Origin of the sequence: Microbacterium rhizophilum (assembly GCF_039605615.1) — a bacterium.
In the GTDB taxonomy this organism is placed as follows: Bacteria; Actinomycetota; Actinomycetes; order Actinomycetales; family Microbacteriaceae; genus Microbacterium; species Microbacterium rhizophilus.
Genome location: NZ_JBCNUN010000008.1, coordinates 1 through 191462, shown reverse-complemented (window position 1 = coordinate 191462; position 191462 = coordinate 1). Strand labels below are relative to the sequence as shown.

The 191462-nt window shown below is 70.5% G+C and carries 194 protein-coding genes, 1 tRNA gene and 3 pseudogenes; 114 read left to right on the top strand and 84 right to left on the bottom strand.

Features of this window, described 5'->3' with window-relative positions:
* Window positions 1-189: 189 nt before the first annotated feature.
* Window positions 190-1203, top strand: coding sequence for an aldo/keto reductase family protein (locus AAD528_RS13710; protein ID WP_345752639.1), 1014 nt, complete (start codon window positions 190-192; stop codon window positions 1201-1203).
* Between the two features lie 64 nt (window positions 1204-1267).
* Window positions 1268-2182: a cytochrome b/b6 domain-containing protein gene (locus tag AAD528_RS13705; protein WP_345752638.1), complete on the top strand. Its 915-nt coding sequence runs from the start codon at window positions 1268-1270 to the stop codon at window positions 2180-2182.
* 62 nt (window positions 2183-2244) lie between these two features.
* Here the strand turns inward: AAD528_RS13705 and AAD528_RS13700 are convergent, their stop codons facing one another.
* The 3 genes from AAD528_RS13700 to AAD528_RS13690 form a co-directional block, all read right to left on the bottom strand.
* The gene (locus AAD528_RS13700; protein ID WP_345752637.1) at window positions 2245-3225 is read right to left on the bottom strand and encodes a matrixin family metalloprotease; all 981 of its coding nucleotides are present in this window, start codon (window positions 3223-3225) and stop codon (window positions 2245-2247) included.
* Between the two features lie 133 nt (window positions 3226-3358).
* Window positions 3359-3802 carry a hypothetical protein gene (locus AAD528_RS13695; RefSeq protein WP_345752636.1) on the bottom strand — a complete coding sequence of 148 codons (444 nt, stop codon included), beginning with the start codon at window positions 3800-3802 and terminating at the stop codon, window positions 3359-3361.
* Window positions 3803-3809: 7 nt separating this feature from the next.
* Complete coding sequence (locus AAD528_RS13690) at window positions 3810-4766, bottom strand: matrixin family metalloprotease (protein ID WP_345752635.1); 957 nt, start codon at window positions 4764-4766, stop codon at window positions 3810-3812.
* Between the two features lie 152 nt (window positions 4767-4918).
* On the opposite strand from AAD528_RS13690, the gene AAD528_RS13685 reads away from it, so the two are divergent.
* Window positions 4919-5701: an enoyl-CoA hydratase-related protein gene (locus tag AAD528_RS13685; RefSeq protein ID WP_345752634.1), complete on the top strand. Its 783-nt coding sequence runs from the start codon at window positions 4919-4921 to the stop codon at window positions 5699-5701.
* Window positions 5702-5738: 37 nt separating this feature from the next.
* Here AAD528_RS13685 and cofE read toward each other — a convergent pair whose 3' ends face one another.
* Together cofE and AAD528_RS13675 are read right to left on the bottom strand one after the other, a co-directional pair.
* Window positions 5739-6509: a coenzyme F420-0:L-glutamate ligase gene (gene cofE / locus AAD528_RS13680; RefSeq protein ID WP_345752633.1), complete on the bottom strand. Its 771-nt coding sequence runs from the start codon at window positions 6507-6509 to the stop codon at window positions 5739-5741.
* Between the two features lie 10 nt (window positions 6510-6519).
* Complete coding sequence (locus AAD528_RS13675) at window positions 6520-7032, bottom strand: GNAT family N-acetyltransferase (RefSeq protein ID WP_345752632.1); 513 nt, start codon at window positions 7030-7032, stop codon at window positions 6520-6522.
* Between the two features lie 110 nt (window positions 7033-7142).
* Here AAD528_RS13675 and AAD528_RS13670 point away from each other — a divergent pair, with 110 nt between their 5' ends.
* Window positions 7143-7703: a thioesterase family protein gene (locus AAD528_RS13670; protein WP_345752631.1), complete on the top strand. Its 561-nt coding sequence runs from the start codon at window positions 7143-7145 to the stop codon at window positions 7701-7703.
* A 13-nt stretch (window positions 7704-7716) separates the two neighbouring features.
* On the opposite strand, the pseudogene AAD528_RS15530 reads toward AAD528_RS13670, so the two are convergent.
* Window positions 7717-7911 (bottom strand): annotated as a pseudogene (locus AAD528_RS15530) (hypothetical protein); the annotation flags it as partial.
* A 37-nt stretch (window positions 7912-7948) separates the two neighbouring features.
* Between AAD528_RS15530 and AAD528_RS13665 the strand changes: the two are divergent.
* From AAD528_RS13665 to rocD, 3 genes are all read left to right on the top strand, one after another.
* Window positions 7949-11752, top strand: coding sequence for a proline dehydrogenase family protein (locus AAD528_RS13665; RefSeq protein WP_345752630.1), 3804 nt, complete (start codon window positions 7949-7951; stop codon window positions 11750-11752).
* 418 nt (window positions 11753-12170) lie between these two features.
* Complete coding sequence (ddaH, locus tag AAD528_RS13660; protein ID WP_345752629.1) at window positions 12171-13025, top strand: dimethylargininase; 855 nt, start codon at window positions 12171-12173, stop codon at window positions 13023-13025.
* Complete coding sequence (gene rocD, locus AAD528_RS13655; protein ID WP_345752628.1) at window positions 13022-14215, top strand: ornithine--oxo-acid transaminase; 1194 nt, start codon at window positions 13022-13024, stop codon at window positions 14213-14215. The genes ddaH and rocD overlap by 4 nt, the downstream gene beginning before the upstream one ends.
* A 72-nt stretch (window positions 14216-14287) precedes the next feature.
* Here rocD and AAD528_RS13650 read toward each other — a convergent pair whose 3' ends face one another.
* Window positions 14288-15169: an alpha/beta fold hydrolase gene (locus AAD528_RS13650; RefSeq protein ID WP_345752627.1), complete on the bottom strand. Its 882-nt coding sequence runs from the start codon at window positions 15167-15169 to the stop codon at window positions 14288-14290.
* Window positions 15170-15252: 83 nt separating this feature from the next.
* Between AAD528_RS13650 and AAD528_RS13645 the strand changes: the two genes are divergently transcribed.
* The gene (locus AAD528_RS13645) at window positions 15253-15675 is read left to right on the top strand and encodes a MarR family winged helix-turn-helix transcriptional regulator (RefSeq protein WP_345752626.1); all 423 of its coding nucleotides are present in this window, start codon (window positions 15253-15255) and stop codon (window positions 15673-15675) included.
* Between the two features lie 5 nt (window positions 15676-15680).
* Complete coding sequence (locus AAD528_RS13640) at window positions 15681-17051, top strand: MFS transporter (RefSeq protein ID WP_345752625.1); 1371 nt, start codon at window positions 15681-15683, stop codon at window positions 17049-17051.
* A gap of 105 nt (window positions 17052-17156) precedes the next feature.
* Here AAD528_RS13640 and AAD528_RS13635 read toward each other — a convergent pair whose 3' ends face one another.
* The 5 genes from AAD528_RS13635 to AAD528_RS13615 form a co-directional block, all read right to left on the bottom strand.
* A complete protein-coding gene (locus AAD528_RS13635) occupies window positions 17157-18002 on the bottom strand; it encodes a transglutaminase family protein (protein WP_345752624.1) in 846 nt (281 codons plus the stop codon).
* Window positions 18003-18027: 25 nt separating this feature from the next.
* Window positions 18028-18960, bottom strand: coding sequence for an alpha-E domain-containing protein (locus AAD528_RS13630; protein ID WP_345752623.1), 933 nt, complete (start codon window positions 18958-18960; stop codon window positions 18028-18030).
* Window positions 18954-20627, bottom strand: a complete 1674-nt coding sequence (locus AAD528_RS13625; protein WP_345752622.1) for a circularly permuted type 2 ATP-grasp protein — start codon at window positions 20625-20627, stop codon at window positions 18954-18956. Before AAD528_RS13625 ends, AAD528_RS13630 begins: the two co-directional genes overlap by 7 nt.
* A gap of 109 nt (window positions 20628-20736) precedes the next feature.
* Window positions 20737-21384 (bottom strand): ThuA domain-containing protein, encoded by a 648-nt coding sequence (locus tag AAD528_RS13620; protein ID WP_345752621.1) that lies wholly within the window; start codon window positions 21382-21384, stop codon window positions 20737-20739.
* Entirely contained in the window at window positions 21384-21899 is a 516-nt protein-coding gene (locus tag AAD528_RS13615; RefSeq protein ID WP_345752620.1) for a GyrI-like domain-containing protein, read from the bottom strand. The genes AAD528_RS13620 and AAD528_RS13615 overlap by 1 nt, the downstream gene beginning before the upstream one ends.
* 128 nt (window positions 21900-22027) lie before the next feature.
* On the opposite strand from AAD528_RS13615, the gene lplAB reads away from it, so the two are divergent.
* The 3 genes from lplAB (at window position 22028) to AAD528_RS13600 (ending at window position 25578) form a co-directional block, all read left to right on the top strand.
* Window positions 22028-23077 (top strand): lipoate-protein ligase LplAB, encoded by a 1050-nt coding sequence (gene lplAB / locus AAD528_RS13610; RefSeq protein WP_345752619.1) that lies wholly within the window; start codon window positions 22028-22030, stop codon window positions 23075-23077.
* A gap of 89 nt (window positions 23078-23166) precedes the next feature.
* Window positions 23167-24153: an LLM class F420-dependent oxidoreductase gene (locus AAD528_RS13605; protein WP_345752618.1), complete on the top strand. Its 987-nt coding sequence runs from the start codon at window positions 23167-23169 to the stop codon at window positions 24151-24153.
* Between the two features lie 66 nt (window positions 24154-24219).
* Complete coding sequence (locus AAD528_RS13600; protein ID WP_345752617.1) at window positions 24220-25578, top strand: MFS transporter; 1359 nt, start codon at window positions 24220-24222, stop codon at window positions 25576-25578.
* Between the two features lie 110 nt (window positions 25579-25688).
* On the opposite strand, the gene AAD528_RS13595 is transcribed toward AAD528_RS13600, so the two are convergent.
* Together AAD528_RS13595 and AAD528_RS13590 are read right to left on the bottom strand one after the other, a co-directional pair.
* Window positions 25689-26765 (bottom strand): DUF916 domain-containing protein, encoded by a 1077-nt coding sequence (locus tag AAD528_RS13595; protein WP_345752616.1) that lies wholly within the window; start codon window positions 26763-26765, stop codon window positions 25689-25691.
* A gap of 117 nt (window positions 26766-26882) precedes the next feature.
* Window positions 26883-29285: a pectate lyase-like domain-containing protein gene (locus tag AAD528_RS13590; RefSeq protein ID WP_345752646.1), complete on the bottom strand. Its 2403-nt coding sequence runs from the start codon at window positions 29283-29285 to the stop codon at window positions 26883-26885.
* Window positions 29286-29523: 238 nt separating this feature from the next.
* Here AAD528_RS13590 and AAD528_RS13585 point away from each other — a divergent pair, with 238 nt between their 5' ends.
* On the top strand, window positions 29524-30363 hold the full coding sequence (locus AAD528_RS13585) for an SGNH/GDSL hydrolase family protein (protein WP_345752615.1): 840 nt from the start codon (window positions 29524-29526) through the stop codon (window positions 30361-30363).
* A gap of 14 nt (window positions 30364-30377) precedes the next feature.
* Here AAD528_RS13585 and AAD528_RS13580 read toward each other — a convergent pair whose 3' ends face one another.
* Window positions 30378-31397: an SDR family NAD(P)-dependent oxidoreductase gene (locus AAD528_RS13580; RefSeq protein ID WP_345752614.1), complete on the bottom strand. Its 1020-nt coding sequence runs from the start codon at window positions 31395-31397 to the stop codon at window positions 30378-30380.
* Window positions 31398-31461: 64 nt separating this feature from the next.
* On the opposite strand from AAD528_RS13580, the gene AAD528_RS13575 reads away from it, so the two are divergent.
* The 4 genes from AAD528_RS13575 to AAD528_RS13560 all read left to right on the top strand — a co-directional run bounded on the left by AAD528_RS13575 (window position 31462) and on the right by AAD528_RS13560 (window position 36402).
* Window positions 31462-32046, top strand: coding sequence for a TetR family transcriptional regulator (locus tag AAD528_RS13575; protein WP_345752613.1), 585 nt, complete (start codon window positions 31462-31464; stop codon window positions 32044-32046).
* A 230-nt stretch (window positions 32047-32276) separates the two neighbouring features.
* Window positions 32277-33416 (top strand): AI-2E family transporter, encoded by a 1140-nt coding sequence (locus AAD528_RS13570; RefSeq protein ID WP_345752612.1) that lies wholly within the window; start codon window positions 32277-32279, stop codon window positions 33414-33416.
* A gap of 254 nt (window positions 33417-33670) precedes the next feature.
* Entirely contained in the window at window positions 33671-34645 is a 975-nt protein-coding gene (locus AAD528_RS13565; RefSeq protein ID WP_345752611.1) for a TIGR03885 family FMN-dependent LLM class oxidoreductase, read from the top strand.
* Window positions 34642-36402, top strand: a complete 1761-nt coding sequence (locus AAD528_RS13560; protein WP_345752610.1) for an alpha-amylase family protein — start codon at window positions 34642-34644, stop codon at window positions 36400-36402. Before AAD528_RS13565 ends, AAD528_RS13560 begins: the two co-directional genes overlap by 4 nt.
* 48 nt (window positions 36403-36450) lie before the next feature.
* Here the strand turns inward: AAD528_RS13560 and AAD528_RS13555 are convergent, their stop codons facing one another.
* The 3 genes from AAD528_RS13555 to pgm all read right to left on the bottom strand — a co-directional run bounded on the left by AAD528_RS13555 (window position 36451) and on the right by pgm (window position 42749).
* Window positions 36451-38577 (bottom strand): PhoX family protein, encoded by a 2127-nt coding sequence (locus tag AAD528_RS13555; RefSeq protein WP_375339625.1) that lies wholly within the window; start codon window positions 38575-38577, stop codon window positions 36451-36453.
* 98 nt (window positions 38578-38675) lie between these two features.
* A complete protein-coding gene (locus AAD528_RS13550) occupies window positions 38676-40979 on the bottom strand; it encodes a hypothetical protein (protein WP_345752609.1) in 2304 nt (767 codons plus the stop codon).
* A 126-nt stretch (window positions 40980-41105) separates the two neighbouring features.
* Window positions 41106-42749 (bottom strand): phosphoglucomutase (alpha-D-glucose-1,6-bisphosphate-dependent), encoded by a 1644-nt coding sequence (pgm, locus tag AAD528_RS13545; RefSeq protein WP_345752608.1) that lies wholly within the window; start codon window positions 42747-42749, stop codon window positions 41106-41108.
* 94 nt (window positions 42750-42843) lie between these two features.
* Between pgm and pheA the strand changes: the two genes are divergently transcribed.
* Window positions 42844-43797: a prephenate dehydratase gene (pheA, locus tag AAD528_RS13540; protein ID WP_345752607.1), complete on the top strand. Its 954-nt coding sequence runs from the start codon at window positions 42844-42846 to the stop codon at window positions 43795-43797.
* A 107-nt stretch (window positions 43798-43904) separates the two neighbouring features.
* Complete coding sequence (locus tag AAD528_RS13535) at window positions 43905-44321, top strand: DUF6069 family protein (protein WP_345752606.1); 417 nt, start codon at window positions 43905-43907, stop codon at window positions 44319-44321.
* A 149-nt stretch (window positions 44322-44470) separates the two neighbouring features.
* On the opposite strand, the gene AAD528_RS13530 is transcribed toward AAD528_RS13535, so the two are convergent.
* Together AAD528_RS13530 and AAD528_RS13525 are read right to left on the bottom strand one after the other, a co-directional pair.
* The gene (locus tag AAD528_RS13530; RefSeq protein ID WP_345752605.1) at window positions 44471-45529 is read right to left on the bottom strand and encodes an LLM class flavin-dependent oxidoreductase; all 1059 of its coding nucleotides are present in this window, start codon (window positions 45527-45529) and stop codon (window positions 44471-44473) included.
* 40 nt (window positions 45530-45569) lie between these two features.
* Window positions 45570-46310: an aspartate/glutamate racemase family protein gene (locus tag AAD528_RS13525; RefSeq protein ID WP_345752604.1), complete on the bottom strand. Its 741-nt coding sequence runs from the start codon at window positions 46308-46310 to the stop codon at window positions 45570-45572.
* Window positions 46311-46586: 276 nt separating this feature from the next.
* Here AAD528_RS13525 and AAD528_RS13520 point away from each other — a divergent pair, with 276 nt between their 5' ends.
* The 4 genes from AAD528_RS13520 (at window position 46587) to AAD528_RS13505 (ending at window position 53180) form a co-directional block, all read left to right on the top strand.
* Complete coding sequence (locus AAD528_RS13520; RefSeq protein ID WP_345752603.1) at window positions 46587-48701, top strand: hydantoinase/oxoprolinase family protein; 2115 nt, start codon at window positions 46587-46589, stop codon at window positions 48699-48701.
* Window positions 48702-48736: 35 nt separating this feature from the next.
* On the top strand, window positions 48737-50494 hold the full coding sequence (locus AAD528_RS13515; protein WP_345752602.1) for a hydantoinase B/oxoprolinase family protein: 1758 nt from the start codon (window positions 48737-48739) through the stop codon (window positions 50492-50494).
* Window positions 50495-50580: 86 nt separating this feature from the next.
* Window positions 50581-52038: a purine-cytosine permease family protein gene (locus AAD528_RS13510; RefSeq protein WP_345752601.1), complete on the top strand. Its 1458-nt coding sequence runs from the start codon at window positions 50581-50583 to the stop codon at window positions 52036-52038.
* A gap of 134 nt (window positions 52039-52172) precedes the next feature.
* The gene (locus AAD528_RS13505) at window positions 52173-53180 is read left to right on the top strand and encodes an AraC family transcriptional regulator (protein WP_345752600.1); all 1008 of its coding nucleotides are present in this window, start codon (window positions 52173-52175) and stop codon (window positions 53178-53180) included.
* A gap of 85 nt (window positions 53181-53265) precedes the next feature.
* Here AAD528_RS13505 and AAD528_RS13500 read toward each other — a convergent pair whose 3' ends face one another.
* Genes AAD528_RS13500 through AAD528_RS13490 form a run of 3 tightly spaced genes read right to left on the bottom strand, consistent with a single transcriptional unit; the run spans window position 53266 to window position 55420 of the window.
* On the bottom strand, window positions 53266-53820 hold the full coding sequence (locus AAD528_RS13500; protein ID WP_345752599.1) for a YceI family protein: 555 nt from the start codon (window positions 53818-53820) through the stop codon (window positions 53266-53268).
* 14 nt (window positions 53821-53834) lie between these two features.
* Window positions 53835-54251: a Rid family hydrolase gene (locus tag AAD528_RS13495; RefSeq protein WP_345752598.1), complete on the bottom strand. Its 417-nt coding sequence runs from the start codon at window positions 54249-54251 to the stop codon at window positions 53835-53837.
* A gap of 38 nt (window positions 54252-54289) precedes the next feature.
* Window positions 54290-55420, bottom strand: a complete 1131-nt coding sequence (locus AAD528_RS13490) for an LLM class flavin-dependent oxidoreductase (protein WP_345752597.1) — start codon at window positions 55418-55420, stop codon at window positions 54290-54292.
* 183 nt (window positions 55421-55603) lie between these two features.
* Here AAD528_RS13490 and AAD528_RS13485 point away from each other — a divergent pair, with 183 nt between their 5' ends.
* The 7 genes from AAD528_RS13485 to AAD528_RS13455 all read left to right on the top strand — a co-directional run bounded on the left by AAD528_RS13485 (window position 55604) and on the right by AAD528_RS13455 (window position 63853).
* The gene (locus tag AAD528_RS13485) at window positions 55604-57052 is read left to right on the top strand and encodes an MFS transporter (protein WP_345752596.1); all 1449 of its coding nucleotides are present in this window, start codon (window positions 55604-55606) and stop codon (window positions 57050-57052) included.
* 37 nt (window positions 57053-57089) lie between these two features.
* Window positions 57090-58844, top strand: coding sequence for a cation:proton antiporter (locus tag AAD528_RS13480; RefSeq protein WP_345752595.1), 1755 nt, complete (start codon window positions 57090-57092; stop codon window positions 58842-58844).
* Window positions 58845-58993: 149 nt separating this feature from the next.
* A complete protein-coding gene (locus AAD528_RS13475; protein ID WP_345752594.1) occupies window positions 58994-61519 on the top strand; it encodes an ATP-dependent Clp protease ATP-binding subunit in 2526 nt (841 codons plus the stop codon).
* A 91-nt stretch (window positions 61520-61610) separates the two neighbouring features.
* Entirely contained in the window at window positions 61611-62129 is a 519-nt protein-coding gene (locus AAD528_RS13470) for an amino-acid N-acetyltransferase (protein WP_345752593.1), read from the top strand.
* A gap of 53 nt (window positions 62130-62182) precedes the next feature.
* A complete protein-coding gene (locus AAD528_RS13465; RefSeq protein WP_345752592.1) occupies window positions 62183-62842 on the top strand; it encodes a hypothetical protein in 660 nt (219 codons plus the stop codon).
* Window positions 62843-62905: 63 nt separating this feature from the next.
* Window positions 62906-63205 (top strand): DUF7882 family protein, encoded by a 300-nt coding sequence (locus AAD528_RS13460; protein ID WP_345752591.1) that lies wholly within the window; start codon window positions 62906-62908, stop codon window positions 63203-63205.
* 234 nt (window positions 63206-63439) lie between these two features.
* The gene (locus AAD528_RS13455; RefSeq protein WP_345752590.1) at window positions 63440-63853 is read left to right on the top strand and encodes a dehydrogenase; all 414 of its coding nucleotides are present in this window, start codon (window positions 63440-63442) and stop codon (window positions 63851-63853) included.
* 48 nt (window positions 63854-63901) lie between these two features.
* Here AAD528_RS13455 and radA read toward each other — a convergent pair whose 3' ends face one another.
* Window positions 63902-65260 (bottom strand): DNA repair protein RadA, encoded by a 1359-nt coding sequence (gene radA, locus AAD528_RS13450; protein WP_345752589.1) that lies wholly within the window; start codon window positions 65258-65260, stop codon window positions 63902-63904.
* 66 nt (window positions 65261-65326) lie between these two features.
* Window positions 65327-66283: an L-lactate dehydrogenase gene (locus tag AAD528_RS13445; protein ID WP_345752588.1), complete on the bottom strand. Its 957-nt coding sequence runs from the start codon at window positions 66281-66283 to the stop codon at window positions 65327-65329.
* Between the two features lie 83 nt (window positions 66284-66366).
* Between AAD528_RS13445 and AAD528_RS13440 the strand changes: the two genes are divergently transcribed.
* Window positions 66367-66457 (top strand) — tRNA-Ser (locus AAD528_RS13440).
* A gap of 239 nt (window positions 66458-66696) precedes the next feature.
* Here AAD528_RS13440 and AAD528_RS13435 read toward each other — a convergent pair.
* On the bottom strand, window positions 66697-67827 hold the full coding sequence (locus AAD528_RS13435; protein ID WP_345752587.1) for a site-specific integrase: 1131 nt from the start codon (window positions 67825-67827) through the stop codon (window positions 66697-66699).
* Entirely contained in the window at window positions 67820-68422 is a 603-nt protein-coding gene (locus tag AAD528_RS13430; RefSeq protein WP_345752586.1) for a hypothetical protein, read from the bottom strand. Before AAD528_RS13430 ends, AAD528_RS13435 begins: the two co-directional genes overlap by 8 nt.
* A gap of 113 nt (window positions 68423-68535) precedes the next feature.
* On the opposite strand from AAD528_RS13430, the gene AAD528_RS13425 reads away from it, so the two are divergent.
* The 4 genes from AAD528_RS13425 to AAD528_RS13410 are packed head-to-tail and all read left to right on the top strand — an operon-like array spanning window position 68536 to window position 70209.
* Window positions 68536-68784, top strand: a complete 249-nt coding sequence (locus AAD528_RS13425) for a helix-turn-helix transcriptional regulator (RefSeq protein WP_345752585.1) — start codon at window positions 68536-68538, stop codon at window positions 68782-68784.
* Window positions 68781-69035 carry a glutaredoxin family protein gene (locus AAD528_RS13420; protein WP_345752584.1) on the top strand — a complete coding sequence of 85 codons (255 nt, stop codon included), beginning with the start codon at window positions 68781-68783 and terminating at the stop codon, window positions 69033-69035. Before AAD528_RS13425 ends, AAD528_RS13420 begins: the two co-directional genes overlap by 4 nt.
* Window positions 69032-69943: a coiled-coil domain-containing protein gene (locus tag AAD528_RS13415; RefSeq protein ID WP_345752583.1), complete on the top strand. Its 912-nt coding sequence runs from the start codon at window positions 69032-69034 to the stop codon at window positions 69941-69943. Before AAD528_RS13420 ends, AAD528_RS13415 begins: the two co-directional genes overlap by 4 nt.
* Complete coding sequence (locus AAD528_RS13410; protein ID WP_345752582.1) at window positions 69940-70209, top strand: hypothetical protein; 270 nt, start codon at window positions 69940-69942, stop codon at window positions 70207-70209. The genes AAD528_RS13415 and AAD528_RS13410 overlap by 4 nt, the downstream gene beginning before the upstream one ends.
* 192 nt (window positions 70210-70401) lie before the next feature.
* Here the strand turns inward: AAD528_RS13410 and AAD528_RS13405 are convergent, their stop codons facing one another.
* The 3 genes from AAD528_RS13405 to AAD528_RS13395 are packed head-to-tail and all read right to left on the bottom strand — an operon-like array spanning window position 70402 to window position 71980.
* Complete coding sequence (locus AAD528_RS13405; RefSeq protein ID WP_345752581.1) at window positions 70402-70725, bottom strand: hypothetical protein; 324 nt, start codon at window positions 70723-70725, stop codon at window positions 70402-70404.
* On the bottom strand, window positions 70722-71726 hold the full coding sequence (locus AAD528_RS13400; protein ID WP_345752580.1) for a zeta toxin family protein: 1005 nt from the start codon (window positions 71724-71726) through the stop codon (window positions 70722-70724). Before AAD528_RS13400 ends, AAD528_RS13405 begins: the two co-directional genes overlap by 4 nt.
* Entirely contained in the window at window positions 71723-71980 is a 258-nt protein-coding gene (locus tag AAD528_RS13395; RefSeq protein WP_345752579.1) for a hypothetical protein, read from the bottom strand. The genes AAD528_RS13400 and AAD528_RS13395 overlap by 4 nt, the downstream gene beginning before the upstream one ends.
* Window positions 71981-72423: 443 nt before the next feature.
* On the opposite strand from AAD528_RS13395, the gene AAD528_RS13390 reads away from it, so the two are divergent.
* A complete protein-coding gene (locus tag AAD528_RS13390; protein WP_345752578.1) occupies window positions 72424-75357 on the top strand; it encodes an AAA family ATPase in 2934 nt (977 codons plus the stop codon).
* Between the two features lie 559 nt (window positions 75358-75916).
* On the opposite strand, the gene AAD528_RS13385 is transcribed toward AAD528_RS13390, so the two are convergent.
* The gene (locus tag AAD528_RS13385) at window positions 75917-76438 is read right to left on the bottom strand and encodes a DUF305 domain-containing protein (RefSeq protein WP_345752577.1); all 522 of its coding nucleotides are present in this window, start codon (window positions 76436-76438) and stop codon (window positions 75917-75919) included.
* A pseudogene (locus AAD528_RS13380) lies at window positions 76435-76837 on the bottom strand (four-helix bundle copper-binding protein). Before AAD528_RS13380 ends, AAD528_RS13385 begins: the two are co-directional and overlap by 4 nt.
* A 114-nt stretch (window positions 76838-76951) precedes the next feature.
* Here AAD528_RS13380 and AAD528_RS13375 point away from each other — a divergent pair.
* The 6 genes from AAD528_RS13375 (at window position 76952) to AAD528_RS13350 (ending at window position 82010) form a co-directional block, all read left to right on the top strand.
* Window positions 76952-77233, top strand: coding sequence for a metal-sensitive transcriptional regulator (locus AAD528_RS13375; protein ID WP_345752576.1), 282 nt, complete (start codon window positions 76952-76954; stop codon window positions 77231-77233).
* 25 nt (window positions 77234-77258) lie between these two features.
* Entirely contained in the window at window positions 77259-77585 is a 327-nt protein-coding gene (locus tag AAD528_RS13370) for a heavy-metal-associated domain-containing protein (RefSeq protein ID WP_345752575.1), read from the top strand.
* A 158-nt stretch (window positions 77586-77743) separates the two neighbouring features.
* Window positions 77744-79846, top strand: a complete 2103-nt coding sequence (locus AAD528_RS13365) for a heavy metal translocating P-type ATPase (protein WP_345752644.1) — start codon at window positions 77744-77746, stop codon at window positions 79844-79846.
* Between the two features lie 43 nt (window positions 79847-79889).
* Window positions 79890-80357, top strand: coding sequence for a DUF6153 family protein (locus AAD528_RS13360; protein ID WP_345752574.1), 468 nt, complete (start codon window positions 79890-79892; stop codon window positions 80355-80357).
* A gap of 68 nt (window positions 80358-80425) precedes the next feature.
* Window positions 80426-81034: a DUF305 domain-containing protein gene (locus AAD528_RS13355; protein ID WP_345752573.1), complete on the top strand. Its 609-nt coding sequence runs from the start codon at window positions 80426-80428 to the stop codon at window positions 81032-81034.
* Window positions 81035-81110: 76 nt separating this feature from the next.
* Entirely contained in the window at window positions 81111-82010 is a 900-nt protein-coding gene (locus AAD528_RS13350) for a F510_1955 family glycosylhydrolase (protein ID WP_345752572.1), read from the top strand.
* Between the two features lie 205 nt (window positions 82011-82215).
* Here AAD528_RS13350 and AAD528_RS13345 read toward each other — a convergent pair whose 3' ends face one another.
* The 11 genes from AAD528_RS13345 to AAD528_RS13295 form a co-directional block, all read right to left on the bottom strand.
* Window positions 82216-82662, bottom strand: coding sequence for a single-stranded DNA-binding protein (locus tag AAD528_RS13345; RefSeq protein WP_345752571.1), 447 nt, complete (start codon window positions 82660-82662; stop codon window positions 82216-82218).
* Entirely contained in the window at window positions 82659-83168 is a 510-nt protein-coding gene (locus tag AAD528_RS13340) for a hypothetical protein (RefSeq protein ID WP_345752570.1), read from the bottom strand. The genes AAD528_RS13345 and AAD528_RS13340 overlap by 4 nt, the downstream gene beginning before the upstream one ends.
* The gene (locus AAD528_RS13335; protein WP_345752569.1) at window positions 83165-83389 is read right to left on the bottom strand and encodes a hypothetical protein; all 225 of its coding nucleotides are present in this window, start codon (window positions 83387-83389) and stop codon (window positions 83165-83167) included. Before AAD528_RS13335 ends, AAD528_RS13340 begins: the two co-directional genes overlap by 4 nt.
* Before the next feature lie 164 nt (window positions 83390-83553).
* Complete coding sequence (locus tag AAD528_RS13330) at window positions 83554-85404, bottom strand: type IV secretory system conjugative DNA transfer family protein (RefSeq protein WP_345752568.1); 1851 nt, start codon at window positions 85402-85404, stop codon at window positions 83554-83556.
* Between the two features lie 11 nt (window positions 85405-85415).
* Window positions 85416-86702, bottom strand: a complete 1287-nt coding sequence (locus AAD528_RS13325) for a MinD/ParA family ATP-binding protein (RefSeq protein ID WP_345752567.1) — start codon at window positions 86700-86702, stop codon at window positions 85416-85418.
* Window positions 86692-88302 carry a putative type IV secretion/conjugal transfer ATPase gene (locus tag AAD528_RS13320; RefSeq protein WP_345752566.1) on the bottom strand — a complete coding sequence of 537 codons (1611 nt, stop codon included), beginning with the start codon at window positions 88300-88302 and terminating at the stop codon, window positions 86692-86694. Before AAD528_RS13320 ends, AAD528_RS13325 begins: the two co-directional genes overlap by 11 nt.
* Window positions 88302-89792, bottom strand: coding sequence for an SCO6880 family protein (locus AAD528_RS13315; RefSeq protein WP_345752565.1), 1491 nt, complete (start codon window positions 89790-89792; stop codon window positions 88302-88304). Before AAD528_RS13315 ends, AAD528_RS13320 begins: the two co-directional genes overlap by 1 nt.
* The gene (locus tag AAD528_RS13310) at window positions 89792-91228 is read right to left on the bottom strand and encodes a hypothetical protein (protein WP_345752564.1); all 1437 of its coding nucleotides are present in this window, start codon (window positions 91226-91228) and stop codon (window positions 89792-89794) included. The genes AAD528_RS13315 and AAD528_RS13310 overlap by 1 nt, the downstream gene beginning before the upstream one ends.
* A gap of 17 nt (window positions 91229-91245) precedes the next feature.
* Window positions 91246-91545 carry a hypothetical protein gene (locus AAD528_RS13305; protein WP_345752563.1) on the bottom strand — a complete coding sequence of 100 codons (300 nt, stop codon included), beginning with the start codon at window positions 91543-91545 and terminating at the stop codon, window positions 91246-91248.
* A gap of 19 nt (window positions 91546-91564) precedes the next feature.
* On the bottom strand, window positions 91565-92176 hold the full coding sequence (locus tag AAD528_RS13300; RefSeq protein ID WP_345752562.1) for a M23 family metallopeptidase: 612 nt from the start codon (window positions 92174-92176) through the stop codon (window positions 91565-91567).
* Window position 92177: 1 nt separating this feature from the next.
* Window positions 92178-92915, bottom strand: a complete 738-nt coding sequence (locus AAD528_RS13295) for a hypothetical protein (protein WP_345752561.1) — start codon at window positions 92913-92915, stop codon at window positions 92178-92180.
* 137 nt (window positions 92916-93052) lie between these two features.
* Here AAD528_RS13295 and AAD528_RS13290 point away from each other — a divergent pair, with 137 nt between their 5' ends.
* The 11 genes from AAD528_RS13290 to AAD528_RS13245 all read left to right on the top strand — a co-directional run bounded on the left by AAD528_RS13290 (window position 93053) and on the right by AAD528_RS13245 (window position 101761).
* Window positions 93053-93370, top strand: a complete 318-nt coding sequence (locus AAD528_RS13290; protein WP_345752560.1) for a helix-turn-helix domain-containing protein — start codon at window positions 93053-93055, stop codon at window positions 93368-93370.
* 220 nt (window positions 93371-93590) lie between these two features.
* Entirely contained in the window at window positions 93591-94055 is a 465-nt protein-coding gene (locus tag AAD528_RS13285; protein WP_230668132.1) for a hypothetical protein, read from the top strand.
* Window positions 94056-94117: 62 nt separating this feature from the next.
* The gene (locus AAD528_RS13280; protein ID WP_345752559.1) at window positions 94118-94582 is read left to right on the top strand and encodes a hypothetical protein; all 465 of its coding nucleotides are present in this window, start codon (window positions 94118-94120) and stop codon (window positions 94580-94582) included.
* Window positions 94579-95592, top strand: coding sequence for a hypothetical protein (locus AAD528_RS13275; protein ID WP_345752558.1), 1014 nt, complete (start codon window positions 94579-94581; stop codon window positions 95590-95592). The genes AAD528_RS13280 and AAD528_RS13275 overlap by 4 nt, the downstream gene beginning before the upstream one ends.
* Window positions 95571-96170, top strand: coding sequence for a DUF8805 domain-containing protein (locus tag AAD528_RS15545; protein WP_510995857.1), 600 nt, complete (start codon window positions 95571-95573; stop codon window positions 96168-96170). Before AAD528_RS13275 ends, AAD528_RS15545 begins: the two co-directional genes overlap by 22 nt.
* Window positions 96100-96744: an alpha/beta hydrolase family protein gene (locus AAD528_RS13270; protein WP_510995856.1), complete on the top strand. Its 645-nt coding sequence runs from the start codon at window positions 96100-96102 to the stop codon at window positions 96742-96744. Before AAD528_RS15545 ends, AAD528_RS13270 begins: the two co-directional genes overlap by 71 nt.
* Before the next feature lie 846 nt (window positions 96745-97590).
* A complete protein-coding gene (locus AAD528_RS13265; RefSeq protein WP_345752556.1) occupies window positions 97591-98622 on the top strand; it encodes an NAD(P)-binding domain-containing protein in 1032 nt (343 codons plus the stop codon).
* Between the two features lie 30 nt (window positions 98623-98652).
* Window positions 98653-99558, top strand: a complete 906-nt coding sequence (locus AAD528_RS13260; protein ID WP_342335580.1) for a cation diffusion facilitator family transporter — start codon at window positions 98653-98655, stop codon at window positions 99556-99558.
* A gap of 383 nt (window positions 99559-99941) precedes the next feature.
* Complete coding sequence (locus tag AAD528_RS13255; RefSeq protein WP_345752555.1) at window positions 99942-100472, top strand: signal peptidase II; 531 nt, start codon at window positions 99942-99944, stop codon at window positions 100470-100472.
* Between the two features lie 3 nt (window positions 100473-100475).
* Window positions 100476-100811 carry a DUF6804 family protein gene (locus tag AAD528_RS13250; RefSeq protein ID WP_342335577.1) on the top strand — a complete coding sequence of 112 codons (336 nt, stop codon included), beginning with the start codon at window positions 100476-100478 and terminating at the stop codon, window positions 100809-100811.
* Between the two features lie 5 nt (window positions 100812-100816).
* Window positions 100817-101761: a cytochrome c oxidase assembly protein gene (locus AAD528_RS13245; protein ID WP_345752554.1), complete on the top strand. Its 945-nt coding sequence runs from the start codon at window positions 100817-100819 to the stop codon at window positions 101759-101761.
* Window positions 101762-101983: 222 nt separating this feature from the next.
* On the opposite strand, the gene AAD528_RS13240 is transcribed toward AAD528_RS13245, so the two are convergent.
* From AAD528_RS13240 to cmtR, 4 genes are read right to left on the bottom strand one after another with little or no spacing between them, the layout of a single operon-like run.
* Window positions 101984-102289 carry a thioredoxin family protein gene (locus AAD528_RS13240; RefSeq protein WP_342335574.1) on the bottom strand — a complete coding sequence of 102 codons (306 nt, stop codon included), beginning with the start codon at window positions 102287-102289 and terminating at the stop codon, window positions 101984-101986.
* A complete protein-coding gene (gene lspA, locus AAD528_RS13235) occupies window positions 102286-102867 on the bottom strand; it encodes a signal peptidase II (protein ID WP_345752553.1) in 582 nt (193 codons plus the stop codon). Before lspA ends, AAD528_RS13240 begins: the two co-directional genes overlap by 4 nt.
* Window positions 102868-102869: 2 nt before the next feature.
* On the bottom strand, window positions 102870-104780 hold the full coding sequence (locus AAD528_RS13230) for a heavy metal translocating P-type ATPase (RefSeq protein ID WP_345752552.1): 1911 nt from the start codon (window positions 104778-104780) through the stop codon (window positions 102870-102872).
* Window positions 104777-105136 carry a Cd(II)/Pb(II)-sensing metalloregulatory transcriptional regulator CmtR gene (cmtR, locus tag AAD528_RS13225; RefSeq protein WP_345752643.1) on the bottom strand — a complete coding sequence of 120 codons (360 nt, stop codon included), beginning with the start codon at window positions 105134-105136 and terminating at the stop codon, window positions 104777-104779. The genes AAD528_RS13230 and cmtR overlap by 4 nt, the downstream gene beginning before the upstream one ends.
* 223 nt (window positions 105137-105359) lie before the next feature.
* Here cmtR and AAD528_RS13220 point away from each other — a divergent pair, with 223 nt between their 5' ends.
* The 10 genes from AAD528_RS13220 to AAD528_RS13175 all read left to right on the top strand — a co-directional run bounded on the left by AAD528_RS13220 (window position 105360) and on the right by AAD528_RS13175 (window position 115190).
* The gene (locus AAD528_RS13220) at window positions 105360-106070 is read left to right on the top strand and encodes a hypothetical protein (RefSeq protein ID WP_345752551.1); all 711 of its coding nucleotides are present in this window, start codon (window positions 105360-105362) and stop codon (window positions 106068-106070) included.
* Window positions 106071-106213: 143 nt separating this feature from the next.
* On the top strand, window positions 106214-106828 hold the full coding sequence (locus AAD528_RS13215; protein ID WP_345752550.1) for a TlpA family protein disulfide reductase: 615 nt from the start codon (window positions 106214-106216) through the stop codon (window positions 106826-106828).
* A gap of 1 nt (window position 106829) precedes the next feature.
* A complete protein-coding gene (locus AAD528_RS13210; RefSeq protein WP_342335568.1) occupies window positions 106830-107570 on the top strand; it encodes a cytochrome c biogenesis CcdA family protein in 741 nt (246 codons plus the stop codon).
* Complete coding sequence (gene resB, locus AAD528_RS13205) at window positions 107551-109281, top strand: cytochrome c biogenesis protein ResB (protein ID WP_345752549.1); 1731 nt, start codon at window positions 107551-107553, stop codon at window positions 109279-109281. Before AAD528_RS13210 ends, resB begins: the two co-directional genes overlap by 20 nt.
* Window positions 109278-109958, top strand: coding sequence for a DsbA family protein (locus AAD528_RS13200; protein ID WP_342335566.1), 681 nt, complete (start codon window positions 109278-109280; stop codon window positions 109956-109958). The genes resB and AAD528_RS13200 overlap by 4 nt, the downstream gene beginning before the upstream one ends.
* Window positions 109930-111522 (top strand): apolipoprotein N-acyltransferase, encoded by a 1593-nt coding sequence (gene lnt / locus AAD528_RS13195; protein WP_345752548.1) that lies wholly within the window; start codon window positions 109930-109932, stop codon window positions 111520-111522. Before AAD528_RS13200 ends, lnt begins: the two co-directional genes overlap by 29 nt.
* Entirely contained in the window at window positions 111519-112004 is a 486-nt protein-coding gene (locus AAD528_RS13190; protein ID WP_342335564.1) for a DUF3515 family protein, read from the top strand. The genes lnt and AAD528_RS13190 overlap by 4 nt, the downstream gene beginning before the upstream one ends.
* Entirely contained in the window at window positions 112001-113833 is a 1833-nt protein-coding gene (locus AAD528_RS13185; RefSeq protein ID WP_345752547.1) for a bifunctional copper resistance protein CopD/cytochrome c oxidase assembly protein, read from the top strand. Before AAD528_RS13190 ends, AAD528_RS13185 begins: the two co-directional genes overlap by 4 nt.
* 20 nt (window positions 113834-113853) lie before the next feature.
* Window positions 113854-114456 carry a hypothetical protein gene (locus AAD528_RS13180; RefSeq protein WP_345752546.1) on the top strand — a complete coding sequence of 201 codons (603 nt, stop codon included), beginning with the start codon at window positions 113854-113856 and terminating at the stop codon, window positions 114454-114456.
* Between the two features lie 110 nt (window positions 114457-114566).
* On the top strand, window positions 114567-115190 hold the full coding sequence (locus tag AAD528_RS13175; RefSeq protein WP_345752545.1) for a copper resistance CopC family protein: 624 nt from the start codon (window positions 114567-114569) through the stop codon (window positions 115188-115190).
* Window positions 115191-115476: 286 nt separating this feature from the next.
* Here the strand turns inward: AAD528_RS13175 and AAD528_RS13170 are convergent, their stop codons facing one another.
* On the bottom strand, window positions 115477-115821 hold the full coding sequence (locus AAD528_RS13170) for an ArsR/SmtB family transcription factor (RefSeq protein ID WP_345752544.1): 345 nt from the start codon (window positions 115819-115821) through the stop codon (window positions 115477-115479).
* A gap of 33 nt (window positions 115822-115854) precedes the next feature.
* Between AAD528_RS13170 and AAD528_RS15525 the strand changes: the two genes are divergently transcribed.
* The 4 genes from AAD528_RS15525 to AAD528_RS13160 all read left to right on the top strand — a co-directional run bounded on the left by AAD528_RS15525 (window position 115855) and on the right by AAD528_RS13160 (window position 118012).
* Window positions 115855-116007, top strand: coding sequence for an FAD-dependent oxidoreductase (locus tag AAD528_RS15525; RefSeq protein ID WP_375339623.1), 153 nt, complete (start codon window positions 115855-115857; stop codon window positions 116005-116007).
* Window positions 116008-116019: 12 nt separating this feature from the next.
* Window positions 116020-116913, top strand: a complete 894-nt coding sequence (locus AAD528_RS13165; protein ID WP_345752642.1) for a flavin-containing monooxygenase — start codon at window positions 116020-116022, stop codon at window positions 116911-116913.
* A 235-nt stretch (window positions 116914-117148) separates the two neighbouring features.
* Entirely contained in the window at window positions 117149-117427 is a 279-nt protein-coding gene (locus AAD528_RS15520; protein ID WP_375339622.1) for a flavin reductase, read from the top strand.
* Between the two features lie 138 nt (window positions 117428-117565).
* The gene (locus AAD528_RS13160; RefSeq protein ID WP_345752543.1) at window positions 117566-118012 is read left to right on the top strand and encodes a hypothetical protein; all 447 of its coding nucleotides are present in this window, start codon (window positions 117566-117568) and stop codon (window positions 118010-118012) included.
* Here the strand turns inward: AAD528_RS13160 and AAD528_RS13155 are convergent.
* Window positions 117953-118408 (bottom strand): hypothetical protein, encoded by a 456-nt coding sequence (locus AAD528_RS13155; protein WP_345752542.1) that lies wholly within the window; start codon window positions 118406-118408, stop codon window positions 117953-117955. The genes AAD528_RS13160 and AAD528_RS13155 overlap by 60 nt on opposite strands.
* Before the next feature lie 22 nt (window positions 118409-118430).
* On the opposite strand from AAD528_RS13155, the gene AAD528_RS13150 reads away from it, so the two are divergent.
* On the top strand, window positions 118431-119474 hold the full coding sequence (locus AAD528_RS13150) for a serine/threonine-protein kinase (RefSeq protein ID WP_345752541.1): 1044 nt from the start codon (window positions 118431-118433) through the stop codon (window positions 119472-119474).
* 81 nt (window positions 119475-119555) lie between these two features.
* On the opposite strand, the gene AAD528_RS13145 is transcribed toward AAD528_RS13150, so the two are convergent.
* Complete coding sequence (locus tag AAD528_RS13145) at window positions 119556-120482, bottom strand: toll/interleukin-1 receptor domain-containing protein (protein ID WP_345752540.1); 927 nt, start codon at window positions 120480-120482, stop codon at window positions 119556-119558.
* 54 nt (window positions 120483-120536) lie between these two features.
* On the opposite strand from AAD528_RS13145, the gene AAD528_RS13140 reads away from it, so the two are divergent.
* From AAD528_RS13140 to AAD528_RS13120, 5 genes are all read left to right on the top strand, one after another.
* Entirely contained in the window at window positions 120537-121136 is a 600-nt protein-coding gene (locus AAD528_RS13140) for a hypothetical protein (RefSeq protein ID WP_345752539.1), read from the top strand.
* 353 nt (window positions 121137-121489) lie between these two features.
* Entirely contained in the window at window positions 121490-121714 is a 225-nt protein-coding gene (locus AAD528_RS13135; protein ID WP_345752538.1) for a hypothetical protein, read from the top strand.
* 796 nt (window positions 121715-122510) lie between these two features.
* Entirely contained in the window at window positions 122511-122732 is a 222-nt protein-coding gene (gene relB / locus AAD528_RS13130) for a type II toxin-antitoxin system RelB family antitoxin (protein ID WP_345752537.1), read from the top strand.
* Window positions 122729-122998, top strand: coding sequence for a type II toxin-antitoxin system RelE family toxin (locus tag AAD528_RS13125; protein ID WP_345752536.1), 270 nt, complete (start codon window positions 122729-122731; stop codon window positions 122996-122998). The genes relB and AAD528_RS13125 overlap by 4 nt, the downstream gene beginning before the upstream one ends.
* Window positions 122999-123070: 72 nt before the next feature.
* Entirely contained in the window at window positions 123071-123328 is a 258-nt protein-coding gene (locus AAD528_RS13120; protein WP_345752535.1) for an SbtR family transcriptional regulator, read from the top strand.
* Window positions 123329-123658: 330 nt separating this feature from the next.
* Here AAD528_RS13120 and AAD528_RS13115 read toward each other — a convergent pair whose 3' ends face one another.
* The 8 genes from AAD528_RS13115 to AAD528_RS13080 all read right to left on the bottom strand — a co-directional run bounded on the left by AAD528_RS13115 (window position 123659) and on the right by AAD528_RS13080 (window position 131741).
* Window positions 123659-123829, bottom strand: coding sequence for a hypothetical protein (locus AAD528_RS13115; RefSeq protein WP_345752534.1), 171 nt, complete (start codon window positions 123827-123829; stop codon window positions 123659-123661).
* Between the two features lie 150 nt (window positions 123830-123979).
* The gene (locus tag AAD528_RS13110) at window positions 123980-124978 is read right to left on the bottom strand and encodes a WxL protein peptidoglycan domain-containing protein (protein ID WP_345752533.1); all 999 of its coding nucleotides are present in this window, start codon (window positions 124976-124978) and stop codon (window positions 123980-123982) included.
* 59 nt (window positions 124979-125037) lie between these two features.
* Complete coding sequence (locus tag AAD528_RS13105; protein WP_345752532.1) at window positions 125038-126162, bottom strand: HtaA domain-containing protein; 1125 nt, start codon at window positions 126160-126162, stop codon at window positions 125038-125040.
* Between the two features lie 76 nt (window positions 126163-126238).
* Window positions 126239-127516, bottom strand: coding sequence for a hypothetical protein (locus tag AAD528_RS13100; RefSeq protein WP_345752531.1), 1278 nt, complete (start codon window positions 127514-127516; stop codon window positions 126239-126241).
* A complete protein-coding gene (locus AAD528_RS13095) occupies window positions 127513-128658 on the bottom strand; it encodes a hypothetical protein (protein ID WP_345752530.1) in 1146 nt (381 codons plus the stop codon). Before AAD528_RS13095 ends, AAD528_RS13100 begins: the two co-directional genes overlap by 4 nt.
* A 1-nt stretch (window position 128659) precedes the next feature.
* A complete protein-coding gene (locus AAD528_RS13090) occupies window positions 128660-129508 on the bottom strand; it encodes a heme ABC transporter ATP-binding protein (RefSeq protein ID WP_345752529.1) in 849 nt (282 codons plus the stop codon).
* Window positions 129505-130560, bottom strand: a complete 1056-nt coding sequence (locus tag AAD528_RS13085; RefSeq protein ID WP_345752641.1) for a FecCD family ABC transporter permease — start codon at window positions 130558-130560, stop codon at window positions 129505-129507. The genes AAD528_RS13090 and AAD528_RS13085 overlap by 4 nt, the downstream gene beginning before the upstream one ends.
* Window positions 130561-130646: 86 nt before the next feature.
* Window positions 130647-131741 (bottom strand): heme/hemin ABC transporter substrate-binding protein, encoded by a 1095-nt coding sequence (locus AAD528_RS13080; RefSeq protein WP_345752528.1) that lies wholly within the window; start codon window positions 131739-131741, stop codon window positions 130647-130649.
* 103 nt (window positions 131742-131844) lie between these two features.
* On the opposite strand from AAD528_RS13080, the gene AAD528_RS13075 reads away from it, so the two are divergent.
* Both AAD528_RS13075 and AAD528_RS13070 read left to right on the top strand, forming a co-directional pair.
* The gene (locus AAD528_RS13075; protein WP_345752527.1) at window positions 131845-132150 is read left to right on the top strand and encodes a DUF2470 domain-containing protein; all 306 of its coding nucleotides are present in this window, start codon (window positions 131845-131847) and stop codon (window positions 132148-132150) included.
* Between the two features lie 41 nt (window positions 132151-132191).
* A complete protein-coding gene (locus tag AAD528_RS13070) occupies window positions 132192-132842 on the top strand; it encodes a biliverdin-producing heme oxygenase (RefSeq protein ID WP_345752526.1) in 651 nt (216 codons plus the stop codon).
* Window positions 132843-132882: 40 nt separating this feature from the next.
* On the opposite strand, the gene AAD528_RS13065 is transcribed toward AAD528_RS13070, so the two are convergent.
* The gene (locus AAD528_RS13065) at window positions 132883-133782 is read right to left on the bottom strand and encodes an NAD(P)-binding domain-containing protein (protein WP_345752525.1); all 900 of its coding nucleotides are present in this window, start codon (window positions 133780-133782) and stop codon (window positions 132883-132885) included.
* 85 nt (window positions 133783-133867) lie between these two features.
* Entirely contained in the window at window positions 133868-134449 is a 582-nt protein-coding gene (locus AAD528_RS13060) for a TetR/AcrR family transcriptional regulator (protein ID WP_345752524.1), read from the bottom strand.
* A 160-nt stretch (window positions 134450-134609) separates the two neighbouring features.
* On the opposite strand from AAD528_RS13060, the gene AAD528_RS13055 reads away from it, so the two are divergent.
* The 3 genes from AAD528_RS13055 to msrA all read left to right on the top strand — a co-directional run bounded on the left by AAD528_RS13055 (window position 134610) and on the right by msrA (window position 136818).
* On the top strand, window positions 134610-134984 hold the full coding sequence (locus AAD528_RS13055) for a DoxX family protein (protein ID WP_345752523.1): 375 nt from the start codon (window positions 134610-134612) through the stop codon (window positions 134982-134984).
* A 17-nt stretch (window positions 134985-135001) separates the two neighbouring features.
* The gene (locus tag AAD528_RS13050) at window positions 135002-136018 is read left to right on the top strand and encodes a CE1758 family FMN-dependent luciferase-like monooxygenase (RefSeq protein WP_345752522.1); all 1017 of its coding nucleotides are present in this window, start codon (window positions 135002-135004) and stop codon (window positions 136016-136018) included.
* Between the two features lie 239 nt (window positions 136019-136257).
* Window positions 136258-136818 carry a peptide-methionine (S)-S-oxide reductase MsrA gene (msrA, locus tag AAD528_RS13045; RefSeq protein ID WP_345752521.1) on the top strand — a complete coding sequence of 187 codons (561 nt, stop codon included), beginning with the start codon at window positions 136258-136260 and terminating at the stop codon, window positions 136816-136818.
* A 97-nt stretch (window positions 136819-136915) separates the two neighbouring features.
* On the opposite strand, the gene AAD528_RS13040 is transcribed toward msrA, so the two are convergent.
* Entirely contained in the window at window positions 136916-137785 is an 870-nt protein-coding gene (locus AAD528_RS13040; protein ID WP_345752520.1) for an SDR family NAD(P)-dependent oxidoreductase, read from the bottom strand.
* Window positions 137786-137970: 185 nt separating this feature from the next.
* On the opposite strand from AAD528_RS13040, the gene AAD528_RS13035 reads away from it, so the two are divergent.
* From AAD528_RS13035 to AAD528_RS13010, 6 genes are all read left to right on the top strand, one after another.
* Window positions 137971-138837 carry a helix-turn-helix domain-containing protein gene (locus AAD528_RS13035; RefSeq protein WP_345752519.1) on the top strand — a complete coding sequence of 289 codons (867 nt, stop codon included), beginning with the start codon at window positions 137971-137973 and terminating at the stop codon, window positions 138835-138837.
* Window positions 138834-139100, top strand: coding sequence for a hypothetical protein (locus AAD528_RS13030; RefSeq protein ID WP_345752518.1), 267 nt, complete (start codon window positions 138834-138836; stop codon window positions 139098-139100). The genes AAD528_RS13035 and AAD528_RS13030 overlap by 4 nt, the downstream gene beginning before the upstream one ends.
* 69 nt (window positions 139101-139169) lie before the next feature.
* Window positions 139170-140561, top strand: coding sequence for a dihydrolipoyl dehydrogenase family protein (locus AAD528_RS13025; RefSeq protein WP_345752517.1), 1392 nt, complete (start codon window positions 139170-139172; stop codon window positions 140559-140561).
* Window positions 140562-140678: 117 nt separating this feature from the next.
* Window positions 140679-141170 carry a hypothetical protein gene (locus AAD528_RS13020; protein ID WP_345752516.1) on the top strand — a complete coding sequence of 164 codons (492 nt, stop codon included), beginning with the start codon at window positions 140679-140681 and terminating at the stop codon, window positions 141168-141170.
* A 61-nt stretch (window positions 141171-141231) separates the two neighbouring features.
* Window positions 141232-141879: a TetR/AcrR family transcriptional regulator gene (locus AAD528_RS13015; RefSeq protein WP_345752515.1), complete on the top strand. Its 648-nt coding sequence runs from the start codon at window positions 141232-141234 to the stop codon at window positions 141877-141879.
* A 9-nt stretch (window positions 141880-141888) separates the two neighbouring features.
* Window positions 141889-142509 (top strand): hypothetical protein, encoded by a 621-nt coding sequence (locus tag AAD528_RS13010; protein ID WP_345752514.1) that lies wholly within the window; start codon window positions 141889-141891, stop codon window positions 142507-142509.
* Window positions 142510-142668: 159 nt separating this feature from the next.
* Here AAD528_RS13010 and AAD528_RS13005 read toward each other — a convergent pair whose 3' ends face one another.
* From AAD528_RS13005 to AAD528_RS12990, 4 genes are all read right to left on the bottom strand, one after another.
* Window positions 142669-143616: an NADP-dependent oxidoreductase gene (locus AAD528_RS13005; protein ID WP_345752513.1), complete on the bottom strand. Its 948-nt coding sequence runs from the start codon at window positions 143614-143616 to the stop codon at window positions 142669-142671.
* Window positions 143617-143704: 88 nt separating this feature from the next.
* Window positions 143705-144622: a carbohydrate ABC transporter permease gene (locus tag AAD528_RS13000; RefSeq protein WP_345752512.1), complete on the bottom strand. Its 918-nt coding sequence runs from the start codon at window positions 144620-144622 to the stop codon at window positions 143705-143707.
* 1 nt (window position 144623) lies between these two features.
* Window positions 144624-145565 (bottom strand): carbohydrate ABC transporter permease, encoded by a 942-nt coding sequence (locus tag AAD528_RS12995; RefSeq protein ID WP_345752511.1) that lies wholly within the window; start codon window positions 145563-145565, stop codon window positions 144624-144626.
* Between the two features lie 28 nt (window positions 145566-145593).
* On the bottom strand, window positions 145594-146916 hold the full coding sequence (locus AAD528_RS12990; protein WP_345752510.1) for an extracellular solute-binding protein: 1323 nt from the start codon (window positions 146914-146916) through the stop codon (window positions 145594-145596).
* A 108-nt stretch (window positions 146917-147024) separates the two neighbouring features.
* Between AAD528_RS12990 and AAD528_RS12985 the strand changes: the two genes are divergently transcribed.
* The 4 genes from AAD528_RS12985 to AAD528_RS12970 all read left to right on the top strand — a co-directional run bounded on the left by AAD528_RS12985 (window position 147025) and on the right by AAD528_RS12970 (window position 152083).
* Window positions 147025-148086, top strand: a complete 1062-nt coding sequence (locus AAD528_RS12985; protein ID WP_345752509.1) for a LacI family DNA-binding transcriptional regulator — start codon at window positions 147025-147027, stop codon at window positions 148084-148086.
* Window positions 148087-148252: 166 nt separating this feature from the next.
* A complete protein-coding gene (locus AAD528_RS12980) occupies window positions 148253-150010 on the top strand; it encodes a glycoside hydrolase family 2 protein (protein WP_345752640.1) in 1758 nt (585 codons plus the stop codon).
* A 38-nt stretch (window positions 150011-150048) separates the two neighbouring features.
* Complete coding sequence (locus AAD528_RS12975) at window positions 150049-150984, top strand: aldose 1-epimerase family protein (protein ID WP_345752508.1); 936 nt, start codon at window positions 150049-150051, stop codon at window positions 150982-150984.
* A gap of 73 nt (window positions 150985-151057) precedes the next feature.
* Entirely contained in the window at window positions 151058-152083 is a 1026-nt protein-coding gene (locus AAD528_RS12970) for an NAD(P)H-dependent flavin oxidoreductase (protein WP_345752507.1), read from the top strand.
* Window positions 152084-152085: 2 nt separating this feature from the next.
* On the opposite strand, the gene AAD528_RS12965 is transcribed toward AAD528_RS12970, so the two are convergent.
* Window positions 152086-153225 (bottom strand): AI-2E family transporter, encoded by a 1140-nt coding sequence (locus AAD528_RS12965; RefSeq protein ID WP_345752506.1) that lies wholly within the window; start codon window positions 153223-153225, stop codon window positions 152086-152088.
* 77 nt (window positions 153226-153302) lie between these two features.
* Here AAD528_RS12965 and AAD528_RS12960 point away from each other — a divergent pair, with 77 nt between their 5' ends.
* A complete protein-coding gene (locus tag AAD528_RS12960) occupies window positions 153303-154829 on the top strand; it encodes an ATP-dependent DNA ligase (RefSeq protein WP_345752505.1) in 1527 nt (508 codons plus the stop codon).
* Window positions 154830-154948: 119 nt separating this feature from the next.
* Window positions 154949-155323 carry a DUF4870 domain-containing protein gene (locus tag AAD528_RS12955; protein WP_345752504.1) on the top strand — a complete coding sequence of 125 codons (375 nt, stop codon included), beginning with the start codon at window positions 154949-154951 and terminating at the stop codon, window positions 155321-155323.
* 18 nt (window positions 155324-155341) lie between these two features.
* Here the strand turns inward: AAD528_RS12955 and AAD528_RS12950 are convergent, their stop codons facing one another.
* Entirely contained in the window at window positions 155342-156013 is a 672-nt protein-coding gene (locus AAD528_RS12950; RefSeq protein ID WP_345752503.1) for a hypothetical protein, read from the bottom strand.
* A 237-nt stretch (window positions 156014-156250) separates the two neighbouring features.
* On the opposite strand from AAD528_RS12950, the gene AAD528_RS12945 reads away from it, so the two are divergent.
* Complete coding sequence (locus AAD528_RS12945; protein WP_345752502.1) at window positions 156251-157429, top strand: hypothetical protein; 1179 nt, start codon at window positions 156251-156253, stop codon at window positions 157427-157429.
* A gap of 36 nt (window positions 157430-157465) precedes the next feature.
* A complete protein-coding gene (locus tag AAD528_RS12940) occupies window positions 157466-158005 on the top strand; it encodes a YaeQ family protein (RefSeq protein WP_345752501.1) in 540 nt (179 codons plus the stop codon).
* A 13-nt stretch (window positions 158006-158018) separates the two neighbouring features.
* On the opposite strand, the gene AAD528_RS12935 is transcribed toward AAD528_RS12940, so the two are convergent.
* Complete coding sequence (locus AAD528_RS12935; protein ID WP_345752500.1) at window positions 158019-159638, bottom strand: L-lactate permease; 1620 nt, start codon at window positions 159636-159638, stop codon at window positions 158019-158021.
* A 209-nt stretch (window positions 159639-159847) separates the two neighbouring features.
* Here AAD528_RS12935 and AAD528_RS12930 point away from each other — a divergent pair, with 209 nt between their 5' ends.
* On the top strand, window positions 159848-160081 hold the full coding sequence (locus AAD528_RS12930; RefSeq protein WP_345752499.1) for a hypothetical protein: 234 nt from the start codon (window positions 159848-159850) through the stop codon (window positions 160079-160081).
* Between the two features lies 1 nt (window position 160082).
* On the opposite strand, the gene AAD528_RS12925 is transcribed toward AAD528_RS12930, so the two are convergent.
* Window positions 160083-160793, bottom strand: a complete 711-nt coding sequence (locus tag AAD528_RS12925; RefSeq protein WP_345752498.1) for a response regulator — start codon at window positions 160791-160793, stop codon at window positions 160083-160085.
* Window positions 160794-160905: 112 nt separating this feature from the next.
* On the opposite strand from AAD528_RS12925, the gene AAD528_RS12920 reads away from it, so the two are divergent.
* Window positions 160906-162912, top strand: a complete 2007-nt coding sequence (locus AAD528_RS12920) for a sensor histidine kinase (RefSeq protein ID WP_345752497.1) — start codon at window positions 160906-160908, stop codon at window positions 162910-162912.
* Between the two features lie 11 nt (window positions 162913-162923).
* Here the strand turns inward: AAD528_RS12920 and AAD528_RS12915 are convergent, their stop codons facing one another.
* Window positions 162924-163784 (bottom strand): IclR family transcriptional regulator, encoded by an 861-nt coding sequence (locus AAD528_RS12915; RefSeq protein ID WP_345752496.1) that lies wholly within the window; start codon window positions 163782-163784, stop codon window positions 162924-162926.
* Between the two features lie 88 nt (window positions 163785-163872).
* Here AAD528_RS12915 and AAD528_RS12910 point away from each other — a divergent pair, with 88 nt between their 5' ends.
* Entirely contained in the window at window positions 163873-165243 is a 1371-nt protein-coding gene (locus tag AAD528_RS12910) for an aminomethyl transferase family protein (protein WP_345752495.1), read from the top strand.
* 100 nt (window positions 165244-165343) lie between these two features.
* Here the strand turns inward: AAD528_RS12910 and AAD528_RS12905 are convergent, their stop codons facing one another.
* Entirely contained in the window at window positions 165344-165511 is a 168-nt protein-coding gene (locus tag AAD528_RS12905; RefSeq protein ID WP_345752494.1) for a hypothetical protein, read from the bottom strand.
* Between AAD528_RS12905 and AAD528_RS12900 the strand changes: the two are divergent.
* From AAD528_RS12900 to AAD528_RS12885, 3 genes and pseudogenes are all read left to right on the top strand, one after another.
* Window positions 165453-166953, top strand: a pseudogene (locus AAD528_RS12900) (SLC13 family permease). The gene AAD528_RS12905 and the pseudogene AAD528_RS12900 sit on opposite strands and share 59 nt — an antisense overlap.
* Before the next feature lie 102 nt (window positions 166954-167055).
* Window positions 167056-168423: an acyltransferase family protein gene (locus tag AAD528_RS12890; RefSeq protein ID WP_345752492.1), complete on the top strand. Its 1368-nt coding sequence runs from the start codon at window positions 167056-167058 to the stop codon at window positions 168421-168423.
* A 96-nt stretch (window positions 168424-168519) separates the two neighbouring features.
* Window positions 168520-168717, top strand: a complete 198-nt coding sequence (locus AAD528_RS12885) for a hypothetical protein (protein ID WP_345752491.1) — start codon at window positions 168520-168522, stop codon at window positions 168715-168717.
* 61 nt (window positions 168718-168778) lie between these two features.
* Here the strand turns inward: AAD528_RS12885 and AAD528_RS12880 are convergent, their stop codons facing one another.
* From AAD528_RS12880 to AAD528_RS12850, 7 genes are all read right to left on the bottom strand, one after another.
* On the bottom strand, window positions 168779-169063 hold the full coding sequence (locus AAD528_RS12880; protein ID WP_345752490.1) for a hypothetical protein: 285 nt from the start codon (window positions 169061-169063) through the stop codon (window positions 168779-168781).
* Window positions 169064-169348: 285 nt separating this feature from the next.
* Complete coding sequence (locus AAD528_RS12875; RefSeq protein WP_375339626.1) at window positions 169349-170989, bottom strand: thiamine pyrophosphate-dependent enzyme; 1641 nt, start codon at window positions 170987-170989, stop codon at window positions 169349-169351.
* 220 nt (window positions 170990-171209) lie between these two features.
* Window positions 171210-172385, bottom strand: coding sequence for an MFS transporter (locus AAD528_RS12870; protein WP_345752488.1), 1176 nt, complete (start codon window positions 172383-172385; stop codon window positions 171210-171212).
* A gap of 193 nt (window positions 172386-172578) precedes the next feature.
* Entirely contained in the window at window positions 172579-172989 is a 411-nt protein-coding gene (locus tag AAD528_RS12865) for an arsenate reductase ArsC (protein ID WP_345752487.1), read from the bottom strand.
* 98 nt (window positions 172990-173087) lie between these two features.
* Window positions 173088-173957, bottom strand: coding sequence for a metalloregulator ArsR/SmtB family transcription factor (locus AAD528_RS12860; RefSeq protein ID WP_345752486.1), 870 nt, complete (start codon window positions 173955-173957; stop codon window positions 173088-173090).
* Window positions 173958-173967: 10 nt separating this feature from the next.
* Window positions 173968-174525: a GNAT family N-acetyltransferase gene (locus AAD528_RS12855; RefSeq protein WP_345752485.1), complete on the bottom strand. Its 558-nt coding sequence runs from the start codon at window positions 174523-174525 to the stop codon at window positions 173968-173970.
* Window positions 174506-175816, bottom strand: coding sequence for an NAD(P)-binding domain-containing protein (locus AAD528_RS12850; protein WP_345752484.1), 1311 nt, complete (start codon window positions 175814-175816; stop codon window positions 174506-174508). Before AAD528_RS12850 ends, AAD528_RS12855 begins: the two co-directional genes overlap by 20 nt.
* A 92-nt stretch (window positions 175817-175908) precedes the next feature.
* Here AAD528_RS12850 and AAD528_RS12845 point away from each other — a divergent pair, with 92 nt between their 5' ends.
* Window positions 175909-176250, top strand: coding sequence for an ArsR/SmtB family transcription factor (locus tag AAD528_RS12845; protein ID WP_345752483.1), 342 nt, complete (start codon window positions 175909-175911; stop codon window positions 176248-176250).
* 58 nt (window positions 176251-176308) lie between these two features.
* A complete protein-coding gene (locus tag AAD528_RS12840; RefSeq protein WP_345752482.1) occupies window positions 176309-176512 on the top strand; it encodes a hypothetical protein in 204 nt (67 codons plus the stop codon).
* 15 nt (window positions 176513-176527) lie between these two features.
* On the opposite strand, the gene AAD528_RS12835 is transcribed toward AAD528_RS12840, so the two are convergent.
* From AAD528_RS12835 to AAD528_RS12825, 3 genes are read right to left on the bottom strand one after another with little or no spacing between them, the layout of a single operon-like run.
* Entirely contained in the window at window positions 176528-177451 is a 924-nt protein-coding gene (locus AAD528_RS12835; protein WP_345752481.1) for a carbohydrate ABC transporter permease, read from the bottom strand.
* Window positions 177448-178404: a carbohydrate ABC transporter permease gene (locus AAD528_RS12830; RefSeq protein ID WP_345752480.1), complete on the bottom strand. Its 957-nt coding sequence runs from the start codon at window positions 178402-178404 to the stop codon at window positions 177448-177450. Before AAD528_RS12830 ends, AAD528_RS12835 begins: the two co-directional genes overlap by 4 nt.
* Window positions 178401-179795 (bottom strand): ABC transporter substrate-binding protein, encoded by a 1395-nt coding sequence (locus tag AAD528_RS12825; protein WP_345752479.1) that lies wholly within the window; start codon window positions 179793-179795, stop codon window positions 178401-178403. The genes AAD528_RS12830 and AAD528_RS12825 overlap by 4 nt, the downstream gene beginning before the upstream one ends.
* A gap of 225 nt (window positions 179796-180020) precedes the next feature.
* Here AAD528_RS12825 and AAD528_RS12820 point away from each other — a divergent pair, with 225 nt between their 5' ends.
* Entirely contained in the window at window positions 180021-180506 is a 486-nt protein-coding gene (locus tag AAD528_RS12820; RefSeq protein ID WP_345752478.1) for a YciE/YciF ferroxidase family protein, read from the top strand.
* A gap of 54 nt (window positions 180507-180560) precedes the next feature.
* Here AAD528_RS12820 and AAD528_RS12815 read toward each other — a convergent pair whose 3' ends face one another.
* Window positions 180561-181238, bottom strand: coding sequence for a DUF6766 family protein (locus tag AAD528_RS12815; protein WP_345752477.1), 678 nt, complete (start codon window positions 181236-181238; stop codon window positions 180561-180563).
* Between the two features lies 1 nt (window position 181239).
* Entirely contained in the window at window positions 181240-181377 is a 138-nt protein-coding gene (locus tag AAD528_RS12810) for a hypothetical protein (RefSeq protein ID WP_345752476.1), read from the bottom strand.
* A gap of 181 nt (window positions 181378-181558) precedes the next feature.
* Here AAD528_RS12810 and AAD528_RS12805 point away from each other — a divergent pair, with 181 nt between their 5' ends.
* Window positions 181559-182038 (top strand): SRPBCC family protein, encoded by a 480-nt coding sequence (locus tag AAD528_RS12805; protein WP_345752475.1) that lies wholly within the window; start codon window positions 181559-181561, stop codon window positions 182036-182038.
* A 139-nt stretch (window positions 182039-182177) separates the two neighbouring features.
* A complete protein-coding gene (locus AAD528_RS12800) occupies window positions 182178-182498 on the top strand; it encodes a DUF7882 family protein (RefSeq protein ID WP_345752474.1) in 321 nt (106 codons plus the stop codon).
* 70 nt (window positions 182499-182568) lie between these two features.
* On the opposite strand, the gene AAD528_RS12795 is transcribed toward AAD528_RS12800, so the two are convergent.
* Window positions 182569-182925 carry a DUF7882 family protein gene (locus AAD528_RS12795; RefSeq protein ID WP_345752473.1) on the bottom strand — a complete coding sequence of 119 codons (357 nt, stop codon included), beginning with the start codon at window positions 182923-182925 and terminating at the stop codon, window positions 182569-182571.
* Between the two features lie 150 nt (window positions 182926-183075).
* Here AAD528_RS12795 and AAD528_RS12790 point away from each other — a divergent pair, with 150 nt between their 5' ends.
* The 11 genes from AAD528_RS12790 to AAD528_RS12740 all read left to right on the top strand — a co-directional run bounded on the left by AAD528_RS12790 (window position 183076) and on the right by AAD528_RS12740 (window position 191292).
* Window positions 183076-183786, top strand: a complete 711-nt coding sequence (locus AAD528_RS12790) for a GTP pyrophosphokinase (protein ID WP_345752472.1) — start codon at window positions 183076-183078, stop codon at window positions 183784-183786.
* A gap of 64 nt (window positions 183787-183850) precedes the next feature.
* Window positions 183851-184957: a 5-methyltetrahydropteroyltriglutamate--homocysteine S-methyltransferase gene (locus AAD528_RS12785; protein ID WP_345752471.1), complete on the top strand. Its 1107-nt coding sequence runs from the start codon at window positions 183851-183853 to the stop codon at window positions 184955-184957.
* Window positions 184958-185041: 84 nt separating this feature from the next.
* Window positions 185042-185524, top strand: a complete 483-nt coding sequence (locus AAD528_RS12780) for a YlcI/YnfO family protein (protein ID WP_345752470.1) — start codon at window positions 185042-185044, stop codon at window positions 185522-185524.
* Entirely contained in the window at window positions 185521-186354 is an 834-nt protein-coding gene (locus AAD528_RS12775) for a DUF4097 family beta strand repeat-containing protein (protein WP_345752469.1), read from the top strand. Before AAD528_RS12780 ends, AAD528_RS12775 begins: the two co-directional genes overlap by 4 nt.
* A 108-nt stretch (window positions 186355-186462) precedes the next feature.
* The gene (locus AAD528_RS12770) at window positions 186463-187323 is read left to right on the top strand and encodes an ABC transporter ATP-binding protein (protein ID WP_345752468.1); all 861 of its coding nucleotides are present in this window, start codon (window positions 186463-186465) and stop codon (window positions 187321-187323) included.
* Complete coding sequence (locus tag AAD528_RS12765; protein ID WP_345752467.1) at window positions 187320-188084, top strand: ABC transporter permease; 765 nt, start codon at window positions 187320-187322, stop codon at window positions 188082-188084. Before AAD528_RS12770 ends, AAD528_RS12765 begins: the two co-directional genes overlap by 4 nt.
* Window positions 188085-188156: 72 nt before the next feature.
* On the top strand, window positions 188157-188393 hold the full coding sequence (locus AAD528_RS12760) for a helix-turn-helix domain-containing protein (RefSeq protein WP_345752466.1): 237 nt from the start codon (window positions 188157-188159) through the stop codon (window positions 188391-188393).
* Window positions 188386-188892, top strand: a complete 507-nt coding sequence (locus tag AAD528_RS12755; protein WP_345752465.1) for a Clp protease N-terminal domain-containing protein — start codon at window positions 188386-188388, stop codon at window positions 188890-188892. Before AAD528_RS12760 ends, AAD528_RS12755 begins: the two co-directional genes overlap by 8 nt.
* A 114-nt stretch (window positions 188893-189006) precedes the next feature.
* Entirely contained in the window at window positions 189007-189978 is a 972-nt protein-coding gene (locus AAD528_RS12750) for an ATP-binding cassette domain-containing protein (RefSeq protein WP_345752464.1), read from the top strand.
* Complete coding sequence (locus AAD528_RS12745; RefSeq protein ID WP_345752463.1) at window positions 189975-190796, top strand: ABC transporter permease; 822 nt, start codon at window positions 189975-189977, stop codon at window positions 190794-190796. The genes AAD528_RS12750 and AAD528_RS12745 overlap by 4 nt, the downstream gene beginning before the upstream one ends.
* Before the next feature lie 13 nt (window positions 190797-190809).
* On the top strand, window positions 190810-191292 hold the full coding sequence (locus AAD528_RS12740) for a glutaminase (RefSeq protein ID WP_345752462.1): 483 nt from the start codon (window positions 190810-190812) through the stop codon (window positions 191290-191292).
* The last annotated feature ends 170 nt before the right edge of the window (window positions 191293-191462 follow it).

Genomic DNA, 191462 nt, shown 5'->3' with positions numbered 1-191462 from the left:
TGTCACCGATGTCCTGATGCAGGAACCGTCACCGATGTCCTGATGCAGTTCCGTCACCGATGTCCTGAGACATCACACGGCCCGATCCGGCATGTCGTCGCTGAGAGGACGTGTTCTCGGGATGGGAGCGGGGACATCCGGGCGCAGACATCCGCCCTCGATGCCTCTGTCCATAGGTAGCGTGAGGACATGGTCAACTATCGCTACCTCGGCAACAGCGGATTCAAGGTCTCGGAGATCACCTACGGCAACTGGGTGACCCACGCCTCGCAGGTCGAGAACGACGCCGCGATCGCCACCGTGCACGCGGCGCTCGACGCCGGCATCACCACGTTCGACACCGCAGACACCTACGCCAACACCGCCGCGGAGGAGGTGCTCGCGGAGGCGCTGAAGGGCCAGCGCCGCGAGGGCCTCGAGATCTTCACGAAGGTCTACTTCCCGATCGGCCCGAAGGGCCCGAACGACCACGGCCTCTCCCGCAAGCACATCTTCGACGGGATCCACGGATCGCTGCGCCGCCTGAACCTCGACTACGTCGACCTGTACCAGGCGCACCGCTACGACTACGAGACCCCGCTCGAGGAGACGATGCAGGCGTTCGCCGACATCGTGCGCCAGGGCAAGGCGCTCTACATCGGCGTGTCCGAGTGGACCGCCGAGCAGCTGCGCGAGGGCCACGCCCTCGCCAGGCAGCTGGGCTTCCAGCTCGTCTCGAACCAGCCGCAGTACTCGATGCTGCACCGCGTGATCGAGGGCAAGGTCGTCCCGGCGTCAGAGGAGCTCGGGATCTCGCAGATCGTCTGGTCGCCGATGGCGCAGGGCGTGCTGAGCGGCAAGTACCTGCCGGGACAGCCCGTTCCCGAGGGCAGCCGCGCCACCGACGAGAAGAGCGGCGCCACGTTCATCCAGCGCTTCATGAACGATGACGTGCTGACCGCCGTGCAGAAGCTGAAGCCGATCGCGGACCAGGCCGGTCTCACGATGCCGCAGCTGGCGATCGCGTGGGTGCTGCAGAACCCGAACGTGGCGGCCGCGCTCGTCGGCGCCTCGCGCCCCGAGCAGCTCGCCGACACGGTCAAGGCGTCGGGCGTGAAGCTCGAGCAGGACGTGCTCACCGCGATCGACGAGGCGCTCACGGGCGTCGTGAACGACGACGCGCAGGACACGTACGAGGTCTCGCCCAAGTCGCGTCTGGTCTAACAGCGGCTCGCCCGGGAGGCGCGCCCACGGGCGTCCTCCCGGCGAGTCTTGGCATGATCTACTCGTGACCCCTGCCCGCATCCCGACGCCGCTGCGCGTCGTCTACGGGCTGTTCGGGGCCGCGGCGCTCGCCATCCTGGCGTTCACCGCCGTGTTCTTCACGCGCTGGATCGCGTCGCTCGCGCCCGTCGAGGCGTTCCTCGCGGCCTATCCCGGCGCCGCCCCGATGCCGGCGGGCCAGGGGATCGGCATCCCCGCCTGGCTGTCGTGGACGCACTTCCTGAACGCGTTCTTCCTGCTGCTGATCATCCGCTCCGGCATCCGGATCCGCGGCGAGAAGACGCCCAGCGGACTGTGGACCTCGCGCCGGGTGAAGAAGCGCCGGATGAGCCTGACGATCTGGTTCCACATCGCCGTCGACGCGCTCTGGATGCTCAACGGCCTCGTGTTCGTCGTGCTGCTGCTCGCGACGGGGCACTGGGTGCGGATCGTGCCGACCGGCTGGGACGTGTTCCCGAACGCCCTGTCCGCGCTCATCCAGTACGTCTCGCTCGACTGGCCGACCCACAGCGGCTGGACCGGCTACAACGGCCTGCAGCAGCTGTCCTACTTCGCGATCGTGTTCCTCGCCGCGCCGCTGGCGATCCTGACCGGCGCGCGGCTGAGCGCGTTCTGGCCGCGCGGCGACTCGCGGCTGAACCGGGCGTTCCCGGTCGACCTGGCGAAGGCGATCCACTTCCCGACCATGCTGTTCTTCGCCGGCTTCGTGATCGCGCACGTGGGACTGGTACTCGCGACGGGCGCGCTGCGCAACCTCAACGCGATGTACGCGGGGCAGGACGCGGTCAACTGGACCGGGTTCTGGATCTTCGTGGTCTCGCTGATCGCGATGGCCGGCGGATGGATCGCGGCGCGCGATCGCGTCATCGCGCCGATCGCGCGACGCTTCGGCGACGTGCGGATGCGCCCGCGCCGCTGACGTCCCCCGGACGCGCAGAGGCCGCCGTCCCCGGTCGGGTGACGGCGGCCTCTGCGCGCGGATCAGGACGCCGGGTAGAGCGCGAGCATCCCCTGCAGGTCGCCGAGGCCGAGGTAGCGAGCCGACGAGTTGCACGGATACAGGGTCGGGCTCATCGTGAGGTCGTCGGCACCGCGCTCAGCCGCGTGACTCAGACCGAACGCGTGACCGAACTCGTGGGTCAGCGCGGACCGCAGATCGAACTTGTCGCCCGTGCAGCTTCCGACGGAGGTCACCCAGCTGCGGGTGCTGGTGTCCATCCGGATGTCCGCCGCGTTGATCTTGTCGGTGACGGTCTGGATCGTGAACCAGACGCAGGTGAGCCCGACCAGGGAGCTGCTGAGGGCGCCGAAGTCGACCACGCTGACGCCGTCGGAAGCCGTGCAGGTGTTGGTCGAGCTGATGTTCGAGTCGCCCGTCTTGTTCCAGGTGGTCGCGCCGGCTGACGAGAGCGACACGGTCTTCCCGCATTGATTGGCACCCGTGGTGATGGTGCGCAGCGCGTCGCCGATCACGAGCTCCCAGTCGGCCTCCTTGATGTTGCTCGGGCGCCGCTCGGTGCTGTTGACCGCGAAGGTCGGCTTCGCCGTCCATCTCGTGCCGGCCAGGACATGGGACGTGTCGGAGCAGCGCGTGATGGTTGCGGCGGTCGCGGCGGCGGCGGTGGCGGTGGCGGCCGAGGCGGCATGATCCTCGGTCTCCACGTCGACGGTGCCCTCCTCATCCGTGGTCACCGTGAGCGCGGTCTCGGTGCCGTCCTCGTCGAGGGCGATAGCCGTGACGCCGTAGCCGGGGTCCGGGATCACGGCGCCCACGCCGTCCTCGCTCACGGTCGTGATGGTGTCGCACGACAAGGCATCGAGGCCGTCTGCGGCCTCGGCCGCGACGGAGTGCTGGCCCGCGACCGCGGTCGGGCAGGACGGGGCGGTGTCCGCCGCGGCGGCGGCAGGAACCGCTGCGGCGGTCAGGGCGGCGATCGCCGCGAGCGCGAGGATCCTTCTCATGGATGGGGCCTGTCTTGTCGGGGGGGGGGGCAGGATTCAGTGCTACGCCAAGCTAGCGGAGGCGTGCGCGCCGACGTGGACGCGCCTCCTGGCCTGGTCCCGCTGAACGGGAGCACAAGGGTCCGGGTCTCGGTCAGTCGACGGTGAAGTCGACGGTCTCCGAGCTGACATGCAGACCATCGCCTGCCCACAGCTGGACCGTTCCGCCTGCCGCGTCCTCGGGGACGGTGAAGGAGCCGCTGAGCGTGCCGTCCTCCGCGATCTCGGCCTGGCCGAGGCTGGTCGTGCTCCCGTCCTCGATCCAATGCACGTCGACCACCGACACGGGATCGACCTCCGAGGGCCGATCCGGGGTGTCGCCGCAGATGATGTATCCGGCTCCGCCGACCTCGATCACGGTGCCCGGTGCGCCGCGATCCGGCGTCACCGTGAGGGTCGCGGCCGCGCACACCGGCGACGAGGAGACTCCCTCGCGCGGCTTCTGCGCCGGCGCGGACGCGCCGCAGGCGGTCGCGCCGAGGGCGATCACGGCGAGGACTGCGACCGCGAGAGCGGAATGCGTGGTGCTGCGCGTCATGATCACATCATCCCGGGTACAGGGCGTAGAGGCTGCGGAGGTCACCGCTGCCGAGCGCCCTCGCGGACGTGTTGCACGCCGTGACCTGGGGGCTCATCGTGAGGTCGTCGCCACCACGCTCGGCGGCGTGCGCGAGACCGACCGCGTGGCCGAGCTCGTGCGTGAGCACGGAGCGCAGGTCGTACTTCGCCCCCGAGCATCCTGTCGCCGTCGTCACCCAACTCCGGCTGCTGCTGTCCATCCGGACGTCCGAGCTGACGATCTGGTCGTGACCGGAGCGCGCTCTGAAGGCCACGCAGGTCAGGCCCACGGTGGCACCGCTGAGGCCGCCGAAGTCGATGACGCTGTAGGAGTCCGGCTTGGTGCACGTGTTGCTCGCGGACATGTTCGCGTCGCCGAGGGTGTTCATCGTCACCCTGCCCGGAACCGCGAGTGCCCTCGTGAGGCCGCAGCTGTCCTGGCCCGTCTTGATCACCGCCCACGACTGCTGCACCGTCCGCTCCCAGATGGCTTCGGTGAAGCGTCGGTGCTCCGTGCTGTTCACCCGGAACTGCGGGCTGGTGTACCACTTCACGCCCTGCACGCGCGTGGCGTTGTCGGTGCAGCGCGTGATGGCGGCGGCGGCCTGGGCGCTCGTCGTGGCGGCGTGGTCCTCGGTCGTGACGGACACGACGCCCTCGGCGTCCGTCGACACGGTCAGCGTCGTCTCGGTGCCGTCGGAGGCGACGGCGATGCCCCGCATGCCGTTCCCCGGGGCGGGGATGGCGACCGCGACATCCTCGGCGACGACCGTCTTGGGCGCCCCGCAGGACGTGAGGTCCAGCCCGTCGGCGATGTCCGCGTCGAGTTCGGTCAGCTTCGCGACCGTGGACGGACAGGTCTGCGCGGCCTGGGCCGCGGGAGTGGGGGCCAGGAAGGTCCCGGCGGCCACCGCGAGGGCGCCGAGCAGGGCGGGGATCCTCATCCGTGTCTCCGATCATCGAGTGCGGACCACTCCACTGTGCGCGCCCTCTCCCCGCCGCGCGACGGGCTGTCCTGCCCATCCGCGAGCGCCATCCCGGTGATCGGGGCGCGCGCGTGGGGCATGCTGGAGGCGACCCGATGCGAGGAGGCAGGATGACCGACACGTCCTACGAGACGATCCGGACCGAGACGCGGGGCCGGGTGGGCTGGATCACGCTCGACCGCCCGGATGCCCTGAACGCCCTCAACGGCCAGGTGATGCGCGACGTCGCCGCCGCCGCGACCGCGTTCGACGCGGACGAGGGGATCGGCGCGATCGTCGTGACCGGATCCGAGCGGGCCTTCGCCGCCGGCGCCGACATCAAGGAGATGGAGGGTCTTCAGGGCCGGGACGTCGCCGTGAGCGGGCGCTTCGAGGGGTGGCGGCGCTTCGCCGACGTCCGCACCCCCGTGATCGCGGCGGTCTCGGGTTACGCGCTCGGCGGCGGCTGCGAGCTCGCGATGATGTGCGATGTGATCCTCGCGGCCGACTCCGCGAAGTTCGGCCAGCCCGAGATCACGCTCGGCGTGATCCCCGGAATGGGCGGCACGCAGCGCCTCATCCGCGCCGTCGGGTACTACAAGGCGGCCGAGCTCGTGCTCTCGGGCCGGAGGATCGACGCCGCCGAGGCCGAGCGCATCGGCCTGGTCTCCCGCGTCGTGCCGGCCGCCGACCTGCTCGAGGAGGCGGGCTCGCTCGCCGAGGCGATCGCTTCCAAGCCGCTGCCCGCGCTCTACGCCGCCAAGGCCGCGCTGGATGCCGCCCTCGAGGGGCCCCTCGCCGAGGGCCTGCGCCTCGAGAAGCACCTGTTCGCGTCGCTGTTCGACACGGACGACCAGAAGGAGGGCATGGCGGCGTTCCGCGAGAAGCGCGCTCCGGAGTTCCGTCACCGCTGAGCGGGTCGGGCGGATCGGATCCGCGTGCCGCGGGCGGTCAGAGGCCCGACTGCCGCCGTGCGGCCGCGTAGCCCTCGGCATAGGCCTCGTCGTACCCCAGGCGGAACATGTCGCGCTCGCCCGTGCGGGGGATCGTGCGGGCGCCCGGGAGGTCGAGGTCTCCCACGAGGTCGCCGCGACCGCGCACGACCGCGACCGGCATTCCCGCGGCCTTGCCCTTGACGAGGTCGGCCGCCGCGCACAGCTCGTCGGCGACGCACGGCAGCGTCACCTGCAGCGGGCGCCCCTGTGCGTCGACCGAGCCGCGCAGGTCCTCGAACACGCGCACGCCGCCGGCGCCGATCGCGTGGTCGATCTGCCCGTCCCGCCAGGCGCGCCCGAGCGTGTCGGAAACCAGCACGCCGACCGTCGCGCCGGATCGCGCCCGCAGCCCTTCGGCCAGCGCGCGCGCCGACGCGTCCGGATCCACCGGCAGCAGCAGCACGGTGCCCTCGGGCGTGTTCGACGCGTCCACGCCCGCGGCGGCGGACACGATGCCGAGGCGGTTCTCGACGATGCGGGTCACGTGCCCCGACTCGGACGCACGGGTCGCCACCACGCGCACGGTCTCCGCGGTGATGGCGTCCTCGCGGTCGTCCGCGGTCACGAACCGGCCCTCGGCCTTCGAGACGATCTTGCTCGTCACGACCAGGATGTCGCCGTCGGCGAGCGGGGCATCCGATCCGTCGATCGCGGATCCGATCACGTCCACGAGGTCCGTGCCCGCGGTGATCTCGCCGATCCCGGCGAGCGGCCAGATCGTCAGCACCGGCGGGCGATCAGGGGCGGACGTAGCGCACCTCGGCGAGCGTCTCGCCGAGGAAGGGCTCCTCGCGGCGGGCGCCGTCGAGGTGGAAGCCGCGCTTCTCGTAGAACGTGCGGGCGCCGGGGTACTCCTCGGCCAGCCACAGGTACAGCGGCTCGCCGTCCTCGACGACCGCGTCGAACAGCGCGCGGCCGAGACCCTTGCGGTGCCACGAGTCCAGCAGGTAGACGAAGTAGAACTCGCGGGGGGCGGGGGCGTCCGCGTCGCGCGCGGGGCCGCTCGCGGCGAACCCGACGATCTCGCCGTTCACGAGCGCGGCCGCGTGCCGGATCTCGTCGCTCTGCGAGGTGTAGTGGGTCCACAGCTCCGCCAGGCGGCGGGGGGAGACGTTCTCGAGCGTCGCGTTCGAGATGAGGCCGTCGTAGGTCTCGTGCCAGACCTGGGCGTGGACCCGCCCCATGGCCTCGGCATCGACGTCCCGGATCGGCCGGATCAACACATCCTGTGCTCGCTGATCGGCTGCCATGGCCAGACTCTACGCACGGACATCCGCTCCCGAGAAATCGGCGCGTCACCTTGTCGGACGCGGACAAGGATGCCGTCTCTTCTCCGAGGGATGTGCCAGCATCGCCCCTCGTGAACGTGATCTGGCGAACCCTCATCGTGATGTTCCAGGCGCGCCGCCGCCGCCGGCGCGAGGGGCGGCTGGCCCCCACCGCCGTGGGGCGCATCCGGCTCACCACGCTGCCGACCGACATCGACCTGCTGCGGCATATGAACAACGGCCGGTACCTGTCGCTGTTCGACCTGGGCCGGTGGGACCTGATGGTGCGCACGGACCTCATGCCGATCATGAACGCCCGCGGCTGGTACCCCGTCGTCGGCAGCGAGACCATCACGTTCCGGCGCTCCCTGAACCTCTGGCAGCGGTTCGAGCTGCAGTCGCGCTGGGTCGGCCACGACGACCGGGCGCTGTACCTCGAGCACCGCGCGGTCGTGCGCGGCGAGGTCTACGCGAGCGCGATCATCCGCGGTCGCATCCTGCGCCGCGCGGGCGGCACGGTGCCGATGGCGGAGGTGCTCGAGGCGCTGGGGCTCGAGGACGCGCTGCCCGAGATGCCGGCCTGGACGCACGAGTGGGCGAGCAACGTCGCCCTCCCGTCGACGCGCCGCCCCGCGCCGAGCGACTGGGACTGATCCCGCGGGCGAAGCCGCGCACGCGGGGCTCGTACACGACGTACACGACGCGGCACGGGACGTCACGCGGCCAGGGCCCCGATGCGCAGCATCGCGACGTCGCCGGGCGCGAGGTCTCGGTCCTGTGAGCGAGGCCGCCGCGTCGCGGAACGCCGCGTCGCCGTGGCCGGTGCGGGCGGGCGCGCCGTGCCGAGGCATGTCGTCCCACGCCGCCGGATCCGCGATCCGGTATCTAGGCTGATCGCATGGCCGACGATCTCGACCCCGCCCCCGCCGCACACGACGCCCTCACCGGGGCGGCGGTGACCCTCGCCGAGCGCTGGGTGCGCGAGGCCGCCCCCGGTCCGAAGGGCCGGAAGTCCGGCAGAGCGGAGGCCGATCCGGCCGCCGCGCGACTGGCCGGCGTGCTGCAGGATCCGAACGGGCTGCCGTTCACGCTCGGCTTCGTCGACGGCGTGATGCGCCCCGAGAGCGCCACCGCCGCGGCGGGCAACCTCAGCCGGGTGGCGCCGCTCGTGCCGGAGTTCCTGCCGTGGTACCTGCGAGGGGCCGTGCGCGCGGGGGGCGTCGTGGCGCCCGTGCTGCCGGTGCCGACCGTGCCGATCGCCCGGCGTGTGCTGCGCGACATGGTCGGGCACCTGATCGTCGACGCCCGGCCGCAGAAGCTCGGCCCCGCGCTCGCGAAGCTGCGCGAGGGCGGCGCGCGGCTGAACCTGAACCTGCTCGGCGAGGCCGTGCTGGGCGAGCAGGAGGCGAAGCGGCGCCTCGCCGGCATCCAGGAGCTCGTCAAGCGCCCGGACGTCGACTACGTCTCGGTCAAGGTGTCGGCGATCGCGAGCCACCTCTCGATGTGGGCGTTCGACGAGACCGTCGACCACGTCGTCGCGCGGCTGCGCCCGCTGTACCTGTCGGCGGCGCTGCACGGCACGTTCCTGAACCTCGACATGGAGGAGTACCGCGACCTGCACCTCACGATCGCGGTGTTCCAGCGGCTGCTCGCCGAGCCCGAGTTGAAGTCGTACCGCGCGGGGATCGTGCTGCAGGCGTACCTGCCCGACGCGCTGCCGGCACTCGAGGGACTCACGGCGTGGGCGACCGAGCGCGTGGACGCCGGCGGCGCGCCGATCAAGGTGCGCCTGGTGAAGGGCGCGAACCTCGCGATGGAGCGGGTCGACGCGGCGATGCACGGCTGGCCGCTCGCGACCCACGGCTCGAAGCTCGACTCCGACGCGTCCTACCTGCGGTGCCTCGACCACGCGCTGCGCCCCGAGCGCACGCGCGCGGTCACCCTCGGTGTGGCGGGCCACAACCTGTTCGACATCGCGTACGCGTGGCTGCTGGCCGGGGAGCGCGGCGTCCGCGACGCTCTGGAGTTCGAGATGCTCCTCGGCATGGCGCAGGGCCAGGTCGCGGCGGTGGCGCGCGAGGTCGGGCACGTGCTGCTGTACGTCCCGGTCGTGCGCCCCGACGAGTTCGACGTCGCGATCAGCTACCTCGTGCGCCGCCTCGAGGAGAACGCCTCGAGTGAGAACTTCCTCTCCGCCGCGTTCGGGATGGCGGAGGATCCCGCCCTGTTCGCCCGCGAGCGCGACCGCTTCGTCGCGTCCGTGGCGCGCGCCGCCGATCCGTCCCTCCCCGTCGGGCCGAATCGCGAGCAGGATCGCGCGGACGCGCCGACGCCCGAGGAGATCGCGGGGGAGGCGCACGACCAGGACATGACGCAGCAGGTCCTCGACATCGCGCGCGGATCGAGCAGCCCCGCGCTCGCGTCGGCGGACGACACGGTCGCCGTGGACCCCGCGGACGAGTTCCGCGCGGTCGCGGACGGCGACTTCGTGGAGACCGCCGTGTTCGCCCAGCGCGAGGCCGGGCGCGCAGTCGGCGCGCCGGGCTTCCGGAACGCGCCCGACACGGATCCTGCCCTCCCCGAGAACCGCGACTGGGCACGCGAGATCCTCGCGCGCATCCCGCGCTCCACGGCCGGCGACGCCACCGTCGTCGCGGCGCGGATCGCGGATGGCGCCGCGCTCGAATCCGTGATCGCGCGCGTCCGCGCCGCGGGGGAGGAGTGGGGCCGCCGGCCCGCCGCGGAACGCGGCGCGGTGCTGCAGCGCGCCGCGCGCGCGCTCGAGGCCCGCCGCGGCGAGCTGATCGAGGTCGCCGCGTCCGAGACCGGCAAGGTGTTCGCCGAGGCGGACGTCGAGGTCAGCGAGGCCGTCGACTTCGCGAACTACTACGCCGCCACGGCGCGCGAGCTCGACCGCGTCGCGGGCGCGGTGTTCGAGCCGTCGCGCGTGATCGTCGTGACCCCGCCGTGGAACTTCCCCGTGGCGATCCCGGCGGGCGGTGTGCTGGCGGCGCTCGCCGCCGGATCCGGCGTGGTGTTCAAGCCCGCCCCGCAGGCGCGCCGCTGCGCGGCCGTGGTCGCCGAGGCGCTGTGGGACGCCGGCGTCCCGCGCGACGTGCTCGCGCTCGCGGACGTCGCGGAGGGGGACCTCGGCCGGCAGCTGATCGCGCACGAGGCCGTCGACCGGGTCATCCTGACCGGCGCGTGGGAGACCGCGAAGCTGTTCCGCGGCTGGCGTCCTGACCTGCCGCTGCTCGCCGAGACCAGCGGCAAGAACGCCATGATCATCACCCCATCGGCCGACCTGGATCTCGCCGCGGCCGATCTCGTGAAGAGCGCCTTCGGGCACGCCGGGCAGAAGTGCTCGGCGGCGTCGCTGGCGATCCTGGTCGGGCCGGTCGGACGGTCCCGGCGCTTCGCCCGGCAGCTCGTGGACGCGACGCGCTCGCTGCGCGTCGGCCCGCCGTCCGATCCGCTGTCCGAGATGGGACCGGTCATCGAGGTGCCGCAGGGCAAGCTCGACTGGGCGCTCACGACGCTGGACGAGGGCGAGCACTGGCTCGTGCAGCCCAAGCCGCTGCGGGACATGGGCTGGGAGTACGAGGACGGCCGGTTCTGGACCCCGGGCATCCGCACGGGCGTCAAGCCGGGCTCGCGCTTCCACCGCGAGGAGTTCTTCGGCCCGGTGCTGGGCATCATGCACGCGCCGACCCTGACCCGCGCGATCGACCTGCAGAACGCCGTGGACTACGGCCTCACGGCGGGCCTGTACACGCAGGATCCGGATGATCTCGCGCAGTGGCTCGACACGGTCGAGGCGGGCAATCTCTACGTCAACCGCGGCATCACCGGCGCGATCGTGCAGCGACAGCCGTTCGGCGGCTGGAAGCGTTCGTCGGTGGGCGCCGGCGCCAAGGCCGGCGGCCCGAACCACCTGATCGGCCTGGGCTCGTGGCGGCCGACCACGGGCGGACCGTCCGGCAGGTCGCTGCACCTGCGCGGACTCGACACCCGCATCGTCGCGCTGATCGAGGCCGCGCAGCCGTCGCTGTCGTACGAGGAGTACGACTGGCTGCGCCGCGCCGCCCTGTCGGACGCGATCGCGTGGGACCGCGAGTTCGGCAAGGTCAAGGACGTGTCGCAGCTCGGCGTCGAGCGCAACCTGTTCCGCTACCGGCCGGTGCCGGTCGCGGTGCGCGCCACCGCCGACGCCACGTGGCAGGCCGTGCTGCGGGTGGTGGTCGCGGGGCTGCGCGCCGGCGGCGGGTTCACGCTCTCGGCTCCGGTAGGCCTGCCGCCCGCCGTGCGCCGCGTGCTCGGCCAGCTCGACGTGCCGGTGCACGTCGAGACCGACGAGCAGTGGATCCAGCGGATGCACGGCGGCGCGCCGGTCGCCGAGCCGCAGCAGGCGCCGGACGATCCGGATCCGTCCCGGGCGACCGCGACCATCCCGGTCGGACAGCTCATCGCCGACGGCTCCCGCGCGCCGCGCGCGCGGCTCGTGGGCTCGCCCGCGACGGTGTCCGCGCTGCACGCCGCGCTCGCCGTGGGCGTCGACGGCGACCCGGACCTCGCGATCTACGCCGGCGAGGTGACGACCGCGGGCCGCATAGAGCTGCTGCCGTTCCTGCACGAGCAGGCTGTCTCGATCACGGCCCACCGCTTCGGCAACCCCGACCGCACCTTCGCCGACGTCATCTGACTGCGGTCAAGCCGATCGAGGAGCGCCATGGAGCCGATTCTCTCGATCTCCGGCGACGCGATCGTCGTGCTCTCCGGGCTCGCGCTCCTGATCGCCCTCGCCGGCGGTGCGCTGCTGTGGAGGCTCCGCGCTCGGCGACGGTCGGGGCACGCGACTCCGATCATCCCCGTCGCCCGCATCGGCGCCGCCGGGTCTCAGGAGATGACGCGTTCTCAGGATCATCCGGGCCCGGCCCATCCTGAGAAGGTGGCATCCCCTGAGAACCCGCCGCGGGCGGCGCGCTGCCGCGACCGCGGAGCGCTCCGGCGCTGCTCAGATCCCGCGTGACACAATGGACGTGGCGTGCCCGTGCCGCTGGCGTCCCATCGCTCCGCCGGGCCCCTGGACAGCGTCCGCCGCCCCTTCGCTGAGGAGCATGATGTCCGACAACGCACGGATCCAGCACAAGCGTCGCTACCTGATGTGCCGTCCCGAGCACTTCACGGTGAGCTACTCCATCAACCCCTGGATGGAGCCGGCCAACCCGACCGACACCGCGCTCGCCGTGGCCCAGTGGCAGAAGCTGTACGACACGTACCTCGAGCTCGGACACGAGGTCGAGCTGATCGACCCGCTCGAGGGCTACCCCGACATGGTCTACACCGCCAACGGCGGCTTCGTGATCGACGGCGTCGCCTACGGCCCGGAGTTCCGCTACGTCGAGCGCCAGGGCGAGGCGCCCGCGTTCATCGACTGGTTCCGCGCCAACGGGTTCGACACGCGCGTGCCCGAGGAGGTCAACGAGGGCGAGGGCGACTTCCTGCTCGCCGGCGACGTCATCCTGGCGGGCACGGGCTTCCGCTCGACGGGCGACAGCCACGCCGAGGTCTCGCGCATCTTCGGCCGCGAGGTCGTGAGCCTGATGCTCGTGGACCCGCGGTTCTACCACCTCGACACGGCCATCGCGATCCTGGATCCGGTGGTGCAGGATGGCGCGGAGCCCGGCATCGCGTACCTGCCGCACGCGTTCGACGACGCGAGCCGGGCCGAGCTCGAGCGCCGCTTCCCGAACGCGATCCTGGTCTCGGATGAGGACGGCGCGGTGTTCGGCCTGAACTCCGCGAGCGACGGACGCAACGTGATCATCTCGCCCCGTGCGAAGGGGTTCGAGGCGCAGCTGCGCGAGCGCGGCTACAACCCGATCCTGGTCGACCTGTCCGAGCTGCTGCTCGGCGGCGGCGGCATCAAGTGCTGCACGCTCGAGCTCCGAGGCGCCCCGGAGGCGACCCGATGACCGCCGCGCACGAGGCGCACGTCGCCCACAACTACCACCCGCTGCCCGTCACGATCGCGACGGGCGACGGCGCGTGGGTCACCGACTCCGAGGGCAAGCGCTACCTCGACCTGCTGTCGGGGTACTCGGCGCTGAACTTCGGCCACCTGAACGCCGAGCTCGTCCAGGCGGCGCAGGATCAGCTGGGCCGCCTCACGCTGACGAGCCGCGCGTTCTTCAACGACCAGCTGGGGCCGTTCGCCGACGCGCTGGCCGAACTGTGCGGCAAGGACCTCGTGCTGCCGATGAACACGGGCGCCGAGGCCGTCGAGACCGGCATCAAGGTCGCGCGCGCGTGGGGCTACCGCGTCAAGGGCATCCCCGCCGGCCAGGCCGAGATCGTCGTCGCGAAGGGCAACTTCCACGGCCGCACCACCACCATCGTCGGCTTCAGCGACGACCCGCAGGCCAGCACCGACTTCGGGCCGTACGCCCCCGGCTTCGTCGCCGTGCCGTACGGCGACGCCGACGCGATCGAGGCCGCCATCACGGCGAACACCGCCGCGATCCTGGTCGAGCCGATCCAGGGCGAGGGCGGCGTCGTGATCCCGCCCGACGGATACCTGCGCCGGATCCGCGAGCTCACGACCGCGAACAACGTGCTGTTCATCGCGGACGAGATCCAGTCGGGTCTCGGCCGCGTGGGCGAGACGTTCGCGTGCGACCGCGAGGGCGTCGTGCCGGACGTGTATCTGCTCGGCAAGGCGCTGGGCGGCGGGATCCTGCCGGTCTCGGCCGTCGTCGCGGACGAGGACGTGCTGGGCGTGATCCGGCCCGGCGAGCACGGCTCGACGTTCGGCGGCAACCCGCTCGCCTCGGCCGTGGGCCTGAAGGTGGTCGAGCTGCTGAAGAGCGGCCGGTTCCAGGAGCGCTCGCGCGAGCTCGGCGCCCACCTGCGGGCGGGTCTCGAGAAGCTCGACGGCATCACCGCGATCCGCTCGGCGGGCCTGTGGGCGGGCGTCGACATCGACCCCGCACGCGGCACGGGCCGCGACGTCGCTCAGCGTCTCCTCGCGCGCGGCGTGCTCGCCAAGGACACGCACGGCCAGACCCTCCGCATCGCGCCGCCGCTGGTCATCCGCGCCACGGAGCTCGACTGGGCCCTGGAGCAGCTGCAGGTGAGCCTGAGGGAGTCGGACTCTCCGGCCTGAGAACACGTGCGGTCAGCGGGGACGTGCCGCATCCGCTCGGATCCGGCACGTCGCCGCTGAGAGGACGTGTTCTCAGCGCGAGCGGGCCGGGAACCGGGCGTCGAGCCAGGCCAGCAGGTCCGCGCGGACCTCTGCCTGGGCGACCTCGTTGAAGATCTCGTGGCGCGCGTCGGGGTAGACGAGCGTCGTGATGTCGTCCAGGCCGCCGCGTTCGCGGTAGGCGTCTGCGAGACGGTGCACCGAGAGCGGACCGCCGACCGGATCGTCCCGCCCGACCATGAGCAGGATCGGGATGTCGTGGCCGGCCGCGGCTCGCAGGCCGCGCCGCGGCCGGCCGAACATGATGCGCACCGCGTCGCGCACGCCGAACAGCTTCAGCAGCGGCGTCGTGGTGGTGAGCGGGTCGGCGAGGAACGCCCGTCCGACGGCGAGGTCGGAGGAGAGCCACTCGACGCCGAGCGCGCCCGGGCCCTTCCAGCGCGCGTTGAGCGGCGCGGGATTCAGCGAGCCCGGCCAGCGCAGCGCCGACCCGCTCTGCATCACGGCGTCGTACGCCTCCGGATCACGGTCGAGCAGCATCTGGGCGAGGAACGACCCCCACGAGTGCCCCAGCAGGATCAGCGGGACGCCCGGGTTCTCGTCCCGCGCGATCCGCGTCATCCGCCGGCACGCCTCGAGGGTCGCCGGGTGTCCGCCCGCGCCGAGGCGCCCGAGCCGCGCGGAGTCGTCGCCGTGCTGGCGCATGCCGGTGCGGCCGTGCCCGCGGTGGTCGTCCGCGTAGACCGTGAACCCCGCCCCGACGAGCGCCTCGACCAGCGCGACGTAGCGGCCCGCGTGCTCGCCGACGCCGTGCAGCAGCTGGATCACGCCCCGCGGGTGCTCGGCGGGATGGACGTCGTAGACGATCGCCACCCCGTGGTCGTCGATGAAGTGCTGATCGAAGCGCGACGGCATGCGCCGATCCTGCCAGACCGCGCCTCCCGCCGAGGAGAACTGGTCTAATCCTTAGCATAACTAATGAGTTATGCTAAGTAACGATGACCGACCTCTCCTCCGATGCCTCCGAGATCCGCGCGGCCGCCATGCGCCTGTCGCGACGGCTGCGCCAGCAGCGCGCGGTGACCACGATGTCCGACGCCCAGTTCGCCGCGCTCGCCGTGCTGAACTACCGCGGCCCGCACACGCTCACGGCGCTCGCCGAGCGCGAGGGGGTGACTGCGCCGTCCATGAACCGCACGGTCAACTGCCTCGAGGAGGACGGCTACGTCACCCGTGAGCCGGACGCGGTCGACCGCCGAAAGGTGAACATCGCCATCACCGAGGGCGGGATCGCCGTGGTCGAGGAGACCGTGCAGCGCCGGGACGAGTGGCTCGCCCGCGTGCTGGCCGAGCTTCCGGCCGCCGATCGCGCCACGCTGCGCGCGGCCGCCGACATCATCCTGGAGGTCATCGAGCGATGAACGCCATGTTCCGATCCTTCGCCTCGTTCAACTTCCGCGTCTGGTTCATCGGCGCGCTCGTGTCGAACATCGGATCGTGGATGCAGTCCACGGCCCAGAGCTGGGTGGTCCTCACTCAGCTCACCGACAACGACGCCGGCGCGATGGGCGTGACGATGGCCCTGCAGTTCGGCCCGCCGCTGCTGTTCGTCGGCGTGTCCGGCTGGGTGACCGACCGGTTCGATCGCCGGCGGATCCTGATGATCACGCAGTGCCTGCTGCTGCTGCTCTCGCTGACGATCGGCATCCTGCTGCTGCTCGACGTGATGACGCTGCCGCTGATGTACTGCCTCGCCTTCGTCATGGGAATGGTCGTCGCCTTCGACAACCCGGCCCGGCAGGCGTTCGTGTCCGATCTGGTGCGGCGCGAGAACGCGTCGAACGCCGTCGCGCTCAACGCCGCGTCGTTCAACGGCGCGCGCATGATCGGCCCCGCCGTCGCGGGCCTGCTGATCGTCGCGGTGGGCACGGGCTGGGTGTTCCTGATCAACGTCCTCACGTTCGCGGGCATGCTGGTCGCGCTGTTCGCGATCCGGTCCGGCGAGCTGATCCCGCGCAAGAAGGCCGACGCCTCGGCGCGTCTCGCAGACGGCTTCCGCTACGTCGCGCGGCGCCCCGATCTGATCGTGATCTTCGCGATGGTGTTCCTGCTCGGGGCGCTGGGCATGAACTTCCCGATCTTCGCCTCGACCATGGCGATCGAGTTCGGGCAGGAGGCCGATGGCTTCGGCCTGCTCAGCTCGATCCTGGCGGTCGGCTCCCTGGTGGGCGCGCTTCTCGCCGCCCGTCGCGCCCGTGCGCGCCTGCGAGTGGCGATCATCGCGACCGGAGCCTTCGGCATCGTCTCGATCGTGTCGGCGCTCATGCCGGTCTACTGGCTCTACGCGGTCTGCCTGGTGCTCGTCGGGTTCACGATCGTGACCACCCTGACCACCGCCAACGGCTACGTGCAGACGACCACCGACGCCGGCCTGCGCGGCCGCGTGCTCGCGCTGTACGTCGCGATCCTGATGGGCGGAACCCCGCTCGGCGCCCCGCTGGTCGGCTGGGTCGCGGCGGAGTTCGGACCGCGGACCGCGATCATGCTCGGGGCGGTCGGCGGGCTCGCGGCGTGCGCGATCGGACTCACGTGGGTGATCGCCTCCGGGCGCCTGCACCGCCGTCACGGCGAGGGCTTCGCCCTGACCCTCGACGAAACCCGGCCCATCGCGGTCATCACGCGCCCGCAGCCGACGGTCGTGCCCGAGGAGTTCAGCGACAAGGGCGCCGAGACCTCCGCCATCCGCCTCGTGGACGACGACGACGACTTCGACGAGCCGCGCGCCCGCCGCGCCTGAGTCGGCTTGTGAGAACACGTCCTCTCAGCGGGGACACGCCGAATCAGCGCGGATCGGGCATGGCGTCGCTGAGAGGACGTGTTCTGGGTGAGCCGGGCCTGAGTCTCACGCCTCCCGCGTGATCGTCACCGTGACGTAGAGCTCGCTCTTGAACGGGCCGGCGTACACGCCGCGCAGCGGCGGCACGTCGTTGTAGTCGCGGCCGCGGCCGACCAGCACGTGCCGGTCGCCGATCTCGATCCCGTTGGTCGGGTCGCAGGCCTGCCAGTCGCTCGCCCACCACTCGATCCACGCGTGCGACTCGCCGCGCACGGGCTCGCCGACCTCGGCGCTCGGCCGCGGGTGCAGGTAGCCCGAGACGTAGCGCGCCGGGATCCCGACCGACCGCAGCGCCCCGAGCGCGATGTGCGCGATGTCCTGGCACACGCCCTTGCGCGCCTCCCACGCCTCGGCGGCGGTGGAGTGCACGCCGGTCACGCCGGGCATGTACTCCACGGCGTCGCCGATCGCCGTCGCGATCGCGTGCGCCGCCTCGCTCGGGTTCTCGTGCGCGTCGGCGATCGCGCGCGCGATCTCGGCGACCTCCGGATGCGGTCGCGTCCGGTTCGTCTGCACCATCATCTCGACCGTGTCGATCGACCGGGTGGCGTCGCGGGCGAGCCGCTCCCACGTGATGTCCGCGTGCTCGATCGGGCGCGGCCGCACCTCGACCAGGCTGCGCGACACGATCCGCAGCTCGTCGTGCGTCGACTGCACGTCGAACGACGTCACGCGCGTGCCGAAGTAGTCGACGTACGAGTTCACGGCGGCCGGCGGATGGATGTCGAGCGACGACGACAGCACGAACTGGCTCTCGGTCGTGCCCGGCAGCATGCGCGCCTCGTTGTACGACGCGGCCACCCGGCCGGCGTAGTCGAACCCCGTCTCGTGCTCGATCCGCAGGCGTTTCACGTCCGGTCCTCCTCGCGCGACGACGTCACGACACCTCTCCGATCCACGTCGGCTCGGCCTGCGTCGGGAAGAACCGCTGCCGGATCGCGTCCGACGCCTCCCGCGTGACCTGCTGCACCTGGTCCATGTGCTCGGGCAGCTCCCCCAGGATCTCGCCGATCGGGCGATACTCCAGGTCGTTCCTGATGCGCCCCAGCGCCCGCAGCACCGCGTTCGAATGGCCGACACGGTCCGCGACCGGATCGATCGCGCTCATGCACAGCTCGGCCTGCGAGATCGAGAAGATGACGGATCGGGGGAACAGCCGGTCGAGCAGCAGGAACTCGGCCGCGTTCTTCGCGCTCGGCATGCCGCGGTACGTGCGCAGGTACGGCTCGTACGCGCCGCAGGAGCGCAGGATGGTCGTCCACGACGGCCCGGACGCCTGCGTCAGCGAGCGCGTCGCGAGCAGCCGCGCGGTCATGTCGGCGCGCTCGATGCTGCGGCCGAGCGTGAAGAACTGCCACGACTCGTCGCGGCTCGTGGACGAGTCGGCGATGCCCACCGCGAGGGCCGCGCGCTCGCGCACCCACTGGAAGAACTCGTGCGCCTTCTCGGTCTGCAGGCGCCGCGGCATCCGGGCGCGCGTGGTGTTGAGGCACTCCCACAGCTCGGTCGAGACGATCTCGCGCGCGCGGCGGGCGTTCTCCCGCGCCGCCGTGAGCGAGTACGCGATGCTCGCGGCCGTCGTCCGGTTCACCGCGAGATTCTCGAGCACGTGCTCGCGCCGCACCGTCGCGACGTCCTCGGGCGGGACGGCGCCCATCACGGCGAGCAGCGACCGGCACGCGGTCTCCTCGTCGATCCACGGGTCCTCGAGCAGCAGCTGCAGGTGCACGTCCAGGATGCGCGCGGTGCCGTCGCTGCGCTCGATGTAGCGCCCGATCCAGAACAGGGACTCGGCGATCCGGCTCAGCACGATCCCGCCTCCTGCCGTCCCTGCTGCTGCTGCTCGCTCTGCGCGCCCGCGCCGGACGGATCCTGCGGGGAGTGCGCGGGCTCGTCCCGCGCCTCGTAGATGATCGGGATGGCGGACGTGACCGTCGCGGCCTGGTCGGCGACCAGGCCCGCGAGCCCGGTGCCCTGGCCGTACTCGACGTGGTTCGGGGCCATGCCGCCGACCACCCAGGTGTCCTTCGACCCGCCGCCCTGGCTGGAGTTCACGACCAGCTGCCCCTCCGGCAGCGCGACGCGCGTGAGCCCGCCGGGCAGCACCCACACGTCGGATCCGTCGTTCACCGCGAACGGGCGCAGGTCCGCGTGCCGCGGGCGCATCCCGTCCTCCACCATGGTCGGGATGGTCGAGAGCATCACGACGGGCTGCGCGATCCAGCCGCGCGGATCGGCGATCAGCCGCTTGCGCAGCGTGTCGAGCTCCGCGGGCGAGGCGTCCGGACCGACGACGAGGCCCTTGCCGCCGGATCCGTCCACCGGCTTCACCACCAGCTCGTCCAGGCGGTCGAGCACCTCCTCGAGCGCCTCCGGGTCCTCCAGACGCCACGTGTCGACGTTCTTCAGGATCGGCTCCTCGTTCAGGTAGTACCGGATGAGATCCGGCACGTACGTGTAGAGCAGCTTGTCGTCGGCGACGCCGTTGCCGACCGCGTTGCAGATCGCGACATTGCCGAGCCGCGCGGCGAGCAGCAGGCCGGGGGCGCCCAGCATCGAGTCGGCGCGGAAGGTCAGCGGATCCAGGAACTCGTCGTCGACGCGGCGGTAGATCACGTCGACCCGGCGCAGGCCGCGCGTCGTGCGCATGTACACCTTGCCGCCCGTGCAGCTGAGGTCGCGGCCCTCGACGAGCTCGACGCCCATCAGGCGCGCGAGCAGCGTGTGCTCGAAGTACGCGGAGTTGTACACGCCCGGCGTCAGCACCACGACGTTGGGGTCCTCGATGCCCGGGGGAGCGGCCGCCTTCAGCGCCGCGAGCAGCTTGTTCGGGTAGTCGCCGACCGGCCGCACCTGCATCGACACGAACAGCTCCGGCAGCGTCTGGGCCATGACCCGGCGGTTGGAGATCACGTACGAGACGCCGGACGGCACGCGCACGTTGTCCTCGAGCACGCGCATCTCGCCGTGCTCGTCCCGGATCAGGTCCACTCCGGCGACCTGGATGCGCGCGCCGTTCGCGGGGTGGATGCCGGCGGCCTGGCGGTAGTAGTACTGCGACGACGCGATCAGCGCCGCGGGCAGCACGCCGTCGCGCACGCAGTAGCGGCGCCCGTAGACGTCCTCGAGGAACGCCTCGAGCGCCTTCACGCGCTGCTTCACGCCGGACTCGACGCGCGCCCACTCGTCGTACGCGATCACCCGCGGCACGGGGTCGATCGGGAAGGGCCGCTCCTCGCCCGCGAAGTCGAACGTGACGCCCTGGGCCAGGTAGCTGGAGGCGAGCGACTCGGTGCGGCCGCGCAGCTCGTCCTGCGTCATCCGGGCGAGCGCCTGGTACAGCTCGCGGTACGCGTCGCGCGCCGCGGTGTCGCCGCTCGTGGCCGGATGGCCGAACATCTCGTCGAACGCGGGCAGCCCCTGCGCCGTCTTGCGCGGCGCGAGCGTGGCGCCGTAGCCGTCGAACAGGTCACCCATCCCGCGAGCGTATCCGGGGCCGTGTTGCACGGGTGTTTCCGACGTGTCGCGGTGTTTCGGCCGGCCGGCCGGTCGGCGGTGCGGGGTCGGCGGGAGGGCGAGGGCCGGATCAGCGCGCGGCGGCCCAGGCCGCGAGGCGGGCGATCAGCGCGCGGTGCGCGGGGGAGTCGTAGGAGCGGGCGTCGTGGCCGAGCAGGTCGACCGCGACGCGGGATCGTCCGCGCTCCCGGACCCACACGACGGGATGCGCGACCCCGGCGTGCTCGTGCGTCGCGACGACCTCGCGATCGCCGACCGCCTGGAGGAACGCGTAGCGCTCGTCGAAGGCGGCGAGCGGCTCCGCGCCGGCGAGCGGATGGTCCGCCCACGCGAACGCCGCCTCGCCGATCGGCGGGTGCATCGAGACGCCGGGCAGCCACACCCCGCCGGTCGCGGGCGCCCAGGCCGCGTGGTCGCGCAGCGACGAGAGCGAGGCGTGCATCGCCAGCACGCCGATCCCGCGCTCGAGCGCCGCCTCGAGGCCGGCGACGGATGCCGCCGGGGCGCCGACGGCGGGCGGATCGTCGCGCCACGGGTCGCCCGCGTTCACGACCAGCAGGTCGACGCCGTCGAGGCGCCGCAGCGCGTCGTCGACGGGCGCGACGGCCACCTCGAGGCCCGCTTCCTCGAGCACCGCGCGCAGGAGATCCGACGTCTCGGCGAACGGATGCCACGGGTCGGCGTAGCGCCCCTCGCCGGTCGCGACGACGGCGCGCATCACGGGCGCGGCGAGTCGGCCGCAATGCGGAAGGCGAGCTCCGTCCGCCACTTCGTCATGTCGGGCTCGTCATCCGGATCGGTCAGGTAGAGCTCCAGTCGCGCGCCCCAGTGCTCGCCGTCGTCGCCGGGCGCGCTGTCCCACACGATGCCGCGGGCGGCGCCCCAGTCGAGCAGCGCCCCCGTCGCGGCGACGAGCTCGTCCGGGTGCCCCGTGTGCGTGACGGTCGCGTAGGTGCCCGCCGGGAGCGTGCCCGACAGCACCCGCGGATCCTGGCCCGCGTCGACGGGCTCCGCCGTGGCGACGCCCGCCTCGATCACGAGCTCGCGATCCATGTCGATCACGTCGTACTTCCAGAACGGCGGCCCGGCGGGCGCGATGCCGCGCTCGGCGAGCCAGGCGAACACCTCGCCGTTCAGGGGTGGTACGGCCTCGCCGAGCCGGTCCATCGTCACGGACGTGCGGATGGCGACGTACGGCTGCGCCGTCCGCTCGATCAGGGTCGGTTCGTCCATGCCCCGATCCTGCCGCCTTCCGACCGCGACCGGTAGGACGGCCGGCCGAGCGCGGTTCTTCTCGGTCACCGGTTCCATCTCGGCATCGATCGGGCGGCGACGTCCGGGCCGCGACCTAGGCTGAATCCATGCACGGCGAATACAAGGTGCCCGGGGGAAAGCTCGTGGTCGTCGACCTCGAGGTCGTGGACGGCAGGATCGCCGGCTTCCATCTCGCCGGCGACTTCTTCCTCGAGCCCGACGACGCACTGATCGACATCAACGCGGCGGTGAACGGGCTGCCCGAGACCGCGGACGTGCCGACGATCGCCGCGGCCGTGCGCGGCGCGCTGCCTCCGGGCGCGCAGCTGCTGGGCTTCACGCCCGACGCGGTCGGCACCGCGGTGCGCCGCGCGCTCGTGACCGCCTCGGCGTGGACCGACTTCGAGTGGGAGATCGTCGACGACCCCGCGGTCTCGCCGCACGTGAACCTCGCGCTCGACGAGGTGCTCACGGGCCGCGTCGGCGATGGGCGCCGCAAGCCCACCCTGCGGATCTGGGAGTGGGATCAGTCGGCCGTCGTGATCGGATCCTTCCAGTCGTATCGCAACGAGGTGGATCCGGATGGCGCGGCCCGGCACGGCTTCGACGTCGTGCGGCGGATCTCGGGCGGCGGCGCCATGCTGATGGGCGCCGGGCAGATCATCACGTACTCGCTGTACGTGCCGGCCTCGCTCGTGGCGGGCCTCACGTTCGCCGACTCGTACGCGTACCTGGACGACTGGGTGCTGCAGGCGCTGCGCGGGCTCGGCATCGAGGCGACCTACCAGCCGCTCAACGACATCGCGAGCCCGACCGGCAAGATCGGCGGCGCCGCGCAGAAGCGCCTCGCCAACGGCGGCGTGCTGCACCACGCCACGCTCAGCTACGACATCGACGGCGAGGTCATGACGCAAGTGCTGCGGATCGGCCGCGAGAAGCTCAGCGACAAGGGCACGGCGTCGGCAGCCAAGCGCGTGGATCCCATCCGCCGTCAGACCGGCATGAGCCGCCGCGAGATCATCGACCGGCTGATCGCGTCGTTCCAGACCTTCACGGGCGCGACCATGGGCACGATCCGGCCCGACGAGTACGCCGAGGCCGAGGCCCTGGTCGAGTCCAAGTTCGCCACCGACGCCTGGCTGCACCGGGTTCCTTAGCCGCGCTGCCGCCGGCTTCCGTGAGCTTCCGAGCCCGATCTTCGCCGGAGACTTCTCTCGGGGACGCGCGCATCCCTAAGGTCTGAGGTATGCGATTCGGAATCTTCATCCCGCAGGGCTGGCGCTTCGACCTCGTCGACATCGACCCTGCGCAGCACTGGAGCACCATGCAGTCGCTCGCCATCGCCGCCGACGCGGGGCCGTGGGAGTCGCTGTGGGTCTACGACCACTTCCACACCACGCCGGTGCCGAGCGAGGAGGCCACGCACGAGGCCTGGACGCTGATGTCGGCCTTCGCCGCGTCGACCAGCCGCATCCGGCTCGGCCAGATGTGCACGTGCATGGGCTACCGCAACCCCGCCTACCTCGCGAAGGTCGCCGCGACCGTCGACCACGTCTCTGCGGGGCGCGTCGAGATGGGCATCGGCGGCGGCTGGTACGAGCACGAGTGGCGCGCGTACGGCTACGGCTTCCCGGACATTCCCGACCGCCTGAAGATGCTCGGCGAGGGCGTCGAGATCATGAAGCAGGCGTGGGAGACCGGATCGGCCACGCTCGACGGGCGGTACTACCAGGTCGACGGCGCGATCGTCCGCCCGCTCCCCGTGCAGGACGGCGGCATCCCGTTCTGGATCGCCGGCGGCGGCGAGAAGGTCACGCTGCGGATCGCGGCGAAGTACGCCTCGTACACGAACTTCAACGGCGGCGTGGAGAACTTCACCGCGAAGAGCGACATCCTCCGCGGGCACACGGACAAGCTCGGCCGCGACTTCTCCGAGATCACCCGATCGGCGAACTTCAACACCGTGATCGGCGAGAACGAGGCCGAGGTCAAGGAGCGGCTCAAGGCCATCGAGGCGCGCGTGAAGCCGTACGTCGGCGATGGCATCGAGCGCTACATGCACAACTACTCGGCCGGAGAGAGCCTGGTCGGCACGGTCGAGCAGGTGACGGAGCAGCTCGCCGGAATGCGGGACGCGGGCCTCGGGTACGCCATCCACTACTTCCCGGAGTCGGCGTACGACCCCAGCGGCATCGAGCTGTTCGAGCAGAAGGTGATCCCGGCTCTGCAGTGACCCGCGGCCGGAGCTGAGCGCGGGGCGGGCTTCCGGATGTCGGAGGCCCGCCCTACGCTCGTGCCCATGAGCGAGGTCGCTGCCGAACCTCAGGACGTGCACCCGCCGCCGGACGGCATGCGCACGTTCCTGCACGTCCTGGTGAACACGGCCCTGGCGAACATCACCACGAGCTTCCTGTGGTTCGGTCTGACGTTCTGGATCTACGCCGAGACGCGCAACGTGATCGCGACCGGCGTCATCGGCGGCGCCTACATGCTGTTCATCGCCGTGTTCAGCATGTTCTTCGGCACCCTGGTCGACCGCTTCCGCAAGAAGGCCGTCATGCTGTGGGCGACCGTGATCGCCTTCGGCGTGTTCTGCCTCGACGCGGCGTTCTTCTTCGTCATCGGCGAGCAGCGGATGATCGAGCTGCGCCTGCCGTGGTTCTGGATCTTCGCGGTCGTGATGCTCGCGGGAGCGGTGGTCGAGCAGCTGCGCAGCATCGCGCTGTCCACGACCGTGACGCTGCTCGTCCCCGAGGAGCGGCACGCCAACGCCAACGGCATGGTGGGCACCGTGCAGGGCGTCTCGATGCTGGTCACGAGCGTCCTGAGCGGGCTGTCGGTCGGCTTCCTCGGCATGGGCTGGACCCTGATCATCGGGCTCGTCGCGATGCTGCTCGCCATGCTGCACCTGGCGGCGCTGGCCATCCCCGAGCGCGAGATCGTGCACCTCGAGGGGCAGACCAAGTGGGTGGACATCCGTGGCGGCTGGCTGGCCGTGCGCGCGGCGTCGGGCCTGTTCGCGCTCGTGCTGTTCTCGACCCTCAACAACTTCGTCGGCGGCGTCTACATGGCGCTCATGGACCCGTACGGCATCGACCTGTTCGAGGTGCAGGGCTGGGGCATCTGGTTCGCGGTCGCGTCGACCGGCTTCATCGCGGGCGGCGCTGTGGTCGCTGCGACCGGCCTCGGCCGGCGGCCGATGCGCACCATGCTGCTGATCGCCGCCTTCATCGGGCTCGTCGGCGCCGTGTTCACCCTGCGCGAGTGGGGATGGCTGTTCATCGTGGGCTGCTGGGTCTACATGGCGGCGATCCCGGCCGTCGAGGCGGCCGAGCAGACCGTGATCCAGCGCGTCGTGCCGTACGAGAAGCAGGGCCGCGTGTTCGGCTTCGCGATGACGTTCGAGGCCGCGGCGGCCCCCATCACGTCGCTGCTGATCGCGCCGATCGCGCAGGCGTGGGTCATCCCGTACATGCGCGGCGAGGGCGAGCAGCGATGGGCCTGGCTGCTCGGCGAGGGCCAGAACCGCGGCATCGCGCTGATCTTCCTCATCGCCGGTGTGATCTGCGCGCTCATCGCGCTGCTGGCGTTCCTCACGCCGCAGTACCGGCGGCTCTCGGCCCAGTACGAGCACTCCGCCCCCGCCGCCGCGGAGTGAGGCCGGCGCCCGCGGGCCCGGGCAGAATCGGGGCGCGACCGATCCGCGACGCCTGCGACGTGCCTCCCCCGAAGCCGCCGGAGTGGATCCGCGGGCGCTCGATCCCCCACCTATTCATTGCCACTCCCGACAGAATCGCCGGGCGTATGGTCGCGGACCATGGCGGATTCCGGACCGCGGTCGCGCAGCGCCTGCGCGACCGCATCGCGCACGCGGGCGTCCTCGCGCGCCTGGCGCGCGGCGCGACGACGGCGCCGGGTGGCGACCCACAGCGCGACGGCGCCCGCGAGCACGAGGAGGACGGCGAGGAAGGACCACGGCACGGCGGCCGTCGACGCCCGCGCCTCCACGCGCTGCGGGACGGGCGCATCCGCGGTCGGCACGGCATCGAGCGCCGCGACCGCGTTCAGCACGAAGGCCGGCACGACGCCGCCGACCTCGACCTCGACCGGCCACGTCTCGCCCGGGAGGAGCTCGGGCACGGGGGTGAGCCCCGGCGCGCCGATCGCGAACAGGCCGAAAGGGCCGGCCAGGGTCACGCCCTGCGACGCCGACAGTCGCACGTTGCCCGAGTTCCGCACCGTGTACGTCACGGTCGCCTGGCCCGCGCCGAAGGGGGCGGGCGTGCCGGCGTAGTCGACCCGCAGGTCGTCGACCGCGAGCGCGGGCGCGATGGCGCCGGTGACCCGCAGGTGGATCCGGATGCCCAGGCGGCGGTCGACGGTGACGCCGTCCTCGAGAGGAGGCCTGGTGAGCGCCGTGAGGATGCCGCCGGCGTGGTCACCCGGCGTCGCGTTCGCCGCGACCGTGATCGTGAAGGGCACCTCGACGGCCTCGCCGGGAGCCACCGTCACGCGGTCGGTGGCGGGAACCAGCCACGCGCCGATCTCGCGCGGGGTGACGGCGCGCGGCGCGACGTCGAGCTGGCCGCTCGACGAGGTGAAGCCGTCGGCGCCGTAGATGTCGAGTTCGAGCGGCGCGGTGTCGTGATTGGCGATGATGATCGCGTCGGCGATCGTGTCGCCCGGTGCCGCCTCGTACGCGTAGTTCTCGCGGCCGTCGCCGTGCTCGCCCGTGGCCGTCCGCACACCCCACGTGACCTCCGGGGTGGCGTCCGTCGCGGCGTGCGCGGGTGCGCCCGCGAGTGCCGTCGTCAGTGCGAGCGCGAGCAGTGCGGTCGTGAGCACGGCGGGTCGAGGCGATCTCGCCGGATGGATTCTGCGGGACATCGTCTGCCTTCGTCGAAGGGCCGGGCGGGCGGTGTCGCCCGCCCGGCCGAGGGGGAGCCGCGGGCTCCTGGAGGGTCAGCTCAGCGCGGTCAGCGTGAGCGTCGCCCGATAGGTGCCGTCCGTGGCGTCGATCGGGATCCTCAGGTCGAGCTCGGCACCGATCTTGGCGGAGCCCCGCTCGTGACCCGACGGGGCGTGGCCGAGCGTCGACGACGCCGACAGGCCGTCGCCGCCGAGGAAGCCCGACTGCACGGCGTCGCCGGCGACCGCCCCGCCGCCGGGTTCCGCGAGCGACGGCGTCCATCCGAGGTACTTCCCGGAGAACGTCGACACCGGCGAGTCGAAGTCGCTCACCTGCGCCGACACGGACCACGCGGCACCGCTCCTGCGCGTATCGGTGACGCGCACCGGGTGGATGCTTCCGGTCGCGGCGAAGTGGTCGCCGTTCTCGACCGCCGTGCCGAGATCGACGATGTCGTTCGTGCCGTCGATGCTCCAGACGAACTCGCCCGGATCGCCGGTGGGCACCGTCACCTGCAGGTTCTGCGCGTTGGGATCGGTCTCGGTCTCGTAGACCGCGAGGAACCTCGCCGTACCCGCCGGAGCGACCGCCGCCTCGCCGGTGTCGTTGACGATGTGGTTGATGCCGCCGGTTCCGTTCAGCATGACCGACACCGCGGACTCGATCCGCACGCCCGGCCGCTGCGGCACCTGGATGCCGCTGTCGACGTAGATGTTCTGGCCGTTGTTGTACTGGTTGTCGAAGAACGAGTACACCCCGAGGCCCTGCGCGAGGTGGTGGCGCACGCCGTCGCCGACCCGGTACGACGCCCACCCGAGGCGGCTGCCGTCCCGGTAGGCGTCCTGCGTGGGCGGGTCGTACGGGATCTCGCTCTGGTAGAAGATCGTGCGACCTCGCTCGCCGTTCCAGACCACCTGGTTCTTCTGGTAGTGCTCCACGAAGAGCCCCAGGGCCGTGACGTTGTCGCCGTTGACGACCAGGCCGTGATCTCCCACGTTCGAGGTCCAGCCCACACCCTCGCCATGGTCGGCGCGCCAGGCCCAGATGTGGTCGAGCAGCGCGTCGGGGCTGTTCACCTCGATGCTCGTCGTCGCCTTGCCCGCCCACGGGCCGCCGACACGGATGAACACGTCGGTGAGCGTGGTCGGGTCGGACGGGTCGGAGGCCGTCGCCCCCTGCGGACCGACCTGCACCAGGACGGGCGAGAGCGTCTCGCCGGCGTCGACCGTCACGCCGGCGATCTTCACACCGGCGACGTCGCCGACCTCGATCGCCGCGTTCCCGGCGGTCGGGACGAGCGACGCGTATCCGAGACCCAGCACCACCGTGTCCGCCGCGTCGATCTCGAGCGGGGCGTCGAGGTAGTACACGCCGGGGGTCAGGAGCAGGTTCTTGCCGTCGGCGAGCGCGGCGTTCAGCTGCGCGGCCGTCGCGTCCTCCTTGGCGATGTAGAAGTCATCGAGCGGGATGGACTCTCCGGCGTCGGCGTCCGTCGACCAGTCGTGTCCGGTCGTGTTCTGCTTCGCCCGGGGGACGAAGACCTTGTAGTCGGCGCCGTCGAGATAGAGGAACGGCGACTCGCGGACGATCGGCGTCTCGTCGATCGTCGTCTTGTTGCCGTTGCCGCCGCCGGCCAGGGGGCCGAAGTCGGTCGCCGGTGCGCCGTCCACGCCCGAGAACACCATGTTCCAGACGCCGCCGTTCCAGCTGCCCACCGACGAGTTCCGGGTGAACCACTGCTGCTGGGAACCGCTCAGGATCTCGCCGTCCACATTCGAGTTGGCGAGGTAGCCGCCCGAGGCGTACTCCCCGACCCGCCCCATGAGGGTCAGGTCGCCCTCGATGTCGATGCGTCGCAGCGGGGCGGCCTGAGACACGGCGAACCGCATCTGATGCGGGTCGGCGACGCCGCTCGGGAACGGCCGGTCCGCGTCCGCGCCGATCGGGCGCTGAATGGGGTTGAACGTGAGGTTCGACATCGAGCGCCAGAACCGCGTCAGCGAGCCGGGCTGCTGGCAGTCCCAGGGGTTCGGCTCGCACGCGCGGACGGGCTCGACGTGGATCGCGCCGTTGATCCGGACGTCCTCGGGCGAGGCGCCCAGACCCGCGACGGCCTGGTAGTAGCCGAGCTCCGAGTTGACGATGTCCGTCGCCGTGAGCGGGTCGTCCTCGCCCGCCGCCGAGCCGTAAGTGCCGGGTTTGAAGAAGAACTGATGCCGGTTGAGGCTGAACTCGTCCTCCTGGGACGCGGCCTGAAGGGCCTCGCTGATCTCGTCCGCGGTCCAGGTCTCATCGAAGATCGTCACGTTCGGGCCGAACAGCGAATCCGCGGCCACCGCGGGCGGCGCGGCGACGACCGCTCCTCCGACGGCGATGGCGGCCGCGGTCGCGGCCGCCATGAGGCGGCGCCGAGAGCGCGTGGGGGTGGGCGGGTGGTGGGTCCAGGTGCGATGCATCACGTCGTTCTCCTTTGAACTGGGCTCGTCGGCGGGCGCCGACATCGCTCACCGCGCGATCGGGGGCTCGCGCGGGGAGCGCCGCGTCTCTGCGGTTGGCGTCAACCTAGCGAATGTCTTACTGACTTGTCAGTAGTTTTCGAGAACTCGGCACGTGACCTCTCCGACCGCGCCGTATCGCACAGCCTTCACCCGCGCGCCAGTGATCGTTCACCCGCGTTCGGTGCAATACCGTCCCGTGGGGCGCATACGGGGGGCGATCATCGGCGCCACGGCAGTCGGCGGGGCCGGCGCCGTGCTCGCGGGCGGGCGCGCGCTGCTGCACCGGCAGGCCGCCATCGCACGGCGGCGGATCGGCAATCCGCTCGGCGAGGTGGCGCACGACGCCGACCGCGTGTGGCGCAAGCGCCTCGAGGGGCGTCCCGTAGAGCTCCTCGTGCTCGGCGACTCGATCGCGGCGGGCCTCGGCGCCGAGCGACGCAAGGAGACGCTGGGCGCCCGGATCGCCAAGGGCGTGGCCGCGCGCCTCAATCGACCGGTGCGCCTGCGCACGGCGGCGGTCGTGGGCTCGGAGTCCTCGGCGCTGGAGCGCCAGCTCGACGGACTCGCGCCGGGCTACCGCGCGGACCTCGCCGTGATCGTCGTCGGCGGCAACGACATCACCCACCGGGTGCCCGTCTCCGTCTCGGTCGCGCACCTGACCGACGCGATCCGGCGGCTCCGGGCGGACGGGACCGCGGTCGTCGTGGGCACGTGCCCCGACCTCGGGGCCCTGCGTCCCGTGCCGCAGCCGCTGCGCACGCTCGGCTCGCGGATGTCGCGCCGGCTCGCGAACGCGCAGGCCGCGGCCGCCGGCGCCGCGGGCGCCCGGGCCGTGTCGCTGCGCCGCGCGGTCGGGCCCGTGTTCATCTCCGACCCGCACGGCATGTTCAGCCTCGACCGCTTCCACCCCAGCGCGCTGGGGTATCGCCGCACGGCGGATGCGCTCATCCCGGCCGTCATCGAGGAGCTCGAGGAGGATCGCACCGACTCGCCTGCGGCTCGCTCAGCGACCGGCGCCGCGGCGGCCGGTCGCTGAGCGAGCTCGCGAGCTCAGGCCGCGGACCAGCCGCCGTCCGAGGCGAGGATCGCGCCGTTGACGTTGGTCGAGTCGTCGCTCAGCAGCCACGTGATCGATGCGGCGAGCTGCTCTGCCTGGGCGACGCCGGGCAGGATCGCCATGGCGCGCTGCACGCGCTCGGCGCCGAGCGGGGATCCGAACGACGCCTGGATGTTCGTGGCGACGCCGCCGGGGCAGACCGCGTTGATCCGGATTCCCGAGCCCGTGTACATGAATGCGCTCGACTTCGTCAGACCGACCACCGCGTGCTTGGACGCCGTGTAGGCCGCGCCCGCGGCCGAGCCGCGCAGGCCCGCCTCGCTCGCGACGTTGACGATCTGGCCCGCGGCGGCCCTCTGCATCGCGGGGATGACGGCGCGCATCAGCTTCATCGTGCCCGTGACGTTCACGGTGAACACGCGGTTCCAGACGGCGTCGGTGACCTCGCCGACCGGCGTCATGTCGTCCATGATGCCGGCGACGTTCGCGAGGCCGTCGATGCGGTCTCCGGCGGCGGCGACGATCTCGGCGACGCCGGCGTCATCGGTGATGTCCGCGGTGAGCGTGACGACCTCGGCGCCGGAGTGGGCGGCGTGGAACTCGTCGAGGCGCTCCTGGCTGATGTCGACGGCGATCACGCGGCCGCCCTCGCGCGCGACGCGGGATGCGGTGGCGCGCCCGATGCCGGATCCGGCCCCCGTGACGATCACGGTCTTCCCCGCGAAGCGGCCGTCGGTGGTCTTCTCCGCGAACGCCGCAGGCGTGGGCGCGGGCACGCCCTCCTCGCCGACGGCCTCCGCCGTCTCCCCGCCCACGGCGGCGATCAGCGCGTCGGCCATCTCGTCCGTGAACGAGCCCTGGCTCATCGAGACGAGCTGGCCGAGCGTCAGGCCCTTCGCCGGCTCGAGGGAGTCGACGCTCGCGCCGCCCTGGCCGAGGAGGTCCGTGAGCGCGGCGCGACCGGCCGGATCGGCCAGCCATTCGCCGACGGTGCTGTGCTTGCTGAGTGCCATGAGGTTCCTTTCACCTGACACGCGTATCTACCGGACAACTCTGTCCGGTAGATACGCTACCCCCGTGACTCCCTCTCGTCCACGGGCCCCGGCGGATCGATCGCCGGCGCCGAACCGCGGCCCCGCCGCGGCGGCCGAGAACCGCCGGGCGCTCATCGCCGCGGCACGCGAGATCTACGCCGAGCAGGGGCCGGATGCGCCCTTCAGCGCGGTCGCCAGGCGCGCGGGCGTCGGACAGGGCTCGCTCTACCGGCACTTCCCCGACCGCGTCGCGCTGGCCGTGGCGGTGTTCGAGGAGAACGTCGGCGCGCTGGAGGACGCTCTGCGCGACGACGGCACGATCCTCGGCCTGCTCGACCGCGTGATCGACCAGGCGTCCGCATCCACCGCGTTCGTCCGCCTGCTGACCGGGCAGCAGCGCGACGCGCGCGCCGCGGCGCTGGGGACGCGCTTCGACGCGCTCGTGCGGACGCTGATCGCGCGGGACCGCGCCGCCGGCCGCATCGGAGCGCACGTCGAGCCGGCGGACGTCGAGATCGCCGTCAGCATGCTGGCGCACGAGCTCGCGTCGGCGTCCGAGGCCGACCGGGTGGACGTCGCCCGCCGCGCCCGCGCCCTGTTCGAGCGCGCCTTCGCGGGTCCTGTCTAGACCTCGAGCGAGGGGTGGCCTCGACCCCTGTGCGAGCGAAGCGAGCGTTGAGCGAAGCGAACTCGCGGGCGCGAAGCGCATGCCGCGATGGAGAGCAGCGACAGCGCCTCGCTCGCCGAGTGGCGGCGCGGAGCGTCGCCCGAGCGCGTGCGAGACGTTTCTGAAGAGAACTGGACGATGTCTGCACCGACCGACAGGATGGACGCAGCCCGCCGCCGAAAGGGGACGAGATGTTCTTCACACGCCGCCGTCGCGAGCCCATCCGGATCGAGACGCCGCCGCCGCCCGTCGTGCGCAAGCTGTGGGGCGACAGTCTCGGGAGCCTCGCGACGAGGGCGATCCAGATCATCGCGATCGTGCTGCTGGCGAGCGGGATCATCTGGGGGCTGCATTCGATCACGCTGGTGGTGATCCCGGTGCTGATCGCGATGATCCTCGCGTGCGCGTTCGAGCCGCTGATGCGGTCGCTGCGCGCGCGGGGGATGGGCTCGCTTCCGGCGACGCTCATCGTGCTGCTCGCGATCCTGATCGTCCTCGGAGCCATCGGATGGCTCATCACGTCAGCTGTGCGCAGCCAGTGGGAGGAGCTCTACCTGCAGGCGCGTCAGGGTGTCGACCACGTGCTGGAGTGGGCGCGCACGCTGCCGTTCGACATCGACGACCAGCAGATCCAGGAGTGGATCGATCAGGCGACGGCGTTCCTCACCAGCGCGCAGTTCGGCAGCGGCGCGCTCGCCGGGGTCGGCGTGGTCGCGGACTTCGTCACGGGGCTCGTGCTGATGGTCGTCGTGCTGTTCTTCTTCCTGAAGGACGGACCCGAGATCTGGGAGTTCCTGCGCCGCCCGTTCACGGGCGAGTGGCACGACCGGGCGCGCCGCGCGGGCCGCACCACGGTCAACACGATGGGCGCCTACGTGCGCGGCACGGCGCTGGTCGCCGCGGTCGACGCGGTCGGCATCGGCATCGGACTCGCGATCCTGCAGGTGCCGCTGTGGCCGGCGCTGGCGGTGCTCGTGTTCGTGCTCGCGTTCATCCCGATCGTCGGCGCCGTGCTCGCCGGCATCCTGGCCGCGCTCGTCGCGCTGGTCGCGAACGGCCTCGTCGCGGCGCTGATCGTGGTCGGCATCGTGGTGCTGGTCAACCAGCTCGAGGGCAACTTCCTGCAGCCGGTGCTGATGGGGCGCGCGCTCAAGCTGCACAGCCTGGTCATCCTGATCGCCCTGACCGTCGGCACGCTCGTCGGTGGGATCGTCGGAGCCGTCCTCTCGGTGCCGCTCACGGCCGTCGCCTGGGGCATCGTCAAGGTCTGGGACGGCCCGGATCTCCCGGCCCGCTGGGCCCGCCGCAAGGACGTCGTGAGCGTTTCATAGCTCGCTTCGCTCGCGCCGCGCGCTATCGATCGCTCGCCCGACGCTCCGCGCCGGGACTCGCGCTCGATGGACGTCGCTTCGCTCCGTCCGGCGCGCTGGTCGGCCGCATCCGCGGCACGGTCGCTTCGCTCCCACATGGGGCACCAGCCGGGGCCGCTGCGCTCGCACGGGGGGGTGGACCCGTGGCTGACCCGGGGCGGCCATCCCGCGCAACCCCCTTTTCTCGGGGGCACCTGATCCGGTCGCATGGGGGCATGACAGCGTACGGCTATCACTGCTCGCACGAGCAGATCCCTCCGTCCCGGCTGCTGCGGCACGCGGTGAGCGCCCAGGAGGCCGGCTTCGACGCGGCGATGTGCTCCGACCACCTCGCGCCCTGGCTGCCCGAGCAGGGTCACAGCGGCTACGCGTTCTCGTGGCTCGGCGCCGCGCTGCAGGCGACCTCGCTGCCGTTCGGGATGGTGACCGCGCCGGGGCAGCGCACGCACCCGGTGACGACCGCGCAGGCGCTCGCGACCCTCGCGGAGATGAACCCGGGCCGGTTCTGGGCGGCGCTCGGATCGGGCGAGGCGCTGAACGAGCACGTCACGGGCGACGCGTGGCCCGACAAGGAGACGCGGGAGCGGCGGCTGCGCGAGTGCGTCGACGTCATCCGCGCGCTGCTGGCCGGTGAGGAGGTCACGCACCACGGCCTCGTGCGCGTCGACCGCGCGCGCATCTGGTCGCTGCCGGCCGAGCCGCCGGCGCTCGTGGCCGCGGCCGTCTCGGCGGAGTCCGCCGCCGAGCACGCGGCCTGGGCCGACGGGCTCATCACGGTGGGGTGCGATCCGCGCGCGGCGCAGGCGGTGCTGCAGGCGTACCGCGACGCGGGCGGGCGCGGCCCCGCGCGGCTGCAGGTGCACCTGGCGCTCGCGTCGACCGACGACGAGGCCCTCGCGATGGCCCGCCGCGACTGGCGCAACGGCGCCGTGCCCGCGCCCGACTGCTGGGACATCGCGCTGCCCGACGACTTCGCGCGCCGCGCGGACGCCGCCACCGACGAGCAGCTGCGGGCCGGGATCATCGTCTCGGCGGATCCGTCCGTGCACCGCGACCGGATCGCGGAGCTCGCGGACGTCGGGTTCGACGCCGTCATGCTCCATCAGGTCGGCGCGGCGCCCGCGGACCAGGAGGCGTTCATCGACACGTTCGGCGAACGCGTCCTGCCCGAGCTGAGGAGCGCGTCGTGACCCGGTACCGGATCTCGCAGCAGCAGATGCTGGCGGGCGCTCGGCGCGCGCCGATCCCGATCGACGCGGCCGACCTGTGGTGGCGCCACGCGGTGTTCTACTGCCTCGACATCGAGACGTTCCAGGACTCCGACGGCGACGGGGTCGGCGACATCCCGGGTCTCATCTCCCGGCTGCCCTACCTCGCCGACCTCGGCGTCACGTGCCTGTGGCTCATGCCGTTCTTCCCGACCGCGCAGCGCGACGACGGCTACGACATCACCGACTTCTTCTCGGTCGACCCGCGCCTCGGGACGCTCGGCGACATGGTCGAGCTGATCCGCGTGGCGCGCGGACTCGGCATCCGGATCATCATCGACTTCGTCATGAACCACACGTCGGACCGGCACCCGTGGTTCCAGCAGGCCCGGCGCTCGCAGGACGACCCGAAGCGCGACTGGTACGTGTGGCGCGACGAGCCGCCGGAGAAGCCGGATCCGCCCGTGTTCCCGGGCGACGAGGACACCACCTGGACGCGGGACGAGAAGACCGGGCAGTACTACCTGCACCACTTCCTGAGCAACCAGCCCGACCTGAACGTGGCCCTGCCCGAGGTGCGCCGCGAGATCGACAAGAACCTCGGTCTGTGGCTCGAGATCGGCATCTCGGGCTTCCGCATCGACGCCGTGCCGTTCATGTTCAACAGCGGGACCGGCGACGCGGGAGCACGCGGGTCCAACGCGGGCGGAACCGGGGCCGACGGATCGGAGACGCACCAGTACAACGGAGTGGACCACCTCGCGCGCGTGCGCGGCTTCCTCTCCCGGCGCAGCGCCGAGGCGTTCCTGCTCGGCGAGGTGAACATGCCGTACGAGCAGGGCAAGTCGTGGTTCGGCCAGGCGCGCGACGGCCTGCAGCTGCAGTTCGACTTCGCCGGGATGCAGCGCCTGTACCTCGCGCTCGCGCGGGGCGATGCCCGGCCGCTGGGCGACATGCTCGGCGCGCGCCCCGAGGTCGACTCGTCGCAGCAGTGGGCGAACTTCGTGCGCAACCACGACGAGCTGACGCTCGACCAGCTCGAGCCGAAGGAGCTCGAGGAGGTGTTCGAGGCGTTCGCCCCGGACGAGGGCATGCGCCTCTACGGCCGCGGCATCCGCCGGCGCATGCCGCCGATGCTCGGCGACGAGCGCGCGACGCGCATGGTGTACGCGCTGATGTTCGCGCTGCCGGGGGCGCCGATCCTGTTCTACGGCGAGGAGATCGGGATGGGCGAGAACCTGGACGTCCAGGGCCGGCTCGCAGTGCGCACGCCGATGCAGTGGTCGGCCGACGGCGGGTTCTCGACCGCGCGCCCGTCGCGCTGGGTGCGGAAGCCGCCGAAGGGCCCGTACGGACCCGAGAACGTGAACGTCGACGACCAGCTGCGGGACTCCGGATCGCTGCTGGCCCACCTCCGCCAGGTGATCGGCCTGTATCGGTCGACGCCCGAGCAGGCGTGGGCGCAGCTCGAGGTGCTGACGGGCGGGCCGCGCGAGGTCCTCGCGCACGTCTGCCGCGGCGAGGACTGGGCGATGCTCGCGCTCCACAGCTTCGCGGCGGAGGGCACATCCATCCGGGTCACGGTGGACGCGGGCGACGGGACCGCCGATGCCGTGCTGACCGATCGGGTCACGGGCGAGGCGATCGATGCGAGCGCGCCGGTCGCCCTGGACCTCGAACCCTACGGCTGGCGCTGGTTCCTGCTGCACCCCGCGGCCGCGAAGATCCGCATCCGCTGATCGGAGGAGCGCCCCTCGGGCGGGGGCCCGAGGGGGCTGCGGTCGCGTCTACCGAGCGCGCGTCACCTGGATCACCGACGGGCGGGGTCCGCCCCACTTGCCGCCGCGCAGCGCGCCCGGCTCGATGTAGTCGGGGAAATAGGACCGCTGCGCGTCCCACGTGCCGTTCTCCCCGGGGTGCTGCACGGCGACGAAGACGCTGCCGTCCTCGTCGTGCACGACGAGGCCGCATGTCTCGCCCTCGCGGGGCACCGCGAGGAACTGCTGCACGTGGCCGCGATCCGGCCCCTCGAGCGGCACGCGGAACAGGCCGTCGTCGAAGCCGATCGTGCCCGGCTGCCCGTCGGTCGAGATCCACAGGTTCCCGTCCGAGTCGAACGTGAGGTTGTCGGGGCACGAGATGGGCGACACCTGGCTGACCGGGAAGCCCGCGAAGTACGTGCTGGGGCTCGTGGCGGGGTCGCCGCACAGCAGCAGGATGCTCCAGCCGAACCGCGTCGACGTGGCGTCGTTGCGCGCCTCGGTGATCTCGATCACGTGGCCGTCGCGGTTGTCGTTGCGCGGGTTCGTCTCCGTCGCGCTCTCCTTGCCGCCCACCTTGCCGCGGTCGGTGTTGTTGGTGCACGCGACGTACACCCGGCCCGTCTTCGGGCTCGGCTCGACGTCCTCGCAGCGGTCCATCTTCGTGGCGCCCACGGCGTCCGCGGCGAGGCGCGTGTTCACCAGCACCTCGTCGATCGTGAAGCCGGGCACCATGCTGCGGCCGTCGATCGCCAGCGGCACCCACTCGCCCGTCCCGTCGAACCTGCCGTCCGAGGGCAGGGCGCCGGTGCCGGTGATCTCCGAGGCGGGGGAGTCGCCCGTGAACTTCGCGACGTACAGCGATCCGCGCGTCAGCAGCGTCTTATTGTGGGCGCGGGCGCCGCGGCCGCCGCCGCGCTGGTAGCGGTCGTGCGACACGAACTTGTACAGGTAGTCGAAGCGCTCGTCGTCGCCCATGTACGCCACGGCGTGACCGGATCGGCCGATCGTCACGTTCGCGCCCTCGTGCTTCAGGCGCCCGAGCGCCGTGTGCTTGACTGGCGGCTCGTGCGGGTTCTCGGGGTCGATCTCGACGATCCACCCGAAGCGGTTCGGCTCGTTCCGGTAGCCGGGCTGACGCGCATCGAAGCGCGGGTCGACGGCCTCCCAGCCGTAGCTCGACGCGGCGGAGCTCAGGCCGTAGCGCTTCTGCTCGGGGCTGACGCCCTCGGCCCGGAAGTAGCCGTTGAAGTTCTCCTCGCCCGACAGCACGGTGCCCCACGGCGTGGTGCCCCCGGCGCAGTTGCCGAACGTGCCGACCGGGAACCGGCCGCGCGGGTCGGCCACGGTCGTGAGCAGGGCGGATCCGGCCGCCGGACCCGTGAAGACCATCGGGGTGTCGGCCGTGATGCGGCGGTTGCGGCGGCCGCCGACCACGTACGTCCAGGGCTCGCCCTTGCGGCGGCGCTCCAGCTCCACCACTGCCATGCCGTGCGCGGCCTTCGACACCCGCAGCTGCTCGAGGCGCTCCGCCTCGTCCGCCGCCGGCGGGAACATGATGCCGGGGTTCGTGTACTCCTGGTTGGCCACGAGCAGCGCCTCGCGGCCGTTCCGCTCGACGATGATGTCGAGATAGTCGTTGTTGTAGCCGAACTGCCGCGCCTGCTTCTTCGCGGTCTGCTTCGTCGGGTCGAACGCGTCGCGGCGGTCGAACAGCGGATCGCCCCAGCGGATGATGGGCGTCCAGCGGAAGCCGCGCGGCACCGTCACCGCGTCGACGTCGGCGGGGACCGGCGCGATCGGCTGGAAGTCGAACGCGCGACCGCCCCCGCGGCCCGTGGCCTGCGCGATCGCGGCGGATGCCGGATCGCCGCCCCCGACGGCGGCCGAGAGCACGAGCGCGCTCGCCCCCGCGGCACCGCCGGCGAGCACGGCCCGGCGGCTCAGCGCGGCAGCGGCGACGTCACGGAAGTACGCGTTGTCCGACGGGTTGGGTGCCGGGTGGAAGCACGCGTTGTCGCACTTGTAGAGGCACGTGACGGGGCTTCGCTTGCCGTGCGTGCGACCCGTCATCAGCAGGTTGAGCAGCGGGCGGCGGCGCGTCTCGTCTTCGGGACGGATCGCCGCGTCGGGTCCGGGGGAGGTGATCGTCATGCCGTCCACGGTCCTCGCCTCGGTCGAGCGCCGGGCGACGTGAAGGTGAACGGAAGGTGACGCATCGGTGTGGCGGCGTGGGGAGTTGTGCCCACTCGTCAGTCCCTCTTCGCCCGCAGTCGTTCCATGTCGAGTCCGTAGTACAGACGTGCGGCGCCGTCCAGCGTGACGGTCGCGGTGGAATCCTCGGCTCGGATCGTCCGCCGTCGTCCGATCGCGTCGATCTCGACCACGTTCTCGCGGGCCGCGGGCAGGCGGACCTTCTCCTTGGTGTCCCACGTGTCGACCCAGGGCTCGGGCGCAGCGAAGAAGCTGCCGTCGCGCGTGGGGCTCGCGTTCAGGGTGTGGCCATCCGCACGATTCCACAGCATCACCAGCGGACCGCGCGGCGTATGGAAGTGCATGCCACGCCGGTCGGGCGCATCCGCGAACGAGAGCCATCGCGCGAAGCGTGCGCCGTCCAGCTGCTCGGCGATGTTGGCGAACGCCAGCAGGGACGGCTTCGGGCTGCGGTCCCGCAGCAGGAGGCCATGGTGGAATTCGCGGTTGCCCGGACTCGCGCCGTGAGGATGGGTCTTGACGTTGTCGTGCAGCTGGAACCACAGCATCGCCGTGACGTCCTCGGCGAGCGCCAGGGCGGCGGTCAGCACGACGTTCTCGGCGGCGTGGCGGTAGGTGTCGTCGCGCCACGCGTTCGGCCGGGTCGGGGCGTACACCTCGGTCAGCCACAGCTCGCCGTCGGCGTTGCCGTGGTCGCGCATCATCCGGCGCGCTGCGCGCACCGAGCCGAGGAAGTTCCAGTACGTACCCGATTTCGGCACGTAGTCGGGGGTGACGTTGCCGCGGCCCGGATGCAGGTTGAACGCCTTCGTGTACTTCGTGAGCCCGGCGTCGTACATCGCGCGCGCGTAGACGTCGTCCATCCCCGCGAGCGCGACGGGGAGCAGCCCCATGTCGCTGTCTCGCCGCCGCAGCTCGCGGCTGAACGCCCGCAGCCACTTCTTCACGTAGGTCGCGGCGCCGTCGCCGCTGAGGAGCCCTTCGCCCTTCATGTTCCACTCGTTCGCGCACTCGTAGTGCGTCGCGTTGAGCTTCTCCGCGGTATCGAATTCGAGGCGCGCGTGCCGAGCGAGCCCCGCGGAGTCCCCTTCGTACGCTCCCGGATCCGCCGGCGACACCACGCGGTGCTGCGTGAAGCCGTAGGTGCTCAGCTGGCTCGCGTCGAAGTGGGCGGGCCGGACATGTCGCACCCCGATCCGCTTGATGAGCTTCCGCTCCTCCTCCGTTCCGAGCAGGTAGGCGGCTGCGAGCCCGAACATCGACTTCTCCGCCGTGTCGGTGAACTCGTGCGGAGGCAGCACCGCGACATTCGTGCGGGAGTAGGCGGTGTCGCCGGACGCGGATGCCGTCAGCTCGACGAACGCGATGCCTCGACCCGGCAGGGTGACCGGCAGCTCGTCCTCGACCACGCTGGACGCGTCGGCATCCACACGCCGGGTGCGCTCGGCGAGGACCGCCCCATCGAAGTCGCGGGCGGTCCAGGTGAGTGTCAGACGCCGCGCGACGCCTCCGTTCCAGACGGCGCCGCGGACGACGAGCGGCTCATCGGCGCTCTCCCACAGATTGAACGGCCGGTCCGTCGAGAGCTCGACCGCGAGCGGCCGCTCGGCGGCCTGCGCCTCGAGCATCGTGGGCCGCGCCTCCGCGCCCACGATGACCCGAGCATGCGCGCGGAACGAGCCCTCGGATGCCGCCTGGCCCGGCACGTGCAGCCGGCGCCCGTCGCGCCACTGCGTGTATCCGGTGTCCGTGATGATCGCGAGCGTCGTGTCGTCGATCCGCTGGCGGTACACCAGCCGTGCGTCGGACTGGTAGGGAATTCCGCCTCGCGGGTCGCGCGTCCACCCCGCGATGCCGTCCGCGGTCTCCCGAGCCCAGCCCGAGCCGACGGGCTCGCGGCGGAGCATGCCGCTGCGCGCCGACGCGGAGCCCGGCGCGACGATGTCGAAGACGATGTCGAGCACGCGACCGTCCGGCGCGAAGGTGCCGCGGATCGAGGTCCCGTCGGGGGCGCCCGGCACGTCGTAGTCGACGATCAGCGCGCGCACCCCGTCGCGTGAGAGCCCGATCGAGGCGGTGCCCGCCCAGACCTCGATGGTCCCCAATCGGTAGCCGGGGAAGCGCTGCACCGGGCGCCCCTCGGCATCCGAGAGCAGGATCGACACGCCCTTGCCCTCGGTGGTGATCGAGTAGCCGTCGCCTCGCAGCACGGGTGGGGGCTCGGCGCGCGCGATGTCCACAGTCCGCTCCTGGGGCTCGCGCAGGAACGGGCCGCTGAGAAGGAGCGAAGCCCCGAGGGCGCCGAAGTACCCGGTGCCCATCAGCAGGTGCCGACGCGTCACCGCCCGATGGGCGGCTCTTGCCTCGCGCAGTTCCGAAGCTCGTTCGAGCGCCGCCTCAGCGTGCTCATCCTCGCGCGCGGCGTCGTCCGATCCCTCGTCCCGCATGCGCTCGATCGGCGCCCCGGGTCAGCCGCCCAGCGCGGCGGCGACCACGGCGCGGGCCTCGTCCTGCACCTGGCGCAGGTGCTCGTCCCCGCGCAGCGACTCGGCGTACAGCTTGTAGACGTCCTCGGTGCCCGACGGGCGCGCGGCGAACCAGGCGCTCGCGGTCTGCACCTTCAGGCCCCCGATCGCGGCGCCGTTGCCCGGCGCGTGCGACAGCTTCGCGGTGATCTCCTCGCCCGCGAGCGTCGTGGCGGTCACGGCGTCGGGACCGAGCCTGCCGAGGGCGGCCTTCTGCTCGGGTGTGGCCGGGGCGTCGACGCGCTGATAGGACGAGGCGCCGTACTCGGCCTCGAGCTCGGCGTAGCGCTGCGACGGCGTCTTGCCGGTGACGGCCAGGATCTCCGCGGCCAGCAGGCAGAGCAGGATCCCGTCCTTGTCGGTCGTCCACACCGTGCCGTCCGTGCGCAGGAACGATGCGCCGGCCGACTCCTCGCCGCCGAACGCGACGGAGCCGTCGATCAGACCGGGGACGAACCACTTGAAGCCCACGGGCACCTCGAGCAGCCTCCGGCCGAGCGCGGCGGTGACCTTGTCGATCATCATCGACGACACGAGCGTCTTGCCGACCGCCGCGTCGGCGGACCATCCGGGCCGGTGCGCGAACAGGTAGTCGACCGCGACCGCGAGGTAGTGGTTCGGGTTCATCAGCCCGGCGTCGGGCGTGACGATGCCGTGCCTGTCGGCGTCCGCGTCGTTGCCGGTCAGGATGTCGAACTCGGCCCGCTTCGCGACGAGCGATGCCATCGCGGACGGCGACGACGGATCCATCCGGATCTTCTCGTCCCAGTCGAGCGTCATGAACTTCCACGTCGGGTCGACGTCGGGGTTCACGACCGTGAGGTCGAGCCCGTAGTGCTCGGCGATCAGCGCCCAGTACTCGACGGAGGCGCCGCCGAGCGGGTCGGCGCCGATCCGGACGCCCGCGCTGCGGATCGCGTCGATGTCGATGATCGAGGCCAGGTCGCGCACGTACGCGTCGCGGAAGTCGTAGGTCGCGATGGCGCCCGCGTCGAGGTCGGCGTAGCGCACGCGCTGCACGCCCTCGAGGCTTCCCTCGATCAGCTCGTTGGCGCGCGCCGCGATCCACGAGGTCGCGTCGGTGTCGGCCGGGCCGCCGTGCGGCGGGTTGTACTTGAAGCCGCCGTCGGCCGGCGGGTTGTGGCTCGGGGTCACGACGATGCCGTCGGCGCGGGCCGGCTCGTCGGCGGCGAGACCGCGGTTGTGAGCGAGGATCGCGTGGCTGAGCGCCGGCGTCGGCACCCACGAATCGCGCGCGTCGATGCGCACGTCGACCGCGTTGGCGACGAGCACCTCGATCGCGCTGCGCTCGGCGGGCAGCGACAGCGCGTGCGTGTCGCGGCCGAGGAACAGCGGACCCCGGATGCCCTGCGCCGTCCGGTAGTCGACGATCGCCTGCGTCGTGGCGAGGATGTGCTGCTCGTTGAAGCTCGTGTTCAGGCTCGAGCCGCGGTGTCCGCTCGTGCCGAACGCGACGCGCTGCGTCGGCTGCGTGGGGTCCGGGATCCGGTCGTAGTAGGCGTTGATGAGCTCGTCGACGTCGACAAGATCGGATGCTTCGGCAGGGAGTCCGGCGCGGCTCGTCATGCCCGACAGTCTCCCACGTCACCACGGTGAGGACGTAGGACGGCCCCGGAGCCTTGACGCGGGGCGTCTCGGGGCCGGGTCTAGGCTGAAGCCCATGCCGTCGGATGCCGCTCCTCGTCGCACGTACAGCTACCTGGGCCCCGCCGGCACCTTCACGGAGGCCGCGCTCGGGCAGGTGCCCGAGGCGCGCGGCCAGATCTGGCGCCCGGTGCACAACGTCGGCGAGGCGCTCGCCGATGTCGCCGATGGGCGCAGCGACGCCGCGATGATCGCGATCGAGAACTCGATCGACGGCGGCGTCTCGACCGCGCAGGACGCGCTCGCGCGGATCCCGAACCTCCGGATCGTCGGCGAGTATCTCGTGCCGGTCGAGTTCGTGCTCGTCGGCGCCCCCGCCACGAGGCTCGAGGACGTGCAGCTCGTCAGCGCGCACCCCGTCGCGTACGCCCAGTGCCTCGGCTGGCTGACCGCGCACCTGCCCACCCACCAGCACGTGCCGGCGGCGAGCAACGTCGCCAGCGCCGTGGGCATCCTCGACGGATCCAGCCCGGCCGACGCGGCCATCGCGCCTCCCGGAATCACGGCGCACCACGACGTGGAGGTGCTCGCCGAGGGCATCGGCGACACGTCCGACGCGGTCACGCGCTTCGTGCTCGTGACCGGACCGGCCACCCCGCCCGCGCCGACGGGTGCCGACAAGACCAGCGTGATCGTCGAGCTGCCCGAGGATCGCGCGGGCACGCTGCTCGAGATGCTCGAGCAGTTCTCGACGCGCGGCATCAACCTGAGCCTCATCCAGTCGCGTCCGATCGGCGACGCCCTCGGCCGGTACCGCTTCGTGATCGACGCGGACGGGCACATCCTGGACGAGCGCATGGCCGACGCCCTGATGGGCCTGCGGCGCTTCAGCCCGAACGTGGTGTTCCTCGGCTCCTACCCGCGCGCGGACCGCGCGGTCGTGCACTACCCCGAGCGCTACAGCGACGAGATCTTCGTCGAGGCGCGCGACTGGCTGCGCGGCCTCGTCGCCGGCGCCCCCGACGCCTGAGGGCACTCCGGGCGAAGTAGCCGGATTACTCCCGACGGCGGACAGGACCGGGCGCGGCGCGGCCTACGGTCGCGATGACCGCATCCGCTTCGACCTCGGGAGACCCCATGACCACCACCGCGCGGGCCGCATCGCCCGCCACCTCCGCCCTGCTCGTGCTCGCCGGCGCCGTCGCGTCCGCGATCCTCACGACCGTCATCGCGCTCGCCGCGACGGCGGCCGGTGCACCGTCGTCCTACGGCCCGCTGCAGCCCGTCGCCTATCTCACGTTCGCCGTCGCGGGCACCCTCGCCGGGATCGGCGGCTGGGTGCTGATCGCGCGTCGCGCGCGCCGTCCCGCGCGGCTGCTGCGCGTGCTCGTCCCGGTCCTCGTCCTGGTGTCGCTGGTCCCCGACGTGATCCTGCTGATCACGTCGTTCATCCCCGGCACCACGCCGGTCGCGGTCGTCGGCCTGATGCTCATGCACCCGGTCGTGGCCGCCGTCGCGGTGCTCGTCGGCCGCCGGATCGCCCCCGCGGCGTAGCGCCCGGCCGCGCCCGCCCGGCCGCGCCCGCGCGGCACCCTCACTCCTCGCCGCGCGGCACCCTCACCCCTCGCCGAGAACACGTGCTGTCAGCGAGAACATGCCATCTCCGTGCGGATTCGGCGTGTTCTCGTGCACAACACGTGTTGTCAGCGAGAGAGGTGGGAGGCGAGCAGCTCGAGGGTCTGCGCGCGACCGGGGGAGCCGTCGAGGGGCTCGCCCTCGTAGGAGCCGGCGGCGGGGGAGACCATCACCTCGTCGACGTCGTGGCGCGCGGCGAAGTCCCGCAGCTGCGCGGCGACGTCCGCTCCGGTGCCGACGAACCAGCGGACGCGGTTCTGGTCGATCATGCTCTGCTCGAGCGGATCGGATCCCGACGCGAGCGCCTCGTCGACCGTCTCCAGCGGCCGCATCGGCTTGTTGGTGCGCAGCCGGGCGAACTGGCGCAGCTGCGGCAGCGCCCGGGCCTCTGCCTCGTCCTGCGTGGGCGAGGCGACGACGTTCGCGGTGATGAAGGTGCGCGGCGCGGGGTTCTCCTCGGTCGGCTGGAACTGCGAGCGGTACAGCTCCATGGCGCGCTCGAGCCCCTCGCCCGCGAAGTGGTTCGCGAACACGTACGGCAGGCCGTAGGCCGCCGCCAGCGCCGCGGAGTAATCGCTGGATCCGAGCAGCCACACCTCGGGCGTCCCGGTCGCGGCGGGCGTCGCATGCACCCCGTACTCGCCGCCGCTCGTGAAGCGCACGGTCGCGCCGTCGGCGCTCACGAGCTTCAGGATGTCGGTGACGTGCTGCGGGAACTGGTCGACCTCGCTGGTCGCGCCGCTGCGGCGCAGCAGCTGCGTGATCACCGGATCGCTGCCCGGCGCGCGCCCGATGCCGAGATCCACGCGCCCCGGCGCGACGGCCTCGAGGGCCGCGAACTGCTCGGCCACGATGAGCGGCGCGTGGTTCGGCAGCATGACGCCGCCGGACCCAACGCGGATGCGCGACGTGCGCGCCGCGGCGGCGGCGATCAGCACGGGCGGCGCGGTCGATGCCACGGCGGGCATGTTGTGGTGCTCGGCGAACCAGTACCGCCGGTATCCGAGCTCGTCGGCCCGCTGCGCGAGCGCCATGGAGGCGGCCACCGCCTGGACGCTGGACTGACCGGTGCGCACCGGCACCAGGTCGAGCACGGACAGGGCGGGGATCATCGCGGTGCTGCTCATCGTGTGAGCCAACCGCGGTCATCCGCCGGTCATTCCCGGATCATCCGATCGGCGCGAACAGGTCGTCCTGCGGATCCTCGGGAGCCGCGTACGCGCGGCGGCTGTGGGTCAGCCCGCACTGCACGAGCAGCTCGGTGAGCTTGATCGCGACGACGCCGGGGTTGATGACGGGTACCTCGAGCACCGACGACAGGTACGCGTGCGACTGGTGCATCGTGGTCGATCCCAGGATGATCACGTCGGCGCCGTCCCCGTCGATCGCCGCGCGGCACTCGCGCTCGAGCAGCGGGAAGACCGACTCCTCCTTGCCCGCCAGCAGCTCGGCCGCGTCCGGCCGCGTGCCGATGTCGCGCACCGAGGCCATCCGCCCCGTGATGCCCTGCTGGGCCGCGGCCTTCGTATACAGCCCGTGCCAGCGCGGCCACATGGTCACGACGGAGAACCGGCTGCCGAGCATGCACGCGAGAAGCATCGAGCCGATCGCGGGGGCCATCACGGGGATGTCCAGCCGCGACCGCAGGGCGGGCAGCGCGGAGTCGCTCATCGAGTTGACGCACACCGCGTCGTAGCCGTCATCCTGCGCGCGAGCGCCGGCGTCGAGCACGAACGCGTCGGCGAGGGTCTGCTCGTACGGGCTGTCGATCACCCGGGCGCCGGCGCGCGCCGCGACGAAGTCGTTGACGAAGTCGGGATGCATCACGCCGGGCGGGATCTGCCCGGCGAACGCGTCGAGAGCCTCCGCCGGCACCGGCACGGGGACGATGTTCAGGATCCGCTTCACGGCGCTTCTCCTCGTGGATGACGGGTGGATGTCAGGTGGATGCAGGCCATCGTGTCGGCCGGAGAGCGCGGTGCGGTAGCCGGAACGCGCGGATCACGGCCAGGTCTGCGCGAAGTGGATCGATGGCGCGCTGTGCGGCTCCCCAACCGGCCGGGCGGCTCATAGCTTTTCACCCAACTCCCCGACGGCGCGGAGTGGAACCGAGCACCATCCGAGCGAATGAAAGCGCCCGGATCGGCGGGCACCACAGCCGCTCCGGGGGAAGGAGTCCCCACCGTGAATTACCGACTGGGCATCGACGTAGGCGGCACGTTCACCGATCTGTTCCTCGTGGACGAGAACGGGGCCGGCGAGATCTTCAAGACCCCGAGCACTCCCCATGCGCCCGCGAAGGGCTTCTTCAACGGCATCACCGAGATCGCGAACGCCAAGGGCCTGAGCGTCGAGGACTTCCTCGGCCGGGTCACGCACATCATGCACGGCACGACGATCACCACGAACGCGACGCTGACCGGCAACGGCGCCCGCACCGCGCTGATCACGACCGCGGGCTTCCGGGACGTGCAGCTGATGCGCCGCGGCGTGAAGAGCGGCAACCAGTACGACTACACGAAGCCCGCCCCCGCGCCGCTGATCCCGCGCCAGGACATCTTCGAGGTCACCGAGCGGATCGATCGCAGCGGCGCCGTCCTCACGCCCCTCGACGAGGCGGGCGTGCGCGAGGCCGCCCGCGCGATCGGCGCCGCCGAGCCCGCGTTCGAGGCCGTCGCGATCAACCTGATGTGGTCGTTCCTCAACGACGCCCACGAGGCGCGCGTCGCCGAGATCGTCGAGGAGGAGCTGCCGGACGTCTACATCTCGCGCTCGTCCGAGGTCGTGCCGCAGATCCGCGTGTACGAGCGGGGCTCGACCGTCGCCCTCAACGCGTACGTCGGCCCGATTCTGAGCCGGTACCTCACCGATCTCACCGCGCGGCTCGAGCAGATCGGCTACAGCGGCCGGCTGTTCATCGTGCAGTCGAACGGCGGCGTGATGCCGCCGCAGCTGATGATGCGCTACGCCGTCAACACGCTGCTGTCCGGCCCCGCCGGCGGGCCCGAGGCGGGTCTGCAGCACGCCCGCCTGCACGGCCTCGACCAGCTCATCACGGTCGACATGGGCGGCACGAGCTTCGACGTCGCGATGATCGAGGGCGGCAAGGCGATCACGACCAACGAGGCGGAGATCGACGGCTACCGCGTGGCGCTGCCCGTGCTCGACATCCACACGATCGGCGCCGGCGGCGGCTCCATCGCCAAGGTGCGCGGCGGCCTGCTCGAGGTGGGGCCGCAGAGCGCCGGTAGCGAGCCGGGTCCGGCCTGCTACGGCCGCGGCGGCGAGAACCCGACGACGACGGATGCGGATCTCCTGCTGGGCTATCTGGATCCGATCGGCTTCGCGGGCGGCAGGTTCCCGCTCGACCTCGGCGCCGCGACGACCGCGATGCGCGAGCGCGTCGCCGATCCGCTCGGCCTCACCGTGCCGCAGGCCGCGCAGGGCGTCTACGACATCGTGAACGCCTCGATGGCCGATGCCGTGCGCGCCATCACGGTGCAGCGCGGGCACGACCCGCGCGAGTTCGCGATCGTCGCGGCCGGCGGCGCCGGCCCGCTGCACGCCGGCCCCATCGCCCGCGAGCTCGAGGCCCCTCTCGTGCTCATCCCGCGCGAGTCGAGCGTGTTCTGCGCCTCCGGCATGGCGGTCAGCGACATCCGCCACGACTACGTGCGGTCGTTCCCGCGTCCGCTCACCGCCGACACCGTCGGCGAGGCGAACGACGTCGTCCGCGGGCTCCTCGACGCGGCCTCCGAGACGCTGCTCTCGGAGGACGTGGCGGCCGACCGCCACCGCTTCACCGTCAGCGTGGATGTGCGCTACCCCGGCCAGTTCAACGAGGTCGAGACCACCTCGCCCACGACCGAGCTCACCGTCGACGGCCTCGCGAACGCGTTCCACGACCGCCACGAGCTGCTGTTCGGCTACGCAGTGCGCGGCAGCGGCGTCGAGATCATGAACATCCGCGTCCACGCGTCCGGCGTCGGCACCAAGCCCACCCCGGCCGAGCACCCGTATGCCGGAGCCGAGCCGAGCGCCGAGGCGTTCGTCGGCACCCGCCAGGCCTGGTTCGACGGCGCCGAGCACACCACGCCGATCTATGCCGGGCTGAAGCTCACGCACGGCAACCAGGTGCATGGGCCCGCCATCGTCGAGCAGCCGACCACGACCATCGTCGTGCCCGTCGGATACGTGCTCGGATGCGACGCCCGCGACAACTACGTCATGCACCGCGCAGACATCACTCTCGACGAGGCCATCGCCCTCGTCGGCAGCCACCAGCTCGAGCTCGTCTGAGCCGCTCCCACCCCGAACCGCGAAGGAACACCGCCATGACTCTCCTCGCCGATGCCCCCACCACCGCTCCCGACTCGATCCGCGTCTCGGTCGTGCGCAACCGCCTCGACCACATCACGCGCGAGATGGGCCAGACCATGCTGCGCACCGCGCGGTCGCCGATCTTCTCGGAGGCCCGCGATTTCGTCACCGTCATCTTCGACGCCGCCGGTCGCAAGATCGCCCAGACCTCGTACATCCCGATCCTCGTGGACGCGACGCCGACCGCGATGGCCGAGTTCATCAAGGTCTTCGGCGACGACCTGCACGAGGGCGACATCTACGTGCTGAACGACCCCTACCAGGGCAACAACCACGGCCCCGACCTCACGTTCGCCAAGCCCGTGTTCGTCGACGGCGCGCACCGCTACTGGACGGTGTCGAAGGCGCACATGATCGACATCGGCGGCCGCGGCGTGGTCGGCTACAACCCGCTGGCCGAGACGGTGCGCGACGAGGGCATGCACTTCGGCCCGACCCGCGTCTACGCCGGCGGCGTGCTGAACGAGGAGTGGCTGAAGCTCTTCCTCACCAACCTCACGCTGCCCGAGGTCGTCGAAGCCGACCTGCAGGCCTGCTTCGGCGCGGTCAATGTCGGCGAGCGCCTGCTGGTCGCCCTCGACCGCAAGCAGGGCGGGGACGTGATGGATCAGATCATCGTCGACATGCTCGCCTCCAGCGAGGCGAACATCCGCGACGCGATCCGCGCCATCCCGGACGGCGTGTACGAGGGCGAGTCGATCGCCGACAACGACGGCCTGACCCGCGAGCCCGTGCGCTTCCACGTGAAGGTGACGATCGCCGGCGACGAGATCGAGTTCGACCTGTCCGGCTCGGATGACCAGGTCCCCGGCTACATCAACAGCCCGCTGTGCAACACCGCCTCGGCGATCTCGCTCGCGATGTACACGTGCCTCGACCCCGACACCCCGCACAGCGACTCGGGCGTCTCGGCGCCGATCACCGTGATAGCGCGCGAGGGCTCGGTCGCCAACCCGCTGCCCCCGGCGCCGGTCGTGCTGTGCACGACGTCGGGCGTCGAGGCGATCGTCGAGGCGACGACGCGGGCGCTCGCCCAGGCGCTGGGTGACCGCGTGCCCGCCGGGTGGAGCCGCATGTTCATCCCGAACACCGCCGGGTTCAACCCGTTCACGGGTCGGATGTTCGGCGAGATGCACACGATCGTGCGCGGCGGGTCGGGCGCCACACCGACCGCCGACGGATACGACACGCTCGGATCGGTCGTGTCGCTCGGCGGCATGCGCGCCACGTGCCCCGAGATGTTCGAGCTGTCGACGCCGTTCCTGCTGCACGCGTACGAGTACACGCCCGACAGCGGCGGCGCGGGCGAGCACCGCGGCGGTCTCGGCATCAGCGCCGACTTCGAGGTGCTGGCCGACGACCTGCGCGCCGTCGCCTGGGGTGCGGGCGAGCTGCCCGAGACCGCGGCGCAGGGCCGCGCGGGCGGCTGGGCCGCGGCGCCGAACCGCCACGTCATCCGCACCCCGGAGGGCGAGGACAAGCCGTTCCACCCGAACGCGTTCCTCGACATCCGCAAGGGCGACCACTTCGTCATCAGCGCGGGCGGCGGTGGCGGCTGGGGCGACCCGGCCTCCCGCGCCACGGCCGCCGTGCTGAGCGACGTCGTCGCCGGCATCGTCTCGCGCGAGCAGGCTCGCGCGGTCTACAAGGTCGTCGTCACCGAGAACCTGGCCGTCGACGAGGCGGCGACCGAAGCGCTGCGCGCCGCCTGATCCCCGCCGCGGCGCCGGCGATCCGGCGCCGCGGCGATCCCGAGCACCACCCGCACCACTCGCCACCCCACCCGAGAGGACCGCTCATGGCCATCACAGAACCCACTGTCCCGTCATCCCGCCCCATCACCGCCCAGATCGCGCTCCAGGCCGAGGATCACGCCCTCGTCAGCGTGCCCGCCGCCGATCGCCGCAGCGGCTGGAACCTGTCGATCGGCATCGTCGGCGTCGTCACCGCGCTGGTGATCTTCGCGATCGCCGGCTTCACCGTCATCCTCGCCGGCTTCTGGCTCGGCCTGCTCGCCGGCGTGCTCGTCGGCATCCTCGGCTTCGGGCTGTCGGCCCTGCTCGGCAGGATGAGCTGGGCCACCGGCGTCTCGAGCACGATCACGTCGCGCTTCTTCGGCTTCGGCCTGAAGGGCTCGTCGCTGGGCGCGATCGTGTTCGCGTTCATGATCCTCGGCTTCCTCGCGCTCGAGAGCGCGCTGCTGTACGAGGGCACGATCCTGATGCTCGGTCTCGAGGACACCCTCGCGACGAAGCTCGTGATCTACGGCCTGCTCACGATCGCGTGGATCACGCTGGCGCTGTTCGGGCTGAAGCTCGCGCTGCGCGCCTCCACCGTGCTGACCGTGCTGACCATCGCGGTCGCGATCTTCGTCGTCGTGCAGATCGCCGCGGGCGGTGCGGACCTGGGTGCCGTGTTCACGCAGGAGGGCATCGTCCCCGGCACGTGGTGGGACAAGGTGCAGGCCGCGATCGCCGTGGGTGGCGCGACCGCCGGCACGATCGCCCTGGTCACGAGCGACTTCGCCCGCTTCGCGAAGACGAGGAAGGATGTCGTCATCCTCGCGGCCGCGGGCCCCGTGGTGCAGAACGTGCTCATGACGGTGCTCGGCGCGCTGGTCGTCGTCGGCGGCCTGCCCGCCGTGGTCGACTACCTGATGGCTCGGGACACGGGACTCACGCCCGAGGCCGCCGCGGCTGCGGCCGGCGGGTTCGCGATGGGCAACACGGGCGCGTTCTTCGTGGTGATCGCCGGATGGCTCGGCTTCGTCACGATCTACGCCGCGCAGGCGAAGGCACAGGCGGTCAACGCCTACAGCGGGTCGCTCGCGCTCGTGAACCTCGTCAACGCGCTCACGGGACGCAAGCCGTCGCGCGCGCTCATGGTGGTCGTCGGCAACGTGATCGCCCTCGTGATGATCGCCGGCGGGATCCTCGGACTGTTCAGCGCGTGGCTCGCGTACCTCGGCTGCATGACCCTCGCCCTCGTGGGCGTCATGATCGCCGATTTCTACTTCGTGCGCCGTGGAGCCTACGACAAGCGACGCATCGAGAACTGGAACTGGGCCGGAGTGATCTCGCTGGTGGTGTCGGCGGGCGTCGGGATCTGGATGATCGCGGGCGGCGTCTGGGCACTCGGCTTCCTCGTGTCGCTCGCAGTCGCCCTCGTGCTGTACCCGGTGCTGCGCCGGCTGCTGCCCGAGGGAACCGGCACCGGCTTCGCGTCCTCGGCGGCGGCGCTCGACGAGGCCGCCTGACCCGTTCCGGAAGAGCCCGCGGGCGCGCGCGACCGGTCGCGCGCGCCCGCGGGCTCTCGCCTTCCCAGCCGACCTTTACGTGGCGCGTCCCCCCGTGTCACACAGGCGAAATCCCGAGGGTGTTCCCTTTAGTCATGACCGGTGTCGCGACCCTCACGCCGCTCCAGGACCGGCCGGTCCTGGAAGCGCACCGCGTCGCAGCCACCTCCGTGCTCGGCGACGCGGAGCGCGTCGTGTCCCGCGCTCTCAGCAACCACCGGCTGGTCGACGTGTCGGGTGACATCGCGCTCACGCACAACCGCGCCGCCGTCGGTCGCCTGAGCCTGCACTACATCGACTACGTGGCGGGCGTGACGGTGCTGCCGCAGCACGTGCAGGAGTCGTTCTATCTCGTGCAGGTGCCGCTGCGAGGCTCGCTCGAGCTGCGCGGATCGCGGTCGGTCGCCGAGTGCGGTCCCGGTGAGGCGGTCGTCTCGCTGGTCGGCGGCGACGACTCGATGATGATCTACTCGCCGGACTGCCGGCGGCTGCTCGTGAAGATCCCGCTCGCGCTGATGACCGAGCGCGAGTCGGCGTTGTTCGGCTCCGGCGCTCCGACGATGTTCTCGCAGCGGCGGTTCACGATCAGCGAGGGGCCGGGTCGCACGTGGGCCGACCTCGTGGATGCGTGCCTCGCCGACCTCGACGCGGCCGAAGGCCTGGTCTCGCGCGAGGTCGGCGGCCATTACTTCGAGCGCCTGCTGCTGGACGGCCTGCTGCTCGCGAACGCGGAGGTGCGCGGGCTGCGCCCGTCGGCGTCGAAGACGATGGCCCGCGCCGCCGACTTCATCAACCACCACCTGGGCGACCAGATCACGGTCGTCGACGTCGCCGCGGCGACGCACGTCAGCGTGCGCTCGCTGCAGGAGGGCTTCCGCCGCGAGTTCGGCGCGACGCCTCTCGAGTACGTGCGCAACTGCCGGCTCGACGCGATCCACCGCGAGCTCGAGCGCTCGTCGCCGAGCGAGGCCTCGGTCGGCGAGGTCGCGTCGCGCTGGGGCATGCAGCACCTGGGCCGTTTCGCCGCCGCCTACCGCGCGCGCTTCGGCGAGACGCCCTCGCAGACCCTGCGCGGATCCATCGCCTTCGGCTTCGTCGCCTGAGGCGCTGACGACGCGCTGACGCGCGACCCCGCATGGCGAGATGCCCGCCCCGACCGAGGTCGGGACGGGCATCGTCTCTCGGAGGTCAGGCGTCCTTGACAGCCGAGACGTCCAGCTCGATCTTGATCTTGTCCGACACCAGCCAGCCGCCCGCGTCGAGCGCGACGTTCCAGGTCAGACCGAAGTCGGCACGCGAGATCGACAGGGTCCCCTCGAAGCCGGCGCGGACGGATCCGCGGTGGTCGGTCTGCACGCCGCTCGTCTCGACGGCGATCCGCACCTCGCGCGTGACGTCCTTGATGGTCAGGTCGCCGACGAGCGTGAACTCGTCGTCGCTCTCGACCTCGATCGCGGTGCTGCGGAACACGATCTCGGGGAACGCCTCGGCGTCGAAGAAGTCGGCCGAGCGCAGGTGGGTGTCGCGGCCATCCTGCCCGGTCGTGACGCTGGCGGTGCGGATACGCACCTCGATCGACGCGTCGGCCTCGCCGCGCACATCGATCGTGCCGTCGAAGTCGGCGAACGCTCCGCGCACGGTCGTGACCATGGCGTGGCGGGCCGAGAAGCCCACGCGGGTGTGCGCGGGGTCGATCGTCCAGGTGCCGACGAGCGCTGCGGTGTCGGGGGTGAGGGTGGTCATGTGGTGGCCGCCTTTCAGATGTAGGCCTCGGCGTCGATTTCGATGAGGCAGTCGGGGTGGAAGAGGAACGAGACGCCCACGGTGTTGTTCGACGGCTTGATCTGGCCGAAGACCTCACCGTGGGCCTTGATCACGTCGCCCAGCTGCGACGCGTCGGTCAGGTAGCAGTTCGTGCGCACGACGTGCTCGAAGCCCAGGTCGAACTTCTCGAGCACGGCCTTCATGCGCGTGAACGCCTCGACGCACTGGGCGTACATGTCGCCCTTGTGCTCGGGGGCGACGCCGTCGGGGCCGGCGAGCGCCGTGCAGCCCGAGACGATGACGCGCTTGTCGTCGACCTTGATCGCGCGACAGTAGCCGAAGAAGTCCTCGTTCGGCAGGCCCGAGTAGGCGCGCTCTCGCGGGGTGACGGGGGCGGTGATGGTGGACATGATGCTCCTCTTGCTCGGGATCGGTGGGGCGGATCGGATCAGACGGCGGCGGGGGTCAGCACGTTGGCCGCAGGCGAGACGAGCGCGATCTTCTCGCCGTCCCAGCCGTACTTCGGACCGCCGAAGCGCTCGTCGACGGCCGGCATGACCTCCTCGCGGAACATGCGTGCGTTGCGCAGCGACTCCTCGAGCTCCTGCGGGCCGTAGAACGGCTCGATCAGCACCTCGTCGGTGCCGGTCTCGGCGACCTTCAGGAACAGCTCGACGAGCTTCTCGGGGGTGCCGAACGCGGTCTGGCGGTTGTGGAGGTCCTCGACCGTGAGCCTGGCGAACTGGTCCTTGAGGCGCATCCAGTAGTCGAGGTCGCGCGGAAACGCGTCGCCGAGGTCGTTCGCGAGGTGCTTCCAGTAGTCGACCATCAGGTCGAACTCTCGGGCGATCTTGTCCTCGTCGCGGCTGACGAGCGTGAAGAACGGCACGGCGACCTGCCCGGGCCCGTAGCCGTGCTCCTGGCGCGTGCGCTGGAAGAACTCGATGGTCTCGGCGAGGGAGTTGCCCGTCGCGGCCGGCGACTGCGAGCTCGTGATCAGGTTGAAGCCGTTCTCGGCGGCCCACTGCACGGTCGACCAGTTGCCGGACAGCGCCGCGTAGATCGGGAACGGGTTCTGCACCGGCGCCGGCACGAGGGGCCGGTCGGTGGGCTTGTAATGGCTGCCTTGCACGCCGCCGAAACGGCCGGTGTTCAGTGCGTCGGCGGCGATCGCCGCGACCTCGTGCGTCAGCTCACGGGCGCCGTCGAGCGTGCGACCGAACGCCTCGAACTCGCCCTGCGCGTAGCCCACGCCGATGCCGGCCTGCGCGCGGCCGCCGCTGATCACGTCGAGCGTCGCATGGTCCTCCGCGTAGCGGATCGGGTGGTGGAACGACAGCACGTTCACGGCGGTCGCGAGGCGGATGTCCTTCGTGCGGGCGGCGATCGCCGACAGCAGCACGAGGGGCGAGGACACCGCCGCGACGTGGGCGAAGTGGTGCTCGCCTGTCCAGAACGAGTGGTACCCCAGCTGGTCGACGACCTCGGCGAGGGCGAGGTAGTCGAGGTAGTACTGCGTGTCGTCGCGCTTCACGCCGGGGAAGCGGTTCTCGCCGAGCGAGAGGTAGCCGATCTTCATGGTGCGCCCCTTTGTCGTCGTGGTCCGTGGCAGGTGCCGGGCCGACGCGTCGACCGGGCACACTGCGAGTCTGTGCTCGGGGCGGGATGCGGATCGATCCGGCTGACGGCGATCTCTATCCGGAAAGCGCAGACTCCCGCGCACGGCGTCGGACGACGTGCGGGGACGTGCTTTCGTGGCGCCATGGCCGAACCGCTGGAGGGCGCCCGCCGCCGCGGCGCATACGCCGTCGCGGTGGTCGTCGCGGCGCTCACGATCGTCGACCTGAGCAAGGTCAACGTGGCGCTGCCCGCGATCGAGACCGCGCTCGGCCCGGCGCCGGCCGCGCTGCAGCTCGTCGTCGCGGGGTACGTGCTGACCTTCGGCCTCGCGCTCGTGCCCGCGGGCCGGCTGGGCGATCAGCGCGGCCGTCGCCCGCTGTTCATCGTCGGCCTGATCCTGTCGGCGATCGCGAGCGCGGTCTCCGGCGCCGCTCCCGACGCCACCGTGCTGCTCGTCGCCCGGCTCGTGCAGGGCGTCGCCGCGGGCATCCAGATGCCCCAGGTCATCGGGCTGATCCAGTCGCTGTACTCCGGCGCCGCGCGGGCCCGGGCGTTCGGATGGTTCGGCGCGCTGATCGGCACCTCGGTGTCGCTCGGCCCGACGCTCGGCGGCCTCGCGATCGCGCTCGGCGGCCCTGTCGACGGATGGCGGTGGGTGTTCTGGCTGAACGTGCCGCTCGCCCTCGCCGCCCTCGTCGGGGTGCTGGTCCTGGTGCCCCGGCGCGAGGCGGAACGCGTGCGTGGCGGATTGGACCCGGTCGGCCTGCTGCTGTGCGGCGTCGCGGCACTCGCGCTGATGTGGCCGTTCCTGTTCACGACCGGATCTGCGGATGACCCTCCCGTGCGCTGGCTGCTGCTCGTCGTGAGCGCGGTGGCGGTCGCGGGCCTCGTCGCCTGGGAGCGGCGGTACGAGCGGTCTGGGCGCACGCCTCTCGTGCCGTTGGCGCTGTTCGGCTTCCCGTCGTTCCGCCACTCCGTGCTCGTGAGTCTGGCGTATTTCGCGGCCGGACCGCCGCTGTTCCTCGTCACCGCGCTGTTCCTGCAGGGCACCGGGCTCACGCCGCTGCAGGCGGGCCTGGTGACCGTCGGCTTCGCGGTGACGAGCGCGCTCGCCTCCGCGATCGGCGGGCGCTTCCCCTCCCGTGCGCGCGTCCTCGTGGTCTGCGGCTGCGTGATCCTGCTGGGCGCGGTGCTGCTCCTCGCACTGCTTGCGCTGACCGCGCCACGACCCTGGATCACGCCGGGTTTCGTCGCGCTGCTGACGCTCGCGGGCGTCGGCGGCGGGTTCACGGTCGCGGCGAACCAGAGCGTCATGCTGATCGACGTCCCCCTGGACCACGGCGGCGTCGCCGGATCGGTAGGGCAGCTCGCACAGCGCATCGGCACCGCGATCGGTTCGGCCGTGGCGCTCTCGCTGTTCCAGGCGACACTCGCGCACGGCGCGCACCGGGAGGCGTTCGGAACGGCGGCGCTCGCGATCGGCGGCTTCCTCATCCTGGCGGTGCTGTTCGCCCTGCTCGACCTGCGCCGCCGCCGGCGCGCCGGAGCCGAGCGACAGCCCTTCCCGGGAGGGCGCCGCCTGCGGTCCTGAGCGCGAGTGACGCTCGTGAAGGAAATAGCCTGATCCCATGGATCCCGAGGTCTTCTACGTGCTCGTCGGCGCCCTCGCGGTAGGAGCGTTCGCGCGGTGGCGAGGATGGCCCGCGCCACTCGTGATCACGGTGACCGCGATTCTGCTGTCGCTGATCCCGGCGATCCCGACGCTCGACATCGACGGACACCTGCTGCTGAACCTGACCCTGCCGCCGCTGCTGTACTCGGCGGCGCTCGAGGTGTCGTTCGTCGGCTTCCAGCGCAGCATGCCGCACATCCGACGGCTCGGGGTCGGCCTCGTGCTGTTCACGGCCGTGGCGGTCGGGCTCGTCGCGTGGTGGATCATGCCCGAGCTCACGCTCGCGGGCGGCCTGCTGCTGGGCGCGATCGTGGGACCGCCCGATGCCGTCTCGGCCGCGGCGATCGGCCGCAAGCTCGGCCTGCCACGCCGCCTGATGAGCGTGCTGTCGGGGGAGAGCCTGATCAACGACGCGACGTCGCTGACGCTCGTGCGGGTGTTCGCCGCGATCGTCGCCGGCGCGACGACCATCACGATCTGGGACGGCATCTGGTCGTTCATCGTCGCGGTCGTGATGGGCGTGCTCGTGGGCCTGGTGTTCGGGCTCGTGCTGCATCAGCTGCGCGTGCGGCTCGACGATCCGGTCGTCGTCGGCACCGCCGGGCTGCTCGTTCCGTTCGGCGCGTACGCGATCGCCGAGCACATCGGCGGATCGGGCGTGCTAGCGGTCGTCGCGATGGGCCTGTACGTCGGCTTCAACGCCCCGCGCACGAACTACACCACGCGCCAGCAGGACCGGCCGCTGTGGCTGTCGGTCGACTTCCTGCTCGAGAGCTTCGTGTTCGCGTACATCGGGCTGCAGTTCCCGCGCGTGCTGCGCGAGCTCGGCACCGAGAAGGCGGGCGTCACGATCGCGCTGTCGGTCTCGGTGTTCGCCGTGGTGCTGCTGATCCGGCCGCTCTTCGTCTACGGCAGCTACGCGTGGGGCCGCTTCTGGCAGGGGGTGAAGCTCCTGCGCTGGAAGCACTCGCTCGAGGAGTACCGGCGCAACCCGGATCATCCGGGCGCGCGGATGATGCGCAAGAGGCGGGAGGAGCTGCAGCGGCGCGGCATCGAGGTCAACGAGCGCAACCTGCGGCAGCGTGCCCTCGAGCCCGCCCTCAGCGTGCAGGAGCGCGCCGTGCTGTCGTGGGCCGGCATGCGGGGCGTCGTCACGCTGGCGATGGCGGCCGCGCTCCCCGACCTGACCGGCGACGCGATGCCGGAGTCGCACGTGCAGAAGCTGATCGTGGTCGCGTTCGTCGTGACGGTCGGCACGCTGCTGCTGCAGGGCCTGACGCTCGCGCCGCTCATCAAGCGGCTCGGGGTGGGATCCGACGACGAGCGCCGCCAGGACGTCCGGCAGGTCGACGCCATGCGGCAGCGCAACCAGGAGATCGGCAAGGCGTACCTGCGGGCCAAGCGCAGCGAGTGGAAGGAACGCTACGGCCCCGGCGGCGCCGAGGTGTTCGACCGGATGGCGAAGGCGCTGCTGCGGGTCGAGCGCGGCGCCGACAACGCGGGCCAGGTGCTCGACGACGCGGCCGGGTCGGGCCCGGGGTACGAGGACATGGTCGAGCTGCGGCGCGGCTGGCTCGAGGTGCGCCGCGCGACCCTCATTGAGGAGCGCGACCGCGGCAACCTCGGCGAGGAGGTCATGCGCGAGCTCCTCACGGCGATCGACGCCGAGGAGCTCGCCCTCGACACCCGCGGTGCCATCACGCGCGAGTGACCGCGGCTCCCGAAGGGCGGGTCGCGCGGCGCCTCCGCGCTATGCCCACGGCGAACAGCGGTCCGCGGGCCGCTCGCGCTGGCTACCGTGGAATCACGGCGCGGCCCAGGTGTGGGTCGACGTCGCCGGCCTCGCCTAGGAGGAGTGAGATGTTCGAGAGATTCACCGACCGTGCCCGTCGTGTGGTCGTCCTCGCCCAGGAAGAGGCGAAGATGCTCAACCACAATTACATCGGCACCGAGCACATCCTGCTCGGGCTGATCCACGAGGGCGAGGGCGTCGCCGCGAAGGCGCTCGAGTCGCTCGGCATCTCGCTGGACGCCGTCCGCGAGCAGGTGCAGGACATCATCGGCCAGGGCCAGCAGCAGCCGACCGGCCACATCCCCTTCACGCCGCGCGCCAAGAAGGTGCTCGAGCTGTCCCTGCGCGAGGCGCTGCAGCTCGGCCACAACTACATCGGCACCGAGCACATCCTGCTCGGCCTGATCCGCGAGGGCGAGGGCGTCGCCGCCCAGGTGCTGGTCAAGCTCGGCGCCGACCTGAACAAGGTGCGCCAGCAGGTCATCCAGCTGCTGTCGGGCTACCAGGGCAAGGAGCCCGTGGGCGTCAACGCCGGCGCGCAGCAGGAGAGCGACAGCGCCAAGGGCGGGTCGCAGGTGCTGGACCAGTTCGGCCGCAACCTCACGCAGGCCGCGCGCGACAACAAGCTCGACCCGGTCATCGGGCGCGAGAAGGAGATCGAGCGGGTCATGCAGATCCTCTCGCGCCGCACCAAGAACAACCCGGTGCTGATCGGCGAGCCCGGCGTCGGCAAGACCGCCGTCATCGAGGGCCTCGCCCAGGCGATCGTCAAGGGCGATGTGCCCGAGACGCTCAAGGACAAGCAGCTCTACTCGCTGGATCTCGGGTCGCTGATCGCCGGATCCCGCTACCGGGGCGATTTCGAGGAGCGCCTCAAGAAGGTGACCAAGGAGATCCGCACGCGCGGCGACATCATCATCTTCATCGACGAGATCCACACGCTCGTCGGCGCGGGTGCCGCCGAGGGCGCGATCGACGCCGCGTCGATCCTGAAGCCCATGCTCGCCCGCGGCGAGCTGCAGACGATCGGCGCCACCACGCTGGACGAGTACCGCAAGCACTTCGAGAAGGACGCGGCGCTCGTGCGCCGCTTCCAGTCGGTGAACGTCGCGGAGCCGTCGCTGCCGCACGCCATCAACATCCTGAAGGGCCTGCGCGACCGGTACGAGGCGCACCACAAGGTGCAGATCACGGACGGCGCCATCGTCGCCGCCGCGAACCTCTCCGACCGCTACGTCAGCGACCGCTTCCTGCCGGACAAGGCCATCGACCTGCTCGACGAGGCCGGCGCCCGCCTGCGGCTGTCGATCCTGTCGTCGCCGCCGGAGCTGCGCGAGTTCGACGACAAGATCGCCAAGGTCCGCGAGGCCAAGGAGCAGGCCAGCGAGGAGCAGGACTTCGAGAAGGCCGCCTCGCTGCGCGACGAGGAGAAGTCGCTGCTCGCCGAGCGCCTGCGTCTCGAGAAGCAGTGGCGCTCGGGCGACGTCTCGACGGCCGCGACGGTGGACGAGGGCCTGATCGCCGAGGTGCTGGCCCAGGCCACGGGCATCCCGGTGTTCAAGCTCACGGAGGAGGAGACCAGCCGTCTGGTCTTCATGGAGAAGGCGCTGCACCAGCGCGTCATCGGCCAGGAGGAGGCGATCGCCGCCCTGTCGAAGACGATCCGCCGCCAGCGCGCCGGCCTCAAGGACCCGAAGCGTCCCTCGGGCTCGTTCATCTTCGCCGGCCCCACGGGCGTCGGAAAGACCGAGCTCGCCAAGGCGCTCGCGGAGTTCCTGTTCGACGACGAGGGCGCGCTGATCTCGCTCGACATGTCGGAGTTCGGCGAGAAGCACACGGTCTCGCGCCTGTTCGGCGCCCCTCCCGGATTCGTCGGCTTCGAGGAGGGCGGTCAGCTCACCGAGAAGGTGCGCCGCAAGCCCTTCTCGGTCGTGCTGTTCGACGAGATCGAGAAGGCGCACCCGGACATCTTCAACTCGCTGCTGCAGATCCTCGAGGAGGGCCGCCTGACCGACGGCCAGGGCCGCGTGGTCGACTTCAAGAACACCGTGATCATCATGACGACGAACCTCGGCTCGTCGGCGATCGCCGGTGGACCCGTCGGCTTCCAGGTCGAGGGAGACACGACCACGACGTACGAGCGGATGAAGGGCAAGGTCGACGAGGAGCTGAAGCGCCACTTCAAGCCCGAGTTCCTGAACCGCGTGGACGACATCATCGTGTTCCCGCAGCTGTCCAAGCCCGAGCTGGTGCAGATCGTGGACCTGTTCACGAAGCGCCTGAACGACCGCCTGCTCGACCGCGACATGACGATCGAGCTGTCGCAGGCCGCCAAGGAGCGCCTGATCGAGATCGGCTTCGATCCCGCGCTGGGCGCGCGCCCGCTGCGCCGCGCCATGCAGCACGAGATCGAGGACCAGCTGTCCGAGCGGATCCTGCAGGGTCAGCTCGAGTCGGGTCACCACATCCAGGTGGACGTCGAGGGCGGCCGGTTCGTGTTCGAGAACGCCCCGCGCGGCGAGAAGGTCGCGGTGGGCGTGAGCACCCGCGGCGGCATCTCGGCCACGCCGGATCTCGCCGCCGGCGGCAACTGACGGATCCTGTCTCGGAGGGGGCGGTGCCTGTGGGCACCGCCCCCTCCGTCGTTGCGGGCAGACCCAGGAAGCCGCCCATAGGCTGGAGGACATGACCGAGACCGCGACTGCCCAGGCGTTCACGGTGCGCGCCGCGCGCGCGGCCGACATGGTCCAGATCCACCGGATGCTGGAGCCGTTCGTGCAGGAGCGCATCCTGCTCGGCAAGGACCTCGTGGTGCTCTACGAGGCGACGCAGGAGTTCCTCGTCGCCGAGGTCGACGGGCGGATCATCGGCGCCGGCGCACTGCATGTGATGTGGGAGGACCTCGGCGAGGTCCGCACTCTGCTGGTCGACCGCGACTGGCTGCACCGCGGCGTGGGGCGCGCGATCGTCGAAGGGCTCGAGCGGCGGGCGCGCGAGCTGGGGCTCAGCCGTCTGTTCTGCCTCACGTTCGAGGTCGACTTCTTCACGCGGCGCGGCTTCGCACCGATCGGCGAGCAGGTCGTGGATCCGGATGTCTACTCGCAGCTCGTGCGCAGCCGTGACGAGGGCATCGCCGAGTTCCTCGACCTCGCGCACGTGAAGCCCAACACGCTGGGCAACACGCGCATGCTGAAGCTCCTCTAGCCTTCCGGCGCGTGCCGCGGGGACGCTCAGGCGGCCCCGCTTACGCTGGATCCGTGGGATCCGGGCCGCGTCGTCGACACTCGCCCGCCGTGTACCGGCGGCGGCGGATCGCCGTGCTCCTGCTCGCGCTGCTGGTGGTCGCCGGCATCGTCTGGCTCGTGATCGCTCAGCCGTGGCGCGGGCTGGCGGACGTCCTGGCCCAGCCCGCGCCGTCGCCCTCCGCGTCCGCGCCCGCGACGGCCGCGCCGACGCCCAGCGCGTCTCCCTCGCCGAGTCCCACCCCGACCTCCACCGACCCGCCGCGGCCGCAGCCCTGCGACCCGGAGGTGATCGACCTGGTGCCGGTGGTGCACGGCGAGACGTTCGAGACGAAGCCCGTGACCGTCGGGATCACGCTGACGAACACCGGATCCGTGGACTGCACGCTCGACGTCGGGACGTCCAAGCAGCGCTTCGTGATCACGAGCGGCAAGGACACCTGGTGGCGCTCGACCGACTGCCAGAAGGAGCCGAGCGACATGGTCGTCACGCTGACGGCGGGACAGACCGTGGAGAGCGCCGAGCCGCTGACGTGGGATCAGACGCGATCGGATCCCGGCACGTGCGGCGACGAGAACCGGCCCCGCGCCCGCCGCGGCGGGGCGGCGTACCACCTGAGCGTCGAGGTGGGCGACGTGAAGGCGAAGACCACCGCCCAGTTCTTCCTGCGCTGATCCGGCGCGGCATGCGCGGAACGCATATTGGAATTCCGATCCCGAGGCTCCTACCGTGGAGGCATGGGCACGCTCTACTACGGTTCCCAGGGCACGCCGATCGAGATCAACGATCGAGCTCTCGCGCATCTGAAGGCCGTCATCATCGCCAAGCTGCGCCGCGGCGAGGCGTTCACGCTGTCGCTGCAGCATGAGGACGGCAGCGGACGCAGCACGGTCTGGCTGAACGCGGCCATTCCGCTGCGCTTCACCTTCGGGGAGTCGGAGCGGCCCGAGCTCAATCCGCAGTGGCTCGAGGAGCTCGCCGAGTCGGCCAGTCTGCTCGGCGGCATCACGCTCGTGCCGGAGAAGCTCGACGCGTGAGGCCGGATACGGAGAAGGCCCGGAGCGTCGCTCCGGGCCTTTCACGTCGTCCCGCGCAGGTCCCCAGGGTGCCGAGCACCAACCTGCTTCGAGAGTGCGGTGATCCACCAGTCCCCACCGATGCCGCACCCGAACGGGCATGACAAGAGTATCAACGGTCGTTTTCTGAACCTGACAGAATGCTTGATCCTTCCTGGCCGGATCTTTAGATGTGCGTAGCCGTAGGCTGAACGGATGGTGTCCAGGAAGCGCGCGAAGAAGGCCCCCGACGTCGAGTTCCGCTCCGAGGCGCTGGCGCAGGCGCTGGAGCGCCAGGACATGGCCGCCGTGGCCCTCGCGCTGCGCAACGGCAACACCGTCGTGCCCCTGCTGAAGCCCGGCAGGCGCGACGATCCGCTCGACGGCGGCGAGGTCTGGACCTACCGCGATCCGCAGTCCGGGGACGTCGCGCTGCTGCTGTTCAGCGACGCGACGAACAAGCCCGAGAACCTGCCGCCGGGCATCGGCCTCTACTCCGCCGCGTGGCTGCGCTCGTTCCTCGCGAAGCACCGCGACACGATCACGACGGTGTTCCTGGACATCGCCGGCCCGCATCCGATGCAGGCGTCCCCCGCCGACCTCCTGGCGGCGCTGGACCTCGGGGCGTAGCGCGGCCACCGGTCATCGGGCGGAGCGCAGCCGCGTCGAGGGGGCCGCTCAGAACTGCGGCACGTCCTCGAGCAGGTGCAGCTTCCCCTGCGCGCGCACGTCCTCGAGCGCCGCGCGCAGCTTGCCGGAGCGGTCGTCGATCACGCGGTCGTAGCCGAGCCGAGCCGCCTCGCTGCGGCGCTGCGATGCCGCCGACACCGGGCGCACCTCGCCCGCCAGGCTGAGCTCGCCGACCGCGGCGACCTGGCGCGGTGTCGCCCAGTGCAGCACCGAGCCGGCCACCGCGACGGCGATCGCGAGGTCGGCCGCGGGCTCGGTGAAGCGCACGCCGCCCACGGTCGAGACGTACACGTCGAGGTCGCTGGTCTTGACGCCGGCGCGGCGCTCGAGCACCGCGAGCACCATCGCGACGCGGGACGAGTCGACGCCGTGCACGACGCGTCGCGGGTTGGGTGCGCTCGTCGGGATCGTCAGCGCCTGCACCTCGACGGGCATGGCGCGCCGGCCCTCGAGCGCGATCGCGACGCACGTGCCCGGCTCGGGGGAGCCGTGCGAGAGGAACAGGCCGCTCGGATCCGGGACCTCCCGGATCCCGTCGCCGGTCATCTCGAAGCAGCCCACCTCGTCCGTCGGCCCGAAGCGGTTCTTCAGCGCGCGCACGAAGCGCAGCGCGGTCTGCCGGTCGCCCTCGAACTGGCACACGACGTCGACGAGGTGCTCGAGCAGGCGGGGTCCGGCGATCTGGCCGTCCTTCGTGACGTGGCCGACCAGGATGATCGGCAGTCCGCGATCCTTCGCGACCCGGATCAGCGTGGAGGCGACCTCGCGCACCTGCCCCGGCATGCCCGCCGCGCCGTCCGAGAGCGAGGAGGAGACGGTCTGCACCGAGTCGACGATCACGAGCTGCGGCTGGACCGCATCGATCTGCCCGAGCACGGTCGCGAGATCCGTCTCGCTCGCGAGGTACAGCTCGTCGTGCAGCGCGTCGGTGCGTTCGGCCCGCATCCGGACCTGCGCGGGGGACTCCTCGGCGCTGATGTACAGCACGCGCCGGCCCTCGGCGGCCGCCCGAGCGGCGACCTCCAGCAGCAGCGTCGACTTGCCGACTCCGGGCTCGCCGGACAGCAGGATCGCCGCGCCCGGCACGATGCCGCCGCCGAGCACGCGGTCGAATTCGCCGACGCCGCTCGGGCGTCGCGGGGCGTCGGTCGCATCGACCTGGGTGATGGGGCGCGCCGCCGAGGTGGGGATCATCGGGTCGAGCCGGCGCGCGATGCCCGTCTGCTCGGCCGCTTCCACGACCGTCCCCCACTGCTGGCACTCGGCGCAGCGGCCCACCCACTTGGCCGCGGTCCAGCCGCACTCGGTGCACTTGTACGCGGCGGTCGCGGTTCGCTTGCTGGCCATGGATCCAGCGTAGGCGGAGCTTCGGACATTCCTTCGAACCGCGCCCCGGGCGTCCGTAAACGCGGGTCAGCCCTCTCGCACGAGGTCGGTGGTCGCCTTGATCGTCTCGGCCGAGGCGTGCAGCAGGCCGAGCTCGGATTCGGAGAACCTCGTCTCGTGGATCGGGAAGGCGCCCATCGCGCCGACCACCGACGGCACCGACAGGGCGACTCCCGACAGCCCGTGGTAGTCCGTCAGCACGGTCGAGACCGGCAGCACCGCGTGCTCGTCGCGCAGCACGGCCTCCGCGATGCGCGTGGCCGAGAGCCCGATGGCGTAGTTGGTGGCGCCCTTGCCCTCGATCACCTTGTACGCCGCGTGCGCGACGTCGTGCGCGAGCCGGTCGAGCTCCTCGCGCGTGAACGGCTCGCCCGCGTCGGGGTGCCAGTCCAGCAACGGCACGGGGCCGACGGTGGCGCTCGACCACAGCGGGAACTGGCTGTCGCCGTGCTCGCCGACGATGTGCGCGTGGACCGAGCTCGCCGAGACGCCCGCGCGCTCCGCAAGGCGCCAGCGCAGCCGGGAGGTGTCCAGCACCGTGCCCGACGCGAAGATCCGCTCGGGCGGCAGGCCCGTCTGCTCCTGCGCGAGCATCGTCAGCACGTCGCACGGGTTCGACACGATGACGAACACGGCCTTGGGGGAGGCCTCTACGAGCTGCGGGATCATCGTGGCGAAGATCCGCGCATTCGTCCCGACGAGTTCCAGCCGTGTCTGACCCGGCTGCTGCGCGGCCCCGGCGGTGACGATGACGACGTGCGATCCCTCCGTGACGCCGATGTCCGCGGATCCTGCGATGTCGCTGGACCCGGTGAAGAGGGACCCGTGCGCGAGATCGAGCGTCTCGGCTTCGACCTTCGCGGCGTTGATGTCGTAGAGGGCGACGTGACGCGCGGCGCCTCGGATGAGCGACGCGTACGCGGTGGCGGCCCCGACGGCTCCGGCTCCGACGACGGTGATCTTCGGGTTCTCGATGACGGCCATGGCGTCATCCTGTCAGCGGATGCCCAGCGGCGTAAGGCCCGCCCGATTTGGACCGCTCGTGAACCTCCCGTAAACTCGTCGGCGGTGACGTGTCCGAGCGGCCGAAGGTGCAACTCTCGAAAAGTTGTGTAGGGTAACCCCCTACCGTGGGTTCAAATCCCACCGTCACCGCCATCGTCGAAGCCCCGCGAACCCTTGGAAACACTGGGATCGCGGGGCTTTCGCATTCGTGGCGGAAGCTGCTTGACAAGATTCTGACAAGATGCCGGTCAAGTCGACTCACGCTACGGCCATGAGCCGACGCATCGGGGATCAGTGACAGCGTCTACATCAGGACAGCGGTGAGGCTTCAATGTCGGGATGTCGACGACACGTGAGACACACGGACGGGCGCCGTCTCATGCGATGAGTGATCAACGGGCGCCCAGGGCGCTGCGATCCTGCTCACGGATCACGATGACTGGTGCGCCCTGGCGCGCGCGACTGAGCGCGTCCGCGACGTAGTCGAGGTCATCGTCGAAGAGGTCCGCATAGGTATCGAGTGTCATCGCGGCTGAGGCATGGCCGAGCATCCGCTGCACAGCCTTGACGTTCGCCCCAGCGCTGATCGCGAGGCTCGCGGCGGTGTGCCGCAGATCGTGCGGAGTCACAACCGGGAAACTCGCGTCCTTCGCTCGGGTGCGCCTGACCGCCTTGGCGAACCAGCCGTCTTGCGAGTTCGGCAGCCGCAGGTGATTGATGCCGTCGCCGAACAGGAGCTGACTGGGGGCCTTGTCGCGCGCGCGCAGCTGCAGTGACCCGCCGAGGAAGTCGGGGTAGGGAACAGAGCGCGTCACGTGTGTCTTCGGTGTTCCCGTGTGAACCGTACCGTTGACCATGACGGCGTTCTCCTGCACGTGCACGCGACGGCGGTAGAAATCGACGTCGGTGATGCGGAGTGCAGTGGCTTCACCCCAGCGCAGGCCCGTGTATGCGAGGAAATAGACGACCTCGGGATAGGTGGCCTCAGCCGCAAGCTGATCGACCTGCGCATGCGTGAGGTAGACGCGTCGCTTTGGCCGCTTGCGCGGGAGCTTGATGCCGCGCGCTGGATTCTCGTGGATGCGACGGTCGCGCACAGCGGTGTCGAGGACTGAAGCCAGGATGCCGTAGGCACGAATCACGGTCGTGGCGCCCCGGTGGCTGGAGAGCTCGGTCACCCAGGCGCGTACGTCGCTGTACCGAATCGCGCCGATCGGCACCCTTCCCCACCGCGGCGCGACGTGCACTCTCCACGCCGACTCGAGCGGATGCAGCGACGATGGCTTCAACACCGCGGCTTGATCCTGCAGCCACACCTCCGCGAGCGTTGCGACGGTCGCTCGTGAGTCAACAGGATCGATGTACTGGTTCTGCGCTAGTGCCACAGAGACTGCCGCGGCAAACTCCTCCGCTTCCCGCTTAGTCCGGAATCCTCGCTTCGATGTCTGCCTACGGTCGGGCTTGTAGTAGTTGACGTAATACCGCCGGCCCTTGGCCGTCTGGTAGGCGTGGACGCTAGCCACTCGCCGGTCGACCAGCGTTGTAGTTCATGCCCGCGAGCCGCCCCGCGGCGCGCGCCGCGATGATCCATGACGACGCCGTACGGTGCGGCACGCCGAGCTCGCTCTGGATGAGCTTCGCGGGCGGCAGTCCCGCCAGCGCCGCTGACCCGTACAGCAGCTCGATGACCTGCATCCGTGCTTCACCAGACCCGCGCTGCACGACCTCGGCAGCGAGCGACGGTGGCAGCAGCCGCCCCCGCGAGGTGGTCAGTTCGTCGACCGAGATCCAGCGCGCGAGCGGGTCTGCCTCGTCGTCGAGGGTAAGGAAGATGCAGCGCGGCGCCGCGGTCTGCATGATCGCCTGCATGCCGACCTTCGCGACCGTCGGGTAGTTCAGTTCGACGTCGTCTCTGACGGCGGTGTTGGTGACGGACTTGATGACGTACCGGCCAGTATCCGCGACATACATAGCCGTCACCGCCGTCGACACTCCGAGCGTGGCATCCATGGTCGTGGCGATGAATGCGGGAGCAATGCGCAGTGCGGACCCGACGGGCTGCGTCGCATCCTGCGACGTCACGGGGGAGCCTTCGAGCGTTGTCACGTCGACCTTCACCTCCTCAGTTTGTCTAACCGCACGGCGCTTACGCATCTACCGCTTGCAAAGCGTAGCGCATAGTGCTTCACTCGCGTCTAACAACAGTGATCATGCGCAATTGGAGGTGAACGATGGTCACGATCATGCAGGTGCGGTCGGAGGATCCCGAGCACACGTTCCTCACACCGCAGGAGCTCGCCGACCTGCTCCCCGGCGTCCCCCTCAGCCGGTTGGGCTCGTGGCGCCGTACGGGTGACGGTCCGCCTTACGTAAAGTTCGGTCGCACGGTCGTCTACAAGCTCTCCGACATCGAAGCGTGGATGGCGGCGCAGACCCACCGCAGCACCGGCGACACCCTTCCGAGAGGCCTCCGGCGATGATCACCGTGTACACGACGGGAGCCGCTTGCATGCAGTGCCGACTGACGAAGCAGGTGATGGATGCGGAAGGTATCGCACACACAGACATCGACCTCACCGAGCCAGGCAACGCGGCGGCGCGTGACTACGTCACCGACGAGCTGGGTTACGCGCAGGCGCCGGTGGTGGTCATCGACGATCACGACCACTGGTCGGGCTTCCAGCCGATCAAGATCAGAGAGTTGGCCGCGCGGATCGGGAGCGACCGATGAGCGACGAAGCCGACGGCCACGAAGATCGCGACGCACGCGTCGCCCGCGAAGCGGAGGACGTGCGCTTGCAGATCGCGCACGCTCAGGCGCAGTTGCACGACCGGGCGAAGCGCAGGCGGGAGGCGCGACGCCAGTACGCACGGAACTACTACGCGCGGCACCGTGAAGAGCAGCGCGAGTATCAGCGACAGGCGCGGGCGAAGCAGCGCGCGAAGGATCCGGACGCCTACCGAGAGCGCGTCAGGGCACGCAACAAGCGATGGCGCGACAAGCATCTCGAGCAGGCGAACGCCCACCAACGCGAGAAGTACCACGCCGATCCCGAGAAGCGCCGCCAGCGCCGCCGTGAGGCCTATGCCCGGAACCCCGAGGCGCAACGCGCCAAGCGGCGCGCCTACTACGCCGCGAACAAGCAGAAGTCACTCGCCGCGCAGCAGCGTTGGCGCGATCGGGAGAAGCGTCGCGTCGAGGCAGGGCTCCCCGTGCGGCGACTGCACCGGGTATCCCTCGAAGAGCGTTTCGCGAACCGCGCGGCAGCGGATGAGTTCTTCGACCGGGAGCGGACGAAAGCTGAGCTTGCCCTCGCGCTCCGGGAGATTGCCACACCGCCCGAAGTCTTCGCCGCGTGGAAGCGAGAATCCCTTCGAGTTCGCGCCGCGCACCACCTCGCCGCTCAGAAGGAGGAGCTCGAGCGTCTCCGCAAGGCACTCGCTCGCGGGCGCCCCGGCCCGGAACCGACTTCGCTCCTGACGCCCGAGCAGATCGAGGACGCGCGGATGGATGCGATCGCGCGGCAGGTCAACAACCGCCTGCGGCACCGTGAGCCGCCGCGGCGCCGGCACCATCTCGACCCCGCCGCGCCGCACCCGCAGGCGCTCAACAACGACCAGATGGGAATGAACCGATGAACACCCTCCACGACCCCCTTCCGAGCTTCATCGATCGATCGCAGACCGAGGCTGCGCTCTACCGCGTCGCCGTCAGTGCCCTCACTTGGCGGGCCGATGCCGAACCGGGATACAGCATCGAGGACGAACAGCGCTGGTGCCTGGCGCCGCTGGACGGCATCGACCTAGGGCTGCCTTTCCGGGTGCTCGTCGTCGACACGATCCTCGACCCGTCGCGCAATCGCGCCCAGCTCGTTCAGGCGCTCGTCGCGCTCAGCGATGGGTGACGTCGTGAATACGATCCCGAGCGACTTCCCGGTGGCCGATCGTAGCCCCCTCCAGGGTGCTCCGTTCCGGGCTTTCGCGGCATATCCTCACCCCTCCGCTGGCGCTCCGGGCCTCCGGTATTCCACGACCCGGCACTGCACACCCCTCCGGTCGCTTCTCGTGCCACGTACCAGGAAGACGCCGCAGACAGGTCAGGTGGGAGTTACACGCGGGAGCGTGAACTGCCCCGGCGCGAGGCTTGAATCGTGGGCGTCGATGCCGTAGCGGGGGCCGCGATCGTCGCAGTGGTTGCGAGCGGTGCACTCGGGGTCGTCGCCGCCGCACGGCTCGTCGGAGCCGTGTGCGAAGGAAATGGAAAACGGATGCTGCGCCTCGGAGCACTCGTCATCGCGCTGGCATCCGTTGCCTTCGCTGCCGCGCTCGTGCTGACTGCTGCGGGAGCGCCCGAGTGCCTGGGTTGCGCGGTCCTGCCGCGAGACGTACTCGGATGAGTCGTGCGGGGTGCGGTCGCTCATCCCAGTCCGATGTTGAGGCTCGGTACTGGCGGGGTGGCCGCCGGTGCAGCGATGTCGACGAGTGCGCTCTCAGCCGGTACCGCCTGCCGCAGCGCGTCGACCCGAGCTTGGATTGTCGCTTCCGCTCTCGAGCGGGCCAGAGAGTTCACGGGCAGCGGCAGGCGAGGAAGTACCTCACCCAGCGCGAGTTCGTGCAACTCGATAAGGACCTCGGTAAGTGCAGCCGGCACGCCACCGCTGGTCAGCGCGAACTCGGTGCTTGCGCGGAGCTCCGACAGCCACCGTCTCCCCTCCGGCCCTGACATTGGCGTCACCTGCTCACGCACGAGCGCCCGACTCGCTCCCGTAAAGCCGTCCGAGCGGTGGGAATCGAAGACCCAATGGCCCGCGCGACCAACCACGGTAAGCCGATCGACTGATGCCTCACCCTCGAGTTTGCTCACCAGCGCGCGCGTCACTTCGAACCCGGCGTCGTGCGTTGCGAGGTCAGTGAACGGAGCGCTTCGTTTATCGAGATCGGCAAGCAAGAACCGCGAAGCCTCGGATAGCAGGCTGACAGAGCGCGGCTGTCCGACGACGGCCACGTGCGTCTCGAAGCCTTCACGTTGGAAGAGCTCCGCGGTGGCGGTCGCTACTCGAGTGGACGAGAAGGAACCCTCGACCAGGAGCGAGCGCCGGTTCCTTCGGGCATGCGCGAGACAGTCACGCAGCCATACCGAGGTTGCCTCGGCGAAGATGCGTAGCGCCTCCGGCGACCGGGATCGCGACAACTCGACGTAGCGAGGGTGGAACGCGCGCAGGCCGTCTCCGTCGACTACTGCCGCATCATCATGCTCGGCAAGCAGCGCCCGGGCCGCTCGTCCGGCACCAGCTCCAGGCTGACCGACTACAAGCGTCAGCGTCGGAGCTGCGCGCCGATCCATGGGTGGGAACAGGACTGGTGCGATCTTGGCGTCGAAGGTCGCTCGAATCTCGGCGGGTTCCAATTCGAGGTCGGTCACGGCAGCGGTCCCGAGAGCTCAGCGATGCGGCTCGTCAGTCGTTCGAGCAGCGTTTCGAGCGCCGAACGGTTGAAGGCATCGACCTCGACGAGCTCGCGTCGGATCGCGGATGCCTCCGCGATGGCATGCTCATGCAGCATCCCGCCGTCATCAGCGAGACGCAGGACAGCCGCGATCGCAGTGTTCGCGGCCTCGCGGGCGATGTCGAAAGTGGTGGCGTCACTCGCCCTCCACGCAGAAACATGGCCCGTCATTCCAGTCCTCCCATCGGGAGTCTAGTTTCGAGCCACCACCGCGGCAGCTCCGCGAGTCGGGAAGCCCAGCCCGCCAACCGGAAGCGGCGGTCGCTGATCGCGCTTTCGCAGGTGTTCAATGTCGTTAGTTGGTCCTCAAGCTCCTCATGGGAAGAACACCGTGGTGCTGCACCGCTCCCGAGTCCGGCCTCACTCTGCCGCGGAAAGCGCGGCCGCCCGGTTACGCGCTCCGACAGCAGGCAACACGTGCGGTGCAACACAAGCAATACCGCCAATGCACGCAGGCACTTCCTGTGTAAGCGCTCGCCAGTTAGACATGAACGGCGTACGCTGAACCTGTGCGCGGGGGCCTCGAGCGCTGGAAGCGGGGTGTCGAATCGCAGGGGGTTCGGCAGGCGATGGCGTACGCGTTCAAGGGGACCTGCGATTCACATCTTCGCGCGGTGACGGGAGTCGAGGCACTCGCCGCGTACAGCCGCGGAGACGCCGAACACGTCACGCGGTTCACGGTCGAAGAGGGCGCGGTGACCGTCGACGGCCTCGACGCCGCTGAACTCCGCCGTTGGGTCGACGGCCGCGACCCCGTCACCGACGAGCTCCGCGGTCGCGAACTCAGCTCGCCTCGCGCGGATCTCATCCTCGACGGCACAATCAACGCACCGAAGTCGTACAGCATCGCCGCACTGATCAACGACGACCTCGCGGCGGAGTTCGAAGCTCTGCAAGATCGACTCCGCGCGCGCATCATCACGACGTGGCAGCGAGAGCTGAACGCGCGCCGAGGCGTGGGCGGCAACATTCGTGAATCACTTCGCCGCATCGAAGTCGTCGAACTTCAGCACCGCCGTTCGCGCGCTCTGGACCCGCACATCCATCGTCACCTGTGGCTGAACGTGAAGGTGCTCGGCGCGGATGGCAAGTGGTCGAACGTCGACTCGCGCGTCGCGATGAAGCTGCACACGCTAATCAACGCGGAGGGCGAACTCGCGGCGCGCACCGACCCGGAGTGGATTACCGCACTCGCGCGCAACGGCTACACACTCGGTGACGACGGGGAGATCGCGCAGCTCGCCGAATCCGTCCGACCACTCTCGCGGCGCTCGAACCAGATCGAAGCGAACCGCGCCAAGCTTCTGCTGGAGTGGCGGTCGGAGCATTCCGGCCAGCAACCCGACCATGACGTGCTGCAGCACCTCGACAGGCTCGCATGGGCGAAGAATCGCCCGAACAAGCCGGGTGTCGTGGACGAATCGGAGTGGGAGCAGCTCATCCGAGACGAGCTTCGCGGGATCGACGCCGGCGTGCTCCGGGAGCGATCGGCGGCCCGCCCCCGGACGGTAGCGATCCACATGCTTGACCGCGATCTGCTCGCGGCCAAGGCCATCGTGGATGCAGACGGCCGGTCGACCGCATGCGGCGGCAGGTTCAGCAGCTACGACCTGCGAGCCGGCGCAACGCGGGCGGTCGCAGCATCCGGAGCCGTCGCCCACCGCGACGACCTGCAGGAGCTGATCGACGACGTCGTGACCCGCGGGCTCACTCAGACTGTCGACCTGCTCGACTCGGAGGGCAGCCGCCCGCAGCACATCAAGGGGTTCATGGCGTCGTCGACGGCCCGGCTGAAGGTCGAGCTGGCGGCAAGATTCGACGCACTCACGCGGGCCGGCGAGGCGTTCCGGCGCCGCGCAATCCTCGACATCGCAGACGCAGTCCTCGATGCCGATGTCACGCTCGACGAGGGGCAGATCACAGCGGCGTCAGCGATCGCCGGAACGGATCGCCTGGTCTCGGTCACTGGCCCCGCGGGCGCCGGAAAGACGACGATGCTCCGGGTCGCTCGCATCGCGCTCGCTCGGCAAAGACGTCGGCTCGTCGTCGTCGCGCCGACCAAGAAGGCAGCGTCTGTCGCGGGCCGCGAGATCGGCGCGACCGCCGCGAGCCTGCATGCGCTGCTCGCCGACCACGGATGGCGCTGGGGTCGCGACGAAGCCGACGCGGAGGTGTGGAGACGACTGCAAGTCGGCGAGATCGATGAGCGCGTCGGGCGGATCTACACCGGTCCGCGCTACTTCGCGCTCGGCGCGGGTGACCGAGTCGTCGTCGACGAGGCCGGTATGGTCGACCTACACACCGCCAATGCCCTCGCCGCGATCGCGGCCGAGACGGGCGCCGGCATCGCGATGGTCGGTGACCATCTGCAGGCCATGCCAGTCGGTCACGCCGGCGCGATGGCGTGCATGACCCGCCGCGCGACGGCCGTCGTCGAGCTGACGGCGGTGCATCGCTTCCGCGATCCGAGCTACGCCGCCGTCACGTTGCGAATGAGAGAGCCTGCATCCAAGGAATACGCCCTCGCCGTCGCGACCGAACTCGACGAGCGCGACCAGATCCATCGCGTGACGGATGCAGCGCAAGCACGCGACGTCATGGTTGAGGCGTACTTCCGCTGGGCTGGCGCGCGAAAGCGGGTTGCACTGGTCACGAGCACGAACGATGAGGCGGATGCGATCAACGAGGCCATCCAGGAGCGGCGAGTTGAGCTCGGGCAACTGCATCCGGATCGTCTCGCAGTGGGGCAGGGTGAGCAGCGTCTGCTCGAAGGGGACGTCGTTCAGACGCGGCTAAATGACCGGGTGGCGGATGTCGAGAACCGCGCGCTCTGGATTATCCGCCGCATTGGGCCCTCCGACGTCGAACTCGTCGCCCTCGGTGATAGCGGGGACGTGCGGCACGTGTCACTCGACTACGCGGCCGAGCACATGCATCTGTCCTACGCGTCGACCGTGCACGGAATTCAAGGCGAGACGACGGATGCCTCGATCGTCGGCCCCGGCGTCGATGCCTCGGGACTCTACGTGGGCATGACGCGCGGGCGGGTTCACAACGAGGCCATCGCGATCGCGTGGACGGCGACTGCTGCGCGCGAGCAGATCGCCGACAGCATGATGCGCGGCATGACCGAGGTCACGATCGAGGACTCGATGCGGGCGGCGCGGAGCGAGTTGGGACGCTCAGCTCGTGAACGCAATGACGAGGGTCTGGACGCACTGGATCAGGTGGGTGAGTGGATGCGGGCGACCGGCCGTGCCCTCGCCGAGTTGGACGCGCAGATTGCCACCGAAGTGGCGAGCCATCATGGCCGACATGAGGCTGGCGCATCCATCGCTGTCCTTGCCGACTCTCGGGATCGACTGGCGGAGCGCTATGAAGTCGTGAAGGCGCGTCTCGTTGGCGCTGCGAATCAGGTAGACGATGGCGGCGAGGTGACTGCGTTCGCCCACACCCAGCAGCGCATCCGGCGCTCGCCGACGGAGAACTCGACGCCGCAGGCTACGTCGTTCCACACGATGAGCAGGGCATCGACGAGTAAAGGGTGAGGGCCGTACCGCACCCACGCCTTGCATGGCTTCGGGCGCGGGTCTCTGGTGACCGGCAGGGCGTCTGCCTGCAGCTCCCCGTCGGTGTGCGACTGAAGTGGCATATCTGCCGCGATACGCTGCATGATCCGGTGACCCATCAGTCGGTCGTAGCGATCGGCGTACCGCTTGTTCATTCCCGTGTCCGGCCGTCTCCTCCTCCGGCCAGCGCGCCAACTGTAGACATCTCGAAGCTATGTTCTACTCGGGGCTGCCGCCACAGTGATAGAACGGCGGTAGAACCGGCCACTTGATCTGATGCCGCGAACTGGCGCGGCGTGACGCCGCCGAGCACCGACTGTCGATGCTGCGCGAGTTGACCCCGAAGTGGTTCGCAGCTCATGCAAGCGGGTGCGATGCCCGCCATGTCCGACGGGGAGTGGTACACCATTCCTCGATGGATGGGGGCCAGCGCCGTGCAGCGCGGCTGAGCCACTGCTGTGCCCCTGGCGCTGTGGCGTGAGCCGTCAGCGGCCGGCCGCTGTCGCGGATGGCGAAGACTTCGTACGCGATCGCCCTGCTATTGGTTGAGCCGCTCGAGGATGGCCTTCATCTGATCGATCTCCTCCTGCTGGGACTGGACGATCTGGTCGCAGAGTGTGACGATCTCAGGGTCGGTGATATTGGACTGTTCGCAGACGAGGATCGCGCGGGAGTGGTGCGGGATCATCGACCGCAGGAACTGGTCATCCCCGACGAAGGCTTCTACCCGTCCCATGAGGAACGTCGCCACGAACAGCGCGGCGAAGCCGATCAACAGCCCGATGTTGAGTGGCTTGTTGGGGAACATCTTCCACATCACGGCGATCATGATGATCCCCATCGGGAACACCATCATCAGCGCCATGTACAGGTTGCTGATGTTGGGCAGGAAGTCCGCGAAGACGTTGATCATCGCGAAGGTGAGCAGGTACATCACCAGGAAGCTGAGCGCCAGGGAGATGGCGAGCTTCCCGTAGCTCGCCATTCCGCCGTGCTGCATCCCGCCCTGCTTCGAGTGCTGCACGCCCTCGTGCGGGGAGTGGTGCTCGGCCTGGCTCACAGTGCCCCCAGCAGATCCGCGCACGCCTGCTCGCAACGGCGGCACGCCTCGGCGCACACCCGGCAGTGCTCGTGCATCTCGGCGTGCAACTCGCACTCGGCCGCGCACGACGCACAGGCGGCGCGGCATGCTTCGAGCTGCGCGCGCAGGACGTCGGTGTTCGAGCCGGTCTGACGGGACAGCACCGCGGCGGTCGTCGCGCAGATGTCGGCGCAGTCCAGGTTCTTGCGGATGCACGCGGTCAGCTCAGCCACCATCTCTTCGCTCAGGCACGTCTGCGCACGCGGTGCACGCCTGCGCGCACTCCACGCACGCCTCGATACAGCGCACCAGAGCCGCGGTGTCAGTGCCGGCGCCCGCTCGGGGGTGAGTGGTCAGCATCTGCTCGGCAACAGTCATCTCGTCCTCCTTCTGCTCCGTCGGAGTATTTCCCCAACCCTCGGCACAGTACGGTCGCGGTGCAGATTTCCGCACGGGGGTTACATACCCCTGGGGGGTATGTATCATTGGCGCGTGCACGGGTACGCGGACAACAAGGAAGCGCTGCTGAAGAGGCTGCGCCGCGCCGAAGGACAGGTCGCGGGAATCGCGCGGATGGTCGAGAACGACGACTACTGCATCGACATCCTCACCCAGCTCTCTGCGGCGACGAAGGCCCTGGAAGCGGTGGCGCTGTCGCTACTCGGTGACCACCTCAGCCATTGCGTGGCCGAGGCGACCGCGCAGGGCGGGCCGGTCGCGGAGGAGAAGATCCGCGAAGCAAACGCGGCCATCGCGCGCCTGGTGCGCTCCTGAACCTCATCGCCGAAAGGACATCACCATGACGATCGAACGAGTCGAGCTGGGCCTCAAGGACACCGGCGCCGGATGCGCCTGCTGCGCCGCACCCAGCACCTCGACCACGCAGCAGCAGCCCGCGGACGCGGGAGTGTCGACCACGCTGCTGGTGGAGGGGATGACGTGTGGGCACTGCGTTGCCAGCGTCACAGCGGAGCTGTCCGCGGTTCCCGGTGTGGACGCCGTGTCGGTCGCGCTTACTGCGGGCGGCACCTCGGCCGTCACGGTCCGAAGCTCCGCCCCCGTCGACGCAGATGCGCTTCGCGTCGCCGTTGCTGAGGCCGGCTACACCGTCATCGACGCTGCCTGACACGACCGAGCGCCCACCCAATTCCTGCCCTCCCGGCCGTCCAGCGGCGGCAACTCGCAGAGGAGGCTCCGATGAGCCAGCACGACCACACCATGCACGGGCACACCGACCACGACCACGCAACGGAGCACGCGGATCCCGAGGCAACCGCCGAGGGTATGCGCGAAGCCGTCGCGACCGAACCGGCAGTGCACGGCAGCCAGGACCACAGCGGTCACGATCACGGTGCGCACGCTGGTCAAGCCGCTCACGCTGGTCAGGGCGGGCATGCCGGTCACGGTGATCACGTGGGACAGTTCCGCCGCCTGTTCTGGATCATGCTCGCCCTCGCGGTCCCGGTCGTGGCGTTCTCGAGCATGTTCGCCATGCTGCTCGGCTACGCGCTGCCCGACGCCGCGTGGGTGAGCTGGATCTCACCCGCGCTCGGCACGGTGATGTACGTGTGGGGCGGTGCGCCCTTCCTCATCGGCGCCGTGAGCGAGCTGCGCACCCGCAAGCCCGGGATGATGCTGCTGATCGGTCTGGCCATCACGGTCGCGTTCCTGGCTTCGTGGGGTGCGAGCCTTGGTGTGCTGCATCACGAGCTCGACTTCTGGTGGGAGCTCGCGCTGCTGATCGTCATCATGCTGCTGGGTCACTGGATCGAGATGCGCTCCCTGGCCCAGACGACGTCCGCGCTGGACTCCCTCGCGGCGCTGCTGCCGGACGAGGCCGAGCGCGTCGAGGGTGACACCACCGTCACCGTCGCCCCCGCCGACCTGCGCGTCGGCGACGTCGTCGTCGTCCGGCCGGGCGGCCGCGTCCCCGCAGACGGCCGCGTCGTGCAGGGTTCGGCGAGCATGGACGAGGCGATGATCACCGGGGAATCCCGCCCGGTGCGCCGCTCCGAGGGCGACCAGGTCGTCGCCGGCACCGTTGCGACCGATTCGGGCCTTCGCGTGGAGATCACCGCGATCGGCGAGAACACCACACTCGCCGGAATCCAGCGACTCGTTGCCGAAGCGCAGAACTCCTCGTCCCGGGCGCAGCGGATCGCCGACCGTGCCGCCGCGCTGCTGTTCTGGTTCGCCCTGATCGCTGGTGTCATCACCGCCGTGGTGTGGACGATCCTGGGTCTCCCGGACCAGGCCGTCGTCCGCACCATCACCGTCCTCGTGATCGCCTGCCCGCACGCGCTGGGCCTGGCGATCCCGCTGGTGGTGTCGATCGCGACCGAGCGGGCCGCGCGTGGCGGGGTGCTCATCAAGGACCGGCTCGCGTTGGAGAGCATGCGCACGATCGACACGGTCCTGTTCGACAAGACCGGCACCCTCACCAAGGGCGCCCCTGCGGTCACCGCGGTCCACCCCGCCGGAGGGATCGAGCCCGATCGGCTGCTGGCCCTCGCGGCCGCCGCCGAGGCCGACTCCGAGCACCCGCTGGCGCGGGCGATCGTGAACGCCGCCGCCGCAAAGCAGCTGCCTGGGCCAGGCTCCTCCGGGTTCGAGTCCTCGCCCGCAGTCGGTGTGCGCGCGACGGTCGACGGGCACGTGGTGCAGGTCGGCGGGCCTTACCTCCTGGAGCAGGAGGGTGCGGGAGAGCTGCCGATTGCGGATGAGTGGCGCCGCGAGGGCGCGATCATCCTGCACGTCCTCATCGACGGGCAGGTCACCGGAGCACTGCGCCTGGCGGACGAGATCCGCAGGGAGTCCCGCGAGGCCATCGACGCGTTGCACGCCCGTGGCGTGCAGGTCGTGATGATCACCGGCGACGCCGAGGCGGTCGCGGCCTCCGTGGCTGAGGAGCTGGGCATCGACCGGTTTTTCGCCGGCGTGCGCCCCGAGGACAAGTCCTCCAAGGTGAAGCAGCTGCAGGACGAGGGCCGGAAGGTCGTGATGGTCGGCGACGGCGTCAACGACGCCCCCGCCCTCGCTCAAGCCGACGTGGGGGTCGCGATCGGTGCCGGCACCGACGTCGCCATCGCTTCCGCCGGTGTCATCCTCGCCAGCGACGACCCTCGATCGGTGCTGTCGGTGATGGAGCTGTCGCGGGCCAGCTACCGGAAGATGAAGCAGAACCTGTGGTGGGCTGCCGGGTACAACCTGATCGCCGTGCCGCTCGCCGCAGGTGTGCTCGCCCCGTTCGGGTTCGTGCTGCCGATGTCGGTCGGGGCGATCCTGATGTCCCTGTCGACGATCGTCGTCGCACTGAACGCGCAGTTGCTGCGCCGGCTCGACATGCGCCCCGAGGTCACCACCGCCGCGGTCCTGAGCGGCGCCTGACAGGCGGGTTTCGTAGAGTGATGAGCAGGAAGGGGGTGCGCTGATGAGCGTGATGACGTTGCGCCGGGCGATGCACCCGAGCGCCTCAGTCGCGCGCACCTTCCTGCTCACTGCCGCAGCCGTCGTCGCGGTGCTGATCGGGCTGCTCGGGATGCACGTGCTGAGCAGCGGCAGCGCCCACCACGCTCCTGTGGTGATCAGCGAGAGCACGCATCATGGCGGTGAGCGCGCGATGGTCGATGTCACGAGCGCTGACGCGGCCACGGCCACGGCCGGCGATCATTCCGCAACGGAGCCCTGCGCTGAGGACGGCTGCGGGGGCGGCACGGACGCAATGGCGTTCATGGCGTGTGTGCTCGCGCTGCTCGCTGTCAGCGTCGTCCTCGCCATCCGGCCCGGCCGGGTCGTCACCATTGCGCGCGCTCAGGCGCCGCCGCATGCCCCCGTGACGCTCACTGAGGCGCCGCCGGTTCCTCCCGATCTGAACGTCCTCTCCATCAGTCGCACCTGAGGGTCATCTGCTGTCGCAGATTCCGTGCTTCGGCACGCCCCTCAACCACGACTTAGGAGACAGATCTCATGAAGTTCCGCACGATTGCATTCCACGCGGGCATCCTCGCCACCGCGCTCGTCCTCGCCGGTTGCAGCGACACCGGTGGTTCCGACATGGAAGGCATGGACCACGGCAGCAGCGCGAGCAGCTTGCCCAGCGCCTCCGCTGAAGCCAGTGACGCGGTGTTCAACGACGCCGACGTGACGTTCGCGATGGAGATGGTCATGCACCACCAGCAGGCCATCGAGATGTCCGACACTCTGCTGGCGAAAGACGGCGTCCATCCGGACGTCGTCGCCCTCGCCGAGCGCGTCAAGGCCGCCCAGGGCCCCGAGATCGAGACCATGAACCAGTGGCTCGAAGACTGGGGACAGAACACCGAGATGGGAGGCATGGATCACGGCGGCGGCATGATGTCCGAAGAGGACATGGCCGCCCTCGAGGAAGCCGACGGTGAAACCGCATCGAGCCTGTTCCTCGAGCAGATGATCATGCACCACCAGGGCGCCATCGACATGGCCCAGACCCAGGTCGACAACGGCCAGAACCCCGACGCCGTCGCCCTCGCGCAGAAGATCGTCGAGGACCAGACCGCCGAGATCACCGAGATGCAGGAGCTGCTCACCCAGCTGTGAGCACCCGCCACGCCGGTGGCCACCCGTCCGGGTGGTCACCGGCTCTGCTCCTGCCCGACCATCCCGGAGATCTTCCATGCCTTTCACGACTGCCGTTCCCCGACGCCGCCTCGCCGCCTTCGCCGCCCTTGCCCTCACCGTGCCGCTCCTCGCTGGCTGTGCACTCATCCGTTCCGAGGACCCCGACCACGACCCCCAGGTGGCCCTCGAGCACATCCATGGGCTCGCCTCAGACCCCGAGACGGGCGGCCTGCTCATCGCCAGCCACGGCGGCATCTACCGACTCGATGCCCTCACCCCATCCGCCGAGGTGACCGGGCCGGTCGCCGGCAACGACTTCGACGCCATGGGGTTCACCGCCGTGGCCGGATCGCTGTATGCCTCCGGGCACCCCGGGCCGAACAGCCCGGAGCATTTCGGCGCCCAGAACCTCGGCCTCATCCGCTCCGACGACAACGCCCGCACGTGGACGAATATCGCGTTCACCGGCGAGGCGGACTTCCACGACCTCGCCCTCAGCGAATCGAACCCCAGCCGCATCTACGCGAACAACTACGGCATCGTCTACCGCTCCGACGACGGCGGCCGCACCTGGAACGACGGTGTCGGTGTGGACGCACGCGACATCCTCGCTGACCCGAACGACTCGGACACCGTGTACGCGACCGCTCCCGAAGGGGTCTACGTCAGCCACGACGGGGCTGAGACGTTCGAACTCGATGAGGGTGCTCCGCGGATGATGCTGATCGCCGCCAACAGCCTCGGGCTGCTTGTGGGAACAAGTTTCGACGGCACACTCGTCTACCAGCTGCCCAGCGGTGAGTGGACCACGGGGGGAGAGTACACAGGAGGGGTGCAAGCGCTCACCATTACACCCGGCGATGAGATCGTCATTGCGGACCAGCGAGGGATATCGCTCACGAGCGACTTCGGCGTCACCTGGGAGCCGCTCTTCCGTCCGGAGCCCCACGTGTGACGCTTACCCAACGCGGTGCGGCTGCCCTGGGCGCATTCGTCAACCACATCTCGGGCCTGGGCGTGGAGGCGATCGCCGGCAAGCCCCACAAGCCAACTAGTGGTCGGTGAGTTTCGTCGCTCCTCGGGTCGGGCTCGGACTGATAGCAGTGGAGAGCGGCGCGAGAGTACGATGACTCTCACGCCCCTCTCCTTACTGACATGGGTCAGCGGCTCATCCCGGCGACGGTGTACGAGACCGGTGCCGCCACAGGCCCCGAGGCGTCAGCCGCGGGGCTATTGGCTTTTGGGACCCGGTCCACCGCAACGTTCGCGAACCTGAGCGATGCGCCGACGTTATCGGCGATGATGTCGCGAGTTTCGCGGGCCTGGCCCGTCTCCTTGTCGGTATAGGTACCGAAGCGGAGGTCGCCGGCGACAATCACCGAGTCGCCCTTGCGGAGCGAGTTGGCGACGTGCCGGGACTGCTGGTTGAACACGACGACGCGGTGGAACACCGTGCCCGCGTCCTCCCAGCGGTTCGTCGTCTCGTTGAGGCGGCGGTCGTTGACGGCGACGGTGAATCGGGCGTACTCGTTGCCCGAGTCGCCGGCGCCGTGCTCGGGGTCACCGGTGAGGTTGCCCTCGATGGTGACCGGGATCCTGGTCGTCATCCTTCTTCCTTTCCTTCGTGAGGCACCACGGTGTCTCGGCCGGCGTGGCTCTGGGTGATCCACGCGTCCCATTCCGGCTCGTCGGTCGCGGTATCCCACGAGCGGGACTTGAGTTCGAAGTGACCGCTCGCGCATCCGGCCCCGGCGTTCTGCAGGCGAGGGCGCGCGAGCGCGAGGCGCTCGTGCCAGCCGACCGGGCCGAAGCCGCTGTCGCTCTCGTCGAACGCGGCGAGGTGCGCGACGTGGAGGGCGGAGAGTTCCTCCACGAGCGCCCCGTGCTTCCACCAGCAGTTCGGGACGACACTGACCGGCACGGTGTAGCGGACGGTGAACCACTCGACCCACTCGCGCAGCGCCGTCCACTCGGCGCGGACCCGGTCCGGCGGCAGGTGCCGCCAGTCGACGGCGTGCGACCCGAGGGGGTCCGTGCTGCGCCCGAGCCGCGGGAGCCCTGCGAGCTCCGCCGCAATGAGGCTCTCGATGTCTTCGGGCTGGAACTCGCTCACGAGACCGCCTCCTGGCTGTGCAACTTGATCCGGAGGCGTTCGAGCGCGATCACCGACGCGACGCGGCGGGCTCGGTGGTAGGCGAGCACACGGTCGCGGTCGATGAGGCTGTGGAGAAGGTCGTGGCAGTACGGATGCAGCGGCACGAGGTCGTCGTGGCGCTCGAACGCCCGCCACGCGCCGCTCGCGAAGCGAACGCCCGCGTAGTCGAGGTGATGCATCTCGAGCTGCTCTGCAGTCGCGGGACGCCCGCATCCCGCGCATGCCAACGGCCGACGCATTCGCTCCTGCTTGCGGAACCAGCGGGCGCGTCGCGCGAACCACGCGGGCGAGCGGAGGAAGTCCGCTCGGTACGAGTTGCCAACCCCGGCCTTCCGGCGATTGCTCACGGCTCGTTCACCGCCTCCGGTTCGGACTCCGGCTCGGGCGTCGGCGCCGGCGCCGGCACCGGTTCCGGGCTGGGCGCGGGTTTGCTCGCCTCGGTGAAGACTCCCTGCTGCTCGGCCTCGGTCGAACGCTTCCCAGCCTGGATGTCGCGTGCGTCGCGCCGCTCGTCCCACCCGCTGAGGTCGAGCAGCACACCGCGCCGGTTGCGGTAGGCCAGTAGACCGACGTTCTGCGGCATGCGCCGGATCTCGTCGACCGACATGAGTGCGAGTCGCTCGTGGTGTTCGCTCGTGGAGTGCCCTGCTTCTCGCGTCGACCATGAGCGCTGCGTGCGTCGCGTCTGGCGGGTGCCGAGAAGGGCTTCGACATCGCGAAGGTGGTTCACGTGCGAGGCGCCGCCGAGCAGCACCTTCGCGGTCGCGGCCGCCCAGATTGTGTCGGCCTCGGCACGCGACCACGATGTCTCCGCCTGTGACAGCGCTTGCAACACGACGAACGTGCAGATGCCGCGGCCGCCGCCGTCCGCCATGATCCGCGGGAGATTGCCCCACCGGAACATGTTCACGATCTCGTCCAGGATCAGGCCGAGCGGATGCTGCAACCGAGACCCCGGCGATGCCAAGGCGCGAACGCGCGCGACCTCGACGATGTCGTCGAGCAGCGCGCCGAGGAACCCGCCCATCGCGGACGCTCCCGAGGCCGACCCGATCAGGTAAAGCGCGTTCGCGCCGTCGAGGAACGCGCGCGGATCGAAGACGGGGTCGCCGGGCCGCGGCATGAGCGCATCGCGGATCTTCGGTACGGCGAGCGGTGCGACGGCTCCCTGCACGCCGAACCAGATCGACGAGACGAGCTTGTCGTCCGACGCGAGCGTTGCTTCGAGGTTGTCGCCCCAACCGGGGGCGCCGTCGGAGCGGAGGATCGACACGGCCGACCTGCGCGCCAGGATCGGACTCGTGCCCCAGCTGTAGAGGTCTTCGATCGTGCAGTTGCCGACGGCCGCCGCGTGCAGAAGACGCCCGAGGACGACCCCGGATGCCTGGGCCCACTCCCCATTGGTACTTGAGGCGCCGAGCGCGGTGCCGGTGATGATCGCGGCGCCGCGTTGCATTGCCACCAGCGGGTCCTCGCAACCTGCGATCGGAGAGACGCGAAGCGGATGGCGCGTGCCGGAGAGTCCCTGCGGGTCGAACACGTGCACCTGCCCGCGGCGCTCGCGCATCCGGAGTGTCGCGGTGAGGTTGTCGTTGGTCGTCGACGTCGTGATCAGCGGCCCCGACCAGTCGAGGATCGCCGAGATCAGCACGCGGTATCCCTTGCCCGAGCGGGGCGGGCCCTCGAGTGCGACAGAGTCCTCGATGGACACGAAGACGTCCATCCCGCGAGAGCTTCCGACCCGCCAGCCCACATCGGTGGCGCGGGGCCGGCTGATGTCGGGCCGGAGCTGTCTCGCCCGCTTCAGCACGGCCTTCGCGGAGAGGTGTCGGCGGATCTCGGACGCCTCGGCGAACCCGGGGCGGCTGCGCAGGTCGCTGATGAACGACTGGTCCGACTGCCGATAGCGGCGGTATGCGATCCACGCCCACACGGCCAGGCCGGCGATCAGCATGACGACGGCGAGGTCGACGAACCGGACCGCGAGCACGGGGATCGTGCATCCCACAATCGCTCCATACCCGTCGGGGTCGCCGGTGATCGCGAGCCAGAGCCCTGAGAACAACGACGCTGGCTCTGGCGGCACGCCGCAGGCGACCCGGATCAGGGCTTCCGTCAGAAGGCCGAAGGCGACGCTGAGGACGACAGCGACGGCGATCACCACCGCAATGCCCCTACCCAGCACTCCGTTCATCGCCGCGTTCCTTAGAAGCCGTTCGCGACGGCTGCCGCGACGCGCAGCCAGGCGTTCTGCGTCGCGCGCCGGAGGTTGTCGAACCGCAAGGGGCCGGACTTGAGGGCGGGGTCGAACGGGATCCGCGCGACTTCCCGCACCGTGCCGCGGAAGCCGTCCGCGATTCGTGCCGCAGTGGCGGACGCGGTGGGTTCAGCCTGTGTGACGAGCACGACGGCGTTATCCGCAAGGGAGCGAGACCGGTCATCGCGCTCGCGCAGTGCGTCGAGCAGCAGCGCAGCGGACTCCGCCGGCTCGGGAGCGGCGAGCGTCGGGATCACCAGCTGGTACGACGAGTCGACCATCCGCAGCCATCGCTCCGCCGACTCGTCGTTGCCGGAGTCGAAGAACACGAGCCGGTAGTAGCGGGCCGCGACCGACATCAGGGTGTCGAACTCGGCCTGCTCGATCCGCTGGTGCGTGGCGAGCAACTCGGGATTCGAGCGCAGGACGTCGTACCGATCGACGCGCTGGTGATGCACGAACCGAGCGATGCCGGAGATCTCGGCGGTCGGGGCGAGAAGGTCCGATGCGGCGGGCAGCAGGTCGCGCACCGTCGTGTCGTAGAGGCCCTGCTCGGTGCGCCAGCCCAGGGTGCCGCGCGTGTCGTTGTTGTCCCACGCCAGGACGTTGCCGCCGCCGTGACGCGCGAACACGGCGGCCAGCATCGCCGTCGTCATCGTCTTGCCGACACCGCCCTTGCCATTCACCACGGCGGCGGTGCGGCATCCCGCCCAGTGCTGCGACACGAGGCGCTCAGCTGCGAGGCGCTCAGCCTGGGCGCGGGACGGGCCGAGCCCCAACTTCGCCAGCAGCGCTCGCCCGCCCCGACCGAGCGCCGATGTGTCTGCGTCCTCGATGAAGGATCGCCGAGTCACGGGCGCCGAGGGGAGCGGCTCAGGGGCAAGGGCCTCAGCCACTCCGAGCGCCTCCTGCTCCTGAGCCAGGGTGCTCACCTCCTTTCCCTCTGAAGCCTCAGCGAATTGGGGGACCTCAGTGCGCCGCTCGGCCGACTTGGCCCGGTGGATCCCGCCGTCCGAGTCGACGAGGATGCGATGGTCGCCGTGATCGCCGGATGTCACGAGCTCGACGGCGGAGGCGGCGTGCCTCGCTTCGGTCGCGGCGCGCTGCACGATCACCTGGCGGATGTCCTCGCCGGACGTAGCGGCGAGCGGTTCGTCCACACCTGCGGGGGTCGTGAAGATCGCGGACGATCCCGTGACCGTCGCGTATACGCGAAGGGTGGTGTCAACGCTCATTGCTGGCCTCCTTCCAAGCTGGCGACAACCAGCCGTCGATGCCGATGTCGGAGAGGGGCGGCTCGGGCCAGACGTGGTCGAGCGCGTCGAGGTCGAGGGGCGTCAGGATCCCGTCGACGTCGTGTTCGAGCTGCACCGCCGAGTCGGTGGCGAACAGTTCGAACTCCCAGGGCGTCGAGGTCGCGAAGCAATCGACCGCGTACGCGTACTGGCCGACGTAGGCGAGGAACACGCCCATGCGCAGCCGGCGGGCGTCTTGCGCGTGCGTCGCGGGAATGTTGAGGCGCTCGCGGAGCGCGGCCGTCTCCTGGTGGTTCACGCGGAAGATGAACTTGTTCTCGATGTCTCCGACGATCGAGTACGCGAGATTGCGCTCCTTCGAGTCGGCGTCGCCGACTGCATCCAGGTCGCCCATCTTGTGCAGGATGATGACGTTGCTGATGCCGTAGTGGCGCGAGAGCTTCAGCCACTGCTGGAACATCTGGAGGGCGGCCAGCGACGTCATGTCGCGCCAGCCCTCCTCGCGGATCAGATAGCGGGTGCGCCTCGCGGAGCGGTCGGACACGACCGCCTGGATCCATGCCGTCGTGCACACCTGCGTGAGCTGCGCTACCAGCTCGCTGCGCGCGAAGAGTTCGCTCGTGTCGACCACGACGATCGGCGCATCGGCATCGAAGGCGACCGTCGACTCGTCCTCGAACAGTCCGGACAGGTCGCCCTCCACGAAGCGACGCAGCACGAAGCACGGCTGCACGGCACCGTCCGAGAGGCGGAAGTCGGTGCCGGAGTCCTCGACGATCGCGCCGAGCTGTTCATACACAGCGCGGAGGGTGGGACGGTCACCGGTCGAGCGGATGCTGCGCTCCAGCGCATCGTGGATCGCGGCGTGCTCGACCGCAGTGAGCCTCGTGGAACCGAGTGCCATCTCGATCAGGGAAACGAGTGTCGTGATGCGACGCTGGCGCACCATCTTTTCGTGCTGCTCGTCGTCGGCATCCGTCCGGCGCGGCCCACGGTCGAGCGGGTTGAGGCGCGCGCTGCTCCCACCGCCGATGCGGATGACGACCCCGCCGGGAACAGCCTCGGCGACGGCGACCCATTCGCCCTTCGGATCGGAGGGGACCACCGCCTGATGACCGAATGCGAGGGACCGCGTTACGAGTGTCTTGACGGTGGCGGACTTGCCGGCGCGGTATGCCCCGAGCACGAGCAGGTTGGTGGAGAACGTGCCGCGGTCGGTCGCGTCGGCGTAGGCCTCCCACGGCGAGAAGTGCCACAGCGCATCCGCGTTGAGGTCGACCCCGAGAATCGGTCCGCGGTGTCCGAGGCCGGCATCCGCGACGAACGGGTAGATCCCCGCGATCTGACGCGACGTCGCCTGATGAGCCGGGATGCGCGGGCGCGCGAGGTTCCAGTAGCCGCCCTGCGTGAGGCCCGGGCCGAAGGCACCCCGGACCGCGGGCTCCGGCAGCGCTCGTTCACGCCGACTGGCCTTAGGTGGTGCGCCGTCGCTTGCGGTGCGCGCGACCTCGCGACGCAGCTCGCGCCGCTCGCGCTTCGTGAGTCCACCCGGCTCGAAGACCGCGACGTGGCGGACCATCACTTCATCCCCAGGCCGAGCGGCAGGGCGTTGACCATCAGCGCCTCCGCCTGCTGGCAGTACAGGATCTGCGGCTCCATCCCGGCCCGGGCGAGCGCATTGCGCATGCCGGCGATCGCCTGGCTGAGCTGATCTTCATCGCGCGCGGTCACGGTGAGGTACGCGCCGTACCGGAACTCGCCGTGGCCGGCGACGATCTCCTCCTCCTGCCGTTCGAGCGCCTCCCAGTCCGCGGCGTCGGCGGCCGACCCGTCGACGCCCCGCTTCGCCCGAAGCTTCTCGTTGCCGCGCCAGACCTTCTTGTCTTCTTCGATGCGTCGCATCGCCTTCTTGACGGAGACCGGCGTGAGGACGATCGACAGGATGTGCGTGATCGCCTCGCCGGTCGACGGCATCCGCGCGAACACGATCGGCTCGACGAATCCGACCGCCGCATCCGACCGCGGCCACTCGTGGATCCACATCGTGGTGTGCACGCCCGAGTCGGAGTAGACGACGCCGTTCGCCGCCCGCGGCTCCTCCAGATACATCGGCCCGATCGCGACCGGGTCGAGGCCCCTGCTTCGCTCATCGCGGTTCTGGATGTTGGCCGCGAACTCGGGATCGAACCCGACGCGGGCGAGAGCCGCGACATCCCGTGCGGTCAGCCACCGTCGCACGTGGATGCGCGCCGCGGTCAACGCATCGGCCAGGTTCCGCGCTTCGAGGTGCGCAAGTGCCCTGACAGCATCCTGACCCCCGCCGAGCGCCTTCAGTTGCGGGCCGAGGGCGACGAGGTCGAGCGTGAACGTCAGGTAGTTGCGGTGCGACACGGCGAACGGCTCCGACCTGTTCATCACCTCGTCGTAATTGCGAGCGACCGGGGACGTGGCGTCCACTCCGTGGCGGCGGCTGACGGACTCGTAGTGGTCGCGAGCGGCTCGGATGGTCGTCGGAATCGTGCGCTCCTGCAGCACGGCCCGCTTGATCCCGGGCCGTTGCGTGAATGAAGCCAGCACCGGCGACCACTGCTGCGCCAGGTCGTACCGCTCCGGGATGTCCTTCATGAGGAACCCCTGCACCTCGACCTCGGCGGTCACCGAGACGGCGCCGTCCTGCGGGTTGTAGACGCAGGCGACCCCGTCCACGTCCCAGAGCTGAATCGAGGCGCGGATGCCGGGGAGATTCAGTGTTCCGGCAAGCTGCGCACGCTCCGGCCGGTAGACGTGCCGGGTCGCCCCCGCCGCGTGCCGCACCTGCTTCATGAGCCAGAGCCCCGCCTGTCGCGGAGCGGAGTCGCCGTGGACCGTGATGAACGCGAACACGCCGACCGGCAGATACACGGGCGCGGCGTAGAGCATGCCGGGAGGGCCGAAGCGATTGATGCCGACCAGTAGCGTCACCGCGGCGACCGTGAGGCACGTCAGCTGCCACGCATCCATCCCCATCACGACGCCCTGCCGGGAACGCCGCGGCAGCCGAACAGGGCGGTCGAGTTCCTGAGTCGTCATCACGCGGTCCTCTCGGTGTGAGTGCGTGGCGGGGCGCTCGTCGGCGCCGCCGTTTGGGGTGGCGAGGTCGGCGTTGCCCCGCTGGCGCCTGTCGCCTTCGGGGAGGTTGTGTCGCCGGTCTGGCCGGCAGGGGATCGCTGGGACGTCCCGGAAGATGGGCCGCCTCCCGCCGGCGGCGCGCCCCTCGCTGGGCCGTGGCGCCCCGTGCCCGCCCCGGCACCGGCGGGCATCGCGGCGATGCGGCTCGGCACCCGAGCCACCGATCGTGCGGCGTTCGACGCGGCGCGCCCTGCGCCCGACCCAATCCGGGAACCGACCGAGTCCGCCGCAACGGCGCCGATGAAGCTGAACAGGCCGAACACAGCGAACGGCGCGAATGCTACGAGCACGAGACCGATCAGAAGTGGCCACGACTGCGGATCCCAGATCGTCCGCACGTTTGCGAGCCCGTTGATGATGAGCGTGACGAAGCCGATCGTGAGCGGGCCCGTGAGCAGAAGCACGACGACGGCCGACACATAGCGCACCACCCACTGCGGCCCGACGGTGCGGGCCGGATATAGCATCCACGCGATCGGACCCACCGCGATCAGGGCCGCGAGCACGATGTTGCGGAACGCGAACACGAGCATGAGGAGCAGGACCCCGATCATCAGCAACCCGTGGATGACGAAGGCGAAGAAGTAGTTCGCCTGCCCGCCTGCCCACATCACCGACTGCAGCGTCGCGAACAACCCATAGGGGCCGTCGCGATTCATGACGTACCAGGTCAGGTCGTCGATGGCGTTCAGCACGTGACCGATCGCCCATAGCGTGATCGCGGTGGCTGGCACCGCGATGAAACTCCGGATAATGGCGCCGACGAGTTCGGCTCTGTCGCCAGAGATGACGGCGCCCGCAATCGCCCACACCATCGCTCCGAACAAGACGGCGAGCACGGCCCACTGCCAGAACGACCATTCGCCGGTAGACGCCGTCCACAGGACCGACGACGTGTCGAAGCGCATGTTCTGCGCGACCGTGAACATCATCGCCGTGGCGGACAGCGCCATCCCGCGCCCGGCGTTCTCGAACGTGACGCACACCACGTCGCCGATCGAGCATCCGTAGTCGACGAGCAAAGGCTTGCCACCGCTCGTCTTGATCGCCGACACGTGCCCCTCGTCGGTCGTGCATACGGTTGCCTTCGCGCCGTCGACGAACACGTTGATGAAGCACTGCTGAGGCTTGATGTCAGCGGTGCTCTGCGGCGTGCAGGAGATCTGCGCGTCGACGCGGTAGCAGTCGACGGGGAAGGCGGGAGACGACCACGGCTCGCCCGTCACCGGGGTCGCGTTGGCGGCCGTGGGTGCTGCGTCGACGGATGCCACGGCTGCGTTGGCTGGCGCGAGGGCGGCGAAGGCGAGGCCGACCCCCACCGCCGCCCCGATGAGCACAGCACGCAGCCGAGACATCAGAACCCGAAGTCGAAGTTGACGAACCACTGGAACAGGCCGCTTGCAGCGCCCAGCACGGCGGCGGCGATGAAGATCCAGAGGATGTTCTCGCCCGCCCACGTGCGCACGCGGTCGGAGGCGAGGCCGCGGAACGCGAGCGCCGCGCCCGCGATGATGAGCATGATGAGGACGACGATCATCGCTCCGGCAAGGATGTAGGACGCGACGACCTGGAAGCCCTGGAAGAAGGGCGCCGAGAAATCGGGCTCGATGTCCGGGACGTCGACGTCCGCCGGGGCGGAGAGTGTGACTCGCATGACTTGCTCCCTCGATTGTTCACTTGAGCTGAAGGCCGAGTGAGGCCATAAACGGTTGCGGATCGATGGCCGCGCCGTCTCGCTGCACCTCGAAGTGCAGATGACAGCCGAACGAGCGACCGGTGTTGCCTTCCGCCCCGATCGGGGCACCGGCGGCGACGGTCGCGCCGACGGCCGCGCGGAGGGAGCCCCACTGCATGTGGCCGTAGAGCGTCACGAGGCCGCCGCCGTGGTCGATGCGGACGGCATTCCCGTACCCCTGATACGAACCCGCGGTGATCACTTCACCGGCGCCGGCCGCGTACACCGTCGCGCCGCAGCCCCGGGCCATGTCGTACCCCTGGTGGTCGATCGAGCAGTAGCTGCATCCGTTCACCGGGTTGAAGCCGAAGCCCCGTCCTTTGAAGTAGTCGCCGGCGAGCGGGTACGCCCACTCGCTGTTGGCGACGAGCGCCGGCCGACGCTCTACCGCGGTGGCGACGGAATGACCTGCCAGCGCGAAGGGGATGGCGATGAGCGGCGTGGTCAGCAGCGCTGCGAAGAGCGCGAAGACGAGCAGTGCCCCTGTCACGATCTTGCACCCGGTCCTCGTGTTCGCGAGGGCTGCGGCAGCAGCGACCGGGGCGCCCATGTCAGGGCTCCAATGACCCCGAGAAGAAGCGGACGACCTTGCAGTCGCCGGGCTGCTGCGCGCTCCCCGGCGTCGGGATCGAGCCGGCGCCGCACAGCACCTGGACACTCACGCGCACGGCCTCCTCGTACGACGTCTCGCTTCCGGCGCCGTCGGCGCGTGTGAAGGTCAGCAGCACATCGGCCGTGCCGATGCGCATGTCACCGGATGCGTCCTCCGGAACGTCGTCGTAGGTGATCTCGCCCGGCACCTCGGCTGTCACCCGCCCTTCCTCGTTCGCGAGCGAGTTCCACTCGTCCTCGGGGAGCACGACGCCCTGGCGCAGTTCGAGCTGCGAGGCGCGCATGTCGTCTTCGCGGTCCTCCTCGGATGTGTAGCGGGTATCGGGCGTGAACCATGTGTCGAGGTAGGCCAGCCACTCCGGTCGGGTGCTCAGCCGGGTGTCGAATGTGGTCGCCGCCGCCAGTGCCGCGCGTACGTAGGTCTCAGGGTCGGTCGTGATCGGCTCGGGTACCCAGCCCTTCTCGGACGCGCTCTCATCGACGTAATCGCCGGTGGGGGGCGCCGTCGCGGGCGGGGCGGACGTCTCGCCGGGGTCGCCGCTTCGAGAGGGGTCGGCGGTCGGCGCCTGTGCTGTGACGGCCGACAGGATGATCGCTACGACGGCTGCGACGACGATGATGCCGCCGACGATGGCCCAGACCAGGCTTCGGCGCGCGGGAGTTCGGGGGTGGGACATCAGTTGCCTCCACCGCTTCCCTCGGGTCCTGCTGGCCTTGACATGAGCGAAGCATATAACACTACACTTTCGAAGGGGAAGCACTTTTCGCTTCCGTTCGATGGACGAGTGAATCTCGCCTGCGTCAGACTGGGGCGGTGCCCCGTTACACCCGCCCCGCGAACAGTGATTACGCGGAGGATCCGATCAAGGCTCTCGGGAACATGATGCAGGCGACCATCATTGGTCATCTGCGGAAGAACCCTGGCCAGACCAGGGGCGAGATCGCCGACGCGCTCGAGATTCCAGCACTGACCGTTTACAACGGGCTCGAGAGGCTGCTCGACGCGGGCTTGATCATCGCGGATCCGCCGCGTCACGTGGCGACGCGCGGACAGCGCGTGCGGTACATCGTGGATGACGCCCAGGTCACCGAGATGGTGATGCGACTGGAGCAGGTGCTGGGCGAGTTCTAGCCGGTTCGCGTGATCTTGGCCGCGTTGGTCTGGCGTGCGGTCGTCTGGCATGTCGACCCCTCTCGGCGATGTCGTCCATCCATCGCTCGCGTTGAGCATGCTCAAACGTGGGCGCGACTCAGCCTTGCACTCGAGCCGGGTCCGCGCAACGGTTGAGTTGAGCATGCCCAACACGTAGCGTGAGCATTCACGTGGCGGACGTTGGGCGTGCTCAACGGTTGTGACCGAGCCTTACCCGAAGGCGGAGGATGGTCAGGGGAACATGACAGAGGATGAAAGCAAAGCAGCGGCGGAGGACCTGGCGAGGCGGTTGCGACTGCTGCTCGACGTCGCCATTGCGGAGACGGGATCGGAGCCGACCTACTCCCAGATCGCCGCGTTCGCGCGCGATCGGGGCGTCAACCTGTCCCGCTCTCGGTGGACGTACATGGTCAATGGGCACCGGTACGTGCAAGACCGCCCGCTCTTCGAAGTGCTTGCTGAGTTCTTCGACGTCGACGCTTCGTTCATTGCCGAGGGGGGCGACGCGCCGATGCCGGCAAAGGTCAGGGCGCAGCTCGATCTGGTCCGATCGATGCGGGCAGCGAAGGTGAAGTCGTATGCGGCGCGAACTCTCGGCGACATCTCCCCGGAGGCGCTTGAGGCGATCAGCCGATTCCTCGACAAGGAAGTGGCGAACAGATAGCGGCTGGCCCGCCGCATGCGTGCGCCGCGACGGGTCGGATGGGTACGGAGGGAAATGGAACCGTGAACATCGAAGCGACCGTGTCGACGGCCATGGCGGAACTCGCGCTCGGCGAGGTCTTCTCCTTCGACGATCTCGTTGGAGCGTTGCAGCGACGCAGACAGCGCCCGATTCGGATCGTCGAACTCACGAAGCTGAGCGACCAGGACGGCATCTGCGCGTTGTGGTTGATGACGGACACGGAGGATCTCGTCCTTCACGCGCGAAGTGAGTCGGCGTTGCATCGGCAGCAGTTCGTGCTCCACGAGCTCGCACACATCATGCTCGAGCACGACCAGCGCGACGAGGCGACCACGCCCGATTTGCTGCTGCCCGACATTCCTGAATCCGCTCGCCAGCGTCTGCTCCGCCGCCAGGACCTCGTGACGGACGACGAGATCGTGGCGGAGTCGCTCGCGGATCATCTCGCTGGTGCGATCCGTGGTTCGGCTCTCCACCACTCTCGCTATCTGGAGATCTTCGGGTGATCCCGATCGCGGCCTCCGCCCTGATGTGGCTGCTCGTTGCGAGCCTGCTCATCCTGCGGCGGGGCCGAGCGGATCGCAGCATCATGTACTCCGCGGTGACGATCGCGGTCGCAATGACGTTCAACGTCGACACCACCTACCGGTGGGCCGACGCGGTGCTCGGTGGCACGAACATCGTCACGCTGCTTGCCGACCTCACATTGATGGTGGGCGTCTTCTTCCTTGGGCGCGGAGTGGCGAAGGCGATGCAGTACCAGTCGCGAGTCGCCCGGATTGCACTCGGCCTTCCAGTGCTGGCGGGCGCAGTCGTCGGCGCCGTCACAGCCTTCGCGTTCATCGACCGGGGTGAGACAACGACGACGTTCATGCTGGACCTCGGGGCGCAGCCGGCCGCCGCGACGTACTCGATCATCCAGTTCACCTACGACGGCGTCGTGCTGACCGCCATGGCGGCTGCCGCCTCTCGTCAGATCGGGCGAAGTCGCGGCGCGGAGCGCCTGCCAGCGGTCTCCGTGCTGGTGGGGAGCCTCACCGGCGTCACTCTCTCCCTTGTGGTCATCGCCATGGATCTCGCGCACATCTTCGGGAACCTGACGCTCATGGACGGGCTCAGCGCCGCCTACGATCCGCTCTTCCTGGCGACGTTCCTGTTCCTCTGCCTCGGGCTCGGTGCTCAGCCCGCATTGCGCTGGGCGCGTGCCCGATCCCGTGGCGAGAAGACGAGTGCGCTCCTCGCACAGGTGACGCCTATCTGGGAGAGAGCGATCGATGTGCGACCGGGGTTGAGTCAGCTTGAGCCGGCGTTTCATCGCGAAGACGCCGAGACTCAGCTGCACCGCCAGATCGTCGAAGTTCGAGATGCCGTCATCGACCCGCGCGTCGCCTTCGCGTTGAGCGATGCTGAGCGGCTGGCAGTCGAGAGTGCCGAAGCACACCTGATGGCGGGCGAGGTCCGGGCCTCCCTCAAGGCGGAAGCACCTCATGTCGGATGTCCGAAGGAGCCGCGTTGAGAGCGCTCGCGATAGTCGCCGGGGCCATGGGTGCCGCAGTCATGGCTGCAGCCGGTGGCATTGGCTTCGTGATCGCCCGGCGGCTGACGGCACCGCCCGGCGCGCGCGTGTACGACCTCGTCGTGCGCGACGTGATTCGGTACGGGCAACACGATGCGGCGGTGCTCGACCGCACCCCGCGGACTCAGGCGCCGGGCTTCTACAACCTCTGGCTCGAGGATGGGGGATGGGTGCGGCTCGGTGCCGTCGTTGACGAACAGGCTTCGACTGTGACCCGCGTTGTGCTCGGGGTCACGCCCGGCGCCGACTTGCGGGGCGGAGCGCGCGCGTCGTGGAGCGGCATCTACTACCGCGACCCTGTCGACGCGGGGCTCGCTCCATGCCTTGGATGTCGCCGTGGACACACCCGCGGGCCCGGCCCCCGCATGGCTCATCCACCCGTCCCGCGGCCCGAGCGATCAGTGGGCGATCCACATCCACGGGCTGGGAAGCCCTCGTGCCGGCACGTTGCGCGGCGTCCTGGTCGCCGCGGATGCTGGGCTGACTTCGCTGGTCGTGTCGTACCGAAACGACGGTGAAGGGCCCCGCGTGGGCTCTGGTCGGTCAACACTCGGCGCGACGGAGACCGACGACGTTCGGGCTGCCGTCAGATATGCGCTTGCTCAAGGGGCGCGCCGAGTGGTGCTGTTCGGATGGTCTATGGGCGCCGCGATCGCCCTGCAACTCGCCGCGGACGCGGAGTTCGACGGAGCCATCGACAGGCTCGTCCTCGAGTCGCCCGTCCTCGACTGGGTGACGACGATCGGCGCGAACTGCCGGCGTGCCGGTCTGCCATCGTGCGTCGGCCTGTTCGCACTCCCTTGGCTGCAGCGTGGCGTGCTTGCGCGGGTCCTCGGCCTCCGGTCGGAGATTCCGCTCGCGGCGTTTGATTGGCTCAAGCCCGCGGCCGAAATGCACGTGCCGGCGTTGATCCTCCACGGCGTCGAAGACACGTCGGCGCCTGTGACGGTCTCGCGTCTACTGGCGCAGCGACTTCCCGACATTGTTCGGGTGGAGACGTTCGATTCGGATCACACCCTGACCTGGAACGCAGATCCTGCGTTGTGGCGGGCCAGCGCTTTCGCCTGGGTATCCTCGTACGCGAACGGCTGAGACTTTGCGAGGCTCGTCCTCGGGTTCGGCTTCTTAGGTCGTGGTGAATCGCCGCTTCTAGGTCGCCCCACCGCTCGACCACGCCGATCGGGTCCGCGGTGTTCATGGGCGTGTCCTTTCATCCTCCCTGGCTGGACGTCGAGCAGGCCATCCGCTGCAGAACACTTGCCGCTTCTACAAGCCCGGGACCTAAGATGGTTCTGATGGGCTCGCTTCGCTCCAACCACATGGACGTGGGGCGGAACGGCTGGGATGCGATAACGAGGATCATTAGGAACGCAATCCTCGTGCTGCTCATGTTGGTCGGCGCGTGGACGGCGTTCCATGCGGGGCCGGAGGTTCTCGCACCTACCTCATCCGCGACGGCAACCGGCCAGGCTCCAGATGCTGACGCCTTGCTGGCGAGCAACCCGGCGTCAGCTGTGTCGATGGTCCTCGCGGGCGATGGTGGCGGGCCCGCACTCGGACTCGCCGCTTGTCTGCTCGGAGCGCTGTGCGGGCTTGCCTTGGTGGTGTCGTTCCTGAGACTGCGACGCGAGCATGCACCGTCGATGCTGTCGGTCAGTCCCGTCCATCCAAGCCGGTCGTTCTGCGAGCCCGGACGTCGGCCCGTAGCGGTTACTTTGACCCAACTCTCGATCTCCCGAACCTGATCCGCCAGTTGCCGCCCTTGGGTGGCGATGTAGCGCCGGTGGCCTGACCGCGCTGTCCTGTGTCGTGGATCTTGTTTGGAGTTGTTGTCTTGAAAGCCTGGAATAAGGCCGCTTTGGTCCTGGCCGCCGCGCTGGTCATGTGCCTCGCGGTCGCGTTGGTTTGGTCGTTCGTCACCGTGATCTTCCTGATCGTATGAATGCTCGCGCTGAGAAGCTAGGACTGTCACATCGACGCGCGATCATCGTCGGAGCGGGGCAGGCGGGACTGGCTGTGTCGGCCGAGCTCGTGCTCCGTGGGCTGGTTCCGCAACGCGACTTCGTCGTGATCGACCGGGCGCCGCGGATCCGCAGCTGGGCGTCGCGATGGCACTCGCTGCGGCTGCTGAGCGAGGCCCGGCACAGCGCACTCCCGCCGTTCCCCTTCCCCGGTGACCCTCGCCGGCACCCACGTGTGGATGAGATGGCGTCGTACCTCGCCGCGTTCGAGAAGCACATCGGCCTCATCCCGCGCTGGGGGGTGCAGGCGATCGACGTGACGCGGGTCGGCAACAGTACGACGCTCGAACTGCGCACGGACGCGGGCGACGTGCAGACCCGGAACGTCGTTTGTGCCACCGGCGCGCATGCCCGTCCCCACGTCCCCGCGTGGTCCTCCGACCTCACGGTGCCAGGCACGGTGTTGCACAGCAGCCAGTACCAGTACCCACGGCAGATCCCCGTCGGGGACGTCCTCATCGTCGGCGGCGGGAACGCGGGGGTCCAGCTTGCCCGAGAACTCCTTGCGAACCACCGCGTCACGCTGGCCACCCGCACCCCTCGACGTCGACGACCCGCGGCCGCGTATCCCGCCATGTCTGGCGACCGGCAGCGGCGCTTCACTGGAGAACGGGTGCCCGAGCCGCTGTTCACCGATAGTTACGCGGCACTGCGCGAGGCCGGAGTCGACATCGCACCCGCGGCGGTCGGAGCGATCGGCGCAGAGGTCGTGCTCTCGGATGGACGGCAACTCTGTCCGACATCCGTGGTCTTCGCCACCGGCTATCGGCCCGGCGACGACTGGCTGCCGGACGACGTGCGCCCTCACCCGCGCAAGCGGGGCCGCACATCAATGCCTGGGCTGTTCACTGCCGGACTGCCCCGGTACGGGTGTCCCGGCGGTGACACGATCCAAGGCGTGCTGCGGGACGCGGCCCGCGTCGCCCGCCACATCATCCAGCGGCCATGAATGGCTGGGAACGGTAAGGAGGCACCAACCATGGGAACCGGACATGACCACGCCGGCGATGCGGGGCGGACACCGCGCAGCCGGCTTCTGATCGCGTTCTCGATCACGCTCTCGTTCTTTCTGATCGAGGTGGTCGGATCGATCATCACCGGCAGCTTGGCGCTGCTGGTGGATGCGACCCACATGCTCACGGACGTGATCGGGCTCGCCATGGCTGTCACAGCCGCGCAGCTCATGAACCGCCCGCCGACCGAGACGCACACGTGGGGATTGCGCCGCGCGGAGGTCCTCGGTGCGCTGGCGCAGGCGGCCCTGCTTCTCGCCGTGGGCCTGTTCGCGCTCGTCGAGGGCATCCGGCGCCTGTTCGAACCTCCGGAGATCGCATCCGGAAGCCTGCTGTTCTTCGGCATTGTCGGGCTGATCGCCAACATCGTCTCGCTTCTCGTCTTGATGGGGGGGCGCAAGCAGAACCTCAACCTGCGCGCTGCGTTCCTCGAAGTGATGAACGACGCCCTCGGCTCGGTCGGTGTGATTCTGAGCGCCGTTGCCATCTGGGCATTCGGGTGGTACCAGGCCGACGCGATCGCGGGCATCGTGATCGCTTCGTTGATCGTCCCGCGCACGATCATCCTGCTGCGCGCTTCCGGGCGGGTGCTGCTCGAGTCGACGCCTCCTGGGCTCGATCTGGGCAGCGTCCGACGTCACATTCTCGAGATGCCCGGTGTCGTGGCGGTTCACGATCTGCATGCATCGCTCGTGTCATCCGACCTGCCGATCCTGACTGCGCACGTGGTCGTCCGGGACAGTGCCGACACCGCGGCTCTCCTCAGCGCATTGCAGGAGTGCGTAGCCGAGCACTTCGACGTGTCCGTCGAGCACTCGACTTTCCAGCTGGAGCCCGAATCACACTCCGGAGAGGACACCGCCCATGCGTGAACATCCACAGCCACGGCGAACCGCTATCGGCGTCATCATTGGTCTGGGCCTGGCCATAACCGCCCCTCTCGGCGCAGGAGCCAACGCCCTCGAAGGAACCTTCTCCCATGACGAATACACGAGCACTGTCGCCGGGATGCTGAACTCGCCCGACTCGACAGGCGCACCGACTGTCGAGCCGGACGACGCGCCTACTCCGCACCCGGGCGAGACGTCCAGTGGGTACGAGACGAAGCCAGCTCAGCAAGGCGCGGACGGATTGATGGCGTTTGTGGGCATCATGTTCCCGATCGTGCTCGTGGGGCCGCTCGTCGGAATCGTGCTCATGATGCGACAGGAACGACGGCGCAGAGAGCGCGGAAGTCGCGCCGTTCGGAGTTCCAATGAGAACTGACCGCGCGGTAGGGTTCGCCTTCGGGTGCGCGGTCGCCGCCGCGGTGCTCACGATCGATCAGGTGACCAAGGCGATCGCCGTGTCCTCGCTGGGCGGACGCGACCGGATCCCGCTGCTGGGCGACCTGCTCGGCTTGCAGCTGGCGTTCAACCCGGGGATCGCACTGTCGTTCGGTGCGGATCAGACCTGGCTGATCACGATCCTGACGTCGGTTCTGACTGCAGGCGTGTGCGTTGCTCTGGTCCGTTCGGCGACCACGCCGAGTTCGATCGCCCTGGGGTTCATCCTCGGAGGCGCCTTCGGGAACCTGGTCGACCGGCTCTTCGCTCCGCCCGCGTTCGGTCAGGGTCATGTGATTGATTTCCTCGCGTACGGAGAGCTGTTCATCGGCAATCTCGCGGACGTCGCCCTCGCGATCGGGGCGATCATCCTCGCCATCGACCTCCTGTGCACGCGGGCATTCCTCACCACCGCCCCCTCGGACGCCGCGGCCACAGTCGGCGCCGCGAAGAACGGATAACTCATGAGCAAGACCAAGCGGACCCCGTCCACCTACCAGCGCAACGCGCTCGCGCCGAGCCTCCTCGCCGCGCCGGTGCTGTTCCTCGCGCCGCTCCTGCTGGCAGGCGAGTGGGCGATGCTCGTCCTGTACGTCGTGTCGATCTTCGCGATCATCATCGGATGGTTTGCGGTTCAGGCGCGCCAGTGGTGGTGGATCCCGGTGTTCGCCGCGATCTGTGTGCTGTGGAACCCGGCGTGGCCGATGCCGTTCGAGGGGCCGGTGTGGATGGCGGCGCAGCCCGTCGCGGCCGTGGTCTTCCTCGTCGCTGGAGCGCTCATCAAGATCGAGCGCCCCTGAGCGCCGTGGACGACGTGTCGCTGCCACCCCCAGGCCTGCTGGAGTACTTCGCGCCCGGCCCGTATCCGCCATCGCCGCTCGCTGCACTGGGTCTGCTGCTCGCGGTCGCCTACCTGGCCGGGGCAATCCGCCTGTGGTGGCTGCGACGCCGGTGGTCGGTAGCGCGCACCATCTGCTTCCTTACCGGCTGCCTCGCCTTGGTCTTGACGATGGGGCTGGGCGTGGAGAGCTACGGTTACGTGCAATTCTCCGTGTTCATGTTCCAGCAGCTCACCCTGATGATGGCAATCCCGCCGCTGCTCGTGCTCGGCTCGCCCGGCACACTACTGCTGCGCGCCACGCCGCATCGCGGCCTCGGGCGTAGGGTGCTGCGTGTCGCGCACGGGGCGCTGCGCAGCCGCGCTGCCCGCTGGGTGCTGAGCCCAGCCCTCGCGGTGCCGTTGTACCTGCTGGCGTACTACGGGCTCTACCTCGGCAACCTCGCCGACCCGCTGCTTCGGCTGCCATGGGGCCATCAGGCGCTTGAGATCGGGTTCTTCGTCGTTGGAATGCTGTTCACGATCCCGGTCCTCGCCGAGGACCCGCTGCCGGTGCGGATGAGCTACGGCGCCCGCGCCATCGACCTGTTCGTCGAGGCCGCCCTCCACGCGTTCTTCGGTGTGTTCATCATGATGAGCACCACGCTGATGATCAGCACTTTCGCTGAGAGCACGCTCGCACTGGGTCTCGATCCCCTTGAGGACCAGCAGGTCGCCGGCGCGCTGGCCTGGTCATACGGCGAGGCGCCCACGCTGATCATGGTGCTGTACGTCATGCACCGCTGGTTCCGCGAGGACTCAGCCCGCGCGCGTGCTCATGACCGCTACGCAGACGTGCACGGCGATGACGACCTCAACCGCTACAACGACTACCTGGCACGTCTCGAACATCGATCCAGGACTGGCCAGTGACCGGTGTACACGCGAGCGCGGATCCAGCTGTCGCTACTCGAGGCGCTGGGTTATCGGCTCAGCTCGCCCGCGATCTCGAGCTGACGCAGACGAACGTCTCAAACCGCTTGCCCCAATCGACAGCGGCAGTCGCCGATCGAGGGTGGAGAGATTGGTCGCAGAAGGGGGACAGCGATCATCGCTTGCGCCCAGCCGACTGCATGACTGCGGGGCACGAGGGGGTCATCCAAACGCATCCAGGATGACGGCGCGAAGTTGATCCGCCGTCGGCGTCCCGGCCAGTCCCACAGGAGTCCGGAACACGCGGCAGGCAAGCCCGACGGGTGGGTTCGCGTCAGCGAACGGATCAACGCCGTCGATCAGCAGTGTTGGCGAGCCGTGAAACTGGATCTTAACCGCCTCCTCCTCCGTGCGAACAGCTTGACGCGTGACCGTCACGTCCTGTCGCCCTTCGATGATCTCGAGGACGCTCCGCTCGAGCGCGACCCAATTGGGACACTCGTCGAAGTACTGCAGCGTGATCTTCATCGAACCCTCGCCTCCGCGCGACCGCGACGCGCAATGGACTGCGCTCTAGGCAGACGTTGCTTATCCCCTCGGAGCAGGTTCAGGCAGACCAGGCCGACGCCGACGACGACGAGGACGTCGGCGATGTTCCCGACGAAGAGGTTCCCGTAGGCGAGGAAGTCCGTGACGTGTCCCTGACCGATCGCGGGCGGGTTACGGAGCCGGTCGACAAGGTTGCCGACCGCGCCGCCGAGGACCACGCCCAGGGCGAGACCCCACCGCAGGCCCCGAAGCCGCACGGCGAACACGACCACCGCCACCGAAGCGAGGACGCCGGCGGTCGTAAAGATCCACGTCGACCCCGCGCCGAGCGAGAACGCGGCCCCGGGGTTGTGGACCAGGGACAGGCCGTACAAGTCACCGAGCAGCGGGACCCGTTCGCCCGGCGTCAGCCGCGCGGCCGCGAGGGCCTTCGTCCCCTGGTCCAGAGCGACGCCGAGCGCGCCGACGGCGAGAGCCGCGCCGACCGCCCGCCGGGTGGGAGGTGGGGCCTTCTCGTCCGCGACGCCGGCGTCAGCCGTCTCGACGGCACCCGGCACATTCACGAGGCGGTCTTCCTCGTGCGAGTCGCGCGGAGCCCGTTGAGGATGACGATGACCTCGGCGATCTCGTGCACCAGCACCACCGCGGCCAGCCCGAGCACGCCGAACAGGGCGAGCGGGAGCAGGGCGGTGATGATCAGCAGGGACAGGATGATGTTCTGGTTGATGATGTGCCGTCCGCGGCGGGCGTGGTCGAACGCGCGCGGGAGGAGCCGCAGGTCGTGGCCGGTGAAGGCGACGTCGGCGGACTCGATAGCGGCGTCGGAGCCGGTCGCGCCCATGGCAATGCCGATGTCCGCGGCGGCCAGGGCGGGGGCGTCGTTGATGCCGTCGCCGATCATCGCGACCGAGCCGTGCTGGCCCAGTTTGCTGATCGCGGCGGCCTTGTCCTCGGGACGCAGCTCGGCGCGCACGTCCTCGATCCCGGCCTGCGCGGCCAGCGCCCGCGCGGTGCGGGCGTTGTCGCCGGTGAGCATCGTCACCCCGACGCCCTGGGCGGCGAGGGTGCGGACCACCTCGGGGACCTCGGGGCGCAGCTCGTCGCGGACGCCGATCGCCGCGACCGGCGCGCCGTCGCGGTGCACGATCACGACGGTCATGCCCTGCTCCTCCAGGCCCGCGACGTGGTCCTTGAGTGTCCCGGCGTCGAGCCAGCGGGGGCTGCCGACGGTGATCCGGGCCCCGTCGAGGGTGCCCTCGATCCCGTGCCCGGGCTGCTCGGTTACGTCCAGGGCGGCGGGGGCTCCCGGCGAGGCGGCGGTGATCGCGGCGGCCAGCGGGTGGGTGCTGTGCTGCTCCAGCGACGCAGCCCACGCCAATGCCTGCGCCTCGTCCACCCCGTCGGCGGTGAGGACGGCGGTGACGGTGGGCTCGTTGCGGGTGAGGGTGCCGGTCTTGTCGACGGCGACGTGGCGGATCACACCGAACCGCTCGAAGACCGCGCCGGACTTGATGATCACGCCGAACTTGCTCGCCGAGCCGATCGCGGCGACCACGGTCAGCGGAACGGAGATCGCCAGCGCGCACGGGGACGCGGCGACGAGCACCACGAGGGCGCGGGTGATCCACAGCTCCGGGTCGCCCAGCAGCGACCCGACGATCGCGACGAGGGCGGCAAGGATCAGCACGCCGGGCACGAGAGGGCGAGCGATGCGGTCGGCCAAGCGGGCGCGGTCGCCCTTCTCAGCCTGAGCCTGCTCCACCAGCTCCACGATCGTGGTCAGCGAGTTGTCCGTGCCTGCCGCAGTCGTCTCGATCTCCAGAGCCCCGGCGGTGTTGATCGCCCCGGCCGACACCGCATCGCCGGGCTCGACCTCGACGGGGATGGACTCGCCGGTGATCGCGGAGGTGTCCAGGCTCGACCGGCCCGCACGCACGATGCCGTCGGTCGCGATCCGCTCACCCGGACGCACCAGCATCAGCTGACCAAATGCCAGATCCTTCGCGGCGACCACCACGGACGCCCCGTCCCGTCGGATCGTCGCGGTCTCCGGGACGAGCTTGAGCAGCGCCCGCAGCCCGCCGCGAGCGCGGTCCATGGCCTTGTCCTCCAGCGCCTCGGCGATCGAGTACAGGAACGCCAGCGCCGCAGCTTCTTCGACGTAGCCGAGGATGACCGCGCCGACCGCACTGATCGTCATCAGCAGCCCGATGCCCAGCTTGCCCTTGAACAGCTTGCGGATCGCGCCCGGGGTGAACGTCGACGCGCCCAGGAGCAGGCCGATCCAGAACGCCACCAGTGCCGGGATCTCCGCCCCTGCCCATTCCAGGACCAGACCGGTGCCGAAGGCGACGCCGGAGAACACCGGGACCATGACCCCGCGGTCCCGCCACCACGGACGCTCCCGCTCTTCCTCGGCCTCCTCACCGACCCGGGTCTCCGGCTCGTCGCAGCCGCACGCCGCGCTCACGCGCCCGCTCCCGTCCCGCAGCAGCCCGGCACCGTGCACTCGGCGTCCACGCACGGCGCGTGCTCGTCCACGGCCAGCGTCACGTCCACCAGCGCCGTGAGCGCCGCCGCGAGGTGCGGATCGGCGATCTCGTAGCGGGTCTGGCGTCCCTCGGGCTCGGCGACCACAATCCCGCAGTCACGAAGACAGGTCAGATGGTTCGACACGTTCGATCGGGTCAGCTCGAGTTCGCGCGAGAGCACGGCGGGGTAGCTCGGGCCGTCCAGCAGGGTCATCAGGATCCGGGAGCGCGTCGCGTCCGCCATGGCCCGGCCGAGCCGATTCATGACGTCGAGGCGAGAAGCAATAGTCAGCATATGCTGACTATACAGCAGGTGCTGACTATTCTTGATCGTCAGGGCGCCGAGTGCGCGACTGCAGAACATCAGAATCACTGCTACTGCCGAGTCGATCCCCGTAGATATCGGACCCGGGTGACTCGGTGCCGGCCGGTGCGGTCGACCGTGCCGGGACTCTAGTACCGCTGGCTAACGTCGCGCGCGCTCGCGGGAAGCCACCGAGGACACGGCTGCGACCGGTATGGCCGTGGTCATCGTTGAACTCGACCGGCAAATCGCAGGAGTGCTCGAGGTGCGCGACGAGCTGCGGCACGAATCAGTCGAGACCACCCGATTGTGGCGGAAGCAGGACATCGACGTCGTCATGCTGACCGGTGAAGAGGACCGCACCGCTCCTCAACGACGCGCCCGCCATCGTCGGGATCGCCCTGGGCGTCACCGGCCCGCGGGCCGCGGCGTCGGTCTCATCAGGGGGCGGAACTGTCAGCAGCGAACACTTATGCTGAAGGACATGCGCCTGACCGCCGTCGACGGTACCCCCACGGGGAGCCGACGAGGTGCCGTCGCATGGATCGTGCTGGTCCTTGGGGCGGTTGCCCTGCTGCTGCTAGGCCTGTGGACGACGTCGGCGCACGACAGCATCGAACGCTCCGCTGCCACGGCGACCGTGAGCATCGGCGGGGACAGAGCCCCGTCGGACTCTGCCGTGCCCGACGCCGAGGTCGTCGTGGTGCTCGCTCCCGAGGGAGCAGGCGCGGAGGAGACGGCATTGTGCCTGCTCGGCGCGCTCTGCTGTGTTCTGCTCGCGATCGCCGCCGCCCGGTCACTCATGCACCGCCCGCGACTGCTCGCGAGGGTTCCGATCGGCGTGCTGCTGTTCTCCGTTCCTCGTCCGGTTCCCACCTTCACGCCGGTACTGACGCCTGCTCTGCTGGGGATCTCCCGGACCTGATCGCGGTCACTGCGACGTCGCCCGCCGGGGACGTCGCCCGCATGCCGTGAGGCGTCCATCGGCTGACGTGGCGCACGCAACCGTCGTGCCCGCGCGCTGAGCGCGCTCCGGCGTGCGTCGGACTGCCGATCACGAGGAGAGCCATGACATCCCATCCCCGGCCGAGCCCTCGCACGGCCGTAAGCCTGCTCGCTGCCGCAGCGCTACTCGTCGCGCTCGTCGGCTGCACACCGCAGGACGGCGTGGCAGCCGGATACGACTCCGGCGTGCAGACCTACGAATCCGGTGACTTCCGCGTCGAGCAGATCCCGGTCGCCGAGCGCGGTGACCCGGTCGTGTTCGACGGCGTCACGGAGTACGACGAGCCCGCCTCCAGCGATGACTTCGCCGGTCGCGTGTACGTCGTGAACTTCTGGTACGCAGCGTGCGGACCGTGCATCGTCGAAGCTCCAATGCTCGAGGAGGTCTGGCAGAAGTACCAGCAACAGGATGTCGGGTTCCTCGGCATCAACATCTACGACCAGCCGGCGTCCGCCCGCGCGTTCGCCGCAGACAACGGGGTCACGTATCCGAGCGTGATCGACGCGGACGATGGTCAGGTGAAACTGGCGTTCGCCGCCGCGACGCCTATCCAGGCGACCCCGACGACGCTCGTGATGGATCGGCAGGGCCGGGTCGCCGGGCGCATCATCGGGCAACTGCAGTCGGCATCGATCCTGTCGACGCTCATCGACGACGTGCTCGCCGAGGTGCACTGAGATGGGTGCGGTCATCGTCGACGGATCGCTGTGGCTGGCAGTCCTGATAGCGACGCTCGCCGGGCTCATCTCATTCGCCTCGCCATGTGTCCTGCCGCTGGTGCCCGGCTACTTCGGCTATCTCGGATCCGCGGTCGGATCACCCGAGGACGGTGGGTCAACCGCGAGGCGCCGGCTGCTCATCGGAGTGGGGCTCTTCATCGGCGGGTTCACCGTTGTGTTCATGGCCGTCACGATCCTCGGTGGCGTGTTCGGGTTGTTCTTCCTGCAGCACTCGAACCTGCTCACCCGGGTACTCGGTGTGCTCGTGATCGCGATGGGGCTGGTCTTCATCGGCGTCTTCCGCACCGCTCAGCGCACAGTCCGGATCCGTCTCGGGCGCGACCTCGGTCTCGTCGGAGCGCCTCTGCTGGGCATCGCGCTCGGGATCGGCTGGACACCGTGCATTGGTCCCACGCTTGCGGCGATCATGTCGGTCTCGTGGAACATCGGCGACCCGTGGCGGGCGGGGCTCCTTGGCCTGGCGTACTCGCTCGGCCTGGGCGTGCCTTTTCTGCTGCTTGCGCTCGGCCTCGGCTGGGCAACCCGTTCCGTCGCGTTCATGCGCCGCCACATCCGCGCGTTCAACATCGCCGGCGGCGTCGTCTTGGTGCTGCTAGGTGTGCTGATGGTCACGGGAGCCTGGGGTCGACTCATGTCCGTGCTGCAGGGGGTGATGGTGAATGTCACCCTCCCGTTCTGACACCGTCTCAGCCGACCCGATGCGCCCGGCCGATCACATCGACCGGGGTGACGACGACCGGATCACGGGCCCGACCCTCGGCGCGACCGGCTGGCTGAGGTGGGCCTGGCGGCAGCTGACCAGCATGCGCACGGCGCTGGTGCTGCTGCTCCTGCTCGCACTGATTGCGGTACCGGGGTCGATCTTCCCGCAGCGGATGGCCAATCCGAACGGCGTGACGCAGTACTTCCGCGATAACCCCGACCTCGCGCCCGTGCTCGATGCACTCCAGCTGTTCGACCTGTACGGGTCGGTGTGGTTCTCGTCGGTGTACTTGCTGCTGTTCGTCTCGCTCGTCGGCTGCATCATCCCACGAATCCGGCACCACGCGAAGGCGCTGCGCTCGCGACCACCGCGCACTCCGGCGCGCCTGGGACGTCTCGAGGACCACCTGATCGAGGACGTTCACGTGCCCCGAGGGTTGGTTGCCGACGTCGAGGCACCGGCCGCGATCGGGGTCGCGGAACGACTGCTGCGCCGTCGGGGGTACCGCACCGAGCGCTATGACGCGGCTGGCACCTGGTCGGTGTCGGCCGAACGCGGCTACCTCCGCGAGACGGGCAATCTCGTCTTCCACGCCTCCCTCGTCGGCGTGCTCGTCACTGTGCTCGTCACCGGTGGCTTCGCGTACACCGGACAGCGGGTCATCGTCGAGGACTCCACGTTCGTCAACAGCCTCAGCGACTACTCCTCGTTCACACCCGGCCGTTTCGTCGACAACACCGCGCTCGAACCGTACTCGCTGACGCTCGACCGGTTCGATGTCACCTATGAGCTGCCGGGCACGCCCGGTGCCGGACAGGCCGGGAATTTCGCCGCACGTCTGACGATCCGCGCTCCCGTTGACCCGGAAGGTCGCAGGGACGTGGTGCGAGTGAACGATCCGATCGACGTCGGCGGCGACCGCATCTACCTGCTCGGCAACGGGTACGCGCCGACGATCACGATCCGCAATGCGGCGGGCGAGGTCATCTACAGCGAGCCCCAGCCGTTTCTGCCCCAGGACGGCATGATGACCTCCCTCGGCATCATCAAGGTCCCCGACGGGCTGCCCGAGCAGATCGGCCTGGTCGGGTTCTTCTACCCGACCCAGGGGACGCTTCCGACGGGCGCATACACGTCCGTGTACCCGGACCTGGTCAACCCCGTCGTCACCTTCAACGTCTTCTCTGGCAGTCTCGGCATCGACGACGGCACGCCCCGCTCCGTGTACACGCTGGACACCTCCGGGATGACGCAGGTCACCGTCGGCGACTCCGGCCTGGAATCCATCGAGCTCACACCCGGACAGACCGCCGACCTGCCCCACGGCTGGGGAACGATCACCTTCGCGGATGTGTCCGGAACAGACGATCCCCTCTCCTCGGTCAAGCGCTTCGCCTCGCTGCAAATCCAGCGAGACGGCGGCGCCGGCTGGGTGCTCGCGTTCGCCTCCCTGGCAACCGCCGGCCTCATCACCGCCCTCCTCGTGCCCCGGCGGCGCCTGTGGGTGAAGGCCACGTTGCAGCCGGGCGACGGCGAAGGTGCGCCGCGGCTGCGGCTGGAGTACGCCGGGCTCGCGCGGGGCGAGGACCCCCAGCTCGCACAGGCCGTGGCCCGACTCCGCGACGACCACCTCCCCGCCGTCACCGACGACCCCGCCTTCCCGCCCTCATCGAAGGAGAACCCATGACCACGCCCACCCCAGCCGACAAGAGGCTGTCGACCCCGGTGAAAGCGACGCTCCTCGCCATCGCCGTCGTCATCGCCCTGGTGCTCGCCGCGATCGTCTACGTGAACGTCACCCGTCCCGCGCCCGTCACACCCGACGACGGTGCGCTCCCCGGTACTCGCAGCAACTCCCACATACTCGACGACGCCGGTCCGGACGCGCCCACGCTCGTGGAGTTCCTCGACTTCGAGTGCGAGGCGTGCGGCGCCTTCTACCCGTATGTCGAAGAGATCCGTGAACAGTACGCCGGAGAGATCAACTACGTCGTGCGGTACTTCCCGATCCCGAGCCACTTCAATTCGATGAACGCAGCGATCGCCGTCGAAGCAGCGTCGCAGCAGGGCCGGTTCGAGGAGATGTACGCCCGGATGTTCGAGACGCAGATCGAGTGGGGCGAGGGCTCCAGCTCGGAAGCCGACCGGTTCCGCGGGTACGCCGAGGAACTGGGTCTCGACATGGACGCGTACGACGAAGCGGTCGCGGATCCCGCCACCCAGGAGCGCGTGGAGGAGGACTTCCTGGCAGGGCAGGAGATGGGCGTGACCGGTACACCGACGTTCTTCCTCGACGGCGAGAAGCTCGAGCTCAACTCCCTTACCGACCTCACCGATGCCCTCGACCGCGCCATCGCCGACTGAGACAGCGCATCCCGTTGAGCGGGCGCCGGCGGCTCGCCCGCTGCTGCCTCTCCGCTTCGCGCTGCTTGCCGCGTTGCTCGGCGGGGTGATCCTCGACCTCGCGTACCCGTCGGTCGGCTGGTGGCCGGCGGCCTTCATCGCCATTGCCCTGGCGCTCGTGTCGCTGATCGGCCGCAGCGCGCGCGGTGCCCTCGGGATCGGTCTCGTGTTCGGTGCGGCTTTCTTCCCGCTGCATCTGGTGTGGGTGGCGGAGTTCCTGGGGCCGCTGCCGTGGGTCGCGCTGTCCGGGCTGCAGGCGGCACTGTTCGCGGCGGGGTCGGTGCCGATCACGCTGGCGTACCGGTGGGCGCACCGGTTTCCACGTCGCAGTCGGTGGGCGCTCACGGCGCTTCTCGTCGGCGGCGCGTGGACCCTGCGAGAGATCGCCATGGGATCCTGGCCGTACACGGGGTTCCCGTGGGCGCGCATCGGACTGAGCCAGGCAAGCGGGCCACTCGCTGACCTGGCGTCTTGGATGGGCATCGGCGGATTGTCCCTGCTGATCGTCGGACTGTGCGCGGCCGTGATCGAAGCGGCACGTGACGGGGCGTTCCGTTCGCTCTGGACGAGCGCCTCCCTCGCCGGCGCGCTAGCAGCGCTCGTGCTGGTGCCACCGTTCCCGACGACGCCGTCCGGCAGCTTGCGGATCGGATGGGTGCAGGCGAACGGCCCCTCGGCATACTTCGACAACCGCGCAGCCGGCGATATCCTCCGCGCGCAGCTGGCCGCCACTGAGCCGCTACTCGGTGCGCCGATGGATCTGCTGGTCTGGCCGGAGGGATCCGTCGACAGCGACCCGCTGAACACCCCCGCTACGGCCGCGATCCTCGATGAAACGGTGCGCCGCGCCGGCGCGCCGCTGCTCGTGAACGCCGCCACCGAACGCGACGGCAGCACCTACAACACCTCACTGCTGTGGACCGGGAAGAAGGCACCGCAGCCGCACGACAAGGCGAACCCCGTGCCGTTCGGCGAGTACGTGCCCGACCGTTGGCTCTACGAGACGATCGCCCCCGATCTGATCGGAATGATCCAGCGCGAGTACGCGCCTGGAAACAACGCACCCGTCGTGGCCCTCGACGACCGCACGCTCGGACTCGCCATCTGCTTCGACGTCATCTACGACGACGTCATCCGCGCCGGTGCACTGGGCGGGGCACAGGCGTACGTGTTCCAGACGAACAACGCCGACTTCCGCGGCACCGACGAGAACCTCCAGCAACTCGCCATCGCGCGGATGCGCGCGATCGAGACCGGACGGACCGTCGTCAACGTCTCCACGACCGGCACCAGCCAGGTCATCGGTGCCGACGGGCGCGTTATCGATGAGGTCCCGGCCGCCGAGGCTGCGGCGCGCATCACGACCGTGCCGCTGCACACCGGGGTCACCGCCGGCGTGCTGCTCGGCCCCTGGATCACCGGCGTCGCCGTCGCGGGCAGCGTCGCAACGCTGCTCCTGCTCCCACTGATTCCCCGCCTTCCGGCGGTGCTTGCCTGCCGCGACCGCGAATGGAGAGCCTCATGATCCGACGACTCAGCACCCTCGGCGCGGCGTTCACGCTGTCGGTCGCCTTGGCCGGTTGCGTCGCCACTGTCACGGTGCAGCCCGCGGCAAGTGCGAACGACCCACGCTGCGCCGACGTGTCGGTGCGCGTACCGGACACCATCGACGACTTGCCGCGTCGCTGGACCGATGCACAGGCGACCGCCGCATGGGGTGACCCGACCGCGGTGGTGTTCAGCTGCGGACTCGAACCTCCCGCGCCGACCACCCTTCAGTGCGTCACCATCGGTGGCGTCGACTGGATCGTCGACGAGACCGACACGCCGAACCTGCGGCTGACCACTTACGGCCGCCAGCCCGCCGCGCAGGCCTACGTCGACACCACCGTTATCTCCGCCGACCAGGTGCTCGGTGTCCTCGCCGGAGCCGTCCAGCAACTTCCCACGACGGGAGCGTGCACCGCTCCAGACAGCGACACGCCACAGGGGAAGGACGCTCCGTGAAGCCCCAGAGCCTGCGTCTTGCAGGACCGGCGATCCTGCTCCTGGCAGCAATGCTCGCAGTCGTCGTCGCCCTGGTCATCGGCGGGGGTGCCTCACCGCGCCTGACCAGCGACCCGGGTGCGCTCGTTAGGTGGGGGCTGCCGGCGGCGAAGCTGCTCGTCAACCTCGCTGCCGCGGCGATGGTCGGCGCTCTCGTGCTCGCGCTGTTCGCGTTGCGGGCCGGCGAACGCGAGTTCGACACGGCGCTGGATACGGCATCGGTCGGCGCGGCCGTGCTGACCGTGGCGAGCGGAATCACCGGGTTTCTGACGTTCCTGTCGTCGTTCAATCCGCAGCTCTCGCTCGGGGCGGAGTTCGGTCAGCAGCTGGGCCGGTTCCTCACCGAAACCGAACTCGGACGGGTCTGGCTGATCACCACGATCGCCGCGGCAACGATCACCATGCTCGCGTTCGCGGTGCGGGGTTGGGTCGCGACCTTGCTGGCCGGCGTCCTTTCGGTTGCGACACTGGTGCCGATGGCCACTCAGGGGCACTCCGGCAGCCTCGCCAACCACGACGCCGCGGTGATGGCTCTCGTACTGCACGTCGTCGGTGCATCCGTGTGGCTCGGCGGGCTTCTCACATTGGTATTTCTGCGCCCGATCATGCGGGAGCACCGCGTGCGGGTGCTCGTGGAACGGTATTCGACGCTGGCGCTCGTCGCGTTCATCGTCGTGACCGTGTCCGGCATCGCCCGCACCATGACCTCGCTCAGTGGATGGCGTGACCTGCTTAGCGCCTACGGGGCCGTACTCGCGATAAAGGTCGGCGCACTGGTGCTGCTCGGCGCCATCGGGGCGGCACATCGGCGGCGGTTCATCGCCAGAAGCGCGACCGGCAGCGGCATGTTTTGGGTGTTCGTTCTGATCGAGTTCGCTGTCATGGGGTTGGCCAGCGGTGCCGCCGCCGCGCTTGCGCGCACGCCGTCTCCTGCCGATGCCACGACACCAGCACTGACCACGGCGGCCGAGATCCTCACCGAAGCGCCCCTTCCGCCCGAGCTGACCCTGAGCCGCTGGCTCACGACCTGGGACCTCGACCTCCTCTGGGCCGTCGTTGCCGGCTTCGCGGCGTTCTTCTATGTTGCCGGAGTCCGGCGGCTGCGCGGGCGCGGTGAGGATTGGGCGTCCTGGCGCACAGGGGCATGGCTGGGCGGCCTGCTGCTGCTCATGTGGGTGACAGGCGGGCCGATCGCCGCGTACGCCGACTACCTCCACAGCATCGACATGCTCGGCCGGATGCTGCTTGCAACCGTCGTCCCTCTGCTGCTCGTCCTCGGTGCCCCCTTGCGTCTCGCGGACGACGCGATCCTGATTCGCACCGACGACAGTCGCGGTTGCCGCGAGTGGATTCATGCGTTCAGACGATCGACCATCGCGCGCGTGCTCGGTCGTCCGCTCGCAGGCGTGGGTCTGTTCGTCCTGATCCTGTGGGTCACGTCGGCCACCGGAGCGCTGCGCTGGGCGCTGGCCGACCCGCTCGCGCACGAGCTGCGCGTGGTGCTGACGCTGGTGAGCGGAGTGCTCCTGATTCGGTCGCTGCGCTCGTTTACGCTGCCGCGGGCGATGCGGACCGTGGTCGCCGGGCTCGCCATCCTGACACCGCTCGCACTCGGCGCCTGGGTGCTCCTGCAGCCGGGGCTCATGATCGCCGACTGGTTCGGCGCCATGGGGCGCGTCTGGGGTCTTGATCCGATGGGCGACCAACGTGTGGCGGGCGTGATCGCCGCGCTCGGGGCGATCCCGATCCTCGCCGCCGTCGTGATCCTCCATCCGAGAGGACGGGCGTGACACCTGCGTGCACTCCAGGGGTGAGCGTCTCCCGCCAGCACCGGAGCGCGCGCGTGGTCCGTGGTCTCGCGGCCGCGCTAGTCTCGACGCTGCTGGCGGCGACCTTTCATGGTGCCGCACAAGGCCATGCCGCCCCGCTGATGAGTATCTCGGCGGCGGTCGCGTTCGCCGTGCCGATCGCGACCGTGCTAGTCGGGCGGCGCCTGTCGCTGCCGCGATTGGCGGCAGCCGTGACTGCAAGTCAGGCGCTGTTCCACCTCATGCTCTCCACAGGGTGGGATACCGTCACCAGTCAGGTTCCCACACCGGCCGGACACGTAATGCATGGGGCGGCCATGACGATGCCGGACGCGCCGCTGAGCGTGTCGGCTCACATGGATACGCGGATGGGGTTCTCTCATGTTGTAGCTGCCGTTGTGACCACCCTGGTGCTCGCATTCGGCGAACGGCTGCTGCTCATGCTGCTGGGTATCGTCACGGGGCGTCGCGCACGGCGGTTCGCCATGTTCCTCGAAGCGGCGCGCGTGCAGCGACTGCGCACACGCTTCCACACCCCGGATCTGGCGCGGCACCTGGAAACTCTCGGAGGAGCAAGGAGGCGAGGTCCGCCCGTCCGGGCGTGACCTCCCCCTCTCATCCCGCGCCGGGAGGATGCTCCCGTGCGCCCACAGAAAGATCCAGAATCATGTCACAGACATTCACACGTACTATCCGGCGCGCGTCGCTCGCCCTCGTGACCGCAGCAGCGGCCACTCTGCTGGCGTCCTCGCCCGCTGCAGCTCACGACAATCTGCTCGACTCGAGCCCTGCCGCGGGAGAGACCGTCACGGCCCTCGACGCGGTCACGCTCACTTTCAGCGGCGAGCTGATCGACTTCGAGCAGACCAGCTATGCGCAGGTTCAGGGGCCTGACGGTCTCTACTACGAGACATCCTGCTCGACCATCGACCTCAACATTCTCACCACCCCGGTCGCCCTCGGCGAAGCCGGCACGTACACGATCGTCTGGAACGCGGTCTCCAGCGACGGACACCCCATCTCAGAGTCGTACGACTTCCAATACGCGCCCGCGGCTGACGCGGAGCCCGTGCTCGGCTGGGATCAGCCCGCCTGCCGCAACGAGGAGACGCGCGTTCAGCCGGGCGCCGAGCCGACACCGGATCCGACGGCCACGGCCGACGATGAGGCGGCGACGCCGGATCCCGAGCCCACCGCGAGCGACGCGGCGACGCCAGCCCCCGACGCTGCCGGTGAGGGCGCGGTCGTCCTCGCCGTCGCTGGGGGCGTCTTCCTCGTCGCAGCTCTCGGGGCAATAGCTGTCTGGGCGGTTCGGGCTCGCGCACGCCGAAAGCGGTAGCGTTCGTCCGCGTCCGCCCCATCGCCTGGACCTCTTGCCGTGGAGGAGAGTTTGAGAAGATCCGGGCGACATCGCGCGTAGGCCGGGCCTGCCCCTAACGTCCTCGAACCGCGGAAACTCCAAGGCGAACGCCGCCCAACTTGGCTGAGGGGAAGCCCCCGGTAAGGAATCAAGTCCCCCGTCACCGCCCCTTCTACCCCAGATCAGCGCCCACTTCGGTGGGCGCTGATCTGCTTGCGGGTAACAATCGGCCGGCGGTCGTCGGCCGGACGGGCCGCGGTGGTTGTCATGAGCACGTGCAGTTTTCGCCGGCGCAACAGCCGGGCTCGACGTAGAGGACGACGCGCAGCAGCTCGTCGAGGGCGGGGGCAAGGTGGGGATCCGCGAGGCGATACCAGGTTCGTCGCCCGTCGGGCACGGCCTCAACGAGCCCGCAACCACGAAGGCACGCGAGCTGATTCGACATCACCTGGCGCGAGACGCCGAGAGCGTCAGCCAGGTCGGAAGGGTATGCCGGGGACTCGCGCAGAGCAAGGAGCACGCCCGTTCGAGTGCTGTCCGAAAGCGCGTGTCCGAGGCGAGCCAATGCCGCGGTGTGCGTCGCGGTCGCAGTAGGAGTAACGACGGCCATGGACGCCAACAGTACACGATAGCGTGTACCAACATGGAGGATCGTGAGACGGCAAACGTCGGAGTGGTCATCGTCGGTGCCGGTCAGGCCGGTTTGGCCGTGGGACATTACCTGGCTCGGTTCGGCACGGACGTCATGTTGTTGGAGCGTGCGGATTCGATCGGCGCGAGTTGGATGCGGCGATAGGACTCACTACGGCTGTTCACGCCGGGCCGCTACAGCTCGCTACCAGGACTGCCCTTTCCCGGCGATCCGTCGTCGCACCCCGGCAAGGACGCCGTTGCGGCGTATCTCGCCATGTACTCCGACCGCCAGCAGCTTCCCGTGAGAACGGGGGTCGAGGTCGTGTCGTTGTCCGGAGAGCGTGGCGAATTTCGCCTGCTCCTGGCGGACGGAGAGGTGCTTGCCGCTGATCAGGTCGTGGTCGCCACGGGAGCATTCGGCGTCCCATTCGTCCCGTCGTTCGCCGCTGGGCTCTCCTCCTCCGTCGTCCAAGTGCACAGCGACCAATACAGAAACCCGGCGCAACTACCCACTGGGACGGTACTCGTCGTTGGCGGCGGGAACTCTGGATTTCAGATTGCACTCGAACTCGTAGAGACGGGGCGCGCCGTGGCCCTCTCCGAAGGAACGCGCTTACGCGCAGTCCCGCAGAGAATTCTCGGGCGAGATATATTCTGGTGGCTCACTGCGACCCGGCTAATTTACGCCCCGACGTCGTCGCGAGTCGGCAGGCGACTACGTGCCAACGAGCCTGTCATCGGCTTGACTCGCCGCGCGCTTCGCCTTGCCGGCGTGAACTTCCGCGGCCGTTCTTCCGCCGCAAACGGTACGCAAATCACCTTCGTGGACGGCAGTCCGATCGAAGTGGATGCCGTCGTATGGGCGACCGGATACAGGCAGGACGACCGCTGGGTGACCATCCCTGGCGCACTCGACGCGGATGGTGCCCTCGTCACCGATCGCGGCGTCACACCTGTCGCAGGGCTTTACACGATCGGACGTCCCTGGCAGAAAGACCGGGGATCGGCACTCCTTGGCTTCGTACACCGGGATGCGAAGGAGCTGAGCAGGGTCATCGGATCCAGTTGATCGCCAGCGAACCGGGGTTCCTGCCTGCGAGCACTTATGGACGCGGCCGGGAGCGTATGGCCTGATAGACGCAGAAACGGGAGCCAAGCCCACAGAGGACGGCTACGACCAGCCCTTGGGACAGCCGAGAGAAACGTGGGCTCCTATCCCGCGGCGAGGCGGCCACGGCTTCTCCAACAGCGCGGCGGAGGCCGGCTTGACAAGAACTTGAGAAGAGTCGAGTGACATCGGGCCCTTGCTAGGCCTGCCGCGAGCATCCTCGAGCCGCGGAAAGTCAAGGCGAACGCATCCCATCGGCGAGCGTTCCACGCCGCATATCGATGGTGCCCTCGTCACGTTGGACTGCGTGGTAACCGCAGAGATCGCGGTCGGTGACCACTTCATGGTCGTCGGTGCCGTAGACGAGCTTGTCGAGGGAGTAGGAAGCGCGCTGCTGTTTCGCGGCCGAAGCTTCGGAAAGTACGACCCGATCGAAGAGACCGTAGCGGCCGCACGCTCGGATGACGCTGCTTAGCAGTCGACCACGATACGCACCCGACAGTCGGCTCCGGCCGACACATTGGCGACGCCGCGATGGATGCAATCGCCGTTCCTCCGCGTTTTTGGTGATCAGTGGGGCCCGGCGTGACTACGATCGCGGGAAGGAGGTGCGATGGATCTCGTCGAACTGATGCTTGCGGGCGACAGGAACGTCCGCGCTCATGACAGCTCGCACAACCTCGCCGACTCGGCACGGTCCTTCCTCAACTGTGTGGCCGGGTGGGACGAGTTCACCGTGGAGCCAGCAAGCCCGGCAGCGGAGCGAGTTCTTGGTGCGGCAATGATGCTCAACCCGGCAATTCGGGGCGGGCGCTCCACGCGCACCGTCGTCCTTGATGTGAATATCGCGAGCGGAACGCTTGTCGCGAATGCCGCGCGACGTGTCCGCGAGACGGTCCAGCCCGAGTGGCTTATCGCGGTGGTCATCAACACACTGACAAACGCCGACATGAGGTGGAGTATCGAGGGCGTCGACTCGCTTTTCGTCTGCGGTGCCTCGTCAGACGCCGGCGAGAGCCACTACAGCAGCCAGCACAGCCTCTCTGTTCACGCCCTTTGAGACCAGTCCGTCGACGAGTTCCTCGAGCTGTGGCTTCTTCATCCCGACGGACTTCGGAGCGGTGACTGGATCCACGACGGTGACCGGGTTGCCGGTCGCGGTTCGAATCACATAGATCAGCGCACCCTCGCAGTGCGCTCGGGAGAACGCTGCCTTGTTGCGGCGCCCGACGGGGGAGGCGCCGGCGACTCTGATGGCAACTCCCTGGTACCCGACGCCAGTGACCTTCGGTGCGATGTGCCGTGCAAGATCCACCGCCTGTTCGGCGGGATCGGTGGACGAGGTGCGCAGCTCGAACGCGTCCGCGACCGTCGGAGCATTTATGTTCCCTTCAAGCGCGACTGCCTGCACCCGAGGGCTCTTGCCGGTGACAACGACTACGCCGAGAACGCTCATATTCGACAGTATGGTTGCTCGCGTGAGCAATCCAGCGCTGCCGCCCGGGACGACGGTGAACGACCGCTACGTCCTGGCAGGCAAGCTCGGCTCCGATGGCGAGGTGTATGAGGCATTCGATCGGCACCTCGACCGGACGGTCGCTCTGAAGATCCTCCGTCCCGACGGTGGTGCTCCTCAGTCGTGGGATGAAGCCAAGCGCCTCGAGCAGCTTCGCAGCGACTTCATCGTCCCGGTTCTGAATGCCGATGTCGTCCTTAACAGCGATGTCCGCTTCATCACCACCGACCTTCTTCCGGACGGGGATCTTGAGGCGGATGCGCGGCCGCATGGCCTTCCGGTGGCTCTCGCTGTTCGGTTCGCCCACGAGATCGCCGCTGGTATCGGTATCATCCACGCCGCTGGGATGATCCATCGCGACATTAAGCCGGCGAACGTGCTTCGGCGGGGCGACAGCGTCCTAGTATCCGACGTGGCAAAGTGTGTCTTGCTCGACGGCGATGGTTACGCACCGAGGGATGGGAGTTGGTGCACGCTTGCCCCCGAGGCAGCGCCAGATGATGGCGATTGCTCCGTCGCCACCGACGTGTACTCCCTCGCCGCTACGGCGTTCTACCTCCTGTCCGGTGAATACCCCGTCGACCATCGGGAGACCCGGGCGCGTCAGCAGGAGCTCCTATCGAGCGGGGTGCTCAGGGACGTCTCAAGCCTTGCGCCACATGTTCCACGTGCGGTCGCGACCGTGGTCCGGCGCGGAGTAAGCGTGGACCCAAACGCGCGTCACGCGAGCCCAAACGACTTCGGCAACGCCCTGGTGACTGCGATGGGTCAGCGTCGCGACTGGTGTCGCGTCGCTCACCCCGGACATGCCTACTGTGCGGAGAGCCCTGCATCCGGGAGTCGGACGGCCATAGGCGTGTGCGCTGAGAGCACGTCTCGCCAGAACGTCAGGATGCGCGCGTTCCACCTCGGATCCGGCCGCGCGCTGGCTGGCGTGCAGGAGAAGATTGTTAACTTCTCGAAAGCACCGGCGTCGCTGCGCGCGTACTTCGCCAGCCTGGGGTAGCGCCATCCGCAAGCTGGACCCGTTTCCCGTCGGTCGGGCTTCCTTCTTGTGCGACCAACCCCAATCTATGCGCGCCCGGGCCTACAGCTCGCGCGCTCGACGTTGCCCAGCGACGGTCGCCTGCGCGTGAACGGTGCCGTTGAGAGTTCGCGTCGTCCGCCCAATCAGCCGCTCTGACTCGAGAACAAAAACGAGAGCGTGAACCGTCTCTCGATCAGTCTCTTCAAAGCCACCAGACGAGCCATGATTGACGAAGTGAACAAGGAGCTTGTCGTGAAGAGCGTCGATGTTGGTTCCTCGAGAACGGAGAACACCAAGCCATACGCGCGGTCTCAAGCGCGTGATCGTTGTGCCGCCGAAACTCCTCGACACTTCAACAAGATTCTGCTCGGCGAGCGAGGAAATTGCTTCCTCGATGAGGGCCGTCGTCAGGTCCACGTCCGCCAGGTGCGCGAGTAGCTGATTCGAGCCAACGGACCCGGCGCCGCCCTCGAGGATGACATCAACCGCGGCATGCAAGACTGCGTCGTCGACTCGGTTAGGAAGTATCCGAGGGGCGCGGCGGGAGTATGCGGGAGCCGATCCGAGTGGGGGCGCGATCTCTGAACCGAACACCGTTCCGGTGACATCCACGACGACCCCATCGAGCCCAAGCGCAGCGAGCGAACTGTAGCGCAGGTGGCGCAATGCGGCCGGAACCTCCACGTCGTCGATGAGGACCGGGACGATGCGTGTCCCTCGCTGAATTCGCCGAATTACCCCCGCGTCGAGTTCTTCGTGGACCCACGGCTTGGTGATCGACGTCTTCGACAGCACGATGATGAAGATGTCGGCGTTCTCGATTCCGTGTGCGAAGACCTTGTCAACCAGCGAATCGCCCGCGCGGATCTCCCATTCGTCGACCCAGGCGTCGACTCCAGCAGTCCGCAGCTTCGTAGCGAACTCGGTGACAAACCGTGCCTTGTCCTCACTCGCGTGGCTGATGAAGGCTTTGGGCGCGTCTGGCATGGGCTCAGGTTAGCGGGGACATCGGACGCCGGCTTCGTCCAGAGGCTCAGGAGTGTGGTCGTGCGCACTACGGTACTCACCATGGATCTATCGCCGGAGATGCAGCAGCTCGCCCTCAATCTGACCGCCGCGGCCGCGCGCAACTCGGCTCAGCTTGTGACCGACAAGGTGAAGTCCCTCAGAGCAGGCAAGCGAACCGACGAAACTATTGCGGGCCTTGAACAGATCATCAGCGAGCTGATCGATGACAAGGCCGAGCTCACCCGAATTGCTCAGTCCTACCAGAGCGAGCTCGTGGCACAGCGCCTCACTCCCGGCGACGTGACGTACATCGCGGATACCGTGCTTCCTATTCTTGAGAAGCTTGCGGAGGCGCAGGGCGGCTTGAAGGGTCAGGCGTTCAAGAAGTCTGTCGATGACCTTCGCCCCCTTCTCTCAGCAGAAACAGCGACAGTCCTGCAGCTCCTCGGTTTCAACTTCCGGCGCGCCGTTGGGGAGCCTCTGACAACGCTCGCCGAGCAGGCGATCCTCGCTCGCGTGAACCGTTCCGAAGACCTGAAGCTTGCCGAGCTTCGAAGAGAACAGCTCTACTTGCAGGTCGCCTTGGACGAGGAAGCGTTCGGGCGACTCACCCAGCTCTACGGCAAGGGCTGACGATCCCAGGAGCACTGCTCAGACACGACTTCGGACGAGGTCCTCCGTGCCGGCCGGTACGCCAGTCCTTGATCGAGCGGCGACGAGGGGATCTCTCGGTGAGTCGGCCGTCACCGCACGGCACTCCGAAGCCTTCGGGGTAGCGGGTGTCAGGGGCTGCCCGACTATGGCGCGCGCAGCACCCGCCTTGGCATGCTCACCTGAGGCTGTAGGCCTGATCCGCACTGGCCTAGGACCGGTCGATTGCGCGTCGTGCTCGCGCGGTGCTGCTTCGTGCCGCATTTCAATCACATACTGCTCGGCTCGGACAGGCTGCACCTACGGTGTCGTCGGTCGTGAGTAGCCTCTCGAACATGGGAAGCATCGACGACGCATTCAAGGGCCTCTGGTCGGATATCTCGGACAGCATGCACGAGCAGTATGCACAGGCCACGGCTGACACAGCCCGTGAGAACGGGCTGACGACGGTGGACAACATCCAGATCACGTTTGAGTCCGACAGCACCGACCCACGTACCGCAGTCGATATCGATCGGGTGAAGCGGCGTGCTAATGAGATTCTGGCATCCGGCTCCTAGTCGTGCGAGAGCGTACCTGGCCACTCGTCGACCTTCGTCGACTCCGTGAGAACCGCGTGGGACGCGACCGAAGTCTGAAGCGCGCGGGTTCAGTAGAGGCTCCCAACTCACAGAGGATGAGAGTTGGGGTTCTGCTGCACGGATCGGTGGCATCAGACCTGACATGCGCGTGGGGGTGGGTCCGGAAGGATGCCATCATGCTCTGAGAACCCGTGAGATCGGAGTCGCTGTTGGGGAACGATCCGTAGCCCGGTGGCCAGCGGAAGCGTAACTTCTGCGTGAGCAAATCTTGAGAAGATCCGAGCGACGTTCGGCCCCTCCGAGCGTCCCCTCGAAGGTCGGTGAACCGCGGAAAGTCAACTCGAACGCACCCCAACGTGGCTGAGCGAAAGCTACCGGCAAGGGTTCAAATCCCACCGTCACCGCCACCCGAAACCCCCGCAGAACCCTTGGAAACACAGGGATCGCGGGGGTTTCGCTTTGTCCGGAGTGGGACTCGTGAGCAAGAAACGAGCAAGGCCGCTCACGGGCGCCTGGCACGCCGGCCGCGAAGCGCCGATCGCCGAACCACCACCGGTACGCAGCGGTGGCGGCAGCCCGGCGCGGGATCGCCCCCGCGAAGGCGAGTCAGATGCCGAGGCCTCTGGGCTCGGCCTCAGTGACATCGTTCTCATTGAAGCGGCTGTCGGCAGGCCTCGGTCTGCACCGACTATTACGCGGGACGGGCGTCGCCGATCGTGCGCGGCTGCACCGCCCCGAATGAAGGTACGATACTTGTATCGCAGGAGGTGATCCAATGCCCCTTTCCGTGAGGCTGACCCCGGACGAGGAAGCACGGCTCGATGCGCTTGCGGCGCGAACGGGCCGCTCGAAGACGTTCTATGTGCGCGAGGCGATCGGGGCGCATCTCGACGAGCTCGAAGAGCGGTACTGGGCCGATGAGGTCGTCCGTGACTGGGAGAACTCTGGCAAGCCGTCGCGGCCGGCAACCGAGCTGTGGGATGAGTTGGGCGTGTGACCCGATGGCAGCTCGAGACCTCGCCGGAGTTCGATTATGCTGCTCGGAAGCTCGATCGCCAGGTGCTCCGGCGCATCAAGGCATATCTCGACGAGGTGTGTGAACTCGATGACCCGCGGGTGCGCGGCAAAGGCTTGTCGGCGGGACTCGCGGGGTACTGGAGATACCGGATCGGCGACTATCGGGTGATCGTTGAGATCCGCGACGACGTGCTCGTGATCGTCGCGATCGCCCTCGGGCATCGTTCGGACGTCTACGGCGTGTGAGCAGATTTTGAGATCCGAGCGACGTCGAACCTCTCCGAGCGTCCCGACGAACATGCTCGAACCGTCGACGCGATGCGCCGCAAGCATGGCCTGGGGGACGCGATCAGCCCGGTCGCGCAGCAGGCGGTGGTCGAGCAGACCTACGCGCCGGTGATCACCGCGATCTCTCGCCTACTCGATGCTGGCAAGACGGATGGAACAGTACGCGGCGACGCGGATCCGGGCGACTTCCTCCAGCTCAGCGGCGCGCTGTGGCGCGCCGCGCCGGGCCCGGAAGACCGCGCGGCGCGGATGCTCGCGCTGATCCTCGACGGGCTTCGAGCGGAGTAGTCGGCTTCAGTGCTCCCGGCGAGAGCCCTCTCCAGCGCAGCTCCTCAGGCGTCTTCGTGCTCGGCGTCCGACGCGGCGGGCGGCAGGCGCCAGATCGCCTCGAGCTCTCCGGACACCGTCACCGCCCCCGCGTCGTGGCGCACCAGGAAGGTCTGTCCGCCGGTGGCGGGGGCGGATCACGCCTCCCAGCGCAACTCGCCCGCGCCATCCAGCACGACGACGATGGCGAAACCGACGGGGACGACAACCGGCTCGTCGCCGGGATGGACCCACAGCGCGCGGTAGAACGGATCGGCGTCCGCGGGCAGCGCGAGGAACAGTCGGAAGCTGTCACTGCGCGGGCCGCGCCGCCAGGCAGAGGGCCGCTCGTATAGGTCGGCGCTTCCGACCACGGCGCCGGAGATGGCCGTAGTAGTCGCCGAAGCTCATCGCGCCGTAGCCGATGGCGCCCACGGCGAGCTGGTCGTGGCCGAGGTGGCGGACCGGGATCTTCTCGGTCATGGTGTGCCTTACCTGTGGGGAGAGGCGGGCGCGGTGGCGTCCGCCTGGATGCCGGAGACCAGTTGCGATCCCGCGAACCGTCCAGGGGGCGCCCCCGTGTGGTGGCGCGTGTCCGCGCGAAGAGTCGCGCGGTCGCACGCCGCAGCCGCTTCAGCCCTGATGCGGAACCTGCGGCTGGCTGCGCGATTGCGCCGCCGAGCGGCCACGGCGGACGATCAGGACCGCTCCCGCCATCACGGCGCCGAGCACGAGCAGGATGACGGCGGCGAGCGTCCACGAGACCGCGGCCGTCTGCACCTCGACGGTCACCGGGTCGAGGGGCTGAGCGCCCACGCCGACGGCGGACGGCGCGACCGTGAGCGCGCCGCCGAGCCAGCCGAGCGGCGCGAGATCCGCAACCTCGCGGCGCACCTCGATCGCCGATCCCGGCAGGATCTCGGGCGTCGCCGCGGGCAGCGAGCCGGCGCCGCCCAGGCCGAGCGGGCCGGTGAGCGCGACGGCGTCGGTCGCGGTGATGCGCGTGTTGCCCGTGTTGCGGAGCGTGTACGAGATCTGGGCGGTGCCTCCCTCGAACGGGTTCCATGAGGGTGCGTAGCTGGCCGTCGCCTTCTCCACCGCCACACGAGGCTCGAGGTCGCCCGCGACGCGCACCTGCAGGCGGATGCCGAGGCGGCGGTCCACGCCGAGCACCTCGCCCTGCGCCTCGGTGAGCAGCGACGTGACGATGCCGGCGGGATGGTCGCCCGGTGTCGCGTCGCCGGGAACCGAGAGGGTGAACGGCACCTCGGCGCTGTCTCCCGGCTGGAGCGTCAGTGCCGACGTGTCGAGGGCGATCCATCCGCCGGATCCGTCGCGCGGCTCGTCGGCGAGGCGCACGTCGATCACGCCCTCGGGCGTGGTGAACGCGTCCGCGGCGTACACGTCGAGCTCGAGCGGAGCGGATCCGGTGTTGCGCACGACGATCGAGTCGCGCACCTGCGCACCGGGATCCAGGGCGAAGTCGTAGTTGGCTCGCCCGTCGTCGCCGCCGGGCTCGACCGACCAGGCGATCGCGCCGGGCGTCGCGGCCGGCGTCGTCGCGTGGGCGGCGGACGGGACGAGGGAGAGCAGGAGCGCGGCGGTGGCGACGGTGGCGGGGATGCGGTTCATGTCTCTGATCTGGGAGGGATCCGGGGGCGGGCGGTGATCCGCCCGCCCCCGGGAGGGGTTCAGCTGATGGCGGTGATCGTCACGGTGGCGCGGTAGTCGCCGGCCGCCGTGTCCGCCGGGATCTGCAGGTCGAGCGTCGCGCCGACCTCGGCGCTCGCCGCGTCGGTCGACTCGGCGAGCAGGCGCGACGCGGACAGGTCAGCGCTCGCGCCGCCGGGCGTGACCGCGGCACTCGACGCGGTCACCGAGGGCGTCCAGCCCAGGTGCGAGGCGTCGAATGACCCGGCGCCCGAGGTGAAGTCGCTGACGCTGCCCGACAGGCTCCAGCCGTAGTCCTCGTCGCCGCCGGTGCGGGTGTCGGTGACGACGATGGTGTTCAGCGCGCCGCTCGCGACGAACGAGTCGCCGCTCTGCGAAGCGGTTCCGAGGTCGGCCGGGCTGCCGCCCTTCCACTCCCACGAGAAGCTCCCGCTGGGCTCGGACGGGGCCTCGGGCACCGTGACGACGACGTCGTCGCCGTCCGCGGGCTCGGCAGGGGTCGTCGGCTCGTCGGCGCCCTCGACGTCCGCGGTCACGGTGAAGTCGTCGAGCGCGGTGCCTGCGGCATACAGCGGGTTGGCCGCGGCGCCCTCGGCCGTGACCGTGACGCCGGTGCCCGTGACGGTCACGGTGTCGCCCTCGCGCACGACCTCCGCGTTCGCGACGTCCGCGAGCACGACATCCGTCGCCTCGTGCGTCCCCTGCGGGGTCTCGCCGAAGTCGATGCCGGCCCACAGGTAGGTGTCCGCGACGATCTGCGCGGAGCCACCGTCTACCACGATCGACAGGTTGGACAGCTGCACGTCGAAGAAGTGCGCGGGGTAGGAGAAGCCGGCCTTGCCGCGGGTGTCGATCACGAGCGTGTCGGCGTCCTCGACGTGGCCGCCCGCGACCGGGAACAGGAACCCGGCGTTGGCGGCCGCGCCGGAGCGCTCGGCGCCGTCGGCTGCGCTGATCGCGCCGCCGGCGGATACGTAGTTGCGGAACGAGGCCTTGTAGCCCCAGTCGAGTGATCCGCTGTCGGCGACGACGTCGTTCTCCGCGGCGTTCGCGGGGGCCGCGAGTGTGAGGCTCGCGGCGGTGAGGATCGCGGCGCCGAGGGCGGCGGCCGAGACGCGGCCGAGCGGCCGGGTCATGGGGGACATGTGCATTTCCTTTCTCGTGTGTCCCGTTATCAGACGGGGCACGGGGTGGGTGGGGATGTCTAGGGGCGTGCGCCGGTCACGGACCGCGACGCGGCCAGGGCAGGATCCGGACGCCCGCGAGCTGCAGGGCGGCGAGCGTGGCGATCAGCGCGGCCAGCACCGTCGCGGCGAGCGGGGTCGCGAAGGGCGGCAGCGCACCGAACGCGGAGGGGATCAGCGCGACGTCGTCCCGGCTCACGGTCGCGGTGGCGACCACGGGCCCCGACCGGTCGAGGGCCGCGGCGGTCGTGGTGCGCAGCGGGGCGCCGCCGCGCGCGAGACCCTGCGCCGTGAGCGTGCGCGGGGTGATCGGATTGCGGATGAGCTCGCCCGTGCCGGCCTGGGGCGGGGCGTCCGGCGGCGCGGCCACCGGACGGGCCGCGTCGTAGCTGACGTACAGCGTGGTGGGGACCTTCGCGCGATCGCGCTGGCCTCCCGTCGTCATCCAGTACCCGGCCTGGCCGATCCGCTCCTGGAACGTCAGGAATGCGCCCGGGAACGCGCCCCAGTGATCGGCGTTGTCGAGCGTGAGACGCGCCTGCCCCGGCACGGAGGCGGTCACGCCCAGGTACTCCGGCGCCTGCGCGAAGCCCGACGCGGTGATCTCGGCGCCGCGGATCTCCGCGATCACGACCTCGCCGCCGTCGAGCGGCGCCCACTTGCTCATGTCTTCGCGGGAGGTGGCGAAACCGCTGAGGTGCGCCGTGACGCGGCCGTTGCCGGCGGCGTCGATCACGAGGTGCGGATCCGACGCGCTCCAGTAGGTCATGCCGCCGTAGAGCGCGACCGTGAAGGCGCCGTCCCAGCGGATGTCGGCGCCGTCCGGGCCCACCTCGCCCTCGCCGCCGTCGATCACGACCTGCGACTCGGTGTGCGCCGTGAGCGAGGTGACCGAGACCGGGCGTCCGCCGCGGTCGAGGCACTTCGTGTCCCAGGCGGCCTCGGCCCACGCGCCGCTCGCCGTCGCCTTGACGATCCTCGTGTTCCCCGCCCGAGACGCGTACAGGCCGTCGGCCTGCCGCCACTCGCGCGCTCCGCCGGCGTCGCCCGCGACCCCGGCGGAGAGGAAGTTGCAGCCGCCGGCGAATGCACCGCTGCCCGATTCGGTGTTGACGCCCCACCGGAACTCGGCGTCGTCGATCCGGCCCTCGCCGTCGATGCCCCCGGCGGGGGAATCGGCGGGTTCGGGCACCGTGACCGTGATGCCGGACGGATCGTCGTCGGACGACGCGCCGAGGGCGGCGGTCGGGAGGGCGAGCGGCGCCACGGCGATCGCGATCGCGACCGCGACGCCCGCCGCCCACGCGCGCCTCATGCGAGCGCCGCCGCGCGACGGGCGCGGCGCCGGCGCGCGGCGCGCATGACCGCGACGACGACGTTGCTCAGGATGAGCACCGCGGCGATCGCGATCGCGATCAGCATCGCGACGAGCAGCCAGGCGGGGGTGCCGTCGTCTGCCGTGGCGGAGGTCGCCGCGGCCAGTGGGTTCGCCGCCACCGTGAGCTCCGACTCGACTCGACCGCCGGTGGCGGCGCCCTCGACGGCCAGCAGATGCGTGCCCGCGGCGAGGTCGGACGGCAGCGGCAGCACGCCCGCCACCTCGCCGGATGCGCCCGCGGCCAGCGGCCCGACGGCGGTGACGCCGCCGTCCAGCGTGGCCACGACCTGCTCTCCCGCGGCGAAGCCGCGCGCGGTGAACGGCAGCGCATCGCCCGCGGTGAGAGGGGCGGCGGGCACACCGAGGCGCAGGTCGCCCAGCGCCTCGGGGGGCGCGGCCGCGTCGTGCGCGGGCGCGGCGTCCGCGGGGGCGTCGTCGCCCTCCGTGGGTGCCGGGCTGCCGGTCGCGTCCGCCGTCGCCGCATCCCCATCCGGGACGACGAACGCGACCGGGGTGAAGGTCTCGTTGCTGGGGTTCTTGACGCCGTGCGCGCCGATCGTGATCACGCCGCACTGCACCTCGAGGCAGTCGACCGTGGTGGGCGCGCCGTCCCGGTCGAGCGACGTGAACGAGGGACCGGGGATCACCAGGTCGACGCTCCAGGATCCGTCCGCGCCCATCACGGCCTGCGCGGACGCCTCCGTCTCGCTGCCCGGGAATGCCACGAAGCGCTGGAAGCCGGCGTTGTCCTTCGCCTCGCTGTCGGGCACGTAGAGGTAGTCGGCTCCCACGGCGCCGCCCTGGCTGGGACGCCATCCCGATCCGTCGATCCAGCCGAACAGCACGTAGATGCCGCCGAAGCCGCCCGCGATCGACTGGAACCCCGATCCCGACACGGTCACAGCGGTGGAGTACTCCGCGTCGGCCTTGCCGGAGCCGAGCGGACCCGTCACGGACACCGCGCCTGCGGCCTGTGCGGCGGGAACCGGTCCCAGCAGGGTCGCGCCGACGGCGACGAGCGCCGCCGCGGCGGCGGCGCGCAGCCGGGATGCGTGGCGGCGTGCGGGCATGGTGGACATGTCAGGACCTCCCGGTGGGGGTGGAGACGGACGCGATCCCCGCGCGCACGCGGTCGTCGAGGGGCGGCAGGTCGCGGCGACCGCGGCGACCGGGCACGACGAGCGGCGGCTCGCCGTCGAACGGCCGCACGACGCGCACCGGGTGGCCGTAGACCTCCGTGAGCAGCGCGGCGTCGAGCGCGACGGCGGGGTCGTCGCAGGCACGCAGCCGGCCGTCGTGCAGCACCGCGATCCGGTCGGCATAGGCGGCGGCGAGGTTCAGGTCGTGCAGCACGACCAGCACGGCACCGCCCGCCGCGGCGTGCGCGCGGGCGCGGCGCAGCACGCGCTCCTGGTGGCGGATGTCCAGCGCCGCGGTCGGCTCGTCCAGCACGAGCACGGCCGTGGCCTGCGCGAGCGTGCGTGCCAGCGCCGCGCGGGCGCGCTCGCCGCCGGACAGCGTCGTGGTGCGCCGGTCGGCCAGGTGCGCGACCTCGGCGTCGTCGAGCGAGGCGCGGATGACGGCCTCGTCGTCGTCCGCGAGGGGATGCCCGCGCCACGGGGCCCGACCCATCTCCGCGACCTCGGCGACAGTGAACGGGAAGGACACGTCGTTGCTCTGCAGCAGCACGGCGCGCGAGCGCGACAGCTCCCGCGCGCCGAGCCGCGCGATCGCCGCGCCGTGCAGCGTCACGGTCCCGGCCGCGGGGGCCATGTCGCCGATCAGGGCGCTGAGCAGCGTCGACTTGCCCGCCCCGTTGGGTCCGACGAGGACCAGCACCTCCCCGCGGCGGAGGTCGATGTCCACGTCATGCAGCAGGGTGCGCCCGTCGATCTCGACGCGCAGCCCACGCGCCTCGATCGCGTTCACGCCCAGCCTCCCGATCGGCGGCGCGCGCGGCGCAGCAGCGCGAAGAAGAACGGCCCGCCGACGAGCGCCGTGATCATGCCGATCGGCAGCTCGGCGTACGGCACCGCGGTGCGCGCAGCGAGGTCGGCCGCCGTGAGCAGCGTCGCGCCCCCGAGGAGGCTGGCCGGCAGCAGGACGCGGTGGCCCGGGCCGAGCAGCATGCGCAGGGCATGCGGCACGACCAGGCCGACGAACGCGATGATGCCGCACGTGGCCACTCCCACCGCCGTCAGCAGCGCCACCAGGATGATCGCGGCGATCCGGAGTCGCTCGACGTCGACGCCGAGGTGCCTCGCCTGCCGCTCGCCGAGCGCCAGCAGGTCGAGGGGACGCGCCAGCAGCACGCACGCGACGGAGCCGAGCAGGATCAGCGGCGCCGCGATCGCGACATCCTGCCAGCGAGATCCATTGAGCGATCCCATCTGCCAGAACACGATCTGCTCGCGCTGCTGGGTGTCGCCGAGGAAGATCAGCAGCGCGATCACGGCGCCGCCGAGGGCGTTCACCGCCACGCCGGTGAGCACGATCGTGACGACCTCGGTGCGTCCGCCCGAGCGGGCGCCGAGGTACACGAACAGCGTCGTGAGCACTCCCGCGACGAAGGCGAAGACCACGGCGGTCCAGCCGCCGAGGAACGAGAAGCCGAACACGATCACGAGGCACGCGCCGATCGCGGCGCCGCTCGAGACGCCCACGACCGCGGGCTCGGCGAGCGGGTTGCCGAACACGCCCTGCATCACGGTGCCGGCCACCGCGAGGCCAGCGCCGACGAGAGCCGCGAGCAGCAGGCGGGGGAACCGGATGCTCCACAGCGTCGCGTCGCCCTGCGGGTGTGCGGGGGCGACCGCCCCGGGCAGAGACAGCCACGGCAGGCCCGCGCCGCGGACCGCCTCGTTCCAGTGCAGCGCGATCGACCCGATCACCTCGGCCGGCGGGATCCGCAGCTGGCCGCTGCCCGCGGACACGACGAGCAGCGTCAGCAGCGCGGCGGTCAGCAGGCCGAAGGTCGCCACGCGCGCCGTGCGACGGGGGCTCGCCGCGCGCGGAGTGTCGTCGACGCGGACCGCGCCGGACGCCGCGACCGCGGCGGGCGAGGCGCTCACCGTGCCTCGTCCGGGGCGTACACGGCGACGGCGAGGGCGTCGAGCACGTCGGCGGTGGCGGGGCCGAAGCTCAGGATCTGGGTGTCGTCCATGTCGACGATGCGGCGGCTCTCGCCCGCCGGCGTCTGCGCGAGCGCGGGCAGCTGCTCGAGCAGCCCGTCGATGCCGCCGGCGGACTCGAGGCCCTTCGTCATCACGAGGATCAGCTCGGGAGCTGCGGCGATGAGGCCCTCGTCCGTGACGGGGCGCATGCCCTGCCAGTCGATCTCGGTCGCGACGTCCCGGCCGCCGAGGGCCTCGATCAGCGACTGCGCGCCGGTGCCCTCGCCGAACATGTAGTACACGCCGGCGCCGCCGCGCACGTACAGGAAGGCCATCCGGATCCGGTCCGACTCGCTCGCCGGCGCGACCGCGGCGATCTCGGCGACCTTCTCGTCGATCCGCTGCTGCGTGCGCTCGGCGAGCGCGGCGCCACGGTCGGGCACGCCCAGCGCGTCGGCGACCCCGGTGATGAGCTCGTCCACGTTCTCCGTCGTGCGGGCCGCGTCGAGCACCACGACCGGGATGCCCGCGTCGCGCATCTGCAGCATCACGTCCCACGGGCCGAGGCTCGTGTCGGTCAGGATCACGGTGGGCGCGAGCGAGAGGATCGCCTCGGCGTTCAGGTCGTGGCCGTTCTCGGTGACGAGCGGGCGATCGGCTACCTCGGGGAATGCGCTCGAGACGTCTCGTCCGACGACCTGGTCTCCGAGGCCCAGCTCGAACACGATGCGCGAGAGCGAGCCGTAGATGTCGAGGGCGAGGATGCGGGTCGTGTCGGTGATCGTGACCTGTGTGCCCTGGGTGTCGATCACGGACACCGGCAGTCCCTGCGTGCCGTCGCGGACCGGATCGAGCGCGTCCGCCGCGGCCACCGCAGTGCTCGGGCCGGTCGCGGCGCGCGGGTCGTCGAGGGGCGTCACAGCGGCGAGGCGCGGCGTCGCGGCATCTGCGACGGCGTGGGGGCCGGCGGCGGGCGTGCAGGCGGTGGCGACGAGAGCGATGGCCAGCACGGCGAGCGCTCCCGCCGCGTGCAGGGCGCGGTGGGGCATCGGGGGTCTTTCACAGAGGGGGATAGGTAAGGCTTGCCTTACCCAGAGTCGAACCTAGACCGACTCTGGCCGTTCGCGCAACACTGAGGTTAGCCTTACCTACATGAGCCATCGATTCGATCCGGATGTCGTCGCGGCCGTGCTGCGCCACATGAACACCGACCACACCGCCGACAACCCGCTGATCGTGCGGGCGTTCGCCGGCATCGACGCCGTATCGGCGGAGATGACCGGGTTCGACGGCGAGGGCGGCGACTGGCTCGCTCAGCTGCCCGACGGCGCCGCCGATGACGTGCGCATCGCATGGCCGAACGGCCCGATCGCCGAGCGTGCCGCCGTCCGCCGCGAGATCGTCGCGCTGTACGACGAGGCGTGCGTGCGCCTCGGGGTCGCGCCCCGCGCTCATTGATTCGTCCACCCGCCCTGCTGTCCCCGTCCCCGGAGTCCCCGATGTCCCTCGTCCCCCTGTCCGCAGCCCTGCGCGAGCGCACCCGCGACGCCCACTCGACCAGCGAGGGAGCCGGATTCATGTCCGCGCTGCTCAAGGGCGAGCGCTCGCGCGACGACTACGTCTCGCTCGTCGCCCAGCACTACTTCGTCTATGAGGCCCTCGAGTCCGCCACCGACCGGATGAGGCGGGATCCCGTCGCCGCGCGGTTCATCAGCGACAAGCTCACGCGCCTGCCTGCGCTCATCGCCGATCTCGACTTCCTGATCGGCCCCGACTGGAGCGAGCGGATCCATCCCCTGCCGGCCACAGCCGAGTACGTCGCCCGCATCGAGCAGGTGGGCAGCACGTGGGTCGGGGGCTTCGTCGCGCATCACTACACGCGCTACCTCGGCGACCTCTCCGGCGGACAGCACATCGGCCGCGTGATGCAGCGCCGGTTCGGCTTCGACACGAACGGCATCGGCTTCTACGTGTTCGCGGACATCGCCGACCCGGCGGCCTTCAAGGACGTGTACCGCGACGAGCTCGACGCGGCGCCCTGGGATGACGGGGAGACCGAGCGCGTGATCGCGGAAGTGCTGCTCGCATACGACTTCAACACGCGCCTGTTCGACGATCTCGCGCGCGCCGCCGACGCGGCCGTCGCCTGACCTGCGCGCGACGCCAGTCGCGAAGCGGCTCGGTCCGGTGTCAGCCGTCCGCAGGTGTGGTGGTCCGAGCGGTCCGGTCGGCGAGGAGTTCGAGATGTCGGATCGCGCGCAGCTCGCCCGGTCCGGGACCGAGTTGCCGCAGCGCATCCTGGTGAAGGCGGGCCGTGGCCACGGTGAGGGGAGCGGTGAGGGCGGACCGGTCGGCGGCCTCGACGAGGGCGCGCAGTTGATCGACGATGCGCTCCAATTCGAAAGGGCCGCCGTCGGCACTGTCGACGAGGTCGCGGAGCGTGCCCTCGAGTACACCGCGCAACGCGGGGTGGTGGCGAAGGAGATCGCCGAGGACGGACCGCTCGATGCCGTGCCGGCTGCCGATGAGCAGAGCCTCACCGATGGCCGCGGCATGCGCGAACCAGACGCCGTTGACGAGCAGCTTGGCCAGGTACGCGGCTCGCGGGCGCGGGTCCGTGAACAGCACGGCGTCCTCGCCGCCCAGCAGTGCCAGGTACGGCGCTGCGCGCGCGATCGCGTCGGCCGCGCCCCCTACGTGGAATCTCAGCTGTCCGGCGCCCGCGGCGGAGGGACCGCCGGCTAGGGGAGCGGCAACCGCCTGGATGCCGTGTGCCACGAGCGTCTCGGTTGCTGCTTCACCGCTGTCGGGATCGCAGCTGGTCAGGTCGATCCAGAGCGTCCCCTGCCCCGGCAGCGCTCCCTCGCTCGCAAGCACCTCGATGTGGGTGATGAGCGTCGCCCCGTCGGGCAGGGCGGTGATCACCACATCTGCGTCCGCCATCGAGCTCGTCCTCGCTGTCGAAGCGCCGGCCTGCTGGGCGGCCCGTCGTCGGCTCGACACGACATCGTGCGCCGTGACAGCGTGACTCGCCTCGATCAGACGGCGCGCCACCGGAAGACCGATCCGGCCGAGACCGACGACATGCACGCGAGTAGGCAAGCTCATGCCCTGATTCTTCACCGGCGACAGGTCGTTCTCTTCCCCGTGACCGACAGCCTCCGGCCGCCCCCGATCACGCGGACAGCCGACTGACCAGGTCTTCCCACCCGCGGGCGAGCCGGTCTTCGAATGTCACCTCGGAGTTCTCGCCGTCCTGGGGTGCTGTGTAGAGCAGCAGCGGCACGTCCAGGGCCGCGGTCAGCTGCATTGCGAGGATCTCCAGGTCCGCGGCAGGGACTCCCATCTGCTGCAGAAGCATCCGAAGGTGCCTCTGGGACATCATTGCGGGCGGCCCGAAGGGAACGGGTGTGCGCCCGTCCAGCGCGGCACGCGCGATCTCGTGGTTCTCCGCGAGGAACCGCAGGCGAGCACGCCCGAATGCGACGAGTCGCTCGAGTGGTTCGGCGCCGGGCCCGAGCGGGGGAGGGCCGGTGAGCACGCGCTTCTGGAATGCCCGTTCGCCGTCGCTCAGCAGGGCCATGAAGATGCCCGATCGCGTTCCGAATCGCCGGAACACCGTGCCCTTCCCCAAGCCGGACCGCGCGGCGAGGGCATCCATCGTGATCCTGTCGGCGCCCACTTCGGCCAGCATCTCCCGCGCCGTGGCGATCAGCATCGCCCGATTCCGCGCCGCGTCGGCCCGTTCGGTGGTCATGGGCGCCTCCTGTGTGGTGCGGGCTGCTGACTTGCCAACCCAAGCATAACCGGGGTAGCGTTTCAGATATAAGCGGGGGAAAGTCCGTTTTCGGCGCAAGTGAGATCCGACCACGCCCCCGTCGACCCGCGTGCACACAGAGACAAGGAGAGGAACAGCAGTGGATATCGCTGTATGGATCGTCACGGCGCTCGTCGCCCTCATGCTCGGCGGCGCCGGAGCGAGCAAGCTCGCCCGGTCCAAGGAGAAGATCTTCGAGAACCCGAACATGGGGTGGGCGGATGACTTCAGTCAGCCGGTGATCAGGCTCATCGGGCTCGCTGAGGTCGCCGGAGCAGTCGGACTCGTACTGCCGTGGGCGCTGGACATCCTGCCGGTGCTCACCCCCACCGCCGGATACGGCCTCGCGGTGCTCATGATCGGCGCCGCCGGCGTCCACATCCGCCGCCGTGAGTTCGCCGGAATCCCCTTCGTGCTGCTGCTGATCGCAGCCCCGCTGTTCGTCGCGATCGTCCGCACGATCGCACTCGTGTGAATCGGAGAGGCTCGGCCATGGAATTCGGGACGTTGAGCATCGGGGATGTCACCCGCGACCCGGTCGGCGGCAAGCTCGTCTCCGAGCACGAGCGCCTCCACGCGCTCACCCGCATCGCCGTGCACGCCGAAGAGGCCGGCTTCGACGTATTCGCTCTCGGCGAGCATCACAACCCGCCGTACATCTCCAGTGCGGACTCGACGGTGCTCGCGTACATCGCCGCTCAGACGACCCGGATCACGCTCTCGACCGGCACGACTCTCATCACCACGAACGATCCGGTGAAGATCGCCGAGGACTTCGCCACGCTGCAGCACCTGTCCAACGGCCGGGTCGATCTGATGCTCGGACGCGGGAACACCCCGATGGTGTATCCCTGGTTCGGGTACGACTACGAGGACAGTCTCGGCATCACGTTCGAGCACTACGAGCTGCTGCGCCGGCTCTGGCGCGAGGAGAGCCTCGACTGGGTCGGGCGCTACCGCGCTCCGCTGAGGCAGTTCACCTCGGTCCCGCGACCGCTGAACGGCGCTCCCCCGTTCGTATGGCACGGCTCCATCAGCAGCCCCGAGATCGCGGAGCAGGCGGCCATGTACGGCGACGGCTTCTTCGTCAACAACAACTTCGCGCCGATGGAGCACTACGCCCGCTCCGTCGAGCTCTACCGCGAGCGGTTCGCCGCCCATGGCCACGGCCGGCCGGAGAACGGCATCGTCGGCGCCGGAGGCGGGATCTGGGTGCGCCCGAACTCGCAGGACGCGCTCACCGAGTACCGGCCGTACTTCGATGCGCATCCGATCCACTCCCGATCGGGCCTGTCCCTCGAGCAGGAGATCGCGCGGACCGGCCTCACCGTCGGCAGTCCGGCCCAGGTCATCGAGAAGGTGCTGACCTTCCCGCAGCACTTCGGTCCCCTGCGCCGGGTGCTGTTCGGCTTCGACTACGGCGGCATCCCCGAGGCGAAGATCCACGAGGTGATCGATCTCGTGGGAAGCGAGGTGCTGCCCGTGTTGCGGCGGGAGCTGGCGGTCTGAAATCGCTGACTGCTGCGCGCCCGCATGCGGCTCGGGATCCCGGCCGGGCACATCCACACGCCGGACATGCAGCACTTCGAGACCGACTTCGGGGTCGGCGACGCGACCTTCGACGCATGGCGCAACCCGGATGGTCCGGATCAGCGGGGGAAGTCACAGTCGGCTCATAGCAGTCGCGGGACCAAAACCCGCCACGTCTGCGTTGTCCCTGATGACCCTCAGCAGAAGGAGCAGGCAACATGACCAGCGGAATCCACGACACCGGAGAGATCACCCGCACGCCCGGCACCGAGACGGCCGTCCTGGCCGGCGGATGCTTCTGGGGCATGGAGGACCTCGTCCGGCGGCAGCCGGGCGTGCTGAGCACGCGCGTCGGCTACACCGGCGGCCGCAACGACCACGCCACCTACCGCGACCACCCCGGCCACGCCGAGGCGCTGGAGATCGTCTTCGACCCCGCGGAGACCACGTTCCGCGACCTCCTGGCGTTCTTCTTCCAGATCCACGACCCGTCGACCCTGAACCGCCAGGGCAACGACATCGGCACGAGCTACCGCTCGGCGATCTTCCCCGTCACGCCCGAGCAGGAGCGGATCGCGCGCGACACCATCGCGGACGTGGACGCGTCGGGCCTCTGGCCCAGCAAGGCCGTGACCACGATCGAGCCCTCGGGCCCCTTCTGGGAGGCCGAGCCCGAGCACCAGGACTACCTGGAGCGATACCCGAACGGCTACACGTGCCACTTCCCGCGCGCGGGCTGGGTGCTGCCGCGGCGCGAGGCGACGACGACCGCCGGATGAGCCACGCGGCCGGCGGCATCCACCCGCCGGCCAGACCACACGGATCCGGCGCCCCTCCCTCGGGAGGGACGCCGGATCATTCTCCAGGCGGGCGGCGTCAGATGCCCGCCTCGGCCGGTGCGATGTCGGTCGTGACGGCGAGGTCGCGCGACGCCTCGACGTCCGCCGCCAGCGCCCGGAGGCGCCCCCCGGCGAGACCGAGCGAGTCGGAGCCGAGCAGCTGGTGCAGCGGGGCCGCGCCCGTCGTGGCGACGGCGATGATCGCCGCCGCGGCCCTGGCCGGGTCGCCGAGCTGCGTCCCGGGCATCGCCAGGTGCTGCTCGACCATCTCGCGGATCGCGGGATACGCATCCGACGTCGCCTGCGGCAGCCCCAGGGAGGCCGGACGCAGGAAGTCGGTGCGCATGTACCCGGGCTCGACCAGGTTCACCGCGATGCCGTGACCGGCGACCTCCGCGGCCAGCGACTCCGTGAGCGCCTCGAGCGCGAACTTGCCCGCGCCATACAGCCCCCAGCCGGGGAACGACAGCAGACCGAGGATGGAGGACACGTTGATGACGTGTCCTCCTCCGCGCTCGCGGAAGTGCGGCAGGACGGCGCGCAGCACGTTCCAGACGCCGAAGATCTGCACATCGAACATCGCTCGCGCGTCGGCGTCCGACACCTCCTCGACCGCGGCGAGGTAGCCGTACCCGGCGTTGTTCACGACGACGTCGAGGCCGCCGAAGCGCTCGACGGCGTCGGCGACGGCCCGGGCGACCTGCGCCTCGTCGGCGAGATCGACGGCGACGGCATGAAGGCGCGTGGTGTCGACCCCCTCCAGCGCTTTCGCGAGGCGCTCGGTCGAGCGCGTGGTGGCGGCGACGTTGTCGCCGCGCTCGAGAAGCTGCGTGACGAGCTCGAGACCGAGCCCGCGGGAGGCTCCGGTCACGAACCAGGTGGCCGGGCGATCGGTGGGGTACGCCATGGTCGTTCTCCTTCTCCTGAAGTGGATCCGCATCGCCGGCGAATGCCGACACATCCAGCGTGCGCGCGCGGAGACGGTGGGATCGGGCCATAGCGAGCCCGGTCGATCCTGGGTCACACCCGCGTAGGACGGAGCGTCCCACCCGGATCCGGCGCGCTGCGTCGCGCCGGCGTCACACTGGAGGCATGTCCGAGAGGAACACCGAGCTGGCCGACTTCCTGCGTCGCGCCCGGAGCCAGGTCGACGCGACGCGCGCCGGCCTGCCGGCGGACGGGCGCGTGCGGCGGGTGCCGGGCCTCCGACGCGAGGAGGTCGCCTTCCTCGCCGGGGTGTCGACCGACTACTACACGCGCCTGGAGCAGGGCAGGCGCATCACGCCCTCGCCCTCCGTGGTGCAGGCGATCGGCGGGGCCCTGGATCTCGACGAGGCGGGGCGTGCGCACCTGGCCGATCTGCTCGGCGCCGGTGTCGCGGGCGGCGCGTCCCGCGTCCGGCCCGTGCAGCGCGTGCGCCCCGGCGTGCACCAGCTGATCGAGAGTCTCGACGCCGTGCCGGTCCTGGTGCTCGGGCGGCGGGCGGACGTGCTCACGCAGAACCGGCTGGGCCGGGCGCTGTTCACGGACTTCCAGCGAGTGCCCGCGGCGCAGCGGAACTACGCGCGCTGGATGCTGCTGGACGAGGGGCCGCGGTCGCTCTTCGTCGACTGGGAGCTGCAGGCCCGTGCCGCCGTCGAGAGCCTGCGGCTGGACGCGGGCAACGATCCGGCGGATCGCGCGACGGCCGAGCTGGTCGCGGAGCTGCGCGAACGCAGCCCCGAGTTCGCGCGATGGTGGGACGAGCACCGCGTGTACCAGCGCACGTTCGGATCGAAGCGACTGCGGCATCCGCTGGTCGGCGACCTGACCGTCGACTACGAGACCCTCAGCCTGCCGGGCGATCCGCACACGACCCTCTACCTGTACTCCACCGAGCCGAACTCCCCGTCGCGGCGGGCCCTGGACATGCTCGCCAGCTGGTCGCTGACCGCCGCGCGACGCGAGGACGTGACGTGATCGCCCCCACTCCCGGCCTGGGGGATCTGCTCGCCCGGGTGCCGCCCGGCTGGTCGCGGCAGACGGTCGGAGACGAGCTGTGGGGAGTCAGCCGAGTCGAGCACGCCGGAGGGCGCAGCACCACCGTGACGGCAACGCAGCTCGGAGGCCCCGCGTCCTTCAGTGCCAACGTCTGGCACATCGCCGAGGGCGACGTGCTGCGCCCATGCGAGGTGCCCGAGGAGTGCGTCCTGCGGTTCCTCCGCGAGCTGCCGCCCCGCTGACCCCGGCGGGGAGCAGAATGGTCCGAGCGGTCCATTCGGACCGCGTCGCGCAGACGGGCGGGAGCACACGTGTCCGAGCAGTTCGATGTGATCGTCGTGGGTGCCGGGCCGGGCGGCGAGGATGCCACGGCGGCGCTCCTGCGCGCCGGGATGTCGGTGGCGCTCGTCGAGCGCGAGCTCATCGGGGGCGAGTGCTTCAACTGGGCGTGCGTGCCCAGCAAGGCGATGCTGCGAGCGGGGAACGCGCTGCACGCCGCCCAGCGGCTCCCGGGCGCCGCGGCGCGGCTGGCGCCGCAGGTGGACGCGCTCGCCGTGCTCGCCCACCGGGACGACATCGTGCTGCACCACGACGACAGCAGCGAGGTGGAGCGGTTCACCGCGGCAGGGGCGGCGTTCTTCCGCGGGTCGGGCCGCCTCGACGGTCCGCGGCGCGTGGTGCTGGACGCCGCCGACGGCGCGGTCGTCCTCGAGGCCGCACACGGGGTGATCCTGGCGACCGGGTCCGTGCCGCGGATCCCCGACATCCGGGGTCTGGCCGAGGCGAAGCCGTGGACGAACCGGGAGGCGACGTCGGCCGTTGCGCCGCCGGAATCGCTCGTGGTCATCGGCGCCGGGCCCGTCGCGCTGGAGCTCGCTCAGGCCTGGCGCTCGCTGGGCACGCAGCATGTGACCGTGCTGAGCCGTGCTGCGACGCTGCTACCGCGCCACGAGCCGTTCGCCGGCGACCTCGTCGCCGAGGCGCTCGATGAGGCCGGCGTCTCGCTGCACTTCGCGGCCGACGTGCGGGCCGTTTCGCGCGTCGCCGGCGGCGGCGTCTCGGTCGAGCTGGCGGGAGGCGCGCCTCTCACAGCTGCAGAGGTGCTCGTCGCGACCGGCAAGCGGTCGTCATCCGCGGGGCTCGGGCTCGCGACGGTCGGGGTCGCGGAAGGCGGGTTCATCGAGGTCCGGAGCGACATGACCGTGCCCGGCCACGACTGGCTCTACGCGATCGGCGACGTGAACGGGCGCGCCCTGATGACGCACCAGGCCAGTTATCACGCTCGGATCGCGGCCGCCGCGATCATCGCGCGTGCGGCCGGCGCGGAACCCGAGATGCTCGATGAGGCGGAGGGTCGGGCGGTGCCCCAGGTGATCTTCACCGACCCGCAGGTCGCGTCGGTCGGCCTCACCCTGGCGCATGCGCGCGAACGGCGGCTGCGCGCTCGCCGCGTCGAGGCCGACCTCGGCGCCGTGCTCGGTGCGCGGCTGCACGCGGACGGATACCGCGGCCGGGCGTCGATCACGATCGACGAGGACTCCGACACGATCGTGGGGGCGACGTTCGTCGGGCAGGACGTCGCCGACCTCCTGCACGCCGCAACGATCGCGGTCGCCGCGCGGGTGCCGCGATCCGAGCTGCGCCACGCGATCCCCTCCTTCCCGACCATCAGCGAGATCTGGCTCGATCTCCTCGTCGGCTGAGGCGGGCTCGTACGCCAGTCGCCCTCGTGCACCTATGGCAACAGGACCGAAGGGTCCAGTATGGTGGCGAGTGCACGCCACCCGGAGTGCGCCCCGCGACGTCGGAAGGCAACCGTCATGACTGATCGCCCCGCCGAGCATGGCCACGTCCCGGGATGGCGGTTCACCTTCGTCGCCGGGTTCGTCCCGCTTGTCGCCGGACTGACCATCCTCCTCGCGACCTGGCTCGCGACGGTGCGGCCGGATGCGCCCTACTGGCTCGTGGTCGGCGAGCTGAACTTCACCCACCGCAGCCTCGCCGAGGCCGGCAGCCACGCGGCCGAGTGGATCGATGTGAACGGTTCGGTGAGCGGCGTCAACATCGTTGCCGCGGCGATCGGGGTGATGGTGGCATCCCGATTCGGGTTGCGCGAGGGGCGCCGTTGGGCATGGTGGTTCCTCGCCTTCTGCTTCGTCTGGGTGGGTCTGCATGACGCGGTGATGGCGACGAAGTTCCTGGTGGCGACGGGCGTGCCGCTGCTGATCCTGCCGTACACGTACTGCGTCCTCATGGCCATCGGCCTGATCAGATCGCGGCGAGTGGCCTCGCCATCCGGTCGGGACGTCTGAGGCGGCGCCGTGGCCCCGTTCGTCGACCGGGGATCCGAGGGTGCCGACTACGCTGAGGGACGTGAGTGCCGGGGAAGTGCGCGAGACGCGGCGGCTGACCAGTCGCGGCGCCGCGACGCGTGCGCGCATCATCGCCGCCGCGGATCGGCTGATCACGCTCCAGGGCATCGGGGCCACCACGCTCGCGGACGTGCGGCTCGAGAGCGCGACGTCGAAGTCGCAGCTGTACCAGCACTTCGAGGACAAGGACGCTCTCGTGGCTGAGGTCGTCGAGTCCCGTGGGCGGGACGTGCTCGACCATCAGCGGCGCCGCCTCTCCCGAGTGCGGACCATCGAGGGACTCGAGCAGTGGGGTGACGAGCTCGTCGCGCGCAACGCGCTCACGAACGGCGCATTCGGGTGTCCGCTCGGGTCGCTGACCCATGAGCTGGCCGAGGGCAGCGAGCAGTCGCGGCAGGCGCTCGCGGGTCACTTCCGCACCTGGGTGACCCTCATCGAGGACGCACTGCAGGAGCTCGCACGCCGAGGCGTGCTGCGAGAGGACGCCGACACCCGGGCGCTCGCACACGGGATGCTCGCCGCGCTGCAGGGAGGCTACCTTCTGGCTCAGGCCGCGCGGGACGTCTACCCGATGCGGGTCGCGCTGGACGGTGCGATCGACCGGGTCCGCGCCGCACGGGCGGACACCGGCGCCGACGGCGAAGCCTGAGTCGCCCGCATGATCGACATCAGCGACTTCTACGTGAACCTCGCGGGTGTCTCGGGCACGCTGCTCGGCACCTTCGTGATCGGCGCTTTCTTCTACCTGGACTCGGACATGCACCGCCGGGCCCTCGCGAACGCGGTCGACGACCTCTACATCCGCGCCGGCATCCGCTGGGTGTTCGCGGCGTACTCGCTGCCGGTCTTCGTCTCGCTGACGCTCGCCTCGCTGCCGCGTGTGTACGGGGCGGTCGTCTTCGCGGTCCTGGCGACGGTGCTGCTGCTGACCACCGTGGCGACGGCTCGCCGAGTGCTCGCCGCGGCGGAGGGGATGTCGACGAGCCTCGTGCTCAACGAATGGCTCACGACCGCCGCCGTGCCGGTGCTCATCGCGCTGCCGTGGATCCTCGGCCGCGAGGTCCTCCCGTCGGTCGAGCACTACGTGCCGTCGTTGATGCTCTCCCTGGCGATCGCCTTCTCCAGCACCGCGGCACTGGTGATGGCGGAGTTCGACTCGTCGATGGGAGACGTCCGCGTCGGGCCGCGGCCGGACCGCGGCGCTGCGGTGGGCGCGACCGATCCGCGCGTGACTCCGCCCCGGCGACGGAGACGCGGGTCCGGGCCGCCCGCGTCGTGACGCCCCGTCGGCGAGGCGGACCTCGGCGCTCACGCGCCGCGTGCTCGACGCCATGCGGAACGAGGGTCGCCTGGTGACCGTGAGGCGCCCGGTCTTCCGCTCGTTCATCGAGCGCAACCCGGAGTACGCCGACCGCGTCGCCCGCGACGGCCGCGGCGCCTAGGCGAGATCGACCACGATCTTGCCGCCCGCTCGGCCCGCGGCGATGTCGTCGAGCCCTGCGGTGGCGTCCGCGAGCGCGACGACGCGCGAGACATCGACCTCCAGCGAGCCGACGGCCACCTTCTCCGCCAGCCCGGCCAGGACGTCCGCGGTCGGCGAGGCGATGATGATCCCGCCACCGCGCAGGCCGCGCGCCGCGGCGGTCTCGGCGCCGGGCACCGGCGTGATCGTGGCGACCACGCCGCCCGGCTTGACGGCGTCCAGAGGGACGTCCTCGACCGTGGATCCCCAGAGGTTCACGAGGGCATCCACGCCTTCCGGATGCAGCGCGCGGACCCGCCCCGAGATGTCGCCGGACGCGTACGAGACGATCTCGGCCGCGCCGAGCTCGCGCAGGCGATCCGCGTTCCCCTCCGATGCCGTGGCGACCACGACCGCCCCTTGCCCCGCGAGCAGCTGGACCGCGAACCGGCCCACGGCCCCTGACGCGCCGTTCACGAGCACCACGTCCCCGGGGGCCGCGCCGGTCGCCTCCACGACGGCGATCGCGGCGCCGCCGGCCAGCGGCAGTGCGGCGGCCCGGACGTCGTCCAGGCCGCCGGGCTTGCGCGCGAGCGCCGCCTCCGGCAGCGCCACCAGGTCGGTGAGCGCTCCGATCTGGAACGGCGCCTCGAAGCCGATGTGCCCGATGACCTCGTCGCCCGGTGCGAACCGGGTCACCTCGGCGCCCACGGCCTCGACGACGCCCGCGAGGTCGCGACCGAGCACGAGCGGATACCGATGCTCCATCGCGCCCGACAGCGCCCCCGACGCCAGCGCGTTGTCCATCGGATTCAGCCCCGCCGCCCGCACCTGGACGAGGACATCGCCCGCGCGGAGGCCGGGTGCGGCCAGGTCGATCACCGCGGGGCGTTCGCCCGCGGTCGGGACGGCGACTGCGCGCATGGTGGGGCTCCTTCGGTCGGACGCCTCCGAGAGTAATGGACCCTGCGGTCCAGTTACAAGAGGCCCGCCCCGAGGAGCCCCGTGCGCCTCACTGTCCTCCGAGGCCCGTGGTGGCGATGCCCTGCACGATCCGGCGCTGGAAGAGCATGAACACCACGAGCAGCGGCAGTGCGGCGATCATGGCGGCGGCCATGGTCTGCGCGTACTGCACGCCGTAGGCGTTCTTCACCGTCGCCAGGCCGACCGGCAGCGTCATCAGCGCCGGGTCGTTCGTGACGATGAACGGCCACAGGAAGTTGTTCCAGACGCCGATGAACACGAAGATCGCCACGGCCACCAGGATCGAGCGGGACAGCGGCATCACGATGCTCCAGAACGTGCGCCACGGGCCGGCGCCGTCGATCGCGGCGGCGTCGAGCACCTCCTGCGGCACGGCGTCGAAGAACCTCGCGAGGATGAACACCATGGTCGGTGCGACCAGCTGGGGCAGGATCACGCCCGCCAGCGTGTCGACGAGCCCGAGGGCGAGCATCTCCTGGAACAGCGGCACGATCAGGATCTGCGGCGGGATCATGATCGATGCGAGCACGAGGGCCAGCAGCACGCGGCGCCCGCGGAACCGGGTGCGGGAGATCGCGTAGCCGGCCATCGCCGAGATCAGCACGGTGAGGGCGGTGGCGATGACGGCGACGATCGCGCTGTTGAGCATCCACAGCGGCACGTCGCCGGTCGTGAACACCGAGACGTACGCCTGCAGGGTGAAGCCGTCCGCGGGGATCCAGCTCGAGTCGCTCGCGGCGGCGACCTCGGTCTTCAGCGACGTGACCACGGCCCATGCCAGCGGCAGCAGCCAGGCGGCGGCCAGGAGGATCAGCGCGACGAGCATCGCGATGCGCGCCCCCCGGCTGTCGCCGATGATGAGGCGGGTGTGCGCGCGGCGCTCGGCGTCGCGCCGTGCGGGGCGGCCCTCGCGTCCGGGGACGGTGACGGCGACGGTGGCGGACATCTCAGCGTCCCTTCCGAGCGGTGCGGCCGGGCAGGTACCTCAGCAGCGTGATGATCAGGATGATCGCGAAGAACACGTACGAGATCGCCGAGGCGTATCCCAGGCGGTAGTTCGTGAATCCGGTGTCGTAGATGTACTCGAGGATCGGGCGGGTGGAGCCGTTCGGCCCGCCCGCGGTCAGCAGGTAGATCTGGTCGAACACCTTCAGCGAGGCCAGCACCTGCAGCATCACGATCACGCCGGTGACGCCCCGCAGCTGAGGCAGGATGATCGACCGCAGCCGCTGCCAGGCTCCCGCGCCGTCGAGCATCGCGGCCTCGAGGTGCGTGCCGGGGATCGCCTGCAGCGCCGACAGGTAGAGCAGGAAGTTGAACCCGACGGTCCACCACACGGTCGTCAGCGCGATCGAGAGCATGGCGGTGCCCTCCTCGGTCAACCAGCTGACGCCCTCCAGCCCGAGGCCGTGCAGGAACGAGTTCAGCAGTCCGATGTCGGGCTGGTACATCCATCCCCAGATGCCGGTGACGACCGCGACCGGCAGCAGGTACGACGCGAAGAACGCCGTGCGCCACAGCCACTGGCCGGGGATTGCCGCGTACACCAGCAGCGCCATCACGAGCCCGAGCAGGACCAGCGGCACGGTCGTCAGCAGCGTGAACAGGAACGTCTGCCACAGCGTCCGCCACACCTGCTCGTCGGCGAACGCCTCGAGGTAGTTGCCGAAGCCGATGAAGCCGCCCGGCCCCATCAGGCTCGTGTCGGTGAGGCTCGTGCCGAGGCCCGCGAGCATGGGCCAGACCAGGAACGCGGCGAACAGGATCGCGAACGGCGCCGCGAATCCGTATCCGCTGAGGCTGCGTCGCGGCCTGCGCGCCGACGTGCGCGGCGGCGGGGATGCGGTGCGGGACGGGGTGGGTGCCGTCTGCACGGTGGGGAGGGTCATCATCGTCCTTCCTCGACGAGGGCGGCGCTCATGCCGGTTCCGGCTGGGTCAGGAACACGTCGGCGGCGCGCAGCATCGACTGCACGGTGGTCCGCGCATCCTGCCGCCCCTGGAGGGCGGAGGACAGCGGATCGGACATGCGGGCCTGGAAGTCGCTGCCGGCGCCGACGAACCACGCCGGCGGATCGAGCACGATGATCTCGCTCGCGGCGGCGTAGTCGCGCTGGGGTGTGAGCGCCTGGTACTCGGCGGTCTGCGTCACGGGCGTGTAGGCCGGGATGTGGCCGGCCTCTGCCCACACCTGCGCGCCCTTCAGGATGGCCGCGAGGGTCCGGTACGTCGCATCGGTCACGGCGGGGTCGCGCCGGATCTGCCGCGGCAGGACGAACGCGTGCGAGTCGGCGTAGTTCGCGGGCGTGCCGAACAGCGTCGGCAGGGGACGCCCGGCCACGTCGGGGATGGCCTCCTGGAACGCGGGCAGCTCCCACTCGCCCGAGACGATCATGCCGCTGCGTCCCGTGACGAAGCTCGCGATGCCGCCGCTGTAGTCGAGACGCTGGGCGGCGACCGTGCCGTCCATCATCTGCTGGAGGAACTCGATCACCTCCGCGGCCTTCGCCTCGTCGAGCTCGGCACGGCGCCCCGGGACGAAGGACGAGCCGCCGCCGGTCTGGTTGTAGAGCCCCCAGAAGAAGCGCCACGCCTGCGCGGTGTCCAGCAGGTAGCCGAACGCGATGCCGGTGTCGCCCGTCACCTCGGCGAGACGCCGGCCGGCGTCGAGGAACGCATCCGGGCTCGTGATGCCGCCGAGACCGCCGTCGGCGTCCAGGATGCCGGCGGGGTCTGCGATCGCCGGGTCGTAGAAGGTCAGGAAGGGGTGGGTGTCGAGGGGCAGCGCATACAGCCGGCCCTCGAAGGTGGCGCGCTCCCACACCGCGGGCGCGAAGTCCTGCTGCCGGATCCCGAGATCCGCGAGGCGGTCGAGGTCGAACGGCTCCAGGAGTCCGCCGGGCGCGTAGCCCGCGAGGCGGGAGAGGTGCATCACGGCTGCCTCGGGCGCGCGTCCGCCGGCCGAGGCCATGGCGAGCTTCGTGTAGTACGCCGCGCCCCACGCCAGCGTGACGCTCTCGATGCGGATGTCGCGCTCGGCCTCCATCACGGACGCCTGCATCGCCTGCATGCGCGCGCCGTCGGCGCCCTGGAACGGATCCCAGACGCGTACGGTCGCGGTGCCGCGGGCGGTCGGCCGGGGCGCGCAGCCGGCCAGCGCCGCCGCTCCCGCTCCGGCCAGCGCGAGTGAGAGCAGGCCGCGGCGCGTGAGCCCCTGCGGGGTGCGCTCATGAAGGGTCATCCTCGACCTCCGGTCTTGGTGCAACGTTGCGTTCTAACGTTGAACCAGGATGGACTATGTGCGGCGGCGCGGTCAAGCGGACCGCCGGAACAACCCGGAGGAGACGGATTGACCGAGTCGACCGAGTCCCCGCGGGACGGCACGCCCGCGCCCCGTGCCGCGGGTCTGAAGGACGTCGCCGCCGCGGCCGGGGTGTCGTGGAAGACCGTCTCGAACGTCGTGAACGGCTCCGGGCGCGTCAGTCCGGCGACGCGCGAGCGCGTCGAGGCCGTCATCGCCCAGCTCGGCTACCGGCCGAGCCTGGCCGGCAGACAGCTGCGGCAGGGGCGCACGCGCCTGCTCGCGCTCGCGATCCCGGAGATCCACACGGCCTACTTCGCGGCGCTCGCCCACGCGATGATCGCCGCGGCCCGCACCCGCGGGTACCGCGTCTTCATCGAGGAGACGGGCGGGGATCCGGAGGTGGAGACGGCGCTGGCGCGCGGGACGGGCGAGCGGCTGTTCGACGGCGTGATCCTCTCGCCGCTCGGGATCGCGATCTCCGATGCGGACGCGCTGCGCGGCGCCGTCCCCATGGTGCTGCTCGGGGAGCGGGGCTCCGACGCGGGGGCGCCCAGCACGGATCACTTCAGCGTCGACAACGTCGCGGCGGCCGCCGAGGCCACCCGGCACCTGCTGGCGGCGGGCCGCCGGCGCCCGGCGTTCCTCGGCGCCCAGCCGGCGACGCCCCCGGGGACCGCGTCGCTGCGCCAGGAGGGATTCGAGCTCGCACTGCGCGAGGCGGGGCTCGAACCGCGCGCGGAGTGGATGCTGCCGGCCGACGCGTACACACGCCGCGCCGGTGTCGAAGCAGTGGAGCGCATCCTGCCGCGCGTGGGCGACATCGACGCGCTGGTGTGCGCCAACGACGACCTCGCCCTCGGCGCGCTGCACGCGTTCCGCCGCAACGGCGTGCGGGTGCCGGCCGACGTCGCCGTGACGGGATGGGACAACACGGAGGCGGGGCGCTATGCGGCGCCGACGCTGACCACGGTCGCGCCCGACGTCGAAGGGCTCGCGGAGGCGGCGATCGCGTGCCTGGTGCAGCGCGTGGAGGGCGCCGCTCCCGCCCCGGCGCATCGCACCGTCTCGCACCGCCTGCTCGTGCGGGAGAGCAGCGCGCCGCGCTGATCCTCCGGACGCGAATGGTGCAACGTTGCACTTTCTCGTGGCAGACTGGCCCGACCACCACGACGAAGGAGCCGATGACGTGACCGTGATCCTCGACGCCGCATACGACCCGCGTTCCGCCGGCGACGGCGCCTCGGCGCCGCGTCCGGAGTATCCGCGCCCGCAGATGGTGCGGCCGCGCTGGCTCAACCTCAACGGCGAGTGGCAGTTCGAGATCGACCGCGGCGACAGCGGCCTCGAGCGGAGGCTCGTCGGCCGCGACCTCGCGCGCACCATCGTGGTGCCGTTCGCGCCGGAGTCCGCGCTGTCCGGCGTCGAGGACGTCGACTTCCTCGAGGCGGTCTGGTACCGCCGCACGGTGACGATCCCGGCCGAGTGGGGCGACGACCACGTGCTGCTGCACTTCGGGGCGGTCGACCACGACGCCACCGTCTGGATCGACGGCGAGGAGGTCGTGCGTCACCGCGGCGGGTTCAGCCCGTTCACCGCGCGCCTCGGCGCCCGCGCGGGGGAGACCGTCTCGATCGTGGTGCGCGCCCGCGACCCCCGCGACGGGCTGCAGGCCCGCGGCAAGCAGGCCACCTGGTACGACAACACGCACTGCCAGTACACGCGCACCACCGGCATCTGGCAGACCGTCTGGATGGAGCCCGTGCCGGCCGTGCATCTGCGCCGCCCGCGGATCACGCCGGATCTCGGATCCCGCGCATTCGACATCCGCCTCCCTCTCAGCGGCAACCGCCCGGGCAGCACCGTCGAGGTCGTCGTCAGCGACGCGGACGGCGTGGTCGCGACCGCCGCGAGCCGCGCCGACCTGGATCTCGCGCCGTCGCTGCGCGTCACGCTGCCGGACGACCGCGTGCGCGCGTGGTCCACGGTCGACCCCCACCTGTACGGGCTGCGGATCCGCCTGCGCGACGAGAGCGGCGACGTGATCGACGAGGTCCTCAGCTACGCGGGGCTGCGCTCGGTCGCGATCGACGGGCGCCGCGTGCTGATCAACGGCGAGCGCGTCTTCCAGCGGCTCGTGCTCGACCAGGGCTACTGGCCCGAGAGCCTCATGACGGCGCCGAGCGACGCGGCGCTCGTGCGCGACATCGAGCTCGGGCTGCGGGCCGGGTTCAACGGGGCGCGCCTGCACGAGAAGGTCTTCGAGGAGCGGTACCTGTTCCACGCCGACCGCCTCGGCTATCTCGTGTGGGGGGAGTTCGGCGACTGGGGCGTATCGGGCCAGGGCGATCTCGGCCACAACCAGGCGCCCACCGCGAGCTTCATCACGCAGTGGACCGAGGTCCTCGAGCGGGACCACAGCCATCCGTCGATCATCGGCTGGTGCCCGCTGAACGAGACCCACCAGAACCTGCACGACCGGATCACGGTGCTCGACGACGTCACACGCGGCATGTTCCTCGCGACGAAGCTCGCGGATCCGTCCCGCCCCGTGATCGACGCCAGCGGCTACGCGCACCGCGTGCTCGAGACCGACGTCTGGGACTCGCACAACTACGAGCAGGACCCGGCGCGGTTCGCCGAGCTCGTCGGCGGCACCGCCGACGGACGCCCCTACGAGAACACGCGCGAGGACGGCACCCGGGTGTCCCAGCCGTACGGCGGGCAGCCGCACTTCATCAGCGAGTTCGGCGGCATCTGGTGGAACCCCGATCGCACCGACGCGGACGGGGGCGCCCAGGACGACTCGTGGGGCTACGGACAGCGCGTGCGCGACGAGGCGGAGTTCCACGAGCGCTTCGAGGGGCTCACGGGCGTGCTCCTCGCCGACCCCGAGATGTTCGGCTACTGCTACACGCAGCTGACCGACGTGTTCCAGGAGCAGAACGGCGTGTACCGGTTCGACCGCAGCGACAAGCTCGACGTGGCCCGCATCCGCGCGGCCCAGGAGCGCGCCGCCGCCTCCGAGGACTGAGGCGGCGGCGGTCGGCCGCGCCGGAGACGAGGCGGCACATGGCATCCCAGGACACCTCGCGCCCCGCGTCGGGCGAGCAGGTCCGGCTCCGGCGCGGCGATTACGCGGCGTCCATCGCCTCCGTCGGCGCGACGCTGCGCGCGCTGGAGCACGGCGGGCGGCCGCTGGTCGTGCCCTTCGCGGCAGACGAGGTGCGCCCGTCGTTCCGCGGCGCGACGCTCGTGCCGTGGCCGAACCGGATCGTCGACGGGCGCTACGCGTTCCGCGGCGCGCAGCATCAGGCGGCGCTCACCGAGCCGTCCCGCGGGCACGCCCTGCACGGCCTGGGCGCCTGGCTGGACTACGGGACCGTGGAGCGCCGGGACGATCGCGTGCACCTCGCCGCGACGATCCAGCCGCAGCAGGGCTATCCCTGGCGGATCCGGATCGACACGGTCTTCGCCCTCGCGGACGACGGACTGACCCAGACGGTGACCGCGACGAATCTGTCGCCCGAGCCCGCGCCGTTCGGCACCGCGCCGCATCCGTACCTCGTCGCCGGCCCCGGGAAGGTCGATGACTGGGCGCTCGAACTGCCCGCGGATCGCGTCGCGCTCACCGAGGGGGAGCGCCTGCTGCCGGGCGAGGTCGCGGGCGTGGAGGTCGATCCGGAGCGCTTCGACTTCCGCGCGCCGCGGCGCATCGGCGCGGTCGCGGTCGACCACGCGTTCACCGCCCTGCGCCGCGATCCCGCCGGGCGGGCGACCGTGCGGCTGACCGCGGACGACGGCTCAGGAGTCGCGATGACGTGGGGCCCCGAATGCGCCTGGCTGCAGATCCACACCGCGGACCTCCCCGGCGAGCCCGCGCACCGCGTCGGCCTGGCCACCGAACCGATGACGTGCCCGCCCGACGCCTTCAACAGCGGCGAGGACCTGGTCGTCCTGGATCCGGGCGCGTCGTTCCGCGCATCGTGGACGATCACGGCGCTCTGACGCTGTGCGGTGACCGGGGCCGTGCCCGGGATGAGATCGTGGAGCCGACGCCGAGCACCGAGAGGCTCCCCCGATGACGAAGATCCTGGCATCGCGACTGCCGCTCGTCGCCGCGCCCATGGCCGGCGGCCCCACCACGGTGGCGCTGGCTTCCGCCGTGGCCGCGGCGGGCGCGTTCCCGTTCCTGGCGGGCGGATACAAGACGCCCGCCGCGCTGGCGGCCGAGATCGCGCGGCTTCGGGTCGGGGGCGCGTCGTTCGGCGTCAACCTGTTCGTGCCCTCCGCCGGCCGGATCGATGAGGCGGCGTTCGCGGCGTACGCGGCCGAACTCGAGCCCGACGCGGCGGCGCACGGCCTCGCGCTCGATGCCGCGCCGGTGCCGGACGACGACGCGTGGCACGACAAGCTCGCCATGCTCGTGGCGGACCCGGTGCCGGTCGTCTCCCTCACGTTCGGGCTGCCCGCGCGCGAGGACATCGCCGCCCTGCGCGCCGTCGGCACGCGCGTGCTCGCGAGCGTGACGACCTCGGACGAGGCGGTCCTGGCACGCGAGGCGGGCGTCGACGGGCTGGTCGTGCAGGGCCCGGATGCCGGCGGTCACAGCGCCACGTTCGACCCCGCTCGCGCGATCGGGGCGCGCGACACGACCGACCTCGTCCGAGAGGTGCTGAGCGTCGTGTCGCTGCCGGTGATCGCCGCCGGCGGCGTCGACGGGCCCGACGCCGTGCGCCGCCTCCTCGACGCGGGCGCGGAGGCGGTCGCGGTCGGCACGCTGCTGCTGCGGACCGACGAGGCCGGCACCTCCCCGACGCACCGCCGCGCGCTCGGCGACCCTGCGTTCGCCCAGACCGTGGTCACCCGCGCGTTCACGGGTCGCCCCGCCCGCGCGCTGCGCAACGGGTTCGCGGACCGGCACACGAGCGCCCCTGCGGCCTATCCCGCCGTGCACCATCTCACCCGCGCGCTGCGTCAGGCCGCGGCCACGGCGGGCGACGCGCAGCGCCTCCACCTCTGGGCCGGAACCGGGTACCGCAGCGCTCCCACCGGACCGGCCGCCGACGTCATCCGCCGCCTCTCCGAGGGCGTCCGCCGACCCTGAGCTCAGACCTTCGCATCCTGCCGGGGGATGACGACCTGCTTCACGATCAGCAGGATGGACGCCGTCACCGGGATCGCCACGAGCGCGCCGAGCAGGCCAAGCAGCGTGCCGCCGACGAGGGCGCCGATCACGACGAGCGATCCCGGAACCGCGATCGCACGATTCATCACGCGCGGAGTGAGCAGGTAGGCCTCGAGCTGCATGTAGACGAGGTACACGACCGCGAAGATCAGCGCCGAGAGGGGACTGGTCACGAGTGCCAGCGCCGACGCGATCGCCCAGAACAGCACGGATCCCACGAGGGGGATGAGCGTGACGCTGAACGCGATCACGGCCATCAGCTGGGGAAACGGGAGTCGGAGGATCAGGTGCAGGACGAACGCGAACACCGCGTTGATGAGGGCCAGCACGACCATCCCGCCGAGGTAGCTGCCGACCGAGGCCGCGATCCGGCTCGCGATCTCGAGGACCGAGCCCCGGTTCCGCGCCGGCGCCAGCCGGACCAGCGCTGTCTTCATCGTGGGCAGCGAGGCGAGGAAGTAGAGGCTGAGCACGAGGACGATCACGACCCCCGACAGCCCCGTCGCGACGGTCGTGCCGAGCTGCAGCACGCCGCCGCCGATCGCGGCGATGTTCGCGGGGGTCGTGAGAAAGGTCTGCGCGTCCCTGAGCATGGTGCCGACCTGGTCGCCGAAGTGGTCCTCGAGCCACGCGTACGCGTCCGAGACCTGGAAGTCGGCGATGCGGTCCGGGATGCTGCGGACGAACTGGGCGATCTGGTCGACGACGGTCGGGATGACGAGCAGCAGGATGCCGGCGAGCACAATCGCAGCGCCCGCGCATACCGCGACGATCGCCCCGGTGCGCGACACCCCGCGGTCCTGCAGCCGTCGCACGAGTGGGCGCAGGCCGAGCGCGATGAACAGCGCGAACGCGATGTAGACGAGGACGGTCGAGAGATTCCAGACCGCGACGCCCAGCGCGATCGCGGCGAGCCCGCCGAGCGTGAGCAGGAACCCCACGCGGAAGGGCTGACGCAGGACGGCCCACGAGGTGCGGCCCGCGGTCGACTCGGCCGGGACCGGAGCATCCCCCTCGACCCGCACGGTGGGCTCGGTCGCGGGCGCGTCGTCCTCGCTCATGCGAGCCACTGTAGGGCCGCGGACCGCGGGCCGCGGGCCGCGACGCGGATGTCGGCGCCCCGGGGCACAATGGCGCCATGCAGCTGCGGGAGCTCGTCAGGGCGACGGAGGCCGTCGCGGCGACGTCGTCGCGGCTGAAGAAGGTCGCCGCGCTCGCCGAGGTGCTGCGCGCGCTGGACGACGCGGAGATCGGGCCCGCGATCGGGTTCCTCACCGCGCGTCCGCGACAGGGGCGCGTCGGCGTGGGATGGCGCGGGCTGGCCGCGCTCGCGGTCGACCATGCCGACGCCGCGACCTTGACGGTGCTCGACGTCGACGCGGCGCTCGACCGGCTCGCGGCGGCCGCGGGCGCCGGATCGGTCGACGCGCGACGGAGCGAGCTCGAAGCCCTCGCGCACCGCGCCACGGCACCCGAATGGGACTTCGTGGCGCGCGTGATCCTGGGAGAGCTGCGCACCGGAGCCCTGGAGGGCGTGCTGCTCGACGCGATCGCGAAGGCGGCCGAGCGCGACGCCGCGACCGTGCGCCGGGCCGCGATGCTCTCGGGCGATCTCGGCGAGACCGCCCGGATCGCCCTGGGCGGCGCACCCGAGGAGCTGGCGGCGGTCGGGCTGCGCGTCGGCCGGCCCGTGATGCCCATGCTCGCCTCGACCGCGGCCTCCGTGGCCGATGCGCTGACGACCCTGGGACGCGGGGCGTCGGTCGAGTACAAGCTCGACGGCGCCCGCATCCAGGTCCATCGCGACGGCGACGACGTGCGCGTCTACACGCGCAGCCTCGCCGACGTCACGCACCGGGTGCCCGAGCTCGTCGAGGCCGTCCGCGCGCTGCCCGCCGAGCGGGTGATCCTGGACGGCGAGACGCTCTCGCTGGACGACGACGGATCGCCGCGCCCGTTCCAGGACACGATGGCGCGCTTCGGATCCGAGGCCGCCGCCGCGATCGCCCTGCGACCGTGGTTCTTCGACATCCTGCACGTCGACGGGCGCGACCTGCTGGACGAGCCGCTCTCGACGCGGCTCGACGAGCTCGAGCGCGTGGTCGGGCCGCTGCGGATGCCCGGCATCGTCACCGCCGACCCGGACGAGGCCCAGGAGTTCGCCCGTGGAGCGCTCGCCGCGCGCCACGAGGGCGTGATGGTGAAGGCGCTCGACGCGCCCTACGCGGCCGGGCGGCGGGGGAAGAGCTGGCTCAAGGTCAAGCCCGTGCTCACGTTCGACCTCGTGGTGCTGGCCGTCGAATGGGGCTCCGGGCGGCGCACCGGCCTGCTCTCCAACCTGCACCTCGGCGCCCGCGACCCCGACGGCGCGTTCGGCGAGCCGGGCGGCTTCGTGATGGTGGGCAAGACCTTCAAGGGCCTCACGGACGCGACGCTGAGCTGGCAGACCGCGCACTTCCCGACGATCGAGACGCACCGCTCGGCCTACGCCGTGCACGTGCGGCCCGAGACGGTCGTGGAGATCGCGATCGACGGCGTGCAGCGCTCCACGCGCTACCCGGGCGGCGTCGCGCTGCGCTTCGCCCGCGTGAAGGGATACCGGGAGGACAAGGATCCCGCCGACGCCGACACCATCGGCGCCCTGCGAGACCTGCTGGGCGGCTGATCCCGGGGATCAGGACGGGGAGACGCGCTGCGGCGACTGCGCCTCGGCGAGGCCGGGGCGCGCGCCGCACAGGAGCTGCGCGAACACCGGGTCGCCGTCGGCATCCTAGGCTGAGGCGCATGACCTCCCCCTCCCCGTACTCGTACGGGAACGCGCCGCAGCCCCTTCACCCCTCCGACGAGAAGATGTGGGCCACGCTCACCCACGTCGGCGGCATCTTCCTCAGCGTGGTCGCGCCGCTGATCACGTACCTGGTGTTCAAGGATCGCGGACCCTTCGTGCGGGCGCACACCGCGACCGCGCTCAACTTCCAGCTCACGCTGCTGATCGCGTACTTCGTCGGCGCCATCACGAGCATCGTGCTGATCGGGTTCCTGATCCTCGCGGTCGCCGGCGTCGTCGCGATCGTGTTCCCGATCATCGCGGCCGTGAAGGCGGGCCAGGGGCAGTGGTACCGCTACCCGGCCGTGTTCACGATTCCGTTCGTCCGCTGAGTCGCTGATCCGCGGCCGTCAGAGCGCTGCTCCGTCGGCGGCCGGATGGCCGACTGGCGGTTCATCCAAGCGGTGAGCCCGAAGGTACGAAGCCAGTCGGGCCGCTCGTTTTCGTCGTTCGCTGGAGTCCCAGCCGTCGAACGCGAATTCGCCGAATGCCGACTCCCAGCCGGTCGAGCCGCGAGGAAGCGCGATAGCCCCGTTTTCGAGACGCCGAGGTTGCTCCTTGTCGTCGACCGCCTCGTAGCGTTTGGCGAATGCGCCGCGGACCGCGTCACCGACAGCGGTCTGAAAGCCTTCCGCCTTCGTGCCGAACGTGGAGATGAACGCGATGATGGCCGCCAAGCCAGAAGCCGCTATCGTCTTCATCGCCTTCTGGTACTCCGCATCGGGTGCGTCATCCGCGGGGTCGGGAACCACCAGTTCGATGCCCAGGATGATCACGATGCCACTCACCACCGCGGTGATCGCCGCGACGGCGAATAGGCGATGCTCGAACGCCGAAACTGCTCGGACGGGATCGTGTGGCAGAAGCTGCCACGCACGCGCCGTCATTGCAGCGAACGCGAGGATCGCTAGAGCTCCGACGATGACCAGGACCCAGCCGGCGCCGTTGTACCAGGCGTATGACATCAAGACGCCCACTCCGGATAGAAGCAGGCTCAGGGCGGGCGTGACGAGGCTCTTCATGGAAAGCGGATCTCGTGCTGGATCTCGTGTCCGCACGTCATGAACAGGCCTTCGTCCCTCAGCACGAAGTAGAGATAGCTCTCGCCTTCGTTGCCTCGGAAGCAGTATCCGACGACCGCGGGAGCAGCCAAAGCCGCTGTCGCCGCTGAGACGTTCTCGACACCCATAGCCCCTCACCGCAATCGACGTCGTTCAGATGGTTTGCGGGGGCGCGCAACCATAATGATCCTCTCGGCGATGCGTCTGCGCAAGTGCCAGATCCGGTGTCTGCGGCCGCCCACGCCCGCCAGGAGCGAGGGGAACTCCTTCTTCACGCGCATGAACTGCGGCCGCGCCAACAGCCTGTCCAGGCTGTCCGCCGACGCCGCTCGGGCCGACGCTGCCGAATGCGTGTCCGGATCGTGCACCGCGCCCGCGGCACAGTGCGTCGGATGTTCGTTGGTCGCACCAGGGCTTGAACTGCTCATGGCGTTGTGGTCGGGACTCTTGTTAGCGGGGGCCGGTGGCTTCTTGATCCATGCATTACGAGCTCGCGACTCCGGCGCCGTCGCCTTCGACGTGGAGTACTTGGTTGACAGAGCAACGCGTGATGTAGGGATCGACGTGCTCGATTGGCTCTTCGTCGAGCGCATTCGACTGGGTGCCGACCCGATCCTCATGAAGTCGCTCCTCGTTGCGGAAGCGCTTCAGCGTCCTCGCTGGCTCAGGCGGATAGAGCGGCTGTCGGTGCGTCTAGGAGTGGCACGAACGTCGGGAGTAATGCAGATGCCGGCCGTCCATCCTCTTAGTGACCGGGAGTCCGTTACTAACGCGGTAGACCGCTATGCGGGCAAGTGGTGTCTCACCCTGCAAGGGGCTTCGCCATACCGAATGTGGGACGTCGACTCCGCTCTGACTTGGGCCGTCGCTGCCAGTCACAACGGGGAAAGGAAGTTTGCAGACAGCGTGTTCGAGATTGCGAGGTGGCTTGTCCGTACGAGAGGTGCAGCTCATGCCATCGAGGACGGATCCGTCGGGCTGATCCTTGAGTTGCGTCGATATGCGGACAGGTTCGCTTTGCGCGGCGCGACTTCATCGCGACATCTACTGGTCGTGCAGAGTGCTGGCGACGGATTGCCGGAGCTACTCGCCAAGCTCGAGCCGCCTAAGTCGTCGCAGGCATGGTGGGCATGGGAGTGCGAGATCGCGCAACGCGACGGCAAGGTGCGGGTGCTAGACCTTGAGAATAAGTCGGGCAGCCTGGTGCTTCTCTCAGGCACAGGCATTCTCGGGGCGCGGCAGGATGTCCTTGGAGAGCCCGAAGAAACTCCGCCCGAGCTGGTACGTCGCGGCTGGTTCGCGGCCGTTGCGGAGAGTTGTCTCGAATTGCTTCGTCGCGTGCGCGACAAGATACGAAGCCTCGCCGGCATGCGGTGACGTCCGCGCCATCCCGCGCCGCGTAGGCTCGTGCCTATGGCACTCGGTGCGACGATCCACACGTTCGACGTGCAGCTGGCGGACGTGGATCGCGGGGTCTACGAGGACGTGACCCTGCGGGTGGCGCGGCATCCGTCCGAGACCGCCGCGAACATGGTGATGCGCGTGCTGGCGTACTGCCTCGAGTTCGAGGAGGGCATCGCGTTCAGCGAGGGCATCTCGTCGACGGACGAGCCCGCCGTGCTGGTGCGCGACCTCACGGGTGCCGTGACCGCCTGGATCGAGGTGGGCGCGCCCGACGCCGATCGCCTGCACCATGGCAGCAAGCTCGCCGCCCGGACCGTCGTGTACACGCACCGCGAGCCCGCGAAGCTGCTGGCCTCCTGGGCAGGCAAGCGGATCCACCGGGCGGACGAGCTCGTGCTGCGCAGCTTCGACGCGGGGTTCGTCGACGGCGCGGTCGCCGCGGTCGAGCGCCGCAACACCCTGACGGTGTCCGTGACGGAGGGCCAGCTCTATCTCGAGCTCAACGGCGCGACGCTGAGCTCCGCGGTCCAGGAGCACCGGATCGAGTGACGCGCGCCGGCCGTCACCCGGAGTGCGGCACGACGAGCGACAGCAGCATCACCCAGACGCACACGACGCCGAGCATCGCGAGGCTCCAGCCGATCACGGCGCGCAGGATCTCGCCCTCCCGGCCCGTGAGTCCGACGGCCCCCGCGGCGATCGCGATCGACTGCGGCGAGACGAGCTTCGCGACCGCGCCGCCCGACGTGTTGGCGGCCACGAGCAGCGTGGGATCCACGCCGATCCCGTTCGCCGTGACGGACTGCAGCCCGGCGAACAGCGTGTTGTTGTTGACGACGGATCCCGTGATGAACACCCCGAACCAGCCGATCACGGGCGCGAGCAGCGGGAAGATCGCGCCGAGCTCCGAGATCGCGGTGCCGATGCCGGTGGATCCGCCGGAATGGTTCGCGACGTTCGCGACGACCAGGACCAGCGCGATCAGCACGATGGGCTGCCACAGCGTGCGCAGCGTCTCGCGCAGCTCGCGCCACAGGTCGTCCCCGCGCAGCTGCGGCGTGGTGAGGAACGAGATCAGCACGGAGACCAGGATCGCGGTGCCCGTCGCGTTCACGGGCGTCCACTCCCAGGCGGTCGCGACCGGCTCATCCTGACCGAACGGCACGACCACCCCCGCCACGCCCGGGATGGGAACGCGGGCGACCAGCCACGACAGCGGTCCGTCGACCGCGAACAGCGACTTGAACCAGGGCAGGCTCCACACGCACACCACGGCCGTGAGGATGTAGAACGGGCTCCATGCGACCACCACGTCGCCGAAGCTCTGCGTCGCGCCCGTCGGCTCGGGGGCGCCCGGCTCGCGGTACACGCGGCGCGGCGACCAGACGCGTCCGACCGCGAAGATCACGGCCATCGTGAACAGGCCCGGCACGATGTCCGCCAGGTCCGGCCCGAGGAAGATCAGGATGGCGGCCTGGCTCACGCTGAAGGCGACGCTCACCGCCGCGGTCATCGGCAGCGTCTCGCGCACGCCCCGCCGGCCGTCGAGGATCAGCACCAGCAGGAAGGGCGTGACGAGCGCCAGGATCTGCAGCACGATCACCATCTGCAACGACAGGTCGGACAGATCCACGCCGCCGACCTGCGCGCCGACGATTACCGGGATGCCGATCGCACCGTACGCGCCCGCGGCCACGTTCGCGACGAGCGAGAGCATGGCCGCCTTCACGGGTCCGAAGCCGAGCTGCACGAGCAGCGCGGCGCAGATCGCGATCGGCACGCCGAAGCCCGCCGCGCCCTCGAGGAACGCACCGAACGCGAAGCCGATCAGCAGCACCTGCACACGCTGGTCGGGGGAGATCCCGGCGATGCTCGCCCGGATCACGTCGAACCGCCCGCTCGCGACCGTCAGCCGATACAGCCACACGGCCATCACGATGATGTACGCGATCGGCCACAGGGCCGTGAGGATCCCGGACAGGGCCGCGCCCGCGATGGACCCGGCGGGCATCCCGAACGGCCAGGCCGCGACCGCGATCTGGAGCACGGTGGCGATCGCGCCGGCCGTGACGCCCTTCATCCTGAACACCACGAGGCAGACCAGGAAGACGAGGATCGGCGCGGTCGCGACGAGCGCGGACAGGGCGATCGCGCCGAGCGGATCGATCTGCTGGTTCCACATGGCCGTCACGGTAGCGGGGCCGGGCACGGCGCGGATAGAGCGCCGGCGGCGGCGGCTGCACCCCGGGGGTGCAGCCGGGATTCCATCCACGGGTGGATGCGCCCGCGCGGGTGCGGCGGGACCCTCGAGGCACGATGTCCGCGTCTCGAGGCGGGAGGGAGACCATGGCGGCGGTTTCCCGCGCGATCCGGCCCGGCCGGAGCCGGCGCGTGAGCGGCGCGCTGGTCGTCGCCGCGCTCGGCATGGGCGGGCTGGGCGCGGGCACGCTCGGCACCCCGGCCGAGGCCGAGACGCGCCCGGAGCCGGGCGGGTTCGTCTGCGGCCTCGCCCGCTCGGGCGGCCCCGCCGTCCGCTGCGTGTGGCGGGACGCTCCGCTGGGCGAGTCGCTCCGGACGCGACCGCCCGCGCCGCTGCGATCGGTCGCGCCGACCCCCGCCCCGTGAGTCAGTCGGCGCGGACGAGCCCCGTGCGGAAGGCGACCGCCACCGCCTGCGCGCGGTCGCTGATCCCGAGCTTCAGGAAGATGCGGTGCACGTGCGTCTTGACGGTCGCCTCGCTGAGGAAGAGGTCCTTGGCGATCTGCGTGTTCGTGCGCCCGTCGGCGATCGCCCGCAGCACCTCCCGCTCCCGGCGCGTCAGCTGCTCGATCTCGGCGTGGGCGACGGGGGCGGGCTCGGCGCGCGAGGCGAGCTCGTGCAGCAGCGCGCGCGTCACGGCGGGGTCGAGCCATCCGTCGCCCTTCGCCAGCGCCCGCACCGCCTCGGCGAGCACCGACGGGGCCGCGCTCTTGAGCAGGAACCCCGCCGCCCCCGCGCGCACGGCGTCGCGCACGGCGATGTCGTCGCTGAACGTCGTGAGGATCAGGATGCCCGGGGGATCGCCGTGCGCCTCCCGGTACTCGGCCGACGTGAGGCGCCGCGTCGCCTCCACGCCGTCGGTCCCCGGCATCCGCACGTCCATGACGACGACGTCCGGTCGCATCCGCGCGATCAGCTCGACGCCGGCGTGACCGTCGGCGGCCTCGCCGACCACCTCGATGCCGGTCTCGGCCTCGAGCAGCATGCGCAGGCCCGCCCGGATGAGCGCCTCGTCGTCCACGAGGACGACCGTGAGCGCATCGGGACTCTCGGCAGCCGCCTGCGCACCACTCGCCATCGCCCCAGTGTGACGCGGCACACCGCGTGCCGCCAGATGGACCTCACCCCGGGGTGGGACGGGGCGATTCCACCCGGGGATGGATGCGCGGGCCTCCGGATCGCAGCACGCTGTGACGCAGGACACGATCGAGGGAGTCGTCATGCAGGATCCGCAGACCCCGGCCGCCGCGCGAGGGCCACGCGCGCCCGGGCTGCCGGCGCCCACGCGATTCGACGTCGCGCTGGTGACCGCGGTGGGGGCGGGGTACGCGGCCATCCTCCTGCAGGGCGCGACGCCCGGCTCGCTGCCGCCGGTGCTGCTGAGCGTGCTGCTCGCTCTCGCGCCCCTGCTGTGGCGCACGCACGCGCCCGTGCTCGCCCTGGTGCTGGTGATGGTCGCGCAGGCGGCCGCGTTCCTGCTGGTGCCGGGCTTCACGGTCGACGATCTCCAGTTCACATTCGTGTCGGTGCTCATCGCGCTCGGAGCCGTCGCCTCGCGGCGGCCGCTGTGGACGGGACTCGCCGCGTTCGCCGGAGCGTGGGCGTACCAGCTCGCCACGATGGTCGCCGCGTTCCCGTGGCAGCTGGCGTGGTCGACCTTCGCGACCGGCACCGTCTGCGCCATCGCGTGGGGCCTGGGCCGGCTCGCGCATCGGCACCGCGCGCGCATCCTCCGCCTCGAGGACGACCACGAGGCGGCGGGCGAGGCCGTCCGCGCCGAGCGCGCGCGGATCGCGTCGGAGCTGAACGGCATCATCCGGGTCGCCGTGTACGGGATGCTGAGCCACGCCGCCGCCGCGCGCCGATGGATCCGTCGCGAACCGGATCGCGCGAGCGACGCGTTCGCGGCCGTCGAGGCGGCGGGCGTCGAGGCCATGCACGAGCTGCGCCGCCTCCTCCACCTGCTCCATGACGATGCGGGCCTGGCGCTCCCCACGGAAGCCGCGACGCCGGAGTCCCGCGCGACGCGGCTCGGACGCGCCCTGCACGTCGACCGCGGGGACGTCGTCGTCGCGGCGTGCGGGGTCTTCGCGGGCGTGGTGCTCGCGGCCGCGTCGTTCCCGGCGGCCACGGCACCCCTCGCCGGTGCGTACCTGGGGGTCGTGCTCTGGGTGCTGGTGTGGCGTCGCCGGTTCCCCGTGCCGGTCTTCCTGCTCGTGATCGCCGGGCACGCCGGCGCCGTGCTGCTGTTCAACCGCGGCCAGTTCGTCTTCGACAGCTGGAGCGGGTACGTGCCGCTGCTGATCGCGCTCGCCGCGGTCGCCGGCGGCACCTCGCCGTGGATCTCGGTCCCCGCGCTGGTGGTCGCCTACGGGTATCTGCTGCCCACGGCCCTGGTGTACCCCGACGTGCTCGCCTCGAACCTCATGGGCATCGGCGCGCTGGCGCTGGCGGTGTGGATCACGGGCGTGATCACGGGCCGGCGACGCCGGCGGATCCGGCAGCTCGAGGCCGCCGCGGAACGCGCGGCACGCGCCGTCGCCGCCGAGCGCGCGCGGTTGACCTACGACCTCCACGACGTGATCGGGCACGCGATCACGGTCATGGTGCTGCAGGCGGCCGGCGCGCGACGGATCCTCGCGCAGGATCGCGACCGCGCGGCCGCCGCGCTCGAGCCCATCGAGCAGGCCGGGGCCGACGCGCTCCGCGAGCTGGACGAGCTGGTCGGCGTCCTGCGCCGCGATGATCTGCCCTCCGCGCCGTCGGCGCCCGAGCAGCGGCAGCGCGGACTCGCGGATGTCGACGAGCTCGTCGGGCGCACCCGGCACCTCGTGGCGCACGCGGCGGTGACGGCAGCGGGCGAACCGGCGCGCCTCGAGCCCAGCGTCGACCTCGCGGCGTACTGCGTCGTCCGCGAGGCCCTGGCCAACGCGGTCAAACACGACGGCGCCGATGCGCGCATCGCCGTCGCCGTGAGGTGGGACGACGGGGCCGTGCGCGTCCGGGTGGGGAGCGCAGCCGGGTCCCGCGTCGAGGCCGCGCCGGCCGAGCTGTCGGGCGGCTTCGGCCTGGCTCACCTGCGCGAGCGCGTGCGGCTGGCCGGGGGCGAGCTGTCGTGGGCCGCGGAAGACGGCGGGTTCGCGGTCGAGGCGGTGTTCCCGCTGGTCCGCGCGGCGGCGGCCCTGTCCCGCGCCTGAGCCGGCTTCGCTCAGCGCACCCGCGCGCGGCGCTCGAGGTAGCGCATGGACTCGGCGGACGACGCGACCAGCGCGCGCAGCGAGCCGCCGGGCAGGGCCCGCGGGTGACTCGCCGGGAGGTAGGCGCGCAGCAGCGCGTCGGAGATCCGGTGCGCCGTCTCCTGCAGCAGCGTCGCGGCGCGGCGCGGCGACGAGGCATCGTTGGGGATCACGGCGCCGAGCGCGCCGACGACCACGTCCTCCGAGCCGCGCACGGGCACGGCGAGGCCGCGGGAGGCGGGATGGATCCAGCCGTCGGCGAGCGCGTACCCCCGGCGCCGCGTGGCGTCCACCTCGGCGCGCAGCGCGTCGGCCGTCCCGGGGCCCGCCGACGTGACCGGATGGATCCCCTGCGCGATCACGGCGTCGAGCAGCTCGGGCTCGCCGAAGGCGAGGAACACCAGCCCGCTCGTGGAGTGCTGGATCGGGATCCGCCCGCCCACGATGGAGCCGTTGATCACGGCGTCCGGCGCGGAGATCCGCTCGATGATCAGCACGTCGGTGCCGATCCGCACGCCCAGCTGCACGTGCTGGCCGGCGATGTCGTGCAGGCGCCGCAGATACGGCTCGGCGATCTCGCGCAGGCCGAGCGCGCCGGGCGTCTTGCTGCCGATCTCCCACAGCCGGTTGCCGAGCCGATACGTGCGGCCGGCGGCGGGCTCGAGCAGGCCGTGGTCGACGAGCTCGGCGGCGATGCGGTGCACGGACGACAGCGGGATCCCGGACCGGCGGTGGATCTGCGTGAGCGTGAGGAACGGCGCGTCCGTCGTGAACGCGTCGAGCACCGCGAGCACGCGCGTGAGGGCCGAGGTCCCCTCGGACGACTTCGCCATGGAGATTCCTTTCAACGGGAGACAACCTATCGGTGACCCGGGGTCGTTCCTAGGCTTTCGGCACCCGTCCCGATCGAAGGAGATCGACATGTCAGAGACCCTCGCCCAGGCGCTCGCCCGCGTCGGAGACCCCGTCGAGCTGCTGCGCAGCGTGGACTACCCGGCGTTCACGTTCCCCGTGCATCCGGAGTTCTCGAACTGGCGCACCGAGTCGAAGTCGTGGAACGACACGGTCGCGCTCATGGATCAGTCGCACCACATGACGCAGCTCTTCCTCGAGGGCGAGGACATCGCCGAGGTGCTGAGCGGCATCGCGGTGAACACGTTCTCGAATTTCCGCCCTGGCATCGCCAAGCAGCTCATCTCGGTGGATCACGCCGGTCACGTCATCGGCGACGGCATCCTGTTCCACCTGAACCACGCGACCGCGAGCGGCGAGAGAGTGGTGCTGATCGGGCACCACGTGCTGATCGACTGGGTGCGGTTCCACGCGGAGCGCAGCGGCAAGGACATCCGGTATCGCCTCGAGGGCAACTCGAACATGCGCGAGGGCGACCCGACGTTCTACCGCTACGAGCTGCAGGGTCCGCACGCGCACGCCGTGCTGGAGAAGCTGCTGGGCGGCCCGGTGCCCGAGGTGAAGTTCTTCCACATCGGCGACTTCGCGTTCGCCGGGACGACGGTGCAGGGTCTGCGCCACGGCATGGCCGGGCAGCCCGGATTCGAGTTCTTCGGCCCGTACGCGGAGGGCGAGACCGTGCGCGCGGCGCTGCTCGAAGCCGGCGCGGAGTTCGGGATCGAGCGGATCGGCTCCAAGGCGTACTCGGTCACGCCGCTCGAGTCGGGCTGGGTGCCGACGCCGTTCCCGGCGATCTTCTCGGATGATCCGCTGTTCGCGGAGTACCGCGAGTGGCTCCCGCTCGCGCGGACCGGATCCATCGGCGGATCCCTGAACGGCCCGGTCGGGAACTTCCTGCTGACGCCCTACGACCTGGGCCTGGGGCGCTCGGTGAACTTCGACCACGAGTTCGTCGGCAAGGAGGCGCTGCAGCGGATCGCGGCGTCGCCCGCGCGCCGCAAGGTGACCCTGATCTGGGACGCCGCCGACGTGGCGCAGGTCGTGCGGTCGCAGCTCGAGCCCGGCGTCCCCGCGAAGTACCTCGAGTGGCCCAAGGCGCGGTACGGCTTCTACCAGTTCGACGAGGTGCAGCAGGCCGGTCGCCGCGTGGGCGTCTCGACCGACGCCGGCTACGTCGCGTACGACCAGCTCTACCTGTCGCTGGCGTCGCTCGACGTGGACGTTCCGGACGGCGCGCGCGTGGAGGTGCTGTGGGGCGAGGAGCCGAACTCGGGCAAGGGCAACGTCGAACCGCACCGCCAGGTCCGGATCGGCGCGACCGTCGCCCCCGCCCCGTACCACCAGTACGCCCGCACGACCTACCGGGACCTCGCCGGTTGAGCCGAGCATGTCCCCGTTCGTGCCGGAATGGTGATCCACACGGGCACGAACTGGGACACGGATGGGCCGCAAGCGGCGCGAAGTGGGACATGCCCCGTCGCTAGGGTTGCCGCATGCAGGCGATGCTCGCGACGTTCGTGATCCTGCTCGTCGCGCTCGCGAGCAACCGCGTGCCCGTCGCGATCGTGGCGTGCGGGGTCTCGCTCGCGCTGTTCCTGACGGGGGTGCTCGGGCTGCCGGAGGCGCTCGCCGGGTTCTCCGATCCCACGCCCATCCTGATCGCGTCGCTGTTCATCGTGGGCGACGCCCTCGACGCGACCGGCGTCACGGCGTGGGCGGCCCGTCAGGTGACCCGGCTCGCGGGCACCCGTCGCCGCCGCATCACGGTCGTGGTCTCGCTCGTGGTCGCGGTCATCACGGCCTTCATCAGCATCAACGGCGCGGTCGCGGCGCTGCTGCCGCTCGTGGTGGTGGTCGCGGTGCGGGCCCGGATCGCGCCGTCGCGCCTGCTGATCCCGCTCGCGTTCGCCGCGCACGCCGGATCGCTCCTCACGCTCACCGGCACGCCGGTGAATGTGATCATCTCCGAGGCCGCGGCGGAGGTAGGGGCGCGCACGTTCGGATTCTTCGAGTTCGCGCTCGTGGGCCTGCCCCTGCTCGTGCTCACGGTGGCGACCACCGCGCTGTTCGGAGGGCGCCTGCTGCCCGATCGGAGCGCGGGCTCGTTCGACGCGCCGTCCGACCCCGTGGAGCACGCCGTGCGGATCCGCGAGAGCTACGACGTGACGATCCCGACCGACTCGCTGTTCACGGCCGAGGAGGGCGTGGTCGAGGTGATGCTGCCGCCGCGGTCGAAGTACACGGGCCGGCACGTCCACCCCGGCACGACGATGTTCGAGGGCCGCCTCGTGATCCTGTCCGTGCGCTCGTCCGGCGGGCACGACGGATCCGGCACCGTCGACATCGAGACCCGCGAGGCCGACGCGCGCGGCGGCTGGGTGCTGCGCCCGGGCGACGCCGTGCTCGTCCAGGGTGCCTGGGCGGCGCTCGAGCGCTTCGCGGCGGGGCCCGACGTGGTCGCCGTGACGGAGCCCCGGTCGATGCGCCGCGCCATCCCACTGGGGCGCGGCGCCCGGCGCGCGATCGCGATCCTGATCCTGATGGTGGCGCTGCTCGTGTCGGGGCTGGTCCCGCCGGTCGTGGCCGGGATGCTCGCGGCGGGAGCCGTCGCTGTCACGCGTGCTGCCGATGCGCGACGCGTTCCGCGCGGTGCACTGGTCGACCGTCGTGCTCATCGCCGGCATGATCCCGCTGTCCACGGCGTTCGTGCGGACGGGCGCGGCGCAGGCGGTCGCGGACGGCGTGCTGTCGATCGTGGGCACCGCGAGCCCGTACCTCGTGCTGCTCGGCCTGAGCGTGCTGACGGTCGCGCTCGGCCAGGTGATCAGCAACGTCGCGACGGTGCTCGTGATGGTGCCGATCTACCTGTCGACGGCCGCGACGATCGACGCATCGCCGCTGCCGTTCATGATGTCGCTGACCGTGACGGGCGCCGCGGCGTTCTTCACGCCGATCGCGACGCCGGCCAACACGATGGTGCTGGAGCCGGGCGGCTACCGCTTCGGCGACTACTGGCGCCTCGGCCTGCCGCTCGCGATCGTGTGGACCGCGATGGCCGTGCTGTACGTGCCGCTGATCTGGCCCTTCTGAGCGAGGATGAGTGGCGAGGGATGGTGGCGGATGTCTGACCCTGGTGCGAACGAAGCGAGCGTGGAGCGGAGCGTCGCCCGAGAGCGTGCGAGAGGCTTCTGAATGGAACGAACGAAGCAGGCGGTTCCGGCCGGGCGGGATCTGACGCTCGATCTCGCGCGCGTCGGGTGCGTGCTGCTTGTCGTGGTCGTGCACGTGCTGTTCACGGGCGTCGGCAGGGCCGCCGACGGCTCGCTGCTGATCGAGCGGACGGTCGAGGCGCAGGACTGGTTCGACGCCGCGTCGTGGGTCGCGAACATCATGCCGCTGTTCTTCGTGGTGGGCGGCTTCGCGGCGCGCGTGGGATGGCGCTCGACGGTCGCGCGCGGCGGCGACGCCGACGGCTTCGCGCGGCTGCGACTCGCGCGACTCGCGCGGCCCGCGGTCCCCGTGCTGCTGTTCTTCACGATCGCGCTGGGCGCCGTGCGCGCGATCGGGCTGGACCCGGCGCTCGTGGAGACCGTCGCGGTCGGCGTCGGATCGCCGCTGTGGTTCCTCGCCGCCTACGCGACCGTGCAGGCGCTCGCGCCCTGGATGATCCGGTGGCACGAGCGCTCGCCGTGGGTGACGCTCGTCGTGCTGCTGGCCGGCGCGCTGGTGGTCGACATCGTGCGCCTCGTCGTCGGGATCTACACGCTGGGCCTGGACCGGATCGGCGGCGACGGATACGACTTCGGGCACGAGTTCTTCGGCATCCCGAACGTGCTGTTCGTCTGGCTTTTCGCGCAGCAGCTGGGCTTCGCGCTCGCGGACGGATGGTTCGCGCGGCGCACGCGATGGGAGCTGACCGTGCTGGTCGCCGCCGGCTACGGCGCGGTCTGGGCGCTCGTCTTCTTCGGCGACTACTCGTGGAACATGCTCGCGAACCAGTGGCCGCCGACCGCGCCGCTGGCGCTCCTGGCGGTCGTGCAGGCGGCCGCATTCACGCTGCTGCGGCCCGTGCTCGAGGCCGTCATGCGCACGCGCGTCGCACAGCGGGCGCTGTTCCTGCTCGGCTCGCGCCTCATGACCATCTACCTGTGGCACCTGCCCGTGATCATGATCCTGATCGGCGTCCAGCTGCTGCTCCCCCTCCCGATGCCCGCCCCGGGCGGCGCGGCGTGGTGGTGGACGCGCGTGCCGTTCGCGCTGCTCGTGCTCGCGGTCGTGTGCCTGCTGTCGCTGTGGCTCGCGCGCTACGAGCGGATCCCCGAGGGCGGCGAGCCGCGCGTGCCCGGCCGCACCGCGACGGTCGTCGCCGTGGTGCTGTTCATCGTGCCGCCGCTCGGCATCTCGGCGTACGGGCTCGACTTCCCGCTCGCGCTCGCCGGGCTCATCGGAGCGGTCGCCGCGCTGCGGCTGACCGGACCGCGTCGGCACGTTCCCGCGCCGACCTCCGCCGGCTCCCACCAGGCGGGAGAACGCCCGGAGGGCGCTCGACGAAGTCCGTGACGCGGGCAGTCACCGGGGCATAGTGTGAGGACACTCACCGGGGCACCGCTCGGTGCTCGCCCTTCGGGGCGCTTTCTCATGCCCGGAGGAAATGCGATGTCGATCAACCGTTGGACCCGGATCTCGAGCGCAGCGCTCGCCACTGCGACCCTGCTCGTGCTCGGCAGCGCCGCTGCCGCTCAGGCCGCCCCCAAGCCCGTGGACTACTCGGCGCCCGTGGATTACGTGAAGCCGGTCGACTACGTGAAGCCGGTGGACTACGCGAAGACGTTCCGCGCCCCCGTGGACTACTGAGCCGACACGAAGCGCCCGGCGATCCTGACGGATCGCCGGGCGCTTCGTCGTCTGGGGCGGATCAGCCCTCGGCCTGCGACGGGTGCCCCTCGTCCGGCTGCACGCTCGCGTCGGCCGGATCGGACGGATCCTCGCCCTCGGCCTGCGACGGGTGACCGTCATCGCCCTGGTCGGGCGCGGGCGGGTCGGCCATCGCGAGGCCGTCCTCGTCCGGTGCCTCGGCGGCGGGTCCCTCGTCCACCGTGGGGTCGTCGCCGGTGCTCAGATCGGGGTCCTCGCTCACGAGGTCGTCCTCGGGGCCGCGCTCGTCGCGCGTCGGGTCGACGTCGTCGGGTGTGCTGTTCATTGGTGCTCCTCCCGTTCGGTGCTTCCACCGTCGCGCGGATGCCCATCCTGCGCGAGGGGATTGACAGGGGAGCGCCCGCGACGGCGCGGCCGGCATCCGTCGTGCGTGGGAGACGTGGATGCCGGCCGCGCCGGGGTCACGGGAGGGCGCTCAGTAGTCCTCGCCCTCGGCCTGCGAGGGGTGCCGGTCGAACCAGTAGGGTCGTCCCTCGTGCAGCAGGGAGTCGGTGTCGATCTCGTGGTGCATGGTGTCCTCCTTCGGACGTCGATGCGGATGGGGTGACGGTCAGTACGCCTGCGCGCGCTGCCCGACGATCAGATGGATCAGGGCGAAGCGGCCCTCGCTCTGCGCGGCGAGCGCCGCGGTGACAGCGCCCGGCACGTCGGCGTCCCGCTCGACGCGCATGCCGAAGCCGCCGAACGCGGTCGCCATGCCGGCGAAGTCGGGGTTCACGAGCTGGGTGCCCGAGATCCGGCCGGGGTGGTGGCGCTCCTGGTGGGTGCGGATCGTGCCGTACTCCTGGTTGTCCATCACCACGACCAGCGGGGCGGCGCCGTACTGGCACGCGGTCGCGAGCTCCTGCCCGTTCATGAGGAACTCGCCGTCGCCCGCGATCGTCACGATCTGGCGCTCGGGGAACCGCAGCGACGCGGTGACGGCCGAGGGAATCGAATAGCCCATCGACCCGTTGCCGGCGCTCACCATCGCCGGATACGTGCGCACCGGGAAGTAGCGGTGGGCCCAGTTCGTGTGCTCGCCCGCGCCCAGCGTGACGAGGGCGTCGTCCTGCAGCTGCGGCAGGAGGTGCGCCATGAGGGTGTCCATGCGGGCGGGGGCGTCGCCGTCGATCCGCGCGTCGGGGAGGGCGGCGAACGCCTCCTGCTGTCCGCGCATGCGGGCGGTCCACTCGCCCCACGCCGGCTTGGTCTCGATGTCGAGGGCGGCGAGGTCGCGGACGAACGCGCACGGCTTCGCGACGATCTGGTGCGACACGGCGCCAGAGCGGCCGCGCAGCGACGGATCCATGGAGACCAGGAAGTTGCGTGCCTGCCAGCCCTGGCGCGCGGTGTAGCTGCTGGTCAGCACGTCGCCGGGGACCGTGCCGAGGAACACGAGCAGGTCGGTCTCCTCGAACAGGTCGTAGGTCGGCTTGGGCCGGCCGTAGCCGATCGGGCCGACGTAGCTGGGGGAGTCGAAGCCGACCACGCCCTCCGTGCGCCACTCGGCCGCGGCGGCGATGCCGTGCCGCTCGAGCCACGACGTCAGCTGCGCGGACGCCTCGGGCGTCCAGTCGCTGCCGCCCGTGACGAACAGGGGCTTGTCGCTCTGGCGCAGCGCCTCGAGCAGGGCCGCGGCGTCCGAGCCGGCGATGCCGCCCTCCGCGACCGGGATCGGCGGATGCACCGTGACGGGCACCTGCTGGCGGATGACGTCCTCGGGAAGGCCCACCACGACGGGGCCGGGGCGGCCGGAGCGGGCCGCGAACAGCGCCTCGGCCACGGTCTCGGACGCGCGCTCGGCGGAGTCGAGCACGAGCACGCGCTTGGCGCCCTTGCCGAACCAGCCCTCGATGTCGAACTCCTGGAAGGCCTCTCGTCCGCGATGACCCATCGGGATCAGGCCCACGAACAGCACGAGCGGCGTCGAGTCCTGCCACGCGGTGTGCAGGCCCACGAGCGCGTTCGCGGCGCCGGGGCCGCGCGTGACCATGACGATGCCGGGCAGGTCGCCCAGCTTGCCCTCGGCCTCGGCCATGTACGCCGCTCCGCCCTCCTGGCGGCACACGATCGTCTCGATCGCCGACGTGTGCAGGCCGTCGAGCACCTCGAGGTAGCTCTCACCCGGCACGACGTACGCGCGCGGGATGCCGTGCTCCTCGAGTGTGCGGACGATCGCGTGGCCGGCGGTCTCGGTCGTCGGCGTGATCGCGGCGGCGACGCCGCGGGTGGCGTCCGCGGCGGGCTCGGCGCCGGTGGGCAGGGTCAGGGTCATGGTCACTCCGGGGGAGATCGGCGGGGTCATGACCAGGATCCGGGTGCGACGGGACCTCTTATGGCGCAATCTGCACGAAAGATCCATCGTTCTTTCGTCAATGGCGAGCGATCCTCGTGTTTGCGCCGTCGACGCGCGCAGATCGCCCAGCGCGCTACGAGAAGCGCGCGAGACCGGCGGCGCCCACGGCGACGACCGCCGCGAGAAGCGCCATGGCGGCGTAGCCGCCGGCGGCCGCGGCCAGCGCCGGGCCGAGCGCCGGCCCGAGTGCCGCGACGATCGTGACCGGCGCGGCGAACACGCCGTTGATCGCGCCGTAGCTGCGGGTGCCCCACCGCTCGGCGACCGCGGATCCCTGCACCAGGGTCTGCGCGCCGCGCACCGCGCCCGCCGCGACCGCCGCGGCGATCAGCAGCCAGGCGGGGCCGGGGATCACCGCGAGCAGCGCGAGCATCGCGGCGGCGAGCGCCGCCGTCACGGTGAGCGGCGCCCACGGGGCCGCGGCGTGGGGGATCGCGACGTAGATCAACCGGCCGATGACCTGCCCGGCGCCGAGCAGCCCGAGCGCCCAGGCCGACAGCGTGTAGTCGAGGCCCTTCTCCATGAACAGCGGGATGACCGCGAGCGTCACCATGTACAGCGACGCCGCGATCAGCACGGTGGAGAGCGTGAGGGCCCAGAAGCGCCGCGTGCGCAGCACCGCGTCGACCGCGTGGTCCGGCTCGTCCGCCGTCGCCGGCGGCAGCGCCGCCCAGCGGCGCTCGAGCGTGAACCAGTGCAGCGGGATGGTCGTGACGGCGAGCACGCCCGCCAGGATCAGGAACGCGGTCCGCCAGCCGGCGGCGCCGAGCAGGGCGACCACGATCGGCGCGAAGACCGTGGAGGCCAGCCCGCCGGCGAGCGTGAGCACGGTCATCGCGCCGCGCCGCCGGGTGCGATACCGCCGTGCCAGCACCGTGAACGCGGCCTGATAGAGCACGGCCGCCTGCGCCGACCCCGCGACGATCCATCCGATCCCGAACCACACCGGATCCGGCGCGAGCGCGACGATCGCGAGCCCGGCCGATCCGATCGCGCTGCCGAGCGTCATGACGCCGCGCGGCCCGTGCCGGTCGAGACGGCGCCCGACCCACACCCCGACGAGCGCGGAGGCGATCAGCCCCAGCGAGAACAGCGCCGTCACCAGGGGCAGCGGCCATCCGGTGTCGTCCGCGACGGCCGGGGCGGCGACGATCATGCCGTAGTAGAGGATGCCCCAGCTGATCACCTGGCCGACCGACAGCGCGGCGAGGCGCCACGGCTGCCAGGGCTCGGGCGTCGCGTCGATCATGGCGTGCGGATCCTCCGTGGGATGCGGGACACGCGATGGTACCGGTCTGGCGTGAACCGGGCAGAGGAAGGCCCCCGAGCGGCGAGAGCGGCGGATCCGCGTCAGAAGGGCGGACGGCTGCTCGGGAAACGGATTCGCCGCGCGGGGGCCGGGAGTGAGCCGCGGTTTCGGGTCCCGGGGCTCGGTTCGGGGGTCAGGTCTGCGGCACGGGAGCGATCTCGGCGATGAGCGCCTCGACCCGGGACCGGATGTCGTCGCGGATCGCCCGCACGGACTCGATGCCCTGACCGGCTGGGTCGTCGAGCTGCCAGTCCTCGTACCGCTTGCCGGGGAAGACGGGGCAGGCGTCGCCGCAGCCCATCGTGATCACCACGTCCGACTCGCGCACGGCGTCGACCGTAAGGACCTGGGGCGTGCGGCCCGCGATGTCGATGCCCTCCTCGGCCATGGCCTCGACGGCGACCGGGTTGATCCGGTCCTTCGGCTCGGAGCCCGCGGAGAGCACCTCCACGCGGTCGCCCGCGAGCGCCTCGAGATATCCGGCGGCCATCTGCGAGCGGCCCGCGTTGTGCACGCAGACGAAGAGCACGGTCGGCTTGGTCATGACAGAAAGCATAGATGACGGTCTATGAGTCGCGCAAGGGTCGCACAGGCGTGCGAGATCGCGCCGCGCGGCGACGCCGTGCTCGCGGGCGGATGGGGTCAGACCAGCTCGTCGAGCAGGTCGCGGACGCGCCGGGCGATGTCGTCGCGGATCGGCCGCACGCCGTCGAGGGGCAGACCCGCCGGGTCGTCGAGCTCCCAGTCGAGATAGCGGCGACCGGGATAGATCGGGCATGCGTCGCCGCAGCCCATCGTGATCACGACATCGGCCGCGCGCACGGCCTCGTCCGTGAGCGGCTTGGGGAACTCGCCGCCGACCGGCACGCCGATCTCGTCCAGCGCGGTCGCGATCGTCGAGCGCATGTCGGGCGCGGGCATGGAGCCGGCCGTCCGCACGGTCACGCGGTCGCCCGCGAGGTGGCGCAGGATCGCCGCCGCCATCTGCGAGCGGCCCGCGTTCTCGACGCACACGAACAGCACCTCGGGCTCGTCCGGGCGCTCGCCCTGCGCGCGGGCCAGGGCGTCGAGGCGCGTGGCGGCGAAGGCCGCCGTGCGCGAGGCGAGCTGGCGCGTCGGCCCGTCGCCGCGCGCCAGCAGCTCGTGGCTCTCGTGCACGTACGCCTCGACCGTCTCGGGGCTGAAGGTGCCGCGGAAGCGCAGCGCGAGATCCGCGGCGATCCGGGCGAGGTCGGGCTCGGCGGAGCCGGCGGCGGCGCCCACGAGCTCGGTGACGCTCTCGACGCGGTCGGGCGCGACCGCGAACCAGGCGCGGCGGCCGTCCTGCTCGCGCGTCACGAGCCCCTCGGCCAGCAGCGCCTTCATGTGGTGGCTGACGGTGGGCTGCCGCAGTCCCAGGCTCTCGGCGAGCTCGCCGACGCGGGAGCGTCCGCCCGGCGCGGCGAGGATCAGCCGCAGGATCCGGGCGCGCGTCGGATCCGCGATCGTCGCGAGCGAGGATCCGGCATCCATAGATCCCAGTCTATGACCGGGGCAGCGGCGGGTCGTCCGGTCGGCGGCGCTCCACCAGGATCGTGTCGCGCCACTCGCCCGCATGCGGTCCGCGCCGGCCGCGGGCGATCCGCTCGCGGCGGCCCACCACGCGAAACCCCGCCTGTTCGTGCAGACGCAGGCTCGCGAGGTTCTCGGGGAAGATCGACGACTGGATGGTCCAGAAGCCCGCGGCGTCCGCGGCCTCGACGAATGCGGCGAGCAGGACGCGGCCCACGCCGTGCCCGCGGGCGGCCTCGGCCACGTAGATCGAGTGCTCGATCACACCGCGGTACGCCTCACGCGCCGAGACCCGCGAGGCGGCGGCCCAGCCGAGCACCCTGCCCCCGTCGTCGACCGCGACCAGACGTGCCTGCATCAGTCGGCCGGCGTCGAACGCGGACCAGGTGGGAGGGTCCGTCTCGAACGTCGCATCGCCCGTGGCGATGCCCTCCCGGTGGATGCGCTCGACATCGGCCCAATCGCCGGAGGTCAGGGGGCGGATGTCGATCACGTGACCATTGTGAGGCTCAGCAGCAGCCGCCCGCATCGGTCGAGCACACGCCCGTCGTCGGGAGGATCAGCTCGACGCGGCCGGCGGCCGCGGTGTCGCCCGCGAGCCACGCGACGACCGACCGCACCTGCTCGTAGCCCGTCTTGAGGAGGAACGTCGGGGCGCGGCCGTAGCTCTTCATCCCCACGATGAAGAAGCCCGCCTCGGGATGCGCCAGCTCCCGGTAGCCGTGGGGCGACACCGTGCCGCACGAATGCACGTTCGGATCGATGAGCGGAGCGAGGCGCCGCGGGGCCTCGACGACGTCGTCGAGCTCGAGTCGCAGCTCGCGCAGCATGCCCAGGTCGGGACGAAAGCCGGTCGCCGCGACGACGACGTCGGTCTCGTGCGCCGCGGTGTCGGTGCCGCGCCGTCCGTGGAGGCGCACACCGCCCTCGGTGCGCTCGGCGCGCAGGATCTCGAACCGGTCGACGACCGCGATCCGCCCGTCCGCGACGAGGCGGCGCACGCGCGTGCCGAGTGCGCCGCGTCCCTCGAGCTCGTCGCCCTCGGTCGAGATGCGGTTCGCGGCCGCGCTGCGGATCATCCACGTCACGCGCGTGCCCGGTTCGTCGCGCGCGAGCGAGGCGAGGGCGATGAGGGTGTTCGCGGCCGAATGACCGGCGCCGACGACCGTGGTGTGCCGCCCCGCGAAGCGGTCGCGGTCGGCGCCGAGCACGTCGGGCAGCGCGCCCGTGCTGCGATCGGCGATGGCCTCCCAGCCTAGCGGCGCGAGGCCGGCCGATCCCAGCGGATTCGCCTGGCCCCATGTGCCCGACGCGTCGATCACCGCGCGCGCGGTCTCCTCCGTCACCGTGCCGTCGGCGAGCCGCAGCCGCAGGGCGAAGGGCGTCCGCGAGCGCCCGCTCGTGCGGGTGCGGTCCATGCCTTCGCGGGTCGCGGCGAGCACTTCGACACCCGCACGGATCGCCGGTGCGATCGCATCATGCGCCGCCAGCGGCTCGAGGTACTCGGCCACGAGCTCTCGTCCGTCTGGGGCCCGCCCTGACCGCGGAGCCTCCCATCCGACCTCGGCCAGGAGCCGCGAGGCGGCGTCGTCGACGAGGTGCTCCCACGGCGAGAACAGCCGGGTGTGCCCCCACTCGCGGATCGCCGCGGCGGGCTCGGCGCCGCGCTCGTAGACCACGAAGGGGATATCGCGCTCGGCGAGGTGCGCGGCGGCGGCCAGGCCGATCGGGCCCGCACCGATGATCGCGACAGGCAGCGCGGTGAGACGCGCGTCGCGCGCGGTCGTGAGGGGGGCGGGCATGAGGTCGATCAGCGCCATGGCTTCTCCTGGTATCGAAGTCCATCGATGGATGTCGATGGACAGTCTGCCTCCATCTATCGAAGTCCGTCAATATCGACTATCTTCGATGCATGTCCGCGACTCTCGACGTCATCCAGCCCGCCGCGTGCTGCGCGCCTCTCGTGCGCGAACCGCTCGGCGCGGCGGAGGCCGACGACCTCGCCCGCCTCATGAAGGCGCTCGCGGACCCCACCCGGCTGCGGCTGCTGTCGATCGTCGCGGCCTCCGATGGGCAGGAGGCGTGCGTGTGCGACCTCACCGAGCCGATCGGGCTCGCACAGCCCACGATCTCGCACCACCTGAAGATCCTGGCCGGGGCCGGATTCCTCTCGCGCAGCAAGCGCGGCACCTGGGCGTACTACGCGCTCGTGCCCGGTGCCCTGGAGCGCGTCTCCGACGTGCTGCGGGGGTGACCCCGCCCGCGTGTCAACCCGTTGAGCGCGGCGGGCCGCCCGGCCTAGGTTCGGCATCATGAACGCCGACCTGCCCGACATCCACGAGTGGTACCCGCGCCTGTCCATCGACGCGAAGCACGCGCTGCGCGACAGCGGCGAGCTGACCGAGGAGGTGCGCGCCGAGATCGCCGAGATCACGGGTGCCGACGTCTCCGCCGAGGCGTCGCTGAGCGAGGACGATCGTGACTTCATCCGGACGCAGTCCGAACAGGTCGACTGATCGCGCGGCGCGTCCTCAGCCCTTGAGCCCGCCGGCGACGACGCCCTCGATGATGTGACGCTGCGCGAGGAAGAACAGCACGATCATCGGGATCGTCGTGATCACGCTGGCCGTGATCAGGATCTCCCAGTGCCACTCGCCGCCGAAGCCGAAGTTGTCCACGAGCGCCTTCAGGCCGCGCGGCACCGTGAAGTTGGCGGAGTCGCGCAGGTAGATCAGCGCGCGCATCAGGTCCGTCCAGACCGCCTGCACCTCGAACACCACGGTCACGGCGAGCGCCGGCCGTGACAGCGGCAGCGCGATGCGCCAGAACACCTGCCACGGGTTCGCGCCGTCGACCCGCGCGGCGTCGAACAGGTCCCGAGGCAGGGACAGCATGAACTGCCGCAGCAGGAAGATGTAGAAGGCGCTGCCGAACAGGTTGTGCGCCCACATCGGCGTCAGGGTGTTGACCATCCCGAGCGAGTTCCAGATCAGGAACGTCGGGATCATGGTGACCGCGCCCGGCAGCATCATGGATCCGAGCACCAGGGCGAACAGCGCGCCGCGGCCGCGGAAGCGGTAGAACGCGAAGGCCCACGCCACCATCGCGCTCGAGAGCGTCACGGCCCCCGCCGCGAGCGCCGTGACGATCACGGTGTTCAGCAGCCACAGCCCGAGGGGCGCCTCCTGCCAGACCTGCAGGTAGTTGTCGAGCGTGAACGTCTGCGGGATCAGCCGATTGTCGAACACCTCGCCGCGCGGCTTGAACGAGGCGCTCACGAGCCACAGGAACGGGTAGACGAAGATCACCGCGACCAGGATGAGCGCGGCGATCGTGACGATCCTCGCGACGCGGGAGCGCCGGCTCCGCGACGGCAGCGGCGCGGCGTCGCGCGCGACCGCGTCCGTCGTCGGGGGAGCCGCGGCGCCGGTCAGGCGCTCGGTCAGCGCGCTCATCGCCCGCCCCCGCCCTCGTAGTGCACGAGGCGCCGGGACACGATCGCCTGGATCGCCGTGACGATCATGATCACGAGGAACAGCAGCCACGCCATGGCCGAGGCGTACCCCATGTTGAGGAACTGGAACGCCTGCTGGAACAGGTAGATCACGTAGAACAGCGCCGCGTCGTTGCCGTATGTCGTGTTGCCCGCGCCGAAGAAGGCCGTGTACGCCTCGTCGAAGGTCTGCAGGCCCGCGATGGTGTTGACGACCACGATGAAGAACACGGCCGGGCTGATCATCGGCAGCGTCACGCTGACGAACTGCCGCCACGACCCCGCGCCGTCCAGGCGGGCGGACTCGTACAGCTCCTCGGGCACGCCCCGGAGGGCCGCGAGCAGGATCAGCACGGACGATCCGACGGTCCACAGGCTCATGATCACCAGCCCCGGCTTCACCCACGCGGGGTCGGTCGTCCACGACGGACCGTCGATGCCGATCCAGCCGAGGCCGGCGTTGATGAGTCCGCTCTGCCCGTTGAACAGCAGCAGGAACAGGATCCCGACCGCGACCGGCGGGGTCATCTTCGGCAGGAAGAACACCGTGCGGAAGAACCCGGATGCACGCCCGGCCCGGGCGAGCAGGAGGGCCAGCGCGAGCGACACGATCACGTACAGCGGCACCTGCACGGCCGTGAAGAACAGCGTGTTCGCCAGCGCGAGCGCGACCTTCGGATCGGCGAACAGCTCGGCGTAGTTGTCGAACCCCACGAACGACGGGTCGTTGATGACGTCGTAGTCGGTCAGCGAGAGGTAGCCGCTGTAGATCAGCGGCCATGCCGTGAAGACCGCGAAGCCGATCAGCCACGGGGCGAGGAAGAACAGCGCGGCGCGGTTCTCCCGCAGCCGCCCGCGACGCCGCCGCGGCGGGGAGGCGGTCCCCGCCGCCGCGGCCGTGGCGATCGCGGTCACTCCCCGTCTCCGGAGTTCTCGGCCATCTTCGCCCACGCGTCGTCGAGCGCCTTCTGCGCGGTCTGCTGCGCCTGCGCGAGCGCGTCGGCCGGCTCGGCCTCGCCCGAGAGCACGGCGTTCACGGCATCCTGCATCGCGGTCTCGAACTCGGCGTCGGCCGGGCTCGCCGGCAGGGCGAACGTGTGGTCGTTGGCCTCGTACGTGGCGGCGACCGCGGTGTCCCAGGGCTCGCCGCCCGACGTGACCATGCCCTCGATGAGGTCGTCGGCCTCGGCGTTGCCGGTCAGCAGGCCGGTGAACGGCTTTCCCTCCTCGTCGCGCAGGTCCAGCCGCGCCTGCGCGGCGGCCTCCCAGGTGTCGACGGCGGTCATCACCCGGGCCCACCGGCACGCGGCCTCGGGATTCGCGGCCCCGGCGGGGATCGCCCACGCCTGCCCCGACGCGTACGCGATCGGATCGCCCTGGCGGTCCTTGACCGTGTCGAACGTCACGGGCGCATCCGGCGAGACGTCGTTCAGCACGTTGATGTACCACTGCTCCATCGGCATCGCGCCCAGCACTCCGGTCGCGAACTGGTTGCCCTCGCCGAAGAAGTCCGCCGAGTCGCGGTACGCCTTCACGTCGCCGAAGCCGCCCTGCGCGTCGTAGATGCCCACGGCCCACTCCAGGGCCTCGACCGCCTTCGGGTCGTCGAGCTGGGCGGTCCTGCCGTCCTCGCTGATCAGGTCGACGCCGTTCGCCTTCGCCCACATCGGGAAGAACTCCGGCAGCTTGCTGTCCACCCCGATCACGCTGAGCTTGCCGCCATCCGATTTCGTGAGCGCCTCGTTGGCGGCGCTCATGGCCTCCCAGTCGGATCCGTCGACGTCGGCGAGCGAGAGCCCGGCGGCGTCGAGAAGGTCGGCGTTCGCCATGGTCACCTGCACGACGTTGAACTCGGGGATGCCGTAGACCTGGCCCTCGAGCGTGACCTGCGCGAGCGCCGACTCGACGAACATGCCGGTGTCGATGCCCTCGCCCTCGATGCAGCGCTCCAGCGGCAGGATCGCGCCGCGCGCGGCGAGCGAACCGATCTGATCGCGATTGGCGTAGACCAGGTCCGGCGGATCGCCCGTCGCGGCCGCCGACAGGAACTGCTGCAGGTCGAGCTCGCCCTCGGCCACCTTGACCTCCACGCCGTCGCCGAGCTCGGCCTCGGCCAGGTCCATGCGCGTGGTCGCCACCTCGTCGACGCCGGCGAATCCCATCACGCTGAGCTCGCCCTCGAGCTCGGCGCCCGAGTCGTACTGCGCGTCGGCGTCGTCCGCGCCGCCCGTCCCCACCGCGCATCCGCCGAGGACGATCGCGCCTCCCGCGACCGCCGCAACCGCCATCATCCGGAACCCTCTCATGGGACCCCTCCTTGTGCTGTGTCTCCCCCGTGCGGGGACGATAGGTCCGCGCACGGGGGCGCATAAGGCACTTGACAGAAGCGCTTCTGGAGGAGGCGGCCCCGGTCGCCGTCCGGCATTAGCCGGGCCTCCGGCGCCGCGCAATCCCCTCCTGTGCCGAGCCGCGCCCGCCTAGCGTCGAGTCCGCCGACGGATCGTCGGACATGTCTCACGCAAGGAGCACCCATGAGCCAGAACCACCTCGAGACCCCCGAAGACCTGCTGCGCTTCCAGCTGCGCACGGCGATGACGATGGAGGAGGACTCGCTGGCCGCGCTGGGCGAGCTCGCCGAAGCCGCCGTGACGGCCGACATCAAGAAGCTGTTCCGCCACCACGCCGACGAGACCCGGGAGCAGATCGCGAACCTGCAGAAGGTCTTCCGGCTGCTCGAGGTGCCCGAGTCGACCGCGCCGTCGCCGAGCACGAAGGGCATCAGCAAGCAGGCCGAGTCGCTGATCCAGCGCAGCGAGAAGGCGCTGCGCGACCAGATCACCCTGTCATGCGCGCTCGGCAACGAGCACTACGAGATGGCGGCGTACGAGGGCCTCATCATCCCGGTGACGGCCATGGGCGCCACCGATGTGCTGAAGCTGCTGCAGGACAACAAGGACCAGGAGGTCCACACGAGCGAGGAGCTGTCGACGCGCCTCAAGGAGCTCGTCGGGGCCTGAGCGGCCTCCCGCCGGGGGCCGGTGCACGCGTCGCACCGGCCCCCTCCCATGCCCTCACTCCGACTCGAGGGCCGACGTGCCGTTGGGAGTGCCGACGGGCTTGGACTCGGCCGAGCCGCGCTGGCGCAGGTAGATCGAGAACGCCACCATGCATCCGACGGCGAGGAACTCCGACTGCCAGTTCTGCAGCGTCCGGTTCCAGAACTCCGGGCCGGTGACGTAGGCGCCCCACGTCATCGGCAGCTCGCCGTGCTGGGCCGCCTCGTCGTTCGCCACCACGAGGCCCGCGAGCGACTGCGCGAGCCACGACAGCAGGAACACCAGCCCCATCGCGATCAGCAGCGAGTTCGCGTACAGCCAGAGCCGGAGGCCGCGCACACGCGCCCAGGCGGGGGAGTCCTCGCGCGAGAACTCGGCGATCATCTGATCCCGATCGGATCCGACGCCCTCGTCGCCGGGCTTCTTGGACTCGGGCGATCCGCGCTGCACCAGCCAGACCGTGGCCAGGATGAACACGAAGAACTGGAGGAACTCCGACTGCCAGTTCTCGGCGAGATCGACGAGGAACTCGGACGACGTCAGGAACTCGGCGAGGGCGATCGGCGCCCGGCCGTGGCTCGCGAGCTCCTCGTTGTTGTACGCGTGCCCGGCGAGAGCCTGGAGCACGACCGTCACGACGAACAGCCCGAGGAACAGGAGGGTCAGGCCGTTGTCCCTGAATGCGCGCCTCATCTCACCGTCCCATCAGCGGCAGCGTGATCATCACCGCGAGCCCGCCTCCGACGATGATCGCCCAGGACCAGAAGGCCAGGCGCATTCCGGAGGTCTCCTCGATCGCGGGCTTCGACTCGGTGCTGTGCGTCTCCGGCATGTCCTCGACCGTAGAACGACCCGATCGCGGATCGCGAGCGCTTGACGGGCAGCGCGGACCTGGTGCAGACGGTCTAACCTCCGGCGCGCGATGAGTCAACCCCATTCATGCCCTCCTGAGGCCCGCCTAACGTCGAGGCCATAGCCAGATGAGTCACCACCCAGATGGAGGATGGCACGACATGACCACCACCACACTGACCGCCGAGATCGACGTCGACGCGCCCGTCGACACCGTGTACAACCAGTGGACGCAGTTCGAGTCGTTCCCGCAGTATCTGGGTGCCGTGAAGTCGGTGCAGCAGATCGACGACGTGCGCACGCACTGGACGGTCAGCATCGCCGGCAAGGAGGAGGACTTCTACGCCGACATCGTGGACCAGGTGCCCGACGAGCACATCGCCTGGCAGAGCACGGACGGCACGTTCCATGCCGGCCGCGTCGACTTCGAGCCGCACGGCGACGAGACGCACGTGAAGCTCCGCATGGACTGGGAGCCGGATGGCCTGCTCGAGAGCATCGGCGCGAAGCTCAACATCGACGAGGCCCAGGCGAAGATGGACCTCGAGCGCTTCAAGAAGTTCATCGAGGAGCGCGGCGCGGAGACCGGTGGCTGGCGCGGCGAGGTGCACGGTCGCCAGGAGACGTCCCCGGACGCGTGAGACACGCGGACGCGGATGGATCCGGGGAGAGGACGGTATGTGGGGATATCGGGATTCCTTCCGCCGGATGATCACGGCCTGCTCCATCTGAGCGAGCAGGCGTGCCCCACGATGGCGCGACTCGGGTATCGTCGCCATCGTGGGGCGATTCATCTACGGCGCGGCGGCCGACTCCGTCGACATCGACGACCGCACGCTCGCGCATCTGCGCATCGTCGTGATGAACAAGCTCCGTCGTGGCGAGCCGTTCATGTACGACACCAAGCTGGGCGATGGCATCGGTCGGCGCAGCTTCTGGCTGAGCCCGTCCATCCCCATCCAGTTCCACTTCTCCGGCGGGCGCGCGCCGCGCATCAACCGCGCATGGCTGGACGAGCTCATGAAGGCCGCCAGCGGTCCTAACGGCCTGACCGTGATGCCGGAGCCGCCGGACCCGACGCAGCAGGTCGACGAGGACTGACGTCGCCGACTGCCTCAGACATGAAGAAAGTCCCCCTCCTGCGAGGGGGACTTCTTCATGTCTGCGGGCCTCAGGCCACGGATTGGGCGCGACCGCCGTCGGTGTCGGACGTGTTGTCCGCCTCGGACCCGACGTGCTCCGCGACGAGGGAGATGCCGCCGAGCGCGTTGGCGGAGTGGGCCAGCTCCTCGATCCACGAGCGGTTCAGCTCGGGAGCCACCGGCTCGTCGAACTCGAAGCGCACCGGGATGGACGGATGCATCCAGATGGTGCTGCGCCCCTCGCCGTCCTCCTCGGGGTGCTGCCATGAGACCGTGAAGCTCTCCTGGCGACGCAGCTTCGCCACGACCACCACCTTGAGGTGCGCGAGTGCGCGATCCGCGATGTGGATCGGTGTCGCGTCAGTGCCGTAATGAAGGATGCCCATAGCCGGAGGATAACGGCGGACTCTTCGTGCGCAAAATAATCAGGCGTGCCGAACTCCGGCGGGCGCTTTCGACCGGATCCGCGGGCGTGGACTCTCCGGGTCGCCGATGATCTCAGCTGGTCCGTAACCGCCCGCAATAGCATCGGCCGCATGACCGATGCGCCGATCGACGAAGGCTTCCTCGAACGCGTCCGGGGCCTGCGCGACGAGATGACCCGCTTCCTCTCCGAATACCGCTTCGGCATGCGCGAGATCGAGACGAAGATGTCGATCCTGCGCGACGACTTCGAGCACGCGCACGCCTACAACCCGGTCGAACACCTCTCCTGCCGGCTCAAGACGCCGGACTCCATCGCGGAGAAGGTCGTGCGCAAGGGGATCGATCCGGATCTCGACGCCATCCGGCGCGAGATCACCGACATCGCCGGCGTCCGCGTGACGTGCAGCTTCGTGAGCGACGTGTACCGCCTGTTCGATCTCCTCGTGAGCCAGGACGACATCACCGTGCGCGAGGTGAAGGACTACATCGCCCGGCCCAAGGCCAACGGCTACAAGAGCCTCCACGCGATCGTCGAGGTTCCCGTCTTCCTCTCGAGCGGGATGATGCGGATCCCGGTCGAGGTCCAGTTCCGCACGATCGCGATGGACTTCTGGGCGAGCCTGGAGCACAAGATCTACTACAAGTACGACAAGCACGTGCCGTCGCGGCTGACCGACAGCCTGCGCGAGGCCGCGACCACCGCCGCGGAGCTCGACGCCCGGATGGAGAGACTGCACGGCGAGATCCACGGCACCCGGTCGCGCATGCGTCCGGCGCCGCCGCTGCGCGCGCTCCCGCCCGGGGGCGCATCCCAGGCATAGCGCCTGTTGCGCGGCGTGACACCGGGCCGAGGCGCCGGACACGTCGCGGCGTAGGCTGACCCGCGTGACCGTGAACCCGCCGTACCGCGCCGACATCGTCGGCTCCTTCCTGCGCCCGGAGGTCCTCAAGGCCGCGCGCGCCGACTTCGCGGAGGGCCGCATCGACGCGGACGCGCTGCGCGAGGTGGAGGACGCGCAGATCGCCGATCTGGTGCGCAGGCAGGCAGGCAACGGCCTCGCTCTCGCGACCGACGGCGAGTTCCGCCGATCCTGGTGGCACTTCGACTTCTTCGACGGGCTCGAGGGCGTCTCGATCGTCGACACGGATCACGGCCTGCCGTTCCAGGGCGTGCAGACGCGCCAGAAGGCCGTCCAGGTGAACGGCACGATCGGGTTCGGCGCGCACCCGCACGTCGAGCACTTCCGGTCCCTGCTGCCGCTGGCCGAGGCCGCGGGTGTGCAGGCGAAGGCGACCATCCCGTCGCCCACGGTGCTGGACTTCCGCGTCGAGCCACAGAACCTCGGGGGTGGCTACGCGAGCCGCGACGAGTACGTCGACGACCTGGTCGAGGCGTACCGCGCTGCGGTGCGGGCCTTCTACGAGGCCGGCGGCCGCTACCTGCAGTTCGACGACACCGCGTGGGCCTACCTCTGCAGCGACGTCGAGCTCGAGCGCGCGCGCACCGAGCGCGGCATCGAGATCGACGGCCTCGGCGAGCGGTACGCGTCGATCCTGAACCGGGTGCTGGACGGCAAGCCCGACGACCTCGTCGTGACGACGCACATCTGCCGCGGCAACTTCCGCTCCACCTGGATCTCGTCGGGCGGCTACGAGCCGATCGCCGAGCAGCTGTTCTCGGTCGGCTACGACGGCTTCTTCCTCGAGTTCGACGACGACCGCTCGGGAGGCTTCGAGCCGCTGCGCTTCCTGCCGAAGGGCGCGCAGACCGTCGTGCTCGGCCTCATCACGACGAAGCGGGGCGCGCTCGAGGGCGTCGACGCCGTCAAGCGCCGCATCGACGAGGCCGCGACGTTCGCGCCGCTCGACCAGCTCGCGCTGAGCCCGCAGTGCGGCTTCGCCTCCACGGAGGAGGGCAACGTCCTGAGCGAGGACGAGCAGTGGGCGAAGATCCGCGAGGTCGTGGACATCGCCGCCGACGTCTGGAAGTAGCGCCCGCGCCCAGCGCGGCGACGTCGGAGAGGAGCTGACCCCACGGCATTGACTCATGACACCACCTGGTGTCATCATGGTGTCATGAACCTCGAACCGCACATCGTCGAGCTGCAGCGCCAGCTCGCGATCGCCGCCTCCGCCGGTGACGACGCCACGCGGGAGACCGCCGAGCGGCTTGCCGCGGCGCTGGAGGCCGCGACGCGTCTCGCACTCCTGCAGGCCCTTTCCGAGGCCGCGGGTGAGATCACCCTGCAGCTCGGCTCGGGGTCCGTCGACGCGCGTCTGCGCGGACGGGACGTCGAGTTCGTGGTCGCCCGCCCGGCATCCGACACCACGGATGACACCACGCCCGCCGCCGCGGCTCCCACGGTCGACGAGGAGGGCGCCACGAGCCGGACGACGATCCGGATCCCCGACTCGCTGAAGGCGCGCGCCGAGCAGGCCGCGAACGCCGACGGGGTCTCGCTCAACACCTGGCTGGTCCGCGCGGTCGGATCCGCCCTCGAAGCCAAGGGGACGGCCCGCGCGGTGCGCTCCCCCCAGATCACGGGATGGGTGCGATGAACACCGACACCACCACGGCCGCCCTCACGCTCGACATCGCGTGGGGCTCGGTCCTCGTCCGCGCCGTCGAGCGCGACGACATCGACGTGCAGGTCGCGCCGTCGAATCCCGACCGGCGCGGCGACCGCGAGATGGCCGCGCGCACCCAGGTCGATCGCGCCGGCTCGGGCGTGAGCGTCGTCAGCGCCGCGCGCTGGGCCGCGATCGGGGCCAACGGCTCGATCGACGTCACGATCGAGGTGCCCGTGAGAACGCCCGTGACCGCGAAGGTGCACGGCTCCTTCATCGCCGACGGCCGGCTCGGCGACGTCCGCTTCTCGGGCAGCGCCACCGGGATCCAGTTCTCCGACGTCGGCGACCTGTACCTGAAGACCGATGCGGGGGTCCGGGTCGGCAGGGTGCGCGGCACCGCGGACGTCCGGATCTCCTCCGGCAGCCTGCGCGTCGACCGGATCGACGGGGACGCCCGCGTCAAGAACGCCTCCGGCGACATCGCCGTCGGCACGCTGGGCGGCGTGTCCGACCTCCACACGGCATCCGGATCCATCGAGATCGGATCCGCGCACGCCGACCTCGTCGCCCGCACGGCGTACGGCTCGCTGCATGTCGCCGAGATCGCGGGCGAGCGCGCCGAGCTGCACAGCTCGTACGGCGCCATCACGGCGGGCGTCCCCGCCGGCACCGCCGTCTGGCTCGACGCGCTGTCCAAGCACGGCACGGTCCGATCCAGCCTCGCCGCCTCGGGGGCGCCCGGCGCGGAGGATCCGAAGCTCGAACTGCGCGCCCACAGCGGCTACGGGGACATCGTCATCCGGTACGCCACCACCTGAGCTCCAGCCGACCTTCCGTCCGGGCCCGCGGCCCGGAGCGACGACGACGCCCGAACGGGGCGCCGTCCGTCGCGCCCGAAAATCATCCGCTCCGATCCAGGAGACACCATGACCACCACCACCTCACGAGCACCGGCCATCCGCGTGCGCGGCGTCGAGAAGGCGTTCAAGGACGTCGCGGTCCTCCGCGGCGTCGACCTCGACGTCGAGCCCGGCACGATCTTCGCGCTGCTCGGCTCGAACGGCGCCGGCAAGACGACGCTCGTGCGCATCCTCTCTACGCTGCTGAGGGCCGACGCGGGCACCGCGACGGTCGACGGGATCGACGTCGCCGCCGAGCCGCAGCGGGTCCGCGCCGCGATCAGCCTGACCGGGCAGTTCGCCGCGGTCGACGAGATCCTGACCGGCCGCGAGAACCTGATCCTGGTCGCCCGGCTCCGGCACCAGAAGGACCCGACCGCGATCGCGGACGAGCTGCTCGCCCGGTTCTCGCTCGCCGATGCGGGCTCGCGCCGGGCCGGCACCTACTCGGGCGGCATGCGCCGTCGGCTCGACATCGCGATGAGCCTGATCGGCGCGCCGTCGATCGTGTTCCTCGACGAGCCGACGACGGGCCTCGACCCCCAGGCCCGCATCGAGGTCTGGCAGACCGTCAAGAAGCTCGCGGGCTCCGGCACGACCGTGCTGCTCACGACGCAGTACCTCGACGAGGCCGAGCAGCTGGCCGACCGGATCGCGATCCTGCACCGCGGCACGATCATCCAGAACGGCACGCTCGCCGAGCTGAAGGCCCTGCTGCCCGCGGGCGGCGAGCCGGTTCTCGTCCCGAAGGAGCCCTCGCTCGAGGACGTCTTCCTGGCCGTCGTCGGCCAGGAAGCAGTGGAACGTCTGGCGCTGATCGGCGAGACGGACGAGCCCGAGACCGAACCGGCCGCCGAGGCGACCACGACACGAAAGGCATCACGATGAGCGGTCACGTCCTCGCGGACACCGGCGTCCTCACCGGACGCTCGCTCCGCCACATCCTGCGCAGTCCCGACACGATCATCACCACCGCGGTCACGCCGATCGCGCTGATGCTGCTGTTCGTGTACGTGTTCGGCGGCGCGATCGACACCGGATCCGGCCAGCCGTACCTGGAGTTCATGCTGCCGGGCATCCTGCTCATCACGGTCGCCTCCGGCATCGCCTACACGGCGTACCGGCTGTTCCTCGACCTGCAGGGCGGCATCTTCGAGCGGTTCCAGTCGATGCCGATCGCCCGCTCGAGCGTGCTGTGGGCGCACGTGCTGACCTCGCTCGTGGCGAATCTGGTGTCGGTCGCGCTCGTGATCGCGGTCGCCCTGCTGATGGGGTTCCGCTCGGGCGCCTCGGTGCTCGCGTGGCTCGCGGTCGCGGGCATCCTGATCTTGTTCACGCTCGCGCTGACCTGGATCGCCGTGATCGCCGGCCTCTCGGCGAAGACCGTCGACGGCGCGAGCGCGTTCAGCTATCCGCTGATCTTCCTGCCGTTCCTGAGCTCGGCGTTCGCGCCCACGGAGTCGATGCCCGGCCCCGTCGCGTGGTTCGCCGAGAATCAGCCGGTCACGTCGATCGTGGACACGATCCGGGCGCTGTTCGCGCAGCAGCCGGTCGGCGGCGAGATCTGGATCGCGCTCGCCTGGATGGTCGGCATCCTGGTCGTCGCGTACGGCTTCGCGATCTTCGTGTACCGACGCCGGATCAGCTGAGCCGAGGCCCGCGCCACAGGGGTTTAGCAACCGCGGTTGCTAAACCCCTGCTTAGCAACTACAGTTGCTTGCATGTCACCGGAAGCCCAGTCGCCCATCGGGGGAGTCGCCGACGACCTCGCGGCCGTCGTCGCCCTCCGGGAGCTGGCCGACCAGCTCGAGGACGCCGCGGTCGAGCGCGCGCTGCGCGACGGGTGGGGGTGGGCGCAGATCGCCGAGGCGCTCGGCGTGAGCCGCCAGGCCGTCCACAAGAAGCACCTGCGTCGCGTCGAGCAGGCCGGCATCGACCTGAGGAGGCGCCGTGGCTGACCAGTTCCCGTTCCCGGACTCGGCGACCAACATGCGGCTCGTCGGCATGGCCGCCGTCGTCGAGGCGCAGCGGCAGGGGCTCGTGAGCGTGGAGGCCGAGCACATCCTGCTCGCCCTCGCGGCCGACGCGCACAGCCCGGCCGGGCAGTTCCTGGTGCAGCACGGCCTCGATCACGGGGCCCTGCTCGCGGCGCTGCGCACCGAGCGCGAGCGCTCGCTCGGCGTCGTCGGGGTCGCCCCGCGCGATCCGGCCACGCTCGCCGCCACGCGCATCGGCCGCCCGCGCTTCGGCGCGAGCGCCCGCAACGCGTTCGACCGCGCGCAGAAGTTCACCGCTCGCGCGCGCCGCGGCTGGCACCGGATGAACGCGTTCGACCTGCTCGGAGGCGTCTTCGAGCTCGAGATCGGCACGGTCCCCCGGGCCCTCGCCTACGCCGGCATCGATCGCGAGGCGCTCCTCGCCGAGATCGCCGAGCGCGCCGCTCCCGACAGCGGCTGACCCCGACGTCGGGGACGTGATGCCACCCGCCCGCTGAGGGCGGTGCCTCGTCGCGCCCTCGCGACCCGATCCATCCCCCATCGAAAGCCTTCACTCTGGAAGGAGGGCATTCCCATGCCTTCACACATCCCCTCCCTGGCCATCGAGGCCACGGGACTCGTCAAGACCTTCGGGTCGAACCGCGCGGTCGACGGCGTCGACCTGCGGGTGCCCGCGGGCACCGTCTACGGCGTGCTCGGCCCCAACGGCGCCGGCAAGACCACCACCATCTCGATGCTCGCGACGCTCCTGCGGCCCGACGGCGGCAGCGCGCGCGTCTTCGGCCACGACGTGGTGCGCGAGCCCCACGTCGTGCGCCAGCTGATCGGCGTCACGGGGCAGTACGCGTCCGTCGACGAGAAGGTCAGCGGCATCGAGAACATGATCGTGTTCGGCCGCCTGCTCGGGCTCGGCCACCGCGCCGCCAAGGCCAAGGGCCTCGAGCTGCTCGAGGCGTTCGGCCTGGCCGAGGCCGCCACGCGGCCCGTCGGCAAGTACTCCGGCGGAATGCGCCGCCGCCTCGACCTCGCGTCGAGCCTCATCTCGCAGCCGCCGCTCATCTTCCTCGACGAGCCGACCACCGGCCTCGACCCCCGCACCCGCGGGCAGATGTGGGACGTCATCCGCGGCCTCGTGAGCGGCGGATCCACCGTGCTGCTCACGACCCAGTACCTGGACGAGGCGGATCAGCTCGCCGCCCGGATCGCGGTGATCGACCGCGGCCGCGTGGTCGCGGAGGGCACGGCCGACGACCTCAAGGCGTCCGTCGGCACGGCCGCGCTGCAGCTGCGGCTCGGCGATCCCACGCAGGCCCCGGCGGCGCTCGCCGCGATCGAGGCCGTGCTCGGCGTGGCCGCCACAGCGACGCCGGAAGCCGCGCGCCTCACCGCGCCCATGGCGGATCCCGACCGGATCACCGACCTGCTCGTGCGCCTGCGCGGGCAGGGCATCCACCTCGCCGAGGTGAGCGTGCAGAAGCCGACGCTCGACGAGGTGTTCCTGACCATCACGGGCCATGCGGCCGAGGACGAGGAGGTGGCCGCATGAGCGCCGCCATCATCGAGACCAAGCCGGCGGTGTTCCCCGAGCACCTGGCGCGGCGTGTGGGGCTGCGGGAGACGCTCTCGCAGACCATGACCATGGCGTACCGGGCGCTGATCCGGCTCCGCCGCACTCCCGAGCAGTGGACCGACGTGCTGATCCTGCCGTTCCTATTCACGTTCATGTTCGCGTACCTGTTCGGCGGCGCGATCGCCGGCAGCGTCACCGACTACCTGCCCGCGCTGATCCCCGCCATCATCGTGCAGGGCGTCGTGCAGGCTTCCGTCGTCACCGGAACCCAGCTGCGCGAGGACATGGACACCGGGGTCTTCGACCGGTTCCGCTCCCTGCCGATGGCGCGCATCGCGCCGCTCGCGGGCGCGCTGCTGACCGACACGATCCGGTACGCGCTCATCACGGGGCTGACGATCCTGGTCGGCATGCTGATCGGCTGGCGACCGGGCGGCGGCTGGGGTGTCCTCGCCGGCGCGCTGCTCGTGATCGTCACCGCGTGGGCCGTGAGCTGGTGCTGGGCGCTGCTCGGCGTGACGGCGCGCACGGCCGGCACGGTGCAGGGCATCGCGATGCTCATCATGATGCCTCTGACGTTCCTCTCGAACGCGTTCGTGCCCACCCAGACGCTGCCGGACTGGCTGCGCGTCGTGGCCGAGTGGAACCCGGTCTCGCACCTCATCACCGCGCTGCGCGAGCTCGCGAACGAGGGCGTGTGGGGCGTCGACGTGTGGTGGACCCTGCTGGGCGCCGTCGTGCTGGTGGCGGTCTTCGCGCCGCTGACCGTGCGGGCGTACATGCGCAAGGCGTGATTAGCCTGAGGTCATGACGGACGACGCCGCGCACCTGTTCGAGGAGGCGCGGCGTCGTCTCTCGTCCGTCCCGCGCGAGGCGCTCGGCGAGATCGCCGAGCCGGGACGGATCCGCGCCCTCCTCGGATCCGGTCCGCGGATCGTGCGGGCGGGATCCGCGTGGCGCGTCGGCGTGCTGCTGATCGGCGACGACGCGGTGCACGAGGAGGGCGAGGTGCTGCGCGCCGGCGACCCGGGCCGGCGGGGCTACACGGCGGAGTCCGCGCGGCGCCGCGCCGAGCTGCGCGCCATGGCCCTGCGTGGCGGCTTCGCCGAGGGCGAGACGGTGCATCTCGGCTGGCGCCCGCTCGACCTCGGCCTCCCCGCGGACGGCCCCCTCGTCCTCGACGGCCCGTCGCCGCTGATCCGCTGGACGCCCGCCGGCGCGCTCATGCCGCTCGCCGCGTACCTCTCCGACCGCATCTCGCTGCTCCTCGATCCGCCCGCGGGCGCCTGAGGCGGTCCGCCGCGTCGCGCCCGGGGACCTGCGCTTCCTCCTCGAGAACACGTGCTCTCAACGAGAACACGCCGTTCGAGCGCCGATTCCGCGTGTCATGTCGCAGGACATTGGTGACAGTTCTGTATCAGGACATCGGTGACACTTCGGGTGTGTTTGGTGGTGACACT

Coding starts and splice junctions, on each gene's coding strand:
- AAD528_RS13710 (WP_345752639.1), top strand. CDS start 190: ATGGTCAACTATCGCTACCTCGGCAACAGCGGATTCAAGGTCTCGGAG.
- AAD528_RS13700 (WP_345752637.1), bottom strand. CDS start 3,225: ATGAGAAGGATCCTCGCGCTCGCGGCGATCGCCGCCCTGACCGCCGCA.
- AAD528_RS13695 (WP_345752636.1), bottom strand. CDS start 3,802: ATGACGCGCAGCACCACGCATTCCGCTCTCGCGGTCGCAGTCCTCGCC.
- AAD528_RS13690 (WP_345752635.1), bottom strand. CDS start 4,766: ATGAGGATCCCCGCCCTGCTCGGCGCCCTCGCGGTGGCCGCCGGGACC.
- AAD528_RS13685 (WP_345752634.1), top strand. CDS start 4,919: ATGACCGACACGTCCTACGAGACGATCCGGACCGAGACGCGGGGCCGG.
- AAD528_RS13675 (WP_345752632.1), bottom strand. CDS start 7,032: ATGGCAGCCGATCAGCGAGCACAGGATGTGTTGATCCGGCCGATCCGG.
- AAD528_RS13665 (WP_345752630.1), top strand. CDS start 7,949: ATGGCCGACGATCTCGACCCCGCCCCCGCCGCACACGACGCCCTCACC.
- ddaH (WP_345752629.1), top strand. CDS start 12,171: ATGTCCGACAACGCACGGATCCAGCACAAGCGTCGCTACCTGATGTGC.
- rocD (WP_345752628.1), top strand. CDS start 13,022: ATGACCGCCGCGCACGAGGCGCACGTCGCCCACAACTACCACCCGCTG.
- AAD528_RS13650 (WP_345752627.1), bottom strand. CDS start 15,169: ATGCCGTCGCGCTTCGATCAGCACTTCATCGACGACCACGGGGTGGCG.
- AAD528_RS13645 (WP_345752626.1), top strand. CDS start 15,253: ATGACCGACCTCTCCTCCGATGCCTCCGAGATCCGCGCGGCCGCCATG.
- AAD528_RS13640 (WP_345752625.1), top strand. CDS start 15,681: ATGTTCCGATCCTTCGCCTCGTTCAACTTCCGCGTCTGGTTCATCGGC.
- AAD528_RS13625 (WP_345752622.1), bottom strand. CDS start 20,627: ATGGGTGACCTGTTCGACGGCTACGGCGCCACGCTCGCGCCGCGCAAG.
- AAD528_RS13620 (WP_345752621.1), bottom strand. CDS start 21,384: ATGCGCGCCGTCGTCGCGACCGGCGAGGGGCGCTACGCCGACCCGTGG.
- AAD528_RS13615 (WP_345752620.1), bottom strand. CDS start 21,899: ATGGACGAACCGACCCTGATCGAGCGGACGGCGCAGCCGTACGTCGCC.
- lplAB (WP_345752619.1), top strand. CDS start 22,028: ATGCACGGCGAATACAAGGTGCCCGGGGGAAAGCTCGTGGTCGTCGAC.
- AAD528_RS13605 (WP_345752618.1), top strand. CDS start 23,167: ATGCGATTCGGAATCTTCATCCCGCAGGGCTGGCGCTTCGACCTCGTC.
- AAD528_RS13600 (WP_345752617.1), top strand. CDS start 24,220: ATGAGCGAGGTCGCTGCCGAACCTCAGGACGTGCACCCGCCGCCGGAC.
- AAD528_RS13590 (WP_345752646.1), bottom strand. CDS start 29,285: ATGCATCGCACCTGGACCCACCACCCGCCCACCCCCACGCGCTCTCGG.
- AAD528_RS13580 (WP_345752614.1), bottom strand. CDS start 31,397: ATGGCACTCAGCAAGCACAGCACCGTCGGCGAATGGCTGGCCGATCCG.
- AAD528_RS13570 (WP_345752612.1), top strand. CDS start 32,277: ATGTTCTTCACACGCCGCCGTCGCGAGCCCATCCGGATCGAGACGCCG.
- AAD528_RS13565 (WP_345752611.1), top strand. CDS start 33,671: ATGACAGCGTACGGCTATCACTGCTCGCACGAGCAGATCCCTCCGTCC.
- AAD528_RS13555 (WP_375339625.1), bottom strand. CDS start 38,577: ATGACGATCACCTCCCCCGGACCCGACGCGGCGATCCGTCCCGAAGAC.
- pgm (WP_345752608.1), bottom strand. CDS start 42,749: ATGACGAGCCGCGCCGGACTCCCTGCCGAAGCATCCGATCTTGTCGAC.
- pheA (WP_345752607.1), top strand. CDS start 42,844: ATGCCGTCGGATGCCGCTCCTCGTCGCACGTACAGCTACCTGGGCCCC.
- AAD528_RS13535 (WP_345752606.1), top strand. CDS start 43,905: ATGACCACCACCGCGCGGGCCGCATCGCCCGCCACCTCCGCCCTGCTC.
- AAD528_RS13530 (WP_345752605.1), bottom strand. CDS start 45,529: ATGAGCAGCACCGCGATGATCCCCGCCCTGTCCGTGCTCGACCTGGTG.
- AAD528_RS13515 (WP_345752602.1), top strand. CDS start 48,737: ATGACTCTCCTCGCCGATGCCCCCACCACCGCTCCCGACTCGATCCGC.
- AAD528_RS13510 (WP_345752601.1), top strand. CDS start 50,581: ATGGCCATCACAGAACCCACTGTCCCGTCATCCCGCCCCATCACCGCC.
- AAD528_RS13505 (WP_345752600.1), top strand. CDS start 52,173: ATGACCGGTGTCGCGACCCTCACGCCGCTCCAGGACCGGCCGGTCCTG.
- AAD528_RS13500 (WP_345752599.1), bottom strand. CDS start 53,820: ATGACCACCCTCACCCCCGACACCGCAGCGCTCGTCGGCACCTGGACG.
- AAD528_RS13495 (WP_345752598.1), bottom strand. CDS start 54,251: ATGTCCACCATCACCGCCCCCGTCACCCCGCGAGAGCGCGCCTACTCG.
- AAD528_RS13490 (WP_345752597.1), bottom strand. CDS start 55,420: ATGAAGATCGGCTACCTCTCGCTCGGCGAGAACCGCTTCCCCGGCGTG.
- AAD528_RS13485 (WP_345752596.1), top strand. CDS start 55,604: ATGGCCGAACCGCTGGAGGGCGCCCGCCGCCGCGGCGCATACGCCGTC.
- AAD528_RS13480 (WP_345752595.1), top strand. CDS start 57,090: ATGGATCCCGAGGTCTTCTACGTGCTCGTCGGCGCCCTCGCGGTAGGA.
- AAD528_RS13475 (WP_345752594.1), top strand. CDS start 58,994: ATGTTCGAGAGATTCACCGACCGTGCCCGTCGTGTGGTCGTCCTCGCC.
- AAD528_RS13470 (WP_345752593.1), top strand. CDS start 61,611: ATGACCGAGACCGCGACTGCCCAGGCGTTCACGGTGCGCGCCGCGCGC.
- AAD528_RS13460 (WP_345752591.1), top strand. CDS start 62,906: ATGGGCACGCTCTACTACGGTTCCCAGGGCACGCCGATCGAGATCAAC.
- AAD528_RS13455 (WP_345752590.1), top strand. CDS start 63,440: ATGGTGTCCAGGAAGCGCGCGAAGAAGGCCCCCGACGTCGAGTTCCGC.
- radA (WP_345752589.1), bottom strand. CDS start 65,260: ATGGCCAGCAAGCGAACCGCGACCGCCGCGTACAAGTGCACCGAGTGC.
- AAD528_RS13445 (WP_345752588.1), bottom strand. CDS start 66,283: ATGGCCGTCATCGAGAACCCGAAGATCACCGTCGTCGGAGCCGGAGCC.
- AAD528_RS13425 (WP_345752585.1), top strand. CDS start 68,536: ATGGTCACGATCATGCAGGTGCGGTCGGAGGATCCCGAGCACACGTTC.
- AAD528_RS13420 (WP_345752584.1), top strand. CDS start 68,781: ATGATCACCGTGTACACGACGGGAGCCGCTTGCATGCAGTGCCGACTG.
- AAD528_RS13415 (WP_345752583.1), top strand. CDS start 69,032: ATGAGCGACGAAGCCGACGGCCACGAAGATCGCGACGCACGCGTCGCC.
- AAD528_RS13410 (WP_345752582.1), top strand. CDS start 69,940: ATGAACACCCTCCACGACCCCCTTCCGAGCTTCATCGATCGATCGCAG.
- AAD528_RS13405 (WP_345752581.1), bottom strand. CDS start 70,725: ATGAGCGACCGCACCCCGCACGACTCATCCGAGTACGTCTCGCGGCAG.
- AAD528_RS13395 (WP_345752579.1), bottom strand. CDS start 71,980: ATGACGGGCCATGTTTCTGCGTGGAGGGCGAGTGACGCCACCACTTTC.
- AAD528_RS13370 (WP_345752575.1), top strand. CDS start 77,259: ATGACGATCGAACGAGTCGAGCTGGGCCTCAAGGACACCGGCGCCGGA.
- AAD528_RS13365 (WP_345752644.1), top strand. CDS start 77,744: ATGCGCGAAGCCGTCGCGACCGAACCGGCAGTGCACGGCAGCCAGGAC.
- AAD528_RS13360 (WP_345752574.1), top strand. CDS start 79,890: ATGAGCGTGATGACGTTGCGCCGGGCGATGCACCCGAGCGCCTCAGTC.
- AAD528_RS13355 (WP_345752573.1), top strand. CDS start 80,426: ATGAAGTTCCGCACGATTGCATTCCACGCGGGCATCCTCGCCACCGCG.
- AAD528_RS13350 (WP_345752572.1), top strand. CDS start 81,111: ATGCCTTTCACGACTGCCGTTCCCCGACGCCGCCTCGCCGCCTTCGCC.
- AAD528_RS13345 (WP_345752571.1), bottom strand. CDS start 82,662: ATGACGACCAGGATCCCGGTCACCATCGAGGGCAACCTCACCGGTGAC.
- AAD528_RS13335 (WP_345752569.1), bottom strand. CDS start 83,389: ATGCATCACCTCGACTACGCGGGCGTTCGCTTCGCGAGCGGCGCGTGG.
- AAD528_RS13330 (WP_345752568.1), bottom strand. CDS start 85,404: ATGAACGGAGTGCTGGGTAGGGGCATTGCGGTGGTGATCGCCGTCGCT.
- AAD528_RS13325 (WP_345752567.1), bottom strand. CDS start 86,702: ATGAGCGTTGACACCACCCTTCGCGTATACGCGACGGTCACGGGATCG.
- AAD528_RS13320 (WP_345752566.1), bottom strand. CDS start 88,302: ATGGTCCGCCACGTCGCGGTCTTCGAGCCGGGTGGACTCACGAAGCGC.
- AAD528_RS13315 (WP_345752565.1), bottom strand. CDS start 89,792: ATGACGACTCAGGAACTCGACCGCCCTGTTCGGCTGCCGCGGCGTTCC.
- AAD528_RS13305 (WP_345752563.1), bottom strand. CDS start 91,545: ATGCGAGTCACACTCTCCGCCCCGGCGGACGTCGACGTCCCGGACATC.
- AAD528_RS13300 (WP_345752562.1), bottom strand. CDS start 92,176: ATGGGCGCCCCGGTCGCTGCTGCCGCAGCCCTCGCGAACACGAGGACC.
- AAD528_RS13295 (WP_345752561.1), bottom strand. CDS start 92,915: ATGTCCCACCCCCGAACTCCCGCGCGCCGAAGCCTGGTCTGGGCCATC.
- AAD528_RS15545 (WP_510995857.1), top strand. CDS start 95,571: ATGTCCGAAGGAGCCGCGTTGAGAGCGCTCGCGATAGTCGCCGGGGCC.
- AAD528_RS13265 (WP_345752556.1), top strand. CDS start 97,591: ATGAATGCTCGCGCTGAGAAGCTAGGACTGTCACATCGACGCGCGATC.
- AAD528_RS13260 (WP_342335580.1), top strand. CDS start 98,653: ATGGGAACCGGACATGACCACGCCGGCGATGCGGGGCGGACACCGCGC.
- AAD528_RS13255 (WP_345752555.1), top strand. CDS start 99,942: ATGAGAACTGACCGCGCGGTAGGGTTCGCCTTCGGGTGCGCGGTCGCC.
- AAD528_RS13250 (WP_342335577.1), top strand. CDS start 100,476: ATGAGCAAGACCAAGCGGACCCCGTCCACCTACCAGCGCAACGCGCTC.
- AAD528_RS13240 (WP_342335574.1), bottom strand. CDS start 102,289: ATGAAGATCACGCTGCAGTACTTCGACGAGTGTCCCAATTGGGTCGCG.
- cmtR (WP_345752643.1), bottom strand. CDS start 105,136: ATGCTGACTATTGCTTCTCGCCTCGACGTCATGAATCGGCTCGGCCGG.
- AAD528_RS13220 (WP_345752551.1), top strand. CDS start 105,360: ATGGCCGTGGTCATCGTTGAACTCGACCGGCAAATCGCAGGAGTGCTC.
- AAD528_RS13215 (WP_345752550.1), top strand. CDS start 106,214: ATGACATCCCATCCCCGGCCGAGCCCTCGCACGGCCGTAAGCCTGCTC.
- AAD528_RS13210 (WP_342335568.1), top strand. CDS start 106,830: ATGGGTGCGGTCATCGTCGACGGATCGCTGTGGCTGGCAGTCCTGATA.
- resB (WP_345752549.1), top strand. CDS start 107,551: ATGTCACCCTCCCGTTCTGACACCGTCTCAGCCGACCCGATGCGCCCG.
- AAD528_RS13200 (WP_342335566.1), top strand. CDS start 109,278: ATGACCACGCCCACCCCAGCCGACAAGAGGCTGTCGACCCCGGTGAAA.
- lnt (WP_345752548.1), top strand. CDS start 109,930: ATGCCCTCGACCGCGCCATCGCCGACTGAGACAGCGCATCCCGTTGAG.
- AAD528_RS13190 (WP_342335564.1), top strand. CDS start 111,519: ATGATCCGACGACTCAGCACCCTCGGCGCGGCGTTCACGCTGTCGGTC.
- AAD528_RS13170 (WP_345752544.1), bottom strand. CDS start 115,821: ATGGCCGTCGTTACTCCTACTGCGACCGCGACGCACACCGCGGCATTG.
- AAD528_RS15525 (WP_375339623.1), top strand. CDS start 115,855: ATGGAGGATCGTGAGACGGCAAACGTCGGAGTGGTCATCGTCGGTGCC.
- AAD528_RS13160 (WP_345752543.1), top strand. CDS start 117,566: ATGGATCTCGTCGAACTGATGCTTGCGGGCGACAGGAACGTCCGCGCT.
- AAD528_RS13155 (WP_345752542.1), bottom strand. CDS start 118,408: ATGAGCGTTCTCGGCGTAGTCGTTGTCACCGGCAAGAGCCCTCGGGTG.
- AAD528_RS13145 (WP_345752540.1), bottom strand. CDS start 120,482: ATGCCAGACGCGCCCAAAGCCTTCATCAGCCACGCGAGTGAGGACAAG.
- AAD528_RS13135 (WP_345752538.1), top strand. CDS start 121,490: ATGGGAAGCATCGACGACGCATTCAAGGGCCTCTGGTCGGATATCTCG.
- relB (WP_345752537.1), top strand. CDS start 122,511: ATGCCCCTTTCCGTGAGGCTGACCCCGGACGAGGAAGCACGGCTCGAT.
- AAD528_RS13120 (WP_345752535.1), top strand. CDS start 123,071: ATGCGCCGCAAGCATGGCCTGGGGGACGCGATCAGCCCGGTCGCGCAG.
- AAD528_RS13115 (WP_345752534.1), bottom strand. CDS start 123,829: ATGACCGAGAAGATCCCGGTCCGCCACCTCGGCCACGACCAGCTCGCC.
- AAD528_RS13110 (WP_345752533.1), bottom strand. CDS start 124,978: ATGAACCGCATCCCCGCCACCGTCGCCACCGCCGCGCTCCTGCTCTCC.
- AAD528_RS13105 (WP_345752532.1), bottom strand. CDS start 126,162: ATGTCCCCCATGACCCGGCCGCTCGGCCGCGTCTCGGCCGCCGCCCTC.
- AAD528_RS13100 (WP_345752531.1), bottom strand. CDS start 127,516: ATGAGGCGCGCGTGGGCGGCGGGCGTCGCGGTCGCGATCGCGATCGCC.
- AAD528_RS13095 (WP_345752530.1), bottom strand. CDS start 128,658: ATGTCCACCATGCCCGCACGCCGCCACGCATCCCGGCTGCGCGCCGCC.
- AAD528_RS13080 (WP_345752528.1), bottom strand. CDS start 131,741: ATGCCCCACCGCGCCCTGCACGCGGCGGGAGCGCTCGCCGTGCTGGCC.
- AAD528_RS13075 (WP_345752527.1), top strand. CDS start 131,845: ATGAGCCATCGATTCGATCCGGATGTCGTCGCGGCCGTGCTGCGCCAC.
- AAD528_RS13070 (WP_345752526.1), top strand. CDS start 132,192: ATGTCCCTCGTCCCCCTGTCCGCAGCCCTGCGCGAGCGCACCCGCGAC.
- AAD528_RS13060 (WP_345752524.1), bottom strand. CDS start 134,449: ATGACCACCGAACGGGCCGACGCGGCGCGGAATCGGGCGATGCTGATC.
- AAD528_RS13050 (WP_345752522.1), top strand. CDS start 135,002: ATGGAATTCGGGACGTTGAGCATCGGGGATGTCACCCGCGACCCGGTC.
- msrA (WP_345752521.1), top strand. CDS start 136,258: ATGACCAGCGGAATCCACGACACCGGAGAGATCACCCGCACGCCCGGC.
- AAD528_RS13040 (WP_345752520.1), bottom strand. CDS start 137,785: ATGGCGTACCCCACCGATCGCCCGGCCACCTGGTTCGTGACCGGAGCC.
- AAD528_RS13035 (WP_345752519.1), top strand. CDS start 137,971: ATGTCCGAGAGGAACACCGAGCTGGCCGACTTCCTGCGTCGCGCCCGG.
- AAD528_RS13020 (WP_345752516.1), top strand. CDS start 140,679: ATGACTGATCGCCCCGCCGAGCATGGCCACGTCCCGGGATGGCGGTTC.
- AAD528_RS13010 (WP_345752514.1), top strand. CDS start 141,889: ATGATCGACATCAGCGACTTCTACGTGAACCTCGCGGGTGTCTCGGGC.
- AAD528_RS13005 (WP_345752513.1), bottom strand. CDS start 143,616: ATGCGCGCAGTCGCCGTCCCGACCGCGGGCGAACGCCCCGCGGTGATC.
- AAD528_RS13000 (WP_345752512.1), bottom strand. CDS start 144,622: ATGTCCGCCACCGTCGCCGTCACCGTCCCCGGACGCGAGGGCCGCCCC.
- AAD528_RS12995 (WP_345752511.1), bottom strand. CDS start 145,565: ATGACCCTCCCCACCGTGCAGACGGCACCCACCCCGTCCCGCACCGCA.
- AAD528_RS12990 (WP_345752510.1), bottom strand. CDS start 146,916: ATGACCCTTCATGAGCGCACCCCGCAGGGGCTCACGCGCCGCGGCCTG.
- AAD528_RS12980 (WP_345752640.1), top strand. CDS start 148,253: ATGGTGCGGCCGCGCTGGCTCAACCTCAACGGCGAGTGGCAGTTCGAG.
- AAD528_RS12975 (WP_345752508.1), top strand. CDS start 150,049: ATGGCATCCCAGGACACCTCGCGCCCCGCGTCGGGCGAGCAGGTCCGG.
- AAD528_RS12970 (WP_345752507.1), top strand. CDS start 151,058: ATGACGAAGATCCTGGCATCGCGACTGCCGCTCGTCGCCGCGCCCATG.
- AAD528_RS12965 (WP_345752506.1), bottom strand. CDS start 153,225: ATGAGCGAGGACGACGCGCCCGCGACCGAGCCCACCGTGCGGGTCGAG.
- AAD528_RS12960 (WP_345752505.1), top strand. CDS start 153,303: ATGCAGCTGCGGGAGCTCGTCAGGGCGACGGAGGCCGTCGCGGCGACG.
- AAD528_RS12955 (WP_345752504.1), top strand. CDS start 154,949: ATGACCTCCCCCTCCCCGTACTCGTACGGGAACGCGCCGCAGCCCCTT.
- AAD528_RS12950 (WP_345752503.1), bottom strand. CDS start 156,013: ATGAAGAGCCTCGTCACGCCCGCCCTGAGCCTGCTTCTATCCGGAGTG.
- AAD528_RS12945 (WP_345752502.1), top strand. CDS start 156,251: ATGCGTCTGCGCAAGTGCCAGATCCGGTGTCTGCGGCCGCCCACGCCC.
- AAD528_RS12940 (WP_345752501.1), top strand. CDS start 157,466: ATGGCACTCGGTGCGACGATCCACACGTTCGACGTGCAGCTGGCGGAC.
- AAD528_RS12935 (WP_345752500.1), bottom strand. CDS start 159,638: ATGTGGAACCAGCAGATCGATCCGCTCGGCGCGATCGCCCTGTCCGCG.
- AAD528_RS12925 (WP_345752498.1), bottom strand. CDS start 160,793: ATGGCGAGTGGTGCGCAGGCGGCTGCCGAGAGTCCCGATGCGCTCACG.
- AAD528_RS12915 (WP_345752496.1), bottom strand. CDS start 163,784: ATGGCGAAGTCGTCCGAGGGGACCTCGGCCCTCACGCGCGTGCTCGCG.
- AAD528_RS12910 (WP_345752495.1), top strand. CDS start 163,873: ATGTCAGAGACCCTCGCCCAGGCGCTCGCCCGCGTCGGAGACCCCGTC.
- AAD528_RS12890 (WP_345752492.1), top strand. CDS start 167,056: ATGGAACGAACGAAGCAGGCGGTTCCGGCCGGGCGGGATCTGACGCTC.
- AAD528_RS12885 (WP_345752491.1), top strand. CDS start 168,520: ATGTCGATCAACCGTTGGACCCGGATCTCGAGCGCAGCGCTCGCCACT.
- AAD528_RS12880 (WP_345752490.1), bottom strand. CDS start 169,063: ATGAACAGCACACCCGACGACGTCGACCCGACGCGCGACGAGCGCGGC.
- AAD528_RS12870 (WP_345752488.1), bottom strand. CDS start 172,385: ATGATCGACGCGACGCCCGAGCCCTGGCAGCCGTGGCGCCTCGCCGCG.
- AAD528_RS12865 (WP_345752487.1), bottom strand. CDS start 172,989: ATGACCAAGCCGACCGTGCTCTTCGTCTGCGTGCACAACGCGGGCCGC.
- AAD528_RS12860 (WP_345752486.1), bottom strand. CDS start 173,957: ATGGATGCCGGATCCTCGCTCGCGACGATCGCGGATCCGACGCGCGCC.
- AAD528_RS12855 (WP_345752485.1), bottom strand. CDS start 174,525: ATGCGGGCGGCTGCTGCTGAGCCTCACAATGGTCACGTGATCGACATC.
- AAD528_RS12850 (WP_345752484.1), bottom strand. CDS start 175,816: ATGGCGCTGATCGACCTCATGCCCGCCCCCCTCACGACCGCGCGCGAC.
- AAD528_RS12845 (WP_345752483.1), top strand. CDS start 175,909: ATGTCCGCGACTCTCGACGTCATCCAGCCCGCCGCGTGCTGCGCGCCT.
- AAD528_RS12840 (WP_345752482.1), top strand. CDS start 176,309: ATGAACGCCGACCTGCCCGACATCCACGAGTGGTACCCGCGCCTGTCC.
- AAD528_RS12835 (WP_345752481.1), bottom strand. CDS start 177,451: ATGAGCGCGCTGACCGAGCGCCTGACCGGCGCCGCGGCTCCCCCGACG.
- AAD528_RS12825 (WP_345752479.1), bottom strand. CDS start 179,795: ATGAGAGGGTTCCGGATGATGGCGGTTGCGGCGGTCGCGGGAGGCGCG.
- AAD528_RS12820 (WP_345752478.1), top strand. CDS start 180,021: ATGAGCCAGAACCACCTCGAGACCCCCGAAGACCTGCTGCGCTTCCAG.
- AAD528_RS12815 (WP_345752477.1), bottom strand. CDS start 181,238: ATGAGGCGCGCATTCAGGGACAACGGCCTGACCCTCCTGTTCCTCGGG.
- AAD528_RS12810 (WP_345752476.1), bottom strand. CDS start 181,377: ATGCCGGAGACGCACAGCACCGAGTCGAAGCCCGCGATCGAGGAGACC.
- AAD528_RS12805 (WP_345752475.1), top strand. CDS start 181,559: ATGACCACCACCACACTGACCGCCGAGATCGACGTCGACGCGCCCGTC.
- AAD528_RS12795 (WP_345752473.1), bottom strand. CDS start 182,925: ATGGGCATCCTTCATTACGGCACTGACGCGACACCGATCCACATCGCG.
- AAD528_RS12790 (WP_345752472.1), top strand. CDS start 183,076: ATGACCGATGCGCCGATCGACGAAGGCTTCCTCGAACGCGTCCGGGGC.
- AAD528_RS12780 (WP_345752470.1), top strand. CDS start 185,042: ATGAACCTCGAACCGCACATCGTCGAGCTGCAGCGCCAGCTCGCGATC.
- AAD528_RS12775 (WP_345752469.1), top strand. CDS start 185,521: ATGAACACCGACACCACCACGGCCGCCCTCACGCTCGACATCGCGTGG.
- AAD528_RS12770 (WP_345752468.1), top strand. CDS start 186,463: ATGACCACCACCACCTCACGAGCACCGGCCATCCGCGTGCGCGGCGTC.
- AAD528_RS12765 (WP_345752467.1), top strand. CDS start 187,320: ATGAGCGGTCACGTCCTCGCGGACACCGGCGTCCTCACCGGACGCTCG.
- AAD528_RS12760 (WP_345752466.1), top strand. CDS start 188,157: ATGTCACCGGAAGCCCAGTCGCCCATCGGGGGAGTCGCCGACGACCTC.
- AAD528_RS12750 (WP_345752464.1), top strand. CDS start 189,007: ATGCCTTCACACATCCCCTCCCTGGCCATCGAGGCCACGGGACTCGTC.
- AAD528_RS12745 (WP_345752463.1), top strand. CDS start 189,975: ATGAGCGCCGCCATCATCGAGACCAAGCCGGCGGTGTTCCCCGAGCAC.
- AAD528_RS12740 (WP_345752462.1), top strand. CDS start 190,810: ATGACGGACGACGCCGCGCACCTGTTCGAGGAGGCGCGGCGTCGTCTC.